Below are 193,267 nucleotides of genomic sequence, written 5' to 3'. Positions count from 1 at the left end.
TGCCTATTGCTGGCAGGTTGCGATGCACCTGACACCCAACGGCCGCACAGCGCTTCGGTGCCGTCGCTCAGCGCAGTCCAGGAAAATCTGGCCTTCACTTGCAAGCACGAAACGCTAACTCCGGGGAGTGCTGACAGCGATGTGCTGTTCCAGTACGCCCGTTGGTTGGAGAAGAACAACCAGCTGAAACAAGACCCGGATACCGACCTTGAAATTAGTCGGCTGTACCGTATCGCCACTGAGAATGGTCATCCCAAGGCCAATATCAACCTGCAGAACGGCAGCCTGCGCGGCAAGTTCAGACTTCGGGGGCACGAGCTCCTGCGGTTCAGTCAAGATTTGATCGATGCAAAGGTGGCAACGGGTTACTACTTCGTGTCGGTTTTTCTAAAAAATGGTATTGCCGACCTGAAGCAGGACACGGAGATGTCGCTGCGCTTTCTGCGCAAGGCTGCCGACGAAGGCAGTGCGCAAGCCCAGTACGAAATAGGTGATGCACTGGCGCCGAGCGACCGGGCACCGGATGTTTCGCGGCAGATGCGCCGCTGCGCGGCTGAGCAAGGTCAGGGGAACGCTGCGCGCGCTTTGGGCGTTGATCTCAAGTTCACCAAGCAATATCAAGACGCGCTGGAAGCATTTCAACTGGGAGTTGCGGCAGGTGATGAATCTTCGGCAGGACGTCTTGCCGAGGGATTCAAAGGGCCTGAGGCAACGAACAAGCTGTATTACATGGACTTGCAAGAGGACTCAGAACGCGCCTCCCGTTACCACCAAATCTGGAGCATCCTCGCGGACTACTCCTACGCCCACCCCAAAGTCCCCGAAATCAACGACATCCTCCCGCTGCCACCGGCCAAACTGCCGCCGTGGGACGGCAAGCTGCAATGGATCGAAGCCCGCGAAGCGAATGTCCCGCCCGAAAAACCGTCCCCAGAGCTGATCCGGCGCCTGACCGAGGACCTGAAACTCGACCCCGCCACCGGCAGGCCAATGCCGGGGGCCAAGGGCTTCAGTCAGGCGCACTTGTCGGCCAAAAACTGCCTCGCTGGCACTCCATGTCCGGTCAGTGGTTACTGGCAGGTTGTCGAGCACTCGGCCCTCGGCACCCCGGAGGGTCAGCCGATTATTCGTCATTTCGAGCAAGACGCGATCTTTCCTGTTGAGCAGATGCGTTATTACGAAGAGCGCATCTGGCCGCTGGCAAAACGTCTGTGCGAAGGCCCGGTGCGGGTCATGTGGAGGCTGGCGTGATGAACCGTGCGTGGGTTTTCTCATGCCTGCTGCTGGCGGGTTGTGACCGCCCCGACACCGAGCAGCAGTTCGGCGCATCGGTGCCGTCGCTCAGCGCCATCCAGGAAAACCTGGCCTTCACCTGCCAATACGAGGTCATACCGCCTGCAAGTGCCGACAGCGACGTACTGTTCCAGTACGCCCGTTGGTTGGAGAAGAACAACCAGTTGAAACAGGACCCGACTACCGACCTGGAGATTACCCGGCTCTACCGCATCGCTGCCGAGAACGGCCATGTCAAAGCCACTATCAACCTGCAGAACGGCAGCCTGCGCGGGAAATATAAACTGCGGGGCCACGAACACCTGCGCTTCAGTCAAGACCTGATCGATGCCAACGTGGCAACGGGTTACTACTTTGTGTCGGTGTTTCTAAAAAACGGTATCGCCGATCTTAAACAGGACATGGAGATGTCGCTGCGCTACCTGCGCAAGGCCGCTGACGAGGGCAGTGCGCAAGCTCAGTATGAAATCGGTGAAGCTCTGGCGCCGAGCGACAGGGCGCCGTACGTAGCGCGACAGATGCGCCGTTGCGCAGCTGGACAAGGGCATGGACCAGCCGCCAACATCTTAGGTGTCTACCTCCAAGACAGCGGCTCATATAAAGAGGCACTGGAAGCATTTCAACTCGGTGTCGCCGCAGGTGATGAAACATCTGCGGGGTGGTTGGATGACAGTTTCCGAGGGCCTGCGCCCACCGACGACCTGTATTACCTCGGTCTGGAAAAAGACCTCGAACGCGCCGAGCGCTACAAAACCATCTGGCGCATCCTGGCACGGTATTCCTACGCCCACCCCAAAGCCCCCGAAATCAACGACATCCTCCCGCTGCCCCCGGCCAAGCTGCCGCCGTGGGACGGCAAGCTGCAATGGCTGGAAGCCCGCGAAGCGAATGTCCCGCCCGAGAAGCCTTCACCGGAGCTTATCCGGCGCCTGACCGAGGAACTGAAACTCGACCCCGCCACCGGCAGGCCTATGTCGCGATCACCTTCACTTACCCAATCAACCGAACTGAAAGAGGATTTCACATGAAAGGCATCATCCGCATCAGCGACACAACCAGCAGCGGCGGCACGGTCAAGACCGCCTCCGAGGCAATGATATTCGACGGCCTTGGCGCCGCTCGCGTAGGCGACAGCGTCTTCTGTCCGCTTCCCGGCCACGGTGAAACCAGGATCGCCGAGGGCAACTCGGGGTTCACCGACGATGATCTTGCAGTCGCGTTTCATGGCGACCGCTGTGAGTGCGGCTGCATGTTGGTCACTTCACTGCCGCAAGCGACTGCGAGCTGAAGAGGCTGGAAGTTTTTTCAAGACCAGAGACAAGGAACGCTTCGATGAACAAGGACAATTCCACGCTGGCGTACTTTGACGCCGAGATGCGCTACCTGCGCGAAGCGGCTCAAGAGTATGCGCAAGCGTTTCCCGACCGCGCCGGGGCGTTGAATCTGGATAAACCCGGGGCTGTGGATCCCGGTGTCGAGCAGTTGTTTCAAGGTTTCGCGTTTCTGATGGGCAGGATGCGCGAAAAGCTCGACGACGACCTGCCTGAGTTGACGGAGGGGCTGATCGACCTGGTGGGGCCGCACTACCTGCGCATGATTCCTTCGCTGTCCATCGTCGAGCTCTCGCCAGACGTCAGTCAGATGAAGGCCTGCGCAACGGTTTGCAAAGGGTTCGAAGTGCGCTCGCAGCCCGTCGGCCCTCAGCTGACTCGCTGCCGTTACACCACCACACAGGACCTTACGCTGCGTGCGCTGGCGCTCGATTCCGTGCAGGTCGGCCAAGCCCTGGACGGCCGGTCCGTGATCAGGTTGAGTTTCTCGCGCGGCAAGCTGCTGGCCTGGGACGCGCTAGACCTGCGAGACATACCCTTTTACCTCAACGCCAGTGCACCCGTTGCCACTGCCCTGCATCAGGCGCTGACGCTCAACGCTCAGACGGTCTGTTTGCGCAGGGACGGTTTGGAGCGCGAGGTGGTCGACGTTCGGTTCGCTGCCAAGGGCTTCGCAGAGGACGACCGCCTCTTGCCTCAGGGTGACAGTCGGTTCAGCGACTACCCGTTATTGCTGGAGTATTTCAGCTTCCCCGAGAAGTTCATGTTCGTGACGCTCAAGGGGCTGGAACAGGTGAAATTCGCGGCCAGTACAAACCAGTTCGAACTTGAGGTGGTCCTAGATGAACCCTGGCCCCGTGCATTTTCGCTCAACGCAGAGCACATTCGCCTGCATGCCGTGCCGGTCATCAATCTGTTTGCCCTTGAAGCGGAACGTCTGACCCTTGACCCTTTACAAACCGATTATCGGGTGCGCGCGATGGATGTGCAGGACGGCCCCATTGATATCTATTCGGTAGACAGCGTTATCGCTACCAAGCACTCCGCGCGGCGCCAGTATGTGCCATTCACCCATTTTCAGCACAAGGGTGGCATGTTGCGTGACGCCGCTCCCGAGCGCCATTTTCATACCCGGCTCAGACGCGCGCCGGGCGGGTCGCACGACACATGGTTGATTCTGGGGGGTGAAGGTTTCGACCTCGACCGGTCGAATCGGACGAAACTGTCGCTGCAGTTGACGGCCACCAATGGCCAGCTGCCGCGGATGGCATTGGCTGAGACGGTGCTGCTGAAGGCCGCGCATGCCAGTCGACCGAAAGTCACGGTGCGCAATCTGTGTGCGATGACAATGCCCTGTTACGCGCCCCACAGGGATCGCTTTCACTGGCGCGTGCTTAGTCACCTTGGGTCGAGTTTCCTGCCGATGCTCGACAGTGCTGAAGTGTTGCGCAACACGCTTGGCCTCTACGACTGGACCGGCAATGAGCAGAACCGGCGACGGTTGCAGGCGATCGTCGAGGTTCGACATTATTTGCTCGAACGCTTTGAGAAAGGGTTTCTGCTACGCGGTGTGGATATCGAAGTCACGCTGGATACAGGTGGGTTCGCGGGGGAGGGGGACGTTCATCTGTTTGGTGAAATGCTTAACCGGTTTTTTGCCCGATACGCCGATATTCATCTCTTCAACCGGCTGACGTTGGTCCTTCAGCCGCAGGACAACTGTTTGCGATGGCGTGAAAATCATAGCCAGCGGGTTCCCGGATGAACCTTGCGTAAACCGAACGGTGAAGGCTTTAGCGCACAGCAAAGTACAACACCAACTGCACGATCCCCATCAGTATCAGCGCGAATATCGCGGTGAAGGCAATGCCCATGATCACGAAATGCGACGGCTTGCCGTGAGTGAAGTCCCGCGCGCGATTCTTGTGGCTCTGCACGCCAAAGGCCGCAGCCATGACGCTGTGCACCATCTGCCAGAAGGTCGGGGGTTTGTTGTCGTCGGGGGGTTGCGGTGAGTTGTCCATATCCTCTCCAGCGCCTCGGCGGTGCTGAAGAGAATGATAGTCGCAAATCAGAAGTGGATCTGTGGCTGTCGTGACGCCCCGCGTGGTAACGCTGCGATTGACGCTGCGCATCAATGGGACGCGGAGCGGCCTGCAAGGCATTCCCACGCTGGAGCGTGGGAACGATCAAAACTCCCACAGGATCGGCGCCAGACACACATTTACGGCACACCTCTGTCCCTGTGGGAGACGCCGGAGGTCACGACGGCAGCGAAGCGTATGGGTGTCGAACCCTATTCGTCATACCCCAGATTCGGCGCCAGCCAGCGCTCGGTCACGCGCATTTCCTGACCTTTGCGGGCGTTGTAGCTTTCCACCTGATCCTTGTCGACCTTGCCCACGGCGAAGTACTGCGCCTGAGGGTGGGCGAAGTACCAACCGCTGACCGCTGCCGCCGGGAACATCGCGTAGTGCTCGGTGAGGAACACGCCGCTGATGCCTGGCTTGCCGTCGCCCTGGGCGGGGTCCAGCAGGTCGAACAGCACGCCTTTTTCGGTGTGGTCCGGGCAGGCCGGGTAGCCGGGGGCAGGGCGGATGCCCGCGTATTTCTCTTTGATCAGGTCTTCGTTGTCCAGCTGCTCGTCGGTGGCGTAACCCCAATATTCCTTACGCACTTGCTGGTGCAGCCACTCGGCGCAGGCTTCGGCCAGGCGGTCGGCCAGGGCCTTGACCATGATCGCGTTGTAGTCGTCGCCCTTGTCCTGGTAGGCCTTGGACACTTCTTCGGCGCCGATGCCGGCAGTGGTGATGAAGCCACCGACGTAATCGGTCACGCCGCTGTCTTTGGGTGCAACGAAGTCGGCCAGCGAGAAGTTCGGTTTGCCGTCGGTCTTGATGATCTGCTGGCGCAAGTGATGCAGTTTCGCCAATGGCTGGCCGTTATCGTCGAGCAGCTGGATATCGTCATGGTCGACCTGGTTGGCCGGCCAGAAGCCGAACACCGCGCGGCTGCGGATCAGCTTCTCGTCGATCAGCTTGCGCAGCAGCTCCTGAGCGTCCTTGAACAGCGAGGTCGCTGCTTCACCGACTACTTCGTCAGTGAGAATGCGCGGGTATTTGCCCGCTAGGTCCCAGGAGATGAAGAACGGCGTCCAGTCGATGTAATCGACCAGTACGTTGAGGTCGATGTCTTCCAGCACTTTCGCACCGGTGAAGCTTGGTTTGACGGGCTCATAGGCGGCCCAGTCGAACTGCGGCTTCTTGGCGATGGCCGCGCTGTAGCTCAGGCGCTCGGTGCGGGCGCTGCGCGCCGAGGTGCGCTCACGCACTTCGACGTACTCGGCGCGGGTCTTCTCGATGAAGCCGGCTTTCAGCTCCTTGGACAGCAACTGAGTCGCCACGCCCACGGCGCGGGAAGCGTCGGTGACGTAGATCACCGCGTCGTTGCTGTACTTGGGCTCGATCTTCACCGCCGTATGCGCTTTGGACGTGGTCGCGCCGCCGATCATCAATGGCAGGCTGAAGTTCTGGCGCTGCATCTCACGGGCAACGTGGACCATCTCGTCCAGCGACGGGGTGATCAGGCCGGAGAGTCCGATGATGTCGCACTTCTGCTCCTTGGCGACCTGCAGGATCTTCTCGGCAGGCACCATCACGCCGAGGTCGACGATGTCGTAACCGTTACAGCCCAGCACCACGCCGACGATGTTCTTGCCGATGTCATGCACGTCGCCCTTGACCGTGGCCATGAGAATCTTGCCCTTGGCCTCCGGTTTGTCGCCTTTTTCCGCTTCGATGAACGGAATCAGGTGCGCCACGGCCTGTTTCATCACGCGGGCGGACTTCACCACTTGCGGCAGGAACATCTTGCCCGAGCCGAACAGGTCGCCGACCACGTTCATGCCGGCCATCAGCGGGCCTTCGATCACCTCGATTGGCCGGGCGAAAGACTGGCGCGACAGCTCGGTGTCTTCGACGATGTGCGTGGTGATGCCTTTTACCAACGCGTGCTTGAGGCGCTCGTTGACCTCCCAGCCACGCCACTCCTCGGTTTCCGCCTCCTTGACCGAGCCGTCGCCCTTGAACTCGTCAGCGATGGCCAGCAGTTTTTCAGTGCCCTCGTCGCTACGGTTCAGAACCACGTCTTCCACGGCTTCGCGCAGCTTGGCCGGGATCTCGTCGTAGATCTCCAGTTGACCGGCGTTGACGATACCCATGGTCAGGCCGGCGCGGATCGCGTGCAGCAGGAACACCGAGTGAATCGCTTCGCGCACCGGGTTGTTGCCGCGGAACGAGAACGACACGTTGGACACGCCGCCGGAGGTCAGTGCATACGGCAGCTCGTCGCGGATGTACGCACAGGCATTGATGAAGTCGACTGCGTAGTTGTTGTGCTCCTCGATACCGGTGGCGATGGCGAAGATGTTCGGGTCGAAGATGATGTCTTCCGGTGGGAAGCCGACTTCGTTGACCAGAATGTCGTAGGAGCGTTTGCAGATTTCTTTCTTGCGCGCTTCGGTGTCGGCCTGGCCGGCTTCGTCGAAGGCCATGACCACCACCGCGGCGCCATAGCGTTTGCACAGTTTGGCGTGATGGATGAACTGCTCGACGCCTTCTTTCATGCTGATCGAGTTGACGATGCCCTTGCCCTGAATGCACTTGAGGCCGGCTTCGATCACTTCCCATTTCGAGGAGTCGATCATGATCGGTACGCGGGAGATGTCCGGTTCACCGGCAATCAGATTGAGGAAGGTCACCATGGCCTTCTTCGAATCCAGCATGCCCTCGTCCATGTTGATGTCGATCACCTGAGCGCCGGCTTCGACCTGCTGCAGGGCGACCTCCAGGGCTTCGGTGTAGTTGTCTTCACGGATAAGGCGGGCGAAGCGGGCGGAGCCGGTGATGTTGGTGCGCTCGCCAACGTTGACGAACAACGAGCTGCGATCGATGGTGAACGGCTCAAGGCCCGACAGGCGACAGGCTTTCGGGATGTCCGGAATCACCCTGGGCGCATACCCGGCGACGGCGTTGGCGATGGCCTTGATGTGCGCGGGCGTGGTGCCGCAGCAACCGCCGACGATATTGAGGAAGCCACTTTGGGCGAATTCTTCGATGACCGCTGCGGTCTGGTTCGGTGCTTCGTCGTACTCACCGAATTCATTGGGCAGACCGGCGTTCGGGTGCGCCGAGACGTGGGTCTGGGCTTTGTTCGACAATTCTTCCAGATACGGACGCAGCTCGCTGGCACCCAGGGCGCAGTTCAGGCCGACCGAAATCGGGTTGGCGTGGCGCACCGAGTTCCAGAAGGCTTCGGTGGTCTGGCCGGAAAGGGTGCGGCCGGAGGCGTCGGTGATGGTGCCGGAAATCATGATCGGCAGTTCGAAGCCCAGCTCTTCGTAAACGCCCTGCACGGCGAAAATGGCGGCTTTGGCGTTCAAGGTGTCGAAGATGGTTTCGATGAGGATCATGTCCGCACCGCCTTCGATCAGGCCTTTGGTGGCCTCGGTGTAGTTCTCCACCAGTTCGTCGAAGGTGACGTTGCGATAGCCGGGGTTGTTCACGTCCGGCGACAGCGAGCAGGTGCGGCTGGTCGGGCCGAGCACGCCAGCGACGAAGCGCGGCTTGTCCGGGGTTTCGAGGGTCTTGGCGTCGGCCACTTTACGGGCCAGACGTGCGCCTTCAACGTTCAGCTCGTAGACCAGCGCTTCCATGCCGTAGTCGGCCTGGGACACCTGAGTGGCGTTGAAGGTGTTGGTTTCGAGAATGTCGGCACCCGCGTCCAGGTACTCTTTCTCGATCGCGCCGATGACATCGGGGCGGGTCAGAATCAGCAGGTCGTTGTTGCCCTTGACGTCGCTTGGCCAGTCGGCGAAGCGTTTGCCGCGATAGTCTTCTTCCTCCAGGCGATAGCTCTGGATCATGGTGCCCATACCGCCATCGAGAATCAGGATCCGCTCTTTGAGAGCCTGCTGGAGTGCTTTAAGACGCGCGCTGCGATCTGACATAGGGGTACCCGGACAAAGAAATGCGAAAAAGGTGACGATGAAAGGTGCGAAATAATAGCAAACCTGTACCGTTTTAAACCGTTCGCGGATTTAGATGAATTCTGCTCATGTTGATGGCCGCTCGCCACAGGTAGAATCATTGCGGATTCTTTATTTTCAGGACGCCCGTTCCATGTTGCATCGCTTGTTCGCCAATGCATTGGCCTTGTTGTTTTGCGGTGCAGCGTTCGCGCAATCGCCTCTTCCGCAATCTGCCCTCGCGCACCCGGCCATTTCCTACAGCCGGGATATCCAGCCGATTTTTACCGAAAAATGCGTGGCCTGCCATGCCTGCAACGATGCGGCCTGCCAATTGAACCTGGGCAGCGGCGAAGGCGCATTGCGCGGGGCCTCCAAAGTGCCGGTGTATCAGGGCGATCGCAGCCAGGCTGTTTCGCCTACGCGGATTTTCTACGACGCCGAAGGCCCGCAAGCCTGGCGCAAGAAAAGCTTTTACTCGGTGCTCGATGGCCAAAGCAATCAGGCGGCGCTGATGGCGAAGATGCTCGAGTTCGGCCACAGCACGCCGCTGGTACCAAACGCCAAGCTGCCCGACGACATCGTGCTGGGCCTCAATCGCGAGAACATGTGCCCGCTGCCCCAGGAGTTCGACGGTTACGCCAAATCTCATCCCGGTCAGGGCATGCCGCTGGCAGTCACCGGCCTCACCGACGCGCAGTACGGCACCCTGCAAAGCTGGCTGGCGGCGGGGGCGCCGGTCGATCAGGCGCCATTGCAGCCAAGCCCTGCAGAAGCGGCGCAGATCACCGAGTGGGAAAACCTGTTCAATCGCCCGGGTTCGACCGAGGCGCTGGTGGGGCGCTGGCTATATGAGCATTTGTTTCTGGCGCACATCTATTTCACTGGCGGCGAGCCGGGGCATTTCTTTCAATGGGTGCGTTCACGGACCCCGAGCGGCCAGCCGGTTGATCTGATCGCCACGCGCCGCCCTGATGACGACCCCGGCACCACCTTTTATTACCGCCTGATGCCAGTGCAGGGCGTGATCGTGCACAAGACCCACATCACCTATCCGATGGGGCCGCAGAAGCTGGCGCGGGTCAAGCAGCTGTTTTACAGCGGCAACTGGCACGCCACCGAATTACCCGGCTACAGCCCGCAACGCCGGGCGAACCCGTTCGATACGTTCAAGGAAATCCCGGCAGTCGCCCGTTACCAGTTCATGCTGGATAACGCCGAGTATTTTGTCAGAACTTTCATTCGCGGCCCGGTATGTCGCGGCCAGATCGCCACCGACGTGATCCGCGACCATTTTTGGGCGCTTTTTCAGGAGCCTGCTCACGACCGCTATATCACCGATGCGGTTTACCGCGCCAAGGCCACGCCGCTGCTGGCGATGCCGGGGCAGAACGACGACGTCGGCAGTGTCTTGAGCCTGTGGCATGACTACCGCGACAAGCGCAACGAGTACGAAGACTTGCGCAGCGATGCCTACGCCAGCATGCCGCCACCGGGCTGGGCGACCCTGTGGGCGGGCAATGACAACGCGCTGCTGACCATCTTCCGTCACTTCGACAGCGCCTCGGTGAACAAGGGCCTGATTGGCGATCTGCCGAACTCGGTCTGGCTGTTCGACTACCCGCTGCTGGAGCGCACGTACTACCAGTTGGCGGTGAATTTCGACGTGTATGGCAACGTTTCGCATCAGGTGCAGACGCGGCTGTATTTCGACCTGATCCGCAATGGTGCCGAGGTCAACTTCCTGCGCTTGATGCCGGCGGACAAGCGTGACGACATTCTCGGCAGTTGGTACCAGAACAGCGGCAAGGTGAAGATGTGGCTGGATTACCAGGCCATCGATGACGACACGCCGACCGGGATGAAACTGGATGAGAAAGACCCCAAACGTGACTTCGAGCGCAAGCTGATCGAACGCGCCGGCACGCTCAATGCATCACCTGACCCGATCAACCGTTGCAGCGGAGCGTATTGCTCACGTCAGGGTATCGGACCGGTGTTCAGCGATGTCGAGCAGTCGCTGAGTCGTCTGGTGTCGCGTCCTGCCGCCGGGCTGAGGGTCATTGAGCAGTTGCCGGAAGCGACGATGTTGCGCATTCAGGACGGCAGCGGCAAACGGATCGTCTACAGCATGCTGCGCAATCGGGCTCACAGTAATGTGGCATTCCTGATGGGGGAGGCGTACCGCTATCAACCGGGGCTGGACAGCCTGACGATCTATCCGGGGGTGCTTAGCAGTTACCCGAACTTCATGTTCAATATCCCGGCCAATGAAGTGAACGCGTTCGTCGACGCGATGGAGCAGGCTCACGATCATAAAGAAGCGTTCGAGAAGATCGTCGAGCGCTGGGGTGTGCGCCGGAGCAATCCGCAGTTCTGGACGTACTTCCACGATCTTGACCATTACATCCAGGAGACCGAGCCGCAGGAGGCGGGGGTGCTGGATATGAATCGGTACGAGAATCTTTAAACAAGTTTTTTGTGTTTGCCGCCACCCTTCGGCTCATCCCCATGAGCCGGGGGTGAAACCGAAAAACCCTTATAGAACATGGCCTGCAGCCATTATGCAGCCCGTCAGACGTGCCGAACCTTTTTGCAAACCTGCCAGTCGGACTCTGTGAGTCGTCCCCTGAAGCGTGACCTTTTCGAGGTCCTGGATCGTGGGTCAAACCAGAGTAAGCAAGAGGTTGCAGATGTTGATTTCGGTTCAAGCCCTGCGGGCACTCGCCGCGTGGGCTGTTGTGTGTCACCACTTCATGCAGATTTTTTTCGACTTCCATCCCAGCGGCCCGATCGGCCGGTTTTTTACTGAAAAAGGCGCCGTTGGCGTCGACATCTTCTTCGTCATCAGCGGTCTGGTGATCTACCTCTCGACGGTCGACAAAGACATTCCCGCCGGCCGTTTCATGCTCAATCGCATCATCCGCATCGTGCCCGCCTATTGGCTCTACACCTTGGTTATGGGGCTGTTGGTGGTTGTCGCGCATCCGCTGTTGCCCCATCAGGTAGTGGACTGGCAGAGCTTCATCCTTTCCCTGATGTTCATTCCCTCCGAAAATCCTGGCGGCTACGGCCTGTACCCGACCCTGAACGTCGGCTGGACGCTGAACTACGAGATGCTGTTTTACGTGTTGTTCTCGATGGTGTTCCTGTTCCAGCAGCGGCTGCGGCCCTTGATCATCGCCGCCGCGCTGTTCGCCGTGACTGACGTCTTGGGGCGTTCGGGGCTGATCAGTCGTTTCTATGCCAACGATATCGTTTATGAATTCCTGCTCGGCATCGGTATCGGGGTAATCTACCGCCGCGGCTGGATCACCGAGCGCCTTTGGTTGCCGTTGCTGGCCATCGGCGGGGCGTTGCTGACCATCAAGCAATTGCCGCCTGATCTGCGCATCGTCAACTGGGGCCTGCCCAGCGCGGTGATCGTGGTGGCGTGCATTTCGCTGGAGCCGTACATGCGCGGCAGTCGACTGTTGAAAACCATGGGTGATTGCTCGTATTCGGTGTACCTGCTGCATGTCCTGGTGCTGTACGGCGGTTGGCTGGCGACCGAACGTTATGGCCTTAACCCGTATGTGGCGTTTGCCATCTGCGTTCCGGTCATCGCGCTCGGGGCATGGCTGAGTTACGAGTGGATCGAGAAGGGGCTTTACCGCCGGATGAAGAGCTGGCTGGACAGCAGAAGGGCGGTCAAGGAAGTGGCCGTGTCCTGAGTCTTCTTGTTTGTCGGTATTACCTGAGCGAAATACTAGGACTTTGTCAGTTGCTGTGGAATGGCGTAAACTCCGCCCCACGTCTGCGAGGAATTTTCATGACCGCTATTACTATTACCGATGCCGCCCACGATTACCTGGCCGATCTGCTGGAAAAGCAGAACACCCCCGGCATCGGCATCCGCGTGTTTATTACCCAGCCTGGCACCCAATACGCTGAAACCTGTATCGCTTACTGCAAGCCAGGCGAAGAAAAGCCGGAAGACAAGGCCATCGGCCTGAAGAGCTTCACGGCCTGGATCGACTCCTTCAGCGAGGCGTTCCTGGATGACGCGGTGGTCGATTACGCCACCGATCGCATGGGCGGCCAGTTGACGATCAAGGCGCCGAACGCCAAGGTGCCAATGGTCAATGCCGACAGTCCGATCAACGAGCGTATCAACTACTACCTGCAGACCGAGATCAACCCGGGTCTGGCCAGTCACGGCGGGCAGGTTACGCTGATCGACGTGGTCGAGGAAGATGAGGCGAACATCGCTGTTCTGCAATTCGGTGGCGGTTGCCAGGGTTGCGGCCAGGCGGATGTGACGCTGAAGGAAGGTATCGAGCGTACCTTGCTTGAGCGCATTCCAGAGCTGTCCGGCGTGCGTGATGTGACTGACCATACTCAGAAAGAAAACGCTTACTACTGAGTGTTTTCTGAAACGAAAAGCCCCGACTTGTTCGGGGCTTTTCGTTTTCCGGGATTCAGAGTTTTTTGGCCGTGTCTGGCATTGGCAGTGGGGCTGATAATTTTGTCCTGCCTAACGGCAGAAGCGTTTCGCCTCTGGCGAGTTACCTGGAAAAGCCGGTTCGGGGGGTAAGCGATCCCTGTGTGAGGCGCTGAAGTTGTACGACAGCCCGGGCCGTGGTGGGACGATAGGGGTAGGTCAGGCGGCTCATCTGCAACTGATAAACCGCTATCGTCCGAATCGCGGCCCGTACCGTCGTGACCTCCGGCGTCTCCCACAGGAATTGCGTCAAGACGGACAGCTGTGTTCGCTGTTGATCTTGATCTTGCTTCTAAGCGCACGTCAGTCCGGACGACACAGATCGCGACTTGGGTGCAGGCCGAACGCAGGTGGCGTGGAGTGGGCCGAGCGGCATGGATGCCGCGAGAGCCGCCCCCCGCCATGGATGGCGGATGGCGGCGTGCCCACGGAGCGTCGCCGGAGTGAGGGGACCCGAGGAACGAGGGCCCAACCNTGGATGCCGCGAGAGCCGCCCCCCGCCATGGATGGCGGATGGCGGCGTGCCCACGGAGCGTCGCCGGAGTGAGGGGACCCGAGGAACGAGGGCCCAACCGGGAGCCAGGACACTTGGTTACTTGGTGTCTTTTCAAGTAACTCGCCGAAGGCGAAACAGGTCTGGCGTTAGCCAGTCCCCTATCAGCGTCACCCGGAAAAACGGATCAGCCCCAAGCGAGCCGCCGGAAACCCATCAGGGCCTGAAAACATGCGCATGCCCCGCCCGGTATAACGACGATTCCCCAAACACATCACTCCCCAACACTCGCCCCACCAGAATCAACGCAGTCCGCCTGAATCCCTTCGCCCGTACCTTATCCTCGATATCCGACAGCGTTCCGACCACCCAATCCTGATCCGGCCAACTCGCCCGATGCACCACCGCAATCGGGCAATCCAGACCGTAATGCGGAGCCAGTTCAGCGACGATTTTCCCCAGATTATTGACCCCCAGGTGAATCGCCATCGTCGCCTTGTGCCGCGCCAGCTCCCCCAACTCTTCGCCTTCGGGCATGGCCGTCTTATCGGCATAGCGCGTCAGAATCACACTCTGGGAAATGTCAGGCAGCGTCAGCTCGGTACCCAGCAGAGCCGCACACGCCGCAGTGGCCGTGACGCCCGGAATGATCTCGAAAGGAATTTCAAGCGCGCGCAGGCAACGAATCTGCTCACCGATGGCGCCATACAGGCTCGGGTCGCCAGAATGCACGCGCGCCACATCCTGGCCGTTTGCATGAGCGGATTTCATCAAGGCAATGATCTGTTCCAGATGCAACTCAGCGCTGTTGACCACCTGGAGGGCCTGATGCCCCTCAAGAACAGCCTCCGGTACCAGCGAACCGGCATAGATGATCACCGGGCAGCTGCGGATCAGGCGCTGGCCCTTGACGGTGATCAAATCCGGATCGCCGGGGCCTGCACCGATGAAGAAAACGGTCATGGGTTCTCCAGAAAATGCCCGGCCAGCGCAAAGGTGGCTCGAGAGCTTGTGCGGCGAGGGATCAGCAGACTGACGGGGGATTTTGATAAATGCGAAGCCATTGCCAGCGCCGCACTCTCGGCAACGCCATAACAGCCTGTGACGTCGAAAACGATCTGCGAGCGATGGCTCAATTGCGCTTCAAAGCCTGACAGCTCTTCGGCGCTGAAGAAACCGAGCGGCAATCGCAGCTGTTCTGCCACTTCCAGCAATCCGGGCTCATTTGACTTGCTGTCGATTGAGGCGAGGGCGGTGATGTCGGACAGTGACAATCGATGCTCGAGCAGGCTGACTTCAATCAAACCCATGAGCACCGATGCCGGACAGTCACGCTGACAGCCCAGACCGATCACCAGGATCGGTCGGTTGGCTGTTTCATTCATACCGCGTGGTTCAAGCCGTGCTCAGCGGACCTGGCTTCGTGACGACGGAACAACCAGGCGCTGATCAAACCCATTGCCACCCAGAACAGCGCGTTGGTCAGCAGCGAAGCAATCTTGAATTGCGCTTCCAGTTCCTCTGGCGCCAGGGCCGAGTGAACCGCCGGTTGTGGTGCGCCGACGAGGTGTGGAATCACCAGAACGACCGCGCCCAGAGCCTTCAGTAGCCAGTTGTGTGCAAAAACGATCAGCGCCAGGCCGACGGCGGTGGAGGCTGCGGTGCTGGCCCACCAGATCTGCCGTTGCGTCAGGTCGGCGGCGGCCGTGCCTGGCAATTCGGGCGGCAGGCCCAACGTCGGCGCGAGGACAAACACCGCGTAGCCAGCCAGGCCCCAGAGGGCGCCCTGACGGATGCTGTTCGGGCTGCGCAGGGTATACAGCGCGGCGAGCATCAGAGCGAAGCCGACCGCGACCACCAGGTTGCCGCCGGTGGTGGAGAGGATGCGCTGCCAGCCGTCTTCCGGCTCCCAGGCTTCTTCGTCATGGACATGCCCGGCCATGGCGCCTTCGGTATGTTCGTGCTCGTGAGCGGCCGGGGCTTTTTCATAGGTTTCGGCCTGGAGAATCAGCGGCGCGACCCAGAAGCTTTGCAGCAGGGTCAGCAGCAGGGCCGCCAGCAGTCCGGTGAAACCGGCCGTTTGAGCGATACGCTTGAACATGTCGGCAGGTCTCAGTGGCAAGGGAAGGCGGAGCTGTGACGGGTGTCGTGCGCGGCGTTATGCACGGCGTCAATGTGCGAGAAACCGGCGAAATAGACCAGGCAGGCGCCAAGGATCATCGCGCTGACGGCCGCGGTGAGGCGTTGGGTCTGGGTACTGACGTTGCTGGATGTCTGGCTGGTGGTGCTGATCGACATGGCGCTTCCCTCTGAAGTGTCAGCGGACGGGAAGGCGCAAGGGCACCGCTGACGAGCGTCAACAGTGAACTCAACGGCGCCCGCCCACCGCGGGTTTGTTATGTGTCGTTGTCGGGCCGGTCTCCGGGCTTGCGAGGGACATGCAAGTCACACATGCCTTCAAGAATCGCCTTCCCATATCGCTACCGACACAGTGGATCTGACTCTTCACTCGCTTACCGTTGCGGGGGCAGCGCCGGACTTGCACAGACCCGAAGGCCTGAACGCACCGGTTTCCCGTTTCACCCTGTGAAGGGCACCCGTAACAAGGTGTGTAGGAGACCACGACGTCAGGCGCCCGTCAATCGGCAGGGGGGGCAGGAGATCGTTGACCTTCGCCAAGCCACTGCGTAGCCTTGCGCACTTGAGGTTCGCCGACCTGCCATTACCGGCAGCGGCGCTAAGAAGGGAATGTGGTTCAAGCCACAGCTGCCCCCGCAACTGTAAACGGTCATGTTCATTGCACAGCCACTGCGCGAGCGGGAAGGCGCGATGAATGCGATTGGCCTGACGAAACCGTCAGTGCGATTCGCTACCGTAAGCCAGGAGACCTGCCTCGAACAATGGCCTGCCACTGCGCGCAGCGCCACGAATTCTCACTACAACCGGGCGGGGTGATCCGGTGGCGAATCGAATCGCGAACCGGTCCTCACGGGCGGTTGCGCGCTTCTCGTCCTGTTTGCCCGCCGTGAAGCCACAGGGCATCCGATGAAAACACTGGCCAAACTTCCCGTCACCATCGTCACCGGCTTTCTCGGCTCGGGCAAAACCACGCTGCTGCGCCACATGCTCGACAACGCCGAAGGGCGTCGTATCGCAGTGATCGTCAACGAGTTCGGCGAGCTGGGCATCGACGGCGACATCCTCAAGCAATGCACCATCGGCTGCACCGAAGAAGAAGCCACCGGCCGTGTCTACGAGCTGGCCAACGGCTGCCTGTGCTGCACCGTGCAAGAAGAGTTCTTCCCGGTGATGCAGGAACTGGTTGCCCGTCGCGGCGATCTCGATCACATTCTGATTGAAACCTCGGGTCTGGCTCTGCCAAAGCCGCTGGTCCAGGCCTTCCAGTGGCCGGAAATCCGCAACGCCTGCACCGTTGACGCCGTGATTACTGTGGTCGACAGCCCGGCTGTAATCGCCGGCACCTTCGCTGCGTTCCCGGATCAGGTCGATGCCCAGCGCAAACTCGACCCGAACCTGGACCACGAATCGCCACTGCATGAGCTGTTCGCCGATCAGCTGGCGAGCGCCGATCTGGTCATCCTCAACAAGGCCGACATGCTCGACGCCGACGCCCTGGCGGCGGTGCGCGCTGAAGTCGCCGAAGAGCTGCCGCCTGCGGTGAAAGTCATCGAAGCCAGCAAAGGCCAGTTGCCGATCAGTGTATTGCTGGGCCTGGGCGCCGAGTCCGAGCTGCACATCGATGGCCGCAAGACCCATCACGATCACCACGAAGGCGATGACCACGACGACCACGATCACGACGCCTTCGACTCGATTTCCATTTCCTTGCCGCAGGCCGACGAAGCGCTGTTGCTCGACGCCCTGACTCAGGCAGTGGTGCAGCACGGGATTCTGCGGGTCAAGGGCTTTGCGGCGATTCCGGGCAAGCCTATGCGTCTGCTGGTGCAAGGCGTCGGGACGCGTTTTGACAAACACTTCGACCGCGCCTGGAAAGCTGATGAAGAGCGCGTCACTCATCTGGTACTGATCGGCCAGGAACTGGACGCGACCGTGCTGGAAGCGCAACTGCGCGCTGCGCTTACCACCGGGATCAAAGGCTAAGCATGCACCTGCTGCGCACCCAGCCCGGCGGCTTTGTCCCCGACGACAGCATTGCTGACCTTGGGCAAACCCCCGCCGAGCTGGTGATTCTGTGCAGCGGCGATTCCCACTTGGCATTGCTCGCGCAAACCGCGCAGCAGTTGCCAGACGATTACCCCAGTCTGCGCCTGGCCAACCCTATGCAGGTGCAGAACCACGCATCCGTCGACCTGTATGTCGATGAGGTGCTGCGCCACGCCAAGGTGATCCTGATTTCGTTGCACGGCGGCATCGGCTATTGGCGCTACGGCGTCGAGCGGCTGGTGGAGCTTGCGGCCAAGGGTGTCAAGCTGATTCTGGTGCCCGGCGATGATCGTCCGGACCCTGAGCTGAGCGACCTCAGTACCGAGCCTCCCGAGGATCGAGATCGGCTTTGGCACTACCTGCGTCAGGGCGGCAAGCAGAACGCGCTGGAGTTGTTCAATTGCCTGGCCAGTCGCTGGCTGGACCGTGACTACCTCTGGAAAGAACCACAGACCCTGCCGCGTACCGCGATCTACCACCCGCGAAAGGCCACTGCGCAGCTTGAAGACTGGCGGGCTGAATGGCAGGCCGATCATCCGGTGGCGGCCGTTTTGTTCTATCGCTCGCATTTGCAGGCGGCAAACACCGGCTTCATCGATGTATTCTGCGAGCGGCTGCTGGCCCAAGGCCTGAACCCACTGCCCATTGCGGTCGCCAGTCTTAAAGAGCCGGGTTGTCTGGCGGCAGTCCAGGACTGGCTGGACGAGACCGAATGCGAGGTCATTCTCAACACCACCGGTTTCGCCCAGTCGAGCCCGGAGGCGCCGCATTTGCGACCGTTCCGTCGCAATATCCCGGTCATTCAAGCCATTTGCGCCCAGGATAACGAGCCCGCCTGGCAGGCCAGCGAGCAGGGCCTCGGGCCGCGGGATCTGGCGATGCACATCGCCTTGCCGGAACTGGACGGTCGCATCATCAGCCGCCCGATCAGCTTCAAGGACCTGGCCTGGTACAGCGAGCGCAGTCAGTCGGACGTGGTCTGTTATCGCGCGGCGCCGGAGCGCATGGATTTTGTCGCTGAACTGGCGCGGCGCTGGGTGCTGTTGGCGCGCACGGTCAATGCCGACAAGCGTGTGGCGCTGATTCTGGCCAACTATCCGACCCGCGACGGGCGCATCGGCAACGGCGTCGGGCTGGATACCCCGGCGGCGGCGCTGAATATTCTGAAGTCCCTGCAAGGCGAGGGCTATCCCGTCCAAGGGTTGCCCGACAGCGGAACTGCGCTGATCCATGCCTTGCTCGGCGGCGTGACCAACGATCCTGACAGCCTTGATCAGCGGCCCTGCCATCAAAGCCTCGCCATGGACCAGTATCTGGCCGCATTCCAGGCCTTGCCCGAGGCCAATCGCAATGCGGTGGTCGAGCGCTGGGGTTCACCCGAAAATGATCCGATGTGCCGCAGCGGCCGGATGATGATTGCCGGGCTGCGCTTCGGTTTGACCTTCGTCGGCATTCAACCGGCCCGCGGTTACAACGTCGATCACAGCGCGGTCTATCACGACCCCGACCTGGTCCCACCCCATGGCTATCTGGCGTTCTACTTCTGGCTGCGCAAAAGTTACGGCGCCCACGCGGTGATTCACGTCGGCAAGCACGGCAACCTGGAATGGCTGCCGGGCAAGGGCGTCGGGCTTTCCGAAAACTGCTGGCCGGACGCGATTCTCGGCGCCATGCCGAACATCTATCCGTTCATCGTCAACGATCCGGGCGAGGGGGCTCAGGCCAAGCGCCGCACTCAGGCGGTGATCATCGATCACCTGATGCCGCCGCTGACCCGCGCCGAAACCTACGGGCCGCTGCGTAATCTCGAACTGCTGGCTGACGAGTACTACGAAGCGCAGTTGCTCGATCCGCGCCGCGCTCGGGCGCTGCAAAAGGACATTCTGAATCTGGTCCGCGAGACCCATATCGATCGCGAGCTGGCCCTGGACGACAACCTCGACAGCGACGCCGATGCGGCAATCTGGCTGCCGCGTCTGGACACCTACCTGTGTGATTTGAAGGAGTCGCAGATCCGCGATGGCCTGCATATCTTTGGAGAGTCGCCAAGCGGGCGGCTGCGCATCGACACCTTGCTCGCCATCCTGCGCGTGCCTCGTGGCGACGGCCGTGGCGCCCAGGCAAGTCTGCTTCGGGCATTGAGCACGGCGCTCGACCTGAATTTCGACCCCCTGGATTGTGTGCTTGGCGAGCCATGGATGGGCCCGAAACCTCATGTACTGGATGAGGTGAGCGAGGAACCCTGGCGCACGGCCGGCGATACCCGCGAGCGATTGGAGCTGTATGGCGCCGCAATGATCGAGCAAATCGTTTCACGAAACGACTTCGTCAATCCGTTTGAAAACAATGATCTAGAGCTTATTGTTAACGCAATAAGAGAAGTTGTGGCTCCACGGCTCGACGCCTGCGGGCCCGCTGAAATGCGTGGCCTGCTGGACGCCCTGAGCGGCCGTTTCGTGCCCGCCGGACCCAGCGGTGCGCCGAGCCGTGGTCGCCTGGACGTGCTGCCGACCGGGCGCAATTTCTTCTCGGTCGATGTGCGCAACCTGCCAACCATGACCGCGTGGCGCATCGGTTTCCAATCGGCAAATCTGTTGCTGGAACGGCACTTACAGGACCACGGCGACTATTTACGTCAACTGGGGTTGTCGGTCTGGGGCACGGCCACCATGCGCACCGGTGGCGACGATATCGCTCAGGCCATGGCGCTGATGGGGGTGCGTCCGGTGTGGGCGACGGGCAGCCAGCGGGTCGACGATTTCGAGATCCTGCCCCTGAGTCTGCTGGACCGCCCGCGTGTCGATGTGACCCTGCGGGTGTCCGGATTTTTCCGCGATGCCTTCGCCAATCTGATCCGTCTGTTCGATGCCGCGGTGCAGGCCGTCGCTGCGCTGGACGAACCGGATGACATGAACCCGTTGGCGGCGAGGGTGCGCCAGGAGCGCGATCAGCTGCAGCGCGACGGGTTGAGCGCCGAACAAGCGGCTAAACAGGCGGGCTGGCGCATCTTCGGCGCCAAGCCGGGTGCCTATGGCGCAGGTGTGCAGAATGCCATCGACGGTCGCTTGTGGCAGACCCGTGAAGATCTCGCCGAGGTCTACCTCAACTGGGGTGGCTACGCCTATGGCGCAGCCGATGAGGGAACTCCGGCGCGCAGCGACTTCGCCAAGCGCCTGAGCCAGGCGCAGGCGGTGGTGCAGAATCAGGACAATCGTGAGCACGATCTGTTGGATTCCAACGACTATTACCAATTTCAGGGCGGCATGCTCGCTGCCGTGGAAAGCCTCAGTGGCGGCAAGGTTGCCAGCTACCACGGCGATCATAGCCAGCCCGATCTGCCGAAGATTCGCAGCCTCAAAGAAGAGCTGAACCGGGTGGTTCGCGCGCGGGCAGCCAATCCGAAATGGATCGAAGGGGTCAAGCGCCACGGCTATAAAGGCGCGTTCGAGATGGCCGCGACGGTGGATTTCCTGTTCGCCTTCGACGCCACCACCGAATTGATCGACGATCACCAATACGCGTTGTTGGCGGACGCTTATCTGCTCGATCCGTCGACCCGAACGTTCATCCAGCAGCACAATCCCGATGCCTTGCGGGACATGACCGAGCGCATGCTCGAAGCCCAGCAGCGTGGCTTGTGGCAGGAGCCGGGCGAGTATCGCGAGGCGCTGGAAAACCTGTTGCTCGATATAGAAGAATCCTGAGGTTGCACATGACCGACACCCCACATTTCCCCTTGGCCGCCGTGGTCGGTGCCGATGAGCTGAAGCTGGCGCTGTGCCTGACTGCCATCGACCCGAAAATTGGCGGCGTGTTGATCGAAGGCCCGCGGGGCATGGCCAAGTCGACGCTGGCCCGTGGCCTGGCGGATCTGCTGGCCAGCGGGCAATTCGTCACGCTGCCGCTGGGCGCCACTGAAGAGCGGCTGGTGGGCACGCTTGATCTGGACGCCGCGCTCGGTGAAGGCCGGGCGCGTTTCTCGCCGGGTGTCCTGGCAAAGGCCGATGGCGGGGTGTTGTACGTCGATGAGGTCAATCTACTGCCTGACCATCTGGTGGATCTGCTGCTCGATGTCGCCGCCAGTGGCGTCAATCTGGTGGAACGCGACGGCATCTCTCATCGGCATCCGGCACGCTTCGTTCTGATCGGCACCATGAACCCGGAAGAGGGCGAGCTGCGTCCACAGTTGCTTGACCGTTTCGGCCTGAATGTCGCGTTGAGCGGGCACACCTTGCCCGAACAGCGAGGGCAGATCATTCGTCGGCGTCTGGATTTCGATGCCGCGCCCGAAGTCTTTTGTCAGCAATGGGCGTCCGAACAGCAGGCGTTGAAGGCTCGTTGTGAGACAGCTCGCGGATTGCTGCCGGCTATCGAACTGGACGACGCCAGTCTGGCGACCATCACCGAGCGCTGTTTCGCTGCCGGCGTCGACGGCCTGCGTGCGGACCTGGTCTGGCTGCGCGCGGCGCGTGCGCATGCGGCCTGGCGGGGCGCTTCGTCGATTGCAGCCGAAGACATCGACGCGGTGGCTGAATTTGCCTTGCGCCATCGCCGTCGCGATACACCGCCCGCTCAGCGGCCTGCGGAGTCACCTCAGGCGCCGTCGCCGCAATCCCGACCGCCAGAGCCGGATCAAGGCGAAGGCCATTGGGGCGAAATGCCTGGGCGAGCAGTGGCCACCGGAGAGCGTCGTGAAGTGCCGAGCTGGCCAAAAAAGCCTTAGGCATCCGCCCTCGCCAACTGACGGGGGCGGATGCCAGCCCCCGGCCTGGCAAACTGAACGGTGGTAGAAGCGGCGCGCCGCGCTCAGGTATTGAAGGGTCGATTGCATGGCTGCCGACCTTGCTTGGCGGACGCCCGAAAAAACGTGAAGACCTGGTTCGCCAGCCTCGAACGCGCCGCCCGCAAAGCCTGTGGCTGGTCATCGTCGATGCCTCGGCGTCCACTCGCCGCAACCAAGCGCTGAGTCACGCCAAGGGTCTGCTCGCCCACGTGTTCGACGATGCTTACCGACAACGCGCGCGGTTGGCTCTGCTCACCGCCTGCGGTGGCAATGCGCGTTGGCAACATCAGGGATTGAAAGCGGGAAAGGCCTTGCAGCCGTGGGTCGATGCGTTGGGCGCGGGCGGTGGCACGCCCTTGTTCGATGCCATTGGCCAGGCCGGGCAGTGGCTGGCGCAACGACACAAGCGTTATCCGGCAGAATCGCAGCGGGTGTTGATCCTCACCGATGGCCGGGTCAAACAGGTCCCGTCGCTTGAGGCCTTCGACTGCCCCAGCCTGCTGATCGACATCGAACGAGCGCCGATCAGACTCGGCCGGGCGGCCGAGATCGCCCGCCAGTTAAATGCAGAGTATCGGCACATCGATACGTTGAAGTAGCCTGCGGCCAGGCACACAGCGCGGGCATGGGAACCAGCAGGCTGGCTCCCATACCCAGCACTCAGCCCTGCAATTTGTTGATCAGGCGATCATGGCCCAGGCCGAAGGTCGCCATGGCGACCAGTCCCAGCCCTCCCAACACAGCGCCGAAGAACAGCGTGGGTTCGATGCCGTACCCATCGACGATCATCCCGCCCAGCAGTGACCCGCTGGCAATGGCAATCTGGAAGGTGGTCACCAGCATGGCTGAACTGGCCTCTGGCAATTGCGGTGAAGTGAGTTGCATCCATGTACTCAATGCCAAGGGGATCGCACCGTAGGCCACGCCCCAGACCAGCACGGCAGCGATCACGCCAGCGCCGCTATCGACCACCCATGGCAGCGACACAAGGGACGCGATCATCAACAGCACGGCCCCGGCCAGCGACAGCTGCAAATGCCGGGTGACGCTCGCCGACACCAGGAAATTCGCCAGCATGCCCAGCACACCGAAACCGAGCAGGGTCAGGGTGATGCCTGACGCGCTGAAACCGGCGCGCTGGACAAGGAACGGCGCAATGTAGGTGTAGGACGCAAAGTGCGCTGCGATTATCAGCCCCATCAGCAGGATGCTGCGTTGCGTGCTGTTCTTGCCGAGGTAGCGCAACAGCGTTTTCACTTGAAGGCTTTCATTGGCGGCAAGCGAGGGCAGGGTCATCATCTGCGCTGCCAATGCGATCAGCGCCAGCGCCGCTGTCGCCAGGAACGAGGCGCGCCAGGAAAACAGGGTGCTGATGAACGTACCGAACGGCACACCCAAAACGGTGGCGAAGGTGATCCCGGCGAAAATGATCGCAGTGGCCTTGGCTGCCTTGTCGCGGGTGACCAGGCGTCCTGCGGCAGCGATGGCAATCGCCCAGAAGCCTCCCAATGCGACTCCGAGCAGGCCGCGTCCGAGCAACATGGTCAGCAGATTCGGCGCCACGGCGCTGATCAGGTTGGAGGCCACCAACAGCACCGCCAGCAGAATCAGCAAGTGGCGGCGGTTGACCTTGCCAGCGCCGATCATCACCGTCGGAGCGGATATCGCGGCGACGATGCCAGGAATGGTCACCATCAGGCCGGCCGTGCCATCGGTGACGCCAAGCTCGCTGGCGATCTGCGGCAGGATACCTACCGGCAGGTATTCGGTGGTCACGAAGGCAAAGGCGCCCAGCGCCACCGCGAACACCGACATCCACTGCCCCAGGCCCGAGGTTTCGATCGGCTTTTCCAGAGCAGGTGTGGAGAGATCGGTGATTGAAGTCGATTCAACGTCATTCATTTCATTTACCTCGTCATTCCATCTTTCATACGGCCACGCGAAAACCGTCGCTGCTGATCGAATGCAGCAGCGCTGAGCCTTTGCGGGCACTGAGGGTAGGGGGCGGTCTGTTTAGTCGACGACGACTACGATGCGACCCGGATGCTGGCTTTTTTCCAGATACTGATGGGCCTGCACCATTTCATCGTGTGATGTACGGGTTCCGGATGGAAACCGCTTCTTTGAAGGACAGCGTCGACAGGTGCTTGCCCACGGGCTGCGCAGGGGCGGGCACTTCTTCGCCGTACATGCCGTAATCATTGAGAGAGAAGGAGGGAATGGTGCCGATGCCCGCGCTTTCATAACCCAGGCGTGCGGGCAGATTGACGGGCTCGACATACACGCCCTGACGCCACATGGATTCGGCGCGGTTGAGGCCGATGGCTTTTACCCGGATAAGGACTTCGTTATCTGCGGGAACGTGTGCACCGACTTCCCGATACTGCAAGACGTCGGGGGCGCCATAACGCTCGAACTTGATGATTCGCATAAGGATGTGCTCTTGAAGGTCATGGGTAGTGCACCTGAACGAAGTGTTCGAGGGTGCTCTACTGGTTGGCCGTCAGAGTAATGCACATCCTGTTCTGCAAAAATTGCCCGGACCTCCGAACACTCAGGACAAAACGTCTGTAATGAGTGTTGAAGGGATATCAGGCTGGCATGGTCCAGGGCTCGAGGCGATAGCCTTCACCGCTGATTTCAGCGCGGGCCTGTTCCAGAAACTGCGCCAGTTGCTGGGGATCTGAATAGGCGCTGCTTGGAATCTGTTTGCGACCGATACGGGTGCTGGTGCGATCGACGACGGTCAGGCTGAGCTCTCCGTTGCCATCCTGTGGCGACCAGGCGACACACTGGAAGGGTTCGAAGGCATGACCGGCGATCAGCAAAGCATCGTTAAAGCGCAAAGGGGCGTTCATGGAAAGTCCTCAAGTGCCCGTATCAATTCAATCACCGACGGCGGGCTTCCCGTTCGGCTGGATACTTGTACTGATGACCTGCGTCGGGGGGTAAGTCACAAGAGATTTCAGTTTTTTTCTATTTATTTACATTTTTCCAGAATTTATTTTTCTACCTGATGGGGCTTTTTCAAGCGCGAATGGGTGTTTCAACGCTGATTCACTGGTCTGATTACCTGATTAATGTCTTTTTGCCAGTTCTAAGCACGTTTCGATCTTAGGCTTATATTTAAACGGTCCAAGCGTGTGTCAAAAAACTTGCTAATGTAACAACCACGGTCGCCAAGACACTGTTTCTAAATGTTTTTTCTCCGGAATGTTATTTGAATCCTGGCGCCAAGGAATTTCCTATGCATGAACTGGCATCAATCCGTCGCCTGTTAATTGTCGAACCGTGCGATGAGTGTCTGCGTTTGATCCCCGGCCTGCGCGTGGCGGGGTGGGAAGTGGACAGTTGCACCCTCGAGTCGGCGGCTTCTCGCCCCTGTGATGTGGGGCTGATCCGCTTGATGCCACAGCATTTCGAACAGCCACAATTGATCAAAGAGTTGATCACCCGCAGCAACACCGAATGGATTGCCGTGTTGACCGCCGACGATCTGCGTCGAGAGTTGATCGGTGACTTCGTCTGCGAGTGGTTTTTCGATTTCCATACCTTGCCATTCGATGTCGCACGGGTGCAGGTCACTCTGGGGCGTGCCTATGGCATGGCGCGTCTGCGTGCGCAGGGTGCCAATTACGGAAACGGGCCGGAGCACGAAATGCTCGGCGAAAGCCGGCCGATTCGCGAGTTGCGCCGGTTGCTGACCAAACTGGCGCCAACCGAGTCTCCGGTGTTGATTCGTGGCGAGACCGGCACCGGCAAGGAGCTGGTCGCCCGCACGCTGCATATGCAGTCCCAACGGCGCAATCAACCGTTCGTGTCGATCAATTGCAGCGCCATTGCCGAGCATGATTTGCAGGTCGAGCTGTTCGGTCAGGACAGCGATGGTTTTGGCGGCAAACAGCAGCGCAAACCTGGGCGGATCGAAGCGGCCAATGGCGGCACGCTGTTTCTCGACGAAATCGGTGATCTGCCGCTGGACGTCCAGGCCAATCTGCTGCGCTTTTTGCAGGAACGGCATATTGAAACCGGTGGCGAACGGGTGGCGGTAGATGTGCGGATTCTGGCGGCGACCCATGTGGATCTGGAGGCGGCGATCCGCAAGAAGGGTTTTCGCGAGGACCTGTATTACCGCCTCAACGTGCTGCAGGTAGGCACCGCGCCGCTGCGCGAGCGACATGGAGACCTTGCCTTGCTGGCCAACCACTTCGCGCATTTCTACAGCCAGGAAACCGGCCGCCGTCCGCGCAACTTCAGCCAGGACGCGCTGGTTGCCATGGGCAAGCACGACTGGCCGGGCAATGTCCGTGAACTGGAAAATCGCGTGCGTCGCGGCCTGGTGCTGGCCGAAGGGCGGCAGATCGAAGCCTTCGATCTGGGCTTGCTGGGCGAGGAAGAAATCAGTTCGAGCATGGGAACGCTGGATGAGTACAAATCCCGCGCCGAACGTCAGGCGTTGCGATGGGCCCGACCCCACCGCCGGCAAGCCGTTCTGCTACAGAGGCAATACTCAGCGGTTCGTTTCTCAGGTCCTCAGCAACTGTTCAACCGCTTCAAACGCCCGTTCCTTGCGGTAGCTCCAACTGCCTTCGATCACCTCATAACGCTGCCCATGCCAGTCGAGCCAGTCTCGACTGGCCTCAAAGAATGCCTGACGTTCGTCAAGCAGCGGCTGGCAGCGTTGACCGTCGCCGACCCATTCAACGCCCTCAGGGGAGAGCAGCAGATGCAGGTCGTAGTGCCGGGCCAGCAGATCCTGTTCGAGCCACGCCGGGCAATCGTCGAACAGCGTCCGGCTCCACAGCATGTTGCTCAATAAATGCGTATCGAGGATGAGCAATTGCGGGGTGCGAGCCCGTGCGGCATCTTCCCAGGCCAACTGGCCACGGGCAATAGCGGGGATATCGGCGTAGCAGGTATCACGCTGCTCCTGGTCGATGAACTCACGCACATACTCGCCCACCAGTTCGCCACCGAAACGCCGCTGAATACGCTCGGCCAGCCAGCTTTTGCCGCTGGATTCGGGACCTGCCAATACCAGAACTTTCATGCGCGGCTTCAACGGGCCAGTGCGGGATCGGCGCGCCAGTCGCGCCAGCCCTGAACCGCGATCAACGTGAACAGCGCGTACAACGCGGCGGTCAGGTACAGCGCTTTATAAAGGAACAGCCCGACAAATATGACATCCAGCACGATCCACAGCGGCCAGCATTGCACGCGCTTCTGCGCCATCCACACCTGGGCCACCAGGCTGAAACCGGTCAGCGCGGCGTCGAGCCAGGGTTGCGCGGCGTCGGTGAAATGCGCCATTGCCGCGCCCAGCGCCAGGCTCACCACTGCACCGATGGCCAGGCTCAGGGTCAGGGCACCGCCGCCCAGCGAGGTCACGCGGCGACCGTCGACGGCTTCGCCACGGCGGGTCCATTGCCACCAGCCATACAACTGCAACACGGCGTAGACAACCTGCAACAGCATGTCCGAATAGAGCTTCACGTCGAAGAAGATCCAGGTGTAGAGCAACACCATCACCAGCCCGATCGGCCAGCACCAGGGGTTCTGTTTGACTGTCAGCCAGACGGCAATGACACCGAGCGCAGCGGCGAACAGTTCAAGCCCGGACATGAAGACTCCTGAAGAGGAAGGAAAGAAAAAGGGCGCCGATTGTAAGCGGTTTATGAACCATTGTGGTGTGTCGAATCAAAGGGAGCTCGCTGTACGCCGATCATAGGAAAACCGGCGTCCGAGAGCCTGAACCGTCAAAGGCTGCGCGCCAATATCCATGCTAGAGCGTTCGCCATGAAGGTCTGATAGCATCGCGGCGCTCGCGTGCTTGAGCCCGCAGTCTTGACTGTTCATGCGGTTTTTACATCGGACCGTTTAACGTGCGCTGAACAGTGCTCAAAACATATCAAGAGAGCTTTGCCATGAGCAGGCTCCACTCTGGGGGAATGATGGATCTTTGGACCGCCGCACAGGCGCTAATACTTGGGGTCGTTGAAGGGCTGACGGAGTTCTTGCCGATCTCCAGCACCGGTCACCAGATCGTCGTCGCCGACCTGATCGGTTTCGGCGGCGAAAGGGCGATGGCGTTCAACATAATCATTCAGCTGGGCGCAATCCTGGCGGTGATGTGGGAGTTCCGTCGCAAGATTGTCGATGTCGTGACCGGTCTTCCAACCAGGCCCGAGGCGCGCCGCTTCACCGCCAACCTGATCATCGGGGTCCTCCCGGCTGTGGTGTTGGGGGTGATCTTTTCCGACATGATCCACCATTACCTGTTCAACCCCATCACCGTGGCAGCGGCATTGGTGATCGGTGGGTTCGTCATGCTCTGGGCCGAACGCCGTCAACATGAGGTTCATGCTGAAACCGTGGACGAGATGACTTGGGCCGACGCGCTCAAGGTCGGCTTCGCTCAGTGTCTGGCGATGATTCCCGGCACCTCACGCTCGGGCTCGACGATCATTGGCGGCCTGCTGTTCGGTCTGTCGCGCAAGACCGCCACCGAGTTCTCGTTCTTCCTTGCGATGCCGACCATGATCGCGGCCTCGCTGTACTCCGGCTATAAGTACCGCGACCTGTTTCAGCCGGATGATTTCGCGGTGTTCGCGGTGGGTTTCATTACTTCGTTCATCTTCGCGATGATCGCCGTGCGCGGGTTGCTCAAGTTCATCGCAACCCACAGCTATGCCGTGTTCGCCTGGTATCGCATCGCATTCGGGCTGCTGATTCTGGCGACCTGGGTGTTCGGCTGGGTCGACTGGTCCAGCGCGCAGGCTTGAAGGAATGAATCAGCGCTTTCAAGCCCGCACGGAACATCGCACAGAGAAGACGTCTGTGCGGTTTCTCAAATTCAAGCTGGCGATGCTGCTGTTGCTTTGCGCCTTGCCGGTGTACGGCGTGATGTCCATCGGACTGCACGGCGGATCATGGCTGTTTTCAGCCATCTATCCGCTGATCAGCCTGATCGCTTTCGGGCTCTACGGCCATGACAAAAAGCAGGCGCGGACCCAGGGCCAGCGCACGCCGGAAAAGCTGCTGCATGGGGCCGAACTGTTGGGTGGCTGGCCCGGCGCACTGGTGGCGCAGCAAGTGTTTCGCCACAAGACCCGCAAATTCTCTTACCAACTGGTGTTCTGGCTGATCGTGTTGCTGCACGAGTTGTTCTGGATCGACCGGCTGGTGCTGGGAGGAAACTTTCTCACCCGGCATTTCTACTGAGGCCGCTCTGGCCCACGGTTAAAGCTTGAGCGCGACTTGGCGGATCTTCGGCAGTTTGCTCACCACCAGTTGGTGCGAGCGTGTCAGCAGGTCGCGTAACTCTTCGCTGCCCATGGCGAACGGATAGGCGAGGGTGATCCAGTACGCGCGGGCAAGATAGGGGGCAGGGCGTATGCCTGGTCGGTCTACATAGCCCAGAAACAGCTCGGGGCCGACCTTGAACGACAGGTCATTGCCGGCTAGCCCCATCACCGCGAACATTTTGGTTTCGGCAATCGAGAACACCCGCACACCGCCCCACTTATAGTCCTCCCTCGCCCCCGGCAGTCCCAGGCAAAAGGCGGCAACGTCCTCAAAATCCATAGCGTGTCCTGTGGGAAGTCCGGTTTGGTTGGGTCACGTTTTAGCAGAGTCGCCTGGCTATTGTCTTCCCGTGCGAAGGGTAGCGTTGGCTCGGAGCAGCTTTGCTCCAGGGTTTCATGGCGGCCTGCCTCCGGGGTTCGATCTGGCGCATCCGGTCAGACGCAACCCACTGAGTGGGCAGTGAACTCCGCGGCCACGTGATCGATCCAGGCGCGCACCGCAGGCAGTGCACCGCGCCGCTGGGTGTAAGCGGCCTGGAGATTGCCACCCGGCATCGACCAGTCGGGCAACAGACGCACCAGGCTGCCATCGGCCAGCGAGTCGTGGCAGTTCATCATCGGCAGCATGGTGATCCCCAGGCCAGCCAGTGCGGCAGCCCGACGAATCGGGAAGTCATCGATGGCCAGACGCGGTTCGAGTATCACCTCCCGACGCCGGCCGTCCTGATGCACCAGTTGATAGTGCACCTTGCGGTCGGCCTCGATGGCGCCGAGCACAGGCAGCTGCGCAAGATCTTCCGGTGTGTGGATGGACTTGTCGGCGAGCAGCGCGGGGGAGGCGACCAGCACGGCTTCGGCGGGAGCGAGGTGGCGCACGATCAGGCTGGGGTCTTCGTCGCCGACATCCCGCACGCGCAACGCCACATCGATGGCTTCGTTGACCAGGTCGACCCGGCGGTTGACCAGCAGCAGCTCCAGTTGCACCTGCGGATAACGAGCGAGGAAATCCGACACCACATTGCTGAGGTTCCAGTGAGTCATGCCCACCGGGCACGAAACCCGCAAACGGCCGCGAGGTTCGGCGGATAGCGTGGCCACCGCCTCATCGGCCATTTCCGCTTCCAGCAGCATGGCCTGGCAGTGCTGCAGATAGCGTTCGCCGACCGCCGTCAGGGCCAGTTTGCGCGTGGTGCGTTGCAGAAGACTGGCGTTGAGACGGGTTTCCAGCTCTGCGATGCGCCGGGACAAGCGCGACTTGGGAATGCCCAGCGCACGCCCGGCCGCCGCGAATCCGCCGCATTCGACCACCTTGGCGAAATAGTAGAGGTCGTTGAGATCCTGCATCACACACCTGATTGTCCTGTTGGTGGGACGAACTATCGCATTTTTGCCGACTAATCAGCTATTCGCTTACAGGGTAGGATTATCCCACTTGATCGCCAAGCGGCGATTCTCACTTGGGAAGCACGTTATGAAACTTTTGCACATCGACTCCAGCATCCTCGGCGATCACTCCGCTTCGCGCCAACTGAGCCGCAAAGTCGTTGAGTCCTTCGTTGCCACTCAGGCCGATACTCAGGTGGTTTACCGCGATCTGGCCAACGAAGCGCTGAGCCACTTCTCCGGTGCTACCCTGGCCGCGGCCGGTACGCCTGCCGAAGGCCGTGACGCTGCACAGAAGCTGGAAGTGGAAACCAACGAAGCCACCCTGCAAGAATTCCTGTCGTCCGACGTCGTGGTCATCGGCGCGCCGATGTACAACTTCACCATTCCTAGCCAGCTGAAGGCCTGGATCGACCGCATCACTGTTGCCGGTCGTACCTTCCGCTACACCGAAGCCGGCCCTGAAGGCCTGTGCAAAGGCAAGAAAGTGGTAATCGTTTCCACCGCAGGCGGCCTGCATCAGGGCCAACCGACCAGCGTCGGTCACGAAGACCTGCTCAAAGTGCTGTTCGGTTTCATCGGCGTCACTGACCTGCAATTCGTTTTCGCCCACGGCCTGGCCTACGGTGACGAGCCGCGTGCCAACGCCATGACTGCTGCACACAAGCACATTGAAGAAACGCTGTTTGCCTGATCATCGAATCGAGCGGCGCTGGACGGCGCTCCCCGGTATCAGTCGGCAGTAGCAAAAAGAGCTACCGAAAGCCCCATCGCCCTCGGCCACAAGCCAAAGGGTGCTGGGGCTTTCGGCGTTTCGGGGGATCCGTTCAGCCGGGCGACAGCCTTTGCGATTTCTTTGCGAGTAACCTGTCCGGGAACTCGGTAAAATCGCCGGCATAATCGGCCAGCGCAGCATGCGATTCGGCCAGTGACCTTGAATTTTCTGAGCTTGGCCCGCCTTGTGCACTATTGATCCATGAATGGTTCTGAATGTTATCGACGCCTGCCGGTCAGATAGCCACAGGCACCGTTTTACAAGGAGCTCAGGCCATTGGCGTCTGATGCGAACGGCAAGGATCGATAAGGTGAGGGGCATTGCAATGATGCGTCTTTGTGCAGTGATGGTAATTAGCCTGTTCAGCGGCCTGCTTTCGGTGCAGGCCAGCGAACTGGAGACCTGGAGCGTAGGCTTCCACGAGCTGACGTTCCTTGATCCGCTGGATTCGCAGCCCATGCACGCCTACGCCTTTTATCCTTCCACCGACGAAGAAAAGGTCACTCGCGTTCAAGGCTATCCTATTGAAGCGACCGAGAACGCCACCATCGCCATGGGCCGTTTCCCATTGTTGATGCTGTCCCACGGCAATACCGGCACCCCATTGGCTCAGCACGACCTGGCGACCTCGCTGGCGCGCAAAGGCTTTGTGGTGGTGGCGGTGTTTCATCCCGGCGATAACTACCTGGATCACAGCCGGCTGGGCAGTCTGAGCAATCTTTATGGCCGACCGTTGCAGATTTCCGAAGCGATCAGCGCCGCCTTGATCGACCCCATGCTATCGCCCTACATCAGCGCCCGCCGCGTGGGGGTGATCGGCTACTCGGCGGGTGGTGAGACCGCGTTGATCCTGGCGGGGGCACAGCCCGACCTGCAGCGCTTGCGCAACTATTGCCTGGAGCGCCCACAGGACCGCGATGCCTGCAAGACTCAAGGCGAATTGCTGGCTGATCGCGATGACCTGCATGCTCAGGCCGATCCGCGTGTCGGGGCGCTGATGCTGATGGCGCCGCTGGGCCTGATGTTCGGTCGCCACACGCTGTCGGAGGTGCACGTCCCTGTGTTGCTGTACAGCGGCGATGGCGATGAGTTGCTGGCCATCGACAAGAATGCCGAAGCGCTGGCGCGCAAGCTGCCCGAAGTCTCTGACTTCAAGCTGCTGGCCGGTGCCGGGCATTTCGTGTTCATGGCCCCTTGCGACGATGAGCAGCGTGCCACCCAGCCGGTGCTGTGTACCGATGCCATCGGGGTCGACCGGGAAGACATTCACCGCAACCTGAGCAGTGAAGCGGTGCAGTTTTTCGGCGCGGCACTCGGCACGCCGATGAGCACAGCGGGAATGCAGACGGCGGTGCATCGGCAGTAGCCGCACGAGTCGGCGATGTGACGTCGAGCTAGGCTTACCCGCGAATCACCTTGCCTCGTCGCTCGGCAATCTGCCGGGCCTGCCCATCGCGCTGTTTGCCTGTACGGGCTTCGCTGATCAGCGCCGGAATCAAAGGGCCTTCGGGCAGGTTCTTCCAGAAACGCGTCGGCAGATGCCCCTGCATTACCTTGGGGTTGAGCCGGGCCGGGTTGAAGATGTGGCTGTAGTAGGTCAGCCACATTTCACCATGGGGATCTTCGGCATTGCGTGCGAGCGCTTGCCAGGCGGGGGGGCATTGGCGTTTGTGGATCAGTCGTTCACCGTCGTAGAACACCCCGTCGTTGGGGGTTGCGATCATCCAGCGATGACGGCCCATGCGCCCGACGAAGTGTTCGCTGGCGCTGCGCAGGATGTCGTGAGCCGGTTCGTGCCAGGCTACGTATTCGGGCAACGTCTGGGTCTCCAGCAGCGCGGCCTTCACTTCCAGATCCTTGCCGTGGCTGACGGATGGCAACGCGATAAAGCGCAAAAACGCATGCAGGTGATGGGCTTCGCGGCTGACCTGCTTGAGGCGCCGATGCAGTTCACTCCCCAACTTGTCGCCGGCCAGCATCGCGGTGCGGTCCCCATGGGTGACTCGCCACAAGACTTCGTACAGAAGGCTCCAGCGCTGATCGCCACAGTACTGCGCTGCGTTTTGTAGCAGTTCGAGCAACTCCAGTGGCACTCGGGCCTGAAAGGGGCCGTTGTGCTGCGGATAGTGCGCGTCGCTGGCAAACAGGTCGGCATCCTGTTTCACGCTCCAGCTCACTTGGTCCGGATCGATCTGGTGGCTCAGCAACCAGCGCGCCTGCTGGCGCCAGGTGTCGAAGAGGTCGTCGCAGTCGAGTGCGATCATGCCCACAACGCCATTTGCTGCGGTTGTGGGCGGTCTCGCAACTGCTCACGCAGCGCAACGCTGGAGGTTTCTGACTGACGCGGGTGGTAATCGCTGGTGATAATGAAGGGCCTGGCCTTGGCCAATACGCAGCGCAGTCGGGTCAGGTCCTCGTAGCGAATGCGCCGCTGGCGACGAAGCTCGATCAAGCGCTTGGTGGTGCGGATGCCGATGCCCGGAATTCGCGCGATCATCGCGGGCTCTGCGCGGTTCAGGTCCAGCGGGAACACCTCGCGATGTTGCAGTGCCCACGCCAGCTTGGGGTCGATGTCCAGCGCCAGGTCGCCAGGACCCTCGAGCAGTTCGTTGGCGCTGTAGCCGTAACTGCGCAGCAGAAAGTCGGCCTGATACAACCGGTGCTCGCGCAACAACGGCGGGGCGGCCAGCGGTACGCTTTTCGGGCTGTTGGGAATGGGGCTGAAGGCCGAGTAATAGACGCGCTTGAGGCGGAAGTCGCCATACAGCGACTCGGCGGTGTGCAGCATGGTGCTGTCGTCGGTGTCATCGGCGCCGACGATCATCTGCGTGCTTTGCCCGGCGGGGGTGAAACGCGGTGCTTTTGGCTCGTTGAGGATGGTCTGCTGGCCGGTGTAAATGGTTTGCATGGCTTGTTTGATGGAGCCCATTTCCTTTTCCGGGGCCAACGTCTGCAAACCAAGCTGTGTCGGCAATTCGATGTTCACGCTCAGGCGGTCGGCGTAACGCCCGGCTTCTTCGATCAGTGCGGGATCAGCTTCCGGAATGGTCTTGAGGTGGATATAGCCACGAAACTCGTGCTCTTCGCGCAGCAGCTTGGCCACGCGCACCAGCTGCTCCATGGTGTAGTCGGCGGAGCGGATGATTCCGGAACTCAGAAATAGCCCGCTGACGCAGTTGCGCCGGTAGAAATCCAGGGTAAGCGTGACCACTTCTTCCGGGCTGAAACGCGCGCGTGGCACATCGCTGGAACGGCGATTGACGCAGTATTGGCAGTCGTAGAGACAGAAGTTGGTCAGCAGGATTTTCAGCAGCGAGACGCAGCGGCCGTCAGGCGTATAGCTGTGGCAAATGCCCATGCCGGTGCTGTTGCCCAGACCGGACTTGCCCTCGGAGCTGCGCTTGGGCGCGGCACTGCTGGCGCAGGAGGCGTCGTACTTGGCGGCGTCAGCGAGGATGCTCAGCTTGTCGATCAGCTGCATGAAAATTCTCGATACTGTTTTTATATACAGTATCGAGGTGTTGCGTCATGAACAAGAGCCGAATGGATGGATTACTGCACTAACTGATGCGCTGAACGAGTGCTTTCAACTCACCGAAATTCTTCACCCGGTGAAAATTGGCGTGATCGATGAATTCGGAAAAGTCGGTGTCATGACCGTAGCCCGCCACCTGCGCACCAGCGCCCAGGCCGGCCTGAACCCCCGGTACGCTGTCTTCTACCAGCAAACACTCTTGCGGTTTCAGTCCCAGCAGATCCGCAGCATGTTCGATGAGGATCGGCGAAGGCTTCCAGGCGTCGACTTCATAGGCGCTGACGATCAGGCCATGGAACACATCCAGCAGGCCGACCGTGCTCAAGCAGGTTTCGATCTTGCTGCGCGGGCCGTTGGAGGCCACGCATTTGGGGAGTGACAGGCCGCGAACGAACTCCACCGCACCGGGCATTTCTTCCAGACGCTCCTGCAGCAGGGGGAGGGTGCGAGCGCGGAACGTGTTGACGATTTCGATGTTGGGCAGCCACGGGTAGTCGTGGCACAGCCCTTCCATGCACAGTGCGAACTGCACACCACGAAAGCGCGCCAGTACTTCGTCCAGGGTCAGCGATACCTGATGCTCTTGCAGAATGTCGCGCAGCAGTCCCGCAGCGAGGCGTTCGCTGTCCACCAGGGTTCCGTCGCAGTCAAAGATGACGCCGGCAATGTTCAAACGGAGCTCTCCACAATTGCATGTTCTGAATGGGGCGGTTCGACCGGCATTATCCAGAAAAGTTGAGAAAGGGATGTGAAGACTGACCTACGGTCGTCGGGGATTGCGAAGAGGCGTGCCAACGATAAAGATCGTCCGGCACGCCGATGAAGCGAGGATCAAAGCTGAACGGGGGTGACCAGCGTGCCGTCGGCAAAGTACGCGCTGACGTTGGCGAAAACCAGATCGGCCATGGCCTGGCGGGTCTCATAGGTGCCGCTGCCGATGTGCGGAGTCAGCACGACGCTGTCCAGGGTCAGCAGTTCGGCCGGAACGTTGGGCTCGTCTTCGAACACATCGAGGCCGGCACCGGCGATTTCCGATTCCAGCAGCGAGGCTACCAGCGCCTGCTCGTCGACCACCGAACCCCGGGCGACGTTGATCAGATACGACTTGGGCCCCAGGGCCTTCAACACATCGCGGTTGATCAGGTGCTGGGTTTCAGGGCCGCCCGGCACGATGACGATCAGGTAGTCCGAGACCTTCGCCAGCTCCTGCAGATCGCCGTAGTGAGTGTAGGACACATCGGAATATGCCTGGCCGCGACGGAAATAGGCGATGTTCATGTCGAACGCTGCGGCGCGCTTGGCGATGGTCTTGCCGATCTTGCCCAGGCCGACGATGCCGCAGGTCTTGCCGCTCAGGTCGTTGCCCAGCGGGAACTTGCCGGTGAGCCATTGACCGGCACGCACGAAACGCTCGGCCTGACTGATGCGGCGCGACGCGCACAGCATCAGTGCCATGGCGGTTTCGGCCACGGCGTTGTTGAGCACGTCAGGGGTGTTGCTGAGCTGGATGCCACGGCGGGCGAGGTAGGCGGTGTCGACAGCGTCATAACCGACGCCAAAGCTATTGACCACTTGCAGGTTCGGCAGCAGATCCAGCACCGCGTTGTCGGTACCGTACACGCCGCTGGTGATCACCCCACGCACCTTGTCGCCGTGCTCGGTGGCCCAGGCGTTCAGGTCCTTTATTTCCCAACGATTGTGTACGTTGAAGTCGCGATCCAGGTTCTGGGTCAGCGCCGCATGCATGGGGCCCCAGACCAGTACGTCGGCTTTCTTGTCGCTCATTGTTTCCTCCTTGCGGCGCGGCCTCATGCTGAAGCCCCGCCTTGGTTGCATCACGAATGACCTTATCAGTCTTTCTTGTTTAACCGTTCTTGTTCAGCCGTTTTTATCAAAAGCCGGTTGCGCCTCGGAACGCCCGGACTTGAGCAGTTCGGCGATGGCCATGGTCAGCAGCGGCGAGAACAGCGCAAAGTACGAGCTGTCAATGCCGTACGGGTTACCGGCCAGGAACCAGCCGATGGTCGAGAACACCGACAGAATCACGCCCGCCAGTGCACCGCGACCGTTGCCGAACTTCGGCGCATAGAAGCACATCAGCACGATCACCGCGAGGGTGGCGCGCAGGGCTTTGCCGAGGAAGGCGATCAGCAGGATCTTGTCGGCGAACAGCGCCAGAATCAGCGGCAGGAAGCCAATGACGATGATCGCCAGACGAATGAACACCACCGATTTACGATCGTTCTTTTCCTTGTTGAAGAAGGGGTCGTAGAAGTCCTTCATCGCCAGGGTTGCGGAGGCCAGGGTGTTGGCTGAGATACCGCCGAACAGCGCGCCCGCCAGGCCGATCACCACCAGGCTTGCCGAGAAGGTCGGCATATGGGCAATGAGGGCGGGGAAGGCGTCGATGGATTTGATACCTGGGTAGAGATAGGCACTGCACATGCCGATTAGCGCTGCCATGATGCCGAACGGGATCATCAACGAGGACACGTAGAAGCACGCGCGCTTGGCGGTCTTGTGGTCCTTGGTGCTGACCAGCGCCTGAATCACGTATTGCGTGGCGAAGATCGAACCGATACCGCCGATCATCCAGGCGAAGATCTGGCCCCAGCCCACGCCGGTGAAGTCGAACATGGTCGCAGGCAGCTTCGATTGCAGGGCACCGATGCCGCCGGTTGCGTTCAGCGCGAAAGCCAGCGCCAGCACGATACCGATGTATTTGATGACCGCGTGGGCAAAGTTGGTGTAGACCACCGAGCGCATGCCGCCGACGCTGACGTAGAACACCGTGATTACACCGACCAGCAGGATGGCCAGGGTCTTGTCGATGTTCAGCACCGCGGCCAGAACGGCGCCGCCGCTGGCATACAGCGCCACTGAAACGATGCTCAGCGCGCAGATGGTCAGTACCGAGGCGGCATAGCGTGTGCCTTGGCCGTAGTTCTGCGCGAGGATGCCAGAAATGGTGTTGAGGCCGGTTTCCCGATATTTCTTCGCCAGCACCAGTGCCAGCAGCAGAAAGCCCAGGGACAGCGCGACCAGGTTCCATGCCGCAGAGATGCCTGCTTCGAAACCCTTTTGTGCGGTACCGATGCTGACCGAGCTGCCGATGAATTCGGACAGCAGCAGGGCGCCGATCAGGAACGGTGGAAAGCTGCGGCCGCCACCCGTGAAGCCGTCACTGCTTTTCGCGTGTTTGCGCACGCTGTAGCCGATGTAGGACATCACGATGAAGTAGCCCGCGGTCAGGCATAGGATGATTGTTATTCTTGGGTCCATGTTCTCTCCGTCCCCTGGAAACAGGGTGCGCGAAATGGTTGATCGAGCGTGGGTGTGCCGAACAGTGCGTGTCTGTTATCAGACAACTTCACTCAGTCGGGCATAGATGATTCGCAAGCGGAAATGCCAAGGTGGGCGCTATTGCGTGCGCTTGGAATAACTACTTATGGATGATTCGCCGGGAAGAGCCGGTTGAATGGGGGGTGCAAGGCGGGGGCGTGTGTGTCTGATCATTTTTATTAGAGGCTCGTGATTAGCGTTGAAAGGCAGCTCAATACGAAGCGGTTGTTATACGTCATCGTACAACATCGGGCAATCGTACTCTTGCCTGATTGCGAATCAAGTGCCGTTGATCGTGGTGAGGTTTTGGTGTGGGGGCATTGAGGGCAAGGCGCCGTAGCAGCCCGGCTTGCCAGCGGCAGCGGTTCTGAATCCGCCATCGCCGGCAAGCCGTGCTGCATAGTCAAGTCAGGCCAGCAATGCTTCGGTCGAAATGACTTCTGCGTAGGCAAAGCCGAGCGCTGCCATGAACGCCGCGTGTACGTGAGCTGCAGGAACCGTGGTGCCGTTGAATTCCAGATCGCGGCTGGCGCAGGCGTCGTGAATCACTTTGACCTTGTAGCCCATGTCCGCCGCCGCGCGGGTGATGCCGTCGACGCACATGTGACTCATGGCGCCGATCACCACCAATTTCTCGATGCCGTGTTGATCGAGGATCTGCTTGAGCTCGGTTTCGCGGAACGAGTTGACGAAATGCTTGAGCACTACGGGCTCATCGGCTTTGTTCAGCACCTTCGGATGCAGCTTGGCACCTTCGGAATTCGGCGTAAAAAACGGTGCGTCTTCGCTGGTGAATTCATGCCGGATGTGTACGACCAGATCGCCTGAATCGCGGGTGGCCTGAATGATGCGGGCGGCGTTGTCGGCGGCGGCGTCGACACCGACCAAAGGCCATTTGCCGCCGGGGAAGTAGTCGTTCTGGATATCGACTACGATGAGCGCTGATTTGGACATGTCTGTTTCCTCTGCTGGGATGTACGTGGTGTGGGACGAAGTATCGAACCTGCGCTGACATCGGAGGATTGGCTGCACCGACATTTAGCGAGGGAAAACTGACAATGAGCGTAGAACGGCCAGTGGCGGAGATAGGCCTGCTGATCTATCCGGGCGCACAAACGGCAGCGGTCCACGGATTGACCGACCTGTTCGAAGTCGCCAATCGCATGGCCGACGAACACGGTTCTGCGCAACTGCCGCGCCTGCGCGTCAGCCACTGGCAGGTCGACTCGCGCTGCGAGCCTCAGCGGGTGTTCGACAGTTTTGCGGCCGGTGACAGCGGGCCGCTGGTCGCGGTGTTGATCCCGCCTTCATTATTGGGGCTGCCGAACACCGAAGCCATGGAAGGATTGTCCAGGTGGGTCCAGGCCAGGCACGCCGCCGGGGCGACGATCGGAACCGTGTGTCTGGGTGCGTTTGTCCTGGGGCAGACCGGCCTGCTCGACGGTCGCGCCGCCACCACGCACTGGACTCAGGCCAAGCCGCTGAGCGAGCGCTTCCCGAAGATCAAGGTACACGCCGACAAACCGATCATCGACGATGGCGACATCATCACCACGGCCGGGCTGATGGCCTGGTCGGAACTGGGGCTGCGCATGGTCGACCGCTTGCTGGGGCCGAGCATCGCCACCAGCACCGCGCGTTTTCTGGTGATCGAACACAGCGACAGCGCTCAGCAATGCGGCAGCAATTTTGCTCCGGTGCTTGGCCATGGCGACGCGTCAGTGCTCAAGGTCCAGCACTGGCTGCAAAGCACTGGGGCGGTGGACGTGTCGCTGGCCGAGATGGCGCAGTGCGCAGGGCTTGAAGAGCGAACCTTTCTGCGGCGCTTTCGCGCAGCAACCGGTCTGAAACCAACAGAGTATTGCCAGCACCTGCGCGTCGGCAAGGCCCGGGAAATGCTCGAATTCACCAACAGCACCGTCGATCATATTGCCTGGACGGTGGGCTATCAGGACCCGGCAGCATTTCGTGCGACCTTCAGGAAAATCACCGGAATGGCCCCCAGCGAATACCGCAACAAGTTCGGCGTCGGAACGCCTGTCGTGGTTGCGCGTGCCTGACGCATGAGTCATTCGACCTTGTCTGCTGTCCATTTCGGCAGCCCACTTTTTGAAGATCGAGGACTCATGCCCGCCAACGGATTCACTCGCCCCAGCAGAACGGCACTCGGCGTGATGCTGCTGGCGTTTCTCGCCGGTTGTAGCTCGCAACGCAGCCAGACGCCCCCTCCCGCGCCTGAGGTGGTGCGCAGTGAAATTGTGCGACTGTTGCCTGCCAATGTCGCCGATCGCCAGGGCTGGGCCACCGACATCTACACCGCGTTCGAGACGCAGAAGATCGACTCCACCGTAGAAAATCTGTGCTCTGTGCTGGCCGTTACCGAGCAGGAGTCCAATTATCAGGTTGACCCCGCAGTGCCCGGCATGGGCAAGATCGCGCAGGACGAAATCGATCGTCGCGCCAGTAAGGCACATATACCCAATCTGCTGGTGCGCAGCGCGCTGGACATTCGCTCGCCCTCCGGCAAGACCTACAACGAGCGACTGAGCGCAGCGCGAACCGAGAAGGATCTGAGCGCAATCTTCGATGACTTTATCGGCATGGTGCCGTTGGGCCGCACGCTATTCGGCAATTTCAACCCAGTGCACACTGCAGGCCCCATGCAGGTCAGCATCGAATTCGCCGAGCGCCAGGCCCGGGATTATCCCTATCCTGTTGAAGGCTCCATCCGCCACGAGGTGTTCAGCCGTCGCGGCGGGATGTACTTCGGCATCGCGCACTTGCTCGGCTATCCGGTGAGCTACGACAAACCGATCTATCGTTTCGCCGACTTCAACGCCGGTTGGTACGCCAGCCGTAACGCCGCTTTTCAGAGTGCCGTGTCGCGGCTCTCAGGCAAACGTCTGGCGCTGGATGGCGATTTGATCAGCTACGGCTTCGGACCATCGCTTGGGCAGACAGAACTCGCGGTGCGCAGCCTGCATCAGCAGTTGGGCATGCGTAACACGACCATTCGCAGCCAACTGGAAAAGGGCGAAACGTTCGAGTTCGAAGACACCGACCTTTATAAGCAGGTGTTCGCCCTGGCCGACAAGGCTGCGGGCAAAGCATTGCCGCGCGCAATCCTGCCGGGCATCGTGCTGGAAAGCCCGAAAATCACCCGCAAGCTGACCACCGCCTGGTTCGCGCAGCGGGTCGAAGAACGTCGCGTACGTTGTATGTCGCGGGCTACCGGCAAACTGAAATAGCGCTTGAAGCACCGAGAATCGACCGCTGGTCCAATTCTCGGCACCCCTGACAGCTTCGTCTTTCGAAGCTGTAACTGCCTGCTACCCGTGGGCGATGTCGAACAGAGGTGCCTATGCCAGTCGATCCCGCAATCCCCGACAGTGTCCCGCCCGTCACGCCGTCTTCTCCTGCGGAGGCCGATCTGGATCCGGACGCGCTCGATGACGAGGATTATCAGGAGCACAAGCGCGAGGAACAGAAAGAGCAGCGCCCTGAGGACTGGAACGAACCACCGTCCGAAGAAGTGCCTCCCGCTGACGAGCCAACACCGCTTTCTGACGACCTGCGCTAGCGCAGTGTCGTCAGGTTGCCGGAGCAGGGCGCGTGCCTTGTCTTCGGCTTTTTATCGCGCTATTTGAGGACACCCGGTTTTGGAGTCTGACCCCGCATCATCCACCATCATTACCAGCAGCACGTCCGTGTCAGATGCGCAGACCGCGGACGCGTTGCTGTTTGGCTCGCCGAAGGACCGACTGGATTTCTACCGCAAGGAGATCCAGTACGAGACCGCGATCCTGTCCAACCGCACCAACGCCTATCTGTCCGCTCAGTCGTTTCTGGTGATCGCGTTCGCTTCGTCCATGGCCAATGTCAATCCGGAGTGGGGCAAGCTGTTCACCCTGGTGGTTCCGCCGTTCCTGACCTTGCTCGGCTTGATCAGCTCCATGCACGCCTGGCCCGGCATCCGCGCGGCGTACGAAATCATCGACCACTGGCATTTCAAGCAGAGCCAGTTGCTGCACAGCCAGCCTGCCATGGGCCTGGCCTACGACGATTCGCCGCTGTTCTCCGAGCACGAGTCGAGTGAGAAGGGCTATCGCAAATCACTGATGTTTTCCATGCGCACGCCATGGCTGTTCAGCGTGTTTTGGTTTCTGCTGGGGGCGTTTTCGATCTATGCGCAAACCACCGACATGGCGTTTTGAATGTGATCGACCGCACAGCTGAACCAAACTTCCAATAGCGCAGGCAGGGCTGTGACTACACTCAATCATCGGCCTGGAGTACGGCGGATAAGCAGGTGGGCAAAAGATGGCCCGGCCTTGAATCAACACGGAGGTGGCAAGATGCTGTTTACCCCGGAACTGCGCAGGACCCTGGAATGCAGCTTTCAGCCGCTGGCGTGTGAATGCACGCTCATGCCCAGCGGAGGGTTGATGGTGAAGATCTATGATCAGGCCACCGGCAACGTGGCGATGCTGGTGGAGAATCTGCCCATCAGTGATCTGACCACCACCCGGGCAGTGGCTGAGCTGGTGGCCGAGTTGCGCTATGACCTTCGCACCTGCGTCACCCCGTTTGGATCACTGCCCTCGTCCCTGGCGGTGCCGTACAGAGCGTGATGCATCCATCCCTCGGCGGGCGATTAATTATCTACACTCCCAACGGAACCATTTATGCTCGGCGATGTTACCTTGACATCAACCGGGTGCCGGGAGTATTCCCTTCGCCCTGATCGCAAATAAAAAGCGCTTTGTATTTAGGAAGTTAGGAAACGATTCTGAAAATTCGGGATCTGTGCCTGACTACTTCTCGCGCGTCTGTGCGTTTCCAGGGGCTTTCCCCGATAACCAGGCGTGCAAATCTCAGGAGCCCACCCTCATGGCAGCACTGCAGCAAACCACCGTGAATTCTGTCAAACGTTCCGAGGCCCAACTCTCTGCCCGCTGGCTCGCCGATCTCGAAGCCAGTGGTGCAACCCGTAATCTCAAAGCCGAAGATCTTGCACAGCAGACTTCAGATTTCCTGCGGCTGCTGACTTCGGTGCTGGAAAAGGGTGGTTCGCCGAGCATCAACGCTGCTGAATGGGACGAGGTTCGACAGTTTCTGGAAAGGCTGTCTCATCAGCGCGCCCTTGCCGGTCAGGATTCGCAACAGACGGCTCAGTTCATCTTCGCCCTCAAGGGCCCGCTCTTCACCTTGCTGCAGCAAGAATACGCCGACCAGCCAGCGCTGCTGGCCGAGCAGCTCTGGGAAATCTCCCAGACCCTCGACGCGCTGGGCATGCACACCATCCGCACCTTTCAGAAGTCCCGCGAGGCAGTGATCAAGCGCCAGCAAGAGGAGCTGCTTGAGCTCTCCACCCCGGTGGTTAAACTGTGGGATGGCGTGCTGGCATTGCCAATGATCGGCACACTGGATTCTCAGCGCACTCAAGTGGTGATGGAGTCTTTGCTGCAACGCATCGTCGACACCGGCTCGGAAATCGCCATCATCGACATCACCGGTGTGCCGACCGTGGACACGCTGGTGGCGCAACACCTGCTCAAGACCGTGACGGCCATTCGCCTGATGGGTGCTGACTGCATCATCAGCGGCGTGCGTCCGCAGATCGCACAGACCATCGTGCACCTGGGGCTGGACCTGCAAGGTGTGGTGACCAAGGCCAATCTGGCCGACGCGCTGGCCATGGCGCTGCGTCGTCTGGGCGTCACCGTCACCAAGGCCGCGGTATAAGCCCATGGAGCGCATTCCAATCCTGCAAATGGGCGACTTTCTGCTGGTCACCATTCAAGTGGACATGCACGACCAACTGGCGCTGACGCTGCAGGACGACCTGTCCGAGCGCATCAGCCGAACGTCCGCACGCGGTGTGCTGATCGACATTTCGGCGCTGGACATGGTCGATTCCTTCATCGGCCGCATGATCGGCATGATTTCCGGTCTGTCGCGCATCATGGATGCCGAGACCGTGCTGGTCGGCATGCAGCCTGCGGTCGCGATTACCCTTGTGGAGCTGGGCATGACCTTGCCGGGCGTCAGCACTGCGCTGAACGTCGAGCGTGGCATGAAGCTGTTGCGCGAACGAGCGTATTCGCAATGAACGTGCGCAGCAGCGGCACCCAAGGCATTCATATAGAACAGGATGTGGTGCTGGCGCGGCAGACGGCGCGCAAGCTGGCGCAGGAATGCGGCATGCGTCTGATCGACCTGACCAAGCTGGTGACGGCAGTCAGCGAGCTGGCGCGCAACACCATGGTCTACGGCGGTGGCGGCGACATGGACTGGCAGATCGTCGAAGACGGCGCGCGCACCGGGTTGCGTCTGACGTTCCGCGACGAGGGGCCGGGCATTCCGGATCTGAAGTTGGCGATGACCGATGGCTGGACCTCCGGCGGCGGTCTGGGTCTTGGCTTGACCGGTGCCAAGCGACTGGTCGATGACTTCGAACTGGACACCGCGCCTGGCGCAGGCACTCGAGTGACGATCTGCAAATGGACCTGAGACTGCACAGCAGCCTGACGCAAGTGTTGCCCATCGAGGACATCAGTCAGGTGGGATACGCACGGCGCACCGCCCAGAGAGTTGCTGAGGAACTTGGGTTTGACGCCACCGATTGCGGTCGCGTGGCGCTGGTCGTCACCGAGGTGGCGAGCAATATCCTCAAGCACGCCAGCAACGGCGAGTTGCACCTGCGAGTACTGCCCGGTGCCGTTGCGGGCCTTGAAGTCATCGCCATCGATCGGGGTCAGGGTTTCGATGTGCATGACTGCATGACCGACGGTTTTTCCACCCGTGGCACCCAGGGGATCGGCTTGGGCTCGATGCTGCGCCAGGCCCAGGTGTTCGATGTGCACAGCGACGCGCGGGGCTCGGTGGTGTTGACGCGGTTCTACCCCCGAACCGCTGCCGTGAAGGATTTGCGCCTGGGCATCACCCAGCATTCCCTGCATGACGACCCGGCGTGCGGCGATGCCTGGGCGCTGGCGATCAAGGGGCAGCAGGTCAGTATTCTGATGATCGACGGGCTGGGGCATGGCCCGGAGGCTGAAAGCGCCGCGAAAGCCGGCGCCACTGCCTTCAATCGCGAACCGTTTGCCGATCCGACAGTGTTGCTGGACGAGATCCACCACGACATGCGCGGTACACGCGGCGGGGCGGTGGCATTGGCGCGTTTCGACAGTGCGCGTGACGGATTGAGCTTCATCGGCATCGGCAACATCGGCGCGACGCTGATCAGTGAGGACAAGAATCGCGGTCTGGCGTCCCATCCCGGGATCGTTGGCCTGCAGTACCGGAAGATTCCGGCGGTCGACTACGCTCATTGCACCGGGCAACTGTTGATCATGTACAGCGACGGCCTGCAATCGCGCTGGAATCTACGCGACTATCCCGGGCTGATGTTTAGACATCCGGCGGTCATCGCGGCGGTTCTGCACCGCGATTATTGCCGAGGCAGGGATGATGTAACGGTGCTGGTAATCGCTCTGGAGACGCTCGATGACTGACAACCTCGTTCACGACGGCCTTGATGAGTCGGCCGAGCTTCGGCAGCTGCGCGACGAGGCATCGGCCTTGCGCGCCGAACTCGAGGAGACCAACCAGGGCGTGCTGGCGCTGTATGCCGAGCTGGACATGCAGGCCGACCAGTTGCGTGAGGCGTCCGATCTCAAGAGCCGCTTTCTGTCCTACATGAGCCACGAGTTCCGCACGCCGCTGGGCTCGATCCTGAGTATCGCCAGCCTGCTGAGCGACGAGCTGGATGGCCCGCTCAGCCCGGAGCAACACAAGCAGGTGGCGTTCGTCAGCACGGCGGCGCGCGAGCTGAGCGACATGGTCGATGACCTGCTTGACCTGGCCAAGATCGAGGCCGGACGCATCAGCATTTCGCCGGCCTGGTTCGACATGCTGGATCTGTTTTCGGCCCTGCGCGGCATGTTCCGGCCAATCGTCGACACCTCGGCCGTGGACCTGATTTTCGAGGCGCCCGTTGGCCTGCCAAGGCTTTATACGGACGACAAGAAGCTGGCGCAGATCCTGCGTAATTTCATCTCCAACTCCCTGAAATTCACCCAGCGCGGTGAGGTCAGGGTGTCGGCGAGCCTTGCGGGCGAGCAGGAAATCCGTTTTGCCGTCAGCGATACGGGCATCGGCATTCCTCAAGAAATGCACGCAGCCTTGTTCGAGGACTTCTCTCAAGTCGATTCCCCGCTCCAGAAACGGTTGCGCGGTACCGGCCTGGGCCTTTCGTTGTGCAAACGTTTCGCCGCGTTGCTGGGTGGACGCGTGGGCGTGGAGAGCCAGCCGGGCATCGGCTCGACATTCTATGTCGTCATCCCGCTGGCGTTGGCCCAGGAGCACGTCGATGAAAGCTGAAAGCCGGTTGCTGATCGTCGACGACAACGCCGCGACCCGCTACGCCTTGCGCCGGCGCATGGAGCGCCAAGGGTTCACGGTGCTGGAGGCGGGCACCGGCGCCGAAGGGCTTCAGTTGATTGCCGAGCAGATTCCGGATGCGCTGATCCTCGACGTCAACCTGCCAGACATGAGCGGTTTCGACATTGTCCGTCAGTTGCGAAGCGAGCCGCGCACCGCGTTGCTGCCGGTGGTGCATGTGTCGGCGGCATCGATTCAGACCGGCGATATCGTCACCGGCCTTGAAGCGGGCGCCGATGCCTATCTGGTCCACCCGGTGGACCCCGATGTGTTGCTGGCGACCCTGCGCACCTTGCTGAGGGTGCGAGACACCGAGTTTGCCCTGCGCGACAGCGAAGAACGTTTTCGCGAGATTTTCGTCAACGTGTCGGCACCCATCGCCGTGATGGATGGCGAGTTGAGGATTCATGAATGCAATCACGCCTTCGCTCGGCTCATCGCCCAGAGTGCCCCGGAACATAGCCTGCTGCACAGCTTCACCGATGACCAACAAGCGGCCATCGGCGGGCTGAGCGAGGCGCTGGCGGCGGGTGAGCGCTGGAAGGGCACGCTGAGCATGCTGGTCAACGGCGACGTGCGTGAAACCGAGTGGCAGGTGTCGCCCTACCGGGCCACGGGGTTGAGCCTGGTGTTCATCGAAGACGTCACCGAGCATCGCCGTCGCGAACAGTCCCACTTGCGGCAGCTGGACACCGTCAACAGCCAGCTTGCCCATGAAGTCGCCGAGCGTGCGCGGACCGAAGAACAGCTGCTGCAAGCGCAGAAGATGGATGCCATCGGCAAACTCACAGGCGGCATCGCCCACGACTTCAACAACCTGCTGACCGGGATCGTGACGGGCCTGGAGCTGATCAAGAAGCGCACCGCAGACGCGCGGCCGGAAAAGGTGCTCGATTATGCGGACGCTGCGCTGGCGTCGGCCAAGAGCGCGGCGGCGCTGACCCATCGGTTGCTGGCTTTCGCTCGCCAGCAACCGCTCGACACGCGTCCCACGGACATCAACAAACACGTGCGCTCCCTTGAGGATCTGCTGAGCAGAACCATCGGCAAGCGCATTGGCCTGACGCTGGAACTGACCTCTCGCGGGGCAGTGGCCATGGTCGATGCGGGGCAGCTGGAAAGCGCCGTGCTCAATCTGGTGATCAACGCGCGTGACGCCTTGCCCGAAGGCGGCAATGTCTGGGTCAGCACCTTCGAGGCCTATTCCCAGGGCAATCCGCGTCTCGAGGACGGGCAGTACATCGCGCTGACCGTGCGTGATGACGGGCTGGGCATCGAGCATCACGTCATCGACAAGGTGTTCGACCCGTTTTTCACCACCAAGCCGATTGGCCAGGGCACCGGCCTCGGGCTTTCGACCATTTATGGCTTCGCCCGGCAGTCGGGTGGGGATGTGCACATTCGCAGCGTCGTTGGCCATGGCACGGAAGTGACCCTGATGCTGCCTGCGGCCGTCAATCAGACGGTTGCCCCTGAGCAAATACCGGAAATCGCCGAACTTGGCGCGGGCGAGCATGTCCTTATTGTCGAGGACACGGCCTCGGTGCGCATGTTCGTCAACGAGATCCTCACCGACGCCGGTTATCGCTGCACCCAGGCTGCCGATGTGACGACCGCGCTGTCGATCCTCGAACACGACATTTCCGTGGATCTGCTGCTGACCGACGTCGGCATGCCACAGATGAATGGCCGCGAGCTGGCGCAGCGAATGCGCGGCTGGCGACCCAACGTGCCGGTGCTGTTCATGACCGGGTACGCGGAAAACGCCGTCAATCGGCAGCATTTTCTGGGCGAGGGCATGGACATGATCATCAAGCCGTTTCATATGGTCGAATTTCTCGACAAGGTGCGTACGATGCTCGACGCATGACGTCACCACGCGGCAGATCGCCAGCGCAACGCGCCAGCACGCTGCATTTTTGTTACTGTTCACGCAAATTCATTGAGTGCCACCCGTTGGGCACACACCTTCTGTAGATCTGACCGTCGTGCCGAAGTGTGAAGGAGATGTTGTTTTGACCCTCAGCCAGGAACTTCACCAAAGCGCTATCGACAATTGCGCCCGTGAGCCGATCCAGATTCCCGGCAGTATTCAGCCTCAAGGCTTTCTGCTGGTGATCGACGAGGCGAGCATGACCATCGCCCAGGTCAGCGCCAACGTCGAGGGCTGGCTGGGTATGCAACCGCAGTCGCTGATCGGCGCTGCCTTGCATGACGTCTTCGAGGATTGCCCGCGCCTTCTGCAGCGCCTGGCCGCGCTCCCCGAAGATGATCAGAATCCGTTTCACGTGGGCGACGTGCGCTTTCTCGAAGGCAGCCGCGCGGGCGAGCCGACGGCGATGATGGTTCATCGGCATGATCGTGTGCTGATCGCCGAATTCGAACCTGCCAGTGACATGAGCTCGGCCTACGGCAATGTCTATCCGCTGATGCGCACCTTCATCAGTCAGATGGAAGAAACCGAAAGCATCGACGAGCTGTGTCAGCGCTCCGTGGCGGAGGTCAAGCGCATCACCGGTTTTGGCCGGGTCAAGGCGTATCGCTTCGACACCGAAGGCAATGGTTTGGTCAATGCCGAAATCGCCGAGCACGATTATCCGAACTATCTGGGGCTGAGCTTCCCCGCGTCTGACATTCCCGCGCAAGCCAGAGCACTGTATGTGGCCAACCGTATCCGGGTGATCGAAGACGCCAACTATCAGGCTTCGCCACTGGTGCCGGTCAACAATCCTGTCACCGGCGCGCCGCTGGACCTGAGCTTTGCCACCTTGCGCAGCGTTTCGCCCGTGCATCTGCAGTACATGCGCAACATGCAGACGCTGGCGTCGATGTCGATTTCCATCGTGGTGCGCGGCCAGTTGTGGGGCCTCATTTCCTGCCACCACGCGACGCCGCGTTCGGTCAGTTTCCAGACCCGCACCGCCTGCGAATTGCTCGGCAGCGTGCTGTCGCTGCAGATCGAAACCAAAGAGGCCCAGGCCAAAACCCAACGCATGCTCATCCTGCGTCGGCAGATCGTGCAGATGCTCGCCGCGATGGCTGATCTGGACAGCGTGATCGGCGGTCTGCGCGCGATGCCCGAGGTGCTGCTGGCCTTCGTCGAAGCGACCGGGGCGGCAGTGATCTCCGAATCGACGGTGGACACTTACGGCGATACGCCGGACCAGGAACAGGTTCAGGCATTGACCCAATGGTTGAGTCAGCGCGGCTCCCATGAAGTGTTCCAGTCCGACAATGTCGGCCGTGACATTCCCCAGTTGCCGGAGTTGAGCAAGTCGGTCAGCGGCGTGCTGGCCATGGCCATCTCCGAGCTGCACTCCAACTACATCATCTGGTTCCGCCCCGAGCAGACCCGCGTGGTGAACTGGGCCGGCAAACCGGAAAAAACCGTCAGCGACACAGGCTCGCTGAGCCCGCGCCACAGTTTCGCGCTGTGGCAGGAAACCGTTCGTGGCTTCTCCCGCCCATGGGACGATCTGGACACCGAAGGCGTGGTGGAATTGCGCGCCGCGGTGCTCGGCATCGTGCTGCGCAAGGCCGAGGAGATGGCGGCGCTGGCCGAGGAGCTGAAGAAGTCCAACAAGGAACTCGAAGCGTTCTCCTACAGCGTTTCTCACGATTTGCGCGCGCCGTTGCGGCATATCGCCGGCTACGCCGAGCTGCTGAGTGATATCGAAGGCAGCAAGCTGTCTGATCGGGGCGTACGTTTCCTGGAGAATATCGGCGAGTCGGCGCGGTTTGCCGGAACGCTGGTGGACAACCTGTTGAGTTTCTCGCAGATGGGCCGTTCGGCCATGCGTTATTCGCAGGTCGACCTGAACGCGATGGTTGACGCGATTCGCAAGGAAATGCAGCCCGATTACGAAGACCGCGACTTGCGCTGGCACATTCCTGAACCGCTGCCGATCGTCATCGCAGACGCCGCGTTCCTGCACCTGGCGCTGCGCAATCTGTTGTCCAACGCCATCAAATACAGCCGCACCCAGGAAGCTGCGGTGATCGAGATCGGCAGTTATGAGGAAGATGGCAACGTCGTGGTGTATATCCGCGATAATGGCGTCGGCTTTGACATGCAGTACGCCGGCAAACTGTTCGGCGTGTTTCAACGGCTGCACCGCATGGAAGAATTCGAAGGCACCGGCATCGGCCTGGCCAGTGTGCGACGCATTATCGAACGTCACGACGGTTCGGTATGGGCGCACAGCGAGCTGGGCAAGGGTGCGACTTTTTATTTTGCGCTGCCCAAGCGCAGTTTGACCGTAACCCTTTGAGTGTCCGAGGAGACGCCCAATGCTCAAACCCATTCTTCTGGTGGAAGACAATCCAAACGATCTGGAGCTGACTCTGGTCGCTCTTGAACGTAGCCAGTTGGCCAACGAAGTGATCGTATTGCGAGACGGCGCCGAGGCGCTGGACTATCTCTTCCGACGCAATAAACACCACGACCGCGTGGCCGGCAATCCGGCGGTGCTGTTGCTTGATCTCAAACTGCCGAAACTCGATGGCCTCGAAGTCCTCAAGGCCATCCGCGAGAGCGAGGATTTGCGCAGCATCCCGGTGGTCATGCTCACGTCCTCGCGCGAAGAGCCGGATCTGCAACGCGCCTATGCGCTTGGAGTGAACGCTTACGTTGTCAAGCCGGTCGAATTCAAGGAATTCGTCTCGGCAATCTCCGACCTCGGGATTTTCTGGGCCGTACTCAACGAGCCGCCGCCAGGTTCACTGCGACTGACACGCCGTCCGGGCTCCTGATTTTCCTGCCCCTGCGACCTGTGTCGTCCTCCTGACTGCGGGCGGCACAGGCCTTTGTGAAACGAACGACGACTATTCATGCCGCTATCGCTGCTCAAATTACTGCTGGTTGAAGACAGTCCGCATGACGCCGAACTGACGCTCCTCACCCTGGAAAACAGTGGGCTGAAAATCGACGCCACACTGGTCTACAACCACCAGGAGGTAGAACGCGAGCTGCTGGCCCAGCGTTTTGACCTGATCCTCAGCGATTATCTGTTGCCCGGTTCATCCGGCGCCGAGGTGCTCAATTGCGCGCGGCGTCTGGCGCCGCAGACCCCTTTTATTTTCCTGTCCGGCATATTCGGCGAGCAGCACGCGGTCGAGATGATGCGCATGGGCGCCATCGACTACGTCCTCAAACAGAACCTCAAGATGCTGCCCAAGGCCGTGGTCCGGGCGGTCTCCGAAGTCCACGAGCGAGAAAAGCGCGTGCGTGCCGAGGAGACGCTGCAAGACGCAGAAGTGCGGGCGCATCTGGCAATCGAAGCGGCGGAAATGGGGATCTGGACCTACGATCCGGCCACCGACACGCTGCTCTGGGATGAGCGCTGCAAAAACCTTTACGGGTTAACGGCCGATGATCAGGTCAGCATGGACTTCATGTTCTCCCGCTGTCATCCCGATGATCGTGAGTTGCTGGAGAGCAAGGTCAGGGCGGCGTTGACCGCTGACACCGGTTTTCAGATCGAGCATCGCCTGCACGCCGTGGGCGATGGCGAACGCTGGGTATTTTCCAACGGTCGTTCGCTGTTTGAAGACGGCAAGTGCGTGCGTTTCACCGGCGTCATGCAGGACATCAGCGAACGCAAGCAAGCCACCCAGGCATTGCAGCAGCTCAACGAAATCCTGGGCGAGCGCGTGGTGCAACGAACCCGGGAGCGCGACCGGACCTGGGAGCTTTCCCGCGAGTTACTCGGCGTTCTGCGCTTCGACATGACGCCGATTGCGCTCAATCCTGCCTGGGAAGCGACCCTTGGCTGGACCCGGGCGCAGTTCAATGAACAGAGCCTGTGCGAGCTGATCCATCCTGAAGATCTGGACGCGACCTTGCGCGAAACCGCCAGTGTCGCCGGAGGCAACGTGACCACGCGTTTCGTCAATCGCCTGCGCCACGCCGAAGGCGGTTTCCGCTGGTTATCGTGGACCATCGTGCCTGACGAGGGCCTGATGTACGCCGCCGTGCGTGATATCACCAGCGAGCGCGCGGTGGTCGATGAGCTGGCAGCGACCAACAAACGTTTGCGTGACCAGATTCGCGAGCGCGAGCGGGTCGAGGCCGCGTTGCAGCAGATGCAGCGGCTGGAAGTGGTGGGACAGCTGACTGCCGGCGTCGCCCACGACTTCAACAACCTGCTGACGGTGATTCTGACCAGTGCCAACTTCCTCACCCGGGATCTGGAAAAAGGCGTGTTCACCAAGTCTGCCCAGCGTTTGCAGAACATTCGCGAAGCCGGGGAGCGGGGCGCCAAACTCACCAGCCAGTTGCTGTCGTTCTCCCGTCGTCAGCGGCTGGAGCCGGTGGCGCTGAACTTGAACGACACCATCGGCGGGATGCGCGAACTGTTGGGTCGCGCGCTGGGGGGCAGCGTCTGGGTCGAAACCGAGTTGGCCGAAGACCTGTGGAGCGCGCTGGTTGACCCTACCCAGACCGAGATGATCATCCTCAACCTGGCGATCAACGGGCGCGATGCGATGGCCCAGGGGGGGCAACTGCGCCTGAGCACCTGGAACGAGATGGTCTATCGCTTGCCGCAGCGTCCGGAAGATCCTGATCCGGGCGCCTACGTGGTGCTGTCGGTGAGCGACACCGGTTGCGGCATGAGTGCAGCGGTGCTGGCCAAGGCGTTCGAGCCGTTTTTCACCACCAAGGCGGTGGGCAAGGGATCGGGGCTCGGGCTTGCGCAGGTGTTCGGCTTCGCCAAGCAGTCCGGTGGTGGCGTGAGTATCGACACCGCCGAAAACGCGGGAACCACGATCAACGTCTATTTGCCCAGCATCGCTCAAACGGCAACGCCGGTGATCAGCATGTCGGACATGCCGGGTAACGCCGACGCCGATGATCTGCACCGCACCATCCTGCTGGTCGACGATGATCCGGACGTACGCTCGGTGACCTCGATGATGCTCAGCTCGCTGGGGTACTCGGTGGTCGAAGCCGAGAACGGCGACGAGGCCTTGAAGAAGATCGACCCCGCCATTGATCTGGTGCTCACCGACTTCGCCATGCCCAACATGACCGGCGCGGAACTGGCCGAGATCGTCAAACGCGAACATCCAGAGCTGCCGATCATGTTCATCACCGGGTTTGCCGACATCGACATCCTCGACGTCGACCAACAACTGATCGTGCAAAAGCCCTACAAGGAAGAAGAGCTGGCGAGAAAACTGGCGAACGTGTTGATGAGGGCTGGGGCTGGGATGGCGAGTTAGGTGTCCCCGTCATCTGATTCCTTTGGAGCAGTCCGGCTTGCCGGCGGTGGCGTTTTGTAGATTGCGACCGCCGGCAAATGGCACTCCGCCCGGCCGGGCGGCTACAGGTTCGTTATCCACCCTCAGAGCTGTGCCGCTTCAATCATCCCGCGTCAGCACCTCCAGCAACTCGATCTCGAACATCAGGTTTGAATGCGGCTTGATGTGCGCGCCCATCGAACGTTCGCCGTAAGCCAGATGCGACGGCACCAGCAGTTTGCGTTTACCGCCGACTTTCATCCCCATGATTCCGATGTCCCAGCCCTTGATTACCCGGCCGGTGCCGATCACGCACTGGAAGGGTTTGCCACGCGCCCAGGATGAGTCGAAGACCGTGCCGTCTTCCAGCGTGCCGGTGTATTGCGTGGTGATCAGCGCGCCCTTGACTGCCGCCTTGCCGGTGCCTTCCTGCAGGTCGATGATCTGTAGTTCGTCGTTCATGTCTAAATCCATTCCAGGATGAGTGGGCTGGCGACGATGCTAGTGATGAGCATCGCCACTGGCAATGCGAGGTCAAAAAAAACGGCGCGTCCTGTGCGGGACGCGCCGTTTTGCGTTGCAGCGAATCAGCTTGTCATCATGCGATGACGTCGCTGCTCCACTCGCCGTTGACCAGGCGCTTGAGGCCCAGTGGGTTGGCGTTTTGCAGCGCGGCCGGCAGCAGGCTGTCCGGGTAGTTCTGGTAGCAGACCGGACGCAGGAAGCGGTCGATTGCCAAGGTACCGACGGAAGTGCCGCGTGCGTCGGACGTCGCCGGGTACGGGCCGCCGTGAACCATGGCATCGGAGACTTCGACGCCGGTAGGGTAGCCGTTGACCAGGATGCGACCGACTTTATCTTCCAGCACTGGCACCAACCACTGGTACTTCTGCAGGTCGGCGGTTTCGCCGATCAGAGTCGCGGTCAGTTGACCACGCAGCGCCAGCAGAGCGGCTTTCAGTTCAGCGTCATCCGCCACTTCGATCAGCAGCGTGGTCGGGCCGAAGACTTCTTCCTGCAGCAGTTCGTCGCCATTGAGCAGCATGCTCACGTCAGCCTTGAACAGCTGTGCCTGAGCCTGACGGCCTTCTTGCGGCTTGCCGGCCAGATGGGTAACGCTCGGGTGCGCCATCAGCTTTTGAACGCCTTTGCTGTAGCTGCGCAGACCGCCTTCATTGAGCATGGTCTGCGGCGCCTGGCCACCCATGTGCTCTTGCAGCTGTTCGGTGAACGCCGTCAGGGCAGGGGAGCGAATGCCGATCACCACACCCGGGTTGGTGCAGAACTGACCCGCACCCATGACCACGGAAGCGGCCAGTTCGCCAGCGATGGCAGCGCCACGGGCCGACAGTGCGCCTGGCAGCAGGACCACTGGGTTGATGCTGGACATCTCGGCGAACACCGGGATTGGCTCAGGACGCTCGGCAGCCAGTTTGCACAGGGCGTTACCGCCGTGCAGCGAACCGGTGAAGCCAACGGCCTTGATAGCCGGGTGCTTGACCAGGCCTTCGCCAACGCCGCTGCCGAAGATCATGTTGAACACGCCTTTTGGCATGCCGGTTTTTTCGGCGGCGCGGATGATCGCATTACCCACCAGGTCGGCAGTCGCCATGTGGCCACTGTGGGCCTTGACCACAACCGGGCAACCGGCTGCCAGAGCGGAGGCGGTATCGCCACCAGCAGTGGAGAAAGCCAACGGGAAGTTACTGGCGCCGAATACGGCAATCGGGCCGACGCCGATACGCTGCTGGCGCAGGTCGACACGGGGCAGAGGCTTGCGATCCGGCAAGGCCAGATCGATACGCGCGCCGAGGAAGTCGCCGCGACGCAGGATTTTTGCGAACAGACGCATCTGGCCGCTGGTGCGACCGCGCTCACCCTGGATCCGACCGGCTGGCAGCGCGGTTTCCTGGCACACCAGCGCTACGAAATCATCGCCCAGTGCGTCGAGTTCGTCGGCGATGGCGTCGAGGAATTCAGCGCGGCGGGCCGGGCTCAGTTGACGGTATTCAGCGAAGGCTTCTTTGGCGGCCAGGGCTGCGGCGTCGATTTCGCCGTCAGTCGCCTGGTGGAAAGCGTAAGGCAGGGCTTCGCCAGTGGTGGCGTCGAGGCTCTTGTGGCGTGCTTCGCCGAGGCCGCTGCGGGCGCCGCCGATGAAGTTCTGGCCGAGAACGGTAGGCATCTGCTTCTCCTGTTATTTTTGGGTCGAAACGATCAGGCGAGGCGCCTGACAGGGAATCTGTGAGGTTGCATGAAGCGTAGTGACGATAGCCTAAGGGATATCGAGTGTTGACAGACATCATACAACTGCATTTTTTCAGCCGCAAGGCACGCTGATCCGGCGCTGACGAGGCGGGTGATTGTATGCGCATCCGCGCCTTGCCCCGTAGCAGTGCGGCCTGCAGGAACACCGCTCGGCCGGACTGCGAAAGAGGGCAGAGCAGATCGACAGTCGCACGCTGTCGTCGGCAATCAGGCATTCGGCTCATCGGTATTGATGTAAGGCGGGACTTTCGCCAGCGGCAGGCGCCGCGCCTGTTCGATGCTGATGCCCGGACGTTCCGGCAGCGGGTCGAGTTTCTGCGGTTGACCGGTGATCAGCGCCCGCTCGACGGCCTTGACCACTCGTACATCGCGCCAGCCTTCGTCGCCGTCGGGTTCCGGCTCGCGGTTCTGCAGGATGCAGTCGGAAAAATACTGCGCCTCGCCGCCGAACTGATCGACCACCGGATGGCTGTGTTCAGTGGTGTTGCCGTCGATGATCGCGCGATAGGCAATCGCTACACCCTTGCCGAAACCGAAGCATGGCGAGGCTTCGAATTCGCCCTGGGTGCCGATCAACTGGAAGCGCTCCGTGGACGGCAGGCTGTAACTGACGGTGAACGTCGCCAGCCTTTCTTCCGCGAAACGCAGGGTTACGTTGACCGTGTCGAACGTATTGATCTCCCGCCCTGGCGTCTTGATCCCGACGGCATGCACTTGCAGTGGCTCCGCGCCGAACAGGTTGCGCACCGCGTTGATCGGGTAGGGGCCCATATCGGCCACCGGGCCAGCGTCGAAACCGCTTTGCATGCGGTGGTTGGCCGGGTCGGTGGTCTGCGCGAACGTTGCGGTAAACAGACGCGGGTCGCCGATATCGCCGGCGCGCACCCGATTGACCATCTCCACCGTGCCCGGCTCGAAGTGCAGACGGTAGGCAACCATCAGTTTCGCGCCTGAGCGGTTGGCGGCTTCGGTGATCGCCACGCAATCTTCTTCGCTCGTGGCCATGGGTTTTTCCAGCAATACATGGATGCCGGCTTCCAGCGCAGGCACGGCAAATTCGCGATGGCGAAAGTTCGGCGTCGCGAGGTAGATCGCGTCGATTTCGCCGGAACTCAGCAGCGTTGCAAATTCGTCGTAGTGATAACTCTTGAGGTCATACAGCGCGGCCAGTTCATCTGCCTTGACCGGATCGCCGGTGACCAATGCAGTCATCACCGAATTGTCGGTCTGCTCAAGGCCTGGCATGAAAGCGCCTTGGGAAATCCAGCCGCCTGCTACCACGGCGTAGCGGATTTTTCCGTTTGAATCTGGCATGGGATGGGCCTCCTTTTTCAGCGGACGGTGTGTCCGGCGCCTCTGTAGTCGGCAGGTCAGAATGGGGGAAGTTCCATCGAAAGTACCGATCCTGAAATTTCCGGTTGCCAAAACCGGGTCGCTGGCTATAGTTTGTAAACCGATTTAGTAAAACGTTTTACTAAACCGTTTGAAAGTGCTCCGACCAGAACAACAACAAGAGAAAAAACCTAATGTCCCTGACCCGACGCCGTTTCGTGCAGTCCGCTGCCGTCAGTGCCGCCGCACTGGCCTTGCCTTCATTCGCTCGTGCCGCCACCCCGGTATTGCGCCTGTCGTCGACCATGACCTCCGACGAGAACTCCGCCCATTACCTGTTCTACCAACGCCTGGTGGAAAACCTGAAGCAATCGGTGGGTGATCGCATTCGCATCGATTTTTTCCCCAACGGCCAGCTCGGCAAAGAAGCGGATGTGGTGCAGCAGGTGCGCCTCGGCTCCATCGACATGATGGTCACCGGCAGTTCGATCTGGGCCACGGCGTTGCCCGAGCTGGCGTTGCTGGATCTGGGTTTTCTGTTCGACAGTTACGAGCACGTCGCAAGGTCTGTGGACAGCGGTGTCGGCGAGACCTACAACAAACTTCTGCAGGAGCGCACTGGTTGCACGGTGGTGGGCTGGGGCTCGCATTTCAGTGCGCGCAGCGTCTACACCAAGTCGCCGATCAAGGACCTGGAAACGATCAAGAACGTGAAACTGCGAGTCTTGCCCACCCAGGCGTTCATCGAAACCTTCAAGCTGATGGGCGCGATCCCCACGCCGATTGCCTTCAACGAGGTCTACACCGCCGTGCAGACCGGCGTGGTGGAAGGCTTCGAACATGACGCCGCCAGCGTGCTCGCCAACAAACTCGACGAAGTGGTGAAAAACAGCTGGCAGACCAACCACCTGTTCAGCCCCTGCATTGCGGTGATCGGTAAACGCGGCCTGGCGAAAATTCCCGCCGACCTGCAGCAGGCCTTCGTTCAGGCAGCGCAGGAAGCCAGCGTGCACCAACGTACGGCAGCGGCGGTCAAGGGCGCCGAAGCCATCGCGGCACTGGGCAAGGGCGGCATGACGTTCTTCCCCATGGCCGACGCCGAGCGCGAGAGCATTCGCAAGGTGATGCGCGAAAAGCTGTGGGTGCCGTTCACCCAGACCAATCCGTCGATGGCGCCGGTGCTCGCGGCCATCGATGCGGCGCGTGGCTGATACCGGTTTGCGGCTGACGACTTACTGAACAACTACAAGAGACAGTCATCATGAACTCATCCACCAGCGCGCTCGCTGTCGCGGATCAGACGCTGCACGAACATCCCGAGCAAGCCGCAGGCCCGGTTGTCGCGGTTAAAGACTGGGGCTTCAATGCGCAACTGAGCAGCGGTCGCGTGCTGGCTTTGCTGTGCACCTTTATCGAACGTCTGTGTGCGGTGGTATTGGCGCTGGACGTCATGGTGGTCTTCGTTTCGGTCATCCTGCGGTACTTCGTTCATCACCCGGTGGACTGGGCCGAGGAGGTGGCGCGCGGGCTGATGGTGATGCTGGTGTTCCTCGGCGGCGCAACGGTGTTGGCACGCAAACAACATGTGCACGTCGACTTCTTTCGCGCATTGTTGCCCGCAGGCTGGCAGCAGGCGGCGCATCAGATCGGCGGCTGGTTGGTGGCGGGGACGGCGGCGGGGCTTGCGTATTCATCCTGGCTGCTGTTAGAGGATTCGGTCAACGTCGCCACGCCGATGGGCCTGCCGCAATGGCTGAACGTGTTGCCGGTGTTCGTCGGTGCTGTGTTGATGACCGTGGTCGGCATCGCCAACGCGGTCAACGGCGCGACGCGCATGACCTGGCTGACGCTGATCGGCTGTCTGGCGGTCGCAGGCGGCATCTACGGCTGGAACAGTTGGACCGAAGCCTACGCGTTGCAACCCTGGAGCCTGTTGCTCGGCGGTTTCATCTGCGGCCTGCTGGTGGGCGTACCCATCGCTTTCGTGCTGGCGCTGTGTGCCTTGCTGTATTTCATCGGCGATCCGACCCTGCCGATGGTCATCTATTCGCAGCAGGTCATGGCGGGGATGGACCACTTCGTGCTGCTGGCGATTCCGTTTTTCGTCCTGGCGGGGCTGGTGATGGAGGTCAACGGCATGTCCTCGCGCCTGATCGAATTACTGGTGCGGGTGTTTGGCCGGGTGCGCGGTTCGATGAACCTGATCGCGATTCTGGCCACGGCGTTTTTCTCCGGTGTGTCCGGCTCCAAGCTGGCGGACATTGCCGCAGTCGGCGGCATCGTGGTGCCCGCTGTGCGCCGCACCAGACAGGACCCGGCAGAGACCGCAGCGGTGCTCGCGGCCTCCGGTGTGATGGCCGAAACCATTCCGCCGTGCATCAACATGATCATCATGGGCTTCGTCGCCAACATCTCGATTGGCGGGCTGTTTCTTGCCGGGATCGTGCCGGCCGTGGTGCTTGCCATGGGCCTGGCCACGCTGGCGGTGATCTTCGGGCGCAAGGTCGATCCGGACGTCGCCTTTCCCAAACGCACGCCGTTGTTGCGCCTGCTGGGCGGGGCGCTGGTGGCATTGATCATGGTGGCAATGATCGGCAAGGGCGTGACGTCTGGCGTGGCAACTTCCACGGAGGTTTCGGCGTTCGCGGTGGTCTATGCCTTGCTGGTCGGCGGTATCACCTTCCGCGAGCTTACCCCAGGCGGCATCGCCAGGCTTTTTGTGCGTTCGGCCTCGATGGCGGCAGGGATTCTGTTCATCATTGCCGCCGCATCCAGTGTGGCGTTTACCCTGACGATCCTGCAGATTCCGTCGATCATTTCCGACTTCATGCTGGCGCTGGCGCATAACTACGGGCCGGTGGCGTTCCTGATCACTTCGGTGCTGATCATGATCGTGTTCGGCGCGGTGCTCGAGGGCGCTCCGGCGCTGATCATCTTCGGGCCGCTGTTGGTGCCGATCGCGGTGCAGGTGGGGGTCAATCCGCTGCACTTTGGCACTGTCGCGGTGATCGCCATGGGTCTGGGGCTGTTTTCACCCCCCTTCGGTCTGGGCCTGTTCGCCACCTGCGCGATGACGGGTACGAGAGTCGAGGACGTTTCGCGGCGGATGGTCAAATACCTCTGCCTGCTGGTGGTCATGCTGATTCTGATTGTTTTGGTGCCATCGATCTCTCTGTGGCTGCCACGCACCTTCAATATGGGTTAACGCAAAACATGGCAACGATTCACGATGTAGCCGCTTTGGCGGGAGTCTCGGTCAGCTCGGTATCCAATGTGCTCAATCAGCGCACGGACAAGCTCAGCGCCGATACTTTCGCCCGTGTCGAGGCGGCGATTCTCAAGCTCAACTACCGGCCCAATCGCGTGGCCCGTCAGCTCAAGACCGGTCACACGCCGATGCTCGGGCTGCTGGTGCCGTCGACCGCAAACCCGATGTACGGGCAGATCGCGCTGAAGATCGAGGCCGCCGCTCAGGCGCAGTTCTCCTATCGCTTGCTGCTGGGCAATACCCACCGCGACAAATTGCAGGAAGCCGGTATGTTCGACGACCTGCTGTCGTTCGGCGTGCGTTCGGTGATCGTGGTCTCGTCCCGCGATGACGAGCGCCACCTGGAGGCGGCCGTTCAGCGTGGCCTGAGCGTGGTCAGTTACGACCGCCAGACGACCATTGGCGCGAACTCTCTGGTGGATCACGTCTCGCCGGACAACTTCCAGGCCGGTTACATCGCCGCGGCACATCTGATCGAGCACGGCCATCAGCGCCTGGCGTTTCTGGTGCCCAGCGGCAAGACCGTCAGCCGCAGCGCCAAGATCGAAGGCTTTCTGGAACGTGCCGCGCAGGCGGGGTCAGCGGTCAGCGCCGAGGTGATCGAAGGCATCGTCGCCGAGACCTTCGGCGACTCCGAACTGGCCGATCTGGGCTTTGCCATGGCGGGCAAGCTGGCGACGATGAAGTCCCGGCCGACCGGCATCGTCACGGTCAACGACATGCTCGCCATGGGCTTGATGTCCGGCTTGCATCAGGCCGGGCTGCGGGTCCCCGAGGACATCTCTGTGGTCGGCATGGACGGGCTGTCCATCGCCGCTTTCTGCAATCCAAGCCTGACGTCGGTGGCGATGCCGCTGACTGAAATGGCCGACGCCATGGTTCAGCGCGCAGTCGAGCGCTCCCGGGATCCGCAATTGCCTGCCGTCAATCTGGTGTTTCAGCCAACGCTGGTTCCCCGACATTCCGTGGCCCGGCCCGGCGCTGACAAGAGAGCGTGAGCATGACCGATATTTTTCTGACCCACGCACCCCATGTGCGAGCCAATTACTACGCCGAACGTCCGCTCAAACAGTTGCAGGCGCTGGGCAATGTGCGCCTCAACGACTCGCCCGATCCGCTCTCGCTGGAGCAACTGGTAGAACGTGCTGAAGGATGCCGGATCATCGTCGCCAGTCGTGAGGCGGCGGCGCCTGCCGAGCTGTTCGAACGCCTGCCGCAGCTGGCGGCGATCTGTCGGGTTGCGGTGGACATTCGCAACATCGACGTCGAGGCCGCCAGTCGTCACGGCGTATTGGTGACGCGCGCAACGCCGGGGTTCGACACCTCGGTGAGCGAATGGGTGATTGGCGTGATGATCGATCTGGCCCGGGGCATCAGCCGTGCCGCAGCGGATTACTGGCAAGGCAAGTCGCCAGAGATTCTCATGGGCCGTGAGCTGCGCGGCGCGACTCTGGGCATCGTCGGATACGGCTTCATCGGCAAGCGCCTGGCGGACATCGCCCGGCTGCTGCAGATGCGGGTGCTGGTCAGCGATCCATTCGTATCTGTCGAGGAAACCGGTCTTGAGCAGGTGTCGTTCGAGCAACTCGTTGGCAGCGCGGACTATGTGGTGTGTCTGGCCCCGGCCGTGGAGCAGACCCACAACCTGTTCGGCCGCGATGCCTTTCGTGCCATGCGCCGCGATGCCTTCTTCATCAATGCCTCGCGGGGTGAACTGGTGGATGAGCAGGCGTTGCTGCAAGCCCTGCAACAGGAACTGATCGCCGGCTGCGCGCTGGATGTCGGTCGTGCGCCGGACCAGATGCCCAGCCCCGCGCTGGCGGCGCATCCCAGGGTGATCGCCAATCCGCACATCGGCGGCCTGACGCCCGAGGCCAGCGAACATCAGGCCATGGACACCGTGCGTCAGGTGCGCGCGCTGCTTGAAGGCCGCGTGCCCGAAGGTGCGGTGAACCTGCAACACGCGGCACGGGCCCGTGACCATTTCGGACTTCAACCACAATAATCAGGAGCACCTTCGACGATGAGCACCGCCAACGCCACCGATTGCCATGTACACGTTTATGAGCCCGAGCGTTTTCCGCTGAAGCAGCAGATCGCGACCGCCAGCTGGAGCGACTACCGCCAGCACGTTCAACAGCCGCTGGGGCTTGAGCGCGCGGTTCTGGTTCAGCCCACCGGATACGGTTTTGATAATGCGTGCCTTCTGGATGCTCTGGCGCAGGCTGGCGGGGCCGCCCGAGGCATCGCGGTGGTCAGCCCCGAAACGCCCTGGAGCGAACTGTTGCGACTGCATGAACAAGGCGTACGCGGCGTGCGTTTCATGATGGTGCCCGGTGCTGGAGGCGTATTGTCCTGGGATGCGCTGGAGACGATTTCGTCGCGCATCGCCGAGCTGGGCTGGGTGATCAATCTGCAACTCGACGGCCGCGATCTGCCTGAATACGAAGCACGTCTGCAGGCATTGCCCAGTCGCTTGAGCATTGATCACATCGGTAAGTTTCTTGAGCCGGTGCCAGTCACGCACCCCGGTTTCAAGGCCTTGTTACGCCTGCTCGACGGCGGCAACAGCTGGGTCAAGGTCTCGGCGCCTTACGAAACTTCGAAAGTCGGTGCGCCGCTGTATGACGATGTCAGCGTCCTGGCCAAGGCCTTGGTCGAGGCTCATCCTGAACGTTGCCTGTGGGCGAGCAACTGGCCGCATCCGGGACGCAACCCAAGACCCGACGACGGCGCGATGCTCGAACTGTTGTCGCACTGGACCAACGATGCTGGCGTGCGTCAACGCATTCTGGTGGACAACCCGGCCACGCTGTACGGCTTCGGAGGCTGATCTGATCCTGAGCCCACGGCCAACCGGTCAGGCAATCTGCATCAACACATCGCGCAGACGATCCAGCGCCGGGTCGATGTCCAGGGTTTCGATGGCGCCAAAACCCAGGATCAACCCGTCCCGCGCTGGCGTGTCGTGGTAGAACCCGGTCAGCGGGTAAAGGCCGATTTCAAGCTTGCGCGCCAGTTCGATCAACAGCCCCAGGTTCACCGGCACCTTGAACATCACCGCCATGTGAAACCCGGCGGTGGAGGGGATCGCTTCCATCCACGGCGAAAGGTCCGCGGCGAAGCGCGTGAGAATGCGTTCGCGACGGCTGGCGTAGATGCTGTGGCAGCGGCGGATGTGCTTGTTCAACAGGCCTTCGGCAATGAACTTGGTCAATGCCCATTGCGGCAGGGTGCAGGTGTGCCAGTCGGTCAGTTGCTTGGCCTTGATCACCGCTTCAAGGATCGCCTCGGGCAGCACCGCGTAGCCGAGGCGCAGCTCGGGAAGCAGCGTCTTGGAAAAGGTGCCGACGTAAGCCACCACGCCGAACCGGTCCATGCTTTGCAGCGAATCGGTCGGCCGTCCTTCATAGCGAAACTCGCTGTCGTAATCGTCCTCGATGATGATTGCGCCGATGCGGCTGGCCTTTTCCAGCAAGGCTTCGCGTCGCGCCACGCTCATGGGCATGCCCAGCGGCATCTGGTGGGACGGTGTGACGTAGATCGCATGGGCGTTTTCGGGGATCTGCTCGACGATGATGCCTTCGCTGTCCACCGCGACCCCGACGACATGGGCGCCCTGAGCCGCAAACAGCAGACGCGCAGGGGTGTAGCCCGGATCTTCCATGGCCACGGTGCAACCCGGCTCGATCAACACGCGGGCGATCAGGTCCAGCGCCTGTTGCGCGCCATTGCACACCACCACGTCATCGGCGGTGCACTTCACGCCGCGCGCGAAAGCGATATGCCCGGCGATAGCACTGCGCAGCGGCGCCAGGCCTTCGGGTTGGCTGTAGAACCCCCGCGCCTGGGTCATCTGCCGCAGGGCGTACTGCGTGCACCGTCGCCACTCGTCATGGGGGAACTGGGTCTTGGCGGTGGCGCCACCGATAAAATCGCAGCGCAACGTGCCTTCCAGCGTCGGGTGGCGCAGGGGCAGGGAGATGTCTTGCCATTTTTTCACCCGCTTGACGCTGGCCAGCTCCGAGGTGGTCTGTTGACGCTGCACCGGAGTGCTCAGGGTATTGACGAACGTGCCGCTGCCGATCTTGCCGACCAGGTAGTTTTCATAGGTCAGGCGGCTGTAGGTATCGGAAATGGTCTTGCGCGACAGCCCCAGCTGCGCGGCCAGCAGGCGGCTCGGCGGCAGCTGCACCCCAGCGGCCAGACGTCCGGACTCGATGTTGTCGCGCAGCTGTTCATACAGCTGATTCGCCAGGTCCTTGCGGCCTTGGATGACGATGTGAAGTTCCACGAACAGCTCCCGAACGGTATGGACCGCTACAGGGTATCCCTGCGTGAATCACGGGTAAATCCTGACCGTTTCGGCAACCCCGCCATCGGCAAATTCGCCCAATCCGGCTATCCTGCGCGCTGTTTTTCCACTCGCTTCCCACCAACAGCTTTCGACGGATATCAAACATGGAGTTCACCAGCGGCTTTCTGCTGAGCCTTTCCCTGTGCCTGGACATCGGCGTGGCCAACATCGCGATGATCACCCTGGCCATGCAGCGCGGTTATCTGCAAGGCTTCTGGCTGGGACTGGGCACCTGCTTCGGCGATCTGTTTTACGCGATTCTCGCCCTTGCCGGGATGACCGTCTTGCTGCAGTACGAGTGGGTTCGCTGGGGTTTGTGGATCGGTGGTTCGGTATTGCTGATCGGCTTTGCGGTGAAGATGGTGATGTCGGCTATGAGCGGTCACAGCGGCCTGGCGATTGCCGGGGAGGCCGATAACCGCTCCGGATTCCGGGAGTTTTCCCGTGGCGTGTTTCTCGCAGTCTCTTCGCCGACCGCCATCCTCTGGTTTGCCGCTGTCGGCGGTACGCTGATTTCCCGCGCGGGCGGGCATGGCAGCCTGAGCACGGCGTTCTTCCTGTCGGGTTTCTTCAGCGCTGGGGTGGCCTGGTGCGTGTTTATCTGCTTCGCCGCAAGCCACGGCGGGCGTCTGTTGGGCGACCGGCTGCTCAAATACTCCTATTGGGTCTCGGCAGCGATCTTCTGTTATTTCGCGGTGTACGTGATTTTGTCGGGTTATCAGGAGTTCATCGTCAACGCCGGGCATCTCTGAATCGGTTTGCCCACGCACTCTTCTGCACGCGGCAACAAATTCCCTCTTCATGCAACGTTTGCGTCTGTGAACGCTCATAGACTTAAGCAACGGCGTAGACAGGATCGTCCCGAGCCGCGCGCATGAGCGCCTTGGGCGACCTCTCCAATCCATTTGAAGACGGAACCCTGGACCCTATGACCACCCCGGACAAGCAGTACGTGGAATGGCTGGTTGAGCAGTCGATGCTCAACGCCGCAAAACAACGCGCCAAACTCTATGGTGGCCAGGGCCGACTCTGGCAACGGCCCTATGCGTTGGCCAGGCCGCGGGACGCTTCGGCGATTGCTTCGGTGTGGTTCACCGCCTATCCGGCGTCGATCGTGACTCGCGAAGGCGGTTCGGTGCTGGAAGCGCTGGGCGATGAAACGCTCTGGCACGCCCTGTCCGAAATCGGCATTCAGGGCATTCACAACGGTCCGCTGAAAGCCTCCGGTGGTCTCAAGGGCCGCCAGCGCACCCCGAGCATCGACGGCAATTTCGACCGCATCAGCTTCGAAGTGGATGCCGACCTGGGCACCGATGCGCAGTTTCTCAGCCTCAGCCGGATTGCCGCTGCGCACAACGCGGTGATCGTCGATGACGTGATTCCTTCCCACACCGGCAAGGGTGCGGATTTCCGCCTGGCCGAACTGGCGTACGAGGACTACCCGGGCCTGTACCACATGGTCGAAATCAAGGAAGAAGACTGGCCGCTGCTGCCAGAGGTCCCGGCTGGCCGCGACGCGGTCAACCTGCCGCCGGCCATCGTCGATGCGCTGCGCGACAAGCATTACATCGTCGGTCAGTTGCAGCGGGTGATCTTCTTCGAACCGGGGGTCAAGGAGACCGACTGGAGCACCACGCCGGTCATCACTGGCGTGGACGGCAAGGCGCGGCGCTGGGTCTATCTGCATTACTTCAAGGAAGGCCAGCCGTCGCTGAACTGGCTGGACCCAAGTTTCGCCGCGCAGCAAATGATCATCGGCGACGCGCTGCACGCCATCGACGTGATGGGCGCGCGAGTGCTGCGTCTGGACGCCAACGGTTTCCTGGGCGTCGAGCGCAAGGCCGAAGGCACGGCGTGGTCCGAGAGCCATCCGCTGTCGATCACCGGCAATCAGTTGCTGGCCGGGGCGATCCGCAAGGCCGGTGGTTTCAGCTTTCAGGAGCTGAACCTGACTATCGACGACATTGCCGCCATGTCCCACGGCGGCGCCGATCTGTCCTATGACTTCATCACTCGCCCGGCCTATCAGCACGCGCTGTTGACCGGTCGAACCGAGTTCCTGCGGCTGATGCTGCGCCAGGTCCACGACTTCGGCATCGATCCGGCCTCGTTGATCCATGCCCTGCAGAACCACGATGAACTGACCCTGGAGCTGGTGCATTTCTGGACCCTTCACGCTCACGATCAGTACCTGTACATGGGCCAGACCTTCCCCGGCAACATCCTGCGCGAGCACATTCGCGAGGAGATGTACGAGCGTCTCGCCGGCGAGCACGCGCCGTACAACCTCAAGTTCGTCACCAACGGCGTGTCCTGCACCACGGCGAGTATCATCACGGCGGCGCTGGGCATTCGCGATCTGGATGCGATCACCCTCACCGACATTCACAAGATTCAGCACATCCACCTGCTGCTGGTGATGTTCAACGCCATGCAGCCGGGGGTGTTCGCGCTCTCTGGCTGGGATCTGGTGGGCGCGTTGCCGCTGCCGGCCGGGCAGGTCGAGCATCTGATGGGCGATGGCGACACGCGCTGGATTCATCGCGGCGCCTACGATCTGGTAGACATGGACCCGGACGCCGAGGTCTCGAACGGCGGCATGCCTCGGGCGAAAACCCTGTACGGCAGCCTGATCGAGCAGCTGCAACGCCCGGATTCCTTCGCTTCGCAACTGAAGAAGATCCTCGCCGTGCGCCGGGCTTACGATATCGCGGCGAGCCGCCAGATTCTGATCCCCGATGTCGAGCATCCGGGGCTGTTGATCATGGTCCACGAACTGCCAGCGGGGAAGGGCACGCAGATCACCGCGCTCAACTTCAGCGACGAAGCCATTGTCGAAACCCTGCACCTGCCCGGCATCGCCCCCGGCCCGGTGGTGGACATCATCAACGAGCGCGTGGAAGGGGACCTGACCGAAGAGGGCGAGTTCACCATCACGCTGGACGCCTACGAAGGGCTGGCGCTGCGGGTGGTGAGCATGGTTGCGCCGATGATGTAACTGTAGAGTCGCTGCACCTGCGGGAGACGCCGGAGGCCACGATAGTACGGGCCGCGGTCGGACGATGGTGGGGCAGTTAGCAGATGTGCCAGCTGACCCACCGCTTTAGCCACTTGTCGCCCAGCGCTTACACACCCTTTCACACCCTTTTCTGCCATTGTCCGGATCATCTCTCTTGTCTATCGCTGAACCCGTGAAAACGCCGACGCTCATCCACCTCTGGAGCTACCGCCTGACCTTCCTGCTTTCGGGGATGTCCCTTGGCGCGTGGGCGCCGTTGGTGCCGTTCGCTCGGGAGCGGGCAGGCCTTGAAGAGGCGCAGCTTGGGCTGCTGTTGCTGTGCTTCGGATTGGGCTCGATGCTGGCAATGCCGCTGGCGGGCATGCTGACCACGCGCAAGGGCTGCCGATTCGTGTCACTGGTGGGCGGGGCGTTGATCTGCTGCACGTTGCCGCTGCTGGCCAGTTTGTCGAGTTTTGCCGGGCTGGCGGTGGCGTTGGCGTTATTTGGCGCCGGACTTGGCAGTATCGACGTGGCCATGAACGTTCAGGGCCTGTTGGTGGAACGTGATCACGGCCGGCCGCTGATGTCTGGCTTTCATGGCCTGTTCAGCCTCGGCGGCATCCTCAGCGCGTCGTTGATGGGCCTGATGCTGTGGGTCGGTGCCTCTCCCTTGCCAGCGGTGCTGGTAGTAGTGGCAATTATTGCCGGTCTACTGCTCTGGCATGCGCGGCATTTGTTGCCCTATGGCGCCGACGACCCCTCGGCGCCGTTCTCATGGCCGACGGGCAAGGTGCTGATCATTGGCCTGCTGTGCTTCATCGCGTTACTGGTCGAAGGCGCCATTCTCGACTGGAGCGCGGTGTTCCTGAACCGGGCACACCAGATCGACCTGTCGGTGGCCGGCGGAGCGTACGCGGTGTTTTCCCTGACGATGGCCGCGGGGCGGTTTTCCGGCGATTACCTGCGCCATCGTTTCGGTGCGGTGAGCCTGCTCATGGCTGGCGGCCTGCTGGTGATGATCGGCTTCGCCATGGCCGTCATGTTGCAGCCCTGGCCGTTGTTTCTTTTCGGGTTTGCCTTGATCGGGCTGGGGCTGTCGAACGCCTTTCCCGTCTATTGCTCGGTGGTCGGGGCGCAGACGGCGATGCCTGCCGGACTTGCAATCGCGATCATCACCGGCATCGGTTACTGCGGGATTTTGCTCGGCCCGGCGTTGATCGGCTTCGTCGCCCACCTCATCGGCCTGCGTGACGCGCTGCTCTGGGTCGGTGCGCTGATGCTGGCGCAGGTCTTGAGCGCGCGCAGAATGGCCAGGGTCTGAAATTACTATTGTTTTAATCGATGCTTAACATCGACCCGCTCAAGTTCTACTTTTTCCAGCGAAGGCTCAGCATGACGGCACGCCTGCTGAGCCTCCCCCGGAGAAAGTCAAATGAAAGTCCAAGTCGCTGCCCTGTTTGCAATGGTTATTGCCCTGGCCGGTTGTGCCGTTCCCGGCGCGCCACGTTATTCCGATGCGTCTGACCAGACCTTCAAAGCGTCAGCACCGACGTCTGCCGTAAAGCTCAAGCACGAACAGACCGTCGGGGTGATTTTCACCGAGAACACTGTGGCCAACCTGGCCTACATGACCCGTTATAACGCCACGGCTCAGGATGGCGTCGCCGCCAGATTGACTGACAGCCGCATCACCGAAGCTTACGTGAACAGTTCCGATCCGGAGCTTGCGATCAACTGGTTCGCCGAATCGCTGGAGAAGCAGTTCGCCAAAGTGGACTTCTACGAGAGCCTGGACGACGTGCTGGCCGCGCGTCCTGACGTGATCGTGCTCCTCGACACCCGCAACAAGCTGGTCACCGAGCGCAGTTCCGATGTGCAATCGAGTATCGTGGCCGAGTTCTTCGACGGTGATTTCAAGTTCATCGGCAAGGCCGAAGGCAGCGATGCCAAGTCGATGTCACCGATCTGGGCCCAGACCAAACGCGCCCCGGAAATCGCCGCCGACATCAACTCGCAGCGTCAGGTGCAGATCAATGCGCTGCAGAAGTTCGATGCATCGCTTGAGTCGCTGATCAAGGCTGAGTCCTGAGTATCGACCGACAGTTCGCTACACAGATTGGCGCCGTTTCGAATGACGCCTTCGCGAACAAGCTCCCTCCCACGGTACTGTGGCCAGGCTTGAAGGTGAGGGCGCCACGGGCCCATGTGGGAGGAGGCTTGCTCGCGATGCAATTTACCGGACACCGAAATAGTCACTGATCGACTGCATCGGTTGGTGGTCTGCCAATTCGGGATTGCGCCTCATCCAGCCATCCACCCGAGCCACCAACCGCCCCCGGCTCTGATAGACTTCAGCGCCTTGAAACTCAGGGGCCTCCCATGAACGACACCGTTCGTCTTACCCAGTACAGCCACGGCGCCGGTTGCGGCTGCAAGATTTCTCCCAAGGTTCTGGAAACCATCCTCGCCGGCAGTGGCGCGCAGAATCTCGACCCGCGCCTGTGGGTCGGCAATGCGTCGCGCGACGATGCTGCGGTCTACGCCATCGATGACGAAAAGGGCGTGGTTTCCACCACCGATTTTTTCATGCCGATCGTCGACGATCCGTTCGATTTCGGCCGCATCGCTGCCACCAACGCCATCAGCGACATCTACGCCATGGGTGGCGACCCGTTGATGGCGATCGCGATTCTCGGCTGGCCGGTCAACGTGCTGGCGCCGGAAATCGCCCGTGAAGTGATTCGCGGTGGACGTGCGGTCTGCGATGCGGCAGGCATTCCGCTGGCAGGCGGTCACTCCATTGACGCCCCGGAGCCGATCTTCGGTCTGGCGGTGACCGGGCTGGTGGAAAAGCGCTTCATGAAGCGCAACGACACCGCCACCGTGGGCTGCAAACTGTTCCTCACCAAACCCTTGGGTATCGGCATTCTGACCACCGCCGAGAAGAAGGGCGCGTTGCGCGATGAAGACGTGGGGCTTGCCCGCGACGTGATGTGCACGCTGAACAAACCCGGCAGCCGCTTCTCGAAACTGGCAGGCGTCACGGCCATGACCGACGTCACCGGGTTCGGCCTGTTGGGGCATCTGGTGGAAATGGCCGATGGCAGCAAGCTTACAGCGCGCCTGAACGCAGCTGCGGTACCACGTCTGGGCAGCGTCGATTTTTACATCGAGCAGAACTGCATCCCGGGCGGCACCCATCGCAACTACGACAGCTACGGCGAACGCATCGGCGAGCTGACCGAAGCGCAGAAACTGCTGCTGTGCGACCCGCAAACCAGTGGCGGTTTGTTGATCGCGGTCGAGCCGGCCGAAGAGGCTGCATTCCTTGCGCTGGCGAGTGAACTGGGCCTGACCCTGGCGCCAATCGGCGAACTGGTGGAGCGACAGCGACTCGCCGTCGAGGTGTTCTGATGCGCGACAACAGCGCCCACTTTCGCGACATCTTTCTCCACGACATCCCGATGATGGACGTGCGCGCTCCGGTGGAATTCACCAAGGGCGCGTTTCCCGGTGTGATCAACCTGCCGCTGATGAACGACATTGAGCGGCAGAAGGTCGGTACCAGTTACAAGCAGGACGGCCAGCAGGCGGCTATCGAGCTGGGTCACAAACTGGTGTGCGGCGAGCTCAAGGACGCGCGGATCGAGGCTTGGGCGGCCTTCGCCAACGAGCACCCGGAGGGTTTTCTGTACTGCTTCCGGGGCGGGCTACGTTCGCAGATCACCCAGCAATGGCTCAAATCGGAGGCGGGCATTCAGTACCCGCGGATCATCGGCGGCTACAAGGCCATGCGCAATTTCCTGATCGGCGTCACCGAGCAGGCGGTGGCCGAATGCGACTTCGTACTGATCGGCGGGCTTACCGGCACCGGCAAGACCGAAGTGCTGCAACAACTGGATAACGCGCTGGATCTGGAAGGCCACGCCAACCATCGCGGCTCCAGTTTCGGTAAACACGCCACGCCGCAGCCGGGGCAGATCGATTTCGAAAACCAGCTCTCCATCGATATTCTCAAGAAGCGCGCAAAGCATCTGCACCAGTTCGTGATCGAAGACGAAGGCCGCATTGTCGGCAGCCGAGCCGTGCCGCTGGAGTTGTACCGGACCATGCAGGACGCGCCGCTGGTGTGGCTGGAAGACAGCTTCGAAGGCCGCGTTGAGCGGATTCTCAAGGATTACGTGATCGACCTGTGCGCCGAGTTCATCGCGGTGCAGGGCGTCGAGACCGGTTTCGCCGGCTATGCCGAGCGTCTGAAGCAGAGCCTGTCGAGCATCGTTCGGCGTCTGGGCGGGGAGCGTTATCAGCGTCTGGCGGCGATCATGGACAGCGCGCTGCAAGAGCAGGAACGCAGCGGCGATGTCGATCAGCATCGGGCGTGGATCAGTGCGATGTTGAGTGAATACTACGACCCGATGTACGTCCATCAGCGCGACAGCAAGAACGCGCGGATCGAGTTTGCGGGGGATCAGGCGGCGGTTGTGGAGTATTTGAAACAAAGAACTGCGAGATAACTCACGACGAAACGCTTGTTCCGATCCCTTTCGCGACTGTCCCACAGCTCAAGCAGCTCACACAGGCGTCACGCGTGGATCGAAATCCCTGTGGGAGACGTCGCAGGTTACGACGGCAGCGAAGCGGTGTGTCAGACGGCGTCTCTGTCACTGATCCATCGCTTTCGCCACTGTCGTAACCTCCAGAAGCTCCCACAGGGTCCGGTGTATTGCTTACAACACCGCAGCACCGATCAAACCGCTGACCACGCCAATCAGCATGGTCAGCACACCCACGGTCACCAGCACCTTGCTATCGAACGATTTACGCAGCATCAGCAGCGACGGCAGGCTCACGCTCGGCAGGGTCATCAGCAGCGCCACGGCAGGGGCGGTGCCCAGGCCGAGGGTCATCAGGGTCTGCACGATCGGGATTTCCGCGGCGGTCGGGATCACGAACAGCGTGCCGACAATCGCCAGCGGCACCAGCCACAACAGGCTGTTGCCCATGGCGCCATCCACATGCGGGAACAGCCAGACACGCGCCGCGCCCAGGATCAGTACGGCCACGACGTAGATCGGGATGGTGGTCCAGAACAGCTGCCAGAGGGTCTTGCCCCAACGGCTGAGCAAACTGCCCTGATCCGGCGCTTCGGCTTCCACCACCGCTTCAACCGCCTCCTCGGGCAACGCCTCCGGGCGCGAGATGCGCTGGGCCACCAGCGACACGCCAATCACCAGCACCAGGCCAGCCACCAGACGCAACGCGGTGAAACCCCAGCCCAGCACGAAACCCATGAACACCAGCGTGGCCGGGTTGAGCACCGGGTTGGCGATCCAGAACGCCAGCGCGGCGCCCACCGAGACATTCTGCTTGCGCAGACCTGCAGCCACCGGCGCGGCGCAGCAGCTGCACATCATGCCGGGCAGGGCGAACAGACCGCCGCGCACCGTCGAGCCCAGGCCTGCGCGACCGAACATGCGCAGCAGCCAGTCGCGAGGAATCAGCACCTGCAGCAGAGAACCGAGAATCACCGCCAGGACGGCTGCCTTCCAGATCGCCAGGAAATACACCTGGGCGTAGGCCAGTGCAGCGGCCCACGGGTTGGCGGGGTTGTCGTTGATGATCGAGCCGCCGATGTTGTGGGTGTCGGCAGCGACGAAGGACTTCAGGTAATACGGCGACCATTTGACGTAGTACAGACCGATGGCGGCCACCAGCAGAAACACCAGGGGTTTCCACCAGAAAGACCAGCCACGGCGTTCAGTGGCGAGCGGGAGTGTGGACATGACGGGCACCGAGGCTAGAAAACAAGGGGCGCGATGATACGCTTTCGACGGTCAGTGTAGTAGGTGTTGCAGGGCGTGTCGGAGGTCTGCGACAGTTCTCTGTCGCAGTCCGACTTGCCGGCGGCAGGGATTTCGAAGACGCCACCGCCGGTATGCCGGACTGCTACAGGCCGTGATGCCAACATTGACATCACCCTTCGAAAAATTGATGCGTCGGCCGTTTGACAGTCCTCCATCCCTTGTCTTGAGCCGACTCCGCCTGATGCCATGAGGGTTTAGATGAGCCAGTTTTTTCCTGCCCAGCCGAGTTATCGTCAACTGCGAGAACGTTTCCTCAAAGCCGCTACGGCGGTCGGTGCGTCGCTGAGCGAATATGCTCACCCGCTGCCTGGTCCGTTTGCTGAAGCCTTGTTCACCGATGTGGCCTGGATCGGCGCGCCGGATGCACGCAAGGTGCTGGTGGCACTGAGCGGTACCCACGGCGTGGAAGGGTATTACGGCTCGGACTGCCAGAGCCGTTGGCTGGAAAGCCTCAAGGATCGTGCACTGCCCGAGGGCGTGGCGGTGTTGATGATCCACCTGATCAACCCGTGGGGCACCGCGTGGATGCGCCGGGTCAATGAAGACAATCTCGATCAGAACCGCAATTACCTCGACTTCAACAAACCGCTGCCCAACAACCGTGCCTATCAGGACGTGCATGCCATCTACGCCTGCGAACACCTGAGCGGGCCGTTGCGCGATCAGGCTGATGCCTTGTTCAATGCCGCTATCGCCGAGCAGGGCTGGTCGGGGCTGATGTCCGTGGTGGAAGCGGGGCAGTACGAGTTCGCCGATGGCCTGTTCTACGGCGGCACGGGCCCGAGCTGGTCCAACCGTACCCTGCGCAGCATTGTCGAGAAACACCTGAGCGGCGTTGACGTGGCAGCGTGCTTCGATCTGCACACCGGCGCCGGCGATTACGGGCATCCCATGCTGATGAGCATCGTCGAATCGGCCTACCCGGCCCTGGATGATGCCAAAGCCCTGTTCGGCCCCTGGCTGTTCACGCTGATCACCGGCGCCAATCAGATCAGCGAAACCGGCGTGGCCGCGACCTCCACCGGATACACCTCGCAGATGCTGCTGGATGCCTTGCCAGGCGTGCATCTGATGCCGTTCGTCATCGAGTGCGGCACCTATGCCGGAGAGCTCGTTCACGGGCACCTGCGTGATGATCACTGGCTGCACCTGTACGGCGATCCCCTCGACGAAACCGGTCGCCGGATCAAGCAAGGGTTGCTGGAACAGTTCTACCCCACAGACCCCGACTGGCAGGAAGTGGTGTGGGTCAGAACCCGACAGATCTGGGAAAAGGCCTTGGCGGCATTGCCCGGGATCAATCGCTGAGCCTGAAAGAACGGAGCTGTGTTCGCTCTTGAGCTTCAAACGCGCGAGCCGCTCCTCGCCATGGATGCCGGACCGCTACAGGTCCACCAGCCGCCGCGCCAACCCCGGCAACAACACCTCACATGAGGCACCGATCTTCAGATCCAGCAAATCATCAGCGCGGGTCTTGCCCAGATTGATCGCGATCAGCGGCTTCCCCTGATCCGCTATCGCCCGGCACAGACGAAACGCCGAAAACGCCATCAACGACGAACCCACCACCAGCAACCCCTCGGCCTGCTCGACCCGCTCCATGGCGCGAGCGGCGGTCGGCGGCGCAACGTTCTCACCAAAGAACACCACGTCAGGCTTCATCCGCTCACCGCCACAATGCGGACAATGAGGCACCTGAAAGCGCTCTTCGAAAGCAGGGTCGAGCAGGGTGTCGCCATCCGGAGCCTGTACCGCATCGATGCCCGCCAGATACGGGTTCTGTTCCAGCAGAGTGACCTGAACCACGTCGCGCTCGGTGCGCTGCCTGCAATCCAGACACAGCACCCAATGCAGGCTGCCGTGCAATTCGATCACGTCCTGGCTGCCCGCCTGTTCGTGCAGGGTGTCAACGTTCTGGGTGATGACGCCGCTGATGATGCCCCGGTACTGCAAGGTCGCCAGTGCTTCATGTGCAGCATTGGGGTGTGCCACGCGGACCCGTGGCCACCCGAGCATCGCCCGCGCCCAGTAACGCCGGCGCGCTTCATGGGCATTCAGAAATTCCTGAAACATCATCGGTTGCCGCCCGCGCCGCACCCCCTCGCTGTCGCGGTAATCGGGGATGCCGGAAGAGGTGCTGATGCCCGCGCCGGTCAGGACCGCGAAGGTCCGCTCGTTCATCCAGTGCAGCAGGGAGTCGATGTCGGAATGGGCAGGCGTATCGAACATGCACAGGTCCTCGGGAGCTCGGGGGTGGGCCGATACTAAACGAGGTCAGGCGCGGGGTATATCTCAGGAAAGCCCCGATCCGTAGCAGTCCGGCTTGCCAGCGGTAGCGATTGAAAGGACGCGCCGCCGGTAGACGGAACGCCGCTTGGCCGGGCCGCCATAGATAGAGGGGTCGTGAACGAGCTTGCGCGCGAACAGATGGAGCAGACAATGCGGTGTCGTTGGATCTGACGCTTCGTGAGCAAGCTCTCTCCCACAAGTCATGCTGTTGCATTGAGGTTTGGGTTGAACCAGTGGTCAGCCGCCCGCAGGCGCGGCCTCCCGAAACTGCACGACATTGCCTTCCGGATCGAAGCCATCGCAGGCGATGAAGCTGCGCGCCGAAAACTGCGCAGAAACCGGATCGACCTCGCCGCCAAGCGCGCCCGCAGCGGTGCGGGCTGCGGCCAGACTCGTCACTGGAAACACCAGCTTGGTGGGCATGTCGACCCGACGCAGCGGTGGCGTGGTGATGTCGATCCGGTTGGCGATGACCTTCGGGATGCCGTGGATCACTAACTGATAGGTGTCTGATTCCAGGACGATCAACCTGCTCTCGGTGACGGTCTGGGTCATGCCGACCAGTTCGCGATAGAACGCCGCGACCCTGGGCAAATCCTTGGCGAACAGTACGGCGCCATGTTTGGGCAGGCTGGAGGGGGAAGCGGTCATGGTTCGTCCTTGAGGTTGAAGGGGTTATGTTCAGTCGAATTTTTTCAGGTAGGCGTCTGCCAGTTCGATCAGCCGTTCGCGGCCGAAACTGTTGCAATGCCCGCCATGCACCACGCGGGCGGGCAGTTCACGCAGACGTTGCATGGTACGCACGTAATCTTCGATTGAGGAGTGGGCCAGGTTGTCCAGCAGCTCGCCATCATAAATGGCGTCGCCGGAGAACAGCGTCTGTGTCTTCGCTTCCCACAAGCCGATGCTGCCCGGCGAGTGCCCCGGCAGGTGCAGCACCTCGAAATGACGGTTGCCCAAGTCCACCACATCGCCTTCCTCCAAAGTGCGCGTGACATTGGCCGCCTGGATTTTCCAGCTGTTGAGGTCGTAATCGGGGGAGGGCAGCGCGCTGATGATCGGGCCCAGCCGCTCGCCACCGAGGGTCGCCAGGCTGAAGTCGTTGGGGTCGAAGTCTGGTTCTACGAGCGTGAAATAGCCGTCAGAGCCGCGCAGGCCGTCGGCTTCGGCGCTGTGCACCAGGCATTGGTCGAACTCGTGATGACAACCGACGTGGTCCAGATGCACATGGCTGGCCACCGCGCTGATGCGCTGGCCGAAAAGGTTTTTCGCCGCCTCGCGCAGGCTGCAGATGCCCATGCCGGTGTCCACCACCACGTCCTGATCGCGCCCGCGAATGTGCCAGATATTGCAGCGCAGCCAGGGCGTGACATGGGGTTCGGTGATCAGCGTGATGGCGTCATCGATCTTCGCCAGGGAATACCACTGGTCTGCGACTTTCCTCAACATGACGCGCGCCTCGCACTTGTAAACAGGGGGAACGGCCGTCAGCGTCGCAGGTTGGCGAGGTTTTTTGAACCACCTTGAACACCCTTTGGCAGAACTTTTTCAGCTCCCGCGCGGCAGAGGCGGTTTGTCGGGCAAAAAATCAGTAATATGGCGCAACATCGGTGAGGGCCACGTCTTGCGCCGAGCCGTCACGACCATATTGATGAAACGCCAGCCCCCGCCAACGCCGGGCGTGCTGGCCAGGAAATAGAGGGTGTCATGGGTAACGAAAGCATTAATTGGGACAAGCTGGGTTTCGACTACATCAAGACTGACAAGCGCTTCCTGTCCACCTGGCGCGATGGCCAGTGGGAACAGGGCACCCTGACCGAAGACAACGTGCTGCACATCAGCGAAGGCTCGACCGCGCTGCATTATGGTCAGCAGTGCTTCGAGGGCCTCAAGGCCTATCGCGCCAAAGATGGCTCGATCAACCTGTTCCGCCCGGACCAGAACGCCGCACGCATGCAACGCAGTTGCTCGCGTCTGCTGATGCCCCACGTACCGACCGAGATGTTCATCGAGGCGTGCAAGGAAGTGGTTAGCGCCAACGAGCGCTTCATTCCTCCCTACGGCAGCGGCGGCGCTCTTTATCTGCGCCCGTTCGTGATCGGCGTTGGCGACAACATCGGCGTGCGTGCTGCCCCTGAATTCATCTTCTCGGTGTTCTGCATCCCGGTCGGCCCGTACTTCAAGGGCGGCATGAAGCCACACAATTTCGTGATCTCCAGCTACGACCGCGCCGCGCCACAAGGCACCGGTGCAGCCAAGGTCGGCGGCAACTACGCGGCGAGCATGATGCCGGGCAGCGAAGCCAAGAAGAACGGCTTCGCCGACGCCATCTACCTGGACCCGCTGACTCACTCCAAGATCGAGGAAGTGGGTTCGGCCAACTTCTTCGGCATCACCCACGATGACCAGTTCATCACGCCGAAGTCGCCTTCTGTGCTGCCGGGCATCACCCGTCTGTCGCTGATCGAACTGGCAGAAAGCCGTCTGGGCCTGAAAGTCACCGAAGGCGAAGTCTTCATCGACAAGCTGGACCTGTTCAAGGAAGCCGGCGCCTGCGGTACCGCTGCCGTGATCACCCCGATCGGCGGCATCAGCTACAAGGACAAGCTGCACGTGTTCCACAGCGAAACCGAAGTCGGCCCGGTGACCCAGCGCCTGTACAAGGAACTGACCGGTATCCAGTTCGGCGAGATCGAAGGTCCTGCGGGCTGGATCGTCAAGGTCTGAACCTGACGTAAGCGAACGCGCAAAAAAACCACCGCCTTTGGGCGGTGGTTTTTTTTTGCAGGGTCTCAGCGAATGACGGCTTCTATCACCAACACGCCGATCAGCCCTATCAGCGACTGCAGGCAGAGCATCAACGTCCAGGTACGGAACGTCTGCGCGACGGTCAGTTGAAAATACTCTTTGAACAGCCAAAAACCTGAGTCATTGACGTGGGAAAGCATGACCGCACCCGACGCGGTCGCAAGCACGAGCAATTCGGGTGACAACTCCGGGTGGGCGAGTGCCAGCGGCGCAACGATACCGGTGGCCGCTACAGTAGCCACTGTCGCGGAACCGAGGCAGATCCGCAGCAACGCCGCGATCCCCCAACTCAGGATCAAAGGATTGATCGCCCAACCTGACGCATGATGAGTGATCAGGACGTCCAGATGCGTGGTAGTGAGCATTTCTTTAAAGCCACCGCCGGCACCCAGGATCATCACGATTGCCCCTAGCGGCGCCAGGCCTTGTCCGGCCATCTTCTGCACCTGACCCAGGCTGAATCCTGCCCTCAGGCCCAAGGCAAAAAAGGCAAAAATGACGGCGGCCATGAGCGAGAGAATCGGATTGTTGAGTGCGTTGAAGAACCCGAACAGTGCGCTGCCTTTCGGGTTGTAAGCGAGCCCCAATGTACCGATGAGCATCAGTCCTGGCGGTAGCAGCACGGCAATGATCGACGCTGCCAACGAGGCTTGAGGCTGACCTTCAATCACTTCGCGGGCGCCTACCGGACCTGCCGTGAGATCCGGCGCAGGACCGAACCACGGGCTGATGACTTTGGTAAACAGTGGGCCACAGATCACGGCGACCGGTATGGCGATAAGCAGGCCGTAGAAGATCGTCAGTCCGGTGTTGGCGTGGAATGCCGCGACCGCCAGTGTCGGAGCGGGGTGCGGCGGTAGCAGGCCATGTGATACGTAGAGGCCAGCGGCCAACGGCAAACCGATAAAGAGCAGATGGCTGTTGGTGCGTTTGGCGACGGTGTACACCAAGGGCGCGAGCATGATGAAACTGACGTCAAACAGGTGCGGCATGCCGATCAACAGCGCTGCGGCGCAGATGGCCCACGGTGCGTACTGAACGGGGCGTTTGCCGATAAAGGCGTTGGCGATTCTGTCAGCGCCGCCGGAGCCCAGCAAAATACCCCCGAGCAGCGTGCCCAAGCCAATCACCGGCCCTGTTTTGGCAAGGGCGCCACCAAAGCCTTTTGCAAAGCTGTCGACGGTCTCTGCCGAGCTGACGCCGCTGAGGACACCCAGACCGATGGCGGTCAGCGTCAGTGCGAGAAAGGGGTTAAGTTTGAGCTTGGTAATGAGCACAATCAAAACCACGATGGCGCCCGCCGCCATCGAGAAGGTAAACAGTTCGCTATTCATTTTTTTGTTGAACCTGTTTCTACACGAGTGATTTCAAGGACTGCGTCTGAGTGAGCGCCCGCTGCGAGGCGGGCGCCATTGATCAAACCTCTTGACGCCCTGCGCGCCAGGCTTCATGCAGGTCAGCGTCGTAGCCTTGCAGATCGGAGATCAGCAACAGGGACCCGGCTTTGATATCTCTTGCCGCAGTGGCATGCGCGGCGAGATAGAGGGGTGCCACGTCTTGGGCTGCGTCTTTGGCGGCCAGCAGAACGGCCTGCACGCCGGTGACGTCATGGTGGTGACCACCCATTTTCAAAACGGTGCCGGCGGGAATGTCCACCGTCGCGCGTCCACCCAGAACCGTGCATTGCGTCGGCTTGGCAGAGCCGGAGGCGCGGTTGTGCAGCACGGCATTGAGCAGCGTGATGGGTGTTTCCACGCCCATGAAGTGATAAGGCAGATACATGCATGCGTAGCGGCCGTTGCGGCTGACCACGTGGCCTTTCTGCGCCAGCAGGTCCCAGGTTTCCTTGTCGTGGGTGCGGACAATGACGAACACGCCGCCCGCGAAGCTCGCCTCATCCGGCAGGCGCAGCACGTTGAAGACTTCAATCACGCCTTCCTGGCTCAGCACGCCGCCGTCCTCGCGCAGCGCATAGATGTCTGCCAGTTCGCTGGTTCGCGCGATGGGGTAGTGCAACAGTTCGACGTCGGGAATCATCCCGGTGTTGGTCGCGACAACCGACATTTCGCAATAGTCGGCAGTGGCCGATGTTTTCAAGCCATTCAGCGCGGCGCGGCGGGCAGCCAGGGTCGCGGGAATGTCGTCACCCAATCGCAACAGACCGCCCATCGCCGGTGCGGCAATGGTTTGATCGAGCTGCGTGATGGTGCCTGTCTCTGGATTGAATACCAGGTCGTACTCACTGGACTTGCCCGCCGCGACGATCTCCAGACCCAGTACGCGGGCCCAACTCACCCACCCGATGAGGTTGGCAGGCTGGTCGCCGTCGCCCGTCGTGTAGACCACATTGTGCTTGGCCGCGAGGCGGGAGAGGGTGATGCCCGATACTGCGTCCACTTCCTTGCTGACCATCGCTACGTGGCGTCTTGCTTCGATCGCGCGCCGCGCTGTGCGGTAACCAATGGCCGGATTACCGGTAGCCTCGACAAGGATGTCGTATTGGGCATGAGGCAGGAGGGCGACATCGGCGACCAACACGATCGCGTCGGCGGGCGCAGCGGCAACAGCCTGAGCATCGCTGCACTCCACAAGGCGGTCGGCGGGGAAGCCCAGTTCCAGGCAAAGCGCGCGCAAGCCTGGAACGTCCAGGTCGCACAATGCGGCAGCGGTCAACCGTGGCATCTTCAGCGTCTGTGCAAGCAGCGTCCGGGAAAAGCCACCCTTGGCGCCTGTCAGTGCGTAGCGAACGGGTTGAGACTGGTCTGCAAAAAGCAATTCGAAATTCATGCGTCGTCCTCGGCGATGGCCTGATTCGGTAATGACCACCGGATGAACAATATTTGTTATGAAATGTTGCTACCGAGGCCAAAAGATAGGGCTAAATTCACACTATGGTCAATTAATTTCACATGATTTAACACTGAAGGGTCTTTGGTTGGCCGAAAGACGGCATGTGTCGCCAGGCACAACTCAGGCGCGCGCTGCCGATATTTCCACCCGCCGCCACACCAATCGCCCCACGGTAATCGACCAGTAGGACAATGCCACCCCCAGCAGGATCGTCAGCATCACCGACATCCCGCTGTCGACGATCACCTTGCCCGCCAGGAGGGGGAATCCGAACACCCCTATGAAATACGACAGGCTGAACAACAGCAGCGACTGGGTCGTGGTGCCTGCTGGCGCCTCGTTGGCGGCCATGCCGTTGATCACCGAATAGGTCAGGCCGTAACCGACGCCGAGCACGATGGCGGCCAACAGATAGCCAAGGCTGCTGGCGACGAAATGCTGGAACATCAGCACCGAGACCACGATCAACCCGGACAGCAGGCAGGACATGAGGTAGGGATCGCGCTTGACCACGATCCCCGCCACCAGCATCCGCCCGGCAATGGCGGCGCTCATGAAACCGATGAAGAACAGCGAATAGTCCAGTGAGCGGTCGTGGGCGTAGCGGGTCTGAAAGCTCGACAGCCCGCCGAAAATCGCACCGCCCAGGCCGACCATGACAATCGCGAACACCGCCCTGGAGCGCAGCACCGCCGCAGCGCCTGCCAGAGAAAGCTTCGAGGCTACCGCGCCGGAGCGGTCAGGCAATTGCTCAAGCCTTGCCGACAGCCGCCAGAACAGCAGCACCCCCGCAAGGCTCGCCAGCGCGGCAATGAAGAACGCCGAAGTGACGGGCAGCCCCAACTGACTCGCCAGCCGGCCCAGCAACGGCGCCGAGCCGATTCCGCTCATCATGCTGCCGGACAGCAGAGCGAAGTAACGGGCACGCTGAGCAGGCTCGACGATCATCGCCACGATGATCGGCCCCAGCGTATAGAACACGCCCCAACCGATGCCCAGCACCAGACCGAAGAGCATCATCGCCGGCAACTGACTGGCGCTGAGCGCAAACCCCAGGTTGGCGATGACCAGCGCGATACCGCACAGCGCAATGGAGCGCGCGGTGCCGAGACGGTCCGAAAGGTGTCCGGAAAAAACCACAGCAACGAAGGTGCTGATCATGGCGGCGGAAATCACCGAGCCTGCGTTCTGCTCATTGCCACCGTGACTGCCGATCAGCAATGCCAGCAAGAAGGTTGATCCATAGGCCATCGAGAGCAAATAGCTGGCCAGGCAGAACACGCTGAACAAACGTCGTGAAGGTTTGGCGGTGAGGTGGTCGGTCATGGGCAATCCGTTGTCTGAAAATCAGAATGTTCGAAAAAACGAACGCTTAGTGTGAAAGGCAACAGCCGTTCTTCACGTACAGATTTTTCGACCTCAAGTTATGAATTCACTTAACTGAGGGCAGGGTGGATTGCTAGCAAGTGAACTATGGTTCAAGCGGGCAGAAGTCCCGACCTGCGAATAAAGGTAAATAAAGAATAAGGATGCGTTATGTTCACACGAGCTGTTTCCCGCCCGTTTCAACGTCTGCAACCGCTGAGCCTTTCCCTGAGTCTGTTGACCTTCGGTGTCGTACCCGGTGTCTGGGCGGCCGATGCCGACTATCCCCACGCCCACGAAACCATTGGCACTGTCGAGCAGATCTACGACGGCGCGATGCTTCCGGACCTGGCCGTCAGCACCTATCGCAACATCGACCGACTGTTCCCGACCCACACCATCAAGGCCGGCAGCCACCCTTACGCATTGCCCAAATCCGACAAGCAACTGGGCAACGTGCACTTCACCTACGAAGGCAAGAAGTACGATCTGTACGACTACGTGGCGCTGGACAGCGTGACCGCGATGCTGGTGATCAAGGACGGCAAGATCGCCTACGAAACCTATCAACGCGGTAACAACGAAAAGACCCGCTGGATGTCGATGTCGGTGGCCAAATCCATCACCTCGACACTCACTGCGGCGGCGATTCATGACGGCCTGATCAAGGGGCTCGATTCGCAGGTGGTCGATTACGTGCCGGAACTCAAGGGCAGTGCCTACGACGGCGTGACCGTGCGCAACGTGCTGATGATGTCGTCGGGCGTGAAGTGGAACGAAACCTACACTGACCCCAAGTCTGACCGCCGCGCGTTGCTCAACGCGCAAATCTCCCAGAAGCCGCGCTCGGCGGTGTCGCTGATGGCCAAGCTGCCACGAGCGGCGGAGCCTGGGAGCGTGAACAACTACAGCACGGGCGAAACGCAGATCCTTGGCGAGATCGTGCGTGGGGCGGTGAAGATGCCGTTGGCGGATTACCTGTCTCAGAAAATCTGGCAGCCCTTCGGCATGGAAAGCGATGCCAAATGGTGGCTGGACTCGCCTGATGGCGTGGAAATCGGCGGCAGCGGCATCAGCGCCACCTTGCGCGACTACGGGCGCTTCGGGCTGTTCTTCATGAACAACGGCAAGATCGACGGCAAGTCGATTCTGCCCGAAGGCTGGGTCAAGGAAGCGACATCGCCAACCACCCTCAAGGGCGGCAAGAAACTCGATTACGGCTACATGTGGTGGACCGCCTGGACCGAGCCTTCGGTCAAGGATGGGGCGTTCTCCGCAGTGGGGATCCAGGGCCAGAACATCTACGTCAACCCGGCCAATAACGTGGTGATCGTCACCTTCGGCGCGCAACCCAAGCCGGTCGACAAGGACCCCATCGACCCGATGGTGTTCTTCGACGCTGTGGTCGCCGAGCTGAAATAGGCGTTCAAGCAAACAGAAGCCGCCCAGGGCAGGGCGGCTGTCTTGTCAGCGTTATTGGCCCAGATTGCCCAACAAATCAGCCTGCACGATCTCGATCCAGTATTCGTCCGGGTCACTGATGAACGCCACGTGCTTCATGCCCTTGTCCAGTCGTTTGACGAACGGCACGCCCAGCGACTCGAAGCGCTGGCAGGCCGCTTCGATATCCGGCACCGAAAAACAGATATGGCCGAAGCCGCGAGGGTCCTTGTTGCCGTTGTGGTATTGCGAATCATCGCTCTCGGTGCCCCAGTTGTGGGTTAGCTCCAACACCGATTCGCGCCCGAAGGTGTGGCTCATGCGCGCCGATGCATCGTCCGGCACCTCGCTGCCCCGGGTCATCGCCAGAAACAGCAGCGAGAACTTCGCCTCGGCAAAGTCCACCTTGCGCAACAGTCGCATGCCTAGCACCCGCGTGTAGAAATCCAGCGAACGCTCGGGATCCTTGACCCGCAACATCGTGTGGTTGAACACGTAATCCTGGGTGACGGCATCGGGCGCGAGGCACACACCGGGTTGAGTTTCGCTGACGAAGGACATGGCAGGCTGCTCGTTGTGGGTGGTCCGCCAGTGTAGGAAGCACGGGAGCGGGGCGGGTAATACCGGATTACTACGAACTCTCAGATGCCGCAAATAACCCTGTGGGATCAGTCGGAGGTCACGACGGCAGCGATGGCGGTGTGTCAGACAGAACCCGTTAGCGGCCGTCGTGGCCTCCGACTGATCCACAGGGCTCGCATCGCCCGATCGACCGCTTATAACCACGTAGTAGACCGCTATTACCTTTCCTCAAACAGCCCTACTACTATCCATTCAGCTTGATTGCACCGACAAAAAAAATAACAAGGACAAAAGCCATGAGAGACCTGAAGCTCGATCGTCGCCGCTTTTTGCAAGGAAGTGGCGGACTGCTCCTTGGAACCCTGCTGTTTGGTTCCGGCCCCATTGCACTGCTTGCTCCAAGCCGGAGCTGGGCGCTGGAGATGAACACGCTGGACAGCAACACCGGCAGCAGATTGTTGTTGGTCATTCGCCGGATTTTCCCCCATGACACCATGGAAGACGCGGTCTACGCGTTCTCCGTCAAAGCCCTCGATGAAAAAGCCTCCCAGGACCCTGGCATTGCCGACACCTTGAAAAAAGGCCTCGCCGATCTCGACCAGCGCGCTGGTGGCGACTGGAGCAAGCTCCCCGAAGACAAACAGGTCGGCCTGCTCAAGGAAGTGCAGAACGACCCGTTTTTCGTGCTGGTGCGCGGGGTGTCGGTGAACAGCCTGTACAGCAACGAACTGGCGTACAAGCATTTCGGCTATGAAGGTGCGTCCTTCCCCAAAGGCGGTTACATCCATCGCGGTTTCAACGACCTGAAATGGTTGCCGAACCCGCCTGTCGATGCCAGCCCGACTGTCCCTGCCTGAGGAGCGCAACCATGACGACTTATAACTTCGACGACGATTCAGTGGTGGTGATCATCGGCTCCGGCGCAGGCGGGGGCACGCTGGCCAACGAGCTGTGCCAGAAGGGCGTGCCGGTGGTGGTGCTGGAAGCGGGCGCGCGGCAGTCGACGGGGACTTTTATCAATGATGAATGGCCGTCGTTCTCGCAATTGTCCTGGGGCGACACACGCACGACATCGGGGTCGTGGCGCGTGGCCAAGGACTTTCCCAATCTGCCGGCCTGGATCTGCAAGACCGTCGGCGGCACCACGACTCACTGGGCCGGGGCCAGCCTGCGTTTTCAGGAGCATGAGTTCCGCGCGCTCGACACCTACGGTCAGGTTCAGGGGGCCAACCTGTTGAACTGGCCGATCACGCTGGCGGAAATGGAACCGTATTACGCCCGTGCCGAAGACAAAATGGGCGTGACCCGCACCAACGATATCGATGGCCTGCCTGGGAACAACAACTTCAAAGTGCTGTACAACGGCGCGCAGAAAATGGGCTACAAGGAATGCTCCACCGGGCACATGGCGATCAACAGCAAACCCCGTGGCGACCGTGCCGGGTGTCAGCAACTGGGCTTCTGTTTCCAGGGCTGCAAGATGGGCGCGAAGTGGTCGACGCTGTACACCGAAATTCCAGCCGCCGAAGCCACTGGCAAGCTGGAGTTGCGCACCCAGTGCCACGTCGCGAAGATCGAGCACGACGACAAAGGCAGGGTCAACGCAGTGGTGTATTTCGATGCCCAAGGCATGGAGCGCAAACAGAAGGCACGGGTGGTCGCGGTCGCGGGCAATTCCATCGAAACCCCGCGTCTGTTGCTTAATTCTTCCAGCAGCCAGTTCCCCCACGGCCTGGCTAACGGCTCGGGCATGGTCGGCAAGCATTACATGCGTCACACCACCGGTAGCGTGTTTGCCTCGTTCACTGAGGAGGTGCATTTCTATCGCGGCACGATCATGGCCGGGATCATCAGCGACGAGATTCACCACAAGCCGGATCGTGGTTTTGTCGGCGGCTATGAGATGGAAACCATCTCCCTTGGCCCGTCGTTTCTCGCAGCGTTTTTCAACCCTGGCGCGTGGGGCCGGGAATTCACCGATGTCATGGAGCAGTACAGCAAGATGGCCGGGATGTGGATCGTCGGCGAGGACATGCCTCAAGAGAGCAACCGGGTGACCCTCAACGACAGCGTCAAGGACCGCTTCGGCCTGCCGGTACCCAACGTGCATTACGACGATCACCCCAATGACCTCGCCATGCGCGAGCATGCGTTCAAGCAAGGGGAGGCGCTGTATTCCTCGGTGGGAGCAGTGAAAACATTCCGTGTGCCGCCGTATCCATCGACCCACAATCTGGGCACCTGCCGCATGAGCGAAAAAGCTCAGGACGGCGTGTGCAACAAACACGGACAGAGCCATGAAATCCCTACTCTGTTCATTTCCGATGGCAGCCAGTTCACCACCAGCGCGGGGGAGAATCCGACGCTGACCATCGTCACCCTGGCCATCCGCCAAGCGGATTTCATTGCCGATGCATTGAAGACCAAGGCGATCTGAAACATCAGGGGAGATCGTTTGCTGTAGGCGTGTAGCGGTCCGGTTTGCCGGCGGTGGCGTTCTTGAACTTGCCACCGCCGGCAAACCGGACTGCTACGGATGCACCCGCCGATCCCTTTTCGTTTGCAAGGCTCGGACTCAGCTGTTATCTGTATGTCCGTCCAGTACCACGACGCTCCGGCCAGTTGCTCCAGTGACCTCCATTCTTCCAATCGAATCCGTTTCCGACGCTGTTACCGCCGAGCTGCCGCACGCGCCAGACTTGCCTGCCGTGGATCCGGTCGCGGGTTATTCGATTGCGGTGCGGGCCATGTGCGAATTCACTGCCAAGGTCGGCGATCTGGATCTGCGTTTCACCCCGTCGCCCAGCGCCCAGGAAGGCATCGCCGGGCATCGCACGGTGGCGGCTCGGCGGGGGCCGGAATATCAATCCGAAGTCGCGCTGTCCGGCACGTTCCAAGAGCTCACTGTGCGCGGCAGGGCGGACGGTTATGACAGCGCACTCAACCAACTTGAAGAAGTGAAAACCTACCGCGGCGACCTCGATGCCATGCCGGACAACCATCGGCAACTGCACTGGGCTCAGGCCAAGGTTTATGGCTGGCTGATCTGCCAGCAACTGCACCTGCCGGAGGTGAACGTCGCGCTGGTGTATTTCAACATCGTCAACGAGCACGAGACGCTGATTCGCGAACGCTTTTCGGCAGCGCATCTCAAGGCGTTCTATGAGGCGCAGTGCGGGATCTTTCTGCACTGGGCAAGGCAGGAGATGGCCCACGTTCAGGCGCGCAATCAGTCCCTGACCGAACTCAAGTTCCCTCACGCCGAATTTCGCAGCGGTCAGCGGGTGCTCGCCGAATCGGTGTACAAGGCCGTCAGTACCGGGCGTTGCCTGATGGCCCAGGCGCCCACCGGTATCGGCAAGACCATCGGCACCGTGTTCCCCATGCTCAAGGCTGCGCCGAGTCAGAAACTGGACAAGGTGTTCTTCCTCACCGCCAAGACTCCGGGCCGCAAACTGGCGCTGGATGCCTTGAGCGTGATCGGCGACAGTGCCCCCGAACTCAAGCTGCGAGTGCTGGAGCTGGTGGCGCGGGACAAAGCCTGCGAATACCCGACCAACGCCTGCAATGGCGATTCCTGTCCGCTGGCCAAAGGCTTTTATGACCGCCTGCCCGCAGCGCGCAGCGAAGCGTTGGTTGACCCGTGGCTGGATCAGGCGGGGCTGCGCGAGGTCGCCTTGCGTCATCTGGTCTGTCCGTACTACCTGAGCCAGGAACTGGCGCGCTGGTCGGACGTGGTGATCGCCGACTACAACTATTACTTCGACCTCAGTGCGCTGCTGTTCGGGCTCTGCCAGTTCAACCAGTGGCGCGTGGCGGTGCTGGTGGACGAGGCGCACAACATGGTCGAGCGCGCTCGGCAGATGTACAGCGCAAGCCTGGATCAGCACGCCATGAATCAGGTGCGCCTGACTGCGCCGGAGCCGATCAAAAAGTCGTTGCAAAGGCTGAACCGCGAATGGAATGCGCTGCACAAGGATCAACTGGCTCCGTACAAGGCCTATGCCGGGACGCCCGCGAAGTTCCTCGCCAGCCTCAACCTGTGCGTCGCGGCGTTCGGCGATTATTTCAACGATCATCCGCAGGCGGCCAATGGCGAGCTGCAGAGCTACTACTTCGAAGCCATTCAGTTCGGGCGCATTGCCGAGCTGTTCGACGCGCATTACCTGTTCGATATCAGCAAGCGTGACGTGGGCAAAAAAGCCCTGTCGAGGCTGACCCTGCGTAATGTGGTGCCCGCCGGTTTCGTTCGTCCAAGATTGACCGCCGCACGCAGCACCGTGCTGTTTTCCGCGACCCTCAACCCGCGTCATTACTATCGCGATCTGCTGGGCTTGCCGGACAACACCGCATGGGTCGATGTCGAGTCGCCATTCCAGCGCTCGCAACTGGACGTGCACATTGTCAGCCGCATCTCGACGCGCTACACCCACCGTCAGGCGTCGTTGGCGCCCATCGTCCAGTTGCTGGCCGAACAGTTTCAGGCGCGGCCGGGCAACTACCTGGCGTTCTTCAGCAGCTTCGACTACCTGCAACAGGTCGCCGAGTTGATGGCCGCGACCCACCCGCAGATCCCGATGTGGCAGCAGTCTCGCGGCATGGCGGAAGCCGACCGTCAGGCGTTTCTGGATCGGTTCACCCCCGAGAGCCAGGGCATCGGTTTTGCGGTATTGGGCGGCGCCTTCGGCGAAGGCATCGATTTGCCCGGCGCCCGTTTGGTCGGCGCGTTCATCGCCACACTCGGCCTTGCCCAGATCAACCCGGTCAACGAGCAACTTAAACAGCGCATGAGCCTGTTGTTCGGCGCCGGTTACGACTACACCTATCTGTACCCCGGGATGCAGAAAGTGGTGCAGGCGGCAGGCCGGGTGATTCGCGGGCAGGACGACCGTGGCGTGGTGATGCTGATCGACGACCGTTTCGCCGAACGCAAGATTCAACAGTTGTTGCCTGCGTGGTGGCAACTCTGACGCAGGTCTGCTAATTGTCTCAACGGTTTACGGATCGATAGCCGAGCAGGGCGGTCCAACTGCCAGTAAACTGCCGCGCAGCAAACATTTTTTACGTTTCGCCGGACTCGAATTTTTACTAAATCACGGTTTTCCATCCACGGAGGTTTCGCATGAGTATCAGTCCATTCGCGGGCAAACTGGCGCCTGCAGAATTGCTGGTCGATCTTCCTCGTCTGGTGACGGCGTATTACACCGGCCAACCGGACGCTTCGGTCGCCACCCAGCGGGTTTCCTTCGGTACTTCCGGCCACCGTGGCAGCTCGTTCGATCTGAGCTTCAACGAATGGCATGTGCTGGCGATCAGTCAGGCCATCTGCCTGTACCGTCAGGCCAACGGCATCGACGGCCCGCTGTTCCTGGGCGCCGACACCCATGCGTTGTCCACGCCTGCCGCCGCTTCGGCGCTGGAAGTGCTGGCCGCAAACGGCGTCAACGTTATGATTTCCGAAGGTGACGAATACACGCCGACCCCGGCCGTTTCGCACGCCATCATCTGCTACAACAAAGGCCGTACATCGGGCCTGGCGGACGGCATCGTCATCACGCCGTCGCACAACCCGCCGGAAAGTGGAGGCTTCAAGTACAACCCTACCAATGGCGGCCCGGCCGATTCGCACATCACCAAGTGGATCGAGAACAAGGCCAACGAACTGCTCGCCGAGAAGATCGTCGGCGTCACACGCATGAGTCTGGAAAAGGCGCTGCGCGCCGACACTACCCATCGTCATGACTACATCAACACCTACGTGGCCGACCTGAAAAACGTGATCGACATGGACGCCATCCGTGGCGCCAGCCTGCGTCTGGGCGTCGATCCGCTGGGCGGGGCGGGTGTGCGTTACTGGTCGGCCATCGGTGAGCATTACGGCTTGAACCTGGAAGTGGTGAACAAATTCGTCGACCCGACGTTCCGCTTCATGAGCGTCGACTGGGACGGCAAGATCCGCATGGATCCGTCGTCCAATTTCGCGATGCAGGGCCTGATCGGTCTGAAAGACCGTTTCCAGGTGGCATTCGCCTGCGATCCGGACCACGACCGCCACGGTATCGTCACGCCGACCGGGGGCCTGCTGGCGCCGAACAACTATCTGGCCGTGTCCATCGACTACCTGTTCCAGAACCGCCCTGACTGGCGCGCTGATGCAGCCGTCGGCAAGACCGTGGTCAGCAGCGGCATGATCGACCGCGTCACCCAGCGCCTTGGCCGTCGCCTGTACGAAGTACCGGTTGGCTTCAAGTTCTTCGCAGAAGGCTTGTACGAGGGTTCGCTGGGCTTTGGCGGTGAAGAAAGCGCCGGCGCGTCGTTCCTGCGCCGTGACGGTTCGGTCTGGACCACCGACAAGGATGGTCTGATTCCGGCGTTGCTGGCCGCTGAGATTCGTGCACGCAAGGGTCGTGACCCAAGCGAGATGTACAAGGCACTGACCGACGAGCTGGGCGAGCCCGTGTCGACCCGCGTCGAGGCCAAGGCTAACTTCGAGCAGAAGGCATTGTTGAGCAAACTGTCGCCGGATCAGGTCACTTCGACCGAGCTGGCCGGTGAGAAGATCACCAGTATCCTGAGTAAGGCGCCGGGCAACGATCAGGCGATTGGTGGTCTGAAGGTCATGACCGAAAACGGCTGGTTCGCCGCGCGTCCTTCCGGCACCGAGGACATCTACAAGATCTACGCCGAGAGCTTCAAGGGCGAAGATCACCTCAAGCGTCTGGTGGCTGAGGCGCAGGTGTTGGTTGATGCAGCGATTGCGCCGAAGTGACTTTCGGCATTGCTGCCGGGTGTTGATGCTGGGTTAAAAAGTGGGGCATGACGGCCATTGGCGATGCCCCCGATCAGCGCTCTCGTCAGTGCCTCTTGAGGCTATCCGGAGCACAAAAAAAGGCCTGCATTGCGCAGGCCTTTTTTATTGCGTGATGAATTACTTGGCGGCCACTTCAGGCACCTGTGGCTGCTTGGCGACTTTCTCCATCACGGCAAAGTCGCTCAGGCCTTTGGCGGCATACGGATCGCCAATCAAGCGTGGGCGTTCCTTGAAGTCCAGGCTGACCAGACTTTTGCTGCTGTCCAGCTCGTCGAAGCTCAAGCCAGCCAACTGTGCCCAGGTGTGGATCAGATTGGAGCTGCTGTATGGGCGATCGTGAATGCTGTCGAAGCTCCAGTCATGGGTCTCACGCCATTTCGGTGAGGCATAGACAATGAACGGCACCGTGTACATCGGGATCGTCGGCTTGGCTTCGTTGCGCCCAAGGACGTCGTGGCTCGCCGAGTCGTACACGTCTTCGCCGTGGTCAGAGAGGTACAGCAGGAAACCGTTAGGATCGGCCTTGCCATATTCCTTGATCAGGCTCGACACCACGAAGTCGTTGTACAGCACGGCGTTGTCATAGCTGTTGTACAGCTCCAGCTTGCTGTCATCGATGGCCGCCGGCACACCGTCACGGTTGTTGAACTTCGCATACTCCTCGGGATAACGGTACTGATAGCTCATGTGTGTACCGAGCAGGTGCACGACGATCAGTTTGCGTGGGGCCGCGTCGGTCAGCGCCTTGGCGAACGGCTCCAGCACGTCACCGTCGTACTGACGGGCGTTCTGGTTGCGGTTGTTATTCAGATACACCTGCTCGTCGGCCTGCTCGGAGAACGTGGTGAGCATGGTGTTGCGCTTGGTCATCGTCTGCTGGTTGGTGATCCAGAAGGTCTTGTAGCCCGCCTGTTTCATCACGCTGACGATCGAAGGCGTCTTCAGGTACAGGTCCGGATTCTCTTCGTCGGCAAAGGTCAGGACTTGCTGCAGCGCTTCGATGGTGTACGGGCGCGGAGTGATGACGTTGTTGAACACCTGCAGCTGGTCTTTCATGGCGTCCAGGTTCGGCGTGGTCTGCCGTGGGTAGCCATATAGATGCATGCGACCGCGGTTGGTCGACTCGCCGATCACCAGCACCAGCGTGGTTGGCAGATTGGCCTGTTGATCCTTGAGGTTCTTCAGCGGGGCAATGTTGCTGCTGGTGGTGAGCATGTCCTGCATGCTGTCCAGTTGCTGGGTGTAACGGTGGTAGGCCACGAGCATTTGCCATGGCACCGCCGGCTCGATACGCGATTCGAACGCTTCAAGGCCGGAAGCGGCGTCGTCGTGACGGGCCATCTGTTTGGCCAGCGGATAACCGATGATTGCCACCAGCAGGGCAACGGCGGTGACCCAGGCACGACCGCGTGGCATGTAGACCGGACGCAGACGGGTCCACAGGAAGATGGCGAACGCGGTGTGAGCGAGGAACGCCAGCACGATCCACCAGGCGAAATACTGGGTCATGTACTCGCCAGCTTCCGAGATGTTCGACTCGAACATGATGAAGATGACGCTTTGCGAGAATTCCTGCTGATAGATGAAGAAGTAGCCCAGGCTTGCCATGGAGCATGCCCACAACACTACGCCGATGACGGCAGCCATGACTCGGGTCTTGTTGGGGAACAGCAGCATGGGCGCCAGCCAGATGCCGCTCATCACGAACGCCTGGCGGAAACCGGCGAAACCGGTGATGCCGGTGAGCTGGATCAGCAGTTGGGTGATGCCGGAAAAGTACCAGAAAAATACGAACAGCCAGGCCAGGCCGGCCCAGTCAAAACCTTTCGGAGTCGTGGTGCTCCGTTTCATTGTTGCCATCAGGCGCTCCAGCTATGGATCTGTCGAGTCGCCACGCAGGCGACATCGTTGTTAACTGCCAACAGCAAATCGCCAGCAGACGTATTACCGAGGGGCGACAGTATGGTGATGTGCAAGTGAAAAATATGTGAGGAAAGCGCAGATCGAGGCTCGGGGAAGCTCAGAACGTCCATTTTGCAAGGCGCTGGAACGTTACCGGATGTGTCTGGTCCGACGAAGGGTTAACCGAAGTAGGGGGAGGACAGGAATAAGGCGGGGTTTTCAGAGGGCAAGCCGCCAATCGGGCTTGCCACGAACATGTGCAGGCGGGGAGGGTCAGGCTTGCAGGGCAGTGCCAGATGCAGCGAGCTGAGCGTGTTGCAGCATCAGGGTCATCTGAGCGACTTTCTTTTTCAGTTGATCACGTTCCGCCTTGAGCTGGCTCAGCTCGTCGCGACGAACGGTAACGTACAAAGTCTGTGGAATGCTTGCCGGTAGTACTGTGCCCATTGCTCACCTCGCAAATGGCGGGATTCAACATCGTAAGGTTCAAGCAATGACAGCATCGCAACCCGACTTGTCCGTGCTCCTACCTCTATCGGCGCGAATTCTGATTTCTTTTGTGAGAAAAGGGAACTTTTTTATTTTTTATTGTCGCGAACGTTTCTTGATCGCGAAAACCGGCGTCATAGGGCAGTCTTGGCGCTTCTGCGGCACTGAACATGAAACTATTTTCACCGGGAAACCTTCGTTTGCCTCCCCGGACTAACCCTATATGCGGCACTGGGCTATAAAATGAGGCACCCCTGTTTACGAATTAAGGAGCACCTCTACATGCAACTCGGGATTGTTGGACTAGGCCGCATGGGCGGCAACATCGCACGTCGACTGATGCTCAATGGCCACACCACTGTGGTCTATGATCGCGATGAGCAGTCTCGCACCGTGCTCGCCAACGAAGGTTCGACGCCAGCCAATGACCTCAAGTCACTGGTGGCCGCACTGGAAAAGCCTCGAGCCGTCTGGGTGATGTTGCCTGCTGGCGCTCCGACAGAAGACACGATCAATACCTTGGCCGACCTGCTCGATAAAGACGATGTGATCATCGATGGCGGCAACACGTTCTATAAGGACGACGTTCGTCGCTCCCACACGCTTCAGGAAAAAGGCCTGCACTACGTCGACGTCGGCACCTCCGGCGGCGTCTGGGGCCTGGAACGCGGCTACTGCATGATGATCGGCGGTGAGACCGAAGTCGTGAATCGCCTGGACCCGTTGTTCAAGACCCTGGCCCCTGGCATCGGCAACATCCCGCGCACCAAAGACCGCGCCAAGGATGCCGATCCGCGCGCCGAGCAGGGTTATATTCATGCCGGTCCTCCGGGCGCCGGGCACTTCGTCAAGATGATCCACAACGGCATCGAGTACGGAATGATGCAGGCCTTCGCCGAAGGCTTCGACATCCTCAAAACCAAGAACTCGGACAACCTGCCGCAAGATCAGCGTTTCGACCTGAATCTGGGCGACATCGCTGAAGTCTGGCGCCGTGGCAGCGTGGTTTCCTCCTGGCTGCTGGACCTGACCGCCGATGCGCTGGCCACCGATCCACAGCTCAATGCCTATTCCGGCTCCGTGGCCGACAGCGGCGAAGGTCGCTGGACCATCGAAGCTGCCATGGAGCAGGCCGTACCGGTTCCGGTGCTGTCGACTTCGCTGTTCGCACGCTTCCGCTCCCGTCAACAAAGCACGTACGGCGACAAGATGCTCTCTGCCATGCGTTTCGGATTTGGTGGTCATAAGGAACCAAAATAATGGGTTTATCCCGCAGCAAGCAAAAGGCTCCGGTCGCTCCGGCGACCACGCTGTTCCTCTTCGGCGCCCATGGTGATCTGGTCAAGCGGCTGTTGATGCCGGCCCTCTATAACCTGTTCCGTGACGGACTGGTTGGCGAGGACCTGCACATCGTCGGTGTCGACCACAACACCGTCAGCGACGCCGACTTCGCCAAAAAGCTGGAAGACTTCATTCGTCAGGAGGCGGCCAACAAGGTCGCCCAAGGCGGCGAAGAACCTCTGGACCCGGCGTTGTGGGGCAGCCTTGCCAAGCGCATCACCTACATCACCGGTGATTTTCTCGACGATTCCACTTATGCGGATATCGACGCGAAGATCAAGAGCACCGGCACGCAAAATGCCGTGTTCTATCTGGCGACCGCGCCGCGTTTCTTCAGTGAAGTAACCAAGCGTCTTGGCTCCTCGGGGCTGATGGTCGAAGGCGAGGATTATTTCCGTCGCGTGGTGATCGAAAAACCGTTCGGTCACGACTTGCCAAGCGCAGTGGCGCTGAACGGCTGCTTGCTGAAGGCGATGAGCGAGAAGCAGATCTACCGGATCGACCACTACCTGGGCAAGGAAACGGTGCAGAACATTCTGGTCAGCCGTTTCTCCAACGGTCTGTTCGAGTCGTTCTGGAACAATCACTACATCGATCACGTGCAGATCACGGCGGCGGAAACCGTGGGCGTCGAAACCCGTGGCAGTTTCTATGAAACCACCGGCGCGCTGCGGGACATGGTGCCCAATCACCTGTTCCAGCTGCTGGCGATGGTTGCCATGGAACCACCGGCAGCCTTTGGCGCAGACGCGGTGCGTGGCGAAAAAGCCAAGGTGGTGGGCGCCATTCGCCCCTGGTCGGAAATGGAAGCGCTGGCCAACTCGGTGCGCGGTCAATACAGCGAGAGCACCGTCGGCGACAAGAGCGTTCCCGGCTACCGTGAAGAGGATCGGGTCGACCCGAACAGCAACACGGAAACCTACGTGGCGCTCAAGGTCATGATCGACAACTGGCGCTGGGTCGGCGTGCCGTTCTACCTGCGCACAGGCAAGCGCATGAGCGTGCGTGACACCGAAATCGCCATCTGCTTCAAGCCCGCGCCGTACGCGCAGTTCCGTGACACCGACGTGGATCGGGTGGAGCCCAACTTCCTCAAGATCCAGATCCAGCCCGACGAAGGCATGTGGTTCGACCTGCAGGCCAAGAAGCCGGGGCCGACCCTGGACATGCAGACCATCGAACTGGGCTTCGCCTACAAGGACTTCTTCGAGATGCAGCCGTCGACCGGGTATGAAACCCTGATTTACGACTGCCTGACCGGGGATCAGACCCTGTTCCAGCGCGCGGACAACATCGAAAACGGCTGGCGTGCGGTGCAGCCATTCATTGATGCCTGGGCCAAGGATCCGCATGTCGAGATGTACAAGGCGGGAGAAGATGGTCCATCGGGCGCCGATGAATTGCTGGCCCGCGACGGCCGCAACTGGCAACGTCTTGGATGAGTGATTCGACGCAACCCCTCATCCGGTTTCTGCTGTCTGACATCGACGGCACGCTGTTGCGGCCAGACCACAGTTTGAGTCAGGCCAATGTCGATGCGGTGCGCAAGCTGAGGGAGGCCGGGATTCACTTCTCGATCGCCAGCAGTCGGCCGCCGAGAGCCATGCGTCAGCAGATCGAAGCCTTGGGCATCGACCTGCCGACGGTGGCCTTCAACGGCGCCAACATCATCAATCCCGACGGCAGCCTGCTCAAGGCGCATCGCATCGATTCGAACGCCGCGCGAACCAGTCTTGAACTGTTCGCAGGCGAGAAGGTTTCGGTGTGGGTCTTCGCGGACGATCAGTGGCTGTTGCTCGACCCGCAAGGGGATTACGTCGAGCACGAGCGCAACACGCTGGGTTACGACTTCGTTCAGGTCGAGCATTTCGAGGGTTACCTCGATCGCATCGACAAGATCGTGGCAGCCAGCAAGGATTTCGAGTTGCTCAAGCGGCTTGAAGTCGAGCTCAATCCACTGATTGCCGAGACAGCATTGGCGGCCCGGTCACAGTCCTACTACCTCGACGTCACAGCGCTGGATGCCAACAAGGGAACGGCGCTGCAAACGTTGTCCGAAGAGCTGGGTGTGGCATTGGCGCACACGGCCGCTATCGGCGATGCCGGTAACGATGTGGCGATGTTCGTCCGGGCTGGGTTGTCGATTGCGATGGGGCAGGCCGAGACGGGTGTGAAAACCCAGGCCAACTACGTCACCGGGAGCAATCTCGAAGACGGGCTGGCCACGGCCATCGAACGCTACATTCTGCCCCGTTGAATGGATAACGCCTGTCTGTAGCAGCCCGGCAAACCGGGCTGCTGCAGGTCTGGGCGTTACCGAGCGGGCATTCTTCACCGCAACGACACCAGAAGGGACAAGCACCCCATGGCTGTATTGATTGAAGATTACGCGCTGCTCGGCAACTGCCGGACCGCAGCGCTGGTGGCCCGCGACGGGTCGCTGGACTGGTTGTGTTTTCCGCGTTTCGACGCTCCTGCCTGTTTCGCTGCACTGTTGGGCGACAGCGACAATGGTCGCTGGAAGATCGCCCCGACCGACCCCAAAGCCCAATCTCGCCGCCGCTATCGCGACGGCACGCTGATTCTGGAAACCCTGTTCGCCACCGACACCGGCCGCGCGATGCTGGTCGACTTCATGCCCATGGACGTCGAAAGCAGTGTGGTGCGGGTGGTCATCGGGCTGGAAGGGACCGTGGACTTTTCCATGGACCTGGCCATTCGTTTCGATTACGGCAGTACCGTTCCGTGGGTGGAAAAGCGCGAACCTCATCTCATGACGGCCGTGGCCGGGCCGGACATGCTGGTGCTGCACACGCCCGCCGAATTGCATCCGCTGGACCATCACACCGAAAGCCTGTTCACGGTAAAAGCAGGCCAGCGTCTGGGATTCGCGCTCGCCTGGCAGGCCTCTCACGAGCCAGTGCGCGAGGCGTTTGACATCGAGCAGGCACTGCAGCAGACCGAAACCTACTGGCGGGAGTTTTCTGACCGTTGCCCGGATGTCGGGCCGTGGTCCGCTCAGGTCAAGCGCTCGCTGATCACCCTCAAGGCGATGACCTTCGCACCAACGGGCGGGATCGTCGCCGCTGTGACCACATCATTGCCCGAACAACTGGGTGGCGAGCGCAACTGGGATTACCGGTTCTGCTGGCTGCGCGACGCGACCATGACCCTGCTGGCATTCATGAATCTGGGGTACTACGAAGAGGCGACGGCGTGGCGCAACTGGCTGCTGCGTTCGGTTGCCGGCAACCCGGAGCAGGTGCAGATCATGTACGGCCTGGGCGGTGAGCGTCGCTTGCCGGAATATCAGTTGCCCTGGTTGAGCGGTTACGAAAACTCGCGACCGGTCCGGGTGGGTAACGCCGCGGCCACGCAGATGCAGCTGGACGTGTATGGCGAAGTGGCCGATGCCATGACTCAAGCGTTGAAGAGCGGCTTGCCGCGCTTGCCCCGCAGCACGGAAATCCAGAAGGTCATCATGCCGTTTCTGGAAAATGTCTGGCATCTGCCGGATGCCGGAATCTGGGAGATACGCTCAGAGCCTCGGCATTTCACGCACTCCAAGGTCATGGCCTGGGTGTCGTTCGATCGCAATGCCGGCGTGCTGACCAACAGTGACAACCCCGAGGATCGCGAGCGCGGCCTGCATTATCGGCAGATCGCCGATGAGATTCATGCCGATGTCTGCAAGAACGGCTACGACGCTGAACTCGGCAGCTTCGTGCAGACATACGGCGGCAAGGAGCTGGATGCCAGCCTGTTGCAGATCGCGCTGACCGGCTTTCTGCCGGTGGATGATCCGCGAGTGGCCGGTACCGTGGCGCAGATCGAGAAGAGCCTGATGCAGGACGGATTGCTGCTGCGTTACGACAACGAGCGCAGCACCGATGGCGTTTCAGGCAGTGAGGGAACGTTTCTGGTCTGTTCGTTCTGGCTCGCCGATGTGTACGTCCTGCAAGGCCGCGATCAGGAGGCCAGTGACCTGTTCGATCGCTTGTGCGGACTGTGCAATGACGTCGGGCTTCTGGCTGAGCAGTACGATCCGCGAGCCGGGCGCATGCTGGGCAACTTCCCTCAGGCGTTCAGTCATATCGGGATCATCAACACCGCGTTGAATCTGCATCGGGTGGTGTGCCCGGTGAGGGCGAGGGCTTCTGCGGAGGCGGCCACCAGCTGATGTCTGAAATCCACTAGCAGTCCGGCTTGCCGGCGGTGGCTTCCTTAGGATCGATACCGCCGGCAAGCCGAACCGCTACGGATGTTTTGCGATGATCCAAGAGAGTTTTTCAACTCGGCAGATCAAGCGTGAGCGAGGACTTAGCGAGCCTTGCGGAAGGTGAAGTTGATGCGCTGTTCGCCCAGTTGCGGGTGTTCGGCCTGTTTGATCGGCATCACGCCGTGATAGCGCAGGCGATCCTCGCCACCCCAGACCACTACGTCGCCATGAAACAACGGCACCTTCTGCGTCGCATCGCTGCGGGCATGTCCGCCGAACAGGAACATCGCGGGGATGCCCAGTGATACCGACACCACCGGCCACTCATAACCGCGCTCGTCCTTGTCCTGATGCAGGGCCAGTTTCGCGCCCGGAATGTAGCGATTGATCAGGCAGGCGTCAGGGAGGAAGTCCGCAAAACCGGCTGCCTGCGCGGCGGAGTGCGCCAGTTCCATGAAGACATCCGGCATCGGCGGCCATGGTTGACCGGTGTGCGGGTCGAGGCGGGTGTACTGGTATCCGCTGCGGTCGGTGGTCCAGCCGAACTGCCCGCAACTGCTGAGCGCCACCGACATGGTGTAGCCCCCGGGGGTGATCATGTTGCGGAAGGGGGCGCGCGTCAGAACTGCCTCGAGGGCAGGCAGTAAACGGTCGATGAGGGGCAGGGCGAGGCCGCGAAAGACAAAGGATTGCGGGCCGATCTGCTCGGTGGCCGTCAGCTGCGGGGCGTCGTCGGCGAACAGGTCGAGTGTGACGGGGGTTGTGCCTTTGCGTTGCATCATCGCGGCGTTACCGGTTGCGGGTGGTGTCAGAGCGCCTTGCTGACTTTCACTTCGCTGATCACGTCGTCGCTGCCACTGTGCATTTTTTGCAGTGCGGCCAGGGCTTCTTCGGCGGAGGGCGATTGCAACAGGGCGAACTCGAAGCGACGCTCGCCATTGAGTTTGTAGCTGATGGCGTATTTGACGACCGGGGCTTGCGTACTCACATTGGGTTCCTTGCAGACGTTGGGTATTTGGCGTGAAAACACGAAGATTTCACGCGCACCAAGGTTGAATAGGTGATCAGCTCAGTCGTGAAGACGAGCGACGGACGATCTTGATCGAATGAGTGAACGTTGTCTTGCGACCGCCATGGCTGTCCATCTTGCGCCCGGCAGTGTCGATCGTGATGTTCCAGAAGCCGGTGCTGGGCACGGTGATCTTGGCTGGAAAACGGTCGAACGCGCCGCCGTGATAGGTGTGACGCCCGCCATTTTTGAAGCTGCGGAAATTCGCGTCGCTCATCAGGCGTATGTTGCAGAGCTGGGAGCACTCGATGACGATCATGTCGTCTTCGTTGAGGTGCTCGCGCTGGTGTACGAATTTCATGGGTGTCTCCGGAGACAGGGCATTCTCGAAAACCCGAAACGATATCACGGCGAGCGCAGGCTTTGCTCGTGGCACAGTTTCTGTGAGCACATTTCAGCTGAAAAAAAGTGCCACTATTACGGATTTAATCGAAACCCGGCTTGTCGTAGGACCTTTACTGGAGGGATTGTATGAAACTGGCTGTTGTTGTTCTGGCTCTCGCGATGACCGGTTGCGCCACTGTGGAGGATATCGCGCACACGCTTCCTACCATGAGCGTGATGTCCGGTAAAAACCCTGAGGAATACGCTGAATGTTTTGTCGCCAGAATTGCTGACAGTCGCAAGCCGCCGCAGATAGAGCCCCACCGCGACGGGTTGCGGGTCATCGTCCCGCAGAAGCTTGCCAGTACAGAGCCAACCGCCATCGTGGATATCGAGAAGCGCTCCAGCGGCGGCAGTTCAGTGAAGCTGTTTGAAAGTGGCGGCAACAACCCGCTGCGGCCCAAGGACATTCAACACGCAGTCAATGCCTGTATTTCGGGAGAGTAGCGGCCGTTATTTGCAGGTGACCAGCACGCTGCGGGTTTTGTAGTTGCCGACATCGACGCCGAGAGTCTTGTCGGCCTCTTTTGGCTGCGGTGTGCCATTGGTGCTGATGATGTTGTAGCCGGTGCCGGCACAGGAGGCGTCGGCCTTCTCGTAACAGGCAGCCCAAGACATGGCTTCGCCGGAGCAGTCGATGCTCAGGGCCTGTTTGCCGTCTTTGAGGTAGGTGTTTTGCGCGGTCGCGCAGCCGGTCAGGCCCAGAACAGCAATGACGGATAGAATCTTGATCATTTCGAATGCTTCACAATGAGGGCCGGGGAATAAACAGCTTTCATGAGACTGGCGGGCAGTGCCATCGTTCCGGCATCACTGAAACATTTTTCCGGTCGATATCGCTGTTCAGGCCCGCTACCGGGGGCCTGAACGACACGGCAGGTATCAGGATTTCTTTTCAGCGCGACGACGTGATGCCGGTGTGTCCTGGAATACCGACGCCACCTCCATGGCACTGGCTTCGCTGGCGAAAGGGCCTGCTACCGCTTCTTCGTCGAGGCCGACGAGCCACCACTGGCCATCTTGCAATTTCTTGATCTGGTAACCGTTAACGCTTTTGACTTCCGACATCGATCCATCTCGATAAGTGATTCAGGTCGGCATGATAAAGCGTTATGGCATTATTTTCCTACGCAAACGAATGAAGGCAGCTACGCTTGCTTGAGTCATTGCACGGCCGTCTCGGGGATTGGATGCCCCCGTACGAATGACGTGAAGGACATCGGATGATCGCCAGTCAGTAAAACGTTTGCGAGACGCCTCGGCGGCTCGTCGATGTTCGGCGGTCGCAATATCGGGTTTTGTGCGGAACTATCTGCGCAACTGTTCCTCTACCAAGGCAGCGAACGGCCAGTGTCGGGGCATTGTAAGGTGACCGCCTCCTGATTAGACTGCGCCGCAACACCCCCAGCCCCATCAAGGACTTATATGATCAAGAAATGCTTGTTCCCTGCAGCCGGTTACGGCACTCGCTTCTTGCCAGCGACCAAGGCCATGCCTAAAGAGATGCTGGCAGTTGTCAACAAGCCACTGATCCAATACGGCGTGGAAGAAGCACTGGCTGCGGGTCTGAATGAAATTTCCATCGTGACTGGCCGCGGCAAGCGCGCGCTGGAAGACCACTTCGACATCAGCTACGAGCTGGAGCACCAGATCAAGGGCACCGACAAAGAGAAGTACCTGGTCGGTATCCGTCGCCTGATCGACGAGTGCAGCTTTTCCTACACCCGTCAGACAGAAATGAAAGGCCTGGGCCACGCGATCCTCAGCGGTCGTCCGCTGATCGGTAACGAAGCATTCGCCGTGGTGTTGGCGGATGACTTGTGCGTGAACCTTGATGGTGAAGGCGTTCTGGCGCAGATGGTCAAGCTTCATCAGCAATACAAGTGCTCGATCGTGGCAATTCAGGAAGTCGACCCGAACGAGACCAACAAGTACGGCGTCATCGCCGGTGAAGAGATCAAGCCGGGTTTGTTCCGCGTGACCGACATGGTCGAGAAGCCAAAACCTGAAGACGCGCCTTCGAACCTGGCGATCATCGGTCGTTACATCCTGACTCCGGATATCTTCGAGAAGATCCAGAACACCGAGCCAGGCAAGGGCGGCGAAATCCAGATCACTGACGCCCTGATGAAACAGGCTGCCGAAGGCAACGTTCTGGCCTACAAATTCAAAGGTCAGCGTTTCGACTGCGGTGGCGCTGAAGGCTACGTCGAAGCGACCAACTTCTGCTTCGAGCACTTCTACAAGACCGGTAAATCGACTCAGTAATACGGTTGTGTCGGTGATTTGACCGGCAGCTGTATTGCAAACAAAGCCACCTTCGGGTGGCTTTGTCGTTTCTGTCCTACAGACCTTGCCGAGCGCGCTGAAGCGGTTATGCTAGCCCTCCTGCCAAGGAGAAAGAAATGAGCTACGACTTCGACCTGTTTGTGATCGGTGCCGGTTCCGGTGGTGTTCGCGCTGCACGTTTTTCCGCCGGTTTTGGTGCGCGTGTCGCGGTTGCCGAAAGCCGCTATCTGGGGGGTACGTGCGTCAACGTTGGCTGCGTTCCCAAGAAGCTGATGGTGTACGGAGCGCATTTCTCCGAAGACTTCGAGCAGGCAAAGGGTTATGGCTGGACCAGTGGTGAAGCCGAATTCAACTGGCCGACGCTGATCGCCAACAAGAACCATGAAATCCATCGTCTCAATGGCGTATATCGCAACCTGCTGGCCAATAGCGGCGTGACCCTGATGGAAGGGCACGCTAAGTTGCGCGGCCCTCATGAAGTCGAAATCAACGGCCAGGTGCACACCGCCGAGCACATCATGATCGCCACCGGGGGCTGGCCGCAGATCCCGGAGATTCCGGGACGCGAGCACGCCATCACTTCCAACGAAGTGTTCTTCCTCGAGCAGATGCCCAAGCGCGTGGTGGTGGTCGGCGGCGGTTACATTGCTGTCGAGTTCGCCTCGATCTTCAATGGCCTGGGTGCCGACGTCACGCTCATGTATCGCGGCGAGCTGTTCCTGCGCGGCTTCGATGGCAGTGTGCGTACTCATTTGCATGAAGAGTTGTCCAAGCGTGGCATGGACATCCGCTTCAAGACCGAAATCGACAGCATCGAAAAGCTTGCCGACGGCACGCTGCAACTGACGTTGAACGATGGCAGCAGTTTCAACACCGACTGCGTGTTCTACGCCACCGGGCGTCGTCCGATGCTCGACAATTTGGGGCTGGACACTGTCAATGTCGAGCTCGATGACAAGGGTTTCGTCAAGGTCGATGAGCACTACCAGACCAGCGAGCCGTCGATCATCGCCGTGGGTGATGTCATCGGGCGCGTACAACTGACGCCGGTCGCACTGGCCGAAGGCATGGCCGTCGCTCGTCGACTGTTCAAGCCCGAGCAATACCGCGCGGTGGACTACAACCACATTCCAACGGCAGTCTTCAGTCTGCCGAACATCGGTACGGTCGGGCTCACGGAAGAAGAGGCAAAGAAAGCCGGGCATGAGGTGCAGGTCTTCGAAAGCCGCTTCCGGCCGATGAAGCTGTCCCTGACCGATAATCAGGAGCGCACCTTGATGAAGCTGGTGGTCGACACCAGGACCGATCGCGTTCTGGGTTGCCACATGGTCGGTCCGGATGCCGGGGAAATCGTTCAGAGCCTGGCGATTGCGCTCAAGGCCGGGGCGACCAAGCAGATCTTCGACGACACCATCGGCGTGCATCCGACGGCTGCCGAAGAGTTTGTCACCATGCGTACGGCCACGCGCTGATGTGATGTCATGGGTGTGACGGGTCCGGCCTCATGGATGAGGGCGGGCTGGCAATTGTTTGAGAAGGACGGACCCACTTTTTGATCAGCAAGAGTTTTTCGGCATCCATGCCCTTGAATCCCATTGCACCTGACGACCAGGACGCCGGAAAATCCGCAACGCTGCACGAAAGCGAGCGGCAATTCCGGACCCTGGCCGACAACATGAGTCAGCTCGCCTGGATCGCCGACCCATCGGGGCAGATCTATTGGTATAACGCGCGCTGGTACAGCTACACCGGCACTTCCCACGAGGCCATGATGGCCTTGGGTTGGCGCTCGCTGCACCACCCCGACCACTTGCAACGCGTCGATTCGAGAATGCGCCGCTGCTTTGCTACGGGCTCTATCTGGGAAGACACCTTCCCGCTGCGGGGCAAGGACGGCCTGTATCGCTGGTTCCTGTGCCGGGCGCTGCCGATTCGCGACGATCACGGCAATATCACCTATTGGCTCGGGACCAGCACAGACATTACCGCGCAGGTCAAAGCCGAAGATGCATTGCGCGAACTCAACGAAAGTCTCGAGCGGCGCGTGGCTGAACGTACCCGCGAGCTGGCCCAGATCAACGAGCGTCTGCAGATCGAGATCAGTGAGCGTGCCCAAGCCGAAGAGGCGTTGCGTCACGCGCAGAAAATGGATGCGATCGGTCAGTTGACCGGGGGTATCGCCCATGACTTCAACAACATGCTGACCGGCGTGCTCGGTGCTCTGGACCTGATCCAGCGCCGGGTCGCGGCAGGGCGGGTGTCGGAAATCGATCGCTATATCGACGCCGCCATGAGTTCGGCGAACAGGGCCGCCTCGCTGACCCACCGACTGCTGGCGTTTGCCCGTCGCCAGTCGCTCGACGCGCGACCGGTGGATGTCAACCACATGGTGGTGTCGATGGAGGAGTTGCTGCGGCGAACCATCGGCGAAAGCATCGAGCTGGAAATCGATCTGAACAGCACATTGCGACTGACCCATACCGACGAGCATCAGCTGGAAAACGCCTTGCTCAACCTGGTGATCAACGCCCGGGATGCGATGCCCGATGGCGGGCGACTCCTGATTCAGACCGAATCGGTGCATGTGGCAGTGCTGCACGATGCACTGACGCCGGGGGACTACGTGCGCCTGAGCGTACAGGACACGGGCTCCGGGATGTCGGGCGAGGTGATCGCTCGGGCGTTCGATCCGTTCTTCACCACAAAACCGATCGGGCAGGGGACGGGGCTTGGCCTGTCGATGGTCTATGGCTTCATCAATCAGACTGGCGGTCAGGTGCAGATCGACAGTGTCGAGGGGCAGGGGACGCGCATCGACCTGTATCTGCCTTGTCACTTTGAAACTGCCGACCCGCATCTGGCGAGCGATGAGGGAATGGTGCCGCCCCGCGCCACTCAGGGCGAGCGGGTGCTTGTGGTCGAGGACGAGCCGGATGTGCGCATGCTGGTCGTGGATGTCCTGCGCGAACTCGGTTACACCGTGGAAGTGGCTTCGGATGGCGCAACGGCTCTGCCGTTTCTGCAGGGGGCGGGGCGTATCGATCTGTTGGTGACCGATGTCGGTCTGCCTGGCCTCAATGGTCGGCAACTGGCGGAAATCGCCCGTCAGCATCGGCCTGAGCTGCGGGTCCTGTTCATGACCGGGTATGCACGCAACGCCGAAGTGCGCGGCGATTTCCTCGAAGAAGGAATGGACATGCTGACCAAGCCGTTCAGCATTGACGACCTGGCGCAGCGGGTGCGTGGTTTGCTCGAGGACGCCTCCGGCGAGTCTTAGTCTTCGGCCGTGGCATCAGTGATGCCTTGCGCCTCGCGCAGGTTTTCCAACGCGACTTCGGTCTTGATCAGGATCAATTCCAGCACGCGATTCTGCTGGTCGCGTTCGGTCAGGCGCTCCTGCAGTTTCTTGTTTTCGCTCTGGGCGTTGTGCAGGCGTTCCTGCAGCAAGGCACATTGGGTGTGCGATTGCAGATGCTGTTCTTTGAGCAGGCGGATCTGTTCATCCTTGTCCTGCAAGCGGGAAGCGCTGTCCTGAGCGGCCTGGGTCAGTCGCACATTCGTCCTGTGCTCGTCCTGCAGTTCCTTTTGAGTGCTCAGCAGGGTGGCGGTTTGCGTTCCCAGTTTTGTGGTCTGTACGGCGTGGCGTTCGATCAGATCGGCCAGCTGACGCCGGGTTTTCTCGAGTTCATCCTGCAACTCCTTTTTTTGCGCATCCATGCTTGCCTGCGCAACGTCGATGTGTTCCTGCGCCTGCTCCTTCAAGCGGCCAGCCAGGCGGGACACCAGGCTGTTCAATTCGGCGTCAACTTGCGCCGACGACAAATCGCCACGAGTCTCGTCGAGCTCGCGCATCAGGCGATGGATGGTGGTCTTCGAACCGGTGTTGCCCATTTCAATTCGTACTGCATCGATACTGGGATTTTCACCTCTGGCAATAAGCGCCATGCGCGCTTGTTCCACGTCTGCCTTGCTGATGCCGCCACGGGCCATACCCCACTCCTGCTGTTTCGTACTGGTACGTATCGGCTGTTACGTATCGTCAATGGCGCGCATTCTGCGTTATTTCGCGCGCGGTGTCTGCCCGGGTGGGTTGTAACGCACGGAGCGAAATGGGTAGGCTGGCACGGCATTAGCTGCGCCATTGAGACGCGGAATCGACGGTGGCAGGGTAAGGTTCGCAAACGTGTAACCGAATTCTTCTATACAAGAGTTCTTTTATAGCGAAAACCAATCACCGGCATCAGGTTTGCCAATGAGCCCTGACCGGTGATTGTGCGTAAGATCCTCCCCATCGAATTTCAAACCCGATTTTTCAACCCTAAGGAGATTCACCCGATGCCTATCATTAACAGCCAAGTAAAACCGTTCAAAGCTACCGCTTTCAAAAACGGCTCTTTCGTTGAAGTTTCGGATGCTGACCTGAAAGGCAAATGGTCTGTGGTGTTCTTCTACCCAGCCGACTTCACCTTCGTCTGCCCAACCGAACTGGAAGACCTGGCTGACAACTACGACGCGTTCCAGAAACTGGGCGTGGAAATCTACTCCGTGTCGACCGACACTCACTTTGCCCACGCTGCCTGGCACAACACCTCGCCAGCCATCGGCAAAATCCAGTACACCATGATCGGCGACCCAACCCTGACCATCTCCCGCAACTTCGACGTGCTGATCGAAGACGCTGGCCTGGCTGACCGCGGTACTTTCGTGATCAACCCGGAAGGTCAGATCAAAATCGTTGAACTGAACGACGGCGGCGTCGGCCGTGACGCTTCCGAGCTGCTGCGCAAGATCAAGGCCGCTCAGTACGTGGCTGCACACCCGGGCGAAGTTTGCCCAGCCAAGTGGCAGGAAGGCGAGGCTACCCTGGCTCCGTCGCTGGACCTGGTCGGCAAGATCTAAGTCCTCGTGACCGGATCGGGGGCGATGAGCCCATGAGCACGTAAACCGCATCGCCCCCAAAAAACGCCTGGGCGGTAATCGCCTGGGCGTTTTTATTTGCAGATTTCGAATTTTTGAAGATAAGGAAAGCCCTCATGTTGGACGCGAATCTTAAAGCACAGTTGAAATCGTACCTGGAGCGGATCACTCGCCCAATCGAGATCGTTGCGTCCCTCGATGACGGCGCAAAATCTCAGGAAATGCTGGCCCTGCTCAACGATATCGTCAGCAGCTCCAACCAGATCTCCCTGAACACCAATGGCACTGACGCACGGACTCCATCCTTCGCCCTCAACAGCCCGGGTCAGGACATCAAGCTGCGCTTTGCCGGCCTGCCAATGGGCCACGAATTCACCTCCCTGGTACTGGCGTTGCTGCAAGTCGGCGGCTACCCGTCCAAATCCAGCGAGGACACCATCGAGCAGGCGCGCAGCCTGACCGGTGAGTTCAAGTTTGAAACCTATTTCTCGCTGAGCTGCCAGAACTGCCCGGACGTGGTCCAGGCGCTGAACCTGTTGGCCGTGCTCAACCCCAATGTGCAGCACGTCGCCATCGAAGGCAGCCTGTTCCAGAAGGAAGTCGACGACCGCCAGATCATGTCGGTGCCGAGCATCTACCTCAACGGCGAGCTGTTCGGTCAGGGCCGCATGAACCTGGAAGAAATTCTGGCCAAGATCGACACCAGTGCAGGTGATCGTCAGGCTGAAAAGCTGAACGCCAAAGATGCCTTCGACGTCCTGGTCGTCGGCGGTGGCCCGGCCGGTTCTGCGGCAGCGATCTACGCCGCGCGTAAAGGTATTCGCACCGGTGTCGCGGCTGAGCGCTTCGGCGGTCAGGTGCTGGACACCATGGCGATCGAGAACTTCATCTCGGTACAGCACACCGAAGGCCCGAAACTGGCCGTGGCCCTTGAAGAACACGTCAAGGAATACGAAGTCGACATCATGAACCTGCAACGCGGCGATCAGCTGATTCCTGGCAAGGATGGCGAGCTGCATCAGGTCAAATTTGCCAGCGGCGGCGTGCTCAAGGGCAAGACCGTGATTCTGGCCACCGGTGCCCGCTGGCGCGAAATGAACGTGCCGGGCGAGCAGCAATACCGCAACAAGGGCGTGGCGTACTGCCCGCACTGCGATGGTCCGTTGTTCAAGGGCAAGCGTGTGGCGGTGATCGGCGGCGGTAACTCTGGCGTCGAAGCGGCAATCGATCTGGCGGGCCTGGTGTCCCACGTGACCCTGCTGGAATTCGACAGCTCGCTGCGTGCTGATGCGGTACTGCAGCGCAAACTCCACAGTCTGCCGAACGTGACGGTGCTGACCAGTGCGTTGACCACTGAAGTGACGGGCGATGGGCAGAAAGTAAATGGCCTGCGTTACAAGAACCGCATTACCAGCGAAGAAATCAACGTCGAGCTGGAAGGGATCTTCGTGCAGATCGGCCTGCTGCCGAACACCGAATGGCTCAAGGGCACCATCGAGCTGTCACCGCGTGGCGAGATCGTTGTCGACAACCGTGGTGAAACCTCGATTCCGGGCATCTTTGCTGCCGGTGACGTGACCACTGTGCCGTACAAGCAGATCGTGATCGCAGTGGGCGAGGGTGCCAAGGCTTCCCTGAGCGCATTCGACCACCTGATCCGGACCAGCGCACCGGCGTGATGCCAAGCTGAGGCAGAGCAATAAAAAAACCTCATGAGCGATCATGAGGTTTTTTTGTGCGCGATTGATTTTGCGGGGATGCGTCCGTCAAACCGGCGTTGGCTGAATAATCTCGACCCAGTAACCGTCCGGGTCCTTGATGAAAGCCAGGCTTTTCATGCGGCCATCGGTCAGGCGCTTCTGGAAGTCGACGCCCAGCTGTTCGAAACGCGCGCAGGCAACATGCACGTCAGGTACCGAGATGCAGATATGGCCGAAACCGCGTGGGTCGGTGTTGCCGTTGTGGTAAGCGAACTCAGGGTCTTTTTCGGTGCCGTGGTTGTGGGTCAGTTCCAGGATACCTGGAATGCCTTTCATCCATACGTTACGTGCGGCATCGTCGGCCGGAATCTGGGCCTTGTCGACCAGCGCCAGGAAATACAGGCTGAATTCCGCTTCCGGGAAATCACGCTTCTCTACCAGGCTGAAGCCCAGCACGCGGGTGTAGAAATCCAGCGAGGCGGTGATGTCCTTGACCCGCAACATGGTGTGGTTGAACACGAATTGTGCGGTGGCAGCGTCCGGTTGGGCCGTGACGCCGGGAAAAGTATTCAGTTCGTGCAGACTCATGGATGGCTCCGGGTTGATGCTGTAAATGTTGCACAATGATACGGGACAAGGCGCGCGAGCCAAACCCGAATGTGCATAAACCCTGGGTCGGGTCTTGTTAGCGGGAAGCGCGTGGCTCACACTTTCCGGCTCGCCGTACAGGTATCGGTCATGCATTTCACGTTTCGTACATTTGCTTTGGCAGCGATTTGTCTTTCACCGGGGCTCGGCTGCGCCTTGGCGGCAGATGCGATGGTCATCTGGCCCAGCGACTGGGAGGTAGAAGCATTGCCCCAATCGCAGTCGAGCCCTGATCAGCCATCAGTGCAAATCCGGCAGCGGGCCGTCAAGAATGACGACAACGGCGACCCGGCAATGGTGGTGGAGTTGACTCAGACGCGGCTGCAGCCCGGCCATGAGGTCAACGTGCAGGGCGTGTTGCTGGAAATGCGCAAGGCGGTGCAGGTCAATTTCGTGCACGGGGGCTTTCAGAGTGTCTGCACGAAGATGAAGGACAGTACGCTAAGCGAGGTGCCAGCGATGGAGACGACCTGCACCATCACCCAGAATGGCGCCCACGTAATGACCCAGACGCTGGTGGCCGCTGCCAGCAAGGAGATGGCCTGGTCATTGTCTTACGCAGGGTCGGCACTTGGTTATGCCGCCAATAAGGATGAGGTCCTGCGGATCAGAGACAGCCTGCACTTGAATGTAACGCCGTGAACATTTTGCAGGCATAAAGAAGCCCGCCGAAGCGGGCATGGGGCGCTAATCCTTTAGCAGCCTTCATCCTGTAGAAACGCATGTGAAAAAAGCGTGAAGAAACCTGCTTTTTAGCCGACTCACCACAGAAATGGGCCAGCCACTCGTCAATCGGATGTTTATTGACGGAGCCTGCACCTTATGTTCGATGCTGATATCAGTGTCGCTGATAACACCAATTCATTACTCCTTTGTAATGAGCGGGCTCGCTCTAACTGTCAAGCGCCCAGCGCCAGAACAGTGCTGGTGCCCTATACAAAGTTGAACCCTTGGGCGAGCGCGGTGGATCTTCTTTTCAATCGGTTGCGCATGAACTATTGGTTAAAATCGCGCTTATAAAAAAGCCCCGAAATACGGGGCTTTTTTATAAGACTTCGATATTAATGGTGCGCCAACGCTGATCAGCCACGGAGCCATGAATCGACGGTTTCAGCACCGTACTGTTCTTTCCATGACTTGAGGCCGCGATGGTTGCCGCCTTTGGTTTCGATCAGTTCGCCCGTGTGTGGGTTCTGGTAAACCTTGACGACGCGGGCGCGGCGACGTTTAGGTCCGGCCGGTGCAGCTGCGGTAGCCGAGGGATTTGGGTCCAGGATGGCAATGATGTCCCGCAGACTTTTGTCATACGTGCTCATCAGGGCCTGGAGCTTCTGCTCGAACTCGATCTCCTTTTTCAATCCGGCATCGTTCTTCAGGCTTTCCAGCTGGGCCAGCTGTTCCTGAAGGGCTCTTTCTGCTGCGCGAAATTCGGCAAGTCTGGACAAATATAGTACTCCGGCGGTTAACGGCTGTTGTCAGCCCAACGCAAGCAACATGGATGCAAGTCTGGATCCTGTGCTCATCTTTTCACTGCCCCGGTGCCTTGACATTGTGATCAAACGAAGAAACTAACGTTGCGCTGTCAGCTTTTCATCCAAGGCAGGGTAGTTGTGGTGCGCTACGGGCAAATAATGCACGTTTTTTTTCAGTTGGAAAATAGGGGATGTGCAATTGTTATATGAAACTTGCGTCACACGATACTCAGGTGCGACAGACATTGCGGCATCTCGGAAAATGCGTTGTAAGTAATTTCTTAAACTTGGACTAAAACGGAAACTATGGATGTGCGCTGTACGCCCATGTCTCCGCTCTCTACAGCCCTTGCTGCAAGGCGGGATCGTCAGGATTCAGCTGCTCGAGCTCCGCCAGCAACACCTGTACTTTCTGAAGTTGACCGGCGTCTTTCCAGTACTGAATGAGCAAGGTGCGGGCGCGGCGGTTGGCGGGCTGCCGCTGCAGTATGTCCTCCAGTTGCCGTTGCGCCGGCTCCAGTTGCTGCAGGTCGTGGAGGGCGACTGCAAGGTCGTAGCGGTAGTCGGTATTATCGGGTTCCAGCTCGACGGCCTTGGCCAGCGCCAGCAATGCATATTCGCTTTGTTGATGACGCAACAGCCAGATGCCCAGCGCATGTTGCAGTAATGACGATTGCGGGTGCTTCTCCAGCAGTTGCGCGAGTTGCTGTCGGGAGCGGTCTGCCTGGCCCTGCTGGTCGAGCAGATGAACCTGGGCAAGTCCGGCCTGCAGGTTGTTCGGTTCCAGTTTCAACGCCAGGTCGATGGCGTCGGAGGCTTTGCCCGGTTTGCCTTCATTGACCAGCAGCGTTGCCAGTTGCACTTGGCTCTGGCCGCTGGGTGGTTGCGAGGTCAGGGTGTTTGCGTACTGCTCGGCGGCATCCTGGAATGCGCCGAAATACAGGCCGATATCGTCCGGGGTGAGGCCGAGCAATGCGCGTACCGCGCTGAAGCGAACGCTCTGATCGGGGTCGTCAAGCAGGGGGCCGATGAGGACGCTGCGCTGGGTGTTGGAAACCATGCTGATCACGGTTTCGATGGCGGTTTGCTGAACGAGCGGAACAGGGCGTTTGAGGTCGCCGTCGAGTATTTTCAGGGCCTGGGCGCTGGGGTAGTTGGCCAGTTCGGTGATCAGGCCGGCGCGGCGTATGTCGGACAGGTCGGTGCGGCTCAGTTGCTGATAGAGCACGCGTGCGGCACCGGGTTTGCCATTGTGCGCTTGCTCGAGGGCTTCGGCGTAGCTGTGGTTGACCACGGGGGCTGCGGGCGGTGTTCTCCAGCCATGCACGAGCAATCCGGCGCCAATCATCAGCAGCAAGACCGCCAGCGCAATTGCGGCCTGCAAGCGACGGCGGACCTTGAGTTGGGCGGGGGTGTGCTGAGTGGGCGCTTTTGACATACCGATTTCCATTTCTGCGTGGGGAGCAGCTTCGGGGAGTGGTCGCTGGGTGTCAAACGGGAATCGCTCTGGCACAGGCGACACAAAAAACAAAAAAGCCCCGAACCTTATGAGTCCGGGGCTTGAGCAGGGCAGTGATCACGCTACCCCGCGACAGCGGTTTGCGGTCAAGCGTTGGGCTGCCAACCGCCGCCCAGCGCTTTGTAGATCGCCACAATCCCGCGATACAGATCGATCTCGGCCAGCGCCTGGCTGTCCTCCGCCGCAAGACGCTCACGTTCGGCATCGAGCAGTACCAGGAAATCGGCTGTGCCTTCCTTGTACTGAATGCTCGCCAGACTGGCCGCCGAACGGCTGGCTTCACTCTGACGAACCAGCGACACCAGACGCTGCTGACGTTTGTCGTAATCGCTGAAGGCGTTCTCGGTTTCCTCCAGCGCCAGCAACACCTGCTGCTCGTAGTTGGCCAGCGCGCCCTCGGCATCGGCGTTGGCGCCACGAATCCGTGCTCTTACGCTGCCCAGGTCAAACGCCGCCCACGTGATGCTCGGGCCCAGCCCCCAGGCTTGCGCAGCACCGGAACCGATCTGCGAACCACGGCTGGCGGTGAAGCCCAGAAAGCCGCTGAGGCTGACCCGTGGGAACAGGTCGGCGGTCTGCACGCCAATCCGCGCGGTCTGCGCGGCCAGTTGCCGTTCAGCACTGAGCACGTCAGGACGGTTTTCCAACAGTTTGGTCGGATCACCGATCGGCAATGCCTTGGAGATCGCAGGAAGCTTGGCCGGGGCCAGGCTCACGGTCATTGCATCCGGACGCTCGCCCAGAAGGGTCGCGATCCGGTTGCGCTCACGCACCTGCTCGGCCTGCAACTGTGGAATGCTCGCTTCCACGGCGGCCAGACGCGCATCGGCCCGCACCACGTCGATCTCGTTACCCACGCCTTCGTCACGCAATTGCACGGTGACGTTGCGCGAATCCTGCTGGTTTTTCAGGTTGTCCCGGGCAATGTTTTCTCGCAGTTGCGCGCCACGCAGCTGACCGTAGGCATCCACCAGCTCGGCGATCATCGTCACCTGCAGCTGATACAGATTGGCCTCGGCCACTTGCTGATCGGCCTCGCTGGCTTCCAGTTCGCGCTGGATGCGACCGAACAAGTCGATCTCCCACGCCATGTCGAGGCCCAGGTCGTAACGTTCCTGGTTGACCCGGTGCTCGGTTTCACCGGGGACCTGAGCGCGGCCGACCTGGCTGCTGGCGCGGCTGGTCACCACTGGCATGGCATCGTTGCTGATGTCATCGCGGATCGCACGCGCAGCTTTCAGGCGGGCGAAGGCGACGCGCAGTTCGCGGTTGCCTTGCAGTGACTCGGCAACCAGCTTGTTCAGGGTCGGATCATCGAACTGCTGCCACCAGATGGTTTCGATGCGGCTGCGATCATACGTGCTCTGCGTGGCGGCCTGGATATTGGCCGCCGCGGTATCCGGCTTCTTGTAGTCAGGGCCGACGGCACAGGCCGCCAGCGCCAGGACCAACAGGCTGGGCAGGAAGAGTTTTGCAGCCTTCATCAATGAGCCTCCGGAGCGATGGACTGAACGCGTTGAGCCTTGGCCGCTTTGCGAGCCTCTTTGCGTTCGACGAAATTACGAATCAGGACATAGAACACCGGTGTCAGCAGCAGACCGAAGAAGGTCACGCCAAGCATCCCGGAGAACACCGCGACACCCATGGCGTGACGCATTTCGGCACCGGCACCGCTGGACAGAACCAGTGGCACGACACCCATGATGAACGCGAACGAAGTCATCAGGATCGGCCGCAGACGCAGGCGGCAAGCTTCCAGAACGGCCTCCAGCGGCGTCTTGCCTTTTTCCTGTTCGTCCTTGGCGAACTCGACGATGAGGATGGCGTTCTTACAGGCCAGGCCCACCAGTACGATCAGACCGATCTGGGTGAAGATGTTGTTGTCGCTACCGGCGATGATCACACCGGCGATGGCCGACAGCAGGGTCATCGGTACGATCAGGATCACCGCCAGCGGCAGGCTCCAGCTTTCATACAGCGCGGCCAGTACCAGGAACGCCAACAGCACGCAGAGCGGGAAGACCAGCAGTGCAGTGTTGCCCGACAGGATCTGTTGGTAGGTCAGGTCGGTCCACTCGTAGGTCATGCCGTTGGGCAGTTCCTCTTTGAGCAGTTTGTTCATGGCTGCTTCCGCCTGGCCCGAACTGAAGCCTGGACCCGCAGCACCGTTGATTTCCGCGGTAATGAAACCGTTGTAGTGCATCACGCGATCCGGGCCCGAGGTGTTGGTGACGTGCAGCAGTGTCGCCAGCGGGATCATTTCGCCCAGGTTGTTGCGCACTTTCAGTTGACCGATCTGTTCGGCGTCCTGGCGGAATTTCTGTTCAGCTTGTACGTTGACCTGATAGGTACGACCGAAACGGTTGAAGTCGTTGGCATACAGCGAGCCCAGGTACACCTGCAGGGTGTCGAAGATGTCGCTGATGGCCACGCCATGGGTCTTGGCCTTTTCACGGTCGATGGCGGCGTCCACTTGCGGCACGTTCACGGTGTAGCTGGTGAACAGGGCGGCGAGTTCCGGCACGCTGCGGCTCTTGGCAATGACGTTCATCGTCTCTTTATAGAGTTCGTCATAACCCAGGTTGCCACGGTCTTCGATCTGCAGGCGGAAACCACCGATCGTACCCAGCCCCTGAACCGGCGGCGGCGGGAAGATCGCCATGTAGGCTTCCTGGATCGACGCGTACTTGCCATTCAACGCACCGGCAATCGCACCGGCCGACTCACTGGCAGCCTTGCGCTCTTCGAACGGCTTGAGGGTCACGAACACGATGCCGGAGTTGGGGCTGTTGGTGAAACCGTTGATCGACAGGCCAGGGAACGCCACCGCACTTTCGACACCCGGCTGCTTCAGCGCGATGTCGGACATGCGCTTGATCACGTCCTCGGTGCGGTCAAGGCTTGCGGCGTCCGGTAGCTGTGCGAAGGCGACCAGGTACTGTTTGTCCTGCTGCGGCACGAAGCCGGTCGGGGTGGTCGAGAAGCCCAGCCAGGTCATGACGATCAAGCCGGCATAGACCACCAGCGCGACGCCGCTGATGCGGATCACCCGACCCACCGTGCTCACATAACCGTTACTGGCTTTGACGAAGAAACGGTTGAACGGGCGGAACAGCCAACTGCCGAGCAGTTTGTCGAGGAAGCGCGAGAAGCCGTCTTTCGGGGTGTCGTGGGAGCGCAACAGGACCGCCGCCAACGCCGGCGACAGGGTCAGCGAGTTGAAGGCCGAAATGACTGTCGAGATGGCAATGGTCAGAGCGAACTGTTTATAGAACTGCCCCGTGAGGCCGGAGATGAACGCCGCCGGTACGAACACTGCACACAGCACCAGCGCCGTCGCGATGATCGGGCCGGTCACTTCACGCATGGCGATCTGTGTGGCTTCCATCGGCTCATGGCCGAGCTCGATGTTGCGCTCGACGTTTTCCACCACCACGATGGCGTCGTCCACCACGATACCGATGGCGAGAACGAGGCCGAACAATGACAGCGCGTTGAGCGAGAAGCCGAACAGGTGCATGACTGCGAACGTACCGATCAGCGACACCGGCACGGCGGCCAGCGGGATGATCGAGGCACGCCAGGTCTGCAGGAACAGAATCACCACCAGTACAACCAGGATCAGCGCTTCGAACAGGGTGTGAACCACTGCTTCGATGGAGCCACGCACGAAGATGGTCGGGTCATAGACGATGCTGTAGTCCATGCCTTCGGGGAAGTTCTTCTTCAGCTGTTCCATTTCGCCGCGCACTTCGTTGGAAATGTCGATGGCGTTGGAGCCCGGGCGCTGGAAGATCGGAATCGCCACCGCAGGCTGGTTATTCAGCAGCGAACGCAGGGCGTATTGGCTGGAGCCCAGTTCGACCCGTGCGATGTCTTTGACGCGGGTGATTTCGCCATTCTCGCCGGCGCGGACGATGATGTTTTCGAACTCTTCCTCTGTGACCAGACGGCCTTGAGTGTTGATTGACATCTGGAAGCTGGTGGCGCTAGGCGAGGGCGGTGCGCCCAACTGGCCGGCTGCAACCTGACGGTTCTGTTCACGAATGGCGTTGACCACGTCGGTGGCGGTGAGGTTGCGCGAAGCAGTCTTGTTCGGGTCGAGCCAGACACGCAGCGAGTAGTCGCCCATACCGAACAGCTGCACGTCGCCGACACCGTTCAGGCGAGCGAGCTCATCCTTGATGTTCAGCACTGCGTAGTTGGACAGGTAGAGCATGTCGTAACGCTGATCAGGGGAGGTCAAGTGGACCACCATGGTCAGGTCAGGGGAGGCCTTGTCCACGGTGATACCGATGCGCGTCACTTCTTCCGGCAGCTTCGGTTCGGTCCGGGTAACGCGGTTCTGCACCTGCACCTGCGCGGTGTCGAGGTTGGTACCCAGCGCGAAGGTGATGGTCAGGGTCAGCTTGCCGTCGGCTGTGGCCTGAGAGGACATGTACAGCATGTTCTCGACACCGGTGATCGCCTGTTCCAGTGGAGCAGCCACGGTTTCGCCGATGACCTTGGGGTTGGCGCCGGGGAAGTTGGCGCGCACGACCACGGTTGGCGGCACGACTTCCGGGTATTCGCTGATCGGCAGCTGAAACAGCGAAATGGCACCGGCGATCAGGATCAACAGCGATAGCACCGCTGCGAAGATCGGTCGTGTGATAAAGAATTTGGAGAAATTCATCGAGTGTGTCCCTTAACCGCGTGGCGTAGCGGCAGCGGCAACCTTGGCGTCCAGTTTTTTCTGGGCCTGAGGTTGGTTGCTGGCTTCAAGTGCTTGGCGTTGTTGTTGCAGAGCGGCGAGGGTCTCGGCGCTGGCCATCTGGGTGTCCTGCGGATCGATCGGCGAGCCCGGACGCACACGCTGCAGGCCGCTGACGACGATGCGGTCGTCCTTGGCCAGACCGCTGCGCACGATCCGCAGGCCTTCGAGTTTCGGGCCCAGGTCAACGTTGCGGTAAACGGCCTTGTTGTCCTTGTCGACCACCAGCACGAATTTCTTGCCCAGGTCGGTCCCGACCGCCTCATCCTTGATCAGCATGGCCGAGTAGGTGCCGCTGCCGACCAGCTTCAGGCGAGCGTAAAGACCGGGGGTGTATTCGCCCTTGCTGTTGTCGAACACGGCGCGACCGCGGATGGTGCCGGTGCGCGGATTGACCTGGTTGTCGACGAAGTTCATCTGGCCCTGATGCGGGTTTTCGGCTTCGTTGGACAGGCCCATGTACACCGGAGTGGTTGCGCCACGTTTGCCGTCGCGGGCCAGTTGGTTGTACTTGAGGAACACGCGCTCGTCAGCGTCGAAATAGGCATAGACCTTATCGGTGGAAACGAGGCTGGTGAGGATGGTCTGGTCGGCGGTGACGATGTTGCCGGAGGTGATCTCCGCACGGCTGACACGACCGGTGATCGGCGCGGTAACCCGGGTGAAACTCAGGTTCAGGCGTGCCAGGTCAAGCTGGGCCTGAATGGCCGCCACGGCAGCCTTGGATTCCTGCGCGGTGGTGGTCCGCGAGTCGGCCAGCTCTGCCGAGATCGCGTTGTTGGTGCGCAGACGCTCGCCACGCTGGGCTTCGTTGTTGCTGCGTACCGACGCCGCCTTGGCCTGTTGCAGTTGTGCTTCGAGACGGTGCACTTCGGCTTCGAACGGCCGCGGGTCTATCTGGAACAATAGATCGCCTTTCTTTACCAGCGCGCCGTCGGTAAATGCCACCGAATCGATCTGACCGGATACCCGAGGGCGGACCTGTACGGTTTCCGGCGCTTCCAGGCGTGCGGTGACTTCATCCCACTCGTTGACCGGTTGCTCAAGCACTTTGGCCACGTTGACCTTGGCCGCAGCCGGTGCTTGAGCAGCTGTCTCCGGGCCTTTCCCGCAAGCACTGATCACGACCAGTGCCAAAGCGGCAAGGGGATAGCGCAAAGGAGTAAGTGACTGAACCATGGGAAAATCCGCCGACGTTATTAAGATTGGCGGATTCTGTTCCTGAGGGTTTTATTGCACGAATCGAATACGACGAAGGTAAATATCAGTGGGAATGATATTTGGCCTGGTAAAGGCTCTGGAACGGGCCTGAGCGAGTTCGGGTGCGTGTGGGCTTGAACTTGAGAGATGCTTGCCTCGAAGGCGCAACTCTACGTGTAAACAAAAGCTGTGCTGGAACGGGTCGGCTAGCAGCTCCGGGCGGTTAGCGGCACACATTGTCATTTTTCATAAATCCACTATTCTGTGTTTTATGTCAGCTTTTAACGGTTTACGCACATTATGTTGGATTTAGGATTCAGTAGACCTGAAGAAATCGTCAAGCGCCTGTGCGACCGGCTTCGCAGCGAGCGCTTGACTCAGCAAATGACTCAGGCAGAGGTTGCAAGCCGTGCCGGCATCGCGACCAACACGGTGTCCAATCTTGAGGCCGGACGCAATGTCGGGCTCGAAAACGTGATCCGGGTGGCCATGGTGCTCGGCCGAAGCAAGGAGCTTGAAGGCTTGTTCATGCCACGGCTCGACAGCCTTGAGGACATTCGCCGTTATGAGAACAGCGTCGGTCGCCAGCGCATCAAGAGGAAAACCGACAATGCTTGAGCAGGTCGAGGTCTATTACGACGGTTGGGGTGAACGGTGGCTGTGGGGTACGCTCGCCTCGACCAAAGCCCTCTCCGTGCGTCCGCAGATCGTGTTCGAGTACAGCGACGAAGCGAAACGCAGAGGCCTCGAACTGTCGTCCTACACGCTGCCGCTAAAGGGCGACAGGTTGCGCAAAGGTTTTCCATCCCATCAACTGGAATTGCCAGGCCCTGTCTATGACTCCTTGCCCGACGGCTGGGGCATGCTGCTAATGGACAGGTTGTTCAGACGCCGCGGCCTCAATTCGGCGCGAATAGGAGCGCTGGAGCGTCTTGCGTACATTGGCGATAACGCGATGGGAGCAATGTCGTTCGAGCCTGTGGCGCCTGAGTGGGCGGAACAGCAAATGCCAGTCTCTCTCGACCTTCTGGCCGCAGAGGTGCAGGAAGTTCTTAACGGTGAAGGCGGGGAGTTCCTGCAGAAACTGCTCTTGGTAGGGGGCTCCCCCCAAGGCGCCAGGCCCAAGGCGTTGGTCTACCGCGATCCAGCGTCCGGTGTCTTCACCACCGTTGCAGCGCCGGGACTTGAAGCCTGGCTGGTCAAGTTTCCGGGCCGGGAAGAGCATCCCGAAGTGTGCGCGATCGAAATGGTCTATGCCGAGCGGTTACGCACATGCGGCATCGAGACTCAGGACACACGGTATTTCAGTTTGCCCAACGGCCTCGCAGCCTTCGCGACCAGACGCTTTGATCGCAAACTGGGAATGCGGGTGCCAATGCAGAGTCTTGCGGCCTTCACCGGAGCCGACTTCAAAACCCCGGGCGTTCTGGACTACGTCAATTTCCTGCGCGCCACCCAGATGTGTACCAATGACGTGCGGGAAAAGGCGCTGGCATTCGAGCGTGCGGTCTTCAATGTCGCATTCAACAACCGAGACGACCATCCCAAGAACTTTGCCTATGTCATGCAAGCCTCGGGCGGGTGGAAACTGGCGCCAGCATATGACGTGACGTTTTGCGAAGGCCCGGGGGGCTACCACCAGATGGACGTCATGGGGGAAGCTTTGGCCATAAGCCGCAAGGCTTTGCTCAAGCTTGCGCAGGAAGCCGAGGTCAGCGTGGACGTGGCAAACCGCACCGTTGACAGGATTTGCGCGGCCGCCAGCGAGTTTGCCGTGGTGGCAGAGAGGCTGTACCCGGAAGTGATCACCCGGGATACCTTGCAGATCATTCAGAAACGCATCGACGAGAACCTCGAGCTACTTCGCTAGCCGGTATTCTGGACCGCCTGGCAAAAGGCCGATGCTTAGAGGCTGTCCGGGTCGCCAAAGAACATCTGAATTCGTGAACGCAGCCAGCGCTCGCCTGGGTCGTTGTCCTGAGAACCGCGCCAGGCCATGTGCAGTTCGAAGGTGCGGGATTCCAGCGGCAGCTCTTCGGAGCGCACGCCGCCGGCGGCCGTCAGCACTTCGGCCGCGTAATCCGGAACGGTGGCGACGATATCGGTGCCGGAGATGAGTGTCGCCAGACCGTTGAACTGCGGGACGGCGAGTACGACGTGGCGCTTGCGTCCGATTTTCTCCAGATATTCGTCGATGAAGCCGCCCAGATCGCCCGCGAATGAGACCAGCGCATGAGGTCGGGCACAGAAGTCGTCGAGGGTGATGGCGCCGGGCATGGAGTCGGCGCGCAGCAGTCTGGGGCGACTGCGGCGCAGCACCTTGCGTTTGGCGTTGGCGGGCAGGTCGTCGGTGTAGCTGACACCAATGGAGATCTCGCCGGACGAGAGCAGCGCCGGCATCAGGATGTAGTTGGTGCGGCGCACGACCAGCACGATGCCGGGTGCTTCCGAACGCAGGCGTTTGAGCAGTGATGGCAGCAGGGCAAACTCGGCGTCATCGGACAGGCCGATACGGAACACGGCGGTGCTGGTGGCCGGATCGAAATCGGCGGCGCGGCTCACGGCGGTTGAAATGGAGTCCAGCGCAGGGGAGAGCAGGCCGAAGATCTCGACGGCGCGGGCCGTGGGTTCCATGCTGCGCCCGGTGCGTACGAACAGCGGGTCGTCGAACAGACCCCGCAGGCGGGAGAGGGCGGCACTGATGGCGGGCTGGCCGAGGAACAGCTTCTCCGCTGCACGCGTGACGCTGCGTTCATGCATGAGGGTCTCGAACACGATGAGCAGGTTGAGGTCGACGCGACGCAGGTCGTTGCGATTCATGACGGGGGTCTCGGGGACATTGGTCGATACGTTGGCCACCCGACAAGGCAGCCAGTGTTCAGCTCAGGATCGAATATTACGGGCAAACGCCGATTCTCCGCACCGTTAAATTCGTGCGCAAGCATACAAACGTGTTACCCATCACGGCCGTCGATGATTTACGGTGAACCTTGTACGAAGGATTCAGCCCAACAGATAGGCAGCCTGAATGGCTCAAACCCCACGGCCGCGGGCAGGTTTCGCGCCATCGAAGAGGACGTTCATCCGGAAAATGCCCTTCGGGTTGCAATGTGAAGGCGAGAAAACAACAATGACCGCCTTGAATACGTGAGCATTCGATGGTTATCTAATGACCGCCTTTCAACAATAGAATCGATGACAGGCATGTCGACTATTAATAGCCACTGATAGTGTTACCGGCAGAGCCCGGATAGAGTTCATGGCATCAAGGTTCATAAGGCGAGGTTCGAAATGTCCCGCACGATCCGTTTTCATCAGTTTGGCCCGGCCGAGGTGCTCAAGGTAGAAGAGCAGCAAGCCGCGTTGCCAGCACCCGGAGAGGTGCAGATACGCGTCCAGGCGATCGGTGTGACCTGGTATGACGTTCTGTGGCGACAAAATCTGGCGTCCTCCCAGGCTCAGTTGCCTGCGGGTCTGGGTTCGGAAATGGCCGGCGTGATCACTGCCGTCGGCGAAGGCGTGAATGATCTGAAGGTCGGTGACAAGGTCGCCAGCTTTCCGTCCGCCAACCCCAACTCACACCCTGTGTACGGCGAGCAGATCGTGCTGCCGCGCACGTCCGTGACCAAGTATCCCGATATTCTGACGCCCAATCAGGCGGCCGTTCACTACACCCCGATGCTGGTGGCGTACTTCGCATACGTGGAGTTGGCACGGGTCAAAGAAGGGCAGACTGCATTGGTCACCGATGCGGGTCACTGCGCCGGTCCTGCGTTCCTGCAGTTGGGCAAGGCGCTGGGGCTCAAAGTCATCGCCGCGATCAAGACCGACGATGAAGAGGGCACTGCTCGCCAGTACCTGACCTCCCTTGGCGCTGACAAGGTGGTGGTGACCGAAGAGCAGGACCTTTTGATGGCGGTCAACAAATACACCGACAAGCGTGGTGTGGATGTGGTGCTCGACGGTTTGGGCGGCCCGCAGATGTCGATTCTGGGCGATGTTCTAGCGCCCCGTGGCAGCCTGATTCTTTACGGCCTGCAGGGTGGCAACCAGGTTCAGTTCCCGGCCTGTGCCGCGTTCCAGAAGAACATCCAGTTCTTCGTGCATTGCGTGGGTAACTTCACTGGCAAGCCCGAGTTGGGCATTGCGCAGGACAAGGAAGCGGTTGAGCGGGCATTGCTCAAGATCAACGAGCTGACCCGTGACAAACTGCTGTTGCCGCAACTGACCAAGGTCTTCCAGTTCGATCAGATCGTGGAAGCGCACCGCGTGATGGACGGTTGCCCTGTTGGCGGTCGTGTCGTGGTGGAAGTCGAGTCTGCCTGAGCGCAATTCACCGCGCTTGTTTGAATGTTCGACGCCTTTGGCCGGGCGTCGAGACAGTGGATCCGGACATCGGTTCAAAGATGCCGCCCGTCACTTACTCTGGCCATGCAATACCCGACAAAGCCTTCCCGGATGACGAGGAAGGCTTTTTTGTTTATGTGCTGAACGTTTTTAAACGCCTGTGTGTAAATGAAGACGTGTTGAAATAGAGCCTTGTTATTCCGGTTTGAGGGACTTGTATTAAACACCGGTGTTTAACCGGGCGCAGTGTTTAGTGGAAAGCTGACAGGCAATGCGTCGCCGATCTGTACCTTGTAATTAATATTCAGATCCCGATAATAGTTGCGTAAAACATACTCAAGGAACGAGTCATGCCCTCATTGTTTTTACGGCCGTCAATCGCGCCGTGCCGTGCACCTCCCACCGCAGCCGTCGGGGCCGTAGCCCAAGGTTCATCATGCCGACAGCTCTTTGTACGGTTGCCGAACAGCTCGCTCCTGGACAGTTGCTAATTGCTACTCAGTGCACGGATCGCAATATTAACTGGCGCCGCGCAATCGTTAAACTCTCTTGTTGCAACGGCGAATCGTGACGGGTTCGACAGGATCGCTGAACCGAGTATTTCAGGTATTGAAGTTATGGGCTCCATTCACGAGCAGGCAATGAACTATGTCTATCAGCAAGTGCTGCAGCGCTTGTTGAGTTATTTCAACCGTGCGGAAAAAACAGCGCTGCAGTTATTGATACAGCGCCTTGTTGTGGCCGCCGGGGGGATTGAGCAAATCGGCCATTACAAGATTCTGGTGGCATTCAGCGGCGGTAAGGACAGCGCCTACACCGTCGCTCTGTTGCGTGCCGCGCAGCTGAGTATCGCCGCTCGGGCGCCTGCGACGTTCAACCTGCGCGTCGCCAATATGCGTCATGCAGGTCTGACCTCTGCGGTGATGGAGAACATCAATCGCTGCTATTCAGCGTTGTTTCTGCACGACGATCCGCGGGTTGAGCTGCTGGTGGTCGATCACCAGTACGTTCAGAATTTCGAGGTAGATTTGCCGTTTTCCAGCGCCGGCCGCGAACAGAATCGATCCGACATGTTATTGGGCGGGCACCTCACCGCAGGCGACGCACGAACCACCTTTTGCAACAGCTGTTATCTGGGCATGGCCGAGTTTCTCGGCAGAGCGGCGTGTTGGGGCTCTGGCGCCGACGCCGTGGTCAGCGGAGATTCGCTGAAGGAGCAGAAGCAGTACGCGACCTGGATCATGCGCCTGGCGAGGCACAATGGCCGTCCCGTAGAAAACTGGCACAGGCTGAGCTTCAGCAGCGCACTGCATACCATCGACAGCGTGGGGCGGGCCTATTACCGCGAGCTTTATGGCGAAGAGCCGCAGCCAGCCGGTTTCATGCTTCGCCCGCTGGGCTATCCGAACAAGCCTGTCGCCCCGACATTTCTGGCAGTGGCCGATCTGATCGGTTTTCGCCTGGAAGAGCACTGGGCGTTGCTGACGGACTTCCTGGGCTTTCGCTTCGACGATCTGGCGTTCAGTTTCAGCGAGTCTGATTGTGCGAACCCGCTGCTGATGGCGCACATGCGTGGGCTTAAGGCCGAATTCGTACAGGGTCGCGCCTACGCCGACGGGATTCACGAGTACCTGGAACTGGCCGCTGCAATGATGCGGCGCAAGCGCATGCCTCGGCGCTTGATCGATCAGGCGATGGCGGCCTACGACAGCCCCGAGAAACTTGAGGAACGACGCGCTCTTGCTGAAGGTTACGCCCAAGAGGGCTTTGGCCTGAGTGAGGTGCAATTGGTCTGTCTGCTGTTCACCCCCTTTGTCGATGCGGGGGCACGGCTGGAGGACTTTCTACGTCGTTTCCACCCCGGCATGCTGGTGGCGCTGGCGGATCTGCACAGGGCACTGGCGGGGCTGCCAGCACCGGATCAGGTGCTTCAGTGGCTGGTAGAAGTCAGCGGCCTGAGCCTCAAGGGGCTGCAGAATCTCTACGGCAAGCGGCGGGTCGACTTCAACGACAACAGCTCGATCATCGCGCGAGTTCGCGCAAGCGATCCGGACAAAGGACGCGTGATGACCGTGAATCTTGAGAGCGGAGAGGCGGTGTCGGAGTTGATCTCCGGCCGCTGACCCGTGCGCGCTGGAATCGGGCGCGGACATGTTGACCGCTATTTTTCTCATTGACCCTGCGTATGCGCATGGATGGGGTGTGTTCGATGAATAACAACAAGACCGATTTTGCCTATCAGATGGTGTACCGCTATCTGTCGAGGCTGACCAACGAACTGCCTGGTGGCCCGGCAGTGAAATTACCCTCCCTGCGACTGCTCGCACGGCGATTGCGGGTGTCCATTTCCACGGTGCAGAACGCCTATTCGCTGCTGGAGAAGGAAGGCCGGATCTGCTCGGTACCCAAATCGGGTTACTACGCGCTGCCGCAGCCCTGCAACGACACCCATTGCGAGGGCAACGATCTGCTGGAGCGCTATCAGGCGGGGACTCGGCGCCCGGAGATGTTCGTGTTCGGCGCCGACGAGCCGACGCTGCTGCAATCTCTGGACGGAGCTTTGCTCAATCTGGAGCGGGACCTGATGCGGCAATACCCGTGTCAGCCCGATCCGCGCTTTCAGCCCTTTGGCGACATCGAACTGCGAACGGCGCTTGCGGCTTATTACACCTCGTCGACCGAGCGTTGCTGGCATCCGGATAACGTCTTCATCGGCCCGGACAAGACCGGGGTCTTGAAGACCGTACTCAAGGCGTTGCAGTTGCGCGACTGCGCGGTGCTGGTGGAGTCGCCCTGTGCCTGGAGCATGCTCCGTACGCTGCAATCCTTTGGCATTCGCGTCGTCGAGTTATGCGCCGATGCCGAGGGCGTCATCGATACCGATGAGCTCAATGGGTTGCTGCAACATGGTGAGGTCAAAATGGCGATCCTGTCCTCGCGCATGGATTCGGTGCGGGGCCGGATCATGGGGGCGGAGCAGCGTCAGCGCCTGGCGGACGTGCTAAATCGGCAGGGCCTTTGGGTGCTGGAGAACGACAGTCAGGGCGGGCTGTGCTTTGACGAACAAGCCACGCCGCTGCGCGACCTGATCGATCCGGAGCGGCTGCTCATCCTGGGCGCGTTCGACAAGACCATCGGGCTCGAAGCACCGTTCGGGTATCTGCTGAGTCGGCATTCCCGGCCGTTGTGGCATCAGCAGATGCTGCTTCGCTCGTTCCGTTTGCCACCGATACGGCAGAAAGCGATTGCGCGCCTGCTCAGTTCAGGTCAGCTCGACCGGCATCTGCAGAGTCTGCGTCAAAGTCTTCAGGAGCGGGTCGGGCATCTGACTACGTTGATCGACCGCTACCTGGGCGAGGACGTTCGCTTCGAGCACCCGCAGGGTGGGGCGACGATCTGGCTGAACAACGTGCACCGGGTCGATATGGGCCGCGTGTTCGAACGCTTGCTGGAGCAACGCATCGTTATCGCCCCGGGAGAGCTGTTCAGTGTGCGCGGGCTGCATCAGCAGAGTCTGTGTCTGAGTGGTGCGGCGGACTGGAGTCAGAACATCGAATCGATGCTGGTGATCATCCGCAATGCGTTGGTTCAGGAGCGTCTGGGGTAACCCGGTTCCATCCAGGATCTCGACCCAAGCGCAAAACCGTTGTAGCAGTCCGGCTTGCCGGCGGTGAGGAACTCATGGTCGTCGGCGGCAAACGGACCGCCGCCCGACCGGGCTGCTACGGGCTGCTATAGGGTTGGTCTCCGATGGGGGCTTATTTGATCCCCAGTTTATGGTCCAGCGACAGCTTGCCTGCGCCCTTGGCGATGATGATCAGCAGCAATCCGGCCCAGGTCAGGTGCGTGGCCCAGGCGTCGGGGTAGACGAACACTTCGATCACGGTGGTCATGCCCAGCAGGGCGAACGCCGACAGCCGCGAGAACAGGCCCAGAATCAACAGCAGCGGAAACAGATGCTCGGCATAGGCAGCCATGTGCGCCGCAATTTCCGGGGGCACCAGCGGCAGTTTGTACTCGGTGCGGAACAGCTCGTATGTGCTGTCGGTGATGGTCAGGAAACCCTCGACTTTGGTTCGTCCGGACATCAGAAAGACACCGGCTATCGCAAAGCGGGCGATCAGTGACAGTAGCGAATCGGTGATGAGCAGATGCAGGCGATCGGCGATACGGGTCCAGCCGCCGCGCAGGTGTTTTTGCTCTGACAGGTCAGTGCGAAGGGTATCCATGGTCTTCTCCGGTCCCCGAAGGGAAGGTCAATCGGTCAGGTTCAGGAACGTTCGGTCGCTGCAAACACATCGGCGCCGACCAGTCGGGTAAGCAGTTGGAGGATGTCCAGCGACGGTTGGATACCGCTGGCGTTTGCCGCCGCTTGGGCAAGCGATGCGCCGCCAGCGCAGGCATCGAGAAACGCGCACTCGCCGATGGTCATGGCATGCCAGGTGACGACTCCGCCGCTGCGCACCAGCAGTGCGCCTTCGCCTTGCCATTCGAGCTGTTCCGGCATCTCAAGCTGTTCGCGGTTGTGCCGCCAGATAGTGAACACCGGCTGTTCGGCAAACCACGACCACCGTGCGGCGGCTCGCGGCCTGAGCAACAGTGCTCCCAGCTGTTCAGGGGTGAGGGTAGCGAGTTGAGTCAGGTCTGTGCCGGGCTCTTCGGCGGCCGTGTGGCATTGGTTCCACAGCAGATCGAGGCGCGCCACGTTGCCCAGATAGGGCATCTGTTGCGCGTGCTCGAAACGGTCGAGAAAGTCGGGGAAATCACCCCCGTGATAGACCAGTCGCGCATCGACCGCAGGGGCGTGACGTGCGTGAATCGCTGCCGCCGCGAGGAACCATTCGGTGCCAACCAGACGTTCGACGGTGGGGAAGTTCGCCTGCAACGCGTCCACTGCGCCCTTCATCACGGTGTTGCGATAGACCGTGAAACCGGGCTGTCGGGTCAATAGCGTCAGGGTGTCGGCTTCGGGGTCGTACAGCGCTTCGACGAAGGCGTCCTGAAATTCGCTCAGGGAGGTGTTCATGACAGCGTCTCCATCAGGTTCTGAGCCCGGTCGCGTTCCAGCAGCAGTTCGCCGAACGGTGGGATGTGGTCGTCTCTTTCAATCAGCGTCGGTCTTGCCCCGACGCGCTGAATCAAACGCTGGTACAGCGACCAGACCGCTTCGGCCACCGGCGCGTCGTGGGAGTCGATCAGCAACGAAGCACCTCCGGGGTCGACGCTGTGCCCGGCCAGATGAATCTCCATGATCGCCTCACCAGGAAAGGCATCGACGTAAGCCTTGGCGTCGTAGCCCATGTTGTGAGCGCTGAGAAACACGTTGTTGATGTCCAGCAGCAGGCCGCAACCGGTGCGTTTGTTCAGTTCGGCGAGGAATTCGGTCTCACTGAAATCATGGCCCTGCATGCGCACGTAGTGGCTCGGGTTTTCGATGGCGATGCGTCGCTGGAGAAACTCCTGGGTGCGCTGGATGTTGTCGGCGATGCGCCGCAGGGCTTCCTCGGTGCGAGGAAACGGCAGCAGATCGGGGTGATACTGACCCCGCCAGGCGGACCAGGCGAGGTGCTCGGAAACAAGGGCGGGCTGAATTCGGTCGGCAAGGTTCTTGAGCCGCTGCAAGTGCTCGGTGTCAGGCGCACAATCGGCCGCCAGCGACAGTGACACACCATGCAACGACAGCGGATGACGGCTGCCGATCGTTTCCAGCCATGCCAGGCGCGGGCCGCCGTCGATCATGTAGTTTTCCGGATGGACTTCAAACCACAACCCCTTGGCAGCGCAGTCGTACGCGGCTTCGTAGTGGTCGGCCTTGAGGCTCAGTCCGGCACCCAGTGTGAGTGATGTGTTCATGATCGACGTCTGCCCTTGCAATGGTTTTACGGTGTTGCCTGACGTAGTCGAAATTACATCGAGGTCAGCGAGCCCATGCCATGCGGGGTCTTGATCGAGGTGCAGGTGCCGGCAGGGACGTTTTTCCAGGCGTTGGTCTGGTAGTCGGTCTTGGCGGTGCCAGCGCAGGTGGTGCCGGCGCCAGCCTTGCAGTCATTCTTGCCGGCCATGGCCACGCCGTAGCATTTTTCCATGGCTGGAGCGGCCATTTTCGTTTCGGCGGCCATTGCACCGGTAGCCATGGAAGCGAGAGCCAGAGCAACGGCAGCGAGTTTGATGTTGGTCATGTTGTTTCTCCAATTACCTGATTGAGGGTGGTCGCAGCACCAGCGCGCGAGTGACGCTGTGCATCTGATCCGAAAGGTAGTTCGCTGGAGAAACGAGGATGGTTACAGGCCGTTGCAAATATTCTTAAAAAAAATTTGTCGCCAGAAACCCGCTCACGCGTTACCTCACCACGCCATATTCCACGAGCAATTCCTCCATCCAGTCCATGAACACGCGGCAACGCTGTGGCAGATGTCGGCGGTGGGCGTAGAGCAGTGAAACGGGCATCGGCGCGGGTTGGTAATCAGGGAGAATTTCCACCAGATCGCCGCGCTGCAACTGGTGGACCTTGGAGAGGCGAGGAGCCTGGACGATACCGAGCCCGCCGAGACAGGCCGCTTCATAGGCTTCGACGTTGTTTACCTTGACGCTACAGGGCATGGCGACACTGTAGTCCTTGTCGTCGCGGTGGTACTCGAACAGGGCGCTGTTTGCGCCAAAAGCGGAGACGTAATCAATCAGCCGGTGCTGCTGCAGGTCTTCCAGCGTGTGCGGCACGCCATAGCGTTCGGCGTACCCGGTGCTGACACAATTGATCATCCTGAAGTGACCGACATTGCGGGCCACCAGTGAGGTGTCAGCCAATTCGCCGACGCGCATGACACAGTCGAAGCCCTCGCGTACCAGATCGACACGGCGGTCGGTGCTGCTGATTTCCAGCTCGATCAGTGGATGGCGCTCAATGAATTCACTCAGTCGTGGCATCACCAGCCGGCGCGCCACGGCGGTGGGCATGTCGACCCGCAGCCGACCGCTGAGCACGGCGTTGTCCTGTCGAAACAGGCTCTCCACCTCATCCATCTGCGCCAGCAGATCCTTGCTGCGCTCATACAGCACCTGGCCGTCGGGGGTGGTCTGCACCTTGCGCGTGGTGCGCAGCAGCAGTCGGGTATCCAGCAGTTGCTCCAGTGCCCGAATCTGCTCGGACACACTGGAGCGCGGCAGACCCAGAGCGTCGCTGGCGAGGGTGAAGCTTGAAAGCTCGGCGACGCGGACGAAAGTCTTGAGCAGTTCCAGTTTGTTCATCACGATGCCTCTCAATTGTTCGGCTCAGTCGATCAGTCATTTCGATTGTCGGGAGTTTATCGAATACCCGTCGAACAATACTCTGGTCCTCACTGACTGAACACAGCCATTCGAGGAAACACAGATGAGCAACAAGATCGCGATCATCACCGGCGCCAGCCGTGGCTTGGGCAAGAACACCGCGCTGCATCTGGCGCGCCAGGGCGTCGACATTATCGGCACCTATCACAGCCGTGAAGACGACGCGCAAACGGTCGTCGCTGAAATCGAAGCGCTCGGCGTCAAGGCCAGGATGCTGCAGCTGGATGTCGGCGACAGCAGCCGTTTCGAGACTTTCGCCGCGCAGGTGTCGGCGCTGCTGGGTGCATATTTCAAGGCCGAACGCTTTGATTTTCTGGTGAACAATGCAGGCGTTGGCATGTATGCCAGCTGCGCGGAAACCACCGAAGCGCAGTTCGATCAGTTGATGAATGTGCATCTCAAAGGGCCGTTTTTCCTGACCCAGAAACTCATCCCGCTGATCGCCGATGGCGGCCGTATCGTCAACATCTCTTCGGGTCTGGCACGCTTCTCGCCCGTCGGTTATGCGGCCTATGCGTCGATGAAAGGCGGGATTGAGGTCTGGACCCGCTACCTGGCCAATGAACTGGGCCCGCGCGGTATCACTGTCAATGCGATTGCTCCTGGCGCCATCGAAACCGATTTCGGCGGCGGTACTGTGCGTGACAATCAGGATGTGAATGCGTGGGTGGCGGCGAACACTGCGATGGGCCGTGCCGGTTTGCCGGACGATATTGGCGCGGCGATCGCGATGCTGCTGGGCGACGGCGGGCGCTGGATCACCGCACAACGCATCGAGGTTTCGGGTGGGATGTTCGTCTGACCAGCCTCAACCCTTGATGTAATAGATACACAGCGACAAGGTCACCAGCGAGCCGAGGGTCGACATCAGGATGGTGCTGGATACCACCGACGCCTCGCGCTTGTAGTACTCGGCCAACATGAACGGTCCGGTGCCGGTGGGCAGGGCGCTGAGCAACAGTGCGGAGTTAGCCCACAGTGGCGGCAGGTGAAAGACGCGAAAGGCCAGAAACCAGGTCAGTAGCGGATGAGCGATCAATTTGATCAACACCAGGAGGCTCGTGCCATGGCGCGGGCCTTGTTGTTTGTGGGCCAGAAACAACCCCAGAGAGATCAGTGCGCAAGGCGTGGTTGCGGCCCCGAGCAGGCTGAGAAACTTGTCCAGCGCGCCGGGCAGCGGGATGCCGGTCCAGGCCCAGCAGGCCCCGAGAATCGGCGACACCACCAACGGATTCTTCGCCAACGCGCGCAGGACCTTGAGCACGATGCGGTGCACATGGGCCTCGCTCTGCAGACCGATCTCGATGCACACCAGCGCAATGCCGAACAGCACGCAGACCACCAGCAGCGAGGCGATCAGCGCAGGTTCAAGGCCACTTTGCCCCAGCACCATCACGCACAGGGGAATGCCGATGTAACCGGTGTTGGCGTAGGAGGCGCTCAACGCGTCGATGCTGGCGTCGGCAAAATGCCCGGCTTTTTTGCGACGAAGCAGCAGCGTCACGACGAACATCGTCATCGTCGAAAGCGTAAATACCAGCACGAAACCGGGGTGCCAGATCTGCTCCCAGGTGGCGGTTGCCGTGGCGTTGAACAGCAAGGCCGGAAGGCACAGCCAGACCACCATCCGGTTGATTTCCGAGGCGGCGGTGGGGCCAAGACGATTGGTACGACGACACAGATAACCGACCAGGATCAGGGCGAAGATCGGTAACAGCACACTTAAAACGGAAGACATCTAATCTCGGCCCTTGGCAAGTGCGGATGGCACGTTGAAACAAGCGGTCAAGATTAAGGTTCGAAATCGTTAGCGTCCAACCTTTCTTGCCGCTTGGGGCAGGATTTCATCCTTGCCGAGCCCTGATCCAGAGCGGTCGGCGGAAAAACGGGGAGGGTGTCCGAACGAGGGCCGGACACCGCGAGGGCCTATTTTTTTACCGGGGTGATGTCGGTGATCTGACCGTTGGTGGTCTGCACCTGAACGTACTTGTCGTTGATCTGCACCCACTGGCTCTGCTCGGCAGGTGCCTTAAGGCCCTTGGCTTTCCAGTCCTTGATCGCGGCGCCAGGACGCTGGAATTTTTCCGGCGCGCGGTCGCCTTTTTCCAGATCGCGCATGTTGTCTTTGGAGGGTTGAACGGTCTGCGCTGGTGCGTCCTCGGCCTGTACCGCGAAACTGCTGAGCGAAACGCAGCCCAGGATCGTCAGACTGGCGATGAGCGTTTTTCTATTCATTAGGGAGCTCCTTTTCCAGTGCGTAATGCGCTGTTCATTAGCTCCGACCCTGGGTGCGGTGAATCATTCACTGGATTTACGACAAGTGTGGGGGGCTGTAGCCGTCCGGCTTGCCGGCGGTGGGTCGTTCAAAGACACCTCCGGGAAGCCGGACGGCTACAGGGAGGGGTGTCAGTCAGCGAGGGTTGCAGTCACGCTAACCGACAACGGCGTGGTTGCCCGACCAGTCAGCTTGCTCAACTGATGTCCATCATCGAACAACGCCCCTTTGGCTGCGGCCGCATCCGAGTTCGCCAACAGTTCAGCGACGAACTCAGGCAAACCCGCCTGCAACAGCGCGGCCTTGTATTCGGCCTCTGGCAGATCGGTATAGCTCACCGGTTTACCCGCCTGACGACTCACTTCAGCGGCAAATTCGCCAAGGGTGTACGACGTATCGCCAGCCAGTTCATAGACCCGACCGGCCTGATCGTCGCCGGAAGTCAGCACTGCGACCGCCGCATCGGCGTAGTCCGCACGCGCCGCCGAACTGATGCGGCCTTCGCCAGCGCTGCCGAAATGCGCGCCGTGGGCCAGGTCTCCAGGGATGCCAGCGGTGTAATTCTCGTTGTACCAGCCGTTGCGCAAGATGACCCCCGGCACGCCCGAGGCCGCCAGCGCCGTTTCGGTTTGACGGTGTTCTTCGGCCAGACCCAGCAGCGAGGTGTCGGCGTGCAATACGCTTGTGTACGCCAACAGTTTTACGCCGGCCTTTTTCGCCGCATTGATCACCGCCTGGTGCTGGGCGACGCGCTGGCCGACTTCGCTGGAAGAAATCAGCAGGACTTTCTCGGCGCCGGTGAAAGCGCTGTCCAGCGTGGCGGGTTGCGAATAGTCCGCCTGACGAACCTGAATGCCCCTGGCCGCCAGATCGGCTGCTTTCTCAGGGCTGCGCACGGCGGCGACGATTTGCGAAGCGGGGACCTTTTGCAGCAGTCGATCAATAACGAGACGGCCAAGCTGACCTGTTGCACCGGTGATCACGAACATGATGATTTCCTGCATGACGATGAATGTGCGATCAGCATAGTCATCATGCTAACCTTTCGTAAGTACGTACGAAAAGGTAAGTGTCATCAACGATATCGCCAGTCCCTCTTCAGAAAACGTTTCGCTGCTCGAGCGTATCCGCATGGGCGAAATCCTGGCGCGAGATTGCCCCTCGCGGGAAATTCTCAACCATGTCTGCAGTCGTTGGGGCGTGCTGGTGCTGGTGGTGTTGCTGGACGGCATGCATCGCTTCAGTGAGTTGCGCCGCAAGATCGGTGGGGTCAGCGAGAAGATGCTGTCGCAGACCCTGCAAAGCCTGGAACAAGACGGCTTCATCGATCGCAAGGCCTTGCCGGTCGTACCTCCCCATGTCGAATACAGCCTGACGCCCCTGGGGGTGGAGGTGGCAAAGCAGGTGGATGGGTTGACCTCTTGGATCGAACAGAACCTGCCGCGCATCATGGAGGCGCGGCAGGCGAGGGAAGCCGCTGTAGCGCAGGCGCTAACAGAACCCAAAGCACCAACACTCAGCCGAACGTAGCGCCTCGGGTGTTCACGAACAGCGAATAGATCGAATGGCTGCTCGCCATGAACAACCGGTTGCCTTCACGGCCGCCGAAGCACAGGTTCGGGCAGCGTTCAGGCAACGAGATGTGCCCGATGGCCTTGCCCTGGGGGTTGAACACGCGCACCCCGTCGAGTTTTTCCAGGTCGGCTTTCGGGTCGCCATTGCCGCCCCAACCGCACCACAGATTGCCCGCTTCGTCGCATTTCATGCCATCGATGGCGGCGTAATCCAGGCCTTCGATGTGCTTGCGCCGCGCCCCCAGGCTGCCATCGTCGTTGACGGTGATCGCCCAGATCAGGCGATTGGGCGTGGCTCGACCTTCGACCACGTAGAGAATCTTTTCATCCGGTGAGAAGCACAGCCCGTTGGGGCCTTTCATGTCGTCGATGACCCGTGTGACTTTGCCGCTCTGCCCATCAATGCGATACACGGCGTGAGGTTGTGTCGGGGTGATCTTGTGGCCTTCGTAGTTGTTGCCGGTCTGGAACGGCGGATCGCTGAACCAGATCGAGCCGTCGCTCTTGCAGACGATGTCATTGGGCGAGTTGAAGGGCTTGCCGTCGAAGCTGTCTGCCAGCACGGTGATTCGGCCGTTGGGCTCGGTGCGGGTGATGCGGCGACCTTCGCTGGTGGTGGTCGAGCCTTCGCAGACGATCAGCCGGCCCTGACGATCTCGGCACATGCCGTTGGAGAAGTTGGAGTTCTCGCGGTACACGGTGAAGGTGTCGGTGATTTCGTCCCAGCGCATGATGCGGTTGTTGGGGATGTCGCTGACCAGCAAATATCGTCCGTCGCCGACCCACACCGGACCTTCTGCCCAGCGCATGCCGGTGGCGAGTTTTTCGACGCCAGCGTTGAACACGCGCAGTTCCATAAAGCTGTCGTCGAGGATGTGAATCAGCGGGTCGGGATAACGTTGGCTCAGCGGCTCCACCGCGCTGGCCATGCGGGGCAGGGCGAAGCTGCCAGCAGTGGCGAGGGTGGCCGAAACAGCCAGGGATTTTTTCAAGAAACTTCTACGACCGTCGTTGCCGGTGAGGTCAGAAAGCGTTGAGTCCATGTAGCGATCTCCGTTGAGTTGTTTTTCTTACGGGCGCGCTAGTAATACCTTGTGATAAGACATCGTACAAGTTGATTTGCAGCTTGGATGTGATCGGTTCGATTTTCCGAAAGACAGGTCAGACGCTGGTTTTTGGAAGGCGCAGACCGGTGGGAGGGGGCTTGCTCGCGAAGGCGTCCTGACATTCACTATCGATAGTGGCTGACCTTCTGCATGAGCGAGCAAGCTCCCTCCCACGGGGTTCACTCCCATACAAAAATGCCTGGCCCCATCATTGAGGCCAGGCATCTGTTTGTTGCGAACGGCTTGGACGTTTACTTCGGCGACAGCGCCTCACGCACATCCTTCACGTTGGCGCTGGACACAGCTGGCGCCGCGTTGCCCCAGGTGTTGCGCACGTAGGTCAGCACATCGGCAACGTTTTCATCCGAGAGGTTCCAGCCGAACGCCGGCATTGCCGGAGCGGTGGGTGCCGCGTCGGTGGCGCCTGCACGGCTGCCGGACAACACCACGCGAATCAGCGACGATGGGTCGTTGCTGTTGATCAGTGGAGCCATGGCCAGTTTCGGGAACAGGTTCACCACGCCATCACCGTTTGGCGTGTGGCACGCCGAGCAGCGGTCGGCATAGATCGCCTTGCCCGCGACCATCGAAGCGTCGGTCGCCGCAATCGGCTTGGCGGCTTCAGCCGGTTTGGCACCGTCCTTCAAGTACACCGCAACGGCCATTAGGTCCTGATCGGTCCAGTGCTGCGACGAGTGCTCGACTTCCTCGGCCATCGGCCCGGAAGCGATGTCGAAGCGGTTGGCGCCGGTCTTCAGGTACTTGACGATGTCCTCCTCGTTCCACGCATGCAGGCCGTCGTGGCCGGTAGAGGTGATGTTCGGCGCGACCCAGTTCTGCAGGTTGGCGCCGGTCAGGAACTGGTCGTTCTTGTCGCCGCCAATCAGGTTCTTCGGCGTGTGGCAGGTGCCGCAGTGGCCCAGGCCTTCGACGATGTAGGCGCCTCGGTTCCACTGCTCGGACTTCTGCGGATTGGCCTTGAACTCGCCTTCCTTGAAGTTGATCAGGTTCCAGCCGATGAGGCTGGTGCGCACGCTGAACGGGAAGGGCAACTGGTTGGTCTCGACCTGGTTGTCCGACGCATCGACGGTCTTGAGGTAAGCCCAGATCGCCTGATTATCTTCGCGTGTCACCTTGGTGTAGGCGGTGAACGGCATGGCGCCGTACAGGCGTTTGCCATCCAGGCCGTGGCCCTTGGACATTGCGTTCTGGAAGTCGTCGAAACTCCAGCGGCCGATGCCGTTGACCGGGTCCGGCGTGATGTTGGCACCGGCCAGTTTGCCGAATGGCGTATCCAGAATCACGCCCCCGGAAAACAGCGGTTTGCCCGGCATGGTGTGGCACGCGGCGCAGTCGCCGAGGGTGGTCAGGTAACGACCTTTCTCCACCATGTTGTAGGAGTCGGCGCCGGTCGCGGCGTGAGCCATCGAAACGGAGAGTCCGAGGACACCTGCACAAACAGTCAGAAGAGTCTTCATACGCTGATCATCTCCCCTGGACGCTTGAGGTAGCGGGTGCGGATGGCGTCCGCCGCTTTGAAGGCCAGCGCTGCCACGGTGCCGGTCGGGTTGTAGCCCGGGTTCTGCGGGAAGGCCGAAGAGCCGACCACGAACAGGTTCGGTACGCCCCAGACTTGCAGGTATTTGTTGACCGAGCTGTTCTTCGGATCAGCACCCATGATGAAACCGCCGACGATGTGCGAGGACTGATAGGGCGAGCTGTTCCAGTGCCCGGTCTGGGCGCTGGGCACCATCTGGCGCGGGTTCATGCTCTTGGCGATTTCGCCGACTTTACCGGTGACATAGGCCGCCATCTTGCGGTCGTTTTCCGGGAAGTCGAAGGTGATGCGCAGCAGTGGACGACCCAGTGGATCCTTGTAGGTCGGATCCAGCGACAGGTAGTTGGTGCGCGTTGCATAGCTGCTCGCTTCACAGCCGATGGACATGGTCGCGGCGTAGTTCTTGACCGTCGCCTTCTTCCACTCCGAACCCCAGGCAGGAGTGCCTGGCGGCAGAGGGCGGGAGTCGATGGGTGCGGCACCGATTGGTGTGACACGGGTGCTGCCACCGCCAACGAAACCCAGACCCGAATGGTCGAAGTTGTCGTTGTTGAACTCATCGATGCCCATGCCGATGGCGCCGCCCCCGATGAAGGGGTTGAAGTTCTTGTCGTCGAAGAACATACGCACGCTGTTGGCGGTCTGGTAGGCGTAGTTGCGGCCTGTGGTACCGGTGTTGGTGACCGGGTCATAAGGCTGGCCGATGCCGGACAGGAGCATCAGACGCACGTTTTCGAAGATGAACGCACTGATCACGACCAGGTCTGCCGGCTGTTCCCACTCTTCGCCGTTGGAGTCCATATAAACGATGCCGGTGGCGCGCTTGCCGCTGCTGTCCATGGTCACGCGCAGGACTTCGCAGTTGGTCATCGCGGTGAAGTTCGGCTTGCGGATCAGCACCGGCAGAACGGTGGTGATGGCGCTGGCCTTGGAATAGTTGGCGCAGCCGTAGTTGGTGCAGAAACCGCAATAGGTGCACGGTCCCATCGCCACGCCCAGGGAGTTGACGTACGGCTGCGAGACCAGCGCCGATGGCACCGGAAACGGCTTGTAGCCCAGGTTTTTCGCGGCTTCGGCGAACAGCGTTGGCGCGTAAGTCTGCTGGGTCGGCGGGTTCGGGTATTCCTCCGAACGCGCGCCTTCGAAAGTGTTGCCGCCTTCCTGGATCACGCCCTTGATGTTGCCAGCCTTGCCCGAGACGCCCGCCAGGCGATCGAACTTGGTGTAGAACGGCTCCATCTCTTCCCAGTCGGTGCCCCAGTCCTGCAGGGTCAGCTCCGACGACAATTCCTTGCCGTAGCGCTCCTTGAGGTGGCTGGCCAGACGGAATTCGTGAGGCTGGAAGCGGAAGGTAATGCCGGCCCAGTGGTTACCGGCGCCGCCCGTACCGTTGCCGGGGTGAAACGAACCCCAGCTGCGCATGGGTAGCGCTGTCTCGGTAACGCTGTTACGAATGGTCGTGGTGTTCTGCCGCGTTCTCAGCATCAGTTCCTGACGACGGGAGTAGCGCAGCTCGTCGGCAGCGGACGCCACGTTGAAATCGGTAGCGGTGTCGCGCCATGGGCCGCGTTCGAAGCCGATGACCTTGAGGTTTTCGTCAGCCAGTTCGTTGGCGATGATGGATCCGGCCCAGCCGAGTCCGACAACCACGACGTCCGTGGAAGGTAGTTTTTTGGCCATGTCGAATTAACCCTTCTTGGTCCAGGCGGAGCTGCCGATGATGGAGAGCGGCACCAGGTTCAGCTTCTGGTTGTGCAGACCGATGTAGTCGCGGTAGTCGTAACGAGCCCCGGGGAAGCCGATCATCTTCCACGACACCATGTCGCGGTTGCCGCCGTACACCGGGTCGGCGAAGAAGCCTTCCATGGTGTTGCCCAGCACTTGCTGGAAGAACAGCTTGGCGTCGATGCCGTCCAGCGCGATCTCGCCTTTTTCCAGGCCGTGCAGGACCTTGTCCTGATCTTCCGCCGCGAGGGCTGCGAAGCTCTTCTGGAACTGCTTCTGGGAGTACGCTTCAAGGCCTGCCAGGCCCAGGCGGTAACGGTCGCGCGGGACGAGTTCCGACTGATCGCCCTGCATCGGCGTGCCTTTCTCGAACGGGCCCTGCATGTACAGACGGCTGAAGGTGCCGTATTCGCCCGCCAGTTGACGGTCGATGAACACCGCACAACCGGCGTCCTTGCCGCTGACGCTCAATTCGTCGGCCGGAATCAGTCGCGCGACGATGGCCTCGATGGCGGTGGCTTCGGCGGCGCTGAAGAACTGCCAGCCCGGGGTTTCATAGTGCATCGGACCGTTGTGGTCGAATGGCACCCATTGCGGAACGCCGACGACGGTGGCCGCCTTGGCCGTTGCGGCAGCACCCACGGCCAGCGTCGTGGCTGAGGATTTCAGCAACTGGCGGCGGGTGAGACCTTTGGATTTCTCTGTCATTCAGGGCTCCTGCGAACGCGCCTGTCCAAGGGGCCATGCCGGGCATGGTCCGCAAACAGGCGGCGTTGTAAGTGTGTTTCACGGTTTCGCTCGACCGCTGTGTGTCGAACAGGCGTTGCTCGTTGCGGGTGTGACATTAGGTCTCTGGCAAGCCAGCGAGCGAAAGGCGCACGCTAGGCGGGGAGCTGCCATTACCGATGGCCATCTTTTCCACGCGAAGCGCAATCATAGATGTGTTACCGACTGTTGCATCCTGTGAATTCGGTAAATGACTGTTACCGTTTCTGCAATAGTGTGATTTTTTAGCTGTTTTGCGGGGAAGAACAGCACAGGTGTTACAGATCGCTGGGAGGCTTTTGGTAGGGCGCTTGTCTGTATCGATCACGCTTGCGCAAACCTGCGAACCAGTCTGATGCTTTTTTTGCTGAGCTATCTGATTGTGTGGTTTGCCGTTAATTGCGGTGGATTGCGGTAATAATTCTGCAAGATTCGCTTCCTGTGACAGTCTGGCTTGCCGACGGTGCCATGCCTGAAACCCAGCCGTCGGCAAGCCGGACTGCTAAAGAGTGCTGCCTGACGATGCCCGCAAAACCTCCCTGCCTTTCGTCAACATGACAGGATTTTCATGAAGTTCGGCCAATGAGGCGGGACGCTTCTTGGTATGGTGCACGCCATTTGCGTCCTGACAATCTCAATGGACGCTGTCTGTGCCGTTCATATCTTCACCGAGTAGCTGTAGAAATGCCTGATCCCATCCCCCTGAAGGACCACGAAAAAGAGACGCGGCTGGTCAACAAACGCTTGATCGCCTGCGCCCTGTTCGTCGTCCTGCTCAGCGTCGCGCTGGTCTGCCGGATGTACTTCCTGCAGGTCATCGAGTTCGCCTACCACTCGACCATTTCAGAAAACAATCGCGTTCACGTCTTGCCGATTCCGCCAGAACGCGGGCTGATCTACGACCGAAACGGCGTGATCCTCGCCGATAACCGTCCCAGCTTTAACCTGACCATGACCCGCGAGCGGGCAGGGGACTGGCACGCAGTGATCGACACGCTGATGCAGATCCTCAGCCTGCCGGACGAAGACCGCATCATCTTCGACAAGGCGATGAAGAACTCGCCGCACCGCTTCGTGCCGGTCACGCTGCTCTATGAGCTGACCGAGGAGCAGATCGCGCTGCTGGCGGTGAACCAGTTCCGTTTGCCCGGTCTGGATGTCGAAGCGCAGTTCGTGCGGCATTACCCGCTGGCTGAGCATTTTGCCCACTCCATCGGCTATGTCGGGCGGATCAACGAGAAAGAAGCCACCCAGCTCGATCAGGTGGAATACCGCGGCACTCAGTCCATCGGCAAAACCGGCGTCGAGCGTTTCTACGAGAATGAGCTGCACGGTCATGTGGGCTATGAAGAAGTGGAAACCAACGCCCAGGGTCGTGTACTGCGGGTGCTCAAACACACGGACCCGGTGGCCGGCAAAAGCATCACGCTGAGCCTGGACGTCAAGTTGCAGGAGGCGGCCGAGGAGGCGCTGGGTGATCGCCGCGGCTCGGTGGTGGCGATCGATCCCGCCACTGGGGAAGTCTTGGCGATGGTCAGCAAACCCAGCTTCGACCCGAACCTGTTCGTCACCGGCATCAGCTTCAAGGAGTATTCCGCGCTGCGTGATTCGGTCGACCGTCCGCTGTTCAACCGCGTGCTGCGCGGCCTCTACGCGCCGGGTTCGACGATCAAGCCAGAAGTGGCGATTGCTGGCCTAGACAGCGGCATCATCACGCCGTCGACCCGGGTGTTCGACCCCGGTTACTTCCAGCTGCCGGACTTCGATCACAAATACCGCAACTGGAACCACAGCGGCGACGGCTGGGTGGACCTGAACGCCGCGATCATGCGTTCCAACGACACCTATTTCTACGATCTGGCGCACAAGCTGGGCATTGACCGGCTGCACGACTACCTGACGATGTTCGGCATCGGCCAGAAGGTTTCGCTGGACATGTTCGAAGAGTCCGCTGGGCTGATGCCGTCCAAGGAATGGAAGCGCATTACCCGTCGTCAGGCCTGGTTCCCGGGGGAGACGGTGATTCTCGGCATTGGCCAGGGCTACATGCAGGTCACGCCGCTGCAACTGGCGCAAGCGACCACCCTGATTGCCAACAAGGGTGTGTGGAACCGGCCGCATCTGGCCAAGGAAATTGGCGGTGTGGCGCCGGTGGACGAGCACCCGATGCCCAATATCGTGCTGCGTGATCCTCGTGAGTGGGATCAGGTCAACAACGGCATGCAAGCGGTGATGCACGACCCGCGCGGTATCGCCCGTGCGGCGGCGCAGGGTGCGCAGTACCGAATCGCCGGCAAGAGTGGTACGGCGCAGGTGGTGGCGATCAAGCAAGGTGAGCGTTACAACCGCGAAAAGACCCTTGAGCGTCATCGTGACAACGCCTTGTTCGTCGGCTTCGCGCCTGCCGCCAACCCCAAAATCGCGGTCGCGGTAATGATCGAGAACGGCGAGGCGGGTGGTCGTGTGGCAGGTCCCGTGGTGAGGCAGATTCTCGATGCCTGGCTGCTGGATCAGGACGGCCATCTCAAGCAGCAATACGCAACGCCAGCAACCGCACCAGCGAACCCGAAAGTGCAGATCGCAGCACCGAGCAAGGCAGTGGTGCAACCGCAGGTGTGAGTCGATACGGCGCCTGGTGTCTTGGTAGCCGCACGGCGGGGCGGCGTCCGTTTGCCGGCGGTGAATGGTTCAAGACCTCCACCGCCAGCAAGCCGGACCGCTACGGAGATGGGTTCGTGCACAAGTATCAGGGCACATCGGTACAAGCACTGAACTGTGACCGGTGCTACAGGTCGATTTGAAACGGCGCGTGATGTCGGCTCTGGCATCGCGCGCGCCATTCGACTCGACAAGGAACCTGCCCCATGTCCAGCAGAACCATCGCCGACTACCTCGCGCAAACCCTCGCCGCAGCAGGCGTCTCGAAAATCTGGGGGGTCAGTGGCGACAGCCTGAACGGTCTCACTGACAGCCTCGAGCGCCTGGGCAAGATCAAGTGGATGCACACCCGTCACGAAGAGGTCGCAGCCTTTGCGGCCGGTGCGGAGGCGGCGTCTACTGGCAAGCTGGCGGTGTGCGCGGGCAGTTGCGGCCCAGGCAATCTGCATTTGATCAACGGCCTGTATGACTGTCATCGCAGTCGCGTGCCGGTGCTGGCCATCGCCGCGCAGATCCCGTCATCGGAAATCGGCCTGAACTACTTCCAGGAAACCCACCCCACCGACCTGTTCAAGGAGTGCAGTCATTTCGTCGAAGCGGTGAGCAGCGCCGAACAATTTCCTCGCGTGCTGGAGCGGGCCATGCGCGCCGCCATCAGTCAGCGTGGCGTGGCGGTCATCGTGATTCCCGGCGATGTGGCGTTGAGCCCGGCGCCGGAAGAAAAGCCCGCCTGGGTCGATCACACGCCGCCCCATGTGATCCCGACCGAGCATGATTTGCAGCGTTTGGTGGATGTTCTGGACAAGTCCAAGTCCGTGACCATCCTCGCCGGCGCAGGCTGCGCCGAGGCTCACGATCAAGTCGTTGCGCTGGCGGAAAAACTCTCGGCCCCGGTGGTCCACGCGCTGCGCGGCAAGCAGTACATCGAGTACGCCAACCCCTTCGATGTGGGCATGACCGGGCTTATCGGCTTCAGCTCCGGTTATCACGCGATGATGTCCTGCGACACGTTGCTGATTCTGGGCAGCAGTTTTCCGTATCGGAATTTCTACCCGGAAAAAGCCAAAATCATTCAGATCGACATCGACCCTGCAGCGCTGGGCCGTCGCGTGCCGCTCACCCTCGGGCTCGCGGGGGGCATCGCTGAAACCATCGTCGCGCTGCTGCCACGCCTCAAGACCCACACCGACCGCAAGTTTCTCGACAAGGCACTGGATCATTACGCCAAGGCCCGGGAGGAGCTGGACGAACTGGCGACGCCATCGGCCCACGGCGAGCCGATTCATCCGCAATACCTGACACGCATGGTCGATGCCTACGCAGACCCGGATGCGATTTTCACTGTCGACGTCGGCACGCCGACCCTGTGGGCGGCGCGCTACCTGACCATGAACGGTCAGCGTTCACTGCTCGGCTCGTTCAACCACGGCTCCATGGCCAACGCCATGCCTCAGGCGCTCGGTGCCAAAGCCGCGTTCCCGCAGCGGCAGGTGGTGGCGTTGTGTGGCGATGGCGGGCTGTCGATGCTGATGGGGGATCTGCTGACCATTCGCCAATTGAACCTGCCGATCAAGATGGTGGTGTTCAACAACAGCTCACTGGGTTTCGTCGCCATGGAGATGCAGGCCAGCGGTTACGTGCCCCATGACACCGATCTGCACAGCACCAGCTTCGCCAACATCGCCATCGGCGCGGGGATTCTGGGGATTCGCGTCGAAGATTCCGCGGACCTGCCCAATGCCTTGAAAAAAGCCTTCGAACATCCCGGGCCAGTGCTGGTGGACGTGGTCACGGCGAAGCAGGAGCTGGGCCTGCCGCCGAAGATCAAACTGGCTCAGGCCAAGGGCTTCAGCCTGTTCATGTTGAAGGCGGTGATGAACGGCAAGGCGGATCAGGTGCTGGAACTGGCGAAGACCAATTTCCGCTAGGGCATGATGCCATTCGTATTGATCGTTCCCACGCGGAGCCATTGATCGTTCCCACGCTCCGCGTGGTAACTCATCGATTGTCGCTCCGCGTACGGACGCGGAGCGTCCTGTCAGGCCTTCCCACGGGGAGCGTGGGAACGATCATCTCTCGCAGAACTTCCCGGTTCTGCCCGCTAAAAGCGCATTCCCCGACCGCCGCGCACCACCCTGAAACACAAAAATCCCGCGCTGAAATCTCCTGAAAAAAAGCATTGTGCCAGCTCGAAAACCGATGTTATGTTGGTAACATCCTGTCTTGAAATGACTGTTAGATAACATTTCTCGACCCTCGTCAACGCCGGTTTTCAGCGGAATGTTCATGGCCACGAGTCCTTTCCTCGATACGCTGGAGCAGCGGTTCAGTGACCTGACGCCGACCGGCAAGCGCATCGCGGGGTATCTGTTGGCCAACCCGCAGAAGCTGCCGTTCGAGACCGCCGACAGCATCGCCCAGCAGACGGGCACCACCGGGATTTCAGTCGGTCGCTTCCTGCGTTCGTTGGGTTATCGCAACATCGACGACGTCAAACAGAGTCTGCGCGGCGACAGCGTCAGCCCCTGGGTGATTACCGATCGCCTCGGCGCGTTTCGCGAAGAGAGCACTCACGGCGATGCGCTCGATCGCTCGATGAACCGCGAGCTGGAAGCCATTCAGCGGGTCTATGCCCTGGCCCGCAGCGACACCTTTGCGCGCATCGTTGAGCGGCTGTACAGCGCCGATGCGGTGTTCATCGTCGGCATTCAGACCACCCGCGGAATTCTCAACGCGTTCTTCTCGCACCTCGAATACATACGGCCCAAGGTCTACTACGTCGATGGCCTGTCCGGCACCTATGCCGAATCGCTGAACTCGCAGTTCGAAAATCCCTACGCGGTGATCGCTGACTTTCGTACCTATTCGGCGGTGGCGCGGACCTTCTGCGATGTGGCGCACCAGCAGGGTCTGGCGCTGGCCTTCATCACTGATTTCCATTGCCCATGGGCGCGGGATTACCCGACCGATCTGCTGCAACTGAATTCCGATGTCGGCCAGTTCTGGGACTCGCTGGCGCCGCTGACCTGCCTGTTCAACCTGATGGTTTCGGCGGTGGCCGAGAAGTACGGCGACCGGCTTGATCAACGCCTGGCAAAGAACCGCGAGCTGCAACAACTGTTCGGGCAGTTCGAATAGCCCGAGTGATAGAAGCCCCTTGGGGGTGATGAACCTGTACGAGCTGATCTGGAGAGTTTTTACGTGAATAGCCCCCTCGTCGAAGTCGACGCCAAGGCGCTGCAGGTTGAAGTCGACCTAATCTACGCCGGTGTCGACAACCTGGCCGGCAAGCAGATTTATCAGGATCCGCGCTGCCTGCTGCACCGCGATGCCGAAGCCTGTCTGCGCAAGGCCAGTCGTCTGGCGCGCCAGGCCGGGCTGACCCTGCGCATCTTCGATGCCTACCGTCCGCCGTACGCGCAATACCTGCTCTGGGAAGCGCTGCCCAACCCCGAATACGTGCGTGATCCAGGGCTGGGCTCGCACCACAGCCGTGGTGTGGCCGTCGACCTGACGCTTATCGATGCCAGCGGCCAGCCACTGAACATGGGCACCGGTTTTGACGACATGCGCGAGCATTCGCACCAGTTCTTTGCCGATCTGCCGGCCGACGTGCAGCGCAATCGTCTGCTGCTTCTGGGGATCATGCTGGGCGCCGGATTCACCTACATCGACAGCGAGTGGTGGCATTACGAGTTGCCCGGCGCGGACGACTACCCGCTGATCGACGACGGTTCGATCCGCCCGGCCAACTGACAACAACAACCGTGACACCTGACCGGGACGCACACGAATCCCGGCTGAATCTGGCAACGACCTGAACTCGAAAGAGCAGGGCGCGCCATTTCAGGGGCCAGACGGCCGCTGAGCTTTAACTGCCCGGTATAGCTTCAATAACAAACCTGACGAACTTCCATACATCGAATGATCAAGGAACCGGCATGAAATCAATCGTTACCCCTAATGCACTCCCGCGCAGACTGGCGATGGCCGTGCTTTGCACCGCGATGGGCCTGGGTGCCTGGCAGTCGGCCAGCGCAGCCGTGCCGCAAGACACCCTGATGATCGGCAAACCGTCCGATCCACAGACCCTCGATCCGGCCGTGACCATCGACAACAACGACTGGACCGTGACCTATCCGGCCTATCAGCGGCTGGTGACCTACAAGGTCGAGAACGGCAAAGGCAGCACCGAAGTGATGGGTGAGCTGGCCAGCAGTTGGTCGACTTCCGCGGACAACCTGACCTGGGAATTCAAGCTCAAGCCGGGCAACAAGTTCGATGACGGCGCCGACGTGAACGCCGAGGCGGTGAAGTTCTCGTTTGATCGGGTGATGAAGCTCAAGCAAGGGCCGTCCGGTGCATTCCCGGATGACATGGCGGTCTCGGTGGTCGATCCGCTGACAGTGAAATTCACCCTGAAAGCGCCATACGCTCCGTTTCTCTCGACGCTGGCGCACAACGGCGCGGCGATCATCAACCCGGATGTGGCGAAGAAAACCGAAGGTGCCGAGGCGTATCTGTCGAACCACACCGCAGGTTCCGGCGCGTTCAAACTGGTCAACTGGCAGAAAGGCCAGACCCTGACGATGGAGCAGAACAGTTACTACGCAGGTCCTAAACCGACCCTGAAAAAGGTCGTGGTGAAGATCATTGGCGAGGCCTCGGTGCGCCGTCTGCAACTGGAGCACGGCGATCTCGACATCATCGAGGACATGCCCGAAGACCAGCTCGAAGCACTGGCCAAGAAGTCCGGCATCGTGGTCGGCGACTATCCTTCGCTGCGCGTCACGTTGCTCTATCTGAATACCCGGAAAGCGCCGATGAACAACCCCGATGCCCGTCGCGCCATTGTCGAATCACTCGACTATGACGGCATCATCAACGGCATTCTCAAAGGCAAGGCCAAGCCGCTCAATGGCCCGATTCCACAAGGCATGTGGGCGTACGACGAGAAGCAGCCGGCATTCAGGCAGGACATGGCCAAGGCCAAGGAGGACCTGGCCAAGGTCTCGCCGAAGATCAGCAACCTGACCTTCATGTACTCCGACAAGGACCCGAACTGGGAGCCCATTGGCCTGACCCTGCAAGCCGGTCTGCAATCGCTGGGCGTGAACCTGAAGATGGAAAAACTCGCCAACGCCAGCATGCGTGAACGTCTGGGCACCGGTGACTTCGACGTCGCCATCGGCTCCTGGAGCCCGGACTTCGCCGACCCCTACATGTTCATGAACTTCTTCTTCGATTCGAAGCTCAAGGGCCTGGCGGGTAACCGTTCGTTCTACGACAACCCGGCGGTGGACAAGCTGATCCGCGAGTCGGCCACCACCAACGACATGGCCAAACGCACCGAGCTGTATCAGCAGGCGCAGAAGATCGTGCTCAACGACAGCGTCTACGCCTACCTGTACCAGAAGGCCTATACCTTGCCGATGAGCGAGAAGGTCAAGGGCTACGTGTTCAACCCGATGCTGGAACAAGTGTTCAACGTCGGCACGATCACCAAGTAAGCCGTTGTCGCTTCACACGGCCTCGCCGCACACGCGGGGCCGTGGCAAGGCTGTGTCCGCGAACTGTTTCGCGTTGTCGATTGAATGCGTGACCGAGGTGCCTGATGGCCTTCCTGAATACTCTGCGTAAACGTCTGGGCGGCCTGCTGCTGGTGGTGTTCGGCGTTTCCCTGATTACCTTTTCCATTTCCCACCTGATACCGGGCGACCCGGCGCGGCTGATTGCCGGCGACCGCGCCACCGACGCGATTGTCGAGAACATTCGCCATCAGTTGGGCCTGGACTTGCCGTTGTATCAACAATACGGCCGCTACATGCTCGACCTGCTGCATGGCGACCTGGGCACGTCAATCCGTACCCATAGGCCGGTGCTGGAAGACCTGCAAGCGTTCTTCCCGGCAACCCTGGAACTGGCCTTGGCAGCGCTGACCCTGTCGATTCTGGTAGGCGTGCCGCTGGGCGTGCTGTCAGCGGTCTACCACAACCGCTTCATCGATCAGGTGGCGCGAACCCTTGCCGTGACCGGGATTTCCACGCCGGCGTTCTGGCTCGGGCTGGGACTGATCGTGCTGTTTTACGGGCACCTGAACTGGTTGCCCGGAAGTGGACGGCTGGATGAGGGCCTCGATCCACCGCCGACGGTCACTGGTTTTTACCTGATCGACACGCTGCTCGCGGGGGATACCGGGCTGTTCTTCAATGCTGTCCAGCATCTGATCCTGCCTGCGATCACCCTGGGCTTCGTCAACCTTGGCGTAGTGGCGCGGCAGATCCGCTCGGCCATGCTCGATCAACTGGGCGAAGACTACATCCGCACGGCGCGCGCCTACGGCCTGTCGAAGTGGGCGGTGATTCTGCGCCACGCCTTGCCCAATGCCTTGATCCCTTCGGTGACCGTTCTCGGCCTGACCCTTGGCGACCTGCTGTATGGCGCGGTGCTCACGGAGACTGTGTTCGCCTGGCCGGGCATGGGCGCCTATGTGGTCAAGTCGATCCAGTCGCTGGATTTCCCGGCGGTCATGGGCTTCGCGATTCTGGTGTCCTTCATTTATGTACTGCTGAACATGGCGATCGATCTGCTGTACCGCCTGATCGATCCGCGCATCGTCGAGGTCAACTGAGATGTCCACTCCAATCACTGCGCCGGTTGTGGCGCCGCTGCCCAAAGCCTCGCGCTGGCAGGACAAATTCGCCTATCTGGCCCACCAGGTACGGCGCAGCCCGCTGACCATGGCCGGGTTGCTGATCACCCTGATGGTGTTGCTGTGCATGGCCTTCGCACCTTGGCTTGCGTCCCACGATCCCAACGCGCTGAACCTGACCCAGCGCCTGGCGGCACCCTCCGCCGCGCATTGGTTCGGCACCGATGAAGTGGGTCGCGACCTGTTCAGCCGGGTGCTGTACGGCAGCCAGCAATCGGTGGGTGTCGGGTTGTTCGTGGCATTTGCTTCGTGTTTCGTTGGGGGCCTGCTGGGCTGCATGTCGGGGATCATCGGCGGGCGTTTCGACAGCCTGATCATGCGCCTGATGGACATCATGCTTTCGGTGCCGTCGCTGGTGCTGATCATGGCGCTGGCCGCAGCGCTGGGGCCGAGCCTGTTCAACGCGATGCTGGCGATCACCCTGGTGCGGATTCCGTTCTACGTGCGACTGGCGCGCGGGCAGGCCCTGAGCATTCGCCAGATGGGCTACGTCAAGGCCGCCGAGACATTCGGTGCGGGGCGCTGGCACATGGTGCTCTGGCACGTGGCGCGCAATGCCATGCCGCCGTTGCTGGTGCAGCTCAGCCTGGACATCGGCAGCGCGATTCTCATGGCCTCGGCGCTGGGTTTCATTGGCCTGGGCGCGCAGCAGCCGACCGCCGAATGGGGCGCGATGGTCGCCACCGGGCGCAATTACATCCTTGATCAATGGTGGTATTCGACCTTTCCCGGTGTGGCGATTCTGATCACTGCCACCGGCTTCAACCTCTTGGGCGACGGCGTACGCGATCTGCTCGACCCACGCCAGCAGGGGAAATGACCATGCATGCAGAAGTCTCCAAAGCCTTGGTCGGCAATGCTCCGGTGTTGACCATCGACAACCTGAGCATCGAATTCCCGGCCTACAAGAGCACGGTCAAGGCGCTCAACGGCGTATCGCTGCACGTCAATCCCGGTGAAATCGTCGGGGTGATCGGTGAGTCCGGGTCCGGCAAGTCGGTGACCGCCATGCTCAGCCTGCGCCTGTTGCCCGAGCGTGCGTATCAGGTGAAAAGCGGCAGCCTGAACATCCTCGGTCGCGACATGCTTACCGCCAGGGAAAAGGACCTGCTGAAAGTCCGTGGTCGCGACGCGGCCATGATCTTTCAGGAGCCGATGACCGCGCTCAATCCCACGCGTCGCATTGGCCGGCAGATGCTCGATGTGATCATTCATCACCAGCAATTGAGCAAGGCTGATGCGCGGACCAAGGCCATTGCCTTGCTGCGTGACATGCACATTGCCGATCCCGAACAGGTGATGAACAGCTATCCGTTCGAGCTGTCCGGCGGCATGCGTCAGCGGGTGATGATCGCCCTGGCGTTCTCCTGCGATCCTCAGCTGTTGATCGCCGATGAGCCGACCACAGCGCTGGACGTCACCGTGCAGCGCCAGGTGTTGTTGCTGTTGCGCGAAAAAGCCCGGGAGCGCGGCACGGCAATTCTGCTGATCACTCACGACATGGCGCTGGTTTCGCAGTTCTGCGACCGGGTTTATGTGATGTACACCGGTGCGGTGGTGGAGCAGGGCGTGACCGCGCAGGTCATGGCCGATCCCCGTCATCCCTACACCCAAGGCTTGCTCAGTGGCCTGCCGGAACAGGTCGAGCCGGGTCAGGACCTGATGACCATCCCCGGTCAGGTGCCGAATCTGTCGGCGTTGCCCGAAGGTTGTACCTTTCGCGATCGCTGCGCCTTCGCCATGCCCAAGTGCCTGCAACGTCCGCCGATGCAGGTCATCGACGCCGCTGCCGATCGCAAGAGCGCTTGCTGGTTGAGCGAGCCCTCTCATTCTTCTGCACAGGAGATGCACGCATGACCAGCGCAGCCCTCAAATCATTGCCTGCCGAACACCCGGTCATTCTGGGCCTTGAAGACGTACGCGTGCATTACCCCATGGGCAAGGACTGGCTCGGTCGGCCCAAAGCCCTGGCCCACGCCCTGAACGGCATCGACCTTCAGGTGCGTGCCGGCGAAACCCTGGGCGTCGTGGGCGAGTCCGGCTGTGGCAAGAGCACCCTGGCGCAATTGCTGATGGGGTTGATCAAACCGACGTCGGGCAAGCTTGAGTGGATTTACAACAACGCCAAGGAACGCAGCAGCAACGTGCAGATCGTGTTCCAGGACCCGCAATCGTCCCTCGATCCGCGCTTGCCGGTGTGGAAAGTGATCACCGAGCCGTTGTTCGTCCAGCGTTCGGCGCCGCGTCGGGACATGCGCGACATCGCCGCGAAAGTCGCCTCTCAGGTCGGCATTCGCACCGAATACATGGACCGGTTTCCTCATCAGTTCTCTGGCGGCCAGCGCCAGCGCATCGCAATCGCCAGGGCGCTGTCGTCGAACCCGGACATCATCGTTCTCGACGAGCCGACCTCGGCGCTGGACATCTCGGTGCAGGCACAGATCCTCAACCTGCTGGCTGAGCTGCAACGCAGTCGCGACCTGACGTACATCCTCATCTCGCACAACGTCTCGGTGGTGCGGCACATGGCCGACCGGGTGGCGGTGATGTATCTGGGGCAGATCGTCGAACTGGGCAGCGCCGCCGAAGTGCTGGAACGACCGCGTCATCCCTATACCCAACTGCTGCTGGAAGCCGTGCCGCGGCTGGGCGTGGCGGTGGACGATGCTCAGGTGTCGGCGCCGACCGAATTGCCGGGCAATCGCCATTTACCGACGGGGTGTTTTTTCAGGGATCGCTGCCCGAAAGCAACGGTGGGGTGTGACAAACCACAACAGCTGTTGCCCGCCAGGGGTTCAGCGGGAGGCGAGTTGGTCAGGTGTCATTTGCAGTCGGCTTGAAAGAACGCCGATCGGTCAGACATTCGCGAAACAACCGCTGCAACGGCAACTGCCGACTGGCGTGGCGCATCACCAGGGCCAGTTCGCGGTAGAAGGTGAGGGTGCCGAGTTCGATGATGCGGATGTGTGTGGCGCGTTCCAGCCACAAACCGGCCCGTGGTACCAGCGACACGCCGAGCCCTGCCTCGACCATGCGCACGATGGCGTCGACTTCGTCCAGCTCAAGGCCGGGGAGGGTCTCGATCTTCTGCTCGCGCAGAAAACGGGTGACCTGACGTCCGCCGAAGGAGTGACGGTCGTAACGTACGAAGCGGTTATCGCGTAGCAACTGCAGCGGGTCATCGCCTTCTATGTGCGTGGGCGCGATCAACACGAACGGCTCGCGCGCGATAACCTCCAGAGACAGCTCCTTGGGCAGCGCGAACGGTGGGCGGATCAGGATCGCCAGATCGATCTCGCCGGCATCGACACTGTTGAGCAAGGTTTGCGAAACCCCCGGCACCACCTTCGCCTCGACCGTCGGCGCCTGAGTATTGAGTTGCACCAGCGCGGCAGGCAGCAAGCCCGTCTGCACCGTGGCAATGGCGCCGATCAGCAGTTCGCCGTAGTAGCCACTGTCTGCCGACGGCGCGGCCATACGCTCGAACAATTCGACGATCTCCCGCGCCATCGGCAACGCGCGTTGTCCAGCCGCGTTAAGGGTGGCGCTGCGCCCGCTGCGATCAAACAGGGTTGTGCCGAGGGCTTTTTCCAGCGTCCGGATCTGTGCGCTGACCGCTGACTGGGTCAGGCCAATCTGGTTGCCCGCTGCGACGAAGGTGCCGAGGCGCTCGACAGTGATGAAGGTTTTCAGCTCGCGAATCATGGCAACTCACTGATCAAATTAATTGTGGCTCGGCGCGAAAATTATGATCTTTCCATCAATGATTCAATGGATAAAGATGACCGCATCCCGCAAAGAGGAAATTGACCGTGACCGATACCACTCCAACGCTTTCTCCGTTCCACCTGGCTATTCCCGTTTACGACCTCGCTGCCGCCCGGCATTTCTACGCCAAGGTGTTCAATCTGCCGGAAGGCCGCTCCAGCGACCATTGGGTGGATTTCGACTTCTTCGGCCATCAACTGGTGATTCACGAACACCCGAAAACCGATTCGCAGGCCCACGCAGGTACCAACGCCGTGGACGGCCATGACGTGCCGGTGCCGCATTTCGGCGTGGTACTCGGGTGGGAGCAATGGGAAGCGTTGGCCGACCGCTTGCAGAGCCAGGGCGTGAAGTTCGTGATCGAGGCCGGTAAACGGTACCCCCCGGCCGTGCTGTCAGAGTTTTAACGTGGCTGTTAAGTGCGAACTATTGGATCCTGATTAATCACTGTTAGAGGTCTGTTTAAACAAATGATCTGCTTTAAACGTCTTTAACTAACTTCTTCGACGACCGGTCTAAACTCCGCCTCGCCCCGGCCGAACTATATTTCAGGCCGCGTCTTCCCTTTCTCCGCTTGACCCCGTACAAAGCGCAGCGCGCGCCTGATCGGCTACGCATTCCCGTCGCTGTCATTCTTGGTTATGGACACAATCGTATGATCAAAAGTCTGGGTTTCAGCAGAAAGATCCTGCTGGCCGCTGCACTGATAGTTGTTGTTGCCTTCTCCTGTTTCATTCTGGTGAATGACTACCGCCAGCGGGAAACTTTGGAAAACAACGTTGATGCCGAACTGCAACAGTTGGGAAGTCTGACCACGCAAAACATTCAGACCTGGCTGGAAAGCCGCACACAGTTGCTGTATTCCATGGCCCAGCAGATCGCTGCCGATGGCCCGGCGCAGGCCAATCTGCAACGCGCGGTCGGCCTGCCGGTGTACCCCGACAACTTCCAGCTCAGCTATTTTGGCGGCAAGGACGGCGTGATGTTCTCGGTGCCGGCCGGCAATCGCGCGGCGGACTACGACCCGCGTGCCCGTGGCTGGTACAAGGCGGCCGATGCAGCTCAGGGCACCATCGTCACCGAACCTTACATCGCTGCGTCGTCGGGCAAACTGGTGGTGACGCTGGCAACGCCGGTACGCCAGCAAGGCCAGATGATTGGCGTAGCAGGCGCTGACATCTCGCTGGACGCTATCAGCAAGACCATCAACTCGCTGAACTTCGGCGGCCATGGCTACGCTTATATCGTCAGCGCCGATGGCAAGATTCTGATTCACCCGGACAGCAAACTGATCCTCAAGAACGTCAGCGAGGCGTACCCCAACGGTGCGCCGAAAATCGCCCCGGGCGTGGCTGAAATCGAATCCGGCGGCAAGGCGCAGTTCATCTCGTTCACCAAGGTCGAAGGTCTGTCTTCGGCCAACTGGTACGTGGCGCTGGTGCTCGATCGCGACGCAGCCTATTCGATGCTCAGCGAGTTCCGCTCTTCGGCAATCACCGCGATGGTCATTGCGGTGGCAATCATCATGGTCCTGCTTGGCCTGCTGATTCGCGTATTGATGCAGCCGCTGCACCAGATGGGCCGCGCCATGCAGGACATCGCCGACGGCGAGGGCGATCTGACCAAGCGTCTGTCTATTGTTTCGCAGGACGAATTCGGCGCGATGGCGCAGTCGTTCAACCGCTTCGTCGAGCGTATCCACGGCTCGATCCGCGAAGTGGCCTCGACCGCCGGGCAGCTGGGTGAAGTGGCCGCGCGGGTGGTCGGTGCTTCCAACTCGTCCATGGGCAATTCCGATCAACAGGCCAGCCGTACCAGCAGCGTGGCGGCGGCGATCAATCAGCTTGGCGCCGCCGCGCAGGAAATCGCCCAGAACGCTGCACTGGCGTCGCAGCACTCCAGCGAGGCGACACAGCTGGCCAGCGAAGGCCAAGGCGTGGTCAGCCAGACCATCAAGGCGATGAATCAGCTGTCGGACAAGATCAGCGAGTCCTGCACCAACATCGAAACCCTGAACGACAAGACCGCCAACATTGGGCAAATTCTTGAAGTGATTACCGGGATTTCCCAGCAGACAAACCTGCTGGCCCTGAACGCAGCCATCGAAGCGGCACGTGCAGGGGAGGCCGGTCGTGGTTTTGCCGTGGTGGCTGACGAGGTTCGCAACCTGGCACACCGCACACAGGATTCGGCGCAGCAGGTTCAGGGCATGATCGAGGAGTTGCAGATCGGCGCCCGTAATGCGGTCGTCAACATGACCGAAAGCCAGCGCCAGAGCGAAAGCAGCGTGACCATCGCCAACCAGGCCGGTGAGCGTCTGAACAGCGTGACCCGCCGCATCGGTGAGATCGACGGCATGAACCAGTCGGTGGCCACCGCGACCGAGGAACAGACTGCCGTGGTGGAATCGATCAACGTCGACATTACCGAAATCAACACGCTGAACCAGGAAGGCGTGGACAACCTGAAATCAACGCTGGATGCCTGTACCCACCTCGAACATCAGGCTGCGCGCTTGCAGCATCTGGTGGGGACGTTCCGTATCTGACGAGCGTAGACTCATTCACGCTCATTCAAGACGAGGGAGTGTTTTGCCGAAAGCGGTTTGCCAGGGATGAGTTTTCTGCTGGCAAACCGCTTCGCTGCCGTCGTGACCTCCGGCGTCTCCCACAGGGGGGCTGCGGGATGTCGGGGAGGGTTCTCCGAGCTCTGACCTGTGGGGGCACTGGAGCTAAGCGACAGATGCGGATGCTTTCTATGTCGCCATCAACCCAGACCCTGTGGGAGACACCGGGAGTGCCTTGCCAAAGCGGTTTGCCTGGGATGAGTTTTCTGCTGGCAAACCGCTTCGCTGCCGTCGTGACCTCCGGCGTCTCCCACAGGGGGCTGCGGGATGTCGGGGAGGGTTCTCCGAGCTATGACCTGTGAAGGCACTGGAGCTGAGCGACAGCCGGGGATGCTTTCTATGCCGCCATCAACCCATACCCGGTGGGAGACGCCGGGAGTGTTTTGCCGAAAGCGGTTCTCGCCATCAACCCATACCCGGTGGGAGACACCGGGAGTATCTGGCCGAAAGCGGTTCTCGCCATCAACCCATACCCTGTGGGAGACGCCGGAGTTTACGACGGCAGCGATGCGTCGGATCAGGCAACAGAACTATCAAGGCTGCTCGGCCAATCCGGCAGCCCGGCGCAAGCCCAGATGCAATGCCGTGCTGAACATCTGGCCGTGGTTGCGGCCATTGAACTGCTGATAGCTGGCCTCGGTGCCGGGCAGGGTAGCGAGATGTTCAGCCAGCAAGCGATTGGCGTCGCTGGGCACGGCCTGCATTTCCTTTCTCCGTTCTGGCGAGCCGCCGTCGAATTGCGCAATGGGCGGCTTGCCTTCTCTTTCTCCTCTCACCAGCCGCACCGTGCGCCTGGTGCCTTCTGGGAATCCTTTTAGCGCCATGCCGTTGTCGAAGGTCATCGGCTGATACCACAGCGATGCGCTGGCGGCGATCCAGGTCTGGAAGGCCTCCGGCGCCTGTAGTAATGCATAGAGCACGAACAGCCCGCCGAACGAATGACCCCACAGGGTTTCCCGGTTGAGGTCCACGGCATGGCGCGCCTGAATCTGCGGCTTGATCCGCAACTGCAAAACCTGCAGAAACGCTTTCGCCGTCGCGCCGGTGTAATCCCGGGTGCGCTGTTCGCCGTCGTAGGTGCCGTCGATGTCGTAGCCGACCATGACCAGCAGCGGCGGGGTGCCTGCGTTCAGTTCGCCCAGCCAGTCGTCGCGCAGCTCGGCCATGACATTATTGCCGTCGAGCAGGTACATCACCGGATAGCCGGTGGCGGGAGGCGGGGCGTTGGGGATGCCGATGTCCAGACGGTAATGACGCTCGCCGTCTGCGGAGTCGATGTTCAGGCGTTCGAAGCGGTAATGGGTAGAGCCGGTTTCAGCCAATGTCTTGTGCTCCCGAATGTCGGCGTGGGTGATCAATGAAAGGAGGGTCAGCCAGGTTAAGCCACAATATTTTATCCACCTCATGCATCCGTTCCTTTTGTTTCGGCGGCAGTGGCGCGCCAACTTGTCTAGTCAACACCCCGGCCAGTTCGGCGTTTGCAGCAAACATGTCGACAAAGTGCGCTGAAAATCCAGCATCAAATGGTCAACGAACTGTTATCTCGCGTTCATGGACGGTTCATCGAACTGCCACACGCTCTCTCTAATGTCACTCGCACCGAACACGGCCAAGGACTGGTCGGGCGGCTGAACATTCACCCTGGCAGGACGCCCGAACCACAAGACAAGAGAAGCCCATGAACGCAGCTATCCATGTCGACCGCTTGAACAAGACGTTTGCTCGCAAGACCGCTTTGGTTGACCTTGCATTGTCTATACAACCCGGGGAAATGGTAGCGCTGATCGGCGCTTCCGGCTCAGGCAAGTCCACCCTGTTGCGTCATCTGGCCGGCCTTGCCTGTTGCGACCGCAACAATGGCGGCAGCGTCCGTGTACTGGGCCGCGAAGTGCAGGCGTCGGGCCGGCTTAACGGCAAGGTGCGTCGTCTGCGCGCCGACATCGGCTACATCTTCCAGCAATTCAATCTGGTCAATCGCCTGAGCGTTCTCGACAACGTGCTGCTGGGTTGTCTGGGCCGCATGCCGCGCTGGCGTGGCAGCCTGAGTCTGTTCAACGCCGAGGAAAAGGCCCGCGCCGTGGCCAATCTGGATCGCGTTGGCCTGGCGGATTTCGCCCAGCAACGCGCCTCTACGCTTTCCGGTGGCCAGCAGCAACGCGTGGCCATCGCTCGCGCCCTGACCCAGCAGGCCGAAGTCATCCTGGCCGACGAACCCATCGCGTCACTGGACCCTGAGTCCGCCCGCAAGGTCATGGAAATCCTCGCCGACATCAATCGTCAGGATGGCAAAACCGTGGTCGTGACCCTGCATCAGGTGGACTACGCGGTGCGCTATTGCCCGCGTGCCGTGGCCCTCAAAGGTGGACGCATTCACTTCGACGGCAACGGCGCCGACCTCAGCGGCCAGTTCCTCAACGACCTTTATGGCGCGGACGCCGACGCCAGCCTGATGTTCGCTGACAAGGGACGTGACGCCGGTCGTCCGCCGCAACTGGTGCTGGCTCAGGCCTGAACACTGCGCCGAATGGCGCATCGCTGAACAAACCATAAAACACCACAACCCCCGTTCCAGGAGCTTTCCATGTTGAACCGTATCGGTCGCGTGTTCGCGTCTGCCGCTGTGCTCGCCGGTTGCCTGATGGGCACCGCGCAAGCCGACGACAGCGCCATCAACTTCGGCATCATGTCCACCGAGTCCTCGCAGAACCTGAAAAGCGTCTGGCAGCCCTTTCTCGACGACATGTCGAAAAAGACCGGCCTGAAAGTCAATGCCACCTTCGCTTCGGACTACGCGGGCCTGATTCAAGGCATGCGTTTCAACAAGGTTGATGTGGCCTGGCTGGGCAACAAGGCGGCGATGGAAGCCGTCGACCGTTCCGGCGGCGAGATCTTCGCCCAGACCGCCGCCGCCAACGGCGCGCCGGGTTACTGGAGCGTGATCATTGCGCGCAAGGACAGCCCGATCAATTCGGTCGAGGACATGCTAAAGCACGCCAAGGAACTGACCTTCGGCAACGGTGACCCGAACTCCACCTCCGGTTATCTGGTGCCTGGCTATTACGTGTTCGCCAAGAACAACGTCGACGCCGCCACCGCCTTCAAGCGCACGCTGAACTCCAGCCACGAAGTCAACGCCCTCAGCGTCGCCAAGGGCCAGCTCGACGTCGCCACCTTCAACACCGAAAGCATGGACCGTCTGGAAGTCACTCAGCCGGACAAGGCCGCAATGCTCAAGGTGATCTGGAAGTCGCCAATCATCCCGGCCGATCCGATGGTCTGGCGCAAGGGCATGGCCGACACCACCAAAAACAAGATCCGTGATTTCTTCGCCAACTATGGCGACACCGACGAAGAAAAGGCCGTGTTGAAGAACATGCAGATGGGCAAGTTCCTCAAGTCTTCGGATGACCAGTTGCTGACCATCCGCCAGCTCGAGCTGTTCAAGCAGAAGACTGAAACCACCGCCAGCACCACCCTCAGCGCTGACGAAAAAAGCACTCGCCTGAAAGAGATCGACGCCGGGCTGACCAAGCTGCAGGACCGCATCTCGGACCTGGAAAAACAGAACACCGCCAAGGCGGGTTGAGGTAACAGGCGCGGTGCTCGGTTGATGCTTGAAGTTGAAGAGAGCACCGCGCAATTCACTGCTGTTTCTGTATGAGCAATCGGGAAATCTTATGACCACTCACGCTGCTTACGTTGAAGTCGCCGGCAAGCGCAGTTGGCCGCAATACCTGGGCTGGGGCATCTTCCTGGCGTTGATGGCCTGGGCCTGGCACGGCGCCGAGATGAACCCGCTGGCGCTGTATCGCGACTCCGGCAACATGGCAACCTTCGCCGCCGACTTCTTCCCGCCGGACTTCCACGAATGGCGCGCCTACCTCAAGGAAATGGTCACCACGGTGCACATCGCCCTGTGGGGCACGCTGCTGGCGATCGTCTGCTCGGTGCCGCTAGGCGTGCTGTGCGCCGACAACATCACCCCGTGGTGGATTCACCAGCCGCTGCGCCGGGTCATGGACTCCTTTCGTTCCATCAATGAAATGGTCTTCGCGATGCTGTTCGTGGTGGCGGTCGGCCTGGGTCCGTTCGCCGGTGTCCTGGCGTTGTGGATCAGCACCACCGGCGTGCTCGCCAAGTTGTTCGCCGAAGCGGTCGAAGCGATCGATCCCGGCCCTGTGGAAGGGGTACGAGCGACGGGCGCCAGTGCCTTGCAGGAAGTGATTTTCGGGGTGATCCCGCAGGTCATGCCGCTGTGGATTTCCTACGCCCTGTACCGCTTCGAATCCAACGTTCGCTCGGCAACGGTGGTGGGGATGGTCGGCGCTGGCGGTATCGGCGTGATCCTCTGGGAAAACATCCGTGCGTTCCAGTTCACCCAGACCTGCTCGGTGCTGCTGGTGATCATTGTGGTGGTCAGCGTCATCGACATCTTCTCCCAGCGGCTGCGCAAGCAGTTCATCTAACGAACCGATAGGAGAGGGTGCGAACCCTTTTTTTAGCCATGCAGTTGTCTAGACAATCTGAACCGGTCTACCGCGAGCTTGCGGATACGTTACGCCGCGAAATGAGTCACTACACCGCGGGCGAATTCCTGCCCGCCGAAACCCAACTGGCGGCGCGTTTCGACGTCAACCGCCACACCGTGCGCCGGGCTATCGACGAGCTGGTGCGTGAAGGCAGTCTGTTGCGCCGCCAGGGCAAGGGCACTCAGGTGCTGGGCCGTCCGCTGGTGTATCCGGTGGCCGCCGAGAGCGCCTACAGCCAGTCGTTGTCGGCTCAAGGTCATGGGGTTGAAGCGGTGCTGCTGCAACGCCGCCACTGCACCGCCACTCGCGAAGAAGCCGAGCATCTGGGCCTTGAAGAACACGCGCCCTTGATCGAATTGCAAACCCTGCGCCGCCTCGACGGCCAGCCGGTCAGCCTGATCCGCCATCGTTATTGCGCCACCCGCCGTGAACTGCTCGCCGACTACAAAAGCGGCTCGGTGCGGCAGTTTCTCGCCGCTCGCGACCTGCCGCTGACTCGCACCTTCAGCCTGATCGGCGCACGCCTGCCGAGCCGCGAAGAGGCCAGCGTGCTGCTGATGCCACGTCATCTGCCAGCGCTGACCGTGCTCACCCTTTCCCGCGACGCGGACGGAAACCCGGTGGAGATCGCCCATTCCACCAGCCGTTCCGACCGCTTCCAGTATCAGATCGTCACCTGATGGAGATGCCCTCGATGACTGCTACATCCGCGTTCACCACAAGCCCCGACCACGCTGTCCGCCAGCACTGGATCGGCGTGCTCTCGCGTACACGTCGCGATGAATTGTCGACGTACGAAAACGCACTGCGCGACGCCGAATACCAGCTGATTCGCGCCCCGGAAATCGGCATGACCCTGGTCCGAGGCCGCATGGGCGGCAGTGGCGCGCCATTCAACGTCGGCGAAATGAGCGTGACCCGTTGTGTGGTGCGCCTTGCCGATGGCCGCACCGGTTACAGCTATCTGGCCGGGCGCGACAAAGCGCACGCCGAACTGGCCGCGCTCGCCGACGCGCATCTGCAAGGCGCACAACAGGCTCACTGGATCCGCGAGCTGATCGAACCGCTGGCTGCGGCGCAAGCCGTACGCCGGTCTCAACAACAAGCCGAAACCGCAGCGACCAAGGTGGACTTCTTCACGCTGGTCAGAGGAGAAAACTGATGAGTGCGACCCTTTTACAGCCTGCTTTCGCCGACCCCGTGCTCGACGCCCAGCGAAGCTTCCGCGCTGCCCTCAAGGCCCTGGCCGGTCCCGGTGTCGCCCAGAGCCTGTTGACTGCGCAGACCCCGCCGCATCTGGAAGGCCTGGCGTCGGCGAGTCACGCCCTGTGCCTGGCGTTGCTGGATATCGACACCCCGCTGTGGCTGGCGCCGAAGTTTGACACCCAGGCGATTCGCGCCAACCTGACCTTTCATTGCGGATGCCCGATTGTCAGCGACCGCCAGAACGCCCGCTTCGCCCTGTTGGACGACAGCCAGTTGCACGACCTCAGCGGTTTTGATCTGGGCAATGACCGCTATCCCGACCAGTCATGCACGCTGCTGGTGCAACTGCCGAGCCTGCAAGGCGGGCGTCAGGTCGCGCTTCGCGGCCCCGGCATCGAAAGCAAAAACCACGTCAGCCTGCCGTTGCAGGAAGCATTTTGGGAAGAGCGTGAATCGCGCAGTGACTTCCCGCGCGGGATCGACGTGTTTTTCCTCGCGGGCAGCGAACTGATGGGCCTGCCGCGCAGCACTCAGGTGCTGTTCAAGCCCTCGCAGACCCAGGGAGGTGTGTGATGTACGTTGCCGTCAAGGGTGGCGAACAGGCCATCGACAACGCTCACAAACTGCTGGCGAAGAAACGCCGTGGTGACACCTCGGTGGCTGAACTGGCGGTCGAGCAGATCCGTCAGCAATTGCCGCTGGCCGTTGCCAGGGTCATGACCGAAGGTTCGCTGTACGACGAAGAACTCGCCGCGCTGGCGATCAAGCAAGCGGCGGGGGATCTGGTCGAGGCCATCTTCCTGTTGCGCGCCTACCGCACCACGCTGCCGCGTTTCAGCGCCAGCCTGCCGATCGACACCTCGGCGATGCAGCTCAATCGTCGTCTGTCGGCGACTTTCAAGGATGTCCCCGGGGGCCAGCTCCTTGGGCCAACCTTTGACTACACCCATCGTCTGCTGGATTTTACCTTGCTTGCCGAGGGCGAGTTTCCGGGGCCGCAAGGCAAACCCGAAGCGACCGTCGAAGCCTGCCCGCGCGTGTTGGGGCTGTTGACGAAAGAGGGCTTGATCAAGGAGGAGGCCGACACCGGCGCGCCAGTAGCGGACATCACCCGCGAGCCGCTGGAGTACCCGGCCAGCCGCGCCGAGCGCCTGCAAGCGCTGGCCCGTGGCGACGAAGGTTTTCTGTTGGCGCTGGGCTATTCGACCCAGCGCGGCTACGGCCGCAATCACCCGTTCGCCGGCGAGATCCGCGTGGGTGAAGTCGAGGTCTGGATCGAGCCTGAAGAACTGGGCTTCCCGATTTCCATCGGCGCCATCGAAGTCACCGAGTGCGAGATGGTCAACCAGTTCGTCGGTTCCGCCACTGAATTGCCGCAATTCACTCGCGGTTATGGCCTGGCGTTCGGGCATGCCGAGCGCAAGGCCATGGGCATGGCGCTGGTGGATCGTTCGCTGCGTGCGGGCGAGTACGCCGAAGAAATCGTCTCGCCAGCGCAGCAGGAAGAATTCGTCCTGGCCCACTGCGACAACGTCGAAGCCTCGGGTTTCGTCTCGCACCTGAAACTGCCGCACTACGTCGACTTCCAGGCCGAACTGGAATTGATCCGCAAACTGCGCAAGCCCTCCAAGGAGCAGGCCCAATGAATGCCGCCACACAACCCCGGCGCTTACCCCGAGAATCGCGCGACGAGGCGTACAACTTCGCGTATCTGGACGAACAGACCAAACGCATGATCCGTCGCGGCTTGCTCAAGGCCGTGGCGATTCCCGGTTACCAAGTGCCGTTTGGCGGGCGTGAAATGCCGTTGCCTTATGGCTGGGGCACCGGCGGCATGCAGCTGACCGCCGCGATTCTGGGCGCCGAAGACGTGCTCAAGGTTATTGACCAGGGCGCAGACGACACCACCAACGCGGTGTCGATTCGTCGCTTCTTCGCCCGCACCGCTGGCGTCGAAACCACCGAGCGCACCCCGGATGCGACGATCATCCAGACCCGTCACCGCATCCCGGAAACCCCGTTGCATGCCGATCAGATCATGGTCTATCAGGTGCCGATCCCCGAGCCGCTGCGCTTCATCGAGCCCTCGGAAACCGAGACCCGCACCATGCATGCGCTCAACGATTACGGGGTGATGCACGTAAAGCTCTACGAAGACATCGCCACCTTCGGCCACATCGCCACGGCTTACGCCTACCCGGTGACTGTCAACGAGCGCTACGTAATGGACCCGTCGCCGATTCCGAAATTCGACAACCCGAAACTGGACATGAGCCCGGCGCTGATGCTGTTCGGTGCCGGTCGCGAGAAGCGTCTGTATGCGGTGCCGCCGTACACCCGCGTCACCAGCCTGGACTTCGAAGACCATCCGTTCGAAGTGCAGAAATGGGAACACCACTGCGCGATCTGCGGCAGTCATGACTCATTCCTCGACGAGCTGATTCTCGACGATCAGGGCACCCAGAGCTTCGTCTGCTCGGACACCGATTACTGCGCGCAGCGGGTCACCCAAGGGAGGGCCGATCAATGATCGCCGCTCAAACGCTACAGCCGGGTGTCGAGGCAAATCGCGCCCAACCGCTGCTCAAGGTCAACGGACTGACCAAACTCTACGGCCCGGAAAAGGGCTGCCAGGACGTCAGTTTCGAGCTGTATCCGGGTGAAGTGCTGGGCATCGTCGGGGAGTCAGGCTCGGGTAAATCGACCTTGCTTTCGCTGCTCAGCGGCCGCTGCCCACCGGACCGGGGTGTCATCGACTATCGCGGCGTTCAGGGCAAGTGGCTCGACCTGTACAGCGCCAGCGAAGCCGAACGCCGCACCTTGTTGCGCACCGAGTGGGGTTTCGTTGAGCAGAACCCACGGGACGGCCTGCGCATGGCGGTGTCGGCGGGCGCCAATATCGGTGAACGGCTGATGGCTCAGGGCGTGCGCAACTATCAGCAACTGCGTGCGGCGGGGCTCGACTGGCTGAGTCAGGTGGAGATCGATCCGGCGCGCATTGACGACCTGCCACGGACCTTTTCCGGCGGCATGCAACAGCGTCTGCAGATTGCCCGCAACCTGGTGTCCGGCCCACGTCTGGTGTTCATGGACGAGCCGACTGGCGGCCTCGATGTTTCGGTGCAGGCGCGGTTGCTGGACCTGATGCGCGGTCTGGTGCGCGAGCTGGATCTGGCGGTGGTGATCGTCACCCATGACCTGGCAGTGGCTCGTCTGCTGGCCGACCGGCTGATGGTGATGCGCCGTTCCCACGTCGTGGAAACCGGGCTCACCGACCAGATTCTCGACGATCCGCAACACCCGTATTCGCAGTTGCTGGTGTCCTCGGTGCTGCAACCGTGAGTGCAGCCCTGACCCGACTTTTGGAGTGGCTTTGATGAACACGCTGATCGAGGTCCGAGACCTCTCGAAAACCTTCACCCTGCATCAGCAGAACGGGGTGGTGCTGAACGTGTTGCGCGGTTTGAGTTTCGCGGTACGCGGGGGTGAGTGCCTGGTGTTGCATGGCCATTCCGGCGCAGGTAAAAGCACGCTGCTGCGCACGCTGTATGGCAACTATCTGCCAGCGGGTGGCAGCATTCGTGTGCAGCATCAGGGCCAATGGCTCGACCTGGTGGGCGCCGAGCCTCGCGATGTGCTGCAAGTGCGTCAACAGACCCTGGGCTATGTCAGCCAGTTTCTGCGGGTCATTCCGCGTGTCGCGACGTTGGACGTGGTAATGGAACCGGCGCTGGCCCGTGGCTGGAGCCGTGAAGAGGCGCAGGCCCGCGCCGAATATCTGTTGACCCGCCTGAACATTCCGCAACGCCTGTGGCAACTGGCGCCGGGCACCTTTTCCGGGGGCGAGCAGCAGCGGGTCAACATCGCTCGCGGCTTCATGGTGCCGTGGCCGGTCATGCTGCTGGACGAGCCCACCGCGTCGCTGGACGACAGCAATCGAGCGGTGGTGCTGGAACTGATCAATGAAGCGAAAAACGCCGGTGCCGCCGTGATCGGCATCTTCCACGACCGCCTGGCGCGCGAGGCGGTGTCCGACCGCCATCTGGACATGACCCCGCTGGACCTGACCGCGAAGGAGTTACTGGAATGCTGAACGAACAGATCCTGACCAACGCCCGTATCGTCACCGCCGATCAGGTGTTCACCGGCACCGTGGTTCTGCGTGACGGCCTGATCAGTGAGGTCGAAACCGGCGTCAGCTACCTGCCGCAGGCGCAGAATCTGGACGGCGATTACCTGCTGCCGGGGCTGGTCGAGCTGCACACCGATAACCTCGAAAAGCATCTGAGCCCGCGTCCCGGTGTGGACTGGCCATCGGCGTCGGCGGTGATGAGCCACGACGCGCAGATCATCGCAGCCGGCATCACCACGGTGTTCGACGCGCTGTCCATCGGCGACGTCAATCCCAAGGGCAAACGCATGCAGCAATTGCCGGGGATGGTCGACGCCATCGCCCGCGCCAATGCCGCCGATATGACCCGCGCCGAGCACCGTCTGCACCTGCGTTGCGAAGTCTGCCACCCCGACACCCTCAGCGTGTTCCGCGATCTGGTGGAGCAGCCGTTGGTGCAGCTGGTTTCGACCATGGACCATTCGCCGGGTCAGCGCCAGTTTGCCCTTGAATCCAAGTACCGTGAGTACTACATGGGTAAATATCACCTGAGCTCCGAGCAGATGGACGCGTTCATCGTCGAGCAGGTCGCCAACTCGAAGATCTACAGCGACCGTTATCGCCGGGCCATCGTCGACATCTGCCTGGAGCGCGGGCTGTCGGTGGCCAGTCACGACGACGCGACGGTGGCTCACGTCGAGGAATCGGCGGGTTACGGCATGACCATCGCCGAATTTCCGACCACCCTGGAAGCGGCGCAGGCCTGTCGCCGGCTGGACATGAGCGTGCTGATGGGCGCGCCGAACATCGTCCGCGGTGGATCGCACTCCGGCAACATCGCGGCGGCGACCCTTGCTAAAGAAGGGCTACTGGATATTCTCTCCAGCGATTATTATCCGGCCAGCCTTCTGCAAGCGGCGTTCGCGCTCGGTGTGCAGCTGGACGATACTCAACCCGTACCGGGAGCAGGGCTGGCAAAGGCGGTGACCACCGTGAGCCTGGCGCCGGCGCGTTCGGCGGGCCTGAATGATCGCGGGGAAATCCGCGTCGGCCTGCGCGCCGACCTGATCCAGGCCCGCGCCGTGGGCAACCTGCCGGTGATCCAGCAGGTCTGGCGACAAGCGAAGAGGGTTTTTTGATGGCAGGCAGGTTGATCTATCTCATCGGACCCTCCGGTTCGGGCAAGGACAGCCTGCTGGATGCTGCGCGCGAACCGATGGCCGCACGCGGCTGCCGGATCGTGCGTCGGGTCATCACCCGTTCGGCCGAAGCCAGGGGCGAGGCGGCGCAAGCGGTCAGCATCGATCGTTTCGGTGAATTGCAGGCTCAGGGTGCGTTTGCCCTGAGCTGGTTCGCCAATGGTCTGCACTACGGGATACCCATCGAGATCGATCAGTGGCTGGCCGAAGGGCACGACGTGCTGATCAACGGTTCGCGCGGGCATCTGCCTCAGGCTCGGGCGCGTTATCCGGACCTGCTGGTGGTGCTGCTCAGCGTCGATCAGGCGGTCCTGCGTCAGCGGTTGCTGGCGCGGGGTAGGGAGTCGGCAGAGGAAATCGAGGCACGTCTGGGGCGCAACGCGCAGTTTGCCGATGAATTGCTGGCCACTGCGCCCGGGACAAACGGCCCTGCGGTGATCCTGCTAGACAACTCCGGTGCGCTGGAGCAGACCGTCAGCCGCCTGTTGCAACGTATCGACCGGGAGCACGCATGCGTCTGACCCTGTTGGGAACGGGGGACGCGCGGCAGGTGCCGGTTTACGGTTGTCAGTGCCAGGCGTGTCAGGCCGCCCATGCCGATCCGCGTTTGCGTCGACGACCGTGCTCGGCGCTGGTGGAACTGGGCGATCAACGCTGGTTGATTGACAGCGGCCTGCCAGACCTCACTGAACGTTTCCCGCCGCGCAGCTTCAGCGGCATTCTCCAGACCCACTACCACGCCGACCATGCGCAGGGCTTGTTGCACCTGCGCTGGGGGCAGGGGCTGGTGATTCCCGTGCATGGCCCGGTTGATCCGCAAGGGCTGTCTGACCTGTACAAGCACCCCGGGATTCTTGACTTCAGCCAGCCGTTCGCGGCGTTTGAAACCCGCGCGTTCGGCGAGCTTCAGGTCACGGCGCTGCCGTTGCTGCATTCCAAACCGACGCTTGGGTATTTGCTGGAAGGAGGCGGGCGGCGCTTGGCTTACCTCACCGATACCGTCGGATTGCCGGATGAGACCACCGCCTGTCTGCAACGACAGCCGCTGGATGTGTTGGTCCTCGACTGCTCCATGCCGCCGCAACCCCAGGCGCCGCGCAATCACAATGACCTCAATCTGGCGTTGCAGATCATCGAAGAGCTGAGGCCGGAGAAGGGCGTGCTGACCCATGTCGGGCATACGCTCGATGCGTGGTTGATCGAGCATGGGGATGAGTTGCCCGGGAATGTGCTCGTGGCGCGGGACGGAATGACTGTCTGACCTGCGTTGCATTTTCTCTGTAGCAGCACGGCGGGCGCTCACTGAAACAAGCACATACCTTCAAGGCACATTCACAATCCCGGGCTACGCTCAATCTTCCCTGCACACTTCCCGAGGATTGCGACCCATGTCTATCTTGACCCTGAAAGACGGCACCGAGTTTTTCTACAAGGACTGGGGCACCGGTCAGCCCATCGTGTTCTCTCACGGCTGGCCGCTGGACGGCGATGCCTGGGACGCGCAGATGCTGTTCCTCGGCCAGAACGGCTATCGGGTCATCGCCCATGACCGTCGTGGCCATGGCCGCTCGGGCCAGACCTGGGAAGGCAACGACATGGACACCTACGCCGATGACCTGGCGCAGCTGTTCGAAGCGCTGGACCTCAAGGACGTGATCATGATCGGTCACTCCACCGGCGGTGGCGAAGTGGCGCGTTACATCGGCCGTCACGGCACCTCGCGAGTTGCCAAGGCCGTGTTGATTGGTGCTGTTCCGCCGATCATGCTGAAAACCGAAGCCAACCCCGAAGGCCTGCCAATCGACGTGTTCGATGGCATCCGCGCAGGCTTCACTGCAGACCGTTCGCAGTTCTTCAAAGACCTGGCCGTGCCGTTCTTCGGCTTCAATCGCGATGGCGCGAAAACCTCCCAAGGCGCCATCGACTCGTTCTGGTCCATCGGCATGCTGGGCAGCGTCAAGGGCGAGTTCGACTGCATCAAGGCCTTCTCCGAAACCGACTTTACCGAAGACCTGAAAAAGATCGACGTCCCGACCTTGATCCTGCATGGCGACGACGACCAGATCGTGCCCATCGTCGCGGCGGGCTACAAGAGCCACGAGCTGGTAAAAGGCTCGACGTTGCACGTGGTCAAGGGCGGCGCTCACGGCATGTGCACCGTGCAGCCGGATGAGATCAACAAGATCCTGCTGGGGTTCATCAAGGGCTGAGGCAACCCCCAGCAGATTTGCGGCCGACATCATCTCCGAGTCGTACGCAAATCACTCTGGGAGCGACATCATCCCCGAGTCGTACGCAAATCACTGTGAGAGCGACATCCTCCCCGAGTCGTACGCAAATCACTCTGGGAGCGACATCATCTCCGAGTCGTACGCAATCACTGTGAGAGCGACATCTCCCCCGAGTCGTACGCAAATCACTGTGGGAGCGACATCATCCCCGAGCCGTATGCAAATCACTGTGGGAGACGCCGGAGGTCACGACGGCAGCGAGAAGGGGTGTCAGGCGATGATGCTCTGACTGACCCACCGCTATCGTCCGAATCGCGGCCCGTACCGTCGTGACCTCCGGCGTCTCCCACAAGTCTCACTGTTTGGCGATCCTGGCTGCCGCGCTCTGCGGCCAGCCCCCACCCAACGCGCGGAAGGTCGAGACCGCCGCCCGTGCATCATTGGCGTGCAGTTGCGCCAGTTGGTCCCTTGAGACCAGCAACTGACGATCCTCATCCAACACTTCCACCAGGCTGATCGCGCCGCCTTTGTAGGCGTCTTGCGCGGCATCGCGGGCGGTCTGATGGGCGGCGACTTCCTGATCGACTTCGCCGCGCTGCAGTTCCAGCTCGACCAGGGTGACGATGGCGTTCTCGACGTCCTCCGTGGCCTTCAACATCACCCGACGATACTCGGCCAGGGCTTCGGCATTGGCACCCTTGGCCTGGGCGACTTCGGCATCGACGCGGCCGAAATCGAACAGCCGCCAGTGCAGGCCGATGATCGCTTGCGGCTGGAAGGCCGACGAGGTGAAGAGTTGCCCGCTGTGGGCCGTATCGAAGCCCAGCAAACCGGACAGCGAGACTTTCGGGTAGTACTCGGAAATCGCCGCACCGATGCGCGCATTGGACGCTGCCAGTTTACGCTCGGCGGCGATTACATCAGGGCGGCGGCGTAGCAGTTCGGCCGGGCCTTCGGAGTCGCTGATGGTCGGCACGCTGTACTGCTGCGCACTGTTCTTCAGCTCCTGGGAATAGGTGCCAGGTTGCGCGCCCATCAGCACGTCCAGCCGATTGAGTTGCGTGGCAAGCTCAGTGCGCAGCGGAGGTATTGTGGCGCGAGCCTGCAACACCAGCGCCTGGGCCTGAGCCTGCTCGCGGTTGGTCGCAAGCCCACTGCCCATGCGGTCTTTGATCAAGTCGAGCAAACCGTTCTGGGTCTTGACCTGATCCTCTGCCACCGCCAGCCGTTGCTGAGCGCCGCGAATGCGGAAATAGGCATCGGCAGCTTCTGCTGCAACCGAAATCCGCACACCGACATGACTCGCTTCTGCCGCCTGAGCTTCGTCTACCGCAGCTTCTTCACCACGTTTCAGACCGCCCGCCAGATCGGCCTCCCAACTGGCGCCGACGCCAATGGTTTCCAGCGTCTGATTGCGGTCGTAACCGGGAAAAGTACTGCCCACCTGACCCTGTGAGCTTTCGGTGGATTGACGCTGACGGACCGCCCTGGCATCCAGCGCACCCTGCGGCAAGCGAATCGCCCCTGCCTGTTGCGCCACCGCGCGGGCCTGTTCGACACGGGCGAAGGATTTCGCCAGGTCCAGATTCTGGTCCAGCACGCGCTGGACGATACGAGTCAGTTCCGGGTCGTTGAAACCGGTCCACCAAGTGTCCAGTGCTGGCGCGGGGGTATCGCCGACACGTTGCTGCAACAGTGCCTGATTCTGATAGGTCGCGGTCAGGGTGTTGTCCGGTTTTTGGTAATCCGGGCCAACGGTACAGCCCGCCAGAGCAATGAACAGCGCGCTGAAAGCGAAGAGGCCGGTGCGTTTGAAACGAGACGCCAGGGTGTTCATGGGGCTGTCCTCGAAACGGGATGCTGAAGGTGAGAAAAGAGAGTTCATGTCGGTCTCAATGCGCGTCGGCCGAAGGTGCCTTCGGCGGCACGACCTTGCGCATCAGCGGGACCATGGCCACGGCGACGATGAAACAGACCATGATTGCCAGAAACGCATCGGAGTAGGTCTGGGTCTGCGCCTCGCGGTAGGTCAACAGCCAAAGCTGATGCAGCGCCGAGTTGCTGGCGTCCGCCGTGTTCTGGCCAAGGCTTGCGAAGTTGTCGGTGACGGTGGCCAGCCAGTTGTTCATGGCTTCGTTGCTGTAATTCAGGTGCTCGGCCAAGTGCGTGAAATGCAGGTTGGTGCGGTCGTTGAGGATCGTGGCGCAGGCCGCGATGCCGATGGCGCCGCCCAGATTGCGCATCAGATTGAACAATCCCGAGGCCTGTTTCAGACGCGAAGGATGCAAGCCGCCCAGCGTAAGAGTCACGGTCGGTGGCACGGCCATCTGCTGAGCGAAACCGCGAATGGCTTGTGGCAGCAGCAGCTCGTGGCCGCCCCAATCATGGGTGATCGGCGAGAAGTCCCACATCGACAGGGCAAACAGCGAAAGACCGAACATCATGATCCAGCGCAGGTCGACGCGGTTGGCGAGAAAGCCGTAGACCGGGATCGCAGCCAGTTGAAACACGCCGGTCGAGAAGATCGCTTCGCCAATTTCCAGTGCGCTGTAACCGCGGACCCGGCCCAGAAACAGCGGCGTCAGGTAAATCGTGGCAAACAGGCCAATGCCGGTGACGAACGAGAAAAAACAGCCAAGGGCAAAGTTACGGTCTTTCAGGGCGCGCAGATCGACCACCGGGTTGCTGACCATCAGCGTGCGGCTGATGAAAGCAATCGCTGAAATGCCGGAAATCCACGCGGTGGTGAGAATGGTCTGATCGCTGAACCAGTTCCAGCGCGGACCTTCTTCCAGGGTGTATTCCAGGCAACCGAGAAACAGCGCGAGAAACACCATGCTGATGTAATCGGCGCCCTTGAGGAGCTTGAGGTCCATCGAGTCGATATTGACCAGCATCGGCACCGCAATCGCGACGAAAATCCCCGGTACCAGGTTGATGTAGAACAGCCAGTGCCAGGACGACACGTCGGTGATCCAGCCGCCGATCACCGGGCCCAGGGTCGGCGCCAACGACGCGATGGCACCGATGGTCGATGCGGCGATGACCCGCTGTTTGCCGGTGAAGAACATGAAGGCCGAGGTGAACACCATCGGGATCATCGAACCGCCGAGAAAGCCTTGCAGGGCGCGAAAAGCGATCATGCTCTGGATGTTCCAGGCCAGACCGCACAACAGGCTGGCGAGGGTAAAGCCGACCGCCGATGCGCAGAATAGCCAGCGGGTGGAGAACACCCGGGCGAGCCAGCCGGACAGCGGAATCACCACGATTTCTGCGATCAGGTAGCTGGTCTGGACCCAGGCGGTTTCGTCGGAACCGGCAGACAAGCCACCGCCAATGTCACGCAGCGAAGCGGAAACGATCTGGATGTCCAGCAACGCGATGAACATCCCCAGACACATGCTGGCGAAGGCCAGGACCTTGGCGGCCGTGGCCATCGACGCGGCGTCTACCGGCCCCTTGGGTTTTGCAGGAAATGCGCTGGCACTGGCGGTGGCGGCACTCATGGCGCTCGCTTCCCGTCAGCGGTGCTGGCGACGCGATCAGGTTGCGAGGCGTCGGCCTTGGTGTCGACTTCAGCGATCACCGACAGGCCGGGACGCAGTTTGCCGAGGTGGCCGTCTTCGCCGTCCAGGTAAACGCGGACCGGGACTCTTTGCACGATCTTGGTGAAGTTGCCGGTGGCGTTCTCCGGAGGCAGCACGCTGAATTGCGAACCGGTGGCGGGTGCAAGGCTGTCCAGATGGCCGTGGAATATCTGACCTGGCATCACGTCAGCTTCGATGGTCACGGCCTGGCCAGGGTGCATGTGTTGGAGTTGGTCCTCTTTGAAGTTGGCATCGACCCACAGGCCGGTGGCAGGGACGACCGACAGCAGCTGAGTGCCAGCGGCGGCGTACGCGCCGACCCGTGCCCGACGGTTGCCGATCACCCCATCGACCGGAGCGCGCAACTCGGTGTAACCAACGTTCAGCCGCGCCATGTCACGTTCGGCCTTGGCTTGTTCGAGCGCGGCGCGGGCCTGTTGTTTCTGGGTCGAGATCACGTCCAGCTGGCGTTGCGAGGCGAGCATCGAAGCCTGCGCCTTGGCGCCATTGGCCTGGGCAGTCTTGTAGGTGGCATCGGCGCGCTGGAAGCTTTCCACCGACACCGCCGAGCGCCCGGACAGCACTTGATAACGCACTTGATCGTCCCGCGAACGCACGGTTTCGACGTTCGCGGCGTCGATTCCGGCTTTGGCCTGGCTGACCACCGCATGTTGCAGCTGTTCGGTGGCATCCAGGTTGGCGAGTAATGCCTGTTCAGCCGCGACGGCGCCTTCGGCTTTGTTCAATGCAGCGACGTAATCGCGGTCGTCGATCTTCACCAGCAAGTCGCCGGCGTGAACGAACTGGTTGTCGACCACTTTGAGTTCCGTGATGTAGCCCGGCACCTTCGGCCCGATCACGGTCACGTCGCCCCCGACATAGGCGTCATCGGTGGACTCGAGAAAACGGCCGACGGTCCACCAGTGCATACCGAAGATCACTGCACCGACCACGATGGCAGCAGCGAGCAACAACAGGATCAGACGCTTGCCCCGAGCGGATTTCGGCGCTGCGACGGCAACGGCGGGCTCGGTGACGGTTTGGGGGTTGTTCATCGTGGTTACCTGTTGAGCTGCAGTGGTTGGGAAGGTGGAAGGGCGTTGCGATAGGCGTCCCGCCGCGCTCGGCCAGCTTCCAGGCGCCAGGCGGAAATGCTTTCGGAGGGGCCTTTGTAGCGAAGGCTGTGTTCATGCATGTTGATGCGCTTGCCGGAGTTGGCGTCGACGAGCACCAGGTCGACTGGCTTGCCGCTGGCCCCGTCGATCAGCTCGATGTTCGAGCCGCCCGGCGAGAAGTGTTTGCTGCCCCATTTCATCAGGGTCAGCACCACCGGACGGAAGTCACGACCGCTTTCGGTGAGTACGTAGTCGTAGCGCGGCGGCTTGTCGGAGTAGGTGTGTTTTTCCACCAGACCGGACTCGATCAGGCCATTCAGGCGACGGGTCAGCGTGCTGGCGGCAATGCCCAGGCTCTTTTCGAATTCGTCGAAACGGCTAAGGCCATACGACATGTCGCGCAGGATCAGGATGTTCCACCCATCGCCTACGTGTTCGAGGCTAAGGGCAATCGGGCAGGGCATGTCGGCGAAGCTTTTCTTCTTCATGACCGGGATCTCCAGAGCAATGACTGTCGAGAAATTATGGTCATAATCTAAGCGTGCGACTTTCATTATGCAAGTGACTATTAATATGAAAGTGACAGATGGCGCTTTGCGCTGGTTTTGTGCAGGCCGCTACACTGCCCGCAACCTGATGGGAGATTGCAAATGACTACCGAGCCTTACGTTCCTGAAACCCTGACCCGCGCTGAAGTGGACGCGCTGGAGGGCGCCAGCGTCATTGAGTTCGGCACCAACTGGTGCGGCCACTGCAACGCCGCTCAGCCTTTGATAGGCGAGGTGATTGCCGAATACCCGCAGGTACGCCGCCTGAAAATCGAGGATGGCAGCGGCAAACGGCTGGGGCGTTCGTTCCGGGTGAAGTTATGGCCGACGCTGGTGTTCATGCGCGACGGCCAGGAGGTGGCACGGCTGGTGCGGCCGACCAAGGTGAGTTACATCGAGGAGGCGTTCGAGGCGCTGGCGCAGCAGGGGTGACGGGCTGTTTTCAATTCTGTCTGACGGCTGATTGGCTTGGCTCCCTGGATCCCCGTAGGGGGCCGGCTTGCCGGCGGTGGCGTCCTCAAGTTTTCCTCCGTCGGCAAGCCGGACCGCTTCAGCGGATCGCCCTGGCAGATCATGGAAGCCGCTACCTGCGTAGATACGCCGCGAAATCGATATCCCCGGCACTCAGGATCGCCTGCACCCGGTTATGCACATTGAGCTTGCGCAAAATGGCCGATACATGGGCTTTCACTGTGGTTTCGGCAATCGCCAGGCTATAGGCGATCTGTTTGTTGGAATCGCCTTTGGTCATGCGTTCGAGCACCAGCAACTGCTTGCGGGTCAATGCCTGGAGCAGCTCGGGCGGGAAGTGCGGCGCATCGTTGCTGCTGCGGCGGGTGGTGCTTTTCTGGCTGCGGATGATGTCCGATGGCAGGTACACATTGCCGTTGAGAATCTGCTCTATGGCCTCGGTCATCTGCTTGCGTGGCGACGATTTGGTGATGAAACCCACAGCGCCATAAGTAATCGCCTGCAACACCACCTGTTTGTCCTGCTCGGCGGAAACGATCACCACTGGAATGGTCGGCGCTTCGTTGCGCAGGTTGATGAGGCCATTGAGGCCGTGCATGCCCGGCATGTTCAAGTCCAGCAGGATCAAATCCAGATCGTCATTGCCTTTGGTCAGGGCCATGGCGCTGTCCAGGTCTTCGGTTTCCATCACTTCGCTGCCGGGGAAGCCGTCGCTGATGACGTTGTGAATGGCTTCGCGAAACAGCGGGTGATCGTCGGCGATCAGGATCTTGTACATGGTTTTTCACCTTTCTTATTGTCGATGCCGTTCAGCGCAAGGGTTCGGGTTGAGCAGGTTCTACCGGCAGCCCGGCAGCGAGCCAGGCATCGAGGCCGTCGCGGTACCAATACAGATGACTGTAGCCCAGGGCATTGGCGCGTTTTATCGCGTTCCAGCTCAGCCAGCAATCGGCGCGACAGTAGAACACCAACGGTGTGTCCTTTTGACCGTCAGTCAGGGAGCGCAGGCTCAGAATGAAGTATTCCATCCAGCTCTGGGCCAGTTCGCCATCGCCGGTATTGGCCAGCCAGTGACTGCCGGGGAGGTTGGCGTGGGGTTCGTCCTCGATGAAACGGCCTTGCAGCCATTGCCGACGATAGACGTCGATCAACACCGGTTCGGGATTTTGTTTGAGCAGCATTTGCAGCTGTGCGGTGTCGACGATCTGCGCGCCGTCGATCCGTTGAGGGGTCGGGCTGCGATACAGCTTGATCCGGTAGCCGTCGGCGTTGAACAAGGGGGTGTCCGGATCGGGCGTTGCGGCCTGAATCATGGGGCTTGAACCCAGGATTAGCGCAATCAGGCAGACGAATGACAAGGCACGGGGCATAGCGAGAATTCCTTTCTTCTTATGCCTCGCATTACAAGCCAGTCCCGCGGCTTTGTGAATGCGACCATAGAAAGGAAAACCAGTACCAAAGTAGTAATTTGCCGGTTCAACCTGGCTTGCGAACCGCCGCATGCTGCGGGTTGAACGTCAGCACCGCCAGCCACGCCAACAATAGGGTCAGTCCCAGACACACTGCCAGAGCCAGCGAGTTCAGCCGTTCGTACAGCGCATAACGCACCAGCTCCACCGCATGGCTGAAGGGGTTTATCGCGCACAGCCAGTACAACCATTCGCTGGCTTCACGCATCTTCCACAGTGGATACAGCGCCGATGACATGAAGAACAGCGGGAAGATCACGAAATTCATCACCCCGGCGAAGTTCTCCAATTGGCGGATGGCATTGGACAGCAACAGCCCCAGAGCACTGAGCATCAACGCCACCAGTAGCAAGGCAGGCAACACGGCGAGCAGGCCGAACGCGGGCGGCTGCACCCCATAAATCCACGCCACGGCGAGAAACGCATAGACCTGCAGCAGGGAAATCAGCGACGTCGCCAACAACTTGCTCACCAGCAGAAAAGTCCGAGGCAGGGGGCTGGTCAGCAGCACGCGCATGCTGCCCATTTCTCTGTCATAGACCATCGACAGCGAGCCCTGCATGCCGTTGAACAGCAAAATCATGCAGGCCAGCCCCGGAATGATGTACACCTCGTAAGGGATGTAAGTGTCGTAGGGCTCGATGATCGCGATGCCCAGTGCTGCACGAAACCCGGCGGCGAATACCAGCAGCCATAGCAGAGGGCGCACCAGCGCGCTGAGAAAACGGGTGCGTTGCAGCACGAAACGCAGCCATTCGCGCAGCACGATGCCGCTGAAACACTGCCAATAAGCGCTCATCGAGTGGCTCCGGATGAAGTGGTCAAAAGGGCGAATACGGTGTTCAGTTCGCCGCCATGCTCGGCACTGACGTCCGAAGCCTGGCCGCTGGCGACCAGACGACCCTGATGCAGAATCAGCAAGTCGTCATCGCTGTGTACTTCATCCAGTAAATGGGTGGTCCACAACACGCTGATGCCTTGCTCGCGACACAGGCTGCGAACGTGTTGATTCAGCGCCAGGCGACTCGCCGGATCGAGGCCTACACTGGCTTCGTCCAACAGCAGCAGGCGTGGCTGGTGCAACAGCGCTCGTGCGATCTCTACCCGGCGACGATGCCCGCCATTGAGTTCGCGAACCCGCTCGCGTCGCCGCTCGGTGAGGCCCTGACGGGTGAGTTCCTGTTCCACCCGCTCGCTGACTTCACGCTGGGGCAAACCGTGCAGTGCGGCGTGATAACGCAGGTTCTGTTCCACGCTCAGGTCCAGATCCAGCGTGCTTTGCTGAAACACCACGCCCATTTGCTTCAATGCCGGTCTTGCCGATTGGCGCAAGGAGTGCTCGCCAATGCGGATCTCGCCTTTTTGCAGGTCGTAGAGCCGGGTCAGCAGAGCGATCAGGGTTGACTTGCCCGCTCCGTTTGGCCCAAGCAACGCGGCGAACCGCCCTGGCGCGAGGGCGAACGAAACCTGGCGTAATGCCTCCCGCGCGCCATAGGCAAAACTCAGCTCGTTGACCTGCAAAGCCGCACTCATGGCGCTACCACCACGCCCCACGGATAACGCCCGACCTTGATCGATTTGAGCACCTTGAGGCTGGCGACGTCGATCACCGACACATCGCCGCTGACCCCGTTGGTGGCGAGCAATTGCTTCTGGTCGGGGGTGAACGACAGCTGCCAGACCCTGCGCCCGACCAGCAGATAATCAACGACCTCCAGGGTTTTTGCGTCGATCACCGCCACATGGTTGGCCGGGCCGAGCGCGACGAAGGCGTACTTGCCGTCGTCGGTGATCTTGATCCCCACCGGCTGCACCTTGTCCGGGTGCACGCCTTTGATCTCGAACTTCAGGGTCTTGAGGATCTTGCGGCTGGCGACATCGATCACGCTGACCGTGCCGCCGATTTCCGCCGACGACCACAGCTGCGAGCCGTCCTTGTTGAACTCGACGAAGCGCGGACGCTGATCCACCAGCGTGTTGTCGGCCAGGGTCTGGGTACTGGTGTCGATCCAGTGCAGCATGTTGGTGGTTTCGCTGGTGTTCACCGCCCACTTGCCATCGGGGCTGACCGCCATGCCTTCCGGCTCGACGCCGACATCCACCTGTGCCAGCACTTTCGAGGTTTCGGTGTCGATCACAGTCACCAGCGAATCGTCCTCATTGGAGACGTACAGCCAACGATTGTTGGGGTGCAGAGCGAACTGCTCGGGGTCCTTGCCGGACGGCAGCTCTTTGATGATCTTGCGCGTGGCGACGTCCATCACCTGCACCCGGTCCGAGTCGCTGGCGCAGATGTAAAGAAGCTTGCTGTCGTGGGACAGCAGCAGGCCACGGGGGCGCATGCCGACGGGCAGGGTCTGGGTCACCTGCAGCGTGTCCATGTCGATCAGGCTCAGGTTGTTGTCCTTTTCGTTGGAGACGAAGGCGGTGGCGGCCAGGCTTTGCCCCGCGACGATCAGCAGGGCTGTGGCAATCAGAGTGCGGCGCATGGTGCGGTCCTTGTTGTTGGAATTGTCTGGAATGCTGCGGTGCTTACGAAATCAGTCAAAAGTTGCAGGTCACCTCCGGCTTGTCGTAACCGAGGCTGTCGAGTTCCGTTCCGGGGTGCAGAAAACCGTCTTGCGGCGAAGTAGTCACCAGGGCGCGTGGCTGCACCACGGGAATGGGCTGGCGCAGCTGGCCGTTCCAGGACCTGAAACTGAGCTTGCTGCCCTTGAAGCCGTCCAGTGGCAAGTTGTCGCCCAGCTCCAGCTCGCGGATCTGCATGGCATCAGTGCCGCGCTGGCGAGTGACGGCGCTGGCGATGCTGCGCACGGCCATCCAGGCAGCGAAATCGCGGTCGTTCATCCAGCGCCCGGCAGCCGCTTCAAAACGCTTCTGCAACTGCGCGGCGCCATAGGTTTCGACAGTCTTGTGCCAGCCGGTGGGGGTTAGGCCTTGAGTGCCGGCCACCGGTCGTGGGTACCAGGTCTGGTAGGGCACGTATTCGCCGAAGTCGCCGCGTTCGTCGGCCACCAGCACCACGTCATATTCGGCGGTCTGGGTGAACAGCGGCATGTCGGCCTGAGCGCTGCGTCGCTGGTCGTTATCGAAGGTGAAGGCTTTTTCGGCGACGATGCTGTGGCCGAAGCGTTTTGCCGCGCGGCGCAGGGCATTGGCGTAGGCCTGATCTTCCGGCGTCTGGCCGACGATCAACAGCCAGCGTTTCCAGCGCCGCACCGCCAAGAATTGCGCCAGCGCGTCGGCAAGCATCGCCCGGCTGGGTAACGTGTGTAGCACGTTATGCAGGCACGACGTGCTGCGCAGGCTGTCGTCCGCACTGCCCGCATTGAACAGCAGGCTGTCCGGCATGGCGGCACTGAGCTGGCGCAGCGTGTCGACCGGTGCATTGACCACGAACAGGCGCAGCCCGTCGTCGTGCTGTGCCTTGGCCTGCTCAAGCAGCGCTTCGGGGCTGTCGGCACTGGCGCTGGTCAGGCTGTAACTGTGCTTGAGAAAGCGCCCGGTGCTGTTGCTGTCGACAATGGCCAGCTCCGCGCCACGCAGCCCGGCGTCTTTCGGTTCGGGGATGACATTGGACAGGATCGGCCCGGTGTCGTGGATGTACGCCAGATAACCGATGCGCACCTGCAAAGACTCGTCCGCGGCGAACGTCAGCAACGGCCAGGCCGCGAGGGCAAAGCAGAGTAATCGGTGAATCACCAGTTGGCGCATAAGGCACTCCATGCAGATGAGGCCAGCATAGAAATGCGGGTGAGGAGGGGAAATATGCAGATGGTACGGGTCTGCCAGTACCAAGGTAGTAAGGCGCGGCCACCAAAGCAGCATTCGATGAGAGGGAGGCGGTTCTTAAGATGACGACATGCTTTTGCATGCACCCTTGAGGACATAACAATGACAACAAAAAACCTGATCCAGCCTCAGACCGAATCCCGGAACCAGAAACGTACGTTGCTGGTCGGCGCATTGATGTTGTGCGGTCTGCTTGTCAGCAATCTGGCTCAGGCCCACGGTGATGTCGTGCCCCACGCCGTCGCCACCGATGGTCTTGAACAACTGGGGCCTGAATGGCGCGCGGAAAACCCTTATCGCGAATCGAAGGATCACGACAAAGCGCTGGAGATCGGTAAGTCAGCCTACACCCAGAATTGCGCTGCATGTCATGGGCTCGAAGCGATTTCCGGCGGCATCGCGCCTGATCTTCGCCATCTGGATGTCGGCGCCACGGGTGATGAGTGGTTCGTCGAGCGTGTGCGCAACGGTGCGGTACGCGATGGTCGGGTGTACATGCCGAAAATGGCGGATTACTTGAGTCAGGAGGCACTGTGGGCGGTGCGCACGTACCTGGACAGCGTTCATACCGAGGATTGATCGGCATGCGTGCTTTCAAAGCGCTTTTTTGCCTGCTCTGCGCTTGCCTGGGCATGATATTCCAGCCCGCCAACGCGCAGGTCCGCAATTACGACAGCATCGTGGCTGCCGGAGTGATTAAAGTCGCGGTGTATCAGGATTTTGCGCCCTACAGTTTTCAGGTAGACGGCCAGCCGAAGGGCGTGGATGTCGATCTCGCCACGGCGCTGGCCAAGGCATTGGGCGTGCGCCTGGAATTGATGTGGGCGCCGCCGGGAGAAAAGCTCGATGACGATCTGCGCGACCTGATATGGCGTGGTAGTCAGTTGCGCGGCCAGCAACTGGCCGACCTGATGATGCGCGTGCCTTATGACAAGGATTACTCGCAGAAGCGCAATGACGTCGGTGAGCTGGAAAACGACCATGTGGTGATGTTCGGCCCGTACCAGACCGAGCGCTGGCAAGTGGCGTTCGACCGCAGGCGGCTGGAGGCCGTGCCCAGTGTGGCGGTGTTTGCCGAGCATCCCATTGGGGTCGAGATCGACAGCGTACCGTCGTTTTACCTGACGTCGATCTTCAACGGCCAGTTCGGGGGCAGCACGCACCATTTTCCGTCGGTGCAAGGCGCGTTTGAGGCGATGCATGACGGCAAGGTCGATGCGGTCATGGCGATGCGCGGTGAGGTCGACTGGCAGCTGCATCAGGCCCACGACGATCAGTGGTCGCTGGCCGAAAATGCCTACCCGAACATGGGGCGGCAGACGTGGGAAATCGGCATGGCGGTGCATGAAAGCAATCGTCAGCTGGCCTATGCGATCGAAGAGGCGCTGGAGACCCTAATTCGCGAGGGCGAGGTCCAACGCATTTATGCTTCCTACGGCATGCGTTACGACGTGCCGGAGATGTATCAGTGAAACGCATCCTCGGACGGGGAGCATGGTTTGCCGTGCTCCTTTGTCTGGCGGATGTGACGCAGGCCGACCCCGGCAAAGACCCTGTCAAGTCGGTGATGTGGGCCTACTATCAACAGAAGTTTCTAAAGGATCAGCCCTTCGTTTTCGATGAAAAGGTAGTGCTGCGCGCGCCGCCGTTTGCCGAAGACGCGCGGCAAGTGCCTATCGAAATCGACGCCCGGGCCTATAAGGATGAGGTGGTGCGGATCCTCGCCTGGGCCGAGCTCAATCCGCTGCCGCAGATTGTCGACTTTCAACCCATCGACCGCGTGTTGCCGTGGCTGTCGATCCGTATTCGTATCGAGCAGGCAACGCCGTTGCGTGCCGCTGTGCTGACGCGCGACGGCGTGTGGCATATCGGTTCTACCAGCATCGAAGCTGCCGGTGGCGGTTGTACTGCGCCCAGCGTCGTGCGCACTCAACCCGGTTGGGAGGAACACATCGGTGAGGTGCTGGGCGGGCGTTATCCCAAAGCAGGCTTCAGCCGCTTGCGGATGCAGATCGCTCATCCAATGGACAACGGCATGGTCAGCGGCATCCCCGAGTTTTACCTTAATCAGGCCCAGCTCAAGGACGCCAACGGCAAGCTGCTTGCGAATCTTGAACTATTCCCGGCGGTCAGCGAGAACCCGACCCTGGGGTTCGACATCGAAGGCGACGGCGAGACGCAGTTGTCGTTGCGCGACATCGGTGGCAACCAGTTCAGCGCGGTGGTGAAATGAACAGACTTGCCCTGTTTTTCTTGTCGTTGAGCCTGATGTTCTGCACGTGTGTGCAGGCCGATATGGAGTACCGACTGCAACCCCGGCAAATCGCGCAGGATACGTATTTGCTCGAAGGCAGCACCGAGAACTTCAGCAAGACCAACGGCGGGAATATCGTCAACACCGGGTTCATCGTCACCGACAGTGGCGTGGTGGTGATCGACACCGGTCCGTCCAGGCGTTACGGCGAGGCCATGCGCAAGGCCATCGCCAGCGTGACCGACAAACCGGTGATCCAGGTGCTGTTGACCCATCATCACCCTGATCATGTGCTGGGCAATCAGGCTTTTGCCGATGTGCCCATCGGTGCGCTGGCGGGCACGAAAGAACTGATGCGTCACCACGGCGATGTCCTGGCGGAAAACATGTACCGCCTGGTCGGCGACTGGATGCGCGGCACTGAAACCCTGTTGCCCACCCAGACGCTAACCCCCGGCATACTTGAGTTCGGCGGGCACCGCCTGCAATTGCTGGCGCTGGCCGGGCACACCGGCGCCGATCTGGCGATTCTGGACCTTGACACCGGGGTGATGTTCGCCGGCGATATCGTCTTCTATCAGCGCGCACTGACCACGCCGAACAGCCCGGGACTGCAGGTCTGGCTGGGCGATCTGGACACGCTGCAAGCGTTGCCGTGGAAAGTGCTGGTCCCGGGGCACGGGCCATTGGCAACGGATGCACGTCCCCTGGAGCAGATGCGCGATTACCTCGGATGGCTCGACGGCTTGCTGCGCAACGGCGCGGCTCAGGGCGCCGACATGGCCGAATTGATCAACAGCCCGATACCCGAGCGTTTCGCCGCCATCAGCCTTACGCGCTACGAATTGATCCGCAGCGTCAGCCATTTATACCCGACCTACGAGCGCGCGCAGATGGTGCGGGTGGATGCTCGTTAGGCGAATGGACCTGGTCAAACCCCTCCTAAAGAACTAGAAACCTCCACACTGCGGGCAATTGTTGAGGCTTGCCTCTGCGCCAACAATCGTCGTGATCGGGAAAATTTCCCGAAAGGAAGAAAACAACAATAATCCGCAGAGGCAGCCGTCATGATCCAACCCGCACGTCGCCATTCCTTCGCTCTGGGCCTGTTGGTCAGCGCCATCCTGTCGTCTGGCAGCGTCATGGCTGCCGTGACCGATGAAGAGATTCTCCAGGACCCCAAGAACCCCGAGCAGATCGTCACCAACGGCCTGGGCGTCCAGGGCCAGCGCTTCAGCCCGCTGGATATCATCAACACGCAGAACGTGAAGGATCTGCGACCGGTCTGGGCATTCTCCTTCGGCGGTGAAAAACAGCGCGGTCAGCAGGCCCAGCCAATGGTCAAGGACGGGGTGATGTACCTCACCGGATCCTACTCCCGCGTGTTCGCGGTGGATGCACACACCGGCAAGAAACTCTGGCAATACGATGCGCGGCTGCCTGACGACATTCGCCCCTGCTGTGACGTGATCAACCGTGGCGTGGCGCTGTACGGCGACCTGGTGTACTTCGGCACCCTCGACGCCAAGCTGGTGGCACTCAACAAAGACACCGGCAAGGTGGTGTGGAGCAAGCAGGTGGCCGATCACAAGGCCGGTTACTCCATCAGCGCGGCGCCGATGATCGTCAACGGCAAGCTGATCACCGGCGTTGCGGGCGGCGAATTCGGTGTGGTCGGAAAGGTTGAGGCGTACGACCCGAAAAACGGCACGCTGCTGTGGTCGAGGCCGACCGTGGAAGGCAACATGGGTTATGTCTACAAGGACGGCCAACCCATCGAAAACGGCATCTCGGGTGGCGAGGCGAACAAGACCTGGCCGGGTGATCTGTGGAAGACCGGCGGCGCCGCGCCCTGGCTGGGGGGCTATTACGACCCCAGCAACAACCAGATCCTGATCGGTACCGGCAACCCGTCGCCGTGGAACTCGCACATGCGCCCCGGCGATAACCTGTATTCCTCGTCGCGGTTGTCGCTGAACCCCGACGACGGCACCATCAAATGGCATTTCCAGAGCACGCCCCACGACGGCTGGGACTACGACGGCGTCAACGAGCTGATCTCCTTCGACTATCAGGAAAACGGCAAGACCGTCCAGGCAGCCGCGACCGCCGACCGCAACGGCTTTTTCTACGTGCTGAATCGAAAAGACGGCAAGTTCATCCGCGGCTTCCCGTTCGCCGACAAGATCACCTGGGCTAGCGGGCTCGACAAGGACGGTCGGCCGATCTATGTAGACGCCAGCCGCCCCGGCGCGCCGGAAGGTGAGGCCAAGGGCTCTTCTGCGTTCGTCGCCCCGGCGTTCCTCGGCGCGAAAAACTGGATGCCCATGGCTTACAGCCCCGACACCGGCCTGTTCTATGTGCCGGGCAATGAGTGGGGCATGGACATCTGGAACGAAGGCATCGCCTACAAGAAGGGCGCGGCATTCCTGGGTGCCGGGTTCACTATCAAGCCGTTGAACGAGGATTACATCGGCGTGCTGCGTGCCATCGACCCGAAAACCGGCAAAGAGGTCTGGCGCCACAAGAACTACGCGCCGCTGTGGGGCGGCGTGCTGGCGACCAAGGGCAATCTGGTCTTCACCGGCACTCCGGAAGGCTACTTGCAGGCTTTCAATGCCAGGACCGGTGACAAGGTCTGGGAATTCCAGACCGGCTCCGGCGTACTGGGCTCGCCAGTGACCTGGGAGATGGACGGCGAGCAGTACGTCTCGGTGCTGTCCGGCTGGGGCGGCGCGGTGCCGTTGTGGGGTGGCGAAGTGGCCAAGCGGGTGAAGGACTTCAACCAGGGCGGCATGCTCTGGACCTTCAAGCTGCCCAAGGAGCTGGTGACCAGGCGCTGATGCGCGTTGTAACGTCACCGATCTCCTCCCGGTCGTTCCCACGCTCCGCGAGGGAACGCATCCCTCGACGCTCTGCGTCAGCGTTCTTGTGGAGGCAGAGCGTCGAGGGACGATCAATTCAGTGCCAAAGTACTATTCGCCCATAACGCTCCTCATGCCCTAATGGCAGTGCCGGACCAACTCGGCATAACCAGAAAACGACAAGAGGAAAGGCCCATGTGGAAAAAACCTGCGTTCACCGATTTGCGCATTGGTTTTGAAGTGACGATGTACTTCGCCAGCCGCTGATCGGCACGCCCGGTCAGCCGCGCGTTGACCGGGTTCTCCCTCCTGCACGAAGACCCTTGCCATGAGCCGACACCGTCAGACATTGGTCTTGTTGCATTACCCGGCAGATGCTCTAGGCTGGCGTTCATTCTCTAATAACAACAAGAATGCGCTTGATATGAGCCAGAGCCTCAACCAGCTGCGTAAATTCGTGTCCCCGGAAATCATCTTCGGCGCGGGCAGTCGTCACAGCGTCGGCAATTACGCGAAAACGTTCGGCGCACGCAAAGTGCTGGTGGTCAGCGATCCCGGTGTCATCGCTGCCGGCTGGGTCGCCGATGTCGAAGCCAGCCTTCAGGCCCAGGGCCTCGAATACTTCATCTACAGCAATGTATCCCCCAATCCCCGGGTCGAAGAAGTCATGCTAGGCGCCGAACTGTATCGCGAGCACCATTGCGACGTGATCGTCGCAGTCGGCGGCGGCAGCCCGATGGATTGCGGCAAGGGCATTGGTATCGCGGTCGCTCACGGCCGCAACATCCTCGAATTCGAAGGCGTCGACACCATCCGTGTGCCGAGCCCGCCGCTGATCCTGATTCCCACCACCGCCGGCACTTCGGCGGATGTGTCTCAGTTCGTGATCATTTCCGATCAGCAGGAACGCATGAAGTTTTCCATCGTCAGCAAGGCAGTGGTGCCGGACGTCTCGCTGATCGACCCGGAAACCACCCTGAGCATGGATCCGTTTCTGTCGGCCTGTACCGGCATCGACGCGCTGGTGCATGCCATCGAGGCGTTCGTCTCGACCGGTCACGGTCCGCTGACGGACCCTCATGCGCTGGAAGCCATGCGGCTGATCAACGGCAACCTGGTGCAGATGATCGCCAATCCTGCCGACATCGCGCTGCGCGAGAAGATCATGCTCGGCAGCATGCAGGCTGGGCTCGCGTTTTCCAACGCCATTCTTGGCGCCGTTCATGCGATGTCCCACAGCCTTGGCGGCTTTCTTGATCTGCCCCATGGCTTGTGCAATGCGGTACTGGTCGAGCATGTGGTGGCGTTCAACTACAGCTCGGCCCCAGACCGGTTCAAGGTCATCGCCGAAACCCTGGGCATCGATTGCCGAGGCCTGAACCATGTCGCGATCAGCAAGCGGCTGGTCGAGCACCTGATCGCCCTGAAGCACCAGGTCGGTTTCCACGAAACCCTGAGCCTGCATGGCGTGAGCACCGCCGATATTCCGTTTCTCTCCCAACACGCGATGGGCGATCCCTGCATCCTGACCAACCCCCGAGCTTCCAGCCAGCGGGATGTTGAAGTGGTCTATGGCGAAGCCCTCTGATGCGCAACAAGGCGCACTGAATGCGCTGCTCGGGCTGGGCAACCACTCGACGCGCAAGAGTCATTACCCGGAGCTGACCCTGCGCCTCGGTGAGCTGGAAACCGAGCGCAATCGCTATAAATGGCTGTTCGAAAACGCGGTCCACGGCATCTTTCAGGCCAGCCTGCATGAGGGGCTGCGGGCGACCAACCCGGCCCTGGCGCGGATGCTCGGCTATCGCGACGAGCAGGAGATTCTGCTGTTCCTCGACGACCTGGCCAGCACGCTGTTCATTGGCGGTCAGGTCGAAATGAACGCCATCGCACACGTCTTGCAGCGCGAACACAGCCTGCAAGGGTATGAAACACGTTTGCGGCGCAAGGACGGCAGTTACGTCGACGTGCTGATGAACCTGCTGCTCAAGCCCGATGAGGACGGCCTGTTCGAAGGTTTCGTCGCCGACATCACCGAGCGCAAGCTGGCCCAGCAGCGCTTGCAGGAGCTCAACGATCAGCTCGAACTGCGGGTTGCCGCTCGTACCGACGAGCTGCTGGAGGCCAACCGCAATCTGCAGCAGCAGATAGCCCAGCGTGAACGGATTGAACACGACCTGCGCGAGGCCCGTGACGCCGCTGAAGCCGCCAACCGCAGCAAGGACAAATACCTGGCCGCCGCCAGTCACGACCTGCTGCAACCGCTCAACGCCGCACGTCTGCTGATTTCCACCTTGCGTGAACGCACCTTGCCCGAATCCGAGCAAACCCTGGTGGAACGCACCCATCAGGCGCTGGAAGGGGCGGAAGATCTGCTCACTGATTTGCTGGACATCTCCAAGCTGGACCGGGCCTCGATCGAGCCCGACATCGACCTCTATCGCCTGGACGAAGTGCTGGCGCCGCTGGTCTCCGAGTTTCAGTCCGTGGCAGCGGCTGCGGGCCTGACCTTGCGCTCGCGCATCGGCCAGTTCGCCATTCGCACCGACTTGCGATTGTTGACCCGTATCCTGCGCAACTTCCTCAGCAACGCCTGCCGCTACACCCGGCACGGCAGCATTCTGCTCGGCGCGCGCAAGCGTGGCCCCGTGCTGCGCATCGAAGTATGGGACACCGGACGCGGCATTGCCGAGGACCGTCTGGACTCGATATTCCTTGAGTTCAACCAGCTGGACGTCGGCCGCGCCGCAGATCGCAAGGGCGTGGGGCTGGGGCTTGCCATCGTCGAGCGTATCGGGCGGATTCTGGGCTGTCGGATTCAGGTGCGTTCGCAACCGGGGAGGGGGTCGGTATTCGCCATCGACGTGCCGCTTTCCGAAGAAATGCCCGTACCGATCAACGTTGTCGCCCAGCAGTTACCGAGTACTGGAAATCCATTGCCCGGGCGTCGACTGCTGGTGCTGGATAACGAAACCAGCATCCTCGAAAGCATGGCGGCATTACTGGGGCAGTGGGGTTGTGAAGTGTTGACTGCTACTGATCAGGCGTCCTGCTACAGCGTGCTGCAAGAGCGCGCGCCGGAGATGATTCTTTTCGACTTTCACCTCGATCATGGGGTGTTGGGCTGTGAAGTGGTGGCGCATATCCGCGAGCACTTCGCCTCGGACATTCCCTGCGTGATGATTACCGCCGACCGCACGGACCTGTGCCGTCGCTCGCTGCAGAAGCTCAATGCGCCGCTTTTGAACAAACCGGTGAAGCCCGGTAAGTTGCGGGCGGTGGTGAGTCAGTTGTTGGGGTAGCCAGGCGTTGTTGAATCTTGCAGCGGGACGAACACCGCGCCGATGAGCCAGCTGCCAAGCGGTGGACCCGTTAGCCGATGAGCCATCAGACTCCCTTCGCTGCCGTCGTGACCTCCTGCGTCTCCCACAGGGATCGGGCCAGGATTCCAGATCGGCGTTCGCTCTTGATCTTGCTTCCAGGCGCGCGGAATTTCAGGTGACGCAGAGTGCGCCTTTGCAAGGCCGAGCGCAGGCGTTGCGCAGGAGCTGCGCGGCAAGACCCCCACCGCCAGCAAGCCGGACGGCTACAGATAAGGCGTCAGAGATGGGTTGACCGCGAGGAGGCGGGGCTGCGACAGCTATCGATCAAACCGCCAAGGACATTGCTCAGCCTCCGGTCATATTCATGAACCGCACCACCTGCACATCGTCGTTGATCTCGAAGTTGTGCTTGTAGGGCTTGAGTTTCATGGCCTCGACGATGGCTTTTTCCAGCTTCTGCGGTTGACCCGGATTCGCGCGCAGCACGGCTTTGAGGTCGGCCGAGTGTTCATTGCCCAGGCACAGCAACAGGCGGCCCTCGACGGTGACGCGCACCCGGTTGCAGGTGGCGCAGAAGTTGTGGCTGTGAGGGGAGATGAAGCCCACGCGAATGTCCGGCGCTTCGGCCAGGCGCCAGTAGCGCGACGGGCCTTGGGTGGATTCGGTGGAGTTGATCAGGGTGTAACGTTCAGCAATGCGTTCCCGGACCTGGTCGCTGGAAAAGAACGACTCGGCGCGGCTGTGCTCGCTGATGATGCCCAGAGGCATTTCTTCGATGAAGGTGATGTCCAGACCCCGGTCGATGGCGAAGGCCACCAGATCGTTGATCTCGTGATCATTGCGGCCCTGCATGACCACGCAGTTGAGTTTGGTGTGTTTGAAACCTGCCGCGTTGGCGGCGTCGATGCCTGCGATGACCTTGCTCAGTTCGCCAGTGCGCGTCAGTTCCTTAAAGCGCGCCGGATCGAGGCTGTCCAGGCTGATGTTCAGGCGCTTGAGGCCGGCGTCGAACAGGGGGGCCGCGAGTTTTTCCAGCTGCGAGCCGTTGGTGGTCATGCACAGCTCTCGCAGGCCGGGCAGGGCGGCGATGTTCTTGCACAGCCCCACGATGCCGGCGCGTACCAGTGGTTCGCCGCCTGTCAGTCGAATTTTCCGGGTGCCCAGTTCGACGAAGCGCTCGGCGATCTGCTGAATCTCTTCCAGAGACAGGATCTGCTGGCGCGGCAGGAAGGTCATGTCTTCGGCCATGCAGTACACGCAGCGGAAATCGCAGCGATCAGTCACCGACATGCGAACGTAATCGACTTTGCGTGAATAACCGTCTATCAGGATTCGATCTGACATTGCTTTTCTCGACAGCGTGCTGCGTGGCAGAAGCGTGATGCATTCAGGGTCTTGGACCCGACTGCATCTGAATCGTTAAATCTTTTGGCTCACCGGCTGCTCGATGATGGCAGCATTTTCGCCGGTTGCCGAGGCCTGTGTGGCCTTCGAATAAGACACGTAATACGCCAGACCGACAAAAATTGCACCTCCCACCGCATTCCCCAGGAAAACTGCGAAGAAGTTCTCGACGAACTGGCTCCAGCTCAGGGCGTCAGCGAAGATCGCCGCTGGAATCACGAACATGTTGGCGACCACGTGCTGGAAACCGATCGCCACGAACGCCATGATCGGGAACCACATGCCGAGGATCTTGCCGGTGACATCCTTACTCGCATACGACAGCCAGACCGCCAGGCACACCAGCCAGTTGCAGCCGATGCCTGAAATGAACGCCTGGGCGAAATCGGCGCTGACCTTGGCCTTGGCGATCGCCAGGGTCTTGGCCAGATAAGCGCCTTCAGTCAGGCCCAGTACGTGGCCGAAGAAGTAGGCGATGAACAGTGCGCCGAGCAGATTGGCGAAAGTCACCAGCAGCCAGTTGCGCGCCACGGCGCCCACCGTGATGCGTTTGGCAAACATTGCGGTGGGCAGGCTCATCATGTTGCCGGTCAGCAGTTCGCCGCCTGCCAGGATCACCAGAATCAGGCCAATCGGAAACACCGCCGCGCCCAGCAGATTGCCCAGCGACGCCCAGGCACCCGGAATCATGGTGCTGACGTGGATATCCAGCAGGAACCCCAAGGCGATGAAGGCACCGGCGAGGAAGCCCAGCACCAGGATCGACAGGGCGGGCAGGTGCGACTTCTTGACTCCGGCTTCGATGGTGATTTCAGCGATCTGTTGTGGCGTGTTGATGGACATGTCTTTTTCGGCTCGCACGCAATGGCCGGCACCACGACACAAGGTCGCGCGCCACGCAGATGATAAGGGTGGTGACAAGATTCCGGTCTTGATGCGCGAGCGTGTCGAACGACACGACGGCAGGTCCATGCGAAGGTAACGATGTGCGACTGTCGACCGCATTGCAGATGCGGCGAAAATGGCGTGATCAGTTGGTGAGCAAGCTACCGATCCGGGCGTAGAGCGTCCAATCGCTTGTTCCGATGAAATGATCGACGCTGTCTATCATCGCTGGCATGGCCGTTTCATTTTGCCGGTGGGCACCGGCCATTGACTCGTAAAACGTGATCAATGGCCCGTGTCAAAACGTCGCGTCGTTCATTCAGCGAGGTCGGATGCCGGATCCCTGCTGTCCGTTTTCATGCTGCGCTCATAGCGCTCCAGCAGTGGTTGAATGCTGATCCCGTGCAGCAGAATGCTGAGGGCGACCACCGACAGGGTAAGGCTGATGGTGGTTTGCACGCTGTCCATGGGCAACCCGTGGGACAGTGCGTAGCACAGGTAATACAGGGTGCCGATGCCGCGGATGCCGAACCAGCCCACCAGTGCCTTTTGTGGCCGGGTAAGCAGGTGGCGACTGATCAGCAGCCAGACGCTCAAGGGTCTGATCACGCAGAACAGCGCCAGCCCCAGGACGATCGCTCGCCAGTCCCAATAGAGCGCGATGGCGGCGCCGAGCAGGGTGATCAGCAGCACTTCCATGGCGCGCTCCACCAGACTGCCGAAGGCGAGCATGTCGCCCATCATCACCCCGGCGGCCAGTTGCGACTCGCTGAGTTCTTCATGTCGAGTCACGGTCGCTGCTTGCGGATCGCTGTCCATATGCCCGAGCACCGGTTTGGCGACATGCTCGGAAGGCACCTCGGATTGCGTGGTGCGAACCTCGGCCTGACGCAGGCCCAAACCCGCCGCGAACACTGAAAGAAAGCCGAACGCCCCCAGACCTTCGGCGGCCACGTAAGCGATGGCAATCAACGCCAGGGCCAGAAAATCATTGGGGGAGCTGGTGCTGTCTGCATTCTTGATTCGCAGGTAGATCATCAGATGCCCGACGCCACGACCCAGCCCGTAACCGAGCAGCAAGCCGAC

General features: G+C 60.7%; 171 protein-coding genes, 2 pseudogenes and 2 riboswitches (1 of these 175 running past the window's edge). Of the genes and pseudogenes, 100 read left to right on the top strand and 73 right to left on the bottom strand.

Annotation, left to right across the window (positions count from 1 at the left end):
* Positions 1 to 57: 57 nt before the first annotated feature.
* From BWR59_RS25250 to tssF, 4 genes are read left to right on the top strand one after another with little or no spacing between them, the layout of a single operon-like run.
* On the top strand, positions 58 to 1,251 hold the full coding sequence (locus tag BWR59_RS25250) for a DUF6396 domain-containing protein (RefSeq protein ID WP_081568416.1): 1,194 nt from the start codon (positions 58 to 60) through the stop codon (positions 1,249 to 1,251).
* Complete coding sequence (locus tag BWR59_RS25245; protein WP_081568391.1) at positions 1,251 to 2,321, top strand: DUF6396 domain-containing protein; 1,071 nt, start codon at positions 1,251 to 1,253, stop codon at positions 2,319 to 2,321. The genes BWR59_RS25250 and BWR59_RS25245 overlap by 1 nt, the downstream gene beginning before the upstream one ends.
* Complete coding sequence (locus BWR59_RS25240; RefSeq protein ID WP_081568390.1) at positions 2,318 to 2,581, top strand: PAAR domain-containing protein; 264 nt, start codon at positions 2,318 to 2,320, stop codon at positions 2,579 to 2,581. The genes BWR59_RS25245 and BWR59_RS25240 overlap by 4 nt, the downstream gene beginning before the upstream one ends.
* A gap of 44 nt (positions 2,582 to 2,625) precedes the next feature.
* Entirely contained in the window at positions 2,626 to 4,389 is a 1,764-nt protein-coding gene (gene tssF / locus BWR59_RS25235; RefSeq protein WP_081568389.1) for a type VI secretion system baseplate subunit TssF, read from the top strand.
* A gap of 28 nt (positions 4,390 to 4,417) precedes the next feature.
* Here the strand turns inward: tssF and BWR59_RS25230 are convergent, their stop codons facing one another.
* Positions 4,418 to 4,648 (bottom strand): DUF2970 domain-containing protein, encoded by a 231-nt coding sequence (locus tag BWR59_RS25230; protein WP_081568388.1) that lies wholly within the window; start codon positions 4,646 to 4,648, stop codon positions 4,418 to 4,420.
* 272 nt (positions 4,649 to 4,920) lie between these two features.
* Positions 4,921 to 8,631 (bottom strand): methionine synthase, encoded by a 3,711-nt coding sequence (gene metH, locus BWR59_RS25225; protein ID WP_081568387.1) that lies wholly within the window; start codon positions 8,629 to 8,631, stop codon positions 4,921 to 4,923.
* Positions 8,632 to 8,803: 172 nt separating this feature from the next.
* Here metH and BWR59_RS25220 point away from each other — a divergent pair, with 172 nt between their 5' ends.
* From BWR59_RS25220 to nfuA, 3 genes are all read left to right on the top strand, one after another.
* Positions 8,804 to 11,119 (top strand): fatty acid cis/trans isomerase, encoded by a 2,316-nt coding sequence (locus BWR59_RS25220; RefSeq protein ID WP_081568386.1) that lies wholly within the window; start codon positions 8,804 to 8,806, stop codon positions 11,117 to 11,119.
* A gap of 223 nt (positions 11,120 to 11,342) precedes the next feature.
* Positions 11,343 to 12,362, top strand: coding sequence for an acyltransferase (locus BWR59_RS25215; protein ID WP_081568385.1), 1,020 nt, complete (start codon positions 11,343 to 11,345; stop codon positions 12,360 to 12,362).
* Positions 12,363 to 12,460: 98 nt separating this feature from the next.
* The gene (gene nfuA, locus BWR59_RS25210; RefSeq protein ID WP_074756821.1) at positions 12,461 to 13,054 is read left to right on the top strand and encodes a Fe-S biogenesis protein NfuA; all 594 of its coding nucleotides are present in this window, start codon (positions 12,461 to 12,463) and stop codon (positions 13,052 to 13,054) included.
* A 787-nt stretch (positions 13,055 to 13,841) separates the two neighbouring features.
* On the opposite strand, the gene cobM is transcribed toward nfuA, so the two are convergent.
* The 4 genes from cobM to BWR59_RS25185 are packed head-to-tail and all read right to left on the bottom strand — an operon-like array spanning position 13,842 to position 15,923.
* The gene (gene cobM, locus BWR59_RS25200) at positions 13,842 to 14,588 is read right to left on the bottom strand and encodes a precorrin-4 C(11)-methyltransferase (protein ID WP_081568383.1); all 747 of its coding nucleotides are present in this window, start codon (positions 14,586 to 14,588) and stop codon (positions 13,842 to 13,844) included.
* Positions 14,585 to 15,010, bottom strand: a complete 426-nt coding sequence (locus BWR59_RS25195) for a cobalamin biosynthesis protein (protein WP_081568382.1) — start codon at positions 15,008 to 15,010, stop codon at positions 14,585 to 14,587. The genes cobM and BWR59_RS25195 overlap by 4 nt, the downstream gene beginning before the upstream one ends.
* The gene (locus BWR59_RS25190) at positions 15,007 to 15,726 is read right to left on the bottom strand and encodes a CbtA family protein (RefSeq protein WP_081568381.1); all 720 of its coding nucleotides are present in this window, start codon (positions 15,724 to 15,726) and stop codon (positions 15,007 to 15,009) included. The genes BWR59_RS25195 and BWR59_RS25190 overlap by 4 nt, the downstream gene beginning before the upstream one ends.
* Positions 15,727 to 15,737: 11 nt before the next feature.
* On the bottom strand, positions 15,738 to 15,923 hold the full coding sequence (locus tag BWR59_RS25185; protein ID WP_081568380.1) for a CbtB-domain containing protein: 186 nt from the start codon (positions 15,921 to 15,923) through the stop codon (positions 15,738 to 15,740).
* Positions 15,924 to 16,019: 96 nt separating this feature from the next.
* A riboswitch (cobalamin riboswitch) is annotated at positions 16,020 to 16,241 on the bottom strand.
* A 71-nt stretch (positions 16,242 to 16,312) separates the two neighbouring features.
* A riboswitch (cobalamin riboswitch) is annotated at positions 16,313 to 16,536 on the top strand.
* A gap of 134 nt (positions 16,537 to 16,670) precedes the next feature.
* Between BWR59_RS25185 and cobW the strand changes: the two genes are divergently transcribed.
* Genes cobW through BWR59_RS25165 form a run of 4 tightly spaced genes read left to right on the top strand, consistent with a single transcriptional unit; the run spans position 16,671 to position 23,192 of the window.
* On the top strand, positions 16,671 to 17,747 hold the full coding sequence (gene cobW / locus BWR59_RS25180; RefSeq protein ID WP_081568379.1) for a cobalamin biosynthesis protein CobW: 1,077 nt from the start codon (positions 16,671 to 16,673) through the stop codon (positions 17,745 to 17,747).
* Positions 17,748 to 17,749: 2 nt separating this feature from the next.
* Positions 17,750 to 21,514 carry a cobaltochelatase subunit CobN gene (cobN, locus tag BWR59_RS25175; RefSeq protein ID WP_081568377.1) on the top strand — a complete coding sequence of 1,255 codons (3,765 nt, stop codon included), beginning with the start codon at positions 17,750 to 17,752 and terminating at the stop codon, positions 21,512 to 21,514.
* Positions 21,515 to 21,522: 8 nt separating this feature from the next.
* On the top strand, positions 21,523 to 22,533 hold the full coding sequence (locus BWR59_RS25170) for an AAA family ATPase (protein ID WP_081568376.1): 1,011 nt from the start codon (positions 21,523 to 21,525) through the stop codon (positions 22,531 to 22,533).
* 53 nt (positions 22,534 to 22,586) lie between these two features.
* A complete protein-coding gene (locus BWR59_RS25165; RefSeq protein WP_081568375.1) occupies positions 22,587 to 23,192 on the top strand; it encodes a VWA domain-containing protein in 606 nt (201 codons plus the stop codon).
* Positions 23,193 to 23,253: 61 nt separating this feature from the next.
* Here the strand turns inward: BWR59_RS25165 and BWR59_RS25160 are convergent, their stop codons facing one another.
* From BWR59_RS25160 to BWR59_RS25150, 3 genes are all read right to left on the bottom strand, one after another.
* Positions 23,254 to 24,495 (bottom strand): MFS transporter, encoded by a 1,242-nt coding sequence (locus BWR59_RS25160; protein ID WP_081568373.1) that lies wholly within the window; start codon positions 24,493 to 24,495, stop codon positions 23,254 to 23,256.
* A gap of 181 nt (positions 24,496 to 24,676) precedes the next feature.
* Positions 24,677 to 25,024: a hypothetical protein gene (locus BWR59_RS25155; RefSeq protein ID WP_081568371.1), complete on the bottom strand. Its 348-nt coding sequence runs from the start codon at positions 25,022 to 25,024 to the stop codon at positions 24,677 to 24,679.
* 160 nt (positions 25,025 to 25,184) lie between these two features.
* A complete protein-coding gene (locus BWR59_RS25150; RefSeq protein WP_081568370.1) occupies positions 25,185 to 25,451 on the bottom strand; it encodes a hypothetical protein in 267 nt (88 codons plus the stop codon).
* A gap of 389 nt (positions 25,452 to 25,840) precedes the next feature.
* Between BWR59_RS25150 and BWR59_RS25145 the strand changes: the two are divergent.
* A pseudogene (locus BWR59_RS25145) lies at positions 25,841 to 27,052 on the top strand (sigma-54 dependent transcriptional regulator); the annotation flags it as partial.
* A gap of 66 nt (positions 27,053 to 27,118) precedes the next feature.
* Here the strand turns inward: BWR59_RS25145 and BWR59_RS25140 are convergent.
* Entirely contained in the window at positions 27,119 to 27,643 is a 525-nt protein-coding gene (locus BWR59_RS25140) for an AAA family ATPase (protein WP_081568368.1), read from the bottom strand.
* An 8-nt stretch (positions 27,644 to 27,651) separates the two neighbouring features.
* Positions 27,652 to 28,215 (bottom strand): nicotinamide riboside transporter PnuC, encoded by a 564-nt coding sequence (gene pnuC / locus BWR59_RS25135; RefSeq protein WP_081568367.1) that lies wholly within the window; start codon positions 28,213 to 28,215, stop codon positions 27,652 to 27,654.
* Positions 28,216 to 28,544: 329 nt separating this feature from the next.
* Between pnuC and BWR59_RS25130 the strand changes: the two genes are divergently transcribed.
* Both BWR59_RS25130 and BWR59_RS25125 read left to right on the top strand, forming a co-directional pair.
* Entirely contained in the window at positions 28,545 to 29,375 is an 831-nt protein-coding gene (locus tag BWR59_RS25130; protein WP_081568415.1) for an undecaprenyl-diphosphate phosphatase, read from the top strand.
* A gap of 4 nt (positions 29,376 to 29,379) precedes the next feature.
* The gene (locus BWR59_RS25125; protein ID WP_081568366.1) at positions 29,380 to 29,814 is read left to right on the top strand and encodes a DUF1294 domain-containing protein; all 435 of its coding nucleotides are present in this window, start codon (positions 29,380 to 29,382) and stop codon (positions 29,812 to 29,814) included.
* A gap of 18 nt (positions 29,815 to 29,832) precedes the next feature.
* Here the strand turns inward: BWR59_RS25125 and BWR59_RS25120 are convergent, their stop codons facing one another.
* Entirely contained in the window at positions 29,833 to 30,177 is a 345-nt protein-coding gene (locus BWR59_RS25120) for an MmcQ/YjbR family DNA-binding protein (protein WP_081568365.1), read from the bottom strand.
* Between the two features lie 155 nt (positions 30,178 to 30,332).
* Positions 30,333 to 31,241, bottom strand: a complete 909-nt coding sequence (locus BWR59_RS25115) for a LysR substrate-binding domain-containing protein (protein ID WP_081568363.1) — start codon at positions 31,239 to 31,241, stop codon at positions 30,333 to 30,335.
* 127 nt (positions 31,242 to 31,368) lie between these two features.
* Between BWR59_RS25115 and BWR59_RS25110 the strand changes: the two genes are divergently transcribed.
* Together BWR59_RS25110 and BWR59_RS25105 are read left to right on the top strand one after the other, a co-directional pair.
* A complete protein-coding gene (locus tag BWR59_RS25110) occupies positions 31,369 to 31,974 on the top strand; it encodes an FMN-dependent NADH-azoreductase (protein WP_081568361.1) in 606 nt (201 codons plus the stop codon).
* A 406-nt stretch (positions 31,975 to 32,380) separates the two neighbouring features.
* Positions 32,381 to 33,421 carry a dienelactone hydrolase gene (locus BWR59_RS25105; protein ID WP_081568359.1) on the top strand — a complete coding sequence of 347 codons (1,041 nt, stop codon included), beginning with the start codon at positions 32,381 to 32,383 and terminating at the stop codon, positions 33,419 to 33,421.
* Positions 33,422 to 33,455: 34 nt separating this feature from the next.
* Here BWR59_RS25105 and BWR59_RS25100 read toward each other — a convergent pair whose 3' ends face one another.
* The 6 genes from BWR59_RS25100 to BWR59_RS25075 form a co-directional block, all read right to left on the bottom strand.
* Entirely contained in the window at positions 33,456 to 34,319 is an 864-nt protein-coding gene (locus tag BWR59_RS25100; protein WP_081568357.1) for a TIGR03915 family putative DNA repair protein, read from the bottom strand.
* Positions 34,316 to 35,536 carry a putative DNA modification/repair radical SAM protein gene (locus BWR59_RS25095; protein WP_081568356.1) on the bottom strand — a complete coding sequence of 407 codons (1,221 nt, stop codon included), beginning with the start codon at positions 35,534 to 35,536 and terminating at the stop codon, positions 34,316 to 34,318. The genes BWR59_RS25100 and BWR59_RS25095 overlap by 4 nt, the downstream gene beginning before the upstream one ends.
* Positions 35,537 to 35,615: 79 nt before the next feature.
* Positions 35,616 to 36,263: an HAD-IA family hydrolase gene (locus BWR59_RS25090; protein WP_081568354.1), complete on the bottom strand. Its 648-nt coding sequence runs from the start codon at positions 36,261 to 36,263 to the stop codon at positions 35,616 to 35,618.
* A gap of 158 nt (positions 36,264 to 36,421) precedes the next feature.
* A complete protein-coding gene (locus BWR59_RS25085) occupies positions 36,422 to 37,375 on the bottom strand; it encodes a 2-hydroxyacid dehydrogenase (RefSeq protein ID WP_081568353.1) in 954 nt (317 codons plus the stop codon).
* Positions 37,376 to 37,468: 93 nt separating this feature from the next.
* Positions 37,469 to 38,872 carry a sodium:solute symporter family protein gene (locus BWR59_RS25080; protein WP_081568351.1) on the bottom strand — a complete coding sequence of 468 codons (1,404 nt, stop codon included), beginning with the start codon at positions 38,870 to 38,872 and terminating at the stop codon, positions 37,469 to 37,471.
* Positions 38,873 to 39,340: 468 nt separating this feature from the next.
* Positions 39,341 to 39,886: a cysteine hydrolase family protein gene (locus BWR59_RS25075; RefSeq protein ID WP_081568349.1), complete on the bottom strand. Its 546-nt coding sequence runs from the start codon at positions 39,884 to 39,886 to the stop codon at positions 39,341 to 39,343.
* 104 nt (positions 39,887 to 39,990) lie between these two features.
* On the opposite strand from BWR59_RS25075, the gene BWR59_RS25070 reads away from it, so the two are divergent.
* The 14 genes from BWR59_RS25070 (at position 39,991) to BWR59_RS25005 (ending at position 54,601) form a co-directional block, all read left to right on the top strand.
* A complete protein-coding gene (locus BWR59_RS25070; RefSeq protein WP_081568347.1) occupies positions 39,991 to 40,992 on the top strand; it encodes a GlxA family transcriptional regulator in 1,002 nt (333 codons plus the stop codon).
* Between the two features lie 114 nt (positions 40,993 to 41,106).
* A complete protein-coding gene (locus tag BWR59_RS25065; RefSeq protein ID WP_230982087.1) occupies positions 41,107 to 42,180 on the top strand; it encodes a DUF1615 domain-containing protein in 1,074 nt (357 codons plus the stop codon).
* Between the two features lie 113 nt (positions 42,181 to 42,293).
* Complete coding sequence (locus BWR59_RS25060; RefSeq protein ID WP_081568344.1) at positions 42,294 to 42,512, top strand: hypothetical protein; 219 nt, start codon at positions 42,294 to 42,296, stop codon at positions 42,510 to 42,512.
* A 127-nt stretch (positions 42,513 to 42,639) separates the two neighbouring features.
* Entirely contained in the window at positions 42,640 to 43,146 is a 507-nt protein-coding gene (locus tag BWR59_RS25055; RefSeq protein WP_230982081.1) for a hypothetical protein, read from the top strand.
* A gap of 117 nt (positions 43,147 to 43,263) precedes the next feature.
* Positions 43,264 to 43,563: a DUF1652 domain-containing protein gene (locus BWR59_RS25050; protein ID WP_230982080.1), complete on the top strand. Its 300-nt coding sequence runs from the start codon at positions 43,264 to 43,266 to the stop codon at positions 43,561 to 43,563.
* Positions 43,564 to 43,822: 259 nt separating this feature from the next.
* Complete coding sequence (locus BWR59_RS25045) at positions 43,823 to 44,677, top strand: STAS domain-containing protein (protein WP_081568342.1); 855 nt, start codon at positions 43,823 to 43,825, stop codon at positions 44,675 to 44,677.
* Positions 44,678 to 44,681: 4 nt separating this feature from the next.
* A complete protein-coding gene (locus tag BWR59_RS25040; protein ID WP_037010489.1) occupies positions 44,682 to 45,044 on the top strand; it encodes an STAS domain-containing protein in 363 nt (120 codons plus the stop codon).
* A complete protein-coding gene (locus tag BWR59_RS25035; protein ID WP_081568341.1) occupies positions 45,041 to 45,445 on the top strand; it encodes an anti-sigma regulatory factor in 405 nt (134 codons plus the stop codon). The genes BWR59_RS25040 and BWR59_RS25035 overlap by 4 nt, the downstream gene beginning before the upstream one ends.
* Positions 45,436 to 46,449 (top strand): ATP-binding protein, encoded by a 1,014-nt coding sequence (locus tag BWR59_RS25030; protein ID WP_178111246.1) that lies wholly within the window; start codon positions 45,436 to 45,438, stop codon positions 46,447 to 46,449. Before BWR59_RS25035 ends, BWR59_RS25030 begins: the two co-directional genes overlap by 10 nt.
* Positions 46,442 to 47,317 carry an ATP-binding protein gene (locus tag BWR59_RS25025; RefSeq protein ID WP_081568339.1) on the top strand — a complete coding sequence of 292 codons (876 nt, stop codon included), beginning with the start codon at positions 46,442 to 46,444 and terminating at the stop codon, positions 47,315 to 47,317. The genes BWR59_RS25030 and BWR59_RS25025 overlap by 8 nt, the downstream gene beginning before the upstream one ends.
* Positions 47,307 to 49,247 carry a response regulator gene (locus BWR59_RS25020; RefSeq protein ID WP_081568337.1) on the top strand — a complete coding sequence of 647 codons (1,941 nt, stop codon included), beginning with the start codon at positions 47,307 to 47,309 and terminating at the stop codon, positions 49,245 to 49,247. The genes BWR59_RS25025 and BWR59_RS25020 overlap by 11 nt, the downstream gene beginning before the upstream one ends.
* Before the next feature lie 145 nt (positions 49,248 to 49,392).
* A complete protein-coding gene (locus tag BWR59_RS25015; protein WP_081568336.1) occupies positions 49,393 to 51,648 on the top strand; it encodes an ATP-binding protein in 2,256 nt (751 codons plus the stop codon).
* 19 nt (positions 51,649 to 51,667) lie between these two features.
* Positions 51,668 to 52,129 (top strand): response regulator, encoded by a 462-nt coding sequence (locus tag BWR59_RS25010; protein ID WP_081568335.1) that lies wholly within the window; start codon positions 51,668 to 51,670, stop codon positions 52,127 to 52,129.
* Positions 52,130 to 52,207: 78 nt separating this feature from the next.
* A complete protein-coding gene (locus tag BWR59_RS25005) occupies positions 52,208 to 54,601 on the top strand; it encodes a hybrid sensor histidine kinase/response regulator (RefSeq protein ID WP_081568334.1) in 2,394 nt (797 codons plus the stop codon).
* Between the two features lie 138 nt (positions 54,602 to 54,739).
* On the opposite strand, the gene BWR59_RS25000 is transcribed toward BWR59_RS25005, so the two are convergent.
* The 3 genes from BWR59_RS25000 to BWR59_RS24990 all read right to left on the bottom strand — a co-directional run bounded on the left by BWR59_RS25000 (position 54,740) and on the right by BWR59_RS24990 (position 58,198).
* The gene (locus BWR59_RS25000) at positions 54,740 to 55,081 is read right to left on the bottom strand and encodes an FKBP-type peptidyl-prolyl cis-trans isomerase (RefSeq protein WP_081568332.1); all 342 of its coding nucleotides are present in this window, start codon (positions 55,079 to 55,081) and stop codon (positions 54,740 to 54,742) included.
* A 136-nt stretch (positions 55,082 to 55,217) separates the two neighbouring features.
* The gene (locus BWR59_RS24995; protein ID WP_081568330.1) at positions 55,218 to 56,801 is read right to left on the bottom strand and encodes an aldehyde dehydrogenase (NADP(+)); all 1,584 of its coding nucleotides are present in this window, start codon (positions 56,799 to 56,801) and stop codon (positions 55,218 to 55,220) included.
* 290 nt (positions 56,802 to 57,091) lie between these two features.
* Positions 57,092 to 58,198, bottom strand: coding sequence for a Gfo/Idh/MocA family oxidoreductase (locus tag BWR59_RS24990; RefSeq protein WP_081568329.1), 1,107 nt, complete (start codon positions 58,196 to 58,198; stop codon positions 57,092 to 57,094).
* 212 nt (positions 58,199 to 58,410) lie between these two features.
* On the opposite strand from BWR59_RS24990, the gene BWR59_RS24985 reads away from it, so the two are divergent.
* The 5 genes from BWR59_RS24985 to BWR59_RS24965 are packed head-to-tail and all read left to right on the top strand — an operon-like array spanning position 58,411 to position 64,317.
* Positions 58,411 to 59,427, top strand: a complete 1,017-nt coding sequence (locus tag BWR59_RS24985) for a TRAP transporter substrate-binding protein (protein ID WP_081568328.1) — start codon at positions 58,411 to 58,413, stop codon at positions 59,425 to 59,427.
* 50 nt (positions 59,428 to 59,477) lie between these two features.
* Positions 59,478 to 61,421 carry a TRAP transporter large permease subunit gene (locus BWR59_RS24980; RefSeq protein WP_081568326.1) on the top strand — a complete coding sequence of 648 codons (1,944 nt, stop codon included), beginning with the start codon at positions 59,478 to 59,480 and terminating at the stop codon, positions 61,419 to 61,421.
* Positions 61,422 to 61,429: 8 nt separating this feature from the next.
* Positions 61,430 to 62,482 (top strand): LacI family DNA-binding transcriptional regulator, encoded by a 1,053-nt coding sequence (locus BWR59_RS24975; protein ID WP_081568325.1) that lies wholly within the window; start codon positions 61,430 to 61,432, stop codon positions 62,480 to 62,482.
* Between the two features lie 2 nt (positions 62,483 to 62,484).
* Positions 62,485 to 63,489 (top strand): NAD(P)-dependent oxidoreductase, encoded by a 1,005-nt coding sequence (locus BWR59_RS24970; RefSeq protein WP_081568324.1) that lies wholly within the window; start codon positions 62,485 to 62,487, stop codon positions 63,487 to 63,489.
* Between the two features lie 18 nt (positions 63,490 to 63,507).
* The gene (locus BWR59_RS24965; RefSeq protein WP_081568322.1) at positions 63,508 to 64,317 is read left to right on the top strand and encodes an amidohydrolase family protein; all 810 of its coding nucleotides are present in this window, start codon (positions 63,508 to 63,510) and stop codon (positions 64,315 to 64,317) included.
* A 27-nt stretch (positions 64,318 to 64,344) separates the two neighbouring features.
* Here BWR59_RS24965 and BWR59_RS24960 read toward each other — a convergent pair whose 3' ends face one another.
* Positions 64,345 to 65,778: a PLP-dependent aminotransferase family protein gene (locus tag BWR59_RS24960; RefSeq protein WP_081568321.1), complete on the bottom strand. Its 1,434-nt coding sequence runs from the start codon at positions 65,776 to 65,778 to the stop codon at positions 64,345 to 64,347.
* Positions 65,779 to 65,945: 167 nt separating this feature from the next.
* On the opposite strand from BWR59_RS24960, the gene BWR59_RS24955 reads away from it, so the two are divergent.
* From BWR59_RS24955 to mnmH, 6 genes are all read left to right on the top strand, one after another.
* Positions 65,946 to 66,593, top strand: a complete 648-nt coding sequence (locus tag BWR59_RS24955; RefSeq protein ID WP_081568320.1) for a LysE family transporter — start codon at positions 65,946 to 65,948, stop codon at positions 66,591 to 66,593.
* Positions 66,594 to 66,769: 176 nt separating this feature from the next.
* Positions 66,770 to 68,839 (top strand): maltose alpha-D-glucosyltransferase, encoded by a 2,070-nt coding sequence (gene treS, locus BWR59_RS24950; protein ID WP_081568412.1) that lies wholly within the window; start codon positions 66,770 to 66,772, stop codon positions 68,837 to 68,839.
* Positions 68,840 to 69,014: 175 nt separating this feature from the next.
* On the top strand, positions 69,015 to 70,163 hold the full coding sequence (locus BWR59_RS24945) for an MFS transporter (RefSeq protein ID WP_230982079.1): 1,149 nt from the start codon (positions 69,015 to 69,017) through the stop codon (positions 70,161 to 70,163).
* A gap of 111 nt (positions 70,164 to 70,274) precedes the next feature.
* The gene (locus BWR59_RS24940) at positions 70,275 to 70,931 is read left to right on the top strand and encodes an ATPase (protein WP_081568317.1); all 657 of its coding nucleotides are present in this window, start codon (positions 70,275 to 70,277) and stop codon (positions 70,929 to 70,931) included.
* 290 nt (positions 70,932 to 71,221) lie between these two features.
* Positions 71,222 to 72,256 carry a selenide, water dikinase SelD gene (selD, locus tag BWR59_RS24935; RefSeq protein ID WP_081568316.1) on the top strand — a complete coding sequence of 345 codons (1,035 nt, stop codon included), beginning with the start codon at positions 71,222 to 71,224 and terminating at the stop codon, positions 72,254 to 72,256.
* A complete protein-coding gene (mnmH, locus tag BWR59_RS24930; RefSeq protein WP_081568315.1) occupies positions 72,256 to 73,356 on the top strand; it encodes a tRNA 2-selenouridine(34) synthase MnmH in 1,101 nt (366 codons plus the stop codon). The genes selD and mnmH overlap by 1 nt, the downstream gene beginning before the upstream one ends.
* Positions 73,357 to 73,569: 213 nt before the next feature.
* Here mnmH and BWR59_RS24925 read toward each other — a convergent pair whose 3' ends face one another.
* The gene (locus tag BWR59_RS24925) at positions 73,570 to 74,625 is read right to left on the bottom strand and encodes a permease (RefSeq protein ID WP_081568313.1); all 1,056 of its coding nucleotides are present in this window, start codon (positions 74,623 to 74,625) and stop codon (positions 73,570 to 73,572) included.
* A 279-nt stretch (positions 74,626 to 74,904) separates the two neighbouring features.
* Here BWR59_RS24925 and BWR59_RS24920 point away from each other — a divergent pair, with 279 nt between their 5' ends.
* The gene (locus BWR59_RS24920; RefSeq protein ID WP_081568312.1) at positions 74,905 to 76,014 is read left to right on the top strand and encodes a DUF2817 domain-containing protein; all 1,110 of its coding nucleotides are present in this window, start codon (positions 74,905 to 74,907) and stop codon (positions 76,012 to 76,014) included.
* Positions 76,015 to 76,089: 75 nt separating this feature from the next.
* On the opposite strand, the gene BWR59_RS24915 is transcribed toward BWR59_RS24920, so the two are convergent.
* The 3 genes from BWR59_RS24915 to BWR59_RS24905 form a co-directional block, all read right to left on the bottom strand.
* Positions 76,090 to 76,935, bottom strand: a complete 846-nt coding sequence (locus BWR59_RS24915) for an NAD-dependent protein deacetylase (protein ID WP_081568311.1) — start codon at positions 76,933 to 76,935, stop codon at positions 76,090 to 76,092.
* A 297-nt stretch (positions 76,936 to 77,232) separates the two neighbouring features.
* Positions 77,233 to 77,646 carry a hypothetical protein gene (locus BWR59_RS24910; protein WP_081568310.1) on the bottom strand — a complete coding sequence of 138 codons (414 nt, stop codon included), beginning with the start codon at positions 77,644 to 77,646 and terminating at the stop codon, positions 77,233 to 77,235.
* A 30-nt stretch (positions 77,647 to 77,676) separates the two neighbouring features.
* A complete protein-coding gene (locus BWR59_RS24905; protein ID WP_081568308.1) occupies positions 77,677 to 78,444 on the bottom strand; it encodes an MBL fold metallo-hydrolase in 768 nt (255 codons plus the stop codon).
* Between the two features lie 258 nt (positions 78,445 to 78,702).
* Between BWR59_RS24905 and BWR59_RS24900 the strand changes: the two genes are divergently transcribed.
* The gene (locus BWR59_RS24900) at positions 78,703 to 79,722 is read left to right on the top strand and encodes a branched-chain amino acid aminotransferase (protein ID WP_081568307.1); all 1,020 of its coding nucleotides are present in this window, start codon (positions 78,703 to 78,705) and stop codon (positions 79,720 to 79,722) included.
* Between the two features lie 65 nt (positions 79,723 to 79,787).
* On the opposite strand, the gene BWR59_RS24895 is transcribed toward BWR59_RS24900, so the two are convergent.
* The 3 genes from BWR59_RS24895 to BWR59_RS24885 form a co-directional block, all read right to left on the bottom strand.
* Positions 79,788 to 81,137, bottom strand: coding sequence for a gluconate:H+ symporter (locus BWR59_RS24895; RefSeq protein WP_081568306.1), 1,350 nt, complete (start codon positions 81,135 to 81,137; stop codon positions 79,788 to 79,790).
* A gap of 82 nt (positions 81,138 to 81,219) precedes the next feature.
* Positions 81,220 to 82,590, bottom strand: a complete 1,371-nt coding sequence (locus tag BWR59_RS24890) for a homoserine dehydrogenase (RefSeq protein ID WP_081568305.1) — start codon at positions 82,588 to 82,590, stop codon at positions 81,220 to 81,222.
* A gap of 183 nt (positions 82,591 to 82,773) precedes the next feature.
* Positions 82,774 to 83,979: an MFS transporter gene (locus BWR59_RS24885; RefSeq protein ID WP_081568304.1), complete on the bottom strand. Its 1,206-nt coding sequence runs from the start codon at positions 83,977 to 83,979 to the stop codon at positions 82,774 to 82,776.
* A 210-nt stretch (positions 83,980 to 84,189) separates the two neighbouring features.
* On the opposite strand from BWR59_RS24885, the gene BWR59_RS24880 reads away from it, so the two are divergent.
* Positions 84,190 to 85,440, top strand: coding sequence for a serine hydrolase (locus BWR59_RS24880; protein WP_081568302.1), 1,251 nt, complete (start codon positions 84,190 to 84,192; stop codon positions 85,438 to 85,440).
* Between the two features lie 51 nt (positions 85,441 to 85,491).
* Here the strand turns inward: BWR59_RS24880 and gloA (BWR59_RS24875) are convergent, their stop codons facing one another.
* Positions 85,492 to 86,019: a lactoylglutathione lyase gene (gene gloA / locus BWR59_RS24875; protein ID WP_081568301.1), complete on the bottom strand. Its 528-nt coding sequence runs from the start codon at positions 86,017 to 86,019 to the stop codon at positions 85,492 to 85,494.
* Between the two features lie 317 nt (positions 86,020 to 86,336).
* Here gloA (BWR59_RS24875) and BWR59_RS24870 point away from each other — a divergent pair, with 317 nt between their 5' ends.
* The 4 genes from BWR59_RS24870 to pgm all read left to right on the top strand — a co-directional run bounded on the left by BWR59_RS24870 (position 86,337) and on the right by pgm (position 92,809).
* Complete coding sequence (locus tag BWR59_RS24870; protein ID WP_081568300.1) at positions 86,337 to 86,897, top strand: tat (twin-arginine translocation) pathway signal sequence; 561 nt, start codon at positions 86,337 to 86,339, stop codon at positions 86,895 to 86,897.
* Between the two features lie 11 nt (positions 86,898 to 86,908).
* Positions 86,909 to 88,477 carry a GMC family oxidoreductase gene (locus tag BWR59_RS24865; protein ID WP_081568299.1) on the top strand — a complete coding sequence of 523 codons (1,569 nt, stop codon included), beginning with the start codon at positions 86,909 to 86,911 and terminating at the stop codon, positions 88,475 to 88,477.
* 310 nt (positions 88,478 to 88,787) lie between these two features.
* Positions 88,788 to 91,010, top strand: a complete 2,223-nt coding sequence (locus tag BWR59_RS24860) for an ATP-dependent DNA helicase (RefSeq protein ID WP_081568411.1) — start codon at positions 88,788 to 88,790, stop codon at positions 91,008 to 91,010.
* Positions 91,011 to 91,162: 152 nt separating this feature from the next.
* Positions 91,163 to 92,809 (top strand): phosphoglucomutase (alpha-D-glucose-1,6-bisphosphate-dependent), encoded by a 1,647-nt coding sequence (gene pgm / locus BWR59_RS24855; RefSeq protein ID WP_081568297.1) that lies wholly within the window; start codon positions 91,163 to 91,165, stop codon positions 92,807 to 92,809.
* A gap of 159 nt (positions 92,810 to 92,968) precedes the next feature.
* Here the strand turns inward: pgm and BWR59_RS24850 are convergent, their stop codons facing one another.
* Positions 92,969 to 94,711: a phosphoethanolamine transferase CptA gene (locus BWR59_RS24850; RefSeq protein ID WP_081568296.1), complete on the bottom strand. Its 1,743-nt coding sequence runs from the start codon at positions 94,709 to 94,711 to the stop codon at positions 92,969 to 92,971.
* A 315-nt stretch (positions 94,712 to 95,026) separates the two neighbouring features.
* Positions 95,027 to 95,200, bottom strand: a complete 174-nt coding sequence (locus BWR59_RS32485; RefSeq protein WP_168184529.1) for a DUF6026 family protein — start codon at positions 95,198 to 95,200, stop codon at positions 95,027 to 95,029.
* A gap of 285 nt (positions 95,201 to 95,485) precedes the next feature.
* Between BWR59_RS32485 and gnd the strand changes: the two genes are divergently transcribed.
* The 4 genes from gnd to BWR59_RS24830 all read left to right on the top strand — a co-directional run bounded on the left by gnd (position 95,486) and on the right by BWR59_RS24830 (position 100,763).
* A complete protein-coding gene (gene gnd / locus BWR59_RS24845) occupies positions 95,486 to 96,502 on the top strand; it encodes a phosphogluconate dehydrogenase (NAD(+)-dependent, decarboxylating) (RefSeq protein WP_143490928.1) in 1,017 nt (338 codons plus the stop codon).
* Positions 96,502 to 98,025 (top strand): glucose-6-phosphate dehydrogenase, encoded by a 1,524-nt coding sequence (gene zwf / locus BWR59_RS24840; protein ID WP_081568294.1) that lies wholly within the window; start codon positions 96,502 to 96,504, stop codon positions 98,023 to 98,025. The genes gnd and zwf overlap by 1 nt, the downstream gene beginning before the upstream one ends.
* Positions 98,022 to 98,840, top strand: a complete 819-nt coding sequence (locus BWR59_RS24835; protein ID WP_081568293.1) for a Cof-type HAD-IIB family hydrolase — start codon at positions 98,022 to 98,024, stop codon at positions 98,838 to 98,840. Before zwf ends, BWR59_RS24835 begins: the two co-directional genes overlap by 4 nt.
* Before the next feature lie 108 nt (positions 98,841 to 98,948).
* Positions 98,949 to 100,763: a glycoside hydrolase family 15 protein gene (locus tag BWR59_RS24830; RefSeq protein WP_081568292.1), complete on the top strand. Its 1,815-nt coding sequence runs from the start codon at positions 98,949 to 98,951 to the stop codon at positions 100,761 to 100,763.
* A 140-nt stretch (positions 100,764 to 100,903) separates the two neighbouring features.
* On the opposite strand, the gene alkB is transcribed toward BWR59_RS24830, so the two are convergent.
* The 3 genes from alkB to BWR59_RS24815 all read right to left on the bottom strand — a co-directional run bounded on the left by alkB (position 100,904) and on the right by BWR59_RS24815 (position 102,172).
* Positions 100,904 to 101,581 carry a DNA oxidative demethylase AlkB gene (gene alkB / locus BWR59_RS24825; RefSeq protein ID WP_081568410.1) on the bottom strand — a complete coding sequence of 226 codons (678 nt, stop codon included), beginning with the start codon at positions 101,579 to 101,581 and terminating at the stop codon, positions 100,904 to 100,906.
* Between the two features lie 29 nt (positions 101,582 to 101,610).
* The gene (locus BWR59_RS24820; RefSeq protein ID WP_081568290.1) at positions 101,611 to 101,790 is read right to left on the bottom strand and encodes a hypothetical protein; all 180 of its coding nucleotides are present in this window, start codon (positions 101,788 to 101,790) and stop codon (positions 101,611 to 101,613) included.
* 76 nt (positions 101,791 to 101,866) lie between these two features.
* On the bottom strand, positions 101,867 to 102,172 hold the full coding sequence (locus tag BWR59_RS24815) for a DUF1883 domain-containing protein (protein ID WP_081568289.1): 306 nt from the start codon (positions 102,170 to 102,172) through the stop codon (positions 101,867 to 101,869).
* 170 nt (positions 102,173 to 102,342) lie between these two features.
* Here BWR59_RS24815 and BWR59_RS24810 point away from each other — a divergent pair, with 170 nt between their 5' ends.
* Positions 102,343 to 102,702: a hypothetical protein gene (locus tag BWR59_RS24810; RefSeq protein WP_081568287.1), complete on the top strand. Its 360-nt coding sequence runs from the start codon at positions 102,343 to 102,345 to the stop codon at positions 102,700 to 102,702.
* Positions 102,703 to 102,708: 6 nt separating this feature from the next.
* Here the strand turns inward: BWR59_RS24810 and BWR59_RS24805 are convergent, their stop codons facing one another.
* Both BWR59_RS24805 and BWR59_RS24800 read right to left on the bottom strand, forming a co-directional pair.
* Positions 102,709 to 102,990: a hypothetical protein gene (locus BWR59_RS24805; RefSeq protein WP_081568286.1), complete on the bottom strand. Its 282-nt coding sequence runs from the start codon at positions 102,988 to 102,990 to the stop codon at positions 102,709 to 102,711.
* 147 nt (positions 102,991 to 103,137) lie between these two features.
* Positions 103,138 to 103,323: a hypothetical protein gene (locus tag BWR59_RS24800; protein ID WP_081568285.1), complete on the bottom strand. Its 186-nt coding sequence runs from the start codon at positions 103,321 to 103,323 to the stop codon at positions 103,138 to 103,140.
* A gap of 357 nt (positions 103,324 to 103,680) precedes the next feature.
* Between BWR59_RS24800 and galU the strand changes: the two genes are divergently transcribed.
* The 3 genes and pseudogenes from galU to BWR59_RS24785 all read left to right on the top strand — a co-directional run.
* Positions 103,681 to 104,523: a UTP--glucose-1-phosphate uridylyltransferase GalU gene (gene galU, locus BWR59_RS24795; protein WP_081568284.1), complete on the top strand. Its 843-nt coding sequence runs from the start codon at positions 103,681 to 103,683 to the stop codon at positions 104,521 to 104,523.
* Positions 104,524 to 104,660: 137 nt separating this feature from the next.
* The gene (gene gorA, locus BWR59_RS24790) at positions 104,661 to 106,016 is read left to right on the top strand and encodes a glutathione-disulfide reductase (RefSeq protein ID WP_081568283.1); all 1,356 of its coding nucleotides are present in this window, start codon (positions 104,661 to 104,663) and stop codon (positions 106,014 to 106,016) included.
* A gap of 131 nt (positions 106,017 to 106,147) precedes the next feature.
* Positions 106,148 to 107,821 (top strand): annotated as a pseudogene (locus BWR59_RS24785) (response regulator); the annotation flags it as partial.
* Here BWR59_RS24785 and BWR59_RS24780 read toward each other — a convergent pair.
* Complete coding sequence (locus tag BWR59_RS24780) at positions 107,818 to 108,534, bottom strand: DNA-binding protein (RefSeq protein ID WP_081568282.1); 717 nt, start codon at positions 108,532 to 108,534, stop codon at positions 107,818 to 107,820. The pseudogene BWR59_RS24785 and the gene BWR59_RS24780 overlap by 4 nt on opposite strands.
* A 345-nt stretch (positions 108,535 to 108,879) precedes the next feature.
* On the opposite strand from BWR59_RS24780, the gene ahpC reads away from it, so the two are divergent.
* Positions 108,880 to 109,443, top strand: a complete 564-nt coding sequence (gene ahpC / locus BWR59_RS24775) for an alkyl hydroperoxide reductase subunit C (RefSeq protein ID WP_081568281.1) — start codon at positions 108,880 to 108,882, stop codon at positions 109,441 to 109,443.
* Between the two features lie 134 nt (positions 109,444 to 109,577).
* The gene (gene ahpF / locus BWR59_RS24770) at positions 109,578 to 111,140 is read left to right on the top strand and encodes an alkyl hydroperoxide reductase subunit F (protein WP_081568280.1); all 1,563 of its coding nucleotides are present in this window, start codon (positions 109,578 to 109,580) and stop codon (positions 111,138 to 111,140) included.
* An 87-nt stretch (positions 111,141 to 111,227) separates the two neighbouring features.
* Here the strand turns inward: ahpF and gloA (BWR59_RS24765) are convergent, their stop codons facing one another.
* Positions 111,228 to 111,749, bottom strand: coding sequence for a lactoylglutathione lyase (gloA, locus tag BWR59_RS24765; protein ID WP_081568279.1), 522 nt, complete (start codon positions 111,747 to 111,749; stop codon positions 111,228 to 111,230).
* 150 nt (positions 111,750 to 111,899) lie between these two features.
* On the opposite strand from gloA (BWR59_RS24765), the gene BWR59_RS24760 reads away from it, so the two are divergent.
* Positions 111,900 to 112,451 carry a DUF4946 domain-containing protein gene (locus BWR59_RS24760; protein WP_081568278.1) on the top strand — a complete coding sequence of 184 codons (552 nt, stop codon included), beginning with the start codon at positions 111,900 to 111,902 and terminating at the stop codon, positions 112,449 to 112,451.
* 440 nt (positions 112,452 to 112,891) lie between these two features.
* Here BWR59_RS24760 and BWR59_RS24755 read toward each other — a convergent pair whose 3' ends face one another.
* From BWR59_RS24755 to mexE, 5 genes are all read right to left on the bottom strand, one after another.
* The gene (locus tag BWR59_RS24755; protein ID WP_081568276.1) at positions 112,892 to 113,254 is read right to left on the bottom strand and encodes a histone-like nucleoid-structuring protein, MvaT/MvaU family; all 363 of its coding nucleotides are present in this window, start codon (positions 113,252 to 113,254) and stop codon (positions 112,892 to 112,894) included.
* A gap of 367 nt (positions 113,255 to 113,621) precedes the next feature.
* A complete protein-coding gene (locus BWR59_RS24750) occupies positions 113,622 to 114,629 on the bottom strand; it encodes a HEAT repeat domain-containing protein (protein ID WP_081568408.1) in 1,008 nt (335 codons plus the stop codon).
* Between the two features lie 257 nt (positions 114,630 to 114,886).
* Positions 114,887 to 116,284 (bottom strand): TolC family protein, encoded by a 1,398-nt coding sequence (locus BWR59_RS24745; RefSeq protein WP_081568274.1) that lies wholly within the window; start codon positions 116,282 to 116,284, stop codon positions 114,887 to 114,889.
* On the bottom strand, positions 116,284 to 119,475 hold the full coding sequence (locus tag BWR59_RS24740) for an efflux RND transporter permease subunit (RefSeq protein ID WP_081568273.1): 3,192 nt from the start codon (positions 119,473 to 119,475) through the stop codon (positions 116,284 to 116,286). The genes BWR59_RS24745 and BWR59_RS24740 overlap by 1 nt, the downstream gene beginning before the upstream one ends.
* Positions 119,476 to 119,487: 12 nt before the next feature.
* A complete protein-coding gene (gene mexE / locus BWR59_RS24735) occupies positions 119,488 to 120,732 on the bottom strand; it encodes a multidrug efflux RND transporter periplasmic adaptor subunit MexE (RefSeq protein WP_081568272.1) in 1,245 nt (414 codons plus the stop codon).
* A gap of 321 nt (positions 120,733 to 121,053) precedes the next feature.
* Between mexE and BWR59_RS24730 the strand changes: the two genes are divergently transcribed.
* On the top strand, positions 121,054 to 121,371 hold the full coding sequence (locus tag BWR59_RS24730) for a helix-turn-helix transcriptional regulator (protein ID WP_081568271.1): 318 nt from the start codon (positions 121,054 to 121,056) through the stop codon (positions 121,369 to 121,371).
* A complete protein-coding gene (locus tag BWR59_RS24725) occupies positions 121,364 to 122,623 on the top strand; it encodes a type II toxin-antitoxin system HipA family toxin (RefSeq protein ID WP_081568270.1) in 1,260 nt (419 codons plus the stop codon). The genes BWR59_RS24730 and BWR59_RS24725 overlap by 8 nt, the downstream gene beginning before the upstream one ends.
* Positions 122,624 to 122,658: 35 nt before the next feature.
* Here the strand turns inward: BWR59_RS24725 and BWR59_RS24720 are convergent, their stop codons facing one another.
* Entirely contained in the window at positions 122,659 to 123,573 is a 915-nt protein-coding gene (locus BWR59_RS24720) for a LysR family transcriptional regulator (RefSeq protein ID WP_081568269.1), read from the bottom strand.
* 471 nt (positions 123,574 to 124,044) lie between these two features.
* On the opposite strand from BWR59_RS24720, the gene BWR59_RS24715 reads away from it, so the two are divergent.
* The 3 genes from BWR59_RS24715 to BWR59_RS24705 all read left to right on the top strand — a co-directional run bounded on the left by BWR59_RS24715 (position 124,045) and on the right by BWR59_RS24705 (position 128,707).
* Entirely contained in the window at positions 124,045 to 125,079 is a 1,035-nt protein-coding gene (locus tag BWR59_RS24715) for a zinc-dependent alcohol dehydrogenase family protein (RefSeq protein WP_081568268.1), read from the top strand.
* A 638-nt stretch (positions 125,080 to 125,717) separates the two neighbouring features.
* Positions 125,718 to 127,223: a hypothetical protein gene (locus BWR59_RS24710; protein WP_081568267.1), complete on the top strand. Its 1,506-nt coding sequence runs from the start codon at positions 125,718 to 125,720 to the stop codon at positions 127,221 to 127,223.
* A gap of 86 nt (positions 127,224 to 127,309) precedes the next feature.
* Positions 127,310 to 128,707 carry a PLP-dependent aminotransferase family protein gene (locus BWR59_RS24705; protein WP_081568266.1) on the top strand — a complete coding sequence of 466 codons (1,398 nt, stop codon included), beginning with the start codon at positions 127,310 to 127,312 and terminating at the stop codon, positions 128,705 to 128,707.
* A gap of 151 nt (positions 128,708 to 128,858) precedes the next feature.
* Here the strand turns inward: BWR59_RS24705 and BWR59_RS24700 are convergent, their stop codons facing one another.
* The 5 genes from BWR59_RS24700 to BWR59_RS24680 form a co-directional block, all read right to left on the bottom strand.
* Positions 128,859 to 129,329 carry a DoxX family protein gene (locus BWR59_RS24700; protein ID WP_081568265.1) on the bottom strand — a complete coding sequence of 157 codons (471 nt, stop codon included), beginning with the start codon at positions 129,327 to 129,329 and terminating at the stop codon, positions 128,859 to 128,861.
* A gap of 41 nt (positions 129,330 to 129,370) precedes the next feature.
* Entirely contained in the window at positions 129,371 to 130,126 is a 756-nt protein-coding gene (locus BWR59_RS24695) for a DNA-binding domain-containing protein (RefSeq protein ID WP_081568264.1), read from the bottom strand.
* Positions 130,123 to 130,953 carry a DUF692 domain-containing protein gene (locus tag BWR59_RS24690; protein WP_081568263.1) on the bottom strand — a complete coding sequence of 277 codons (831 nt, stop codon included), beginning with the start codon at positions 130,951 to 130,953 and terminating at the stop codon, positions 130,123 to 130,125. The genes BWR59_RS24695 and BWR59_RS24690 overlap by 4 nt, the downstream gene beginning before the upstream one ends.
* A 53-nt stretch (positions 130,954 to 131,006) precedes the next feature.
* On the bottom strand, positions 131,007 to 131,279 hold the full coding sequence (locus BWR59_RS24685; RefSeq protein WP_081568262.1) for a DUF2282 domain-containing protein: 273 nt from the start codon (positions 131,277 to 131,279) through the stop codon (positions 131,007 to 131,009).
* Between the two features lie 160 nt (positions 131,280 to 131,439).
* Positions 131,440 to 132,345, bottom strand: coding sequence for a LysR family transcriptional regulator (locus BWR59_RS24680; RefSeq protein ID WP_081568260.1), 906 nt, complete (start codon positions 132,343 to 132,345; stop codon positions 131,440 to 131,442).
* Positions 132,346 to 132,469: 124 nt separating this feature from the next.
* On the opposite strand from BWR59_RS24680, the gene BWR59_RS24675 reads away from it, so the two are divergent.
* Positions 132,470 to 133,228: an SDR family oxidoreductase gene (locus BWR59_RS24675; protein WP_081568259.1), complete on the top strand. Its 759-nt coding sequence runs from the start codon at positions 132,470 to 132,472 to the stop codon at positions 133,226 to 133,228.
* Positions 133,229 to 133,234: 6 nt separating this feature from the next.
* Here the strand turns inward: BWR59_RS24675 and BWR59_RS24670 are convergent, their stop codons facing one another.
* From BWR59_RS24670 to BWR59_RS24660, 3 genes are all read right to left on the bottom strand, one after another.
* Entirely contained in the window at positions 133,235 to 134,164 is a 930-nt protein-coding gene (locus BWR59_RS24670; RefSeq protein WP_081568258.1) for an AEC family transporter, read from the bottom strand.
* A gap of 188 nt (positions 134,165 to 134,352) precedes the next feature.
* Positions 134,353 to 134,661 (bottom strand): RcnB family protein, encoded by a 309-nt coding sequence (locus tag BWR59_RS24665; RefSeq protein ID WP_081568257.1) that lies wholly within the window; start codon positions 134,659 to 134,661, stop codon positions 134,353 to 134,355.
* Positions 134,662 to 134,832: 171 nt separating this feature from the next.
* Positions 134,833 to 135,690 (bottom strand): SDR family oxidoreductase, encoded by an 858-nt coding sequence (locus tag BWR59_RS24660; protein WP_081568407.1) that lies wholly within the window; start codon positions 135,688 to 135,690, stop codon positions 134,833 to 134,835.
* A gap of 85 nt (positions 135,691 to 135,775) precedes the next feature.
* Here BWR59_RS24660 and BWR59_RS24655 point away from each other — a divergent pair, with 85 nt between their 5' ends.
* Complete coding sequence (locus tag BWR59_RS24655) at positions 135,776 to 136,231, top strand: helix-turn-helix domain-containing protein (RefSeq protein ID WP_081568256.1); 456 nt, start codon at positions 135,776 to 135,778, stop codon at positions 136,229 to 136,231.
* On the opposite strand, the gene BWR59_RS24650 is transcribed toward BWR59_RS24655, so the two are convergent.
* The 4 genes from BWR59_RS24650 to BWR59_RS24635 form a co-directional block, all read right to left on the bottom strand.
* Positions 136,218 to 137,318 (bottom strand): SMP-30/gluconolactonase/LRE family protein, encoded by a 1,101-nt coding sequence (locus BWR59_RS24650; RefSeq protein WP_081568254.1) that lies wholly within the window; start codon positions 137,316 to 137,318, stop codon positions 136,218 to 136,220. The genes BWR59_RS24655 and BWR59_RS24650 overlap by 14 nt on opposite strands.
* A gap of 314 nt (positions 137,319 to 137,632) precedes the next feature.
* The gene (locus tag BWR59_RS24645) at positions 137,633 to 138,859 is read right to left on the bottom strand and encodes a cytochrome c (RefSeq protein ID WP_081568253.1); all 1,227 of its coding nucleotides are present in this window, start codon (positions 138,857 to 138,859) and stop codon (positions 137,633 to 137,635) included.
* Positions 138,856 to 140,619: a GMC family oxidoreductase gene (locus tag BWR59_RS24640; RefSeq protein WP_081568252.1), complete on the bottom strand. Its 1,764-nt coding sequence runs from the start codon at positions 140,617 to 140,619 to the stop codon at positions 138,856 to 138,858. The genes BWR59_RS24645 and BWR59_RS24640 overlap by 4 nt, the downstream gene beginning before the upstream one ends.
* Before the next feature lie 6 nt (positions 140,620 to 140,625).
* On the bottom strand, positions 140,626 to 141,372 hold the full coding sequence (locus tag BWR59_RS24635) for a gluconate 2-dehydrogenase subunit 3 family protein (protein WP_081568251.1): 747 nt from the start codon (positions 141,370 to 141,372) through the stop codon (positions 140,626 to 140,628).
* 741 nt (positions 141,373 to 142,113) lie between these two features.
* Between BWR59_RS24635 and mrdA the strand changes: the two genes are divergently transcribed.
* The 9 genes from mrdA to BWR59_RS24590 all read left to right on the top strand — a co-directional run bounded on the left by mrdA (position 142,114) and on the right by BWR59_RS24590 (position 153,639).
* Positions 142,114 to 144,048, top strand: coding sequence for a penicillin-binding protein 2 (mrdA, locus tag BWR59_RS24630; protein ID WP_081568250.1), 1,935 nt, complete (start codon positions 142,114 to 142,116; stop codon positions 144,046 to 144,048).
* Between the two features lie 245 nt (positions 144,049 to 144,293).
* Positions 144,294 to 146,015, top strand: a complete 1,722-nt coding sequence (gene poxB, locus BWR59_RS24625) for a ubiquinone-dependent pyruvate dehydrogenase (RefSeq protein WP_081568248.1) — start codon at positions 144,294 to 144,296, stop codon at positions 146,013 to 146,015.
* A gap of 358 nt (positions 146,016 to 146,373) precedes the next feature.
* Complete coding sequence (locus BWR59_RS24620; protein ID WP_143490926.1) at positions 146,374 to 147,225, top strand: MurR/RpiR family transcriptional regulator; 852 nt, start codon at positions 146,374 to 146,376, stop codon at positions 147,223 to 147,225.
* 63 nt (positions 147,226 to 147,288) lie between these two features.
* Positions 147,289 to 147,843 carry a D-alanyl-D-alanine dipeptidase gene (ddpX, locus tag BWR59_RS24615; RefSeq protein ID WP_081568246.1) on the top strand — a complete coding sequence of 185 codons (555 nt, stop codon included), beginning with the start codon at positions 147,289 to 147,291 and terminating at the stop codon, positions 147,841 to 147,843.
* A gap of 185 nt (positions 147,844 to 148,028) precedes the next feature.
* Positions 148,029 to 149,597 carry an ABC transporter substrate-binding protein gene (locus BWR59_RS24610; protein ID WP_081568244.1) on the top strand — a complete coding sequence of 523 codons (1,569 nt, stop codon included), beginning with the start codon at positions 148,029 to 148,031 and terminating at the stop codon, positions 149,595 to 149,597.
* 104 nt (positions 149,598 to 149,701) lie between these two features.
* Positions 149,702 to 150,718 carry an ABC transporter permease gene (locus tag BWR59_RS24605; protein WP_081568243.1) on the top strand — a complete coding sequence of 339 codons (1,017 nt, stop codon included), beginning with the start codon at positions 149,702 to 149,704 and terminating at the stop codon, positions 150,716 to 150,718.
* A 1-nt stretch (position 150,719) separates the two neighbouring features.
* The gene (ddpC, locus tag BWR59_RS24600; protein ID WP_081568242.1) at positions 150,720 to 151,619 is read left to right on the top strand and encodes a D,D-dipeptide ABC transporter permease; all 900 of its coding nucleotides are present in this window, start codon (positions 150,720 to 150,722) and stop codon (positions 151,617 to 151,619) included.
* A 2-nt stretch (positions 151,620 to 151,621) separates the two neighbouring features.
* Positions 151,622 to 152,656, top strand: coding sequence for an ABC transporter ATP-binding protein (locus BWR59_RS24595; RefSeq protein ID WP_143490925.1), 1,035 nt, complete (start codon positions 151,622 to 151,624; stop codon positions 152,654 to 152,656).
* Positions 152,653 to 153,639 carry an oligopeptide/dipeptide ABC transporter ATP-binding protein gene (locus BWR59_RS24590; RefSeq protein ID WP_081568240.1) on the top strand — a complete coding sequence of 329 codons (987 nt, stop codon included), beginning with the start codon at positions 152,653 to 152,655 and terminating at the stop codon, positions 153,637 to 153,639. Before BWR59_RS24595 ends, BWR59_RS24590 begins: the two co-directional genes overlap by 4 nt.
* On the opposite strand, the gene BWR59_RS24585 is transcribed toward BWR59_RS24590, so the two are convergent.
* The gene (locus tag BWR59_RS24585; protein WP_081568239.1) at positions 153,614 to 154,504 is read right to left on the bottom strand and encodes a LysR family transcriptional regulator; all 891 of its coding nucleotides are present in this window, start codon (positions 154,502 to 154,504) and stop codon (positions 153,614 to 153,616) included. The genes BWR59_RS24590 and BWR59_RS24585 overlap by 26 nt on opposite strands.
* Before the next feature lie 107 nt (positions 154,505 to 154,611).
* Between BWR59_RS24585 and BWR59_RS24580 the strand changes: the two genes are divergently transcribed.
* Both BWR59_RS24580 and BWR59_RS24575 read left to right on the top strand, forming a co-directional pair.
* On the top strand, positions 154,612 to 154,974 hold the full coding sequence (locus BWR59_RS24580; protein ID WP_081568238.1) for a VOC family protein: 363 nt from the start codon (positions 154,612 to 154,614) through the stop codon (positions 154,972 to 154,974).
* 248 nt (positions 154,975 to 155,222) lie between these two features.
* Positions 155,223 to 157,115, top strand: a complete 1,893-nt coding sequence (locus BWR59_RS24575; RefSeq protein ID WP_081568237.1) for a methyl-accepting chemotaxis protein — start codon at positions 155,223 to 155,225, stop codon at positions 157,113 to 157,115.
* 611 nt (positions 157,116 to 157,726) lie between these two features.
* On the opposite strand, the gene BWR59_RS24570 is transcribed toward BWR59_RS24575, so the two are convergent.
* The gene (locus BWR59_RS24570) at positions 157,727 to 158,599 is read right to left on the bottom strand and encodes an alpha/beta fold hydrolase (protein ID WP_081568236.1); all 873 of its coding nucleotides are present in this window, start codon (positions 158,597 to 158,599) and stop codon (positions 157,727 to 157,729) included.
* A 272-nt stretch (positions 158,600 to 158,871) separates the two neighbouring features.
* On the opposite strand from BWR59_RS24570, the gene phnC reads away from it, so the two are divergent.
* The 14 genes from phnC (at position 158,872) to BWR59_RS24500 (ending at position 170,448) form a co-directional block, all read left to right on the top strand.
* On the top strand, positions 158,872 to 159,705 hold the full coding sequence (gene phnC, locus BWR59_RS24565) for a phosphonate ABC transporter ATP-binding protein (RefSeq protein WP_081568235.1): 834 nt from the start codon (positions 158,872 to 158,874) through the stop codon (positions 159,703 to 159,705).
* 69 nt (positions 159,706 to 159,774) lie between these two features.
* Positions 159,775 to 160,779, top strand: a complete 1,005-nt coding sequence (phnD, locus tag BWR59_RS24560) for a phosphonate ABC transporter substrate-binding protein (protein ID WP_081568233.1) — start codon at positions 159,775 to 159,777, stop codon at positions 160,777 to 160,779.
* A gap of 91 nt (positions 160,780 to 160,870) precedes the next feature.
* The gene (gene phnE / locus BWR59_RS24555) at positions 160,871 to 161,659 is read left to right on the top strand and encodes a phosphonate ABC transporter, permease protein PhnE (protein WP_081568232.1); all 789 of its coding nucleotides are present in this window, start codon (positions 160,871 to 160,873) and stop codon (positions 161,657 to 161,659) included.
* A gap of 38 nt (positions 161,660 to 161,697) precedes the next feature.
* Entirely contained in the window at positions 161,698 to 162,402 is a 705-nt protein-coding gene (gene phnF / locus BWR59_RS24550; protein ID WP_081568231.1) for a phosphonate metabolism transcriptional regulator PhnF, read from the top strand.
* A gap of 14 nt (positions 162,403 to 162,416) precedes the next feature.
* On the top strand, positions 162,417 to 162,884 hold the full coding sequence (gene phnG, locus BWR59_RS24545; RefSeq protein ID WP_081568230.1) for a phosphonate C-P lyase system protein PhnG: 468 nt from the start codon (positions 162,417 to 162,419) through the stop codon (positions 162,882 to 162,884).
* Entirely contained in the window at positions 162,884 to 163,501 is a 618-nt protein-coding gene (gene phnH, locus BWR59_RS24540; RefSeq protein WP_081568229.1) for a phosphonate C-P lyase system protein PhnH, read from the top strand. Before phnG ends, phnH begins: the two co-directional genes overlap by 1 nt.
* Positions 163,501 to 164,574: a carbon-phosphorus lyase complex subunit PhnI gene (locus BWR59_RS24535; protein ID WP_081568228.1), complete on the top strand. Its 1,074-nt coding sequence runs from the start codon at positions 163,501 to 163,503 to the stop codon at positions 164,572 to 164,574. Before phnH ends, BWR59_RS24535 begins: the two co-directional genes overlap by 1 nt.
* Positions 164,571 to 165,458: an alpha-D-ribose 1-methylphosphonate 5-phosphate C-P-lyase PhnJ gene (locus BWR59_RS24530; protein WP_081568227.1), complete on the top strand. Its 888-nt coding sequence runs from the start codon at positions 164,571 to 164,573 to the stop codon at positions 165,456 to 165,458. Before BWR59_RS24535 ends, BWR59_RS24530 begins: the two co-directional genes overlap by 4 nt.
* On the top strand, positions 165,455 to 166,270 hold the full coding sequence (phnK, locus tag BWR59_RS24525) for a phosphonate C-P lyase system protein PhnK (RefSeq protein WP_081568226.1): 816 nt from the start codon (positions 165,455 to 165,457) through the stop codon (positions 166,268 to 166,270). The genes BWR59_RS24530 and phnK overlap by 4 nt, the downstream gene beginning before the upstream one ends.
* A gap of 34 nt (positions 166,271 to 166,304) precedes the next feature.
* Positions 166,305 to 167,021: a phosphonate C-P lyase system protein PhnL gene (phnL, locus tag BWR59_RS24520; RefSeq protein ID WP_081568225.1), complete on the top strand. Its 717-nt coding sequence runs from the start codon at positions 166,305 to 166,307 to the stop codon at positions 167,019 to 167,021.
* Positions 167,015 to 168,178 (top strand): alpha-D-ribose 1-methylphosphonate 5-triphosphate diphosphatase, encoded by a 1,164-nt coding sequence (locus BWR59_RS24515; protein ID WP_081568224.1) that lies wholly within the window; start codon positions 167,015 to 167,017, stop codon positions 168,176 to 168,178. Before phnL ends, BWR59_RS24515 begins: the two co-directional genes overlap by 7 nt.
* Positions 168,178 to 168,759: a phosphonate metabolism protein/1,5-bisphosphokinase (PRPP-forming) PhnN gene (phnN, locus tag BWR59_RS24510; protein WP_081568223.1), complete on the top strand. Its 582-nt coding sequence runs from the start codon at positions 168,178 to 168,180 to the stop codon at positions 168,757 to 168,759. The genes BWR59_RS24515 and phnN overlap by 1 nt, the downstream gene beginning before the upstream one ends.
* Positions 168,750 to 169,499 (top strand): phosphonate metabolism protein PhnP, encoded by a 750-nt coding sequence (phnP, locus tag BWR59_RS24505; protein WP_081568222.1) that lies wholly within the window; start codon positions 168,750 to 168,752, stop codon positions 169,497 to 169,499. The genes phnN and phnP overlap by 10 nt, the downstream gene beginning before the upstream one ends.
* Positions 169,500 to 169,626: 127 nt before the next feature.
* On the top strand, positions 169,627 to 170,448 hold the full coding sequence (locus BWR59_RS24500; protein ID WP_081568221.1) for an alpha/beta hydrolase: 822 nt from the start codon (positions 169,627 to 169,629) through the stop codon (positions 170,446 to 170,448).
* Between the two features lie 376 nt (positions 170,449 to 170,824).
* On the opposite strand, the gene BWR59_RS24495 is transcribed toward BWR59_RS24500, so the two are convergent.
* The 4 genes from BWR59_RS24495 to BWR59_RS24480 are packed head-to-tail and all read right to left on the bottom strand — an operon-like array spanning position 170,825 to position 175,659.
* Positions 170,825 to 172,306, bottom strand: coding sequence for an efflux transporter outer membrane subunit (locus tag BWR59_RS24495; RefSeq protein ID WP_081568220.1), 1,482 nt, complete (start codon positions 172,304 to 172,306; stop codon positions 170,825 to 170,827).
* A 55-nt stretch (positions 172,307 to 172,361) separates the two neighbouring features.
* Positions 172,362 to 173,975, bottom strand: coding sequence for a DHA2 family efflux MFS transporter permease subunit (locus BWR59_RS24490; RefSeq protein ID WP_081568219.1), 1,614 nt, complete (start codon positions 173,973 to 173,975; stop codon positions 172,362 to 172,364).
* Positions 173,972 to 175,111, bottom strand: coding sequence for an HlyD family secretion protein (locus BWR59_RS24485; RefSeq protein ID WP_081568218.1), 1,140 nt, complete (start codon positions 175,109 to 175,111; stop codon positions 173,972 to 173,974). The genes BWR59_RS24490 and BWR59_RS24485 overlap by 4 nt, the downstream gene beginning before the upstream one ends.
* 5 nt (positions 175,112 to 175,116) lie before the next feature.
* Entirely contained in the window at positions 175,117 to 175,659 is a 543-nt protein-coding gene (locus tag BWR59_RS24480; RefSeq protein WP_081568217.1) for a helix-turn-helix domain-containing protein, read from the bottom strand.
* Positions 175,660 to 175,821: 162 nt separating this feature from the next.
* On the opposite strand from BWR59_RS24480, the gene BWR59_RS24475 reads away from it, so the two are divergent.
* The gene (locus tag BWR59_RS24475) at positions 175,822 to 176,151 is read left to right on the top strand and encodes a thioredoxin family protein (RefSeq protein WP_081568216.1); all 330 of its coding nucleotides are present in this window, start codon (positions 175,822 to 175,824) and stop codon (positions 176,149 to 176,151) included.
* Between the two features lie 151 nt (positions 176,152 to 176,302).
* Here BWR59_RS24475 and BWR59_RS24470 read toward each other — a convergent pair whose 3' ends face one another.
* From BWR59_RS24470 to BWR59_RS24445, 6 genes are all read right to left on the bottom strand, one after another.
* The gene (locus BWR59_RS24470) at positions 176,303 to 176,968 is read right to left on the bottom strand and encodes a response regulator transcription factor (RefSeq protein WP_081568215.1); all 666 of its coding nucleotides are present in this window, start codon (positions 176,966 to 176,968) and stop codon (positions 176,303 to 176,305) included.
* 31 nt (positions 176,969 to 176,999) lie between these two features.
* The gene (locus BWR59_RS24465; protein ID WP_230982086.1) at positions 177,000 to 177,503 is read right to left on the bottom strand and encodes a PQQ-dependent catabolism-associated CXXCW motif protein; all 504 of its coding nucleotides are present in this window, start codon (positions 177,501 to 177,503) and stop codon (positions 177,000 to 177,002) included.
* 163 nt (positions 177,504 to 177,666) lie between these two features.
* Positions 177,667 to 178,458, bottom strand: a complete 792-nt coding sequence (locus tag BWR59_RS24460; RefSeq protein ID WP_081568213.1) for an ABC transporter permease — start codon at positions 178,456 to 178,458, stop codon at positions 177,667 to 177,669.
* Positions 178,455 to 179,192 carry an ATP-binding cassette domain-containing protein gene (locus BWR59_RS24455; protein ID WP_081568212.1) on the bottom strand — a complete coding sequence of 246 codons (738 nt, stop codon included), beginning with the start codon at positions 179,190 to 179,192 and terminating at the stop codon, positions 178,455 to 178,457. The genes BWR59_RS24460 and BWR59_RS24455 overlap by 4 nt, the downstream gene beginning before the upstream one ends.
* Positions 179,189 to 180,148 carry a YVTN family beta-propeller repeat protein gene (locus BWR59_RS24450; RefSeq protein WP_081568211.1) on the bottom strand — a complete coding sequence of 320 codons (960 nt, stop codon included), beginning with the start codon at positions 180,146 to 180,148 and terminating at the stop codon, positions 179,189 to 179,191. Before BWR59_RS24450 ends, BWR59_RS24455 begins: the two co-directional genes overlap by 4 nt.
* A gap of 55 nt (positions 180,149 to 180,203) precedes the next feature.
* The gene (locus tag BWR59_RS24445; protein WP_081568210.1) at positions 180,204 to 181,373 is read right to left on the bottom strand and encodes an ABC transporter substrate-binding protein; all 1,170 of its coding nucleotides are present in this window, start codon (positions 181,371 to 181,373) and stop codon (positions 180,204 to 180,206) included.
* A 180-nt stretch (positions 181,374 to 181,553) separates the two neighbouring features.
* On the opposite strand from BWR59_RS24445, the gene pedF reads away from it, so the two are divergent.
* From pedF to BWR59_RS24405, 8 genes are all read left to right on the top strand, one after another.
* Positions 181,554 to 182,030: a cytochrome c-550 PedF gene (gene pedF / locus BWR59_RS24440; protein WP_081568209.1), complete on the top strand. Its 477-nt coding sequence runs from the start codon at positions 181,554 to 181,556 to the stop codon at positions 182,028 to 182,030.
* 53 nt (positions 182,031 to 182,083) lie between these two features.
* Positions 182,084 to 182,923, top strand: coding sequence for a transporter substrate-binding domain-containing protein (locus BWR59_RS24435; protein WP_230982085.1), 840 nt, complete (start codon positions 182,084 to 182,086; stop codon positions 182,921 to 182,923).
* A 5-nt stretch (positions 182,924 to 182,928) separates the two neighbouring features.
* Complete coding sequence (locus BWR59_RS24430) at positions 182,929 to 183,684, top strand: quinoprotein dehydrogenase-associated SoxYZ-like carrier (protein ID WP_230982084.1); 756 nt, start codon at positions 182,929 to 182,931, stop codon at positions 183,682 to 183,684.
* On the top strand, positions 183,681 to 184,622 hold the full coding sequence (locus BWR59_RS24425; RefSeq protein WP_081568207.1) for a quinoprotein relay system zinc metallohydrolase 1: 942 nt from the start codon (positions 183,681 to 183,683) through the stop codon (positions 184,620 to 184,622). Before BWR59_RS24430 ends, BWR59_RS24425 begins: the two co-directional genes overlap by 4 nt.
* 150 nt (positions 184,623 to 184,772) lie before the next feature.
* Positions 184,773 to 186,548 (top strand): PQQ-dependent methanol/ethanol family dehydrogenase, encoded by a 1,776-nt coding sequence (locus BWR59_RS24420; RefSeq protein ID WP_081568206.1) that lies wholly within the window; start codon positions 184,773 to 184,775, stop codon positions 186,546 to 186,548.
* Between the two features lie 216 nt (positions 186,549 to 186,764).
* A complete protein-coding gene (gene pqqA, locus BWR59_RS24415; protein WP_020289857.1) occupies positions 186,765 to 186,836 on the top strand; it encodes a pyrroloquinoline quinone precursor peptide PqqA in 72 nt (23 codons plus the stop codon).
* A gap of 157 nt (positions 186,837 to 186,993) precedes the next feature.
* Entirely contained in the window at positions 186,994 to 188,157 is a 1,164-nt protein-coding gene (gene ercA / locus BWR59_RS24410; RefSeq protein ID WP_081568205.1) for an alcohol dehydrogenase-like regulatory protein ErcA, read from the top strand.
* A complete protein-coding gene (locus BWR59_RS24405) occupies positions 188,141 to 189,871 on the top strand; it encodes a NahK/ErcS family hybrid sensor histidine kinase/response regulator (protein WP_081568204.1) in 1,731 nt (576 codons plus the stop codon). The genes ercA and BWR59_RS24405 overlap by 17 nt, the downstream gene beginning before the upstream one ends.
* A 366-nt stretch (positions 189,872 to 190,237) precedes the next feature.
* On the opposite strand, the gene moaA is transcribed toward BWR59_RS24405, so the two are convergent.
* The 3 genes from moaA to BWR59_RS24390 form a co-directional block, all read right to left on the bottom strand.
* The gene (moaA, locus tag BWR59_RS24400; protein WP_081568203.1) at positions 190,238 to 191,236 is read right to left on the bottom strand and encodes a GTP 3',8-cyclase MoaA; all 999 of its coding nucleotides are present in this window, start codon (positions 191,234 to 191,236) and stop codon (positions 190,238 to 190,240) included.
* A 75-nt stretch (positions 191,237 to 191,311) separates the two neighbouring features.
* Entirely contained in the window at positions 191,312 to 192,139 is an 828-nt protein-coding gene (locus BWR59_RS24395) for a formate/nitrite transporter family protein (RefSeq protein WP_081568202.1), read from the bottom strand.
* A 357-nt stretch (positions 192,140 to 192,496) separates the two neighbouring features.
* On the bottom strand, positions 192,497 to 193,267 hold the 3' portion of the coding sequence (locus BWR59_RS24390) for a sodium:proton antiporter (protein WP_081568201.1). The gene runs 600 nt beyond the window's last position; 771 of the gene's 1,371 nt are visible here — the last part of the coding sequence; its start codon lies off the right edge, out of view; its stop codon occupies positions 192,497 to 192,499.

Source organism: Pseudomonas sp. Bc-h, from assembly GCF_002080045.1.
Taxonomy (GTDB): Bacteria; Pseudomonadota; Gammaproteobacteria; order Pseudomonadales; family Pseudomonadaceae; genus Aquipseudomonas.
The sequence above is the reverse complement of the archived record's forward strand: the minus strand, read 5'-3'. Positions and strand labels throughout refer to the sequence as shown.

Excerpts from the sequence above, each read along its gene's own strand:
- BWR59_RS25245 (WP_081568391.1), top strand. The coding sequence starts at position 1,251 with ATGAACCGTGCGTGGGTTTTCTCATGCCTGCTGCTGGCGGGTTGTGAC.
- BWR59_RS25240 (WP_081568390.1), top strand. The coding sequence starts at position 2,318 with ATGAAAGGCATCATCCGCATCAGCGACACAACCAGCAGCGGCGGCACG.
- tssF (WP_081568389.1), top strand. The coding sequence starts at position 2,626 with ATGAACAAGGACAATTCCACGCTGGCGTACTTTGACGCCGAGATGCGC.
- BWR59_RS25230 (WP_081568388.1), bottom strand. The coding sequence starts at position 4,648 with ATGGACAACTCACCGCAACCCCCCGACGACAACAAACCCCCGACCTTC.
- metH (WP_081568387.1), bottom strand. The coding sequence starts at position 8,631 with ATGTCAGATCGCAGCGCGCGTCTTAAAGCACTCCAGCAGGCTCTCAAA.
- BWR59_RS25220 (WP_081568386.1), top strand. The coding sequence starts at position 8,804 with ATGTTGCATCGCTTGTTCGCCAATGCATTGGCCTTGTTGTTTTGCGGT.
- BWR59_RS25215 (WP_081568385.1), top strand. The coding sequence starts at position 11,343 with ATGTTGATTTCGGTTCAAGCCCTGCGGGCACTCGCCGCGTGGGCTGTT.
- nfuA (WP_074756821.1), top strand. The coding sequence starts at position 12,461 with ATGACCGCTATTACTATTACCGATGCCGCCCACGATTACCTGGCCGAT.
- cobM (WP_081568383.1), bottom strand. The coding sequence starts at position 14,588 with ATGACCGTTTTCTTCATCGGTGCAGGCCCCGGCGATCCGGATTTGATC.
- BWR59_RS25195 (WP_081568382.1), bottom strand. The coding sequence starts at position 15,010 with ATGAATGAAACAGCCAACCGACCGATCCTGGTGATCGGTCTGGGCTGT.
- BWR59_RS25190 (WP_081568381.1), bottom strand. The coding sequence starts at position 15,726 with ATGTTCAAGCGTATCGCTCAAACGGCCGGTTTCACCGGACTGCTGGCG.
- BWR59_RS25185 (WP_081568380.1), bottom strand. The coding sequence starts at position 15,923 with ATGTCGATCAGCACCACCAGCCAGACATCCAGCAACGTCAGTACCCAG.
- cobW (WP_081568379.1), top strand. The coding sequence starts at position 16,671 with ATGAAAACACTGGCCAAACTTCCCGTCACCATCGTCACCGGCTTTCTC.
- cobN (WP_081568377.1), top strand. The coding sequence starts at position 17,750 with ATGCACCTGCTGCGCACCCAGCCCGGCGGCTTTGTCCCCGACGACAGC.
- BWR59_RS25170 (WP_081568376.1), top strand. The coding sequence starts at position 21,523 with ATGACCGACACCCCACATTTCCCCTTGGCCGCCGTGGTCGGTGCCGAT.
- BWR59_RS25160 (WP_081568373.1), bottom strand. The coding sequence starts at position 24,495 with ATGAATGACGTTGAATCGACTTCAATCACCGATCTCTCCACACCTGCT.
- BWR59_RS25155 (WP_081568371.1), bottom strand. The coding sequence starts at position 25,024 with ATGCGAATCATCAAGTTCGAGCGTTATGGCGCCCCCGACGTCTTGCAG.
- BWR59_RS25150 (WP_081568370.1), bottom strand. The coding sequence starts at position 25,451 with ATGAACGCCCCTTTGCGCTTTAACGATGCTTTGCTGATCGCCGGTCAT.
- BWR59_RS25140 (WP_081568368.1), bottom strand. The coding sequence starts at position 27,643 with ATGAAAGTTCTGGTATTGGCAGGTCCCGAATCCAGCGGCAAAAGCTGG.
- pnuC (WP_081568367.1), bottom strand. The coding sequence starts at position 28,215 with ATGTCCGGGCTTGAACTGTTCGCCGCTGCGCTCGGTGTCATTGCCGTC.
- BWR59_RS25130 (WP_081568415.1), top strand. The coding sequence starts at position 28,545 with ATGGATCTTTGGACCGCCGCACAGGCGCTAATACTTGGGGTCGTTGAA.
- BWR59_RS25125 (WP_081568366.1), top strand. The coding sequence starts at position 29,380 with ATGAATCAGCGCTTTCAAGCCCGCACGGAACATCGCACAGAGAAGACG.
- BWR59_RS25120 (WP_081568365.1), bottom strand. The coding sequence starts at position 30,177 with ATGGATTTTGAGGACGTTGCCGCCTTTTGCCTGGGACTGCCGGGGGCG.
- BWR59_RS25115 (WP_081568363.1), bottom strand. The coding sequence starts at position 31,241 with ATGCAGGATCTCAACGACCTCTACTATTTCGCCAAGGTGGTCGAATGC.
- BWR59_RS25110 (WP_081568361.1), top strand. The coding sequence starts at position 31,369 with ATGAAACTTTTGCACATCGACTCCAGCATCCTCGGCGATCACTCCGCT.
- BWR59_RS25105 (WP_081568359.1), top strand. The coding sequence starts at position 32,381 with ATGATGCGTCTTTGTGCAGTGATGGTAATTAGCCTGTTCAGCGGCCTG.
- BWR59_RS25100 (WP_081568357.1), bottom strand. The coding sequence starts at position 34,319 with ATGATCGCACTCGACTGCGACGACCTCTTCGACACCTGGCGCCAGCAG.
- BWR59_RS25095 (WP_081568356.1), bottom strand. The coding sequence starts at position 35,536 with ATGCAGCTGATCGACAAGCTGAGCATCCTCGCTGACGCCGCCAAGTAC.
- BWR59_RS25085 (WP_081568353.1), bottom strand. The coding sequence starts at position 37,375 with ATGAGCGACAAGAAAGCCGACGTACTGGTCTGGGGCCCCATGCATGCG.
- BWR59_RS25080 (WP_081568351.1), bottom strand. The coding sequence starts at position 38,872 with ATGGACCCAAGAATAACAATCATCCTATGCCTGACCGCGGGCTACTTC.
- BWR59_RS25075 (WP_081568349.1), bottom strand. The coding sequence starts at position 39,886 with ATGTCCAAATCAGCGCTCATCGTAGTCGATATCCAGAACGACTACTTC.
- BWR59_RS25070 (WP_081568347.1), top strand. The coding sequence starts at position 39,991 with ATGAGCGTAGAACGGCCAGTGGCGGAGATAGGCCTGCTGATCTATCCG.
- BWR59_RS25065 (WP_230982087.1), top strand. The coding sequence starts at position 41,107 with ATGCTGCTGGCGTTTCTCGCCGGTTGTAGCTCGCAACGCAGCCAGACG.
- BWR59_RS25060 (WP_081568344.1), top strand. The coding sequence starts at position 42,294 with ATGCCAGTCGATCCCGCAATCCCCGACAGTGTCCCGCCCGTCACGCCG.
- BWR59_RS25045 (WP_081568342.1), top strand. The coding sequence starts at position 43,823 with ATGGCAGCACTGCAGCAAACCACCGTGAATTCTGTCAAACGTTCCGAG.
- BWR59_RS25040 (WP_037010489.1), top strand. The coding sequence starts at position 44,682 with ATGGAGCGCATTCCAATCCTGCAAATGGGCGACTTTCTGCTGGTCACC.
- BWR59_RS25035 (WP_081568341.1), top strand. The coding sequence starts at position 45,041 with ATGAACGTGCGCAGCAGCGGCACCCAAGGCATTCATATAGAACAGGAT.
- BWR59_RS25030 (WP_178111246.1), top strand. The coding sequence starts at position 45,436 with ATGGACCTGAGACTGCACAGCAGCCTGACGCAAGTGTTGCCCATCGAG.
- BWR59_RS25025 (WP_081568339.1), top strand. The coding sequence starts at position 46,442 with ATGACTGACAACCTCGTTCACGACGGCCTTGATGAGTCGGCCGAGCTT.
- BWR59_RS25020 (WP_081568337.1), top strand. The coding sequence starts at position 47,307 with ATGAAAGCTGAAAGCCGGTTGCTGATCGTCGACGACAACGCCGCGACC.
- BWR59_RS25010 (WP_081568335.1), top strand. The coding sequence starts at position 51,668 with ATGCTCAAACCCATTCTTCTGGTGGAAGACAATCCAAACGATCTGGAG.
- BWR59_RS25005 (WP_081568334.1), top strand. The coding sequence starts at position 52,208 with ATGCCGCTATCGCTGCTCAAATTACTGCTGGTTGAAGACAGTCCGCAT.
- BWR59_RS25000 (WP_081568332.1), bottom strand. The coding sequence starts at position 55,081 with ATGAACGACGAACTACAGATCATCGACCTGCAGGAAGGCACCGGCAAG.
- BWR59_RS24995 (WP_081568330.1), bottom strand. The coding sequence starts at position 56,801 with ATGCCTACCGTTCTCGGCCAGAACTTCATCGGCGGCGCCCGCAGCGGC.
- BWR59_RS24990 (WP_081568329.1), bottom strand. The coding sequence starts at position 58,198 with ATGCCAGATTCAAACGGAAAAATCCGCTACGCCGTGGTAGCAGGCGGC.
- BWR59_RS24985 (WP_081568328.1), top strand. The coding sequence starts at position 58,411 with ATGTCCCTGACCCGACGCCGTTTCGTGCAGTCCGCTGCCGTCAGTGCC.
- BWR59_RS24980 (WP_081568326.1), top strand. The coding sequence starts at position 59,478 with ATGAACTCATCCACCAGCGCGCTCGCTGTCGCGGATCAGACGCTGCAC.
- BWR59_RS24975 (WP_081568325.1), top strand. The coding sequence starts at position 61,430 with ATGGCAACGATTCACGATGTAGCCGCTTTGGCGGGAGTCTCGGTCAGC.
- BWR59_RS24970 (WP_081568324.1), top strand. The coding sequence starts at position 62,485 with ATGACCGATATTTTTCTGACCCACGCACCCCATGTGCGAGCCAATTAC.
- BWR59_RS24965 (WP_081568322.1), top strand. The coding sequence starts at position 63,508 with ATGAGCACCGCCAACGCCACCGATTGCCATGTACACGTTTATGAGCCC.
- BWR59_RS24955 (WP_081568320.1), top strand. The coding sequence starts at position 65,946 with ATGGAGTTCACCAGCGGCTTTCTGCTGAGCCTTTCCCTGTGCCTGGAC.
- treS (WP_081568412.1), top strand. The coding sequence starts at position 66,770 with ATGACCACCCCGGACAAGCAGTACGTGGAATGGCTGGTTGAGCAGTCG.
- BWR59_RS24940 (WP_081568317.1), top strand. The coding sequence starts at position 70,275 with ATGAAAGTCCAAGTCGCTGCCCTGTTTGCAATGGTTATTGCCCTGGCC.
- selD (WP_081568316.1), top strand. The coding sequence starts at position 71,222 with ATGAACGACACCGTTCGTCTTACCCAGTACAGCCACGGCGCCGGTTGC.
- mnmH (WP_081568315.1), top strand. The coding sequence starts at position 72,256 with ATGCGCGACAACAGCGCCCACTTTCGCGACATCTTTCTCCACGACATC.
- BWR59_RS24925 (WP_081568313.1), bottom strand. The coding sequence starts at position 74,625 with ATGTCCACACTCCCGCTCGCCACTGAACGCCGTGGCTGGTCTTTCTGG.
- BWR59_RS24920 (WP_081568312.1), top strand. The coding sequence starts at position 74,905 with ATGAGCCAGTTTTTTCCTGCCCAGCCGAGTTATCGTCAACTGCGAGAA.
- BWR59_RS24915 (WP_081568311.1), bottom strand. The coding sequence starts at position 76,935 with ATGTTCGATACGCCTGCCCATTCCGACATCGACTCCCTGCTGCACTGG.
- BWR59_RS24910 (WP_081568310.1), bottom strand. The coding sequence starts at position 77,646 with ATGACCGCTTCCCCCTCCAGCCTGCCCAAACATGGCGCCGTACTGTTC.
- BWR59_RS24905 (WP_081568308.1), bottom strand. The coding sequence starts at position 78,444 with ATGTTGAGGAAAGTCGCAGACCAGTGGTATTCCCTGGCGAAGATCGAT.
- BWR59_RS24900 (WP_081568307.1), top strand. The coding sequence starts at position 78,703 with ATGGGTAACGAAAGCATTAATTGGGACAAGCTGGGTTTCGACTACATC.
- BWR59_RS24895 (WP_081568306.1), bottom strand. The coding sequence starts at position 81,137 with ATGAATAGCGAACTGTTTACCTTCTCGATGGCGGCGGGCGCCATCGTG.
- BWR59_RS24890 (WP_081568305.1), bottom strand. The coding sequence starts at position 82,590 with ATGAATTTCGAATTGCTTTTTGCAGACCAGTCTCAACCCGTTCGCTAC.
- BWR59_RS24885 (WP_081568304.1), bottom strand. The coding sequence starts at position 83,979 with ATGACCGACCACCTCACCGCCAAACCTTCACGACGTTTGTTCAGCGTG.
- BWR59_RS24880 (WP_081568302.1), top strand. The coding sequence starts at position 84,190 with ATGTTCACACGAGCTGTTTCCCGCCCGTTTCAACGTCTGCAACCGCTG.
- gloA (WP_081568301.1), bottom strand. The coding sequence starts at position 86,019 with ATGTCCTTCGTCAGCGAAACTCAACCCGGTGTGTGCCTCGCGCCCGAT.
- BWR59_RS24870 (WP_081568300.1), top strand. The coding sequence starts at position 86,337 with ATGAGAGACCTGAAGCTCGATCGTCGCCGCTTTTTGCAAGGAAGTGGC.
- BWR59_RS24865 (WP_081568299.1), top strand. The coding sequence starts at position 86,909 with ATGACGACTTATAACTTCGACGACGATTCAGTGGTGGTGATCATCGGC.
- BWR59_RS24860 (WP_081568411.1), top strand. The coding sequence starts at position 88,788 with ATGTGCGAATTCACTGCCAAGGTCGGCGATCTGGATCTGCGTTTCACC.
- pgm (WP_081568297.1), top strand. The coding sequence starts at position 91,163 with ATGAGTATCAGTCCATTCGCGGGCAAACTGGCGCCTGCAGAATTGCTG.
- BWR59_RS24850 (WP_081568296.1), bottom strand. The coding sequence starts at position 94,711 with ATGGCAACAATGAAACGGAGCACCACGACTCCGAAAGGTTTTGACTGG.
- BWR59_RS32485 (WP_168184529.1), bottom strand. The coding sequence starts at position 95,200 with ATGGGCACAGTACTACCGGCAAGCATTCCACAGACTTTGTACGTTACC.
- gnd (WP_143490928.1), top strand. The coding sequence starts at position 95,486 with ATGAGGCACCCCTGTTTACGAATTAAGGAGCACCTCTACATGCAACTC.
- zwf (WP_081568294.1), top strand. The coding sequence starts at position 96,502 with ATGGGTTTATCCCGCAGCAAGCAAAAGGCTCCGGTCGCTCCGGCGACC.
- BWR59_RS24835 (WP_081568293.1), top strand. The coding sequence starts at position 98,022 with ATGAGTGATTCGACGCAACCCCTCATCCGGTTTCTGCTGTCTGACATC.
- BWR59_RS24830 (WP_081568292.1), top strand. The coding sequence starts at position 98,949 with ATGGCTGTATTGATTGAAGATTACGCGCTGCTCGGCAACTGCCGGACC.
- alkB (WP_081568410.1), bottom strand. The coding sequence starts at position 101,581 with ATGCAACGCAAAGGCACAACCCCCGTCACACTCGACCTGTTCGCCGAC.
- BWR59_RS24815 (WP_081568289.1), bottom strand. The coding sequence starts at position 102,172 with ATGAAATTCGTACACCAGCGCGAGCACCTCAACGAAGACGACATGATC.
- BWR59_RS24810 (WP_081568287.1), top strand. The coding sequence starts at position 102,343 with ATGAAACTGGCTGTTGTTGTTCTGGCTCTCGCGATGACCGGTTGCGCC.
- BWR59_RS24805 (WP_081568286.1), bottom strand. The coding sequence starts at position 102,990 with ATGATCAAGATTCTATCCGTCATTGCTGTTCTGGGCCTGACCGGCTGC.
- BWR59_RS24800 (WP_081568285.1), bottom strand. The coding sequence starts at position 103,323 with ATGTCGGAAGTCAAAAGCGTTAACGGTTACCAGATCAAGAAATTGCAA.
- galU (WP_081568284.1), top strand. The coding sequence starts at position 103,681 with ATGATCAAGAAATGCTTGTTCCCTGCAGCCGGTTACGGCACTCGCTTC.
- gorA (WP_081568283.1), top strand. The coding sequence starts at position 104,661 with ATGAGCTACGACTTCGACCTGTTTGTGATCGGTGCCGGTTCCGGTGGT.
- BWR59_RS24780 (WP_081568282.1), bottom strand. The coding sequence starts at position 108,534 with ATGGCCCGTGGCGGCATCAGCAAGGCAGACGTGGAACAAGCGCGCATG.
- ahpC (WP_081568281.1), top strand. The coding sequence starts at position 108,880 with ATGCCTATCATTAACAGCCAAGTAAAACCGTTCAAAGCTACCGCTTTC.
- ahpF (WP_081568280.1), top strand. The coding sequence starts at position 109,578 with ATGTTGGACGCGAATCTTAAAGCACAGTTGAAATCGTACCTGGAGCGG.
- gloA (WP_081568279.1), bottom strand. The coding sequence starts at position 111,749 with ATGAGTCTGCACGAACTGAATACTTTTCCCGGCGTCACGGCCCAACCG.
- BWR59_RS24760 (WP_081568278.1), top strand. The coding sequence starts at position 111,900 with ATGCATTTCACGTTTCGTACATTTGCTTTGGCAGCGATTTGTCTTTCA.
- BWR59_RS24750 (WP_081568408.1), bottom strand. The coding sequence starts at position 114,629 with ATGATTGGCGCCGGATTGCTCGTGCATGGCTGGAGAACACCGCCCGCA.
- BWR59_RS24745 (WP_081568274.1), bottom strand. The coding sequence starts at position 116,284 with ATGAAGGCTGCAAAACTCTTCCTGCCCAGCCTGTTGGTCCTGGCGCTG.
- BWR59_RS24740 (WP_081568273.1), bottom strand. The coding sequence starts at position 119,475 with ATGAATTTCTCCAAATTCTTTATCACACGACCGATCTTCGCAGCGGTG.
- mexE (WP_081568272.1), bottom strand. The coding sequence starts at position 120,732 with ATGGTTCAGTCACTTACTCCTTTGCGCTATCCCCTTGCCGCTTTGGCA.
- BWR59_RS24730 (WP_081568271.1), top strand. The coding sequence starts at position 121,054 with ATGTTGGATTTAGGATTCAGTAGACCTGAAGAAATCGTCAAGCGCCTG.
- BWR59_RS24725 (WP_081568270.1), top strand. The coding sequence starts at position 121,364 with ATGCTTGAGCAGGTCGAGGTCTATTACGACGGTTGGGGTGAACGGTGG.
- BWR59_RS24720 (WP_081568269.1), bottom strand. The coding sequence starts at position 123,573 with ATGAATCGCAACGACCTGCGTCGCGTCGACCTCAACCTGCTCATCGTG.
- BWR59_RS24715 (WP_081568268.1), top strand. The coding sequence starts at position 124,045 with ATGTCCCGCACGATCCGTTTTCATCAGTTTGGCCCGGCCGAGGTGCTC.
- BWR59_RS24710 (WP_081568267.1), top strand. The coding sequence starts at position 125,718 with ATGGGCTCCATTCACGAGCAGGCAATGAACTATGTCTATCAGCAAGTG.
- BWR59_RS24705 (WP_081568266.1), top strand. The coding sequence starts at position 127,310 with ATGAATAACAACAAGACCGATTTTGCCTATCAGATGGTGTACCGCTAT.
- BWR59_RS24700 (WP_081568265.1), bottom strand. The coding sequence starts at position 129,329 with ATGGATACCCTTCGCACTGACCTGTCAGAGCAAAAACACCTGCGCGGC.
- BWR59_RS24695 (WP_081568264.1), bottom strand. The coding sequence starts at position 130,126 with ATGAACACCTCCCTGAGCGAATTTCAGGACGCCTTCGTCGAAGCGCTG.
- BWR59_RS24690 (WP_081568263.1), bottom strand. The coding sequence starts at position 130,953 with ATGAACACATCACTCACACTGGGTGCCGGACTGAGCCTCAAGGCCGAC.
- BWR59_RS24685 (WP_081568262.1), bottom strand. The coding sequence starts at position 131,279 with ATGACCAACATCAAACTCGCTGCCGTTGCTCTGGCTCTCGCTTCCATG.
- BWR59_RS24680 (WP_081568260.1), bottom strand. The coding sequence starts at position 132,345 with ATGAACAAACTGGAACTGCTCAAGACTTTCGTCCGCGTCGCCGAGCTT.
- BWR59_RS24675 (WP_081568259.1), top strand. The coding sequence starts at position 132,470 with ATGAGCAACAAGATCGCGATCATCACCGGCGCCAGCCGTGGCTTGGGC.
- BWR59_RS24670 (WP_081568258.1), bottom strand. The coding sequence starts at position 134,164 with ATGTCTTCCGTTTTAAGTGTGCTGTTACCGATCTTCGCCCTGATCCTG.
- BWR59_RS24665 (WP_081568257.1), bottom strand. The coding sequence starts at position 134,661 with ATGAATAGAAAAACGCTCATCGCCAGTCTGACGATCCTGGGCTGCGTT.
- BWR59_RS24660 (WP_081568407.1), bottom strand. The coding sequence starts at position 135,690 with ATGTTCGTGATCACCGGTGCAACAGGTCAGCTTGGCCGTCTCGTTATT.
- BWR59_RS24650 (WP_081568254.1), bottom strand. The coding sequence starts at position 137,318 with ATGGACTCAACGCTTTCTGACCTCACCGGCAACGACGGTCGTAGAAGT.
- BWR59_RS24645 (WP_081568253.1), bottom strand. The coding sequence starts at position 138,859 with ATGAAGACTCTTCTGACTGTTTGTGCAGGTGTCCTCGGACTCTCCGTT.
- BWR59_RS24640 (WP_081568252.1), bottom strand. The coding sequence starts at position 140,619 with ATGGCCAAAAAACTACCTTCCACGGACGTCGTGGTTGTCGGACTCGGC.
- BWR59_RS24635 (WP_081568251.1), bottom strand. The coding sequence starts at position 141,372 with ATGACAGAGAAATCCAAAGGTCTCACCCGCCGCCAGTTGCTGAAATCC.
- mrdA (WP_081568250.1), top strand. The coding sequence starts at position 142,114 with ATGCCTGATCCCATCCCCCTGAAGGACCACGAAAAAGAGACGCGGCTG.
- poxB (WP_081568248.1), top strand. The coding sequence starts at position 144,294 with ATGTCCAGCAGAACCATCGCCGACTACCTCGCGCAAACCCTCGCCGCA.
- BWR59_RS24620 (WP_143490926.1), top strand. The coding sequence starts at position 146,374 with ATGGCCACGAGTCCTTTCCTCGATACGCTGGAGCAGCGGTTCAGTGAC.
- BWR59_RS24610 (WP_081568244.1), top strand. The coding sequence starts at position 148,029 with ATGAAATCAATCGTTACCCCTAATGCACTCCCGCGCAGACTGGCGATG.
- BWR59_RS24605 (WP_081568243.1), top strand. The coding sequence starts at position 149,702 with ATGGCCTTCCTGAATACTCTGCGTAAACGTCTGGGCGGCCTGCTGCTG.
- ddpC (WP_081568242.1), top strand. The coding sequence starts at position 150,720 with ATGTCCACTCCAATCACTGCGCCGGTTGTGGCGCCGCTGCCCAAAGCC.
- BWR59_RS24595 (WP_143490925.1), top strand. The coding sequence starts at position 151,622 with ATGCATGCAGAAGTCTCCAAAGCCTTGGTCGGCAATGCTCCGGTGTTG.
- BWR59_RS24590 (WP_081568240.1), top strand. The coding sequence starts at position 152,653 with ATGACCAGCGCAGCCCTCAAATCATTGCCTGCCGAACACCCGGTCATT.
- BWR59_RS24585 (WP_081568239.1), bottom strand. The coding sequence starts at position 154,504 with ATGATTCGCGAGCTGAAAACCTTCATCACTGTCGAGCGCCTCGGCACC.
- BWR59_RS24575 (WP_081568237.1), top strand. The coding sequence starts at position 155,223 with ATGATCAAAAGTCTGGGTTTCAGCAGAAAGATCCTGCTGGCCGCTGCA.
- BWR59_RS24570 (WP_081568236.1), bottom strand. The coding sequence starts at position 158,599 with ATGAGGTGGATAAAATATTGTGGCTTAACCTGGCTGACCCTCCTTTCA.
- phnC (WP_081568235.1), top strand. The coding sequence starts at position 158,872 with ATGAACGCAGCTATCCATGTCGACCGCTTGAACAAGACGTTTGCTCGC.
- phnD (WP_081568233.1), top strand. The coding sequence starts at position 159,775 with ATGTTGAACCGTATCGGTCGCGTGTTCGCGTCTGCCGCTGTGCTCGCC.
- phnE (WP_081568232.1), top strand. The coding sequence starts at position 160,871 with ATGACCACTCACGCTGCTTACGTTGAAGTCGCCGGCAAGCGCAGTTGG.
- phnF (WP_081568231.1), top strand. The coding sequence starts at position 161,698 with ATGCAGTTGTCTAGACAATCTGAACCGGTCTACCGCGAGCTTGCGGAT.
- phnG (WP_081568230.1), top strand. The coding sequence starts at position 162,417 with ATGACTGCTACATCCGCGTTCACCACAAGCCCCGACCACGCTGTCCGC.
- phnH (WP_081568229.1), top strand. The coding sequence starts at position 162,884 with ATGAGTGCGACCCTTTTACAGCCTGCTTTCGCCGACCCCGTGCTCGAC.
- BWR59_RS24535 (WP_081568228.1), top strand. The coding sequence starts at position 163,501 with ATGTACGTTGCCGTCAAGGGTGGCGAACAGGCCATCGACAACGCTCAC.
- BWR59_RS24530 (WP_081568227.1), top strand. The coding sequence starts at position 164,571 with ATGAATGCCGCCACACAACCCCGGCGCTTACCCCGAGAATCGCGCGAC.
- phnK (WP_081568226.1), top strand. The coding sequence starts at position 165,455 with ATGATCGCCGCTCAAACGCTACAGCCGGGTGTCGAGGCAAATCGCGCC.
- phnL (WP_081568225.1), top strand. The coding sequence starts at position 166,305 with ATGAACACGCTGATCGAGGTCCGAGACCTCTCGAAAACCTTCACCCTG.
- BWR59_RS24515 (WP_081568224.1), top strand. The coding sequence starts at position 167,015 with ATGCTGAACGAACAGATCCTGACCAACGCCCGTATCGTCACCGCCGAT.
- phnN (WP_081568223.1), top strand. The coding sequence starts at position 168,178 with ATGGCAGGCAGGTTGATCTATCTCATCGGACCCTCCGGTTCGGGCAAG.
- phnP (WP_081568222.1), top strand. The coding sequence starts at position 168,750 with ATGCGTCTGACCCTGTTGGGAACGGGGGACGCGCGGCAGGTGCCGGTT.
- BWR59_RS24500 (WP_081568221.1), top strand. The coding sequence starts at position 169,627 with ATGTCTATCTTGACCCTGAAAGACGGCACCGAGTTTTTCTACAAGGAC.
- BWR59_RS24495 (WP_081568220.1), bottom strand. The coding sequence starts at position 172,306 with ATGAACACCCTGGCGTCTCGTTTCAAACGCACCGGCCTCTTCGCTTTC.
- BWR59_RS24490 (WP_081568219.1), bottom strand. The coding sequence starts at position 173,975 with ATGAGTGCCGCCACCGCCAGTGCCAGCGCATTTCCTGCAAAACCCAAG.
- BWR59_RS24485 (WP_081568218.1), bottom strand. The coding sequence starts at position 175,111 with ATGAACAACCCCCAAACCGTCACCGAGCCCGCCGTTGCCGTCGCAGCG.
- BWR59_RS24480 (WP_081568217.1), bottom strand. The coding sequence starts at position 175,659 with ATGAAGAAGAAAAGCTTCGCCGACATGCCCTGCCCGATTGCCCTTAGC.
- BWR59_RS24475 (WP_081568216.1), top strand. The coding sequence starts at position 175,822 with ATGACTACCGAGCCTTACGTTCCTGAAACCCTGACCCGCGCTGAAGTG.
- BWR59_RS24470 (WP_081568215.1), bottom strand. The coding sequence starts at position 176,968 with ATGTACAAGATCCTGATCGCCGACGATCACCCGCTGTTTCGCGAAGCC.
- BWR59_RS24465 (WP_230982086.1), bottom strand. The coding sequence starts at position 177,503 with ATGATTCAGGCCGCAACGCCCGATCCGGACACCCCCTTGTTCAACGCC.
- BWR59_RS24460 (WP_081568213.1), bottom strand. The coding sequence starts at position 178,458 with ATGAGCGCTTATTGGCAGTGTTTCAGCGGCATCGTGCTGCGCGAATGG.
- BWR59_RS24455 (WP_081568212.1), bottom strand. The coding sequence starts at position 179,192 with ATGAGTGCGGCTTTGCAGGTCAACGAGCTGAGTTTTGCCTATGGCGCG.
- BWR59_RS24450 (WP_081568211.1), bottom strand. The coding sequence starts at position 180,148 with ATGCGCCGCACTCTGATTGCCACAGCCCTGCTGATCGTCGCGGGGCAA.
- BWR59_RS24445 (WP_081568210.1), bottom strand. The coding sequence starts at position 181,373 with ATGCGCCAACTGGTGATTCACCGATTACTCTGCTTTGCCCTCGCGGCC.
- pedF (WP_081568209.1), top strand. The coding sequence starts at position 181,554 with ATGACAACAAAAAACCTGATCCAGCCTCAGACCGAATCCCGGAACCAG.
- BWR59_RS24435 (WP_230982085.1), top strand. The coding sequence starts at position 182,084 with ATGATATTCCAGCCCGCCAACGCGCAGGTCCGCAATTACGACAGCATC.
- BWR59_RS24425 (WP_081568207.1), top strand. The coding sequence starts at position 183,681 with ATGAACAGACTTGCCCTGTTTTTCTTGTCGTTGAGCCTGATGTTCTGC.
- BWR59_RS24420 (WP_081568206.1), top strand. The coding sequence starts at position 184,773 with ATGATCCAACCCGCACGTCGCCATTCCTTCGCTCTGGGCCTGTTGGTC.
- ercA (WP_081568205.1), top strand. The coding sequence starts at position 186,994 with ATGAGCCAGAGCCTCAACCAGCTGCGTAAATTCGTGTCCCCGGAAATC.
- BWR59_RS24405 (WP_081568204.1), top strand. The coding sequence starts at position 188,141 with ATGGCGAAGCCCTCTGATGCGCAACAAGGCGCACTGAATGCGCTGCTC.
- moaA (WP_081568203.1), bottom strand. The coding sequence starts at position 191,236 with ATGTCAGATCGAATCCTGATAGACGGTTATTCACGCAAAGTCGATTAC.
- BWR59_RS24395 (WP_081568202.1), bottom strand. The coding sequence starts at position 192,139 with ATGTCCATCAACACGCCACAACAGATCGCTGAAATCACCATCGAAGCC.